The following is a 230686-nucleotide window of genomic DNA, read 5'->3' as shown; positions in this document are numbered from 1 at the left end:
TAATAGTTGGAAATGATTTTATTAAAATGATTATATTAGGTAGTTTAGGAACATTTTTATTTTTCCTATCAGTATCTGGTTTTTTATTAAAAGTTATTTCGCTTAGAAAAAAACTTTATTATAAAAATTTAAATATTTTTATTTTAAAACAGGTAAGTAATAAAATTAATACACATGTAGTTTCTACAACTGTAATATCTTTAATGCTGTTACTTACAATTGGAATTTTATCAGCATCTTTATCATTAGCAAATGCATTGAATGAATCGCTTTCTAATAATACACCATATGATTTTTCAGCAGCAACTAATGAAATAAAAAATATTGATGAATTAAAAAATAGTAAAGATTATCAATCAATTGTTGCAAAAAGTTTTCAATATCAAAGTATTATTTTTGATGATTTAACATACAGTGATTTTATTTCACAAAATAGTGATTTATATCTTAATATGGATTATTTAAAACAAGAATCGATAATGGCAATAAAAGAAAGTGATTTTAATAAATTAATGGAATTAGCTAATAAAGATAATCAAAAAGTTGAATTGAGTGACAATCAGTATATCTTAGTATCAACTTTACCAATGTCATTAGAGTATTATAATCAGTTTATAAAAGATAATGGAACAATTCAAATTGCCAATAATACTTTAAATAGTAAATTAGATCATGTTTTAGAACTTTCAATAACTAATAGTAATGGTAATCAAGGATTTGTTGTAGTGAGTGATAATGTTGCTAAAAAATATGGTCATGTAGAAGGAATTACTTATCTTGTAGGAAACTATGAAAATAATAAAGAAGTTTGTGAAGAGAAATTTAACAATATGATGGAAACTTATAATTTGGATCATTCGTTTATTGATGTATATACAAAGCTTGAGTTAAAAACTGCAGGAATTGGTAGTAGTGCAATGTTTACTTTTATTGGTTTGTATTTAGGTATTGTTTTTGCGATTGCTAGTGGTACAGTACTAGCGATTGAACAATTATCTGAAGCTGCTGATAATAAAGAACGTTATCGTATAATTAATCAATTAGGTGCTAGCAAACCAATGGTTAATCGTAGTTTATTCATTCAAATTGGAATTGCATTTATGTTCCCGCTTGCAGTAGCTTTGATTCATAGTTTAGTTGGTTTGAATGAGATTAATCATATAATTAGTTTAACTGCTAATATTGATATTGGTGATAATATTTTAGTTACTACATTATTTATTATTGTTGCATACGGTGGGTATTATTTTGCTACTTATCTTGCAAGTAATCGAATTATTAATGAATAGCCCTTAGGGGCTATTTATGCTGTTTACAATTTTATTAGTTAAGTTATAATGATTTTAGAGGTGATTAACTTGAAAATAAAAAAGCCAATAATTCATCTGTTAAATGAAAATGATTTAGAAGTTGTAGAGAGTTATTATCAGTGTTTATTTAATAAAACACCATTAGATATTGTTGAGATTAAAAATAATACGATTGATGAATGTAAATTTTTAAAAATTGATTTTAGTAAAATAAATTTAACTAATACACATTTTGTTGATTGTATTTTTATTAACTGTGATTTATCAAATATATCTTTTGAAAAAATAAGTATTCATAGATGTTATTTTATTAATTGTAAAATGGTTGGAGTGGGATTTATAAATTGTTCGTTAAAAGATGTGATGTTTGAAGATATTCAAGGTAAGTATATGAATATGGCTTTAGGTAATATTAGTAATGTTGAGTTTAAAGAATGTTGTTTAGATGAAAGTAGTATAATGGAAACGAAGATTAAAAATCTTGAGTTTAATGATGTTAGTTTTATTAATGGCGAGATTTTTAAAACTAATTTACAAGATATGGATTTTAAAAGTACTAATATTGAAGGAATAAAAATTGATATTTATAGTTTAAAGGGAATCCATGTTGATATGTATCAAGCAGTAGAATTATCAAGATTATTAGGAATTATTGTTGATTAAAAGCAAAAAAATAAATGACAAAATCTAATTCTGTGTTATAATGATGAAGTTATTAAGAGAGGTCATAAGTATGAAGATAAGAAATATTGCAATTATAGCTCACGTTGATCACGGTAAAACTACATTAGTTGATCAATTATTGAAATTGTCAGGTACATTTAGAGATAATGAACAAGTTGCTGAAAGAGCAATGGATAGTAATGCGCTTGAGCGTGAACGAGGAATAACGATTTTAGCTAAGAATACAGCAATTAATTATAAAGATTATCGTATTAATATTATGGATACACCAGGTCATGCTGATTTTGGTGGTGAAGTTGAACGAATTATGAATATGGTTGATGGGGTATTATTAGTTGTAGATGCATATGAAGGAACAATGCCACAAACTCGTTTTGTTTTGAAAAAAGCTTTAGAAGCAAAAGTAAAACCAATCGTAGTTATCAATAAAGTTGATCGCCCAGTTGTAAGAATTCAAGAAGTAATGGATGAAGTTTTAGAATTATTCATGGAATTAGGTGCTGATGATGATCAATTAGATTTCCCAACTGTATATACTTCAGCTTTACAAGGAACTTCAAGTTTAGATAGTGATATTAATACTCAAGTTAATAATATGGATTGCTTGTTTGATATGATTATCGATGAAATTCCAGAACCATTAGTTGATGAAGAAGGACCATTACAATTCCAACCTGCTTTATTAGATTATAATGATTATGTTGGAAGAATTGGAATTGGACGAATTCAACGTGGTAAAATAAAAGTTAACGAAAGTGTTACTTGTGTACGTGCTGATGGAACACATAGTCAGTTTAGAATTCAAAAGTTATATGGTTTTTTAGGTTTACATCGTGTTGAAATTAAAGAAGCCAGTGCAGGTGATATTGTTGCAATTGCTGGACTTAGTGATATTGGAGTTGGAGAAACAGTTTGTACTACTGGTAAAGAAGAACCATTACCATTATTAAAAATTGATGAACCAACAATTCAAATGGTATTTGGAACAAATACTTCTCCATTTGCTGGTCAAGATGGTAAGTTTGTAACGGCTCGTCAGATTGAAGAACGTTTGTTTAAAGAAACTAATCGAGATGTTTCTTTAAAGATTGAAAGAATTCCTAATAGTGAAGAATGGATTGTTTCAGGACGTGGAGAATTACATTTATCTATTTTGATTGAAAATATGCGTCGAGAAGGTTACGAATTGCAAGTATCTAAACCTAAAGTTATTATTAAAGAAATTGATGGGGTTAAATATGAACCATTTGAAGAAGTAAATATTGAAGCACCTGATGATTGTATTGGTAATGTTATTGAATCATTAGGATATCGTCGTGGTGTTTTAGAAAATATGGTAAGTAATGATGGACAAACTAGTGTTACATATACAATTCCTTCACGTGGAATGATTGGGTTTATGACAAACTTTTTAACTATGACAAAAGGATATGGAATTATTTCACATTCATTTTTAGAATATCGTCCTATGGAAGGTGAAACTGTAGGTGAACGAGCTTTAGGTGTTTTAATCTCAATTGATAATGGTCAAACAACTGCTTATGCTTTAGGTGGTGTAGAAGATCGTGGAACTATGTTTGTTGGGCCAGGAGTCGAAGTATATGAAGGAATGATAGTTGGTGAACATAGTCGTGATAATGATTTAGTTGTTAATGTTACTAAAGGAAAACAGTTAACTAATACTCGTTCTTCTTCTAAAGATTCTACAGTAGTTTTAAAACGTCCTAGAACATTTAATCTTGAGGCTTGTTTAGATTATATTAATGATGATGAATTAGTAGAAGTAACTCCAGAAAATATTCGTTTGAGAAAACGTTATTTAACTGAACAAGAACGTAAACAACAAAATAGATTAAAAGCTAAGTAATATATTTTGACTGCACTATGCAGTCTTTTTAGTGTGCCACGCATGACATAAGACTAGGTGGTGAAAGTCCACTGTGGGGGTTTCGTACTACCAACCACTAGCCGAAGACAAGGTATCCATCGTAAGGTGTGAACGGGAGGAAGTTGGAGGCAAAGTCCTGACCCAAGGAATACGAACTATTTTAGGCAGAAGCTTATCGGATGAGATTGCTAAACAAATCGAAGTCCAATAGTACGACGGAATAAGCAGTGTAAAGATAGTGGGTACATAGGATGAAAGTGTTATGTCTTACCGTGGGAGGTCCTAGGAACATGATGAAAATGTAATCATGGTGGAAACGTTTGTCCTAGGAAGTCAGCCGAGGTCATAGTAGTGATGATGATAACTGTAATGGTTATCTAGCGAAGGACCGAACATAAGGAGGTGAACTGGAAATGAAAGATACTCAAGATAAAATAGGATACTGTCAACTATCATTAGGCTTACTCTATGAAGATAGTACGGGATACGACAATAGTGGAGAAGTGTATCCTACATCAAAACAAGAGATATCACATACGAAGAACACCAATAGATTTGTAGTACATGAGAAGTTACTTGAAACAATTATGGAGGATGCCAATATAGAAAAGGCAATCCAAAGGGTTATGAGTAATAAGGGAAGTGGTGGTGTAGATAAAATGCAAGTCGCAGAAGTTCGTACGCATTTCGCACAACACTGGTCTTATCTAAAGAAACTTATCATGGAGGGACATTATAGTCCACAAGCCGTTAAAAGAGTAGAAATACCAAAAGATAACGGAAAGAAAAGAGAGTTAGGAATTCCAACAGTGACGGATAGGGTCATACAACAGGCGATAGTACAGGTACTGACACCAATATTTGAACCCCAATTCAGTGACAATAGTTATGGGTTCCGACCAAGAAGAAATGCCCATCAAGCAGTAAGAAAAGTAGTCGAATACGCCAATGAAGGATATCGATATACAGTAGACCTAGATTTAGAGAAGTACTTTGATACAGTCAACCATTCAAGACTTATACAGATATTGTCACAAACTATTAAAGACGGAAGAGTTATATCACTCATACATAAATATCTCAATGCAGGAGTCATAGTAAAACATAAGTTTGAAGAAACTACAAAAGGAGTACCCCAAGGTGGGCCACTCAGCCCATTATTTGATGCTAGAATAAAAACTGTACCAGTTAAATGGAAGAACTAGCTAGTATATGATACAATGTCATAAGCTTAAATCAAAAATAGAAAAGGGGTATATGATGATGACTAAACCAACATTTACAGATGAATTTAAACAGGGAGTTGTTCAATATGTTTTAGAACATCCTGATGAATCTAAAGTAGCTATAGCTAAACAGTTTGGTATTGCTGATAGCACTGTTCATAAATGGCTTAAAGATGCCAGTAGTAATGACGGCGTAATTAATTCAAGAGGAAGCGGTAATTATTCAAGTGACGAAGCTAAAGAAATTGCCAGATTAAAAAAAGAACTGAAAGATACACAGGATGCTTTAGAAGTCCTAAAAAAGGCTATTGGCATACTGGGCAATTAACTAAGCAGGATCTTTATAAAAGGATAAAAGAAAAATCTAAAAAAGATAAACAGACTTCAGTTACCGGTATGCTAAAAAAATTACAACTGAGTAAATCAGGATATTATGAATATTTGAAAAGAAAACCATGTAAACAAAAAATCAGAAAAGCTAGAATCACAGAAAGAATCAAGAAAATCTATAAGGATTCAAAAGAAATATATGGAGCTCCTAAAATAACTGAAATACTAAAAAAAGAGGGAGAAAAAATAAGTGAAAAATATGTAGGAAACATAATGAGGGAAAACAATATTAAAGCTCATTATATCAAACCATATACAATAACAACAAAAGACTGTGATTTTTCAAATAAACTAAAAAATATTCTAAACCGAGATTTTAATCCAAAAGCACCAAATCAGGCATGGTGTACTGATATAACATATATCTGGACAGCAGATGAAGGATTTGTATATTTAACCAGTATAATGGATCTCTATTCAAGAAAAATAATAGCATGGACATTAAGCAAAACATTAGAAGTAGATGAAGTATTAAAATGTCTGGAAACAGCTAAAAAAAGAAGAAAAAGCGCAAAACCAATAGTAATCCATGCAGATCGCGGAGTGCACTATACATCGAAGAAATACAAAAGATTAACTAAGCAGATGAAAAGAAGCTATTCACAAAAAGGAACACCGTGGGATAATGCGTGTATAGAATCATATCATGCATTGATAAAAAGGGAATGGCTGAACAGATTTAAGATTATAAATTATAATCATGCATATAAGCTGGTATTTGAATACATAGAAGGATTTTATAATACAATAAGAGTACATTCACATTGTGATTATAAATCACCTAATGAATATGAGCATGATTATTTAATTAGTATCAATTAATTAAATTTCTTACATTTATGTGGTCCGAAATCTTGACATAGTACCAATTATCAAATATATATCTTAATGAATTTGATAAAGAAATGGAAAGAAGAGGAAATCGATTTGTAAGGTACGCAGATGACTGTGTCATACTATTCAAAAGTAAAAGAAGTGCAATGAGAGTCAAAGAAACAGTGACAAGATATTTAGAAGAGAAATTATTTGTAAAAGTGAACCAAGAGAAGACAAAGGTAGCCTATATTACTGATATAAAATTCTTGGGCTTTGGATTTTATATAGAGAAGAGTGGTAATGTACGAATCACTGTTCACAAGAAATCTAAAGAAAAGATGAAAAAGAGAATAAAGGAAATCACCAAAAGGAACCGACCAATATCAAGTAAGGAATTAGCTAAAGAGTTAAAAGAATACATTACAGGTTGGGTGAATTACTATAGGATAGCGAATATGAGTAAACATCTAAGGGAAATAGACTCATGGATGAGAAGAAGAATACGAATGATATATTGGAAAAGATGGAAGTTAGTAAGAACAAGGTATAGAAATTTACAAAAACTAGGTATTAATAAAAGTAAGGCATGGGAATGGGCAAACACAAGAAAAAGCTACTGGCACATCGCCAATAGCTTCATACTAAAAAGGACACTTACAAATGAAGTATTAAAAATATACGGATTTATAAGTGCACTAGATTATTACAACTCTATAAACTTATGAAACGCCGTGTAGGGAACCCTACGCACGGTGTTGTGAAAGGGGCGAAAGATTTTAATTCTTAGCCCCTATTCAATTTTGATAAAATATACAATTATTTTTGTTATTTATGGTTTATATTTGTTTGATTGCTAAAATTTTTAAAAATAATTTAAAAAAAATAATGATAATCACAGTAAAATTTGCATATTATAAATTTTTATGATATTATGATGATATAGAAATGGGGGAAAATTAGAGATGAAAGCAGTACTTGAAGTCCAATATCAAGGTCAAAACGTTAATGCTACTGATATTGAAAAGATGGTGAAAGAGGAGTTAAAAGCTAGTGGAGTAAAAATTTCTACTATCGATACTTTAAATATTTATTATACACCTGAAACTTCATCAGTGTATTACGTGGCAACTACTAAAGATGGTAATACTGTTAACAATACTGAGCCATTAACTCTTTAGTAGTCTTAATATAATATCCTTAATATATCCAAAAAAGTAAAGAGCGGTGAATAACCGCTTTTTACTTTGAGTAAATTTAAATCTTAGTGGTTAATCGACAAGAAACATGCTATAATTATTTTGTTTTAAGGAGTGAACAAAATGAAAAAAATAGTGATTAGTGTTTTAGCTCTTTTATTATTAACAGGATGTAGTAATAATAGTAGTGATCAAACGCTTTTTGTGGTAAATAAAAAAGATCAGTATGGTCTTATAGATATAGATGGAAATAAAAAAACAAGGTTTATTTATGATCGATACGAACCAATGGCAAAAGATGGTTATATTGTAGTTAAAGATGATAAATATGGTTATTTATCATATGAAGGTGAAGAAATTATTAAATTAGGAAAATATCAAAAGTTAGAATCAATATCAAATATGATAGTGGCTTATGATAAAGATGATAATATTTCTATTTTAAGTAGTTTGGGTGAAGTATTATATAAAACTGATGATAAGACAGAAATTGTTTTAAGTGGCTTACCTATTATTCATCAAGGGAAAAAGTATTTAGTCCTTTATGATACGGGAAAAGTTTTGGTAGAAGGTAAAAGTGAGATATTAAATGCTAATATAATTAAAGATGGATATATGGCGGTTGCTTATGAAGATAATATAAAAATATATAATCAAGAAAATCTTAATCGTGAAGTTAAAGTTAAAACTGGTGGTAAATTTCAGTTAATGTCACAAAGTGAAGATAATGGGTATTTATTTTATGATCGTGAAGGTCAAAAGGCTTTGTTTTGTGATGAAAAGGGAAAAATTATTTTTGATGTAAATATTGAATTAGATGATTTATATTTTGATCAAGATGGTAATATTACTGGTGTAAAAAATCAAACAACTTATTTATTTGATAAAAAGGGAGTTGCAACAGCAATTAATAGTTATTACAATGATTTAGAAAATTATGTAATTAAAAATAGGGAAATGATTTATGGACCTCATAAATTTGTTTATAATGGAAAAGAAACTAACGTGAGTGGTATTCAATTAGATCCAATGGCTTCATATATAAGTAGTAAAATTTTTCCAGTGTATGTAAGATCTAAAGGATATATGTATTATGGTTATGATGGTAAACCTGCTTTTAAGACACTATTTACTAGTGCTGAGATTTTTGATCAAAATGGATTAGCAGTTGTTTCTAAAAAAGCTGATAAGTATTATTTAATTAATCAAAAAGGGAAAAAGATTTCTAAAACTTATTCTAGAATTAGTTATATTGGGGAAAAATATTATGCTGGTTTTATCAGTGATAGTAAATATGAAATAATTGATACTGAAGGGAAAAAAGTTATTGATGATAACTTTATGGATGATGGAATTGTTTTTACATACAATGATAATATTTATGGGATTTTTAATAAAAGCGGTTCTAGTTATGTTTACGATATGAACGAATTAGAAGTTATTTTCTTTGTTGAAGATACATTGGAATTTGTTGATAATGGATATTTTACTAGTGAAAGTGGTAATTACTATACATTAGATGGCGAAGAAATTTATAAGAGGTAAAAAGATGAATTATTATATTTATATGCTTGTAACACTAGCGGTAATGCTTGTTGTATTTAAATTTATTTTTTGTGAGATAGAAGCTTATAATGCTAAAAAAAGATCAATATTGAGTTGGTATTTTAAACTTAATGAATCATTTAAATATGTACGTACAAAAAGTATTATTTTAATGGGGGTATTTTGTTATATGATTGTTTCAATTCAACCATTCTTTTCATTTGAATGGTTTATTGAAATGATTGGTTTTATTGCAGTGGCTGTTATTTGTGATGGAATTAGTCAATTTGTTGGATATCATTATGCAAAAATTAGATTTAAAAAAGATATTAGTAATGCTATCGTAGCTAAAAATGAGATTTTAAAAGCAATAAATGTTACTAAAGATGAATTAGTACAACAAAGTAAACCTACTTATTCAAGTCAAAATGTTATTTTAAAATATGTTGATGATGATACTCATTTAGCAACTATTTCACTTGATGGTGGAGAATTTATTTCATCGTTTGATAAATTACCGCCAATTACATATGTTGTTGAATCTCAATATGAAAAAGCAACGGAAAAACTAGCGGATAAAAATGTAAAAGTTACTCATTTAACCGATGATGGGAAGCTTCCTTTCAAAGATGAGCGTTTGGATGTAGTAGTTAGTGAACTGGCAAATTATGATCGATATGATTTATATCGGGTTGTAAAACCTGGTGGGTATATTTTAGTTGATCAAATGGGAAGTGATAATTATCGTGAGATAATGAATATTTTCCTCCCATTTAAAATAAAAGGACGTTGGGATTTAGAAACTGGTTCAAAATTACTTAGTGATATTGGTTTAGAAATTGTTGATGGTTTTGAAGAACATGGTTTTGTTCGTTTTAATACATTAACATCATTTATCACTTTTATGAAAAGTATTACACGAGCAGATATTACTCATGATCGATTTATTAATTTTTATGGTCAAGTATTAAAGCAAATTAAAGAAAAAAGTTACTTTGAACTTACTACGCATCGTTTTATGGTAGTTGCTAAAAAGAAAAAGCTTTAGATATTTAATAAAATGACAAGAGATAAATTCTTGTCATTTTATTGCTTTTAGAAATGATTGTTGTATAATGTTACTGATTTCATTTAAAATTATTTCGTTATAATAAAATAATTTTATTTATTCGATTTAGTGTAATAATTGGTGTTTATTTGGATAATGTAGTTAGTATTGTTTAATAGCAATATTTAACAGAGAGGAAAATGATATGGTTATAAAGAAATTTAAAGATAGTCATCCAAGTGTTTTGGTTGTTTATTTTTTATCAATTATTGTGTTGTTATTTATTCAACGTAATTATTGTTTTATTTTATTAATGAGTAGCTTAGCTGTTTTGATGGATTATTTTTATAATAAAGATAAATTTTTTAAGCATTTAAAATATGTATTAATTTTACTTGTAGTTGTTATACTTATTGTTCCTTTGTTGGTTCAAAGTAGTAATGATATTATATATAGTTTGCTTGTAGGTATTTTTTTGAGTGGGTTATTTTTATGGTATAAAGTAATGCGATATTTTGTTAAAGATGATCATATTGTATATTTATTTGGTTCTATTTTACCTAGTTTTGGCTTAGTGATTTCAATATTTTTTAATCTTATAAATAAATTAAAAAAACAATATCAAAAGATAAAAGAAGCAAATTATCATATTCCTGTTAAAAATAAAATTACTTATTATCGTAATGTAATTGTTATTTTAGTTACATATGCATTTGAATCTTCATTAGATATGATGAATTCAATGATATCTAGAGGTTATGGAAAGGCAAATCGTACTAGTTTTTATTTATATATATTTAAAAAAGATGATGTGTTAAAATTAATAGCTATTATTTTACTTAGTATAATTTGTTTTTGGGGTTATTATGGTTATTATCGAAATTACTCATTATTACAAGCTTATCATTTTGAGCTAATTGATTTATTGTTTTTTGCTTCATATTTGCTATTGGGAGTTTTACCAATATTGTTAGGAGGAAAGAAAAATGTACAAGATTGAAAACTTTAGTTTTACCTACCCTAAAGATAAAAAGATAATTAATAATATTTCTTTTGAAATAAAAAAAGGAGATTTTTTGGTTATTACTGGTAAAAGTGGTTGTGGAAAAACAACCTTACTTAGATATTTTAAACCATCACTTAGACCTAAAGGTGATATTGATGGAGTAATCATCTTAGATGAAGAAATTGAAAATGATGATACTAAAATAGGTTTTGTTTTTCAAAATCCAGAAGATCAATTAGTTATGAATACAGTTTGGCATGAAATTGCTTTTGGTTTAAAAAATAAAGGAATTTCTTTAAAACAGATGAAACGAAGAATTGGAGAAATTGTAAATTATTTTAATTTACAAAGTATTATTAATAAAGAAACACAATCATTATCTAATGGTCAAAAGCAATTAGTAGCTTTAGCAAGTGTTATGGTAATGAATCCTAAAGTTATTTTATTAGATGAAGCAACAGCACAATTAGATCCAGTTAATCGTGAAGAATTTATTAAAATATTAAAGCATATAAATGATGATTTTAATGTAACTGTAGTTTTTGTAGAACATCAATTAGAAGGATTATTAGATGTTGCTAATCGATTGATTGTTATGGATGAAGGTAAAATTGTAATTGATAATGAAATAAAAATGGCAGTAGATGAGATGCTTACAAAGAAAATATTTGTAGAATCATTACCTAATTATGTTCGAGTATCTTCTTTATGTGATAAATTATGTTTATCGATTAAAGAAGCACGAGAAGCATTAGTTAATTTTGAAAATTTTGATATTAAAATAATGGATGAAATTGATAATCGAATATTGATGAAAGTTAGAGATTTAAATTTTGGACATGATGATATTGTTTTAAAAGATTTAGAAATCGATATTTTAGAAAATGAAATTCTTTCAATTGTAGGAGCAAATGGTAGTGGTAAATCTTCGTTTTTACGATGCCTTGCAGGATTAGTTGATTGTCAAGGTGAAATATCTAAAGTGGGGTGTGTAGATCGTATTGGTTATTTACCACAAGATCCAACTACTTTATTTGTAGCTGATAAAGTGATTGATGATTTATTATTAGTTGATGATGTTGTTGCAAGTGTAGAATCACATTTAGATAATTTTGGAATTATTGATTTAAAAGATGCTCATCCTTTTGATTTAAGTAGTGGTCAAAAGCAATTAGTAGCTTTAGCAAAAATACTTTTAACAAAGCCACAGTTATTATTATTAGATGAGCCAACTAAAGGAATAGATGCATCAAGTAAAGAATTTTTAGCTAATTTAATTAGAGGTTTAAGCAAACATATGACTATTGTAGTAGCTAGTCATGATTTAGAATTTGTCGCTAAAATTAGTGATCGTGTAGCGATGATATTTAATGGACAAATGGAATCAGTTGATAGTACAAGAGAATTTTTTAGTCATAATTTATTCTATACAACGACAATCAATAAAATTATGCGAGAAAATAATCCAGAAGTAATATTGTTAGAGGATTTAGGATTATGAAATTAAACAAAAATAAATTTATTTTAAGCATATTGGTCATAATATTATTAGGGATAATATTTATTGTTAAACAATATAGTTTATTTAATGTTATTCTTTCAATATTATTATGTATTCCTTTTTGTTGTAAAAAACCTAAACTTAGAGAGTTTGTTATTCTTGCAATTATTATAGTGTTTAGTGCAATATCTAGAATTGTATTTGTGTTTACACCGAATTTTAATCCGGTATGTGTTATAACGATTATTTGTGGAATTGTTTTTAAACAAGCAGCAGGGATGATGTGTGGAACGTTATCGGTATTGATATCAGGTCTTTTGTTACCAATGACACCATGGACATTTTTTGAAATATTGTCGATGGGTTTGATTGGATTTGTTTCAGGAATTTTGGGTGATAAATTAGATCAACAAAAAAAGTTATTATATGGATATAGTGTAATTTGTAGTATTAGCTTGTGGCTAATAATGAATGTTGTTACAATTTTTATTAGCCATAGAAATTTTACAGTTGATAATTGTTTGGAAGTTTTATTTTTATCGTATCCAAATTTATTAATTAGTATTTTGTCTAATCTTATTTTTATGTATTTATTATGTAAGTATATGCTTCAGATTTTTAAAAGAATCAAGTTAAAATATGGTATCAATAATACTTAATAAAATTATGATTTTTATTCGTTATAATGGCGTTGAATATAAATAATGTTGATATATTGAGGGTAATTTTAAGTGATTAATTTTGTGTAAAAAGTACTTTAAAACCTAACATTTTGATGATATAATTAATCTATAGAAAATTTTAAGGAGGAGTCATAGAATGGCAGAAAAATTATCTTTTGTAGTATCTGATCCAGTAGGATTACATGCTAGACCAGCTACTATCTTAGTTAACCAAGCTAGTAAGTTTACAAGTGATATTAAATTAGTTTATAATGGTAAAGAAGTAAACTTAAAATCTATCATGGGAGTTATGTCTTTAGGTGTTCCTACTAAAGCTACAGTAGAAATCATTGCTGAAGGTGATGATGAAAAAGATGTAATTGCTTCTATTGCTAAAGTTATTAAAGAACAAAAAGTAGCAGAATAAAATATAAAGAAGTCTATTGACTTCTTTTTTATATTGGAGGGAAATATGGCTAAATCGGTTAAAACTAATGCATTAAGATTATTGGATCAAGCAAAGATTGATTATGAAATAAAAGAATATCAATATGATGAAAATCATTTGGATGGTAAGCATGTCTTGTTACAAGTAGAAATGGATGCCAAAGATGTTTTTAAAACTCTGGTTTTAAAAGGAAATAACGATTATTTAGTATGTTGTATACCAGTGCTTGAAGAAATTGATTTAAAAAAGCTTGCAAAGGTATCTAATAATAAAAGTGTAGCAATGATTCATATGAAAGATCTTTTAGCAGTTACAGGATATATTCGTGGTGGATGTTCACCAATTGGAATGAAAAAGAAATTTGATACTTATTTTGATAGTTCAGTTAATAATTGTGACAAAATAGCTTTAAGTGCCGGTAAACGTGGTTATCAAATGATTGTAAATGCTAGTGAATTGATAAATTATTTAGATGCTAAAATATGTGATGTAATTAAGGAGTAGTTATGATTCAATGTTATTATGGCAATGGTAAAGGAAAGACAACAGCAGCTGTTGGTCAAGCTTTAAGAATGGCAGGTGCTGGTAAGAAAGTAATGATGATTCAGTTTTTAAAAGATGGTTTTAGTAGTGAAAATATGATGTTAGAAAAGTGTGGGATTAAAGTTATTGCTCAAAAAATGCCAGAAATGTTTATTGATATGAATGATTCTAAAATGATCAAGGAAGTTAGTTTGATGGTTAATCAGTTATTTGAAAAAATAGATAATAGTTATGATGGGATTATTCTTGATGAATTATTAGATGCTATTTCGTTATCTTTGATTAATGAACAATTAGTTTATGATCGACTTGTTAGTTTGAAAGATAATCATGAAGTTATTTTAACGGGAAGGATGCCTAGTAATAAATTAAAAGTGATTTTTGATTATTCTAGCGAGATAAAAAAGCATAAACATCCATATGATAAAGGAATTATGGCAAGAAAAGGAATTGAATATTAATGTTGATATTTTAAAGCAAATGTGTGAATTTCATTTATAAAAGAAGTAGTCAAATATATGGAGATTTGATATAATTATCTTAAGAGGTGAAATTTATGGATTATAATAAAGAATATCAAAGATGGACTGATTGTAAAGACTTAGATCCATCATTAAAAGCTGAATTATTAAGTATGAATGAAAAAGAAAAAGAAGATGCATTTTATATGAATCTTGAATTTGGAACAGCTGGGATGCGGGGAATTTTAGGTGCTGGTACAAATCGAATGAACATTTATACAATTAGAAAGGCTAATGTTGGTTTTGCAAAATATGTATTAGGTTTACCTGAAGGTAAAGAAAGAGGAGTTGCAATTGGATATGACAATCGACATATGTCTTATAAATTTGCAATTGAAAGCGCTAAAGTATTAGCTACTTATGGAATTAAATCTTATATTTTTGAAAGTTTAAGACCTACTCCTGAATTGTCTTTTGCGGTTCGTTATTTAAAATGTGCCGGTGGTATTATGATTACTGCAAGTCATAATCCAAAAGAATATAATGGTTATAAAGTATATGATGATACAGGATGTCAATTGATTCCTGAATGGGCTGATCAAGTTGTTACTTATGTAAATGAAGTTGAAGATGAACTTGCAATTGAAGTTGCAAGTGATGATGATGCATATCCATATATTACATGGATTGGTGAAGAAGTTGATGAAGCTTATTACAAAGAAGTAATGGCAATTGAAATTAATCCAGGTATGGATAAAAGTGACTTCAAAATCGTATTTTCACCACAACATGGTACATCAAACTTACCAGTTAGAACGTGTTTAACACGTCTTGGATATAATGTTATTCCAGTTTTAGCACAATGTGCACCAGACCCTGATTTTTCAAATACAGCTTCACCTAACCCAGAAATAGCATGTTCATATGATCTTGCTATTAAAAAAGCTAAAGAAGTTGATGCAGATGTAGTTGTTATTTGTGATCCTGATGGAGACCGTTTAGGAGTTGTTGCAAAACATGATGGGGAATATGTTTTAATGTCAGGTAACCAAAGTGCTGCAGTTTATCTTGAATATATTTTAAGTGAGCTTAAAAAACAAGGTAAATTGCCAAGCAATGCAGTAATGTATAATACTATTGTTACTAGTGACTTAGGTGAACTTGTTTCTAAATCATATGGTGTAGAGGTTGAAAAAACTTTAACTGGATTCAAATTTATTGGGGATAAGATTCGTAAATATGAAAAAACTAAAGAAAAAGAATTTGTTTTTGGATATGAAGAATCTTATGGATGTGTTGTTAAAGATTTTGTTCGTGATAAAGATGCAGTTCAAGCAGTTGTTATGGCAGCTGAAGCTGGTAACTTCTATAAAAAACAAGGTAAAGATTTAATTGATGTACTAAATGAGTTATATGAAAAACATGGTACATTTAAAGAATCACAAATTGCTCTAAGTAAAGCTGGAGCAGAAGGTGCTAAACGTATTAAAGAAATCATGGATAATTTAAGAAAAGATGCACCAGCTAAAATAGGTGATTATAAAGTAGTTGCAATAGAAGATTATCAAAGTAGTGAAAAAATTGAAAATGGAGCAACTTCAACTATTGATTTACCAAAATCAAATGTATTAAAATATTATTTAGAAGATGGATCTTGGATTGCTGCTCGTCCTAGTGGAACTGAACCAAAATGTAAGTTCTATTTCTCAATTAAAGGTAGCGATGCTAAAGATGCTAGCGCTAAAACAGAAGTATTCCAAAAAGATATGATGAATATTATCGGTGAATAATATAAAATTTCAAAAAAAGACGTTGATTTATCAACGTTTTTTTTGATGTGGTTTTTAAATTTTTAGTATTTCTAAATCAATATGTTGTGCAAAATCTGTGATTCACTGAATTGAAAAGTATGTATAGATAATAGCAAAGATAGATATATAGTTATATCCTAGGTGCGTAAATACAACTTTGATATTGACATTATTTATTAATAGTTACATTAACATGTTTTAAAATGTAAATGGATATATTGAAGTGTACTTGGTGTTAGGGAAAATTAAAAGGCATATTTTTAGTATTGAAAATTTAATATAATTGTGCCAGAAAGAATGATACATTTCAACTCAGGGGCAGCTTGAGTTAACGATTTAATGGTTATTTGAATGAATGTAAATATGCTCTGTATACTTAATGTACCTTTATAAATATTGGGTGATAATTTTATATCTATTGCTATTAGATTAAAATTATGGAAAACAAAATAATTAAGTATATAAGTATTTAAATAAAGTCACTAATATAAAAAATTATTGGTGACTTTTTTGAAAAAATATAGTGTGTCTATTAAAAAAATTATTGAATGCATTACATATTTTATAGATAAAAATTTTATATAGAATAGATAAATTTAAATATGTGAAAGTTGTAAGAATAATTGCTATAGAATGCATTAATGGTATAATTTTTTATGAAAACTACTAGATAATTGACCTTATTATATAGCGATTATTAATTTAGGGGTAAATGAAATGGAGTATCAAATTATTAATGAAATTATGGTGATAGATCATAATTGTATAAATAAACAGATAATGAAAAAATAAGAAAATATATTGCTCCTGCTGTTAAATATCCTATAGCTATCGGTATTATTTTAGCTTTGGTATTAGGAATCAATAGTTTTTTCGTAATTCACTGAATAGTATCTATTTTTTCTACTGATAATACTGTTTATATTTTATTATTATTTTTTACTTAATATGTCTGTTAAAAATACTTTTTTAGAATATAAACTTATATTTGATGAAGAAAAACTAGTATATATTAATAACAATATAAATATACCTATAAAGTATGTACAAATCGAAAAAATAATCTAGACAGAATATGAATAAAAATCATATGTATAACATAGAAATTCTAGCAAATAGTTTTTCGATTCCTTTAAAAAATAAATAGAAGTGAGAATTATTTATGGACAATATAAAAAACAATTTAATTTTAAAAAAGATTTTATTAATTATTTGTATATTAATTATGACAGTTGGCTGTCAATCAAAAACAGTAGAAACTTCAAAAAATGAAAAAACAACGGTATCAGATAATCATATCTTACATGTTTCTCTTAATGATGATGAAAATGCATTATCATCTATTTATTTAATGAGTGAAGAAAATGAGTTTTCTTCTACGTTTATAAGTAAATATGATATTGGTGCTCATTCAAAATCATATAAAATAATAATTAAATCTGAATATCAAGAGATGATTGAATATTTAGATATGAATATGCCCTCTTCATCTACTGTAACTAGTTTATATATAACAATGGATAATTATACTTTTATAGTTGCTTTATTTAATGAAACTGAATTGGTTTCTAGACAAACGTTTGATATAAGTAAGTACAATCAAGAAAGTGAAAATTTTGTATGCAAATCAAGTACTAATAACAAAATATCTGCTATTGGGTCAAATCAAAGATTAGAAAATGATCTTATTGTTTATGATACGACTTTAGTTATGGTGCATGGGGATGAAGAGTGGAATGAGGATAACGAAGAACAAATAAGATTATCAGTTACTTTGGAGGAACAGTAGATGAAAAAATTAATTTTGATTGTAATGATGTTTTGTATAGGAAATTTATTTATTTTTGCTTCTTTTGATAATACGAGTATTTATACTGTTGAAACTGAATCAGAAATTATAATTGATCAGTTATATGAAAGTAAAAATGTTGAAACATACAAATTTATAATTGATAATGCTATAGAAAATGGTTGTATTAATGTAACATATTATATTGATGATAAAGCAGTTAAAACCAGCTATAATGTGCTTGTATTTCAAGATGAAACAAGTTATTTTTTTATAGGAACCACTTCAAAATGCCTCTTTTTACGACCTGATGAAAAACATAAAAGATTTACTGATGGAAAAGTAGATGTAAGTAGTATTGATGAAGGTTTTATTTATGCTTTGCAAAATGTTAGTTATATAAGGGAAGAAAAAGGTATGATTAGGAATAATGACTTAATCATGCAATTTGAAAATAATTATAATAATCATAATTATAGAATTGAATTTAAGTATGGTGTAGATACTATGTAGAAGCTATTAAATTGCATAATACTTAGTGAATGTGGTTATAATGAAAAATATCCTCAAAATCTAATGCTATTACTGATTCAAAATATTCTATTTAGGTGGGAGTACATTATCTAGCAAATTGCCTTGAAAAGCAGGAATAAAAACCTCCTGCATAATAGTATTACAGACTGAAAAACTGCAAAACTACATAACTAGAATTCCATAATCGATTCTATGTAGTAATCCAATGCTTCATCCAGTAATATGTTCCATTTGCTTGGCATGTTATGAATCTTTTTAAAACAACCTAATTCAACTGGTGACTTGTATGATTTCTTAGAAAGTTGAAGTATGTTGTAAACATACACATGAAGTTATTAGCACTATCAAGAGAGTTAAAACAATTCTTGAGGATCTAGAGAAACTGAAAATAAGGTGATAATCAGTAAAATTAATAGAAAGATATTTATATATAAATTAACTGATAGTAGCGTTAATAATTGATTGTATAACATAATGTAGATATAATATATAGAATAATACTATATAAAGGGGGATAGTTATGATAATTAAATCATCAGCAACAATCCGTTAGAATTATAATGAAATCTCAGAATTGTGTAAAAAACAAAAGAACCTGTTTTTCCTTACAAAAAACGGAGAAGGGGATCTGATAGTCAAGGATATTCTGTTAGTGAAGTCGTTCGAATGATGAATAATGAAATCAATGAAGCAAATGGTGATGAAAAATAGTTATAAGGTCATTATTTCTCAGAAAGTATCGCAGATGTTATTTTCTTATATTGTATATTTAGCACAGGTAATTCCTGATGCAGCTAAAAATTTAGTGACTGAATTTGAAGAAAAAGCAAATTCATTAAGTTTTATATCACTAAAGTGCAGGAGATTATATTTCTAGTCATAAATATCGTTATCTGTTATTTGTGAAAAGATATATGCTGATTTCTCAGATAATTGACAATATTGTTTATGTTAATTATGTTATTGATACTAGACAGGATTATGAGTAGCTGATTCGATAGAGCATTGCATTTTTTCAATGAAATATATAAATTTATAACATGATACTTTTGGAGTTTCTATATTTATATAGAAACTCTTTTTTACCAAATATATACATTTAATTTCAATTACTGAATCAAAAAAATATTGCATTATAACAAAAAAAGGAATAATATACTAAAATGTAGTCATGAGGCTAAAATATGCTAGTTATTATTTAGAAAAACTAGTAGGTACATCAATATTTATTTTTGATTTAACATATTTTCTATAACAATTCAAACTTGTAGGAGATTGAACTATTGTAGAGTATTTTCTAATTTTGAAAGCGCTGTCTTTATAAGTGTAAATTATCAAATAAATATGATATAATAATACATGTAAATATACTCAAGGGGGGATGAAAATGCTTGATGATTTTTTAATACATGTATTTCATAAAGGAAATACTTTAGAAGCGTATAAAGTTTTTGGTGCTCACTTTGAAACTACTGATCATAAAAAAGGGGTACGTTTTACAGTTTATGCACCAAATGCAAGAAGTGTTCAGGTTATAGGTGAATTTAATGATTGGGATGGCAAGAATCATTATATGGAAAAATATACAGATGGTGGGATTTGGACATTATTTATCCCAGGAATTAAAGAAAATATGTTATATAAGTATCGAATTGAAACTCAAAGTTATGCTACAGTAGATCGTGCAGATCCGTATGCTTTTTATAGTGAGTTGAGGCCAGGAACTGCCTCTAGAGTCTACAATATTGAAAAGTTTAAATGGTCTGATCGAAAATGGATGAATAAACGGACTAAAAATTTTGATAAACCAATGAATATTTATGAAGTTAATATAGGTTCTTGGAAGATGAAGAAAGATTTTACTGATGAAGAAGATGGTGAATTTTATTCATATGAAGAGATGATTGATTTATTGATACCATATTTAATTGAAAATAACTATACTCATTTAGAATTGATGCCACTTACTGAATTTCCATTTGATGGATCATGGGGATATCAGGCAACAGGTTATTTCAGTATTACAAGTCGCTATGGAACGCCTAAAGGTTTAATGGCATTTATTAACGCATGTCATAAAGCTGGAATTGGTGTGATTATGGATTTTGTACCTGCTCATTATGTTAAAGATGGTCATGGTTTGTATAAATTTGATGGAGGATTTGTTTATGATTATCCTGATATTGAACGCCGTTATACTGAGTGGGATAGTGTTTATTTTGATGTTGGACGTGAAGAGGTTCGTAGCTTTTTAATGAGTAGTGTTGGATTTTTAGCTGAATATTTCCATATTGATGGTATTCGTTTTGATGCAATCAGTAATTTAATTTATTGGAAAGGAAATAAAGAGCTAGGAATAAATGATGGGGCTCATGAATTTATGCGTCGCATGAATAATCATATGAAAGGATATTATCCTGGAGTTATGTTAATTGCAGAAGATTCTAGTGATTTTTCTGGAGTTACAAAATCACCTGATGTTGGTGGGTTAGGTTTTGATTATAAATGGGATTTAGGATGGATGAATGATACGTTAAAGTATATGAAGTTAGATCCTGTTTATCGTAAGTATGATCATAATTTATTGACTTTTTCAATGGCATATTTTTATAGTGAAAATTTTATTTTGCCATTTTCTCATGATGAAGTAGTTCATAGTAAGGGAACGATTGTTGATAAAATTTGGGGTAATAATGAACAAAAGTTTGCACAGTTAAAAACCCTTTATACTTATATGATGATTCATCCAGGTAAAAAATTGAATTTTATGGGTAATGAATTAGGTGAATATAAAGAATGGGATGAAAAAGTATCACTTGGATGGAATATTTTAAAATATCCTATTCATGATTCATTTCATAAATTCATGATTAAATTAAATGAAATATATGTTAATCATTTATGTATGTATCAACAAGATTATGGCTTTGATGGTTTTGAATGGTTAGTAGTTGATGATAGTAATCAAAGTGTTTTTGCAATTGAACGTAAAGATACTGAAGGTAATTCATTAATTGCAGTAATGAATTTTACAGAAAATAAACATATTGGTTATAAAATACCAGTTAATAAACCGGGTAGTTATAAAGAAATTTTAAATAGTGATACTGATATTTATACTGGTAGTAATTTTGTAAATAAAAGAGCTATTAGTGCTAAAAAAGAGAAAACTTTAAACAAAGATTATTATATACCTGTAAATATAGCGCCATTTGCTAGCATGATTTTTGAATATAAACCAAAAAGTGAAAAAACAAATAAGGGGAAATAAGATGTTTAAGACTAAAGAAGAATTTAAATATGAATTTTCAAAAAGAATTATTGAAACTTATGGAAGAACAGTTGAAGAATCGCATATTACAGAAAAGTTTTTAGTATTAGAATTAATGGTAAGGGATTATGCTTCAGTTAATTGGGCAACAAGTAAAGCATTAATTAGAAACAATAATCAAAAACAAATGCATTATTTTTCGATGGAATTTTTAATGGGTCGTTTATTAGTTAATAATATGATGAACCTAGGAATATATGATATTGCTAAAGAAGGATTGGCTGAATTTGGTATTAATATTCATGATTTAGAGGAATTGGAATCTGATGCTGGTCTTGGAAATGGTGGATTAGGTAGATTAGCAGCATGTTTTATGGATTCTTTAGCTTCACTTGCTTATCCAGGGCATGGACATACAATTCGTTATGAATTTGGATTGTTTAAACAAAAAATTGAAAATGGTTATCAAATTGAATTACCTGATCAATGGATGCAAACTGGTTTTAATTGGGAAGTAAGAAAACCAAAACATCGTGTACCAGTTAAATTCTTTGGAAAAATTGTTTATAATGATGCAACTGGAAAATATGAACATATTGATACAGAAGAAGTATATGCAGTACCTTATGATGTACCAATTATTGGTAATGATACAACAACTACTAATACTTTAAGATTATGGGGTGCTGAGGCTAGTGAAAACATTCCTGCTAATCAAGATTTTAGACATTATATTCAAAATGTTCGAGATATTTGCCAGATGCTTTATCCAGATGATTCAACACCAGCTGGTAAAATGTTACGTTTGAAACAAGAATATTTCTTTACTTGTGCGGGATTAAGTTCAATTGTTAAAGCGCATTTAAGAAATTATCCAAATTTAGATAATTTTCATGAAAAAAATGTTATTCAGTTAAATGATACTCATCCGGTTCTTGCAATTCCTGAATTAATGAGAATTTTAATTGATGAAAAAGGTTATGAATGGGATGATGCTTGGGATATTACTACACAAACTTTTGCGTATACAAATCATACAATTTTAGCTGAAGCATTAGAAACATGGCCAATAGATGTAATGCAAACATTATTACCACGTATTTATCAAATTATTGAAGAGATTCATCGCCGTTTTATTGGGTATGTAAAAATGGTAAGTAACCGTGATGAAGAATTATTGAATCGTGTAATGATTTTAAGAGATGGTTTGGTATATATGGCACGGTTAGCTATTGTGGGAAGTTTTAGTGTTAATGGAGTGGCTAAATTACATTCAGATATATTAGTTGAACGTGAATTAAGAGATTTTGCTGTTTTGTATCCAAATAAATTTAATAATAAAACAAATGGGGTAACTCATCGTAGATGGCTTGCATATTGTAATCCACAACTTGCTTCTTTAATTACTGAATATATTGGTGATGAGTGGATTAAACACCCAGAAAAATTAGAAGATTTAATGAATTATGTTGATGATGTAAATTTACAAGAACGTTTCTTGGAAGTTAAAAAAGAAAGAAAACAAGTTTTAGCTGACTATATTTTAAAACATAATGGCATAAAAGTTGATGTTGATAGTATTTTTGATATTCAAGTTAAACGTTTACATGCTTATAAACGTCAGTTATTAAATATTTTACATGTAATTGATTTATATTTTAGAATGAAGGAAAATCCTGATTATCGTATTGAACCAAGAACATTTATTTTTGGAGCTAAGGCGGCAAGTGGATATTATTTTGCAAAAAAAGTTATTAAATTAATTAATAGTGTTGGAGATGTTGTAAATAATGATCCTGAAACAAATAAATATTTAAAAGTTATTTTCTTAGAAAATTATGGAGTAACTTTAGCTGAAAAAATTATGCCAGCTGCTGATGTTTCTGAACAGATTTCTACTGCAGGTAAAGAAGCAAGTGGAACCGGTAATATGAAATTTATGATGAATGGTGCAATTACTTTAGGTACTTTAGATGGAGCTAATGTTGAAATTTCTCAACTTGTTGGTGATGAAAATTGTGTTATTTTTGGTTTAAAAGATCATGAAGTTAAAGAACTACAAGTTAATGGTAGTTACCATGCTTGGGATGTTTATAATAATAATCCACGTATTAGACGTGTTATTGATAGTTTGATGGATGGTACATTTATTGAAAATAGAGAAGAATTTAGAGTTATTTTTGAAGAATTGATGAATAAAAATGATGAATATTTCTTATTAGCTGATTATGATTCTTATTGTCAAGCACAAATGAAAGTTAGAGATTTATATAAAAATCGTCATAATTGGGCTAAGATTTGTTTGATTAATATTGCAAAAAGTGGATTCTTTTCATCAGATCGAACTATTCAAGAATATGTTGATGATATTTGGCATTTAGAAAAATTAAAATTTTAGAAGATAAAGATTAAAGGACTGTTTTGATTAACTAAAGAAATTAGTTGATTTAGATAAGTCCTTTTTTATTATGAGTTATATTAGATTACAATAATTTATTTCAATTTTTGTAAAAAAAATTACAAATATTATAACTAATAATTAAAAATATCATATGTTAAAATTATAATATCCTAATGAAAGGGGATACAATAATAAAAAGGAGATGATAAAAAGTAATGGTTAATTGAATATTAGAAAAATTAATTATATATCAAAAATGAGGAAGGATATGATAAAATGCGATACATAAAAAAATATTTATTACTATTATTACTGTTTTTGTAACAATAACTACTGCTACAAGTAATATTGTAATAACAAATGCATTAGATAATGTGAATCAATATGCAATTATGCGTGAAAAATTTCATGATATGGCTGTTGGTGGAGATTATGATGTTAACGATCCAATTGTTAAACCAATGTTAAAATCAATCAATGATACTGCACAGGCATATTGGGATAATATGAATAAAAATCCTGTTTCTAATGCAATAAATGGAAGCTATATGAATGAAGATGATACTGCTTTAGATCCAAATTTAGATGCATCTAAAGATTATGTTTTTCCAGAGTATCCTTTAGGAAAACGTAGAAGTGGGAGTAGTTCGTATATTAATGCAAATTCGATTCAGTTTACATATCAATATATTAGAGCGATGGCTTTAGCATATGAAACAAAAGGATGTGCACTATATAAAAATAAAGATATGCTTGAAGATATTAAAATGGCATTAGAGTTTATGAACAAATATCATTACAATCAAGCATTTAAACAAGGAGATAAGACTGTTCCTTATGGTAACTGGTTTTCTTGGCGTTTGGGGGCACCAGTATATTTAGGGGAAACATTATTACTTTTATATGATGATTTAGATAAAGAAGTGATTAACAAATATGCTACAACTATGGAAGAATTTGTTAACTGGACTTCTTTTACAGGTGCTAATTCAACATGGAATGAAAGAGTAAGTATGTATACCGGTTTATTAACAGAAAAAGAATCCTATATGAGCCATATTCAATCTGTTATGCCTACAGTATTAAAGTATACTGAACCAGGAGATGGATCTTTCCCTGATGGATATTATGAAGATGGAACATTTATTCAACATACAACATTCCCTTATAATGGTGGATATGGTTTAATGTGTTTAACTGATACGGCTTATTTATTATATATGCTTTCAGGAACAAAATGGGATCTTGGTGAAGCTAGTGCTAATATTGTATATGATTGGGTTATAGATTCATATGAACCAATGGTATATAATGGATTAAGTATGGATGCTTTTCGTGGTAGAGAAATTACTAGAAGTGATACAACTCAACCTAGAGGTGCATTGATTATTGCCAATGCAATGTTAATGTTAAGTGAAAATGCTCCTGAAAACATTCAAGAACAATTTAAAGGGTGTATTAAACAATGGTTTAGTAATGATTTTATGATTGAACAGATGAACGCTAGTGCTGATACACCATGGTATAAATTTCCTTTAGATACAGTTGTTAAGGTGAATAATATTTTAAATAATGATAGTATTACACCAATAAGTTTTGATGGAACAACTTATCAGATGAATAATGGAGCACGTACAATTCATTGGTCAAAAGAAGGATGGGCTTATACAATTGCAATGTCTTCTCCAACAATCAAAACTTATGAAGGTGGTGATTCCAATAATAAAGGATGGTATATTGGAAATGGTGCTACTTATTTATATACAAATGATTTAGAACGTACTGAAGGAGTAGAAAAAGCAACAAAAGATTGGTATCGTATTCCAGGAGCTACATCAGTATATGGAAGAAATCAAGGGACTCAATACAATTTAAATCCATTTGCAGGTGGAGTCACTGATGGTGTATATGGTGTATCTGGGATGGATCTCTCAATGACAACTCATGATTTGAAAGCAAAAAAATCTTGGTTTATGTTTGATGATGAAGTTGTTGCTTTGGGAAGTAATATTAGTGGACAATACGATGTAGAAACAACACTTGAAAATTATAAAATTGATAATGAAAATAGAACTTACTATGTAGATGGTAATAAACAAACTATGACGATGGATGGTGCAGAAATTGCTTATGATAATGCTAAAACATTCCATATGAGTGGAAATGTAGAAGATTCAGATATTGGATTTTATTTCCCAAACAACTTAGATATTAATGTAAAAAGTGAAACTAGATCAGGAACATGGTCTTCTTTAGGGGAATATAATCGTGATACTAATACATATAGTGCTGATTATTTTACTGCTTGGATGGATCATAGTGCAAACGGAAATGGTGCTAATGATAGTTCATATTCCTATGTATTATTACCAGGGAAATCTGTAGATGAAACAACTGAGTACGCAACAAATAGTGATATTGAAATTATCCGACAAGATGATAAGGCACATGCTGTTTATGAAAAGAGTTTAGGTACATTAGGAGTAAATTTCTGGCAAAAAGGATATACTTCAGTTGATTTAGGTAATGTTAAAAATTATGTAACAAGTGATAGTCCTGCTTCTGTTATGATCAACGATACTGATAATGGCTTAAACGTTTCAGTTACAGATACAACTCAACAAAATAAAGATTATATAACATTAGAAATTAATCGTGAAGTAAGCGGAATAGTTAGTAGCGACAAAGAAATAGAAGTTATTCAAATGGCACCTACAACAATTATTAAAGTTAATGTTAAAGATGCTGATGGTAAAAATTTCCAAATTAAGTTTTCATATGATGATGTGGATTTAAAACCTACTTCTATTGCAAATGTTTCTATGGATGATGATGCTTTAGTAGTAGATATCAATCGTGAAGTAAATGCAAAAAGTTATTTGATTCATTATGGCGTTGAAAGTGGAAAATATACAGATGTTTTAGAAACTGAAGATTTAACAACACGAATTTATGGATTAACACCAGATACTACTTATTATTTAAATGTACAAGCAAAAAATGGTGAAAATATTAGTGAATTTGGTAAAGAAGTTTCTTTTACAACAACAGCAACAACTTCATTTTTTGATGAATTTGAAACAATGGATAAAATGTTAACACATACATCAAATTGGGACTTTGATTCAGGAAATGCTGGACAAGGTGGACAACCAAATAACTTTGAGGGTGATAGTACGCGAATTAAACGTGTTGGTTCAAATAAAAATAGTGAAGAGTCAATTGTTTATATGCTTCCAAGTCTTCAAGATTTTAATTTAGAAGTATATGGTTATGATAATTCTATTGGAACAATCAATATATATACATCACAAGATGGAGAAATTTGGCAAAAACAAGAATATCGTAAATCAACGCCTGTAAATACAAAAAATGGATGGTTTAGACAAAATTTATTAACACCAGATAGCGGTGTAAATGAAAATGCAAATTATCTTAAAATTGAAGTTTGTGATCATCCAACAAAAGTATGGGCACCACAATTTACTAGATTTGATGCAACAATGAAAAATTCAAGTAATCTTAAAATGTTGAAGGATTCAATGCAAAATGATAGTAAAACATATTTAACTAATGATGTTGATTATACAACTTATTTAGAAGATGATGTAGTAAACGCAACAAGTGATAATGGGGAATTATTATATAGTTATACAAATATTAAAGAAGGAACAATTATCGCTTATGTTAAAGATGGTGGGAAAATTGATGTTCTTACATCAAAAGATGGTTTGACTTATCAGCCATTAGAAGTTTCAAAAGAAGAAATAGAAACAAAAGATGGATATACTAAAATAAAAATTCATATTCCTGAATTGGAAGAAAATACTGATTATTTAAAAATAGCAATGTCAAAAGATAGTATGATTTTAGATGTTGCATTAAATTATGTTCCAGAAAATGCAGATATTCAACAAATTCGTTTTGTTGATGAAAAAATTGATGGAGTTATTGATTATGATATTGTCCCTTCTATTAAAGTAGCTCCAATGAATGCACAAAGTAAACTTGTTTATAGTTCAAGTAATGATGATATTGCTTCATTTAAAGATGGTACATTACAGTTTATAAAACAAGGTACGGCAACAGTGAATGTAGAAGTTAATGGAAAAGATATATCTGCATCTTTGCCAATTACTGTATATAAAGATATGGCATTAAAAAAGACAGCAACTGCAAGTTCATCAAAAGCTGGTTATGGAGTAGCAAATGCTGTTGACGGTAACACTGACACAACAAGATGGCAATCTAATACAGAAGGTAAAGAATGGATTCAAGTAGATTTAAGAAAAGAAACAACATTTGATGCAATTGATCTTAGTTGGTATTCAAATGGTGAAAGTTATGATATTTTGATTTCTAATGATGGAAAAAATTGGAAAACTATTAAATCAATAACAGATGCTAAGTATGGTCAATATGCACGATTTGATTTTGATGAACCAATAACTGCTCGTTATGTAAAAATACAAGGGGTAAGTGAAGCTCAATATTCATTATTTGCTTTCCGTGTTTTACAAAAAACAGGAAGTGAAGACGAAGTTGAATTAGAACCATGGAATCTAGCATTAAATAAACCGGCATATAGTAGTGGATTACATCCAAGTGATGGAAATGGAAAAGCAGAAAAATATGCCGTAGATGGAAGTATTGCTACACGTTGGGCATCAAGAAGAACAAATGATGAATGGTTTTATGTGGATTTACAAGCTAACTGTAATATACAAGCAGTTAATATATTATGGGAAACTGCTTCAGCAAAAGAGTTTAAATTACAAATATCTAATGATGGTAAAACATGGATTGATATGGCACATATAAAAAATAATAGTGTACAAGGAGATTGGACAAATCATACTTTTAGTCAAGATTATGTTGGTAGATATGTGCGTATGCAAGGAATTGAAGCTAATACAAAGTATGGATATTCTATTTATGAATTCCAAGTAATGGGAACAACAATTGATGATCCGGATAATCAAGATATTAATAGTATATCATTTGTAGATACTACAATGAGTATGTTAAAAGGACAAACAACTACACTTGATATTATAACTGATCCAGAAAATATCATCTCTTCTAGTATTGGATGGAAATCATCAGATCCTAGTTTAGTAACTGTTAATAACAATGGTAAAATTACAGTTAAAGGTAAATCAGGATTTGCAACAATTACAGCTTATTCGATAAAGAATCCTGATGTTAAAGCAGAGTGTATAATTAATATTACACCAAATGCTGGAAAAGTAATTAAGGTAGAAGGGTTATCTTTAATAAATACAATCGATACACTTGCATTAGGTGATATTCATCAATTAAGTGCTAAAATTACTCCAGAAAATGCTACACATAAATATATTATTTGGTCAAGCAGTGACGAAACAATTATTCAAATCGATGCTACTGGAAAATTAAAAGCTGTTGGAATTGGAGTGGCAACAATTACAGCAAAAACAACTGGGGGAACAAGTGTAGATTTAACAATTACAGTTAAAGAAGTTAATAGAGATGCTTTACAAGAAGCATATAATAACAATAAAGATAAAACTAGCGAAACTTATACACCAGTAAGTTGGCAAGTATTTGATGAAGCAATGCAACATGCAAAAGCTGTATTGGATAATGAAAATGCTAGTCAAAAAGAAGTAGATCAAGCATTAACAATTTTAATAACTGCAGTAGAAGGATTAGTAAAAAAAGCTAATAAGTTTGAATTACAAATTGCAATTGACTTAGCTAATGCAATTACTGATGAAGATTTAGAAAAAGTAATTCCAGTAGTAGTTGATGAATTCATTGCAGCAAGAGATGAAGCTAATGCAGTTTACAATAATGAAAATGCTTCACAAGTTGAAGTAAATAATGTATTTGATAGACTTGCTAGTGTAATGCAAAAATTAGAATTCTTCAAGGGTGACAAAACAGCATTAAAAGCATTCATCGATAAAGTAAGTGGATTAGAAGCTGATAAATATATTCAAGCTACATGGACAGCATTTGAAACAGAATTAAGTGAAGCAAAAGCTGTGTATAAAGATGAAAATGCAATGCAAGAAGAAGTAAATAAAGCTTACAGTGAATTAGTAACAGAATTCTTGAACTTAAGATTAATTCCAGATAAGAGTCTATTAGAAGAGTTAATCAATCAAGCAGAAGGATTAAATAGTGCAAACTATACAAAAGCAACATTTGATGGATTAACAAAAGCATTAAATGAAGCAAAAGTAGTATTTGAAAATCCAAATGCTTCACAAGTTGAAGTAGACAATGCAAAAGCTACATTAGAAAAAGCAATTGCCGGATTACAAACAGTAACAATTGATAACACAGTAAGTACACCAGTAAATAATGGTGATACAACTACAAGTGTAAAAACAGGAGATGAAAGCTTAACAGGAATGTTTGCAACAATAGCATTATTAAGTGTAGCTGGGTATACAGTGTTAAAAAGAAAAGAAGATTAATATAAATAAAAGACTTCTAGACTATTAAGATTTCTTAATAGAAAAGAAGTCTTTTTTTATTTAATAAGAATTTGGATTCGTCAACGGGTATATTGTAAAAATAAAACTATAAGGGTACCTTTAAAATAAGGTACCCAAAAAAGTGTCAGAAAATATTATTTCCTGAACATGTTTTTATTACACTCTGGACATTGGCAGCTGTATCTTCTTTCTTTTGATCCGTTATGTAATTCTATTTCCAAAAATTCTTCCAGTATCCAATCAGGTACGTCTTCTTCATACCCGCATGATTCACATTTCATCCTGACCATTACATCATTTTCAATAAACTGCATAAGTTCTTCATCAGTCCATCCCTGTTGCTGCTGGTCTGGTTCGACTTTTGAGATACTTTGAGTTGTAGATGCATCCGTTTCGATATCGTCTGTCATTTTTTATCCCTCCTTCAAAAGGATCATATGTCTCTGCATAATTCATTATTTCTCCACATGTACATAGTAGAGGATCCCTCTGAAATGATTGTATCATATAATATCTGAAATGTGTCTTTTCCTTATTTATTTTAGCTGCTGCTGCTCTTTCTTTTTTGTACTGAACTTTACGTTTAAGTTTTTTTCCAACCAGTTCTGCCATTCTGTCATATGTCTTTAAACTTTTGTTTGCATAGAATCCAAAATATCTTACCATCTTAAAATTTCTTTCAGGACAGTGTAGAACAACATTATTGATAAAACTGGTAACTGGTTCGATTACATCAATACGCTTATCATCTTCGTGTCGGTGATAAAACCAGTGAACTGTTTTATTGATATCATCATATTTTACTATCCTGCTTTCGGCCATGACCGGTCTGCTGGTATACCTGGTGATATATTTAACGCAATCATTGATATCGTCTTCATCCTGATCTTTTTTGAATTTAGGAGCATGGACATAGAAACCTTCAGTGTATTTAGTATAATACCAGAGTTTTAGTCTTCTGAAGGTCTCATTGTTACCGATTCTTTTATCAAGATAATCAAGTAGCTGATATCGCCATGTCTGTCTTAGTTTTTTATAGGACATAAAGGAAAAGTTTTTAATTTTATCATTTTTTGTATCGTATGCATCTTCACATACTAAAATATGAATATGAGGATTCCATTGGAGATTACGCCCAAAAGTATGCAATGAAGCGATAGCACCAAATATAATATTATTTCTGGTATCTTTGTAGAGATATTTGGATTTGTGCTTTGTTTTTTTGCAGATATGATTCTTTTTAAATCTGTTTTTCATTTTACGGTATTTACAGTCATTGAAAAGAGAAGCCAGTACATTGCGAGATACAGTGAAGAAACCCTCAAGAAGAGATCTGTCTTTTAAAAAGAAAGGTCTAAGTTCTTTAGGGATAGTAAAAACAATGTGTCGATGTTTTGATTCAAAAGCCATAGCAGAAACATGAGCAGCACGTTGCTGGGCAGCTTTTGAACCGCATTTGCTGCAGAATCTGGAAGAACAGGTATGAGGGACAATAGTTTCATGACCGCAGTTAGGGCATTCGAAAAGATCGAAACCTAAATAAACAGAGGAGCAAAGAATAGTTTTTTGAATATTATCAAAAGTAATATCACGCAATTTACCAGAAAGATAAAGATTGTGAATATATTCAAAATTATCAAAGAAAATGTATTTAAAAGATTCTTTAGAATTTTTTTTAAAATATTGTCTTAAATTAAAAAGAGCTAATGTATCAGTAGGTACAGCTAAATCAATCATCTAAAATCACCAGTTCTATTATAAAACAAAAAAAGGGAGATAATCATAAAAGTTGTGATTTATCACCCAATGGACAAAATTTATTTTTGTCCTTTTTTTAAATAAATGTGTAAAATATAATAAAAAAAGATGATGGATGTAATTTGTTTTTAAATTGATTTTGTTTAACAACATCTATATAATATGTTTAAAATTATGATAGCTATTAAAGATAACTACTGAATGAAAATTTTTATTGATGTATAAATATAAATTTAATGTAATATAATATAAAGTAAAAATAGGATGATTGCTTAAATTGTTTGGATAAGCTATAATGTGATTGATAAAAGAGGTGAGAGTCATGGAAAAAAGTGCTATTAGGATGATTGCACAGATGATATCTTTAAATAGAATAGAAGTATTATTTTTAAAACAATATTATGGGGGTTATAGCCCAAAATTCTATTTACGAGATATGAGAAATAATAGTCTTAAGGAAATAAAAATTGCTGATAAATATGAAGATGATAGATTTATTCATTACTATTTCAATGAAATTGAAATAGATTTTTGTCGTGTTTATCAAATTGTTGATGCGTATGGTTTATCTGAAACATTACAATATAGTAAACTTGTTTATGATGAAGATTTTTTAAATATGAATTATTATGATGGTGACGATTTAGGTAATAATTATCATATGGAATATACTGAATTTAAAGTATGGACACCAACGGCATTAGAGGTGAAAGTATTGATTACAAAAAATGACACTACTTGTAGTTATAATATGAAAAGATTAGATAAAGGGGTGTTTTATGCTAAGATTGAAGGGGACTATGATAATTGCAGATATGTTTATTTAGTTAGACATCATAATGAATATTGTTTTACAGTGGATCCATATGCTTATAGCTCATCTTCTAATAGTCAAAGCAGTATAATTATTAATTTAGATAAAACTAAAATAGAATTAAATCGTGAATGTTTGAAGCCACTTTTAAAGAAAACAGATGCGATTATTTATGAAGCAAATGTTCGTGATTATACAATGTATGATAATTGTTCAAGTAAATATAAAGGGAAATTTAAAGGAATATGTGAAGAGGGTTTAAAAACTAAACATGGTAATAGTGCGGGATTAGATTATTTAGTTGAATTAGGAATTACTCATTTGCAGTTAATGCCGATTCAAGATTTTGCTACAGTTGATGAAAATCATCAAAAAATGTTATATAATTGGGGTTATGATCCGGCTCAATATAATGTACCTGAAGGAAGTTATTGTAGTGATCCAAATAATGGATATAGTCGAGTTATTGAATGTAAGGAAATGGTTTCTAAACTACATTCTAAAGGCATTAGGGTAATTATGGATGTTGTTTATAATCATGTATATGATGTTAATGCTAATGCTTTTGAAAGATTAGTACCAGGTTATTATTTTAGAAAAAATCCCGATGGTAGTTTATCAAATGGTTCATGGTGTGGAAATGATGTAGATAGTCAAAAAAAGATGGTTAGAAAATATATTGTTGATATGTCAAAACGTTGGCAGCAGTTTTATGGATTTGATGGTTTTCGTTTTGACTTAATGGGTATTATTGATATTGAAACTATTAATGAAGTTTATCGTGTATGTAGTGATTATGATTCATCATTTATTTTATATGGTGAAGGGTGGAACATGCCGACAAATTTACCTGATAGTGAAAAGGCAATGCAGTACAATCATGATAAGTTATTAAATATTAGTTTTTTTAATGATACTTTTCGTGAGGTTATAAAAGGTGGTAGTGGTGATTCTGTTTTAGTTAATAAGGGTTTTGTTACAGGTAATTTATATGAAACTCAGCGAGCAAGAGATGTTATTAATGGCTTGAGTTGTTATTCAAAAGTTGATCAATCAATTAATTATGTTGAATGTCATGATAATGCAACGGTTTTTGATAAGTTGTATATTTCTAATGTTGAAGAAGGATTAGATGGTATTTTAAATCGTGAAAAAAATTTAACAATTATAACATTATTGTCACAAGGAATTCCTTTTATTCATGCTGGACAGGAGTTTTATCGTACTAAAGGTGGCGTTTATAATTCGTATAACTCTCCTGATAATATTAATTGTATTAATTGGGATTTTCGTGATATTTATAAAAAAGATGTTGATGATATCAAAAAAATTATTAAGTTACGTAAAGAAAATAAATGTTTTCGATATGCTTCAAATGAAGAAATTGAAAAAAATGTTGTTGTAGAAAATATTGATTATAAGATGGTCAAATATGTATTAAAACAAGATGAAGGAATGTATAGAGAATTTGTAATTTATATTAATCCATCTAATTTTACATTTGATTATCAAGAAAAAGAATATGAATATATTTATGGTAAAATTGATAATGGACAAATTGGAGCAAAGACGATTGTTATTTTAGCTAAATAAAGGAGAAGTAAATGAAATTAATTGTAGGATTAGGAAATCCAGGTAAAGAATATGCTGGAACACGTCATAATTGTGGGTTTATGGTAATTGATCATTTAGCTAGTAAGTTAAATGTAGATGTTGATCAAAATAAGTTTAAAGGATTATATGCTAAGGTAAAATATCACGGTGAAGATATTATTTTATTAAAGCCTCAAACATATATGAATCTTTCAGGAGAATCAGTCAATGCAGTGATGAATTTTTTTAAGATTGATAAAGAGGATTTACTTGTGATATATGATGATCTAGATATGCCGGTTGGTAAATTAAGATTAAGAAAAACAGGTAGTGCTGGTGGTCATAATGGTATTAAAAATATTATTGCCCATTTAAATAGTCAGGATTTTAAAAGAATTAGAGTAGGGATTGATCGTCATAAATATATGAACGTAGCTGATTATGTTTTATCACGTTTTTCTAAAGTTGAAAGTGAAGCAATTGAGCAAGGAATTGAAAATGCAGCTAATGCAGTGCTTGATTATCTTGATAATGATTTTAATCATGCAATGAATTATTATAATTAGAGGTAACTATGGATTGTTTAGATAATATTTTAAAACAGAACTTAGCTTTTAATGCTTTGTTAAATGGTAAAGGAAATATCGTCGTTAATGATGTTAGCGATGAGGCACTATTATTAACTAGTGCCTTTTTGAAGTTGAAAAGGAATATTGTTGTAGTGAAGGCTAATCAATACGAGGCAAATATGCTTTATCAAAAAGTAATGTTACTTAATGAAAAAGATGTTTCATTGTTTGCAGTAGATGAATCATATCGTATTGAAGCTTTAGCAGCATCTCCTGAATTGTTAGGACAAAGAATTGATACAATGTATCAATTAACTAAAAATGAACCTAGAATTTTAATTACTCATAGTCAGGCAATAATAAGATATTTGCCAACTAAACAATTATTTATAGATAATTGTTTAAAAATAAAAGTAGGAATGCAAATAGATATTTATGATTTAAAAGCAAGTTTGTTAAAATCAGGATATCAAAGTATAATTAGAGTTGATCAGCCTTTTTATTTTTCTAAACGTGGTGGTGTAATTGATGTTTTTTCAATTCAATACGAGAATCCAATTAGAATTGAATTTTTTGATGATGAAATAGAAAGTATTCGTTTTTATAATCAAAATACTCAAAGAACAATAGAAAATATTAATGAAATAACAATCTTACCAGCAAGCGATATTTTATATGATGATCAAGAAGTGACAAAAGTCATTAGTAAAATTAATGATTTAAGGGATAGTCAAGCTGAAATATTAGATGAATTATATTTAGAGGATTTTTTAAATAAAGTATCGATTGACCAAGAAAATCTTCGAAATCATGATACAAGTTTTTCAATGTATTCATATTATAATTTATTTAACCAAACAACTAGTATTAGTGATTATCTAGATGATCCTTTGATCATTCTTTCAAATAGCCAAGATATTAATTTTGCTTTTAAAAATTATCTAGAAGAAAATTTTTATTATTATCAAGAATTAATTAATGTTGGTAAAAGTGTAAAGGGTTTGAATTTATTTAGAGATCTTTATGAAGTTACAGATAAAGCAACGATAGAATTTAAATCATTTGCAACAGATGAAAAAGATGTGATATTTAATGGTCGAACTGTTATGATTGATAGTCAAGATGAAAAGATGCTGATTAGTCAAATTAGAAGTTATTTAAAACTATCGACAGTAATTATTGCATTAGATGATGAACGTCAAATTCGTTTAATTAGTGAATTATTAAATCGCCATGAGCTTTTATACACTATGCTAGATAATAGTGGTGAATTTTATTCAGGGTTAAATCTTGTTATTGATAAAATCGGTTTTGGTTTTGAGTTAGTTGATGAAAATATTGTTGTTATTAGTTCTAATGAGTTATTTAAGACTAAAAATGTAAAAAAACCTAAGTATTTTAAATATAAAAATGCTAAGGTTTTAAAGGATTATCAAGAATTAGAAATTGGTGATTATGTAGTTCATGATAATTATGGAATAGGTCAATACTTAGGAATTAAAACTTTAGAGGTACAAGGGGTTCACCGTGATTATTTATATGTAGCTTATGCTGGAGATGATACATTATACATTCCTGTTGAACAATTTAATTTAGTGCGTAAATATTCAAGTAGTGAAGGGAAAGTGCCTAAGATTAATAAATTAGGTAGTTCACAGTGGCAAAAAGTTAAAGCTAAAGCGAGAAATAAAGTTGATGATATTGCAGATAAATTAATTGAAATATATGCTGCAAGAATGAATCAAACAGGTTATGCGTTCCCTGTTGATAATGAAATGCAATTTGAATTTGAAAATGCATTTGGTTATGAATTAACAGAAGATCAAGTACGCTCAGTTAAAGAAATTAAAGAAGATATGGAAAAACCGCAACCAATGGACCGTCTTTTATGTGGAGATGTTGGTTTTGGTAAAACTGAAGTAGCATTAAGAGCAGTTTTTAAAGCTATTTTGGGTAATAAACAAGTGGCATTTTTGTGTCCAACAACGATTTTATCAATGCAACATTATAAAACAATGTTAGATCGTTTTGAAAATTTTCCAGTAAAAGTTGCTTTATTAAATCGTTTTACTTCAACTAAACAAAAAAATCAAATTTTAAAAGATCTTAAAGAAGGAAATATTGATTTATTAGTTGGAACACATCGAATTTTATCTAAAGATGTTGAATTTAAAGATATTGGTTTATTGTGTATTGATGAAGAACAGCGTTTTGGAGTTAAACAAAAAGAGAAAATTAAAGAATATCGAAAAACAATTGATGTTTTGACACTTAGTGCTACTCCAATTCCTAGAACATTACAAATGTCATTAATGGGGATTAGAGGTTTATCACAAATAGAAACGCCACCTAAAAATCGTCAACCGGTACAAACATATGTAATTGAAAAAAATGATGTATTGATTAAACAAATTATTGAACGTGAATTAGCACGTGATGGACAAGTTTTTTATTTACACAATCGAACAAGTAATATTGCCAATACTGCAGATAAAATTGGTAGAATGGTACCTGGCGCTAAAGTTGTTGTTGGTCATGGAAAAATGGATAAAAATGAAATAGAAGATGTAATGATGCGTTTTGTAAATAAGGAATACAATGTTCTTATTTGTACAACAATTATTGAAACAGGAATTGATATCCCAAATGCTAATACTATAATAGTTGAAAATGCTGATAAATTCGGTTTAAGTCAACTTTACCAAATTAAAGGGCGTGTTGGGCGTAGTAATCGAGGTGCTTATGCATATTTATTATATAATCCATCTAAAGTATTAACTGAAGAAGCTAGTAAACGATTAAAAGCGATTAAGGAATTTACTGAATTAGGCAGTGGTTATAAAATTGCAATGCGTGATCTTGCAATTAGAGGAGCTGGAGATATTTTAGGTGGAACACAATCTGGTTTCATCGATTCAATTGGATTTGATATGTTTATAAAAATATTACAAGATTCGGTTAATCAAAAAATGGGAAAACAAGAACAAGAAATTGATATTAAAAGTGTAAATGTCAATGTTGATGGCTATATTCCTCATGATTATGTATCTAGCGATATTGAAAAATTAGAGTTATATCAACGATTAGATAATACTAAAACAATTAAGGCGATTGATCATTTAAAAACTGAATTTATTGATTATTATGGTAAATTACCTGATGAAGTTTCAGCTTTGATTGAAAAACGTAAGCTTGATATTTTAGCTTCATCAAAAATTATTGATGTTTTAGAAGAAAAGAAAGGTAATATTGAAATTACTTTTAGTAGTGATTATAGCAAAAATGTAAAAGGAGATCAGTTGTTTGAATTAGTAAATCGTTTGTTTACTAGACCTAGATTTAAACAAATTGATAATAAAATAGTAATTATACTACCAAAAGGTAATCAGTGGTTAAATAGATTAAATGAATTAATTAGTATGCTTAGTTAAAAAAGGCTGTAACGCTTAAAGAATTTTGATCTTTAGGTGTTGCAGCCCTTTTCTATATCTAAATAGTTAATAATGAATAATTGTTAGTACTGTTTTTTATTAAAATTATTAGTTGTTAATAAAAAGTATCAATAAAAGTTTTATTAATAGTTATACGGATTTAAAGTTTTTTTATTCGAAATAGTCTTAGATAGACAACGTTGAATAAAAAACTTTTGAAATATTTGAAAAAATATATATCCAAAAATTAAACCGATTAAATTATTTACAATACGTAAATATACTGCTTCTTTAATTCCGTATATACTAGATGCCATTAATAATGCCCCGAAACAATTAAAAATTGTTTTACTTCGATAGGAACTAGAAAAACCTAAGCATAATCCTGAAATAGGACCATATAAAGTAGTGAGTGAAGGAGGGATGATTGGAGTTATGATAGCAAAAAGAAATGATCCAATGAATGCTCCTAGGATACGATTAATTAATCGTTCGTTTATATTGATTGGATAACTTGTTATAAGAGAGGAACAAGCAAACCCTACCCACATGAAGTGGTTTAAATTAAAGAAATTTCCAATAAAAAACAAAGCAGACATTATAAAAGCAATTTGAATTTGCCATTGACTTTTTTGATTATAAATATCAAAATCATTTAAAACCTGATGTAAAGAAGTGTTTTTATGCTTATGATGGTGTTTTATATATAAGATGCTTGCTAAGATAAGATAGCCAATAAATGTCATTTGAGCTCGCTGATAAAATACAGATGGTCCAATTTGTGTTCCTGATAGAAAAATATATCCAAAAATATATAATCCACCGTTTCCCATTTCTGGTTTTTCACATGATAAAACAAGAATCGTAAGAATTGATAAGAAATTTACTATTAATCCTAAAAAAGGGGGGATATTTTGCATTAAAAGAGGAGAAATTAATAAAATAAGAAAAATGATAGCTAAGCTAATTAAAGAATGTGTAATTTTGTAGCCAAAATCTACAAATCTAATACTAAGTAAAGCACAAAACAAAACAACAGCCATTGAACTATTTTTTTGTCCAAAAAAAGTAGTTAAAATGGATATGTATATAATAGAAAAAACAACAAGTAAAATGGCGCGGGTAATAATAGCAAAAAAATAAAGTTGCTTCTCTTTAGTTGTTTGAGATTCTTTAATATATTTTTTTAGTGTACTAGGATCAAGTTGTAGCATATTATAAAATTTCATTTATACTCTCCATTTCTTTATATAATTTAAAAAGTGAGTTTGCTTTTTCAATTGATTGGATAAGATTATGAAAAGTTTCTTCTCCTAGCTCTTGCTTTAAAAAAATATAAGGTTTTAATAAAATTTGATAGTTTTTATCCATTTCTAAAAGCCCCCTAGGTGTAATGATAAGATAGTAACTTCTTTCATCAAAAGGGCACTTTATTTTATTTAATAATTTTTTATTAAAAAGATTTTTTAAACTTCGACTTACTGCTTCTTTTTTCATATTTGTAGCTTGACTAATTGATAGGGGAGTTTGGTGTTCTTTTGAAAGATAAATGTGTGAAATTATTTCCATTTCATTTGCTGTAAGAGAACGCAATTTTTCTTGAGTTAAAATCATTCGAGCAAAAGAATGGAAAAGCTGTATATTTTTGCTTAGTATTTGCCACTGCGGTTCTGTCATTACGTACACCTCCTAATATAGTTAACATTGTTAATTATATTAGGGAGTTCTACTATTGTCAAGTTTTTATTATTACTGAATTAGTTTTCTAAACGTAATAAGATGAATTAGGTTATTATTTTAGATGAAAATTTTAATTCTAATTTTTGATTATTTCCATAATAATTAGATTTTTAAATATTTTAAGATAGAAGAAACATTAATTTTATCACTTTTTAAGTGATAAAAGGATAATAAATATTATGGAACTTTAAAATTTCTTTATCATGGTTTCATTTTCAATAGATATTTTTATATTATTTCTAATGAAGGATAATCTTTTTTGTTTTATCATAATTTATCGATAAAAATTCCATATTTAGAATATTTTTTAAACTGTGGATTAATTGTAAAATCAAGAATTTTCTTCAATTTTAATCATAATCTTTGTGATGTAATCAGTTTCATTAGAAATTACAAAATCATTCAAACCGACTTCATAAGCGTAACCAGTAAGTTGTAAATTATTTTTATTAGCATAATCTAATATCTGTTGATATAGGATTGGTAATTTATCCCATGTACCTTTTTGATAACCACAAAGATATTTTCCTTTTGGTTTGATAAGGCTATGGCTATTTGGAACTGACTTTTTGTTTAAGGCAATCGTATATACTCCTTCGTATTTATCAAAATTCATCTTATTTATGTTATCAAGTGAAATAAAACTTCCTATTCCCATACGTATTTGCTCTATTCCCCATACATCTTTTAAGTAATAAAAAATTTGTGATATATCATCTTGTGAAAAATCATATGGATAAACTAAAATCCTTTCTGATTGACACACTTCAATTCTAATTTCTTGCTTTTGCAAAGTTTCACAAAAAATAATTTGTTTTTTCTTGTTTTGGATTATAGTTTTAATCTCTTTTAGTTTTTGAATTTGTTTATTAATTTCTTTTTCTTTTTGTTGAACAATTTTTAAAAAATTAATAGATGTAGGATTTTTTCGATAAGTTTCAATTTCTTCAATACTCATATTTAATTCTTTCAACATACGAATATATTCAAAATCAATACTTTGTGAAATATCATAATAGCGATAACCATTTTCAGCTTTTGTAAGTGGACGGAAAAGACCAATTTCATCATAATAATGTAATGTCCGTTTATTTACCTTGTGTAATTTTGCAAATTGGGATGTTGTTAACTTTTGTATTTCTTTTCTCATTTTTTATCTCCTTATTGACATTACAGTTACTGTATACTTTATCATATATTATATAAAAAATGAAAGCAAGGAGAAGAATAATGCAAATAAAATTACGAGAATATCAAAAACAAGATTTTAAGGCTTTAGAAACTATTATTAAAGAAACGTGGCATTATGATGATTTCAGCAGTCCAAAAATAGCCATCAAGTTGGCAAGGGTATTTCTAAGTAGTTGCTTAACAAACTATACTTTTTCAAGAGTAGCAGTAGTTGACGGGAATATTGTAGGTATTATAATGGTAAACAATATTGCTAAACATAAATGTCCACTTTCTAATCGACTATTACAGATAAAGTCAATACTATCATTGCTTAGTTCAAAAGAGGGACGAAAGATTTCAAAAATATTTAGCAATATTAATGAATAGATAAACAATTATTAAATGAAAATAATAAAATCTATTCAGCAGAACTTGTCTTATTTATTGTAAGTTCTTCATGTAGAGGAAAGGGAATAGGGAAAATGCTTTTTCAATCAGTACTGAACTATATGAAACAAAAAAAACTGAAAGAATTTTATTTGTTTACAGACACAAGTTGTAATTATGGTTTTTATGAACATCAAGGTATGAAAAGAAGATTAGAAAAGAAGCATATATTTAACATTAAAGAACAGCAAGCGATAATGAATTTCTTTATTTATGATTATCAATGTTAGTACGGATGATTATTTCTTTTATTGAATAATTTTTTTGATATAATTTTACACAATTTAAAATAGTATTGTATATAAAAATCCTCTCTTTAAAGTAAGGAGAGGATATCTTGTTTGTAAAATTGTTAGATAACTAAAAAATATATATTTGTTTATTTCTTTATTTTATTAATTTTTTATTCAACTATAACTGCAGTTCCACTAGTAGTAACCATCATCATGCCATTTCCGCTTCCTAGCATTTCATAGTCAATATCAATTCCAATTATTGCATTTGCACCAAGTGCTTTAGCACGCTTTTGCATTTCTTCTAAAGCATTTTGACGACATGCCATAAGTTCATCTTCATATCCAGCACTACGACCACCAAGTATATTTCGTAGCCCTGCTCCGATATCTTTAAACATATTAATCCCTGAAATGACTTCTCCAAACACGATTCCCTTATATTCGCGAATGACTTTCCCTTCGATTTGATTTGTTGTTGTAATTAACATATGCATCCTCCTTTTTTATATTATATAATTAATAATTCAAGAATGCTAATTATTGTATAATTTTAGTGGGCTTGTGGAAAAGAGATATAATAAAATGAACCCTATTATTTTGATATGTACCCTCTTTACTGGACAAGCCAGTAAGGAGGGTTTTTATATGAAATATGATTATGTATTTAAGTTGAATTGTGTTGAACTATATAAAAATGGTCGATGGCATGAAACACCAGAAGGAATTGGACAAAAAAACTTTAGAAAAAGAATTACTACATGGGTCAAAATCGCTGACTTACACGGAATAGATGCTTTAAAGCATCCTACCACTTGTACTGAGTATACTGCGGAAGAAAGATACGCTTTAGTTGCCAGAGTTCTAGCTGGAGAATCTCAAAAAAGTGTTGCAATAAGTGCTAATATTAATGACAGTCAATTGTCAAACTGGGTAAAACGATATAAAATATATGGATATAATGGTCTCGATTTAAAGAAGGGACGACACAGTAAGGAGCAGCCTATGAAAAAATCTATAATATCAAGTGAACTTACTCCTCCTGAGAAAGAGGAACTAATACGTTTAAGAGCAGAAATTGAATATCTTAAAACCGAAAATGAAGCAATAAAAAAATCAATCGCCTTGAGACGAGAAAAAGAGGTTGCGCAACTCAAGGCGAAAAAGCAGCAATCGTTAAAGAACTCTGTGAAAAAGGATATCGATTAAAGCATCTTCTAAAGGCAATAGGAATCGCTAAATCGACATATTACTTTGAAATTAGCAAAGGCGATGTTGTAGCTAATCGAAATAATGAGATGATGAAACTGATAAAAGAAATCTTTAATCAAAATAAGGGACGCTATGGAGTTCGTCAAGTTCATAGAGAGCTTCTAAATCGCGGTTATCTGGTAAATCATAAGAGAGTACAACGACTTATGTATAATATGGGATTATTCGGTAAACGTCCTAAAGAGAGATACCATTCTTATAAAGAGAATGTGGGGAATGTAGCTGATAATATTATTAATAGAAATTTTAATGCGAGTAGACCATTACAAAAATAGACTACTGATGTATCTCAATTCAATTTTTCTTGGGGTAAATGTTATATTTCTCCAATATTAGATATGTTTACAAATGAGATTATTTCCTATGATTTATCACTGCATCCTAATCTTAAACAAATTACAAATCTACTGCAATAAAAGAATACAGAAAAAAACAAAATGGATGCCACCTGTTTTGTACAGATTAGCATCCATGGCATAATTTTTTAAAACTAAATTTTAACATGTCCAGAAAACTGGGTACACATAAATTTAGTATTTAATAATATGGTTCATTTTACTTTTTTATTACATTTTTTTATTCATGTGCATATTTATTTAAAATAGTATCGAAATCTAAACCGATTTTAAATCCTAATGTAAAATAGTCGTCGATACAGTTTTGAAATGCTTCAAAACTGTATGTGTCCATTATTTTTAATGCATTTTTGTATACTTTTATTAATTGATCAGCAACATTATTTAGATCACTAATTTCTTGATAATTTTTTAAACTATCAACATGTAATTCAAATCCAATTGAAAGTAACATATGCAATCCATCAATAAAACAATCTAAAATTTCATCATGATCACTAACTGAACTATCCCAAAAACTTGAAACCTTAGTAACTTCACCGACTTTTCCAAGTTCACAAAGAAAAGCTAATGTTTTCATTTTAACTTTATCTTTATTTAAAACTTCTCGATTACTATCGGTAACTAATTTTAATTCGTTGATTACATGTTGTTGATAAATTTTATTAATTTCATTCATTAATAATCACCTCTTGATATTATTATACTCTTTTTTTTATGTAATTCATTAATTATGATAATTCAATATAATCATTTCGAAGATATTCTTTACTATATGTGTTGTTAGTTAGATCTTGAACAATGGAAAAAAATGATTCATCTTCAAGATAGCAAGTATAACTAACGCGTTCTAAATATTCAATATTAATACATTTAATTTTATGTACCTTAAGTAAATGATCAAATTTTTTAGTAAATGAATAATCGATGGTAATTTTATATAGTGGCACACTGAATTTTTCAACGATATCAGCTTCTTTTAATGCATCAGCAACACTTTGGCGATAAGCCCTAGTTAAACCACCAGCACCTAATTTAATTCCTCCAAAATATCTTGTTACAATAGCAATGATATTTGTTAATTCATTTTTTTCTAACACATCTAGCATTGGTAAACCGGCAGTTCCACTTGGTTCACCGTTATCATTAGCTTTTTTTTGATTACCTACAATATAAGCAATACAATTATGAGTTGCATCATGATATTTATCTTGATATTGGTGAATAATAGTATCGATATCATTTGGATCATTGCATGGAATTAAAGTGCAAATAAATTCTGATTTCTTTATTATCCATTTATATGTTGTAATTTCTCTAATTGATTTCATCAAATCCCTCACTTCTTTATTATCATAGCATATATTACTAGAAATATGTTAATAAATTTGATATATTAGTGACGTGATTATAGGAGGAAAAAAATAATGAAAAAAATCGCAATTTTAGCTGATAGTGGATGCCAATTACCAATTGGAACATTAGAAAATCAAGGTATATATATTGTTCCTCTAACTATAACAATGAATAATAAGGCATATTTAGATTTTGAAGAAATAAGTGCTTTAGATGTTTTTGAAAGAATGAATGAAACAGGCGAGATAATTAAAACTTCACAGCCATCAACTGGAGTAATTCAAGCAGCAGTTAAAAGAATAATAAATAATGGTTATGATCATATTATTGCTATTTCAATTGCTACTGGATTATCATCAACGTTAAGTGGAATGAAGTTAGCTTGTGATATGGCACAAATGCCAGTTACTTTGATCGATACCAAGGGTACAGCTAATAATCATCGTTATTTAATTAAGGTTGCTAAAAAATTAATTGATGATCAAAAAGATGTAACAGAAATAGAAAATGTTTTAACATCATTAATTGAACAATCAGCTACTTTAATTATGACACCTAATTTAACACATTTAAAAAAAGGTGGAAGAATTACACCAGCTGTAGCAATGTTAGGAAATTTATTAAAAATTGTTCCTGTAATGAAATTAAATTATGAACTTGGTGGAAAAATTGATAGCTTAGATAAAGTCAGAACTGTAAAAAAAGCAAATTTAAGAATTATTGAACATATGGTTGATGAATGTAAAGTTAATAATCATGATTATATTTTTGCTATTGAACATGTTTTAGCCGAAGAACTAGCACAAACAATGAAACAAGTGTTGATTGATAAAATTGGAGAATGTCAAATAGTAGTTAGAGAATTACCTTCAGTTGTTGGTGCTCATATGGGTGTAGGAGGTATTGGATATCAATATATAAGAAAATATGAGGGAGTATCATGGAACGAATAACAAGTTTTAGTGTAGATCATACAAAATTAGATAAAGGAATTTATATTTCAAGAGTGGATGATAATTTAACAACTTATGATATTAGAATGACTGTTCCTAATTTACAACCTGCTTTAGATCCTAAGGCTGCACACACAATCGAACATATTGGCGCTACTTTGCTTAGAAATGGTGAGCATAAAGATAAAATAATTTATTTTGGGCCAATGGGATGTATGACAGGATTTTATTTAATAACTAAAGAACTTGATTTAAATCAAGTAATTAAAATAGTTAGAGATATTTATGATCAAATTTCAAAATGGGATCAAGAAATTCCTGGTGCTAAAAAGGAAGAATGTGGAAATTATACTTTTATGGATTTAAATAAAGCAAAAGAATCAGCTAAAGAGTTTGTAAATAGTAAATGGCATCATCAATATCATTATTTATAAAATAGATAGAAAATTGTTTCTATCTATTTTTAGTAATAAAAAAGATTGTAAGTGAAGTAAACCCCATTATTCAAATGTGGATTTATTTCAAAATACAATCTTTTAATTTTCAGTTGCAAGTGATGAAACTGCATCATAGATATAGCTTTCATCTGCTTTATCGCACATAACAATAATTATATCACTAGCTTTTAAATATGTATCTCCTTTAGGAATAAATTCTTTACCATCGCGATGTAAAGAAACAATTAAACAATTTTTAGGCCAATTAATATCTTTGATTTGATGATTGTCCAAATATGAATCAACGTTGATCATAAAATCTAGAAGTACTTTCTCTCCAACACCTTTATAAACTGAAAAATTACGTTTTTTTAATAAGTTTTCCAATAGACTTTCATATATTGGCTTAGATTTTAATAAATCCGCAACAATATATGCAATAATACTTACTGTTGTTATTGGGAGTAAATGACTAAGTGAACCAGTCATTTCAAAGATTAATATTATTCCAGTAACTGGAGCTCTAACAATTGCAGTAAAATATCCTGCCATTGCTAATAAAATGAAATTATTGATATAATTAGGGTCCAAATTTAAAAAATTAACAGCAAATATTCCAAATAGACCACCAATTAAACAGCCAATAACGAGCAATGGGAAAAAGATTCCTCCAGGAGCTCCTGAACCAAAACAAATAATGGCAAATGCAAATTTTCCAACTAAAAGCGTCACGATCATTAATGCAGTTAATTTTCCTTCAATTAGTAAATCAACTAATGTATCGCCACTACCTAATAATTGAGGTGTTAGAAAACCAAGAATTCCAGCTAAAATAAATGGAATTAATAATTTATGGAAAGTTTTTAATTGATCATTTTTGTTATATAGACTTTGAACATACAATAATGCTTTATTATAAAAAGCCCCAGCAAGTCCTAAAATTATTCCTAAAATTATAATCATCCAATAATATTTTGATGGTAGTGCCCCAACTAATTTAAAAGAAAAAACTGGATCCATTCCTAAAATACTACTCATTACATAATCAGCAGCAATTGATGATGTCATTACAGAAATAAGTAATGGTGCGGAAAAATGTTTGTGAACTTCTTCTAAAGCAAAGATTACTCCAGCTAATGGAGCATGAAATGCTGCAGCTAGACCAGCACTAGCACCGCATGTAAGTAAATAACGTTCCTCGGTTTTACCGCGTTTTAAAATTTTTCCAATCCCTTTAGCACTCATAGCACCAAGTTGAATTGATGGTCCTTCACGACCTAATGCAAGTCCACAAAAATTTGTTAAAAAACCGCCAATAAATTTGTTTATTAGTACGCGCCACCATTTAGCATCGATTTTACCAGCAATCTCACCCTCTAATTGAGGAATACCACTTCCTGAAATTAACGGTTCATTATCTACTAATTTTGAAACAATAAAAGCGATTATAATTAGTACAATAAACCATAATATAATGGTAAGAAATGATTGCTTACAAAATGATAAAACTTGCTGTAATAATGATGCTCCATTACTAAGACAAATTCGATAACCAACAATTACTAAACCACTGATTATTCCAACTAATAATCCCTCTAATAGTAAAACAATTTTAAATTGTTTAAAATTTAATATATTAATGAGATTTTTTTTCATTTTTATCCCTCACCTTTTGACAATATTATAAACTATCATTTTAAAAAATCAAAGTTGTTTTCAATTATTGTTTTAAATATCAACAAAATAATATACAATTAAGGCGGTGATAATATGAATAAACGCTTAGATGCAATAGAAATAGTCATTGATGTTTTTAATGAGGCAATGGCTATTCAAGACTTATATTTAAGAAAAAGTAAATTTAAAGAATTATCGATGAGTGAAACACACGTAATTGATGCAGTTAATAAATTAGAAATTCCCTCAATGACAAATGTTGCAAATAAACTAAATATTACTACAGGAACTTTGACAACAGCAGTTAAGCGAATAATTGAAAAAGGTTTTTTAGTAAAAAAACGCTCAAAAAAAGATCAACGTGTGTATTATTTAAAACTAACTAAAAAAGGTTTTGAAGCTTTAAAAATTCATGATCAATTTCACAAGGAATTAGCGGATTTATATCAAAGTGCTATTCCAGAAGAACATGTTGAATGGTTATTGCAAACTTTAAAACAAATAAAAATTAATTTAGATAATTATCGTCAAGAACTTGAAGATAAGTAATTTAAAAAATAAACAATTAAATATCGAATTACAGCACTTTTTATATTAAGTGCTGTTTTGGTATTTAAAAATAAAAAAGGTGTAATAACTGAAAAGTTATTACAACCTTTTGAGCTAAAGAATTTAAATACGTTAGTGGTAAACATATGTTCGTGTGCGATATTTATTGAAATAATTCATTTAGCTGATTGCTTGCCATAACTAGTAAAGTAATTGATTTAGGATGATAAGATTCGACAATTTTTATACAGGTAGTAATAGTATTACCTGATGTAATTACATCATCAAAAATCAATACATCTTGATTGTATAATTGTTTGCCATTTTCAATCTTGATTATTTTTTTTACAAGAGTACGATTAGTTTGTGTAGTTTGTTTATAATCATTTGTTTTGTATAATCCGGTAAATATATTATTACTGAAGTTTTTAACTAACATTTCATTGGGGTTGAATTGTCTTTTTTGGTTATCTTTTTTACTGCTAGGGACAGTTACAATAAGATGTTTACGATATTTGTACTTAAAATTTAAAAATACGTTAAAGAAAGCATCTTTTAAAGCATAATCTCCTTGTCCTTTGTATTGGAATAAAGTTTTTTTAAAAAAATCATTATAATAATATAAAATTGTTAAAGGATATCCCTGATAAATATGACATTCATTATACAATTCAAATTGGTTAAGGCAATGTAAACATAGAGATGGCTGATAAATTAGATGATAGAGACTAGGAACTCGATTAATGTCATTGAAACAAATCAAACATTGTCTTTTTTGATTGTTTCGATACATTCTTTAATCGCCTTAGTTTTATATGGAGTAAAGATGCTAATTGATCCAGTAGGAAAATTAGCTTTTCTCCCGACTCTTCCACATATTTGAATCAATGTTGCTGTTTCATAAATACGATTATCACCATAGAGTATAATTACTTGTATGTTGCTAATAGTAATGCCTCTTTCTAAAATTGTTGTAGTGATAAGAGCATCTAGTTTACCTGATTTTAGATCATTTATTAACATGTGAATGTTTTTGGTTCTAGAACTTACGGGTTTAGTTTTGATTCCTAGAACGCTGAAATATCGATAAGCTGTGTTTGTTAGCTTTATTGTTGGTACAAAGATTAAAACTGGTTTGTTTTCTTTTTTGAATTTTAAGATCAGTTTAACTGCGATAATGTACATTAATAATGTATTTGATATATAACATTTAGGAATATCTAGTGGATATCCGTGATATCGTTTTGTCATTGATAAATCAGGTGTTTTTAATAACGTAGCAGACATATAGACGTAATTACCTTTGATACTGTTTTTTAAAAATGCTTTTAAGACTTCATTATTTGCATAAGGGAAAGCATCGTATTCATCTAATATTAATAAATCGAAGAAATTTGGATATCTATATAATTGATGGGTTGTACAAATAATAAATTGACCATCAGTTTTTGTTGTATGACCACCATAAACACAAGTAATTGTTACATTAGTAAATTGACTTTCAAATCTTTTTGCAAGTTCAATTACTAATTCTTTTCGAGGTGTGGTAAAACAAACGTTATGACCAGAGTTTAAAGCATATTTAATTAATGCATAAGTTATCTCGGTTTTACCAGCTCCGCATACGGCTTTTAAAATTGTATTTTGGTGTTTTTTGTAGCGATTCAATAATTCGTTTGATAATTTTTCTTGAAGGGGAGTTAACTGATAATCTAATTTAAAGTCAGCATTCAAGTTTACTTTTTTAACAGTATTTGAAATTGTTTCATTTGCTAAACCGATATGAATACATTTACGACAATAAGAAGTGTTATTAAAAGTATAAAAATATTTTGGATCTTGATTCTTACAACGTGGACATATCATCTTTTATCACCCGCTTATATTATAGCGTATATTAGCCAATATTTTATCTTAAGTTTATGTTTAATTTTTCTTGGTTTAATTTCAAAATTGTTTAGCTATTAATTGATAAAAAAGGCTTTTATTTGATATTTTTTTTGGTTTTTAGACATTTGTTTAGAGATATATCGACATCATTTTTAAAGATGCAAAATTTGTCGTGTGAAATGATTTTATCTTTGAACTAATGTGTAATATACTAACATTGACCATTGTTAAAGGGGTGAATTAAATGCAAGGAAAAGTAAAATGGTTTAATGCTGAAAAAGGTTTTGGATTCATTGATCGTGGTGAGGGAAAAGATGTTTTTGTTCATTATAGTCAAATTGAACAAGATGGATATAAGACATTAAACGAAGGCGAATTAGTTGAATTTGATCTTTATCAAAGTGAACGTGGTATGCAAGCCAAGCATGTTGTTAAAATATAAAAACATGCAATAGAAGTGTTTAATAAAAATTAAACCTTCTTTTTTTTTGAAAAAATACATTATAAGATATCATTATATTTATTTGGTAAAATATATTTGCAGGATAATCAATATTATAAAAATATTTTTTTAAAACAATGATTGTAATATTTATTGATGATATAATTATTTTGAAAAAATCAATAAATTTTAATTTATGAAAGGAGTTTTATTAATGAAAAAAATAGTTGCGGATATTCATATGCATACTATTGTTAGTGGACATGCATATGGTACAATTAGAGAAATGGTATTATCAGCAAAAAAACAAAATTTATATTTAATCGGGATAAGTGAACATGGACCTGGTATACCTGGTACAGTAAATCCATTTTATTATTCTAATTTAGAAGTTATTACCAAAATAATTGATGGAATAGAAGTTATTCATGGATGTGAAATTAATGTATTAAATGGAGGGAGACTTTCTCTTGAACAAGATTATATAGATTATTTAGATTATGCAATCGTAGGTATTCATAGACAGTGTTATAAAGATGAGGGAATAGATAAGAATACAGATAATATTATTGAATGTATGAAAAATGAAAAAGTATTTTTTGTTTCTCATCCTGATGATGATCATACGCCATTAGACTATATTAGATTGGTGCAAGCTGCAAAACAATATCATGTAGCTTTAGAGGTAAATAATAGCTCATTAGTGAAGAAAAAATATAGGCTTAATTGTTATAGTAATTATGAAAAAATGTTAAGTCTTTGTCAGGAATATCAAGTTCCTATAATAATAAGTTCAGATGCTCATGATCCAAGTTGGGTTGGAAAATTTGATTTAGCTTATGAATTGTTGGAAAAGTTGAAAATAGATGAAAAATTGATATTAAATAATGATATTGATAAGTTGAAAAAGTTTATTAGAATAAGTTCACATAAAAGTATTTTGTAGACTAATAAATGTTAATTTATAGTGAAATTAAAACAATAAAAGATATAGCTAAATGTTTTTTTTTAATAAAATGTCTTTTGAAATATGTATTCTTTATATAGTTTTTACTATTTATTTATAAAATTTATCTTTAAATTAAGTAAAAAAAGTGTTTTAATATTTGATGGTGATAAATTTATTTAATTAGATGATGAATTTAAATAGTGCTCATTTAATCATATAAATTTAATTAATTTTAAATGCTCTTATATAACAAATAAAATTATTAAATTAATTTGGAAGTTTATTTTTTATTTTTGGATAAAAGAAGAGGTATTTAGAATTATGAAAGTAACATAATTTGGGCTTTTAAATACATTTATAAAATGTTATAATATCTTAGACTAAAGCTATAAAAGAGGAGCGTATTTCATGGCAAGTAGAAAAGAAGAAATTAGAAAAGAAATAAAAAAGAAGAATGAAAAAGAAGGTCTTAATCCTGAAGCAGTAAATAATATTGTTGATTTACAAGACCAAACTGGTGAAGATATTAAGGTAGAAGATTTCCAAGGGGTATATGATGGAAATGTTATTCCTTTTAGTACAACACCACATTCAACTAAAAAAAGTTTAATTGGAAAAATTAAAGGAATCTTTGATGATGAAAATAAACAATTAAAAAAGCTTGATAAAATGGCAGATCAAATTATTGCCTTAGAGTCAACTTATGAATCTTTAACAGATGAACAATTAGCTAATAAAACAAATGAATTCAAAGAAGCCTTAGCTAATGGAAAAACATTAGATGATATTATTATTGATGCTTTTGCAGTAGTTAGAGAAGCTGCGTATCGTAAATTAGGATTAAAAGCATTTAAAGTACAGTTAATGGGTGGTATTACTTTACACGAAGGTGATATTGCAGAAATGAAAACAGGTGAAGGGAAAACGTTAACATCTATTTTCCCAGTTTATTTAAACGCTTTAACAGGAAAAGGGGTACATGTAGTTACTGTAAATGACTATTTAGCAGGACGTGATGCTGCTAATAATGGTCAGGTATTTAACTTTTTGGGGCTTACAGTTGGTTTAAATAAACGTGAACTTACACCAGCACAAAAACAAGAAGCTCATGGTTGTGATGTTACTTATACAACTAATGCTGAACTTGGATTTGATTATTTAAGAGATAATATGGTGACTAAATTAGAAGATAAAGTATTAGTTCATGGTTTAAATTATGCTTTAATTGACGAAGTTGATTCTATTTTAATTGATGAATCTAGAACACCATTAATTATTTCTGGTGGACGTAAAAATACTGCTGCTTTATATTTACAAGCAGATCGTTTTGTTAAATCATTAAAGGCTGATGAAGATTATGAAGTTGATATCGAAAGTAAAACTGTTGCTTTAACAGCTCAAGGGATTACAAAAGCTGAAAAAGGATTTAAAATTTCAAACTTATATGATCCACAACATACATCATTAGTTCATCATATTAATCAAGCATTAAAAGCTAACTATGCAATGACTCGTGATGTCGAATATATGATTGCTACTGAAGATGGTAGTCGTGATATTAGAAATGCTAAAATTATGATTATTGATCAATTTACTGGACGTGTAATGCCAGGACGTGCTTATTCTGATGGTTTACATCAAGCTATTGAAGCTAAAGAAGGGGTACCAATTAAAGAAGAAACTGAGACACGTGCTACAATTACATATCAAAATTTCTTTAGATTATTTAATAAATTAGCAGGGATGACTGGTACTGCAAAAACAGAAGCAGAAGAATTTAGATTGATTTATAACATGCGTGTTATTGAAATTCCAACTAATAAACCAGTTATTCGTGATGATCGTAATGATAAAATCTATTCAACAAAAGTTAATAAATTTAAAGCGTTATGTGATGAAGTTGTTGCTCGTAATGCATATGGTCAACCTATTTTGATTGGTACAGTTTCTGTAGAAACATCAGAAGTGTTATCAAGAATGTTAGATCGTCGCAAAATTAAACATAACGTATTAAACGCTAAAAACCATGCTAAAGAAGCTGAAATTATTGAAAGAGCTGGTCAACGTGGAGCTGTTACGATTGCAACTAACATGGCTGGTCGTGGTACTGACATCAAATTAGGTAAAGGTGTTGCTGAAATTGGTGGTTTAGCTGTTATTGGTTCTGAACGTCATGAATCTAGACGTATTGACAATCAGTTGAGAGGACGTTCTGGTCGTCAAGGAGATCCAGGATATTCAGTGTTCTATGTATCTTTTGAAGATGAATTGATGGAACGTTTTGCAGGTGAAAGATTAAAATCATTTACAGAATATTTAGAAGATGATCAGGCAATTGAAAATAAAGTTGTTACAAAAGCTATTGAAAGTGCTCAAAAACGTGTAGAAGGTCAAAACTTTGATTCTCGTAAACATATTCTTGAATATGATGATGTAATGCGTCAACAACGTGAAATTATGTATAAAGAACGTGATGATATTATGTCTGAACAAAGTTTGGATGATATTATTAAGGGAATGTTTAATCAAGCAATTGAAATGACTGTAAAACATTTTACTAAAAATGATGGTAAACATGATGTGATTGATGTTGAGGGAGTTGTTGATTTTGTTGCCAAAAACTATATGTTATTGGTAGAAATTAATGCTACTAATTGTGAAGCATTAGTGCATGATCCTAAAAAATTAATTGATACACTTACTGAATTGGTATATAATCAATATAATAGTCGTTTTAATACAGAGTTAGAACCAGAAAGAAGATTACAATATGAAAGAAGTGTTCTTTTAGGAGTAATTGATTATACATGGATTAATCATATTGATGCTATGACTAAATTGCGTAACGGTATTTACTTAAGAGCTTATGCTCAGAAAGATCCATTAGCAGAATATACCGAAGAAGCATTCTATATGTTTGAACAGATGACTATGACAATTGCAGATACTATTTCTCGTAATATTATTCATATGGGTATTCGTCCAGGTAGTGAAATTGAACAAGCTATCCCACATTTAAAGATGGAACTTACTTTTAAATAATGGAATTATATGAGATTAAAAATGGGCTTAATAAAGCCCATTTATTAATAGAAGAGTTTTATCGTTCAATTGATATTGAAAGCTACCGTAGAGAAATAGAAGGACTTACAATTGTTACTGAACAGGATAATTTTTGGGATGATACAAATAAAGCTAAAATTACTTATGATAAATTAAATAAAATGAAAAAAATCGTTGATCAATATGATGTTTTAGCTACAACATTAAATAATCTTGATGAAACATATGAATTAGTAAAAAGTAGTGAAGAAGTAGAATTTTTGGAAATACTTGAAAGTGATTATCTTAAGTTTCAAGAAGATTTAGATAAATTTGAAAAGATGATGCTTTTATCTGGTGAACATGATAATTTAAATGCGATTGTTGAAATTCATCCTGGAGCTGGAGGAACAGAAAGTCAAGATTGGGCAGAGATGTTATTTAGAATGTATCAACGTTATGCCTCAAGAAAAGATTGGAAAGTTGAAGTGCTTGATTATCTTGATGGTGATGTTGCTGGGATTAAGTCGGTTACAATGCTTATTAAAGGGGAAGATGTATATGGTCATTTAAAAGCTGAAAAAGGTGTTCATCGATTAGTTCGATTATCACCATTTGATTCTGCTAAACGTCGACATACCTCATTTGCATCAGTTGATGTAATGCCTGAGTTTAATAATGAAATTGAGATAGATATAAAAAATGAGGATTTGAAAATTGATACCTATCGTGCTAGTGGTGCAGGTGGTCAACATATTAATAAAACTGATTCAGCAGTTAGAATTACACATATTCCTACTAATATTGTTGTAACTTGTCAAAGTCAGCGTAGCCAGATCAAAAATCGTGAACAAGCAATGATTATGCTTAAAAGTAAACTTTATCAATTAATGTTAGAAAAACAGGCAAGTGAATTAAAAGAGTTAAAAGGGGAACAAAAAGAAATAGCTTGGGGTTCTCAAATTCGTTCGTATGTTTTGCATCCATATTCATTAGTAAAAGATAATCGTAGTAATTATGAATCTAGTAATCCTAAAGCTGTTTTAGATGGGGATCTTGATGGATTTATATATGCCTATTTAAAAAGTACAATAGGAGGATAGTATGAAAAAGCGCGTTTATGAAACAATAATGATTATTATAGGTAATTTAATTTTAGCATTTGGATTATGTGCCTTTGTTACTCCAGTGGGGTTAATTAGTGGCGGTGCATCAGGGATTGGAATCGCAGTTAAATCAATAACTGGTATTAATATTTCATATACTGTGTATGTGATAAATTTTATTATGTTTGTTATTGGTTTCATTTTTTTAGGAAAAAAATTTGCTTTTGGCACTTTATTGAGTACATTTTTATATCCAACATTTATTGCTTTATTTGAAAGAATTCCCCAGCTTGCAAATATCACTAATGATATTTTACTTTCAGCGTTATATGGTGGTTTATGTATTGGATTAGGTTTAGGTTTGGTTTTAAGAGTTGGTGCTAGTACTGGAGGTATGGATATTCCCCCTTTATTAGTGAATAAAAAAACGGGGATCTCAGTCGCTTGGTTAATTAATATATTTGATTGTGGAATATTATTATTGCAAGTTATTTTTTGTCCAATTACGATTGAAGCAGTTTTATATGGGATAACGGTTGTAATTATTACTACGATTGTAGTAGATAAAGTAATTATTCTTGGTGAAACGAAAATACAGGTACTTGTTATTTCACCAAAGTGGCAGGAAATTCGCAAAATAATATTTGATGATATTAACCGTGGATGTACGTTATTAAATGTTACTACTGGATATTATCAAGATAAACAACTTGCAGTCATGGCTGTTGTTTCAAAACGTGAATTACATTTACTAAATGATATGATTTTAGAAATCGACCCTACTGCATTTATTATTAGTAATGAAACACATAGTGTTAAAGGAAGAGGGTTTACATTGCCATCTGTTGAATTACAAAAAAACAGAGATTTTCATAATTGAAACTCTGTTTTTTATTTATTATTTTAAGTCAATATATAATTCTACGTGACCACAATTAGGGCAATAGCGGCATTTTAATTCATGAGTTGTTTTTTTTAAGTTATCATCTTTAATGATTAATTCTAAATAACTTAAGGATGCAACACCACTATCTTTAATAAAGCAATTATCTTTTAAAATGTGGTTGCAGACTGGACAGTTTTTTTCTGTCATATTTTTACTCCTTTCTCTTTATATTTTTTTATTTAATTTTATTGTAGCATAAAAATATTGAGATTTGTCCCCTTTATTCGATAAAATATGCTATAATGGTTCACGAAGTATTAACATACTTTGAGTATAATGCTTTAGATAGATAGGAAAGGAGACAGTCGAAAGAACGGCAAAATATATGATAAAACTTACGAATGTAACAAAAATATATAAAACTGGAGTAAGAGCATTAAATAATATGAATCTTACAATTGAACCAGGCGAATTTGTGTATGTTATCGGAAGTACAGGTGCAGGAAAATCAACTTTTATTAAATTATTGTATCGAGAAGAAAAGGCAACTACAGGAAAAGTTGAGGTAGTTGGTCAAGATGTATCTAAAATAAAAAATAGTAAAGTACCATATTTCCGTCGTAATATTGGGGTAGTATTCCAAAATTTTAGACTATTACCTAAAAAAACTGTTTTTGAAAATGTTGCTTTTGCATTGGAAGTAATTGATACACCTAGAGTAGAAATTCGTCGTAGAGTAAGAGCTACTTTAGAATTAGTTGGACTTGAAGATAAAGTAAATTCTTTTCCACATGAATTATCAGGCGGACAACAGCAACGTGTTGCTATTGCAAGAGCTATCGTAAATAGACCTAAAGTATTGATTGCTGATGAACCAACAGGAAATTTAGATCCTGAAACATCAAAGGAAATCATCAGTTTACTTGAACGAATTAATGAAAAACAAAATACTACAGTATTAGTAGTTACTCATGATAGTAAAATAGTACAAGAACATAAGAAAAGAACTATTTTAATTGAAGATGGATGTGTTAATGCTGATACTAGTTTGGGAGGTTATGAAATTTAATGAATGAGTTAATTAGTTGTGTAAAAAATCTTCCGAAACATTTAAAAACAGCTCTTCAAAATATTTGGCGAAATGGTGTAATGTCAATTTCTTCAATTTTTGCAGTTACAATTACTTTGTTATTAATTGGAGTAATTGGAATACTTGCTTTAAATGTTCAAGATATGAGCTCTAGTATTGAAGAGGGTGTGCGTATTTATGTTAAATTAGAACGTGATATCGATAGTGCAAGAGAGCAAGCTATTGGTGATGAAATTAAGAATATTAAAGGTGTTGAAAAAGTAACTTTCTTTACTAAAGATGAAGAATTAGATAAGTTAATTGATAAACAAGGTGAGGATGGAGCCCGTTTATTTGAATCATATCGCGATGATAATCCATTAGGTGCTGCCTATGAAGTTGAAGCTAAGGATGCTTCAAAATTAGCTAATATTTCTGATAAAATTAGTAGTATTACAGGAGTTAATACTGTTAACTATGGTGGTGAATCAACTCAAGATATGGTTAAGACATTGCAAACAATTCGAACTGGTGGAACCATTTTTGTTGTTGCCTTAGCTGTTGTTGCATTATTTATGATTGCTAATACAATCAAAATCACAATTACTGCTCGTCAAACTGAAATTAGTATTATGCGAATGGTTGGAGCAAGTAACTGGTATATTCGTATTCCATTCATGCTTGAAGGGATGTTAATTGGTCTTATTGGAGCAATAATTCCAGTTATTGTATTAGTATTTGGATATGGGATGATTTATGATTATGTTGGCGGAATGTTTATGTCGGCAATGCTTTCATTAAAAGAACCTATGCCATTTATTCGAGATTTTTCATTAATCTTAGTAGCTCTTGGTGCTGGTGTAGGATTAGTTGGAAGTTTTGTTTCAATTAGACGTTTTTTAAAGATTTAAATAATTAAAAGCAGAAAAGGTTATTCTTTTCTGTTTTTATTAGGGGAAAATATATGAAAATAATAGAGAAATTAAATGAAGATTATTTGAATAATGTAGATTTTATTTATATTTATAAACATGGTGCTAAAATTATTAAATTTGATTTGCAATTATGGGTTTTTTATTTTAATGATGTTTATTTTATTAAAGGTGTACAAAGAGCAATAATTGATTTTTTGAATACTTTATCAGGAAATTTAAAATTAGTGATTCATAATAGCTCTTATGATCAGTTACTTAAAGAAAAATTTAATTTAGAACCTAAAATCATTGCTTATCAATATAGTTATTTAAAAAAATATGTTACAATATCAACAGAAATAAAAATAAAACCAATTGGAATAGAATATCTAAATTTTATTGAACAAAATTATTTAGCACCAGTTGATCATCAATATTTACAAAAGAGACTGGATGACAATGTATTTGTTGGAGCATTCATTGGAGATGAAATCGTCGGTTTTGCGGGGATTCATGATGAAGGAACGATTGGCTTTGTAGAAGTGCTTAAAAAATATCGTCGAATGAAAATTGGTACGGCTTTAGAAATATATTTAATTGATCGATTATTAAAAACTAAAGAAGATGTATATCTTCAAGTAGAAACTAATAATGATGTTTCAATGAGATTCCATGAAAAATTAGGTTTTTTGCGTGGAGATGATATTATATCCTGGTATTTATAGGGGGAAATAAAATGGAAGAATATAGTTTTGATGACTTGAAATATTTACAAATACCATTACCAGAAGAATTATTAAAATTAAAATGGTTTGGTGATTTTGAAAGAATGAATAAGAACATAGAAATGAAATTGTCAAAAGATATTTCTATAGGCTTAAAAAAGAGGTTGATTCATGAACAAGAAATAATTAAAAGAATGCCAAAAGAATATCCATTATCTTATCAAGAAGCATTAGATATTTGTTGTAGTAAGTTTATTGATTTTAAAGAAGAAGAGTTAATTCAATTACAAGATGAAAATGCTGTAGAATGGATATTTATAAATGGTAAACCTAAATTTAGAAATGATTTTTTTGATAATATTTTAAAGACAAGAAATGATTATGTTAAAAGATTAAAGAATAAAAATGAAATTGAAAGTAGAGAAAATAATTTTAAATTGTTAAATGATACTATGCATGAAATTAAAGAAAAAGGGAAATTGACATATCATTTCCATTTAAAGACTGGAATTATTCTTAATGATAATACACCAAAAAAAGCAAGAGTACATTTACCCTTGCCACTAGAAAACTGTCAGGTAAGCAATTTTAAGCTATTAAAAACAATTCCTGAATATAAAAGTTTAAATAAAGGTGATTATCCACAACGAACAATCTATTTTGAAGATGATAAAAAAGAATATTATGTTGAATACGAATATGATAATACGATTGAATATGTTGACCTTGATGCAAATAAGGTTTCTAAAAGTCAGCCAACATTTTATCTACATGAACAAGCACCACATATCGTCTTTACTCCATATATAAAAGAACTTGCAAAAGAAATAGTTAAAGATGAAACAAATAATCTAGTTAAAGCTAAATTAATATATGAATATATTACAACACATGTTACATATTCGTTTGTTCGAAATTATTATACTATTCCCAATATTCCTGAATATGGGGCATTAGGTGGTAAAGGTGATTGTGGAATACAAGCGTTATTATTTATTACTTTATGTCGATGTGTAAATATTCCTGCAACCTGGCAAGCTGGTTTATATGTAACTCCATATGATATTGGCAATCATGATTGGGCAAGATTTTATGTAGCTCCATATGGTTGGTTATATGCAGATTGTTCGTTTGGTGGCAGTGCTTATCGAAATGGCGATAAAGAAAGATGGCAATATTATTTTGGACATTTAGACCCATTTAGAATGCCTGCTAATAGTGATTATCAATTTGATTTATTTCCAACCAAAAAGTTTATTCGCCAAGATCCTTATGATAATCAAACTGGAGAAGCCGAGTATGAAGATCGAGGTTTATATTTAGATGATTATCAGTTACATTTAGAAGTAATAGAAATTACTAAAAAATAAAATGTTTATTTTAAAGAGCCAGATTGGCTCTTTTCTTGTTTTTCTAATAATTCTAACCAACGTTCATTTTTTGAATCTAATTGTTTAACTAAATCATCACGTAAGTTTGATAATTCAATTAATTTATTAAAATCATTTTGATATTCATTCATTTTATCATTGATTGTTTCAATCTGTTGCTCTAAATCTAAAATAATTCCTTCCATTGCTTCTAGTTCTTGTTTTTCTTTAGAAGTCAATTTTATTTGTTGTTGTTTCTGTAACATCTTTTGTTCTTTATATCTTAATGCCCCATCACCCTTAGTTTTAGAAATCGAATTACTAATATCAAGATAACTACTATAACCACCATTACAATATGTAATTTGCCTATCTTTAAAGACAAATAAGCTATCACAAATACGATCTAAAAAATAACGATCATGAGAAACAGTTATAATAATGCCATTAAAGCTATCTAAATAATCTTCTAAAATAGCTAAAGTTGTAATATCTAAATCATTAGTAGGTTCATCAAATAATAAAACATTAGGGGCTTGCATTAAAATATTTAATAAATATAGACGTCTTTTTTCCCCACCAGATAGTCTAGAAATATATGTATGTTGCAGCGATGAATCAAATAAAAAACGTTCGCACATTTGTTTTGCACTAAATGTACCTTCAAGGGTTATTAAATTATTACTTGTTTGTTTTATAAAATCAATAACACGCATATTTTCATCTAAATCATCACAAGTTTGTTTAAAATATCCTATTTTGATTGTATCGCCATAGATAACTTCACCATTAGTTGGTTTTAGTTCTTTTGCAATAATTTTTAGTAAAGTTGATTTACCACAACCATTTACACCAATGATTCCAATACGATCAGTACGTTTAAATAAATAAGAAAAATTATTAAATAAAATTAAATCATCAAATTGGACACTGATATTTTTAAGTTCAATTGTTTTCTTCCCAAGTCTTGAAGCAACATTGATCATTTCTACTTTATTTACAGTTTGAATATCATCGATATTGTTTAACTGCTCAAAACGTTGAATTCTTTCTTTACTTTTAGTACTTCTAGCTTGTACTCCTGCTCTAATCCATTCAAGTTCTTTTTTTAAAAATAATTTTCTTTTACGCTGGTTTGCAAGTGCTTCTTCTTCACGTTTAGCCTTTAAATCAAGAAATTTAGAATAATTAGCTTTATATTCATATATTTTGCAACGATCGATTTCAATAATTTTATTAGCAACTCTTTCTAAAAAATAACGATCATGTGTAACCATAAAAATAGCTTTATTGAATTTGATTAGATATTTTTCTAGATATTCAATCATTTCATTATCTAGATGGTTAGTAGGTTCATCAAGAATTAATAAATCACATGGTTTTAATAAAGTAATTGCAAGAGCAACTCTTTTTTGTTGACCACCAGATAATTGTTTGATTAATTGTTGATGATTTGTTATCCCTAATTTATTTAACATGGCTTTAATTTCATATTCATTTACTTTACTTTGATCAATGATATCGTATACTTGTTCAATTACAGTATTATTTTCATTGAAATCAGGGTTTTGAGGTAAATATGAAATTGTTATATCTTTTTTTTGAATAATTTCACCTTGATATGTTTCTTGGTTGGCGAGTATTTTTAGTAATGTACTTTTTCCAGTACCGTTGATGCCGATTAAAGCAACTTTATCATTTTCTTCAATTGAAAAAGAAACTTCATCGACAATTTTTTTAATTCCGTTTGTTTTAGATAAATTCTTTACACTTATTAACATAGTATTCTCCTTGTTTAATATTTTAACATGTAATTAGTATTTGTAAATTAATTTTAGATAAATGTAAACATTCGCATGTGATCTTATCTTATCTAAACATAAGTTATATTAGGAGGTGATAATAATGGGAATGCCACAAATCGATTGTATGCCAATTAAAAAAGAAAGTGCTTTAACATCTTTGTTACAATCAATTGCATTACAAGAAGCTGCATTAGCACATATCTTAAATGCTGAAGGAGAAAAAATTCAAAGAGTAGTATGTGAAGCAAAATGTGTTGATGATCTTTTGAATGTCAATGAATCTGTTACTAATACAATTCAAGCTGTTAGTACACTTGAAGAAATGCTTAAAGATAAAGCAATTGCAGTTATTGACGAACTTAGTGGGCGTGTATGTTAGCTTGCTAGTATATAGCACTTAGATTAATCTAAGTGCTATTTTCTTTAATATATGTTATAATTAATGATAAATTGAAAGTGAGTTGACACTATGTTTGAACGAGAAAATAGTTCTTATCATCTTACAATCATGGAATTAAAGGACTATATTGATAATTCATTATGGAGTGATTTTCATTTACATATAACAGATATTTATCATTTAAACGTTATTTGAATTTAGTAAATGCAGTTATGAATTTGGCTGGAATGTTAAATTTAAAAAAGGAAACAAGACATTATGTACAATATATCCTAAAAAAATTATTTTACAGTGATGATCGTTATTGATCGTAAAGAAAAGGAATATTTTGAAAGTAGTTTAACTTCTTTTGGTAAAAAAATACGAGATATTTATAAACAAACAAAAAAAGGAAATGGTCAAAGGTGGTTAATGATAGATTTAAAAGATCATGATATTTGTTATGAAGATGTAAAAAAAGATTTTAGCGATTAGCGCAATGAACTTTTAGTTTGATTACATAGTCATGTGAAAATCACATGACTTTTTAAATAACTGGATTTACTTATTTATGGTGGTTATAAAGATATGGTATAATAAAATAAGGTGATTATAATGAAACTTATTAAACAAGAGTATGTAGATAAAGGTTTACCAAGAGGTTGGAAACCTTATTATATTTATCAAATAGTTGTAAATAATGAAGTAGTAGGAAAAGTAGTATTACGTGAAGGAACACTTGAAGAGCGTTATTATGACGGTCATGTTGGTTATAGTGTTGATAAACAATATCGAGGGCATAATTATGCTTATCAAGCAGTAATGTTATTAAAAAAAGAAGCATTGTTGTTAGGTTTTGATAAGTTAATAATAACGTGTTCTCCTGATAATTTAGCATCTAAAAAGACAATTTTAAAATTAAATGCTCAGTATTTACAAACAGTAATGATTCCAAAGGAATTAAGAAAAGATTTTGATGAAGATGAAATCAAAAAAGAAGTATATTTATTAGAGTTAGGAAGGTAGAAGATGAGATTTTTACATATTAGTGATATACATTTAGGTAAATTACTGTTTCAACAGAATTTACTAGAAATACAGATTGATTTATTGAATCAAATAATTAATTATTTAGTTGATAATGATATAGATGTTTTAATTATGGCTGGAGATATTTATGATCGTAGCGTACCTAGTAACGAAGCAATTGAGGCTTTAAATGATTTTTTATCTTTATTGATATTAAAGCATCATAAAAAAGTATTGATGATTGCTGGTAATCATGATAGTGCTACAAGATTATCTTTTGCAAGTGGATTATTGAAACAAGAGGGATTATATATTGAGGCTTTTGTTCAAGAGGAAATGAAACCAGTTGTAATTGACGGAGTTAATTTTTATTTATTACCGTTTTTTAAACCATCATATATTCGTTATTTATATAATGATGAAAGCATTACTACTTATCAAGATGCATTTGCAGCTTATATGAAAAGACAAAAGATCAATCTTGATGAAACTAATGTCTTGATTACACATCAATTTATTGCTGGTAATAAAGAGGTTATAAAAAGTGAAAGTGAAGCTGTATTAAGTGTTGGTGGTAGTGAAATTATTGATGTTTCGCTAGTTAAGCAATTTGATTATGTTGCTTTGGGTCATATTCATGCACCACAACAAATTTCTTGTGATACGATTCGTTATAGTGGTAGTTTAATGCGTTATTCTTTTGATGAAGTTAAACAAAAAAAGAGTATTGTTGATGTTTCAATAGCTAATAAAAAAGCGACATATCAATTAGTTGAGTTAAAACCAAAGCAAGATTTAATCAAAATAACAGGATATTTTGATGAAGTTATGAATTATGATAATAATCATAATGATTTTATTGCAGTTGAATTATTAGATACAAAAATTGTTCCTAATGCTATCGATTATTTAAGAAAGAAATATGAAAATGTTTTACAAATAACATATCCAAATTTAATTTCAAAACAAATTACAAATAATACCAAAGCTGATATTGGTTTTGAAAAACTTTCTTCACTTGAATTATTTGAGCAATTTTATGAAAAAATCAAAGGAAGTAAGCTAGATAAGGAGGCAAAAGCATTGGTTGCAGAAATATTAAAGGAGGAACATAATAGTGATACCAAATAGTTTAATAATGTCAGCTTTTGGTCCTTATCAAAATGTTGTAGAAATTAATTTTGATATTTTTAAACAAGATGGTCTATTTTTAATTACTGGACCAACAGGGGCTGGTAAAACGATGATTTTTGATGCTATTACATTTGCCTTATATGGTGTTTCTAGTGGGGGTGAACGTAGTGTAGAACAATTTAGATGTAATAATGCTGAAAATGATGTTGCTACATATGTAATTTTAGATTTTACATTGCATAATCAACGGTATGTGATTAAACGTTCACCAAAATATACTTTAGAAGGAAGAAAAACTCCTAAAATGCCTACGGCATTATTAACATTACCTAATGGTAAAATTGTTGATGGAGTAAAAGAAGTAAATGCTAAAGTAAAAGAGCTTTTAGGAATTGATGAAAAGCAATTTAAACAAATTGCAATGATTGCCCAAGGTAAATTTACAGAGTTGATATATGCTGGTAGTGATGAAAGAGAAAAGGTATTAAGAAATTTGTTTAAAACTGATAATCTAGTTTATTTAGAAGAACAGTTAAAAGATAAAGTAAGAGAATATCGTAATAAATATGATGTATTATTTAGACAACGTGAATTATTAAAAGAAAATTTAGATATTGAAGATGATAATTATCAGGATTATTTAAACGATTTTGAAAAAAAATTAAATGATGATGAAAAAAGATATCAAGAGCAGTTTGAAAAATATACCCAAATAAATCAATTATTAAATATTACAACTTTGAATAATCAAAGACTTGATAAACTTGATAATTTAAAAATAAAATTAAATAATTATCTAGATAATGAAAAATATTATCAAGAATTAAAAGAAAATATTGCTCTGTTAAAAAAGGCAATGAGTTTACAAACAGATTATCAAAATACAGTACATTGTAAAATAAAAATTGATAAATTATTAAAAGATTATCAAAATACAAAAGATACAAAAGAAAAAATAAAAAAAGAATTAGTAGATAAAGAAAAAAAATATCAAAAAAAATCTACTTATCAAAATCAAAAATCTAAATTACAACTAGAACTACAAAAAAATAAAGAATTAAAACAAAAATATCAAGAATATCAAAAAGATGTTTTAAAACAAACTTCAATAAATAAACAAATCAACATTATTAAAAGTAAACTAGTAGGTTTAGAAGATAAGCAACAAAAATATCAGAAGATGATTGAAAGTGATAATGATAGTGTTTCTAAATTAGATAAATTGAAAAGTGATTATAAATTAGTTGATAAAGAATATCAAAAATTACATCAATATAAATTACAAGTACATCAATTAAGTGAAGATTATGATAAATTATTATTTGCTGAAGAGGAAAATTATGATTTGCAAGATGAATACCAAAGAGTAGAAAGTATTTATATGGAAGAAAAGGTAAAATATGATACTCTTGAAAATCGTTTTCGTTTAAGCCAAGCGGGGATTTTAGCTAGTCAATTGAAGGAAAATCAGCCTTGTCCTGTGTGTGGTTCATTAAATCATCCTCATTTAGCTAATTTTAATGAAGGAATTGTTTATCAGGAGGATTTAAAAAATGCTAAACAGGTATTTGATAAATGTAGCGAGCGTAGAAATGATTTGTATAATACATTAATGTTAAAAAAACAAGAAATTGTTTTGCTTCAAAATAAGTTAAATAGTGATTCTAAGCGTTTAGGAATTGAAGAGGAGTTAGATAAGGAAGTTTTTATTAAGGTACTTGGGAGTGTTAATATTGAAGAAAAGAGTTTGTTTGATAGAGCTAAAGAGCTAAATGATGAAATTATTTATTTGAATAAATTAAAAATTAGTTTAGATAATCATCGTAATGATTTAAAAATAATTGAAAAGCAAATAAGTGATGCTATTGAACAGATGGATCTTTATAAAGCGTCCTTAAATCAAATTGTTGGTAGAATTAAGTCTTTGGATCATTTAAAAGAATTAAGTGATGATAAGATTAATAAGATGATTAGTGATAATGAAAAAGAAATTATTAATTTGGATTTATTGATTAATCGTCTTGAAAGTGAGTATCGCAGTTTAAATGATAAGTATATTCAATTAGAAACTAATACACAGTTGATTGATAAACAATTAAGTGATGAAAATAGTAATTATCAAAAATTAATGACTATTTATAAAAATGGACTTAATGAATTGTTTGATAGTGAAGAAGTATTTTTAGCTTTATCATTGCAATTAGATACATTGATTGATAAAGAAAAAGAATATAATGATTATTTAATTGGTAAAGAGACGTTACAAAATCAAATTAAAGAATTAAAAGAAGAGTTAAAAGATGTAAAATATATTGATATTACTCAAATGAAAAAATATAGTAATTGTTTAAAAGAACAGTTAAATAATTTACAAATTGATTTGAATAAGCAAAAAGTAAAATTAATTACTCTTCGTAATACAATTGAAAATATTATAAATATTGATAAACAATTAAATGATAGTTATGATATTTATCAACAGTATTTGGATTTAAGTGAATTGACATCAGGTAAAAATAAGTATCGAATTTCATTTGAACGATATGTTTTAGCTGCTTATTTTGAAAATATTTTAACTTATGCTAATATTTTATTGAAACGAATGTCTCAAGGAAGATATCAGTTATATCGGCGTGATAATCGCTCTAAAGGGGCGGGAAAACAAGGATTGGAATTAGATGTTTTGGATTTAGAAAATGGGATGCTTAGAGATGTTAAGACGTTATCTGGGGGAGAATCGTTTAAAGCAGCATTGTCTTTAGCATTAGGTTTATCTAAAATGATTCAAAGTTTTACTGGAGGAATTGAGCTAAATACATTATTTATTGATGAAGGATTTGGTTCTTTAGATAGTCAGTCATTAGATCAAGCGATTGATTGTTTGATCGATTTACAGCAAGATGGAAAATTAATCGGAATAATTTCTCATGTTAGTGAGTTAAAAGAAAGGATAGATCATAAAATTATTCTTTCTAGAGTGAATAAAGAAACGTATATTTCTATTGAATAATGTAGATATAAATAGTAAAATAAACGGTGATTATAAGGAGATGAGGAAAAATAATGGCAAATAATAAGAAAAATGATGCGATATGTGCAATGGAAGATGATTTTGCACAATGGTATACCGATGTATGTAAAAAAGCTGAATTAATGGATTATAGTAGTATAAAAGGTTTTATTATCTATCGACCATACAGTTATGCAATGTGGGAAGCAATACAACAATATATGGATAAACGTTTTAAAGAAACTGGTCATGAAAATGTTTATATGCCAATGCTTATTCCCCAATCATTATTACAAAAAGAATCTGATCATGTTGAAGGGTTTGCGCCTGAATGTGCAATCGTAACTAAAGGTGGTATGGATAATTTAGAAGAAAATTTAATTATTCGTCCAACTTCAGAAACTTTATTTTGTGAACATTATGCAAAAATTGTAAATTCATATCGTGATTTACCAAAATTATATAATCAATGGTGTTCAGTTGTTCGTTGGGAAAAAACAACACGGCCTTTTTTAAGAGGTTCAGAATTTTTATGGCAAGAAGGGCATACTATTCATGCTACTAAAGAAGAAGCGTATCATGAAACTTTACAAATGTTAAAAATATATGAAGAAACAGCAAGAGATTTACTTGCTATTCCAATGGTTACTGGTCGTAAAACAGAACGTGAAAAATTTGCTGGAGCTGAAGCTACATATACAATTGAAGCTTTGATGCATGATGGAAAAGCATTACAATCAGGAACTACTCATTACTTTGGACAAGGTTTTGCCAAAGCATTTGATATGAAATTTTTATCAAAAGAAAATAAATTAGAGTATGTATATCAAACTTCATGGGGTGTATCGACACGTTTATTAGGTGCAATTATTATGGTTCATGGAGATAATAATGGTTTAGTTTTACCACCACGTGTGGCACCAATTCAAGTAATGATTATTCCAATTCAACAGCAAAAAGAAGGTGTGTTAGATAAAGCTTATGAATTAGAACAAAGATTAAAAGCTGTTGGGATTAGAGTCAAAGTTGATGCTAGTGATAAAACACCAGGATGGAAATTTTCTGATGCTGAAATGCGTGGAATTCCATTAAGACTTGAAATTGGACCTAAAGATATTGCTAATGATGTTTGTGTTCTAGCAAAAAGAAATGATGGTATGAAAGCTGTTTATTCTTTAGATGGAAGTCTTGAGGATACGATTAAACAGTTATTGGATACTATCCATCAAGAAATGTATCAAAAAGCTTTAAAACATCGTGATGAAAATATTCGTCAAGCTAACAATTATGATGAATTTAAAGAAATCCTTGAAACTAAAGGTGGATATATTAAAATGATGTGGTGTGGCGATGAAGAGTGTGAGGTTAAAATTAAAGAAGAAACTGGAGCTACAAGTCGTTGTATTAAAGAAGATGAAGAAGCATTTGGAGATGTTTGTCCAATTTGTGGACGTCCTGCTAAAAAAGTTGTTTATTTTGCTAAAGCTTATTAATGTTAAAAATTATAATACTATCTAACCAGAAGCATAAATCTTCTGGTTATTTTTAAATATATAAAAATATAAAGAGCGTATGGTAAATTATACGCTCTTTACATCATTATAACGCTTCTTTCATGGATTTTACATATTGTCCAATATATTTTGGAGCATCTTTTCCGTATTTTTCAAGCAATTTGATAATAGCAGAACCTACGATAACCCCATCTGCAATTTTAGCCATTTCATTTGCTTGTTTAGGTGTAGAGATGCCAAAGCCAATTGCACAGGGGATATCAGTATTTTCACGTACAATCTTAATAATAGAAGCAAGATCAGTATTAATTTCACTTCGTATACCAGTGACACCAAGACTTGAAACAATATATAAAAAACCTTCTGCCTCTTTGGCAATCATTGCGATACGATTTTTTGAGGTTGGAGCAATGAGTGAGATTAAAGCAACATCGTATTCTTGACAAAGAGACAGAAACTCTTCTTTTTCTTCAAAGGGTAAATCTGGAATAATAATACCATCAATTTCAATTTTTTTACAAGTAGAAATAAATTTCTTTGCCCCATAAGAAAATACAACATTGGCATAAGTCATAAAGACCATCGGAATTTTTATATCATTACGAATTTTTTTTACAAAAGCAAAAATTTTATCTGTAGTAATACCTCCGTTTAACGCACGAAGATTTGCTCCTTGAATAACCGGACCTTCAGCAGTTGGATCAGAAAATGGAATTCCAAGTTCAATAAGATCAGCACCATTTTCTACAGCAGCATTGATTGTTTCTTCAGTAGTTTTTAAATCAGGGTCACCGCAAGTAATAAATGGTATAAATGCTTTACCATTTTTAAAGGCTTTTTTAATATTATTCATGAATATCCTCCCCTCTATATCTAGCAATAGCAGAGCAATCTTTATCTCCTCTACCAGATAAAGTGACTACTATAATTTTATCTTTAGGCATTGCTGGAGCAATTTTCATTGCATATGCAATGGCATGAGCTGATTCAATAGCTGGAATTATTCCTTCAGTTTTAGCTAAATATTCAAAAGCATTAACTGCTTCATCATCACTAATAGCAACATATTCAGCACGTTTGCAATCGTGTAAATAAGCGTGTTCAGGGCCTATACCAGGATAGTCAAGTCCCGCAGAAATAGAATAAACTGGAGCGATTTGACCATCATTGTTTTGGCAAAAATAAGATTTCATACCATGGAATATTCCAAGTTTACCTGTAGCTATAGTAGCAGCGGTTTTGAATGTATCAATTCCTCTACCAGCAGCTTCACAGCCAATTAATTTTATATTTTTTTCTTTAATAAAATGATGGAAACTTCCAATTGCATTAGATCCACCACCTACACAGGCGATAATAGCATCAGGTAATCTACCTTCTTTTTCTAAGATTTGTTCTTTGATTTCTTTTGAAATAATAGCCTGAAAATCACGAACGATAGTTGGAAATGGATGAGGTCCCATAACTGAACCAAGGCAATAATGGGTATCATTAATTTGCGAAGTCCATTCTCGCATAGCTTCAGATACAGCATCTTTGAGTGTTGCTGTTCCAGTTTTTACAGGGATAACTTTTGCTCCAAGCAAACGCATGCGATATACATTGAGAGCTTGACGAATAGTATCTTCTTCTCCCATAAAAATAACACATTCCATGTTCATCAAAGCAGCAGCTGTAGCAGTAGCAACACCGTGTTGACCAGCACCTGTTTCAGCGATAAGACGGGTTTTTCCCATCTTTTTTGCTAAAAGGGCTTGACCAAGTACGTTATTGATTTTGTGAGCTCCTGTATGGTTTAGATCTTCACGTTTAAGATATATTTTTGCACCATTAAGATCTTGGGTCATTTTTTTAGCAAAATAGAGTTTTGAGGGTCTATTTGCATATTCGTTAAAAAGTTCAGTTAGTTCTTTGTTAAATTTAGGATCATTTTTATAGTAATTGTATGCTTGTTCTAGTTCGATTACGGCATTCATTAGTGTTTCTGGAATATATTGTCCACCATGAATGCCAAAGCGTCCATTAGGGTTAGTCATATTTTTCTTCCTTTCTAATAGTGGCAACAAGGGCTGCCATTTTTGTTTTATCTTTTAATCCATTAGTTTCAATACCGGAACTAACATCGATAGCATATGGTTTAGTTAAGTTGATTGCATTTTCAATGTTATCGAGGTTTAAACCTCCGGCAAGAAAATAAGGTCGTTTAAGTTTTGTTATTAAATTCCAATCAAAAACAGTTCCTGTACCTTCTCCTGAGTCAAGTAGGATATAATCTGCGATACTATTTTGTATTATGTTAATATCAGTTTTTTTAGTAATTTGAAATGCTTGAATAATAGGTTTATTAGTAAGTGTTTTTAGTTGTTTGATATATTCTTCGCTTTCATTTCCATGAAGCTGTGCAATATCAATGATATTTTTATTTAATAAATTAGCAACATTTTCAATGTTTTCATTTGTAAATACGCCCACTGTCTGTATTTGACAGTCAAGTTGTTGTTTTAATTTAGCTGCTTTTTTAAATGAAATATAACGTTTACTTTTTGGTACAAAAACAAAACCAATATATTCTGGATGAAGTTTATTTACAACATCTATATCACAAGGTCGAGAAAGACCGCATAATTTTATTTTTGTCATATCGTACCTCTTAAATTGGCTAATGTTGTTTTTTTATCAGAAGCTTTCATCAATGTTTCACCAATCAATATAGCATCCACACCAATTTCACGAAGTTTTGTAACATCTTCATTACTAGTGATACCACTTTCAGAGACAAAAAGGATTTCCGGAGGAATTAGTTTACGAAGTTTGTGACTATTGTTTATATCTACTGAAAAGTCTTTAAGATTACGATTATTTACACCAATGATTCGTGCTCCAGCATTTAAAGCTATTTTTATTTCATCTTCACTGTGTGCTTCCACTAAAGCAGATAAACCAAGAGTATTACAGATATTGAGATATTCTTTAATTTGTTTTTCTTTTAAGATAGAGCAAATTAAAAGTATTGCAGATGCTTTTAGCACTTTTGCTTCATAAATCATATATTCATCTATAGTAAAGTCTTTGCGTAAACAAGGAATCGAAACGGTATTGGCAATTTTATAGAGATATTCATTACTTCCAAGAAACCATTTTGGTTCAGTCAATATAGAGATACAATCAGCGTTGGCTGCTTCATATTCTTTAGCAATTTGTAAGTATGGGAAATTTGGATCGATGATTCCTTTGGAAGGTGATGCTTTTTTGCATTCACAAATAAAAGAAATATCATTTTTTTTAAGGGCTTTTTCAAAAGCAAAATCACCTTTAGGAAGTAATAAAGCTTGTTGCTTAATTTGTTCAAGTGGTGTTTTCTTTTTTGTTTGCTCTATGCGTTTTTTTGTGTAGTTGGTAATTTGATCAAGAATTGTCATTTTTCTGCCTCCGGATAATTACTTATTTCAATAAGTTTATTTAAAGTCTTTAATGCTTTACCTGAATCAATTAAATTTGTAGCAAGATCAATACCATCTTTTATGCTATTAGCTTTACCGCCAATATATAATGCAGCTCCAGCATTCATTAAAACAGCATTTCTTTTATGTCCTTTTTCACCGTTTAAAATAGCAAGCGTGATTTTAGCATTTTCTTGTGGACTGCCACCTTTTAAAGCATCTTTTGTACAACGTTTAAAGCCAAAATCTTCAGGAGTAATAACAGATGATTTGAACCAACCATCATGAATTTCACAAATGGTAGTTGGAGCACTCATAGAAATTTCATCTAATTTATCTTGTCCATATACGACCATGCCTCGTTTAATACCAAGGTTCATAAGAACTTGGGCGAGTGGTTCAACAAGATAGTCATCATATACACCAAGTAATTGCATCGTAGGAGTACCTGGATTAGTAAGAGGTCCAAGAATGTTGAATACGGTACGGAAGCCAAGTTCTTTACGGATGGCACCGACATATCTCATTGAAGTATGATATTTTTGAGCAAAGAAGAAACACATACCGACTTTATTTAAAAGTTCAATGCATTTTTTAGGACTTTGATCAATATTTACCCCCAATGCTTCAAGACAATCAGCAGTTCCACATTTTGAAGAAGCTGCGCGATTTCCATGTTTTGCAACTTTAATTCCACCAGCTGCAATAACAATGGCGGAGGTAGTTGAAATATTGAAACTTTGGGCATTATCACCTCCAGTACCGACGATTTCGAAAAGTTCCATCCCAGTTTCTACTTTTATTGCATGTTCTCGCATTGCTGTAGCACAGCCGGCAATTTCATCAGTTGTTTCGGCTCTAGCACTTTTTGTTGATAATGCTGCAAGAAAGGCAGCGTTTTGAGTAGAAGTTGTTTTACCGCTCATTATTTCGTTCATTACAGTATAAGCCTCATTGTAAGAGAGGTCTTTTTTATTTACAATTTTTATAATAGCTTCTTTAATCATAATTTATATCTCCTTAATGAAATTTTTAAGTATAGTTATACCATTAGGTGTCATGATTGATTCTGGATGAAACTGAACGCCGTAGATAGGATATTTTTTATGTTGTACTGCCATTATTTCATTATCAAGAGTAAAAGCAGTTATTTTTAGGCTTTTAGGAATAGTATTTTTATCTGCTATAAGAGAATGATATCTTGCTACTGGAATAATTTCAGGACAATTTTTAAAAAGTAAACAATTGGTATCTAATTTTACTTTGGATTGTTTACCATGCATTAGTTTTTTTGCATAAGTGATGGTTGTGCCAAATGCAGCACAAATTGCTTGATGACCAAGGCAAACGCCAAGAATTGGAATATTTTTACCAAGTTTTTTAATAATTTCAATGATGATTCCAGCATCTTCAGGTCTACCAGGACCAGGAGAAAGAATTATTCGGTCAGGTTTTAGTTTTTTTACTTCTTCTATTGTTATTTCATCATTACGGACAACTTTTATATGTTGATCTATCTCACCAATTAATTGATAGAGATTATATGAAAAACTATCATAATTATCTATTAATAAAATCATATGTTTACCTCCCTTGCAATTTTCAAGGCATTAATAACAGCTTGAGCCTTATTAATACATTCTTCAAATTCTTTTTCAGGAATTGAATCAGCAACAATACCTGCTCCACTTCTTATAAATACTTTGCCATTTTTCTTGTAAGCAATGCGAATAGCAATACAGGTATCCATATTTCCAGTAAAATCAATATATCCAATGGCTCCACCATAAATGCCACGTTTATTATTTTCTAATTTATCTATAAGCTGACAGGCTTTAATTTTAGGTGCACCAGAAAGTGTTCCAGCTGGTAGTACTGCTTCAATAGCATTTAAAGCATCGTATTTATCACTAATCTCACTGCGGATTGTAGAGCCAATATGCATTACATGAGAGTAACGTTCAACAGAATGAAGTTTTTCTACTTTTACTGTATTAAACTTACTTATTTTACCTAAATCATTTCTACCAAGATCTACTAACATGTTATGTTCAGCAAGTTCTTTTTCATCGCTTAGTAATTTAATTTCAAGTGTTTTATCTTCTTTTTTATTTTTACCACGTGGTTTGGTTCCTGCTAGAGGAAAGGTATGTAAAATTCCATTTTCTAGTTTTACTAAAGTTTCTGGTGATGCACCAGCTATTTCTACATCAGTACCTGAAAAATAAAACATGTAAGGTGAAGGATTGATGGTACGAAGAATACGATAAGTATTTAAAAGACTACCTTCAAAAGGCGCTGATAGTCGATTAGAAAGTACGATTTGAAAAATATTGCCTTCATGAATGTGATATTTGGCTTTTTCGACCATACTACAAAATTGTTCTTTATTGAAAAGTGGTGTAACTTCTCCAAGTAATTTTCCATTAGGTTCAATTTTTTTCTTACCTTTATAGATAAGTTCTACAAGTTGGTTTATTTCCATAACTGCCTTATTGTATCCTGTTTCTAGATCATTTAGTGACATATTAACAATAAGAATAATTTTTTGTTTAACATTATCAAAGACAATAACTTTATCAAAAAGCATTAAATCAACATCTTTGAAATCTTCAAGATCTTGTGCATTACATTTAACCGAAGGTTCACTGTATTTAAGATAATCATACGAAAAATATCCAACAAGACCACCGGTAAAAGGCGGTAGATAATCAAAATTAGGGCTTTTGTAATCTGCAAGAATTTGACGCAAGTAATTTGATGGACAATTTGTTTTTATCTTGAAATTACCAATTTTCATTTCTCCATTTATACAAGTAATTTCAAGTTTGGGATTAAAACCTAAAAAAGTATATCGTCCCCATTTATCATCTGTATAAGCTGATTCAAGCATATAGCAGTGTGTTGATACGTTTTTTAGGATTTTCATCGTTTCAATTGGTGTTGTGAAGTCTGATAAAATTTCACAGCTGATAGGTAGTATATTATACTTACCTATTGCTGCAATTTTTTTTACTTCACTAAAATTTGGTGAAATTTTCATATTTTTTACCCCCTATAAAATTTTATAAAGAAAAACTCCTTTAACTTATTACTGTCAAAGGAGTTTTAAGTAAACAAAAACGCCCATGACAGAATAATAAATCTGTCAAGGACGAATAATACAATGATAAAAACACTATCCGCGGTGCCACCTTGATTCATAGGAATGACCCTATGCACTTAGCAGGATACCAACATATCCCCGGCAAATGACGTCTGCCTACAACGTCGCAGAATACTTTGTGAAAATCACATTTGACTGCGCCCTCAGCGGTCCATTTGACAACTTGTTTCTTACCTGACTCTCAGCATCTCAGGCTCTCTGTAAAGGCATCATTGCCGTTATCTCCTCTTCAACGGTTTAATTTATTTAGTTATTTATAATATATTATTTTTTATCTATTCTGTCAATAGGAGTTTAAAAAAACAAAATATACAAGTTTAAAAAAACAAAATATATAATTCTTTGATTAGAATATTTATGAGATTTTTATATGTTTTATCTAAGATGTTTGTCATTGACACATTTTGTTGATGGATTATAATAATTAAGAGTTATCAAAGAATTTAATAAGGGTATTTAAAGGGGGTAATAAAGTGAATGATGAACGAATGGAGAGTAAAAATGTATTACCGTTATTAATAGAATTTAGTGTGCCGGCAATTATCGGAATGCTTGTAAATGCAATATATAATGTTGTAGATAGAATGTTTATTGGTAATGCTCCTGGCTTAGGAGCAGTAGGAATAGCCGGAATTACGATTAGTTATCCAATTACACTGGTATTAATGGCTATATCATTAATGATTGGAGTAGGAGGAGCAACACGCTTTAGTATTTCACTTGGTATGAAGAAGAAGGATCATGCGGCAATTTATCAAGGAAATGCGATAATACTTACAGTTATTTTTGGGATTATTTTTACAATATTTGGAAATATATTTATTAATCCAATTTTGGAAATTTTAGGTTCAAGTAAGCAAGTATTGCCATATGCAAGTGACTATTTATCAATTATTTTATTTGGAGCTGTTTTTCAATGTATTGCAATTTGTGGTAATAATTTTTCTAGAGCTCAGGGAAACCCTAAAAATGCAATGATATCTCAATTAATTGGAGCTGGTTTTAATATTTTATTTGATTATATCTTGATTATGAAAATGAATATGGGAATGCAAGGAGCTGCAATTGCTACGATTGGTGGGCAGTTTTTAAGTATGATCTGGCAACTTTGTTATTTATGTTCTAATCGTTCTTTAATTAAATTAGATTTAGAACATTTAAGATTAAAAGCAAAGTATTCAATTGATATTATTAAAACGGGAATACCAGCTTTTTTAATGCAGATGGCCAATAGTATTTTGAATTTTATTTTAAATAGCAGTTTAGGTAAATATGGTGGAGATATTGCAATATCAACAGTAGGGATTATTACAAGTTTTCAAACAATCTGTCAAATGCCGTTAACTGGTTTGATGCAAGGTCAACAGCCATTAATTAGTTATAATTATGGAGCTAATAAACCTAATCGAGTTATTGAAACTTTGAAATATTCAATAATTGGTGGAACAATTATTGCGTTGATTGGATTTTTAGCTGTACAGTTATTACCTGATACGATTATTAGAATGTTTAATGATGAAGTTGAGGTAATTACTTTAGGAACTAAAGCAATTAGAATTTGGTTTATTTGTTTACCGGTGTTAGGAATTCAAATTATGGCAGCTAATTATTTTCAATGTATTGGAAAAATAAAAGTAGCTAGTATTTTGAATTTGTTACGTCAGATAATCATTTTGATTCCAGTAATGTTATTATTGTCTTCTTTAATTGGATTAGATGGAATATTTATTGCTGTACCGATTGCAGATTTTAGTGCGTTTGTAATTACAGTTATATTATTTATTCAATCATTAAAAAAGAATTTTATGCATAAAAAAAATCAGTGACAAAAAGTCATTGATTTTTTTAATCTGTTATTTTAATTGAATTAATTACTGGTTGGTTTTGTGCTTCAACTGTACCATTATTATCAGTTACAGGAACACTTGTAGCAATTTTATCAACAACGTCCATTCCTTCATATACATAACCAAATACAGCGTATTGACCATCTAATGAGGCATTAGTTTCATGCATGATAAAAAATTGTGAACTTGCACTATCATAGTCCTGTGAACGAGCCATAGAAATAGCACCGCGAGTATGTTTTAAAACATTATCAACACCATTTGCACTGAATTCACCTTTGATTGTTTCATCAGATCCTCCTGTACCATTTCCTTCAGGATCACCACCTTGAATCATAAAACCATTAATAATTCGATGGAATGTTAAACCATCATAAAATCCATCTTTAGCAAGTTTAACAAAATTAGTAACAGTAATTGGTGCTTCATCAGCGTTTAATTCTACTTTAATTACACCATAATCTTTAACATCAATTACTGCATGATGATTGCCACTTAATAAATCATCTTTTTTATCTTTTGAATCATTGTCACCACCGCATCCTACTAAACTAATAGCTAGAAGCATAACCATCCCAAATTTAAATAATTTTTTCATAGTTTCTCCTTTTCTTTTTCTCTGTATATATTATTATACAAAAAAATAATATTACTTGTCCATATAAAAATAATTAAAACTGACATGATTAAATGTTATAAAAATATGATAAAATAAATGACAATGAAAGAAGAGGTTTTTTATGAGACAAAAAAGAATTGCTTTAATTAATGATATAACGGGCTATAGTCGCTGTTCAATTGCTGCACAACTACCAATTATTTCAGCGATGTCAATAGAATGTGTTTTTATTCCAACTGCAATTTTGTCAATTAATACTTATCATTCAAATTATTTTTTTGACGATTATACAAGTAAGATGAATGATTATATTAATACTTATAAACAAATTAATTTAGAAGTTGATGGAATTGTAACAGGTTTTTTAGGATCAAGTAAACAAATAGAAATAGTAATTGATTTTATCAAAACATTTAAACAAAAAGATACATTTGTATTAATTGATCCAGTAATGGGGGACCATGGAAAATTATATAAAACTTATACGCCTCAAATGCAAGCTAAAATGCGTGAATTGATTCCATATGCAACAATTTTAACACCGAATCTTACAGAATTATATGCTCTTTTAGATATTGAATATCCAAGTGAGATTCCTAGTTATGATGAGTTAGAAAAAATGTGTAAATGTTTAGTGGATAAAGGAGCAAAAATGATCGTTGTAACAGGAATAAATGTTAAAAATAAGTTGATTAATTTTGTTTATGAAGAAGGTAAAAAATATCGTATTGTTGAAGTGGAAAAAATTGGGGAGGAAAGAAGTGGAACGGGTGATGTTATTAGTGGTGTTATTGCTGGAAAATATTTATTAGAACAGGATTTTTATAAAAGCGTAGTGGTAGCTGCTGATTTTGCTTCGAAATGTATTAAATATAGTCAAGAACTTGGTGTTGATAATCATTTAGGTTTATGTTTTGAACCGTTTTTAAAAGAATTATAAGGGGGAAAGTAAAATGGTAATTTTGTATACTTTATATGAAAATAGTTATATTGACATTAAGGAATTAAATGATTTAACAGGTGTCACTTGTTATGTGAATTGTACTAATCGTTGTTTTCTAGCGTGTACGTTTTGTCTAAGAAATACTAAACAGATGATCAAGGATAATTCGTTATGGTTAGAATATGAGCCATCAGTTGAAATGATTATTGATGAGTTTGAAAAATATAATTTGAATGATTTTAAAGAAGTGGTATTTTGTGGTTTTGGAGAGCCATTGATTCGTCATGATGATGTGATGGAAGTAGCAGGATATTTAAAGTCAAAAAGAAGTGATTTGCCAATTAGAATTAATACTAATGGATTAGCTTCTGTTGCTTTAAATAGAGATATTACGCCTGATTTTGAAAATTTGATTGATACATTATCAATTAGTTTAAATGCGCCTAATAAAGAAGAATATTATCAAATAACTAGATCTAAATATGGAATTGATTCTTTTGATCATATGTTGGATTTTGCTTCAAAATCAAAAAAGCATGTAAAAAATGTTGTTTTAACAGTAGTTGATATTATTGGAAAAGAAAAAATTACTAAATGTCAAAAAATTGCAGATGATTTAAATGTTGTATTGAGAGTGCGTCCATTTGAAGAGTAAAAATTGTTTATTAATAGTTCTTGTGATATAATGGTTTATCAAGTGAGGTATTTACAATGATGCAATTAAGTCGAGAAGAAAGAATGTTACAAGTTGAAAGTATGACGAATATTCGTGATTTAGGTGGTTATGAAACACAAAGTGGATATTATACTAAAAGTCACAAATTTATTCGTTCTACTAATCCTAGTAAATTAACGGATGAAGAAAAGGAATATTTGTATAATTATGGAATTAGATTACAAATTGATTTAAGAAGTGATTTTGAAATAGAACAACAACCTAGTTCACTTATTGGATATAAGGATATTGAATATATTAGAATTGATTTAATGAAAACTAAAAATTTAAATGTTTTGCCTAAGGAAATTGCAAATTATAAAGATTTAGCTGGTTTTTATATTTATATGTTAGAGGCTAATAAAGAGCAATTTAAAGAACTTTTTGAAGTCTTTTATGACCATCCTTATGATGCAATTATGTTTAATTGTTCAGCTGGTAAGGATCGAACTGGAGTAGTTGCTGCATTATTATTAGATTTAGCAGGGTGTCATGAATATGATATTGTTAAAGATTATTCAGAATCTTATGAAAATAATTTGAGTTTGATTCCAGAATTAGAAAAAATTATTGATGCTAAAAATCATGTTTATTTAGAATCCGAGCCACGAATGATGATGGAGTTACTAGATTATTTAAGAAGTAATTATGGTAGTGCTAAAGAATATCTGATTAGTTGTGGTTTTGATGAAGAGAAAATTATGGATATAATCGAAAATTTTATAATTTAATGAAGAAAATCTCCTATTTATAGTGTATATGATAATAGGAGGTTTTTTATGAAGGGAACAAATACGTTAACATTTAAACAAAAGCAAGCTGTAGTTAAGAGTTTATTTAAGCAATATCATCGAGCTAAGTTAAGATTGTATTGTTTAGAAAATATGAATTATTATCCTCAAGTAAGTACAAGTGTAATTAAAGAGACTAAGAATCAATATAAGAAATCTATGGCAGAACGTTTAAATAGTGGAATTGAGGATAAAGATGAGTTAAAGAGTTTAATTTCTTCGTTTGAAATGATTATTAAGGCATTGTCTCATGATAGTCAATTGATTATTGTTAATGAGTATGTTGAACAAAAAGAAAATGAATGGTGGGTTGATTATTATAGTCGTGCAACTTATTATCGGTTAAAAACAAGGGCTTTGGAGGAATTTTTATTTTATGTAAATGTTTATTGAGGTAACATTATTATTTTTCTTGAAATGGTTATAATTTAAGATATAATGAGAAAGACAACTATATTAAAGTCAAGTAGTAGATTATGAAATAGTATGAAAATAAATTACTTGAAAATATAGTATTTGATCTTTGAAATTGTGAATGAAAAAATGTTAAAAAGAACTATCGTAAAAATAGCTTATTTTAATAGAATTTAGTTCGATAAATGTTTTGATTATTTAAGAGAATTTATATCAAAAGTAATATGATTTATTTCAAGATGATAAATGATTCTTAAAAGTTTTCTTACACAATGACCTAAAGCGCAAAGATGTCCTTTGCCTTGACTTCGTTTTAAATGATAGTAGTTATTAAATGCAGGGTTGTGGCGTATTACAGGTATGATGACTCGATAAAGTGTTGCCCTTAGATATTTAGAACCTTTCTTGGTTATGGCTGTTTTATCAGCTGAAAATTCGCCAGATTCACTGATATATGGATTCACACCTGCAAATTTAATTAATTTTCCTGCATTTGAGTATTTACTTATATCACCAAGTTCAGCTAAAATAGAAGTACCAGTAATAATTGATATTCCTGGTATTGATGTGATAGAAGAATCTTGTGTGATGGCGAGTTCTTCTATTTTTTTATCTAATTCTTCAATTTGAAAGTTTATTAAATCAATACTGGAAATAACCGATTGAATGATAAAAGAAATAGAAACATCATGAATACCCACAGAATTAGAAGCTAATTCTTTTAAGTCTTCTGCTGAGAAGATATTACAGTATTTAAAACATTTTCTTAAAGAACGAATATCTGTATGTGCAATGGTATAGGCATCACCATATTTTCTTAAAATATTTAAATATGTAATGGTGTATTCATTATTAAATAATGTATTAAATTCAGGAAAAACAATATCAATATGTCTTTGAAGAATATTCTTCTTACGATTCATTTCAATTGTCAATTGTGTACGATAGCGAGTTAATTCTCTGGCCTCCTTTAATTTCTCATCTTGAATAGAGATGATGCGATAGTAATCTTTATCTAGGAGAGCTTTGGTAATTAAAATAGCATCTTCTTTATCACTTTTAACAGTTTTTAAAGAAGCTTTTCTAAGGTTCTTAGTGGTAATAGGATTGATTAAAGCAACTTTATAACCTTTAGCCAATAAACAGCTTTCAATGGCAAAGTTATAGTGTCCTGTATCTTCCATACCGATTAAAAGTTCATCTTGTGTGTATTTATTAAGTTCGTCATAAAATTTTTGAAATCCATCTTTATTGTTTTTGAATAAAAAAGGATCACATAAAGATTCGCCAGTAGAAGCATCCATGATAAAAGCGGCATGTTTATATTTGGCAATGTCAATTCCAACAAGTTTCATAATTATCAATTCCTTTCTTAAGATGATTTGTGATTGTGAAATCAGATCCACTTCAAAGGTATCAAAAACCTGGTGTGTTCAGAATTCAAAAGACTCATACAACTAATAATAAATGCGATACAAAGAAGTGGTAAGATCCTTTCTGAAAAGTCAAAGCAATAAGGAAAAAAATACAAATCCACATTCACAATTACACATTTTAACACAACCTGAAGTGATACCAAATAATTCAGGTAGAAAGGAGAATTGGTATATTAGATTTATTACTCTTTGTATGAGTAACTTCAATATACCAGGAAAAAAAGGAGAATAATAGATGTTTGAAAAATTGTTTAAATTAAAAGAAAAAGGAACAACGATTAAAACAGAAGTTATTGCAGGTGTGACAACATTTTTAGCAATGGCTTATATTTTAGCAGTTAATCCAACCATGTTAAAAGAAGCAGGATTATCTTATGATAGTGTCTTTTTAGCAACAGCTCTATCAGCTGGAATTGCAACTTTGATAATGGGCTTACTTGCAAATTATCCAGTTGCTTTAGCACCAGGAATGGGTGTAAATGCATTATTTACATATACCATAGTTCTTACTATGGGTTATAGTCCCGAAGCTGCACTTGCTGCAGTTGTGGTATCAGGATTGATTTTTTTAATTATCTCGGTTACTGGTATTCGAAAAGCAATTATTAATGCTATTCCTCATCAATTAAAGTTATCGATTGGAGCTGGGATTGGATTTTTTATTGCTTTTATTGGTTTTAAAAATGCTGGAATTATCGTTGGAAGTGATTCGACGTTTGTCGCGTTAGGAGATTTAACAAATCCAGTTGTTTTATTGGCATTATTTGGTATATTGATTACGATTATTTTGATGGCTAAAAAGGTTCCGGCAGCTGTGTTTTATGGTTTGGTCATTACGGCTGTTGTAGGAATTATTTTTGGGTTATTTGGTGTAGAAGGTATGCCTAAAATGCCTAGTGCTATTGTTTCGTTTGATTTAGATACAAGCGGTTTTGGATTATTTATGAATGGCTTTGGTGAACTATTTTCACATCCTGATTGTGTCGTTGCTTTATTTTCATTGTTATTTGTTGATTTTTTTGATACTGCAGGAACTTTGATTTCTGTTGCTAATAAAACTAATTTAGTTGATCAAAATGGTGAACTTGAAAATATTGAACAAGCATTAGTTGCTGATTCTGTTGGAACGGTAATTGGTGGGATTCTTGGAACATCAACAGTTACTTCGTTTGTCGAATCTACGGCTGGAGTTGAAGCAGGTGGAAGAACGGGATTAACAGCTTGTGTTACAGCAGTTTTATTTTTGTTATCAATCTTTTTTGCACCGGTATTAAGTGTGGTAACTAGTGCTGTTACGGCACCGGCTTTAGTTGCTGTAGGAATATCTATGGCAAGTCAACTAGGTGGTATTGATTGGGATGATATTATCTATGCTTCATCAGGTTTTATTACGGTAATTATAATGGTTTTAACGTATTCGATTTCTGATGGAATTGCATTTGGATTTATTGTCTATGGTCTTACTAGTGTTGTTGCTGGAAAAGGAAAAGATATTAAACCAATCGTATGGATATTGATTCTGGTGTTTGTTTTATATTTTGCATTTATTTAAAAAGGCTTTTAATAAGCCTTTTAATTATGCAAAAATATCCAGAAATTTAAGTAAAGTGCAAAAATAATCCAGATAAAATATGGAAGTAAAAGATAAGCGGCACTATGTTTGATTTTGTAAAAAAGATAAATTAAAAAAATAGTAGAGATATTTAAAGCTAATAAAATTGCTAAAGCTAAAAGAAAGTTTTGATAATTAAAAAAAACTATAGGCCAACTAAAATTAAGTATTAATAAAAAATAGTATAAAATTAAGGCTGATTCTTTATTATTATTTTTTTCTCGATGAATTAAGTAGCTTGCAAGTCCAATTAAAATATATAAAATAGTCCAAACTATAGGGAAAACAATACTTGGTGGTGCTATTTTAGGGATATTTATTTTTTTATATAAATCCATAGAATTCATTGTTAAAAGAACGCTTAAAGCACCAATGCCAAGAGAGATTGTAATATTTAAAATAATATATTTATATTTTTTCATTAGTATCACCAATAATATTATTGACAAATAACTATAGAATTATAAAAATTTGTTCATATTATTTCCATATAAATAGTAATTAAGATATAATCTAGTAAGTGAGGTAAGTATAGATGAAATTAATATCGTGGAATGTAAATGGAATTAGAGCTTGTATCAATAAAGGTTTTTATGATATTTTAAAAGATTTTGATGCAGATATATTTTGTATTCAAGAAACAAAGATGCAAGAGGGACAGATTGAAATAGAAGATCATGGGTATTATTTGTATATGAATAGTGCTGTAAAAAAAGGCTATAGTGGTACTTTAGTTTTTACAAAAGTAAAACCTCTTAGTTATAGTTATGGAATTAATATTGAAGAGCATGATCAAGAAGGACGTGTAATCACTTTAGAATATAATAAGTTTTATTTGGTGAATTGTTATACGCCTAATAGTCAAGATGGCTTAAAACGTTTGGAATACCGCCAAGTTTGGGAAGATGATTTTTTAGCATATTTAAAATCATTGGAAGAAAAAAAGCCAGTTATATTATGTGGAGATCTTAATGTAGCTCATCAAGAAATTGATTTAAAGAATCCTAAGACTAATCGTAAAAATGCTGGATTTAGTGATGAGGAAAGAGCTAAAATGACTCAATTGTTGAATCATGGTTTTATTGATACTTTTAGATATTTATATCCTGATTTACAAGGAGCTTATTCTTGGTGGTCATATCGTTTTAATGCTCGTAAAAATAATGCTGGATGGCGAATTGATTATTTTATTGTATCTGATTGTTTAAAAGAGAAAATTAAAGATGCTTATATTTTTAAAGATATTATGGGAAGTGATCATTGTCCAGTAGGTTTAGATATTGAACTTGATTAATAATAAAAAAGATGAATTATCAAGATACGATAATTCATCTTTTTGTTTAGATTGAAATAATTCCAATTGTAGACAAGATTGAACTTAATAAAATAATAATTAATCCTGGAACTACAATATATTTCATACAAAATAAATAAGCTTTTTTACGTTTAAATTTAGAACTAATTTCAACTTCATTAATAACTGTTTTAAATCCAGTAACTTTTATAATTAATAAACAAGTACAAATAGCTGAAATTGGCATCATAATTGAATTAGTCATAAAATCAAAGAAATCAAGAATGCTTAAACCAAGTGGATTAATAAAATCTAGTACACCAAAACCTAGAGAACAAGGAATTCCTAAAATAAGGATGCCTGCTAAAATAATTGTACAACATTTTTTTCTAGAAAGATCAAAACGATCTTGAATAATTGATACACAACATTCCATTAATGAAATTGCAGATGTTAATGCTGCAAATAAAACTAATAAAAAGAACACAATTCCAATAATATTACCTAATGCCATACTGTTGAATACATTTGGTAAAGTTATAAACATTAATGATGGTCCAGCATTTAATGTATTTGGATCACCGTTGGAAAAAGCAAAAACTGCAGGTACAATCATTAATCCAGCTAAAAAAGCAACAACTGTATCCATAATTTCAACTTGAGTAATTGAACGTTCCATATCAATTTCTTTTTTCATATATGAGCCATATGTAAATAAGATTCCCATTCCAATTGAAAGTGAGTAAAACATTTGTCCCATAGCTGCAACTACTGTCATAATTGAAAATCTCGAAAAATCAGGGATTAAATAATATTTTGCTCCTTCGATTGCACCAGGTGTAAATAATGTATATCCCGCAATAAAAATAGCCATTATAATTAAAGCTGGCATTAAGATTTTACTGCACTTTTCAACTCCTTTTTCAACTCCTAGCAATACAACGACAAAAACAAGTATTGCAAAAACAATTAACCATAAAACTGGTTGAATAGATGATGATGAAAAATTTGAAAAATAATTATTACTAACTAAATTGGCAGCATTATTTTTAATATACTCAAATAAGTATTTGCATACCCAGCCACCTACAACACAATAATAAGGGACAATCAGCATTGGTACAATAGCATTTAACCATCCTCCAATTCGAAGTTTTTTTGCTCCTAATTTTTTATATGCAGCGATTGGACTTTTTTTAGTTTTTCTTCCTAAAGAAGTTTCACTTATTAATAAAGCAAAACCAAAAGTAACTGCAAGGATAAAATAAGTCAATAAAAAAATACCTCCACCATATTTGGCTGCTAAATATGGAAAGCGCCAAATATTTCCTAGACCAACTGCAGATCCTGCAACTGCCATTACATAGCCTAGTTGTCCTGAAAAGGTACTACGTTTGTTTTTTGTTTCCATTTGTTTCTCCTATATGTTATTTTCTCATGCTTTATTATAATAAAAAGGTAATTATAAAGTCAACGGTTTATTATTTATTTGTTATATTTTGGTAAAATTTGTCTTATATATTTGTAAAAAGAATAAAAAAACTTAATTTTTTTAAATTAAAAAGCAATTATTATATTTAATAGTAATTGCTTTTATATATATTATTTTTGATAGATGATTTTTCCATTTTTGATGGTCATTAAAATGTTAATGTCAAGAATTTCATCAATTTCTACTTTGCATGGATTTTTATCTAAAATAATCAAATCTGCATGTTTTCCTTCTTTAATTGATCCCTTATACTCTTCTTCAAAATATTGATAAGCACTATTGATAGTAACTGCTTTTAAAGCATCATAGACAGAAACTCTTTCATCTTTACCTAAAATTATACCATTTTTAGTAATGCGTTTACATGCACACCAGACACTTTCCAACATATTTGGCATAATTACCGGTGTATCTTGATGAAAAGTATATATTAGATCATGTTTTAAAGCACTATTGATACATGAGATTTTTTTAGCGCGTTTGCCTAAATTTTTTAGATGAATGTCACCCCAATAGTAAATATGATTTACAAAAAAGCTAGGAATCATATTAATATTTTTTAGTTGTGGTAGTTGATCTGGTCGTAAAGTTTGACAATGAATCATTACTGGGCGAGTGTCAGTAGGAATGTTTTTAAAAGCATCTAATAGTTGTTTTGCAGCCATATCGCCATTACAATGAGTAATTAATTGTACGTGGTGTTTTAATGCTGTATTAACGTAATTTTCTACTTCCTTATCTTGGTAAATTGGGTAACCACAATAATCATTACTATTTTCATAAGGTCTCGAGATCCAAGCAGTTTTACCTTGTGGTGAGCCATCTAAAAATAGTTTGTAACCTCCTAATTTAAAATGATTTTGATACTGATGATAAGCTTTATTTTGCTGGTATATTTCTTGATTATCTTTTATGTCCACATATCCAACTATATCTAGAAACAATTTATTTTCTTTAGCTAATGTATCTAGTAAATTAAATTCTTCTTTTTTTATATAGCCTTCTTGTAAAGTAGTAATACCATAACTTGCATATATATTTAAGGCATCTAAAAGTTGTTTTTTTAAATCAACAGAAATATTTATTTTAGATGATGTGGTAATAAAGGCTTGTTCTTCTAAATAACCATTTAATTGGTTATTTTCATCACGTCCATATTTGCCGCCAATTGGATCTTTAATATTATCATCAATCTTTAATAATTGCATAGCTTTATGATTAATAACACCCATGTGGCCTGAAGCATGTGAAATTAATGTAGGATAAGGTATTTTATCAAGTTCACTTACGTGGGGATGACGTTGTTCTTTTAAGAAGTTATGATCATAGCCAAAGCCAACTATCAATTTGTTTTCGGGGTAATGAGTTATTTTAATAAAATTATTGAATTGTTCAATAATTTCGTCAATACTAGTACATTTAGTTAAGTCAACTAGATTTAGTGTTTTAGCTAATGCTACAACATGACTATGACTATCAATAAATGCCGGCATTAAGCATTTATTATTTAAATCAACTAACTTAACATCACTAGAAATATATTGCTTTAAATCTTTATAATTACCACATTTTTTAATTAAACCATTTTCAACATAGATAGCTTCATAACTAGTATTTTCCATAGTTAAGATATCGCCATTATAATATAATGTTTTCATACATACCTCCTAGTTTAGTATAGACTGTTAAAATAAAAATATGTAATAATTTACATATTTTCACTTTCAACTAAGACACAGTTAAGATAATAATTTAGTTTTGATTCTTTAATTATTTTGATCAAGTTATCATCATAAGTACCTGGTTGTAACCAAATATGTTTTATTTTTAATTTTTTGCATTTCTCAATATATGTTAGTGCTATTTTGGGATTAACAACAAAAACAGCAACATCTATTTGATTATCAATACTAGATAAATTAGGATAAATTGTTTCTCCATTTAATTCATTATAAATTGGGGAAACACCATATACATTTTTATTTAATTTTTTTAATCGCTGATATATTTTATAACCATATTTTTCTTGATTAGTAGTTACACCAATAACAGCAAAGTTTTGTTTGTTTAATAAAATTTCTTTTGCTTCCATATTAATTCTCCTTTGCTTATATAATAACATTTTTATTGATGAAAAGCAGTTTTTTTTTGCTCTTGAGCAGTAAAATAGATAGTGTTACTATAGTATAAAAGGAGGATGGTTTATGGGATTTAAAATTATAAATGGGGATATTACAGAAATAGAAAGTGATGCAATTGTAAATGCAGCAAATTCATATTTGCGCCAAGGTGGTGGTGTTTGTGGAGCTATTTTTAATAAAGCTGGAGCTAAAGAATTACAAAATGAATGTGATCAAAAAGGGTATTGTAAACCAGGTGAAGCGATAATAACAAAGGGATATAATTTAAAGGCAAAATATATTATTCATGCAGTGGGTCCAATTTATCGTGATGGAAACCATGGTGAAAGAGAGGTTTTGGAAGCTGCTTATCGTAATTCTTTACTTCTAGCAAAGCAATATAAACTTCGTTCTATTGCTTTTCCATTAATATCATCAGGGATATATGGATATCCTTACAATGAGGCATTAGAAGTTGCTAAAGAGACAATTAATAAGTTTTTAATTGGCAATGATATGGATGTTTATTTAGTGTTGTATAAATGAAAAAAGACGCTTAAACGTCTTTTAATGTACTAATCATTATTAGTTATATAATCAAAAATATCTTTTCTAATTTCATTTTCGAGTTTATAAGTGAATTGTACAACATTGTTATTAGTATTTGGCATGATTGTTTGAATTGGTTTTCCATATGTATGCATAAGTCCTAAGTAATAGAATTCTTTTGAAGTGTTATCATTTTTATTTTTCCTAATGAAAAGATGTATTTTAACATGATTTGTATCTTCGTTGTATATTCTAACTACTTCTTCTGATGTTAATGTACGTTTTGGTTTAGAAAAACAAATTATTGTATTTTGATCAATTAATTTATCTTCATATTTAATTGTTTTGCTTATACCTTCCTCTTTATCATAATTAATAAATACAGGAAAAGTATTTGTATGTTTATCATATTTATAGCCACCAATATTTAAAGGAACTAGATTTTGCTCCCAATTTAGTAATCTACAAACATCTTCGTAAGTATATTTTTTATATAAGCATAGTGAAGTGTCTTTATATGTATTGGTATAATTTTTTTTATAACGAGTTATTCCAAAATTGATAAGATCCATGATTTGTTGTTTAAAATTTAGATCATTTAATTGAGCTTTAAATTGTGTTGATATCTTTAAATTTTTATCAATAAAAATAGCATCTTTAAAGGTTGCTTTGGCACCGCCGGTTGCAAAATTTTGACTTAATATATTTATAATAGTAGTATGACTAATTTTAGGTAAATCAATATCATATACATTTTTTAGCTTTTCTTTTAGATTATTAAGTAAATCTGATTGGTTTTTTATACAAACCTTAATTGCTTCTAATTCATGAATTCTTTTCCCAGAAGCTAGTTTTGTTGATATGTATGCTAGATATTGTTCTTGGATAGGGTTGAATTTTATTGAATAATCTTTTTCGTATTTTGATAAAAATTTATGATATGAACCAAGATTTTTGTTTTGAAAAATTCTTAAGACATCAATAGAATCATATTTATCAAAATCTTGTAAACTTGGAATACGTCCAAGTTTTTGTTTTAATTGTAAATAGCTTTCTTTGATGATTTTTATATCAGAAAAATTAGCTTTATCAATTGATTCAAATATTTTCTTTTTTGAAATACGATCAAAATTAATTGTTGAGGCGCCAGGTATAAGTAAAGAACCCTCACTAACAAATCTTCTTAATGTATCTTTGTTATAACTTTGATTACCGCTTAAAGCAATTGGAATTAAAAAATTCTTTTCATAATTACCAATAAAATCAATCACAACTACACATTCTTTTGAATGATCTTTGCGTAAACCACGACCTAATTGTTGTACAAATACAATTGCTGACTCAGTTGGTCGAAGCATAATTACTTGATTAACTTTAGGAATATCAATTCCTTCATTAAAAATATCAACTGTAAAAATATAATCTAGATAATCAACAGAATCATCTGTTTCTAGTTTATCCATAGCATCACGTCTTTTATTTTCATCATCTTCACCAGTTAAAGCAACAGTTTTATAACCACGTTGATTAAATAAATTAGATAACTCTTTAGCTTCACCTTTACGACTACAGAAGACTAAACCACGGACACGATCACCTGAAAATCCATAATTATTTATTTGTTCAATAATATGATCAACACGACTTTGAGAAGTTAAATGATTAAAATCACTTTTATCTTCTAGTGATACTCCGTTGACTTGTAAATCAGTTATTCCATAATAATGAAAAGGACAAAGTAAATCATATTCCATTGCTTGTTGTAAACGAATTTCATAAGCAATGTTATAATCAAACATTTGATAAATATCAAAATCATCGCTTCTTTCAGGAGTAGCAGACACTCCTAACATAAACTTTGGTTTAAAATAATTTATTAATTCTTGATAAGAATTAGCTCCAGCTCGATGAACTTCATCGATAATGATGTAATCAAAATCATCTGGATCAAACATTTTACGATATTCTTGTTTATGAATTGTTTGAATTGTTGAAAAGATGTAATCAGCATCAGTTTCTTTTTTATTACCAGTAAAAATGCCAAAACTATGATTGTTGATTATTTTTTGAAATGACATCATGGCGTTTTGTGCAATGTTTTCTCGATGAACTACAAAGAGCATTCTTTTTGGATTAAATGCTTTGACATCAAAAGCACTTAAATAAGTTTTACCGGTACCTGTTGCGGATATTAGTAAGGCTTTATTCTTATTTTCGTTTCTAATTGATTTTAGTGCGTTTAATGCAGCTATTTGCATTTTGTTGGGCTTGATTTTTGTATTTGTTTTTAGTTGTATTTTATTTTTTTGTTTAGTGTATGTTTTGCTGTATTCATTGATCCATTGGTTTGTTAAAGGAAATGAATTTTGCCATTGTTGATTGAATTCTTTTAAAACTTGTTTTGAAATATCACTATTGTATGTTGAAGAGAGTTTTAAATTCCATTCTTGGTTTATTGATAGTGCGTTTTGGGTTAAATTAGAGCTACCAATGATAATGTTATATGTGTCATTTTTTTTGAAAATATAACCTTTTGGATGAAAACCAATTTTAGGATCATCATATATTCTTATTTCTAGGTTATTGAATTTAAGTAATTCTTTGAATACTTTTGGTTCGTTAAAACCTAAATAAGTTGAAGTGATGATTTTACCAGAAATGTTTTTGTTTTGTAAATCTAGTAATGTTTGTTTTAGTGTAGCTAGTCCTGATAAACTAATAAAGGCAATTGATAATTGAAAACTATCACATGAGTTTAATTGTTGGATTATTTCATATGATAGTTTCATACCTTGTTTGTAATCGTTGAATAATAATTGTGGTTGATATGTTTGATTAACTGTATTTAGTGTATGTAAATTTATGTTTGGTTGTAATGTTAGCGTCATGTTTAGATTCCTCGTTCTTTGAGTTTTTCAATAATTTGAATATCAGCAGGAATCCAATTAATATCTTGTTGATCTAATGTGATCCATTTAATTGAATCATGAACATTTAATGTTATTTGTTCATCTTTTAATGAACAAATAAAACAATCCATATCTAAGATAAATGTTGGATATGTATAATTAACATTCATGAAAAATTCATCAATATTTATAGATGTTTCCAATTCTTCTTGAATTTCTCTAATTAGAGCTTGTTTACTTGTTTCTCCAGGTTCTACTTTTCCACCAGGAAATTCAAACATTCCCGCAAATTCACCTGTTTTTCTACTAGCAATCAATATTTTATTGTCTTTTTTTATAATTGCAGCAGCAACTTTTATTGTTTTCATTTAATCACCTTCCTGTTCGATATTATAACAATATTAGTCTTTTATTTAAAGAAATGTGTTATATCTATATTTAAATCATTGAATTTGTATGATTAAATCAAACATTAAAATATGTAATAATTTATAATTAATTTTGATAATGTTAGAAATATGTGTTCATTTACTGTTTAGTAATTAATAATATAAATAGCATGATTTAATAAATTATGATAAACTTTACTTACATGAGGTGTGAGTATGAAAAATAAGTATGTGGTTTTAGATTTTGAGACTACTGGAGTCAATAGATATCATAATGATGAAGTTGTACAAGTAGCAATCGTTAATCAGGATGATGAAGTTTTGATTAATGAATTGTGTAAACCTAAGCATCATTTTTCTTGGCCAAGTGCTCAAAGAATAAATGGTATTTCACCATTGATGGTAAAAGATAAGCTTTGTTTTGAAAGCTATATTGATAGGATAATAGAAATATTTGATAATAGTGAATTTATTGTATGTTATAATATTGCTTTTGAACAAGGAATGTTAAAGAATTATGGAATAGATATAAGTAAATATGTATTTAAAGATCCGATGAAAGATTTTGCTTATATTTATGGTGAAAGAGGATATCATGGAGGTTATAAATGGCAGTCATTATCAACATGTGCTAAATATTTTGGATACAATTTTGCAGCTCATGATGCATTAGAAGATGTAAAGGCAACTAGATATTGTTTTGAACAAATTGAAGCATATAAAAATGGTAAAATTGAAAAGTCATATTTGAATAATTGGAAGTTATTATTTGAACCATTAGTTATTAAACAAGGTAAAAAATATTATGAAGATGATTTAGTTGATGTTATTTATTATGGGGATAAACAAATAGTTGCTTCTGTTAAAGAAGATATTACACATATGATATCAATTGAATTTAATAAAAGTAGCATAAAGAAAATAGTTTGTGATTGTCCAAATGCTTCTAGTGGTAATAAATGTAAGCACATGGCAGCAGTTCTTTTTAAAATAAGTGAATAGCTTTGTGGGGGATAAAATGATTAATAAATTTCGACTAAAAGTAGCATATAAGGAAAATAAAATAACAATAGATGTTGATGAAAATATAACATTTAAAATGTTAAGTGAAATAATTAATGAAAAATTGTTATTGAATAAATGCAAGTTTTATGAATTTATTCATAATGATCAAATTATTGATAGTGTAAATAAAGAAGATGTTATTTTAAAAGACTATTTAGAATTAGAACAGGAATTGATATATCATACGGGATTGAAATCTAATCCATATTTTATAAAAATAATTGTTTGGGATTATGTTATTGATACTGATGATGCTGTAATTAAAAAATTTATGAAATTGGTTAAGAAAATGGATCAAGAAAAGCCTAAACAAATTTGTTATTTAAATAAAGCACAAAGAAAATTTATTGATACAGTATTAAAAGATTGTTATGATTCATTAGAAAATCATAGTTTTGGTGGTGAATATCATTATCGAATACTAAGAAAAGGAAATGATTATTTATTTGTAACATTAATATATTATATGTTGGATGATAAATATGAATTATATTTATATGATTCTATGGATGAATTAAAAAATAAATTATATAGTTATTTAATCACTTTTTATGATACGAATAGGGCTTATTTTAAAGGGTATCAAGGAAGTAATCGTAATATTTTTGTATTATATAAAAATGATGAAACTATTATACCTGGTGAGTTTGAAAATATATATAATGCCATAAATCGCATAACTCATATGTTTAATAGTATAGATAGTGATTATTTATTTGCTGGTCATGATAAGTGTTTAGTATATGATTTTGCTGATGATAAATATTGGATTGAATAAGTATGTCATCTTTAAATAGATGACATTTTATTTTTAAATAAAAATTATTTAAGGGGGAATTAAAATAAAAAAAGTAAAGATAACTGTTTTAAAAACTACGTTTGATAAAGAGCTAGCCAAGGAATATGGTGCAGATGGGTTAACTGCTTGTCCGATGTTAAAAGAAGGACAAGTATTTTATGGGGATTATGCTAAACCTGAAGGTTTTTGTGATGAGGCATGGAAAGCAATTTATCAATATGTTTTTGCACTTTCACATGGAGCAAGTAGTGATGTGTTTTATTATGGAGACTGGATTAGAAAACCTGGTGTAGCGATTTGTAGCTGTAATGATGGGTTAAGACCGGTTATTTTTAAATTAGAGGCAACGGATATTGATTCGAAGATTGATTATACTCCAGTTCATTAAGTTAGTTGAAGGGATTATAGATGGAATTTAAACTTATTGATAAAGGTAATTGGAAAAGAATATTTTGATCACTATTTTTTTTAATGTTCCATGTACTTATAGTATGACAATTAAAATGGATATAACTATATATCCAGCGATGTTGTATTATATTACTAAAGTTGTAAATAAATATGATGAATTTAAAATGGCAATTGATTAAAATAGTAGATTAGGTATGTTTGATACAATGCTAGCGAGTTATACGATATTTCATCAAGATACGAAAACTTTTTCTAATCTTTGGACAGAATATTATTGTAAATATGAAGATTTTTGTAAAGCGTATGAAGATGATATGCTTAAGTATGCAAATCAAAGGGGATTATTTGTAACAGCGAATGTTCTTAAAAATAATTTTCCTGTTTCAATGATTTTATGGACTTTATTTAAAGGGTCTAATTTGAATTTTCAAAAGAGTTATGGTTTTTTACAATCGATATTTACAATGGATAAATATTATAAAGAAAATGATAAGATTTTATTACCTTTAGCAATTTAAGTTCATCATGTTGTTTGTGATGGTTTTCATATATATCGTTTTGTAAATGAATTACAGAAATTACTTAATATTTATTTGAAATAATTGCTAATGGATAAGCAATTATTTTTGTTTGTATGGTTATTTTATTTTAAAGATATGATAATAATATGATCATTAATGTAAAAAAATTAAAATTTTATAGGAAAAATATAATAAAATTAAAAAATAGGTTTGTATATAAGTAATATTTATGCTATACTCTCCAAAGTGTTTAGAAAGGTATATACAATGATTGAAAATAAATTTGAACAATTAGGATTAAGTGAAGAAGTATTAAAAGCAATTAAAGATATGGGTTTTTCTAAACCCTCACAAATTCAAGAAAAAGCAATTCCAATATTATTGACTGGTGTTGATGCGATTGGTCAAGCTCAAACAGGAACTGGTAAAACTTTAGCTTTTGGTAGTGTTTTATTATCAAAAATAAAACCTATTGATGATAGATTCCCTCAAGCAATAATTTTGTCACCAACTAGAGAATTAGCAATGCAAATTCATGAAGAAATGAATCGTATTGGTAAGCATAATGGAAGCAAAATAGTTTGTGTGTTTGGTGGAAGTGATATTGAAAAACAAATTCGCTCAATAAAAAAAGGAGTAGATATAGTTGTAGGAACTCCAGGACGTGTTATGGATTTAATGCGTCGAAAGGTTTTAAAGTTTGACAATGTCAAATATGTTGTTTTAGATGAAGCTGATGAAATGTTGAATATGGGCTTTGTTGAAGATATTGAAACAATATTAGAAAAAGTTGATGATGCTCGTCAAACGATATTATTTTCAGCAACAATGCCAGCTGGAATTAAAAAGATTGCTCAAAATTATATGCATGATGATTTTAAACATGTAGCAGTACTTTCAAAACAAACTACGGCTACTTCTGTAAAACAATTTTATTATGAAGTAAAGCCAAAAGATCGTTTTGAAACATTGTGTCGTTTAATAGATGTTGCTAATATTAAAACAGGAATTATTTTTTGTCGTACTAAACGTAGTGTAGATGAAGTAACTGAACAAATGCAACAATCTAATTATAATGTTGAAGCAATGCATGGTGATTTGAATCAAAATCATCGTATGAATACATTACGTAAGTTTAAAAAAGGGACAATTAATTTCTTAGTTGCAACTGATGTTGCTGCAAGAGGGATAGATGTTGAAAATGTAACTCATGTAATTAATTATGAATTACCTCAAGATATTGAATCATATGTTCATCGAATTGGACGTACAGGAAGAGCTGATAAAGAAGGTTTAGCTTATTCGATAATTAGCCCTAAAGAGGTAAGTTTTTTAAAACAAATTGAGCGAGTAACTAAATCAACGATTACAAAAGTAAATGTTCCAACATTGCAAGAAATTTTTGAAGCTAGAATTGGGGCATTGATTAGTGATGTTGAAGATGTTATTTTAGCTGGTAACCATAAAAGATTTAAACAACTTGTAAATGAAATTGATCCAACGATGTTAAGTGATTTTACAGCTGCACTATTATATATAAGTTATCAAGAACAGCTTGGTTATGATTATCAACGTGATGTAATTCAAGAAATAAATTCTAAAAAGTATGATAGAAATAATAAAAATTATACTAGATTATTTTTAACTGTTGGAACAATGGATCGAGTTAAAGTTCCGCAAATTATTGATTTTTTTATTACTAATGCAGGAATTAGAAAAGATGATATTGGTGATATTGATTTAAAACGTAAATTTACGTTTGTTGATATTAAGAAAAAAGTTGTTAATAAAGTGGTTAAAAATTGTAATAAAAGAAAGCTTAATAATCGTAAAGTTGAAATTGAAATTGCAAATAGAAGATAGTTTTAAGATGAAAGATTGTGTTTTATTAATACAATCTTTTTTTGTTTAAAAATGTTTTTTAATGATGATTGTTTGATTTTAAGCGATTATATCAAATAAAATAGTTTTTTTATGATTTTATTGTAATAAAATATAAAAATTTAAAAGCGCTTCCACTTGAATGGAAGGGCTAACATGTGTATAATATAATCATGGATTAATTCTAAGGAGGATTATATTAATGAAAAAATATGTCTATATGTTTAGTGAAGGAAACGAAATGATGCGTGACCTTCTTGGTGGTAAAGGTGCTAACTTAGCTGCGATGGTTAATTTAGGGTTACCAGTACCACAAGGATTTACTGTTACTACAGAAGCATGTAATGAATATTATGCTGATGGAAAAATCATCAATGATGAAATGAAAAAACAAATTGATGAATGCTTAGAAAGATTAGAAAAATTAGCTGATAAAAAACTTGGAGGATTAGAAAATCCATTATTAGTTTCAGTTCGTTCTGGGGCAAAATTCTCTATGCCTGGGATGATGGATACTATTCTTAACTTAGGTTTAAATGATGAAACTGTTGAAGTTGTTGCTAAACAAACAGATAATCGTCGTTTTGCTTTTGATAGTTATCGTAGATTTATTCAAATGTATTCTGATGTTGTTTGTGAAGTTGACAAAGAATTATTTGAAGCAAAATTGACTGAATTAAAAAATTCTAAAGGATATGAAAGTGATTTGGATATCACTGCTGAAGATTTTGAAAATACAATTATTCCTCAATATAAAGAAATTTTCAAAAGAGAATTAGGAAGAGATTTCCCGCAAGATGCTAAAGAACAATTAATGGGGGCAATTTTAGCTGTATTTAGATCTTGGAATAATGAACGTGCAATCATTTATCGTAACTTAAATGGAATTCCACATGATTTAGGAACTGCTGTAAATGTTCAACAAATGGTATTTGGAAATATGGGAAATGATTCTGGTACAGGTGTATTATTTACTCGTAATGCGGCTAATGGTGATAATCATATTTATGGGGAATATTTAATCAATGCTCAAGGTGAAGACGTTGTTGCTGGTATTCGTACACCACAAAAAATTGCTAAATTAGAAGAAGATATGCCAGAAATTTATAAACAATTAGTTGAAATTGTTAAAGGTTTAGAAAAACATTATAAAGATATGCAAGATTGTGAATTTACTGTTGAAAATGGTAAATTATATATATTACAAACACGTAATGGGAAACGTACAGGTAAAGCTGCTTTAAAAATTGCTGTTGATTTAGTACATGAAGGTTTAATCAATAAATATGAAGCAATGACTAGAGTTGAACCTGATCAAATTTCTCAATTATTACATCCTAATTTTACTGCCGAAGCATTAAAATCTGCAGATCCTGTTCTTGAAGGATTACCTGCATCACCAGGAGCTGGAGCTGGTAAAGTATACTTAACTGCTGAAAAAGTACATGAAAAAGCTGTTGCTGGAGAAAAAGTTATCTTAGTAAGACATGAAACTTCTCCTGAAGATATCCAAGGTATGGTTGATTGTGAAGGTATCTTAACTTCTACAGGTGGTATGACTAGCCATGCAGCAGTAGTTGCTCGTGGTATGGGTAAATGCTGTATCGTTGGTGCAAAAGCTTTATCTATTGATTATGAAGCAGGAACATTTACAATTGATGGAAAAACATATCCAGAAGGAACAGAATTATCATTAGATGGTTCTACTGGTAAAGTATATTTAGGTGTTTTAGATTCAGAAGAATCTGAATTAACAGGTGATTTTGCTGAATTGATGTCATGGGCAGATGAAATTAAAAAATTACAAGTACGTGCTAATGCTGATAGTCCACGTGATGCTGCTGTGGCAATTAAATTTGGTGCAGAAGGTATTGGATTATGTCGTACTGAACATATGTTCTTTGAAGGGGACAGAATTGAATATGTAAGACAAATGATTTTATCTGATACTGTTGAAGAAAGAATTAAAGCATTAGATGAGTTATATAAATTCCAAGTTGAAGACTTTAGAGGAATTTATCGTGCGATGGTTGGATTACCAGTTACTGTACGTTTAATTAGATCCACCTCTTCATGAATTCTTACCTCATACAGATGAAGAATATCAAGCTGTAGCTGATAAATTAGGTAAGACATTAGAAGAAGTTAAAACTAAAGGAGCTGCTTTAAAAGAAACTAACCCAATGTTAGGACATCGTGGTTCTCGTTTAGCTGTTACTTATCCAGAAATCTATAATATGCAAGTTAAAGCTATTGTTGATGCTGCTATTGATGTTGAAAGAGAATTAGGATGTACAATTGTTCCTGAAATCATGTTACCATTAATTGGTAGTGAAGCGGAAATTGTTTATGTAAAAGATAATGTTACAAAAGCTATTGAAGCTGCAATCATGGCTAAAAATGCTAAAATTGAATATAAGATTGGTACAATGATTGAAATTCCAAGAGCTGCTTTAACAGCTGATGAAATTGCTAAACATGCAGAATTCTTCTCATTTGGTACTAATGACTTAACTCAAATGACTTATGGATTCTCACGTGATGACGTTGGATCATTCTTACCAGAATATATTAATCGTAAGGTAATTCAAGTTGACCCATTTGTTTCTTTAGATCAAAGTGGTGTAGGTCAATTAATTGAAATTGCAGCTACAAAAGGTCGTAGTGTTCGTCCAAATATTAAATTAGGTATTTGTGGAGAACATGGTGGAGATCCAGAATCAATTAAATTCTGTCATAAAAAAGGTTTAACATATGTCTCATGTTCACCATATCGTGTATTAATTGCACGTCTTGCTGCTGCACAAGCTGCTGCTGAAGAAATTATTCTTGAACATACTACTGACAAAGTATTAGTTGCAGATAAATAATGATTATTAACGTCTCTTTGGTTTAAAGAGACGTTTTTTCTTTTTATGCTTCAATAAATTTGTTATAATGATACCGGTGATATAATGAAAAATATAGTTATTATAGCAACGGGTGGAACGATTGCTGGTAGTGGTAAGATGGGAAAAGCAACAAATTATCAAGCTGGAAAGATCAATATTGATGAAATAATTGATTCAATTCCAATGATCAATGAAGTTGCAAAATTAAAAGCTATTCAACTTTTTAATGTTGATAGTAATGAGATAGATGAAAAACATTGGCTTATTTTAGCTAATAAAATAAATGAATTAGTAGACTGTGATGACGTTGATGGAATTGTTGTTACCCATGGTACAGATACTTTAGACGAAACATCTTATTTTTTAAATTTGACTATTCATACATATAAACCAGTTGTATTAACAGGAGCAATGAGACCGGCTAGTGCAACTAGTGCAGATGGACCAATGAATTTATATCAAGCAGTTTGCCTAGCGTCTAGTGATGAAGCTTTAGGACATGGAGTAATGGCTTTATTTTCAAGTACTATTTATTCTGGTCGAGATATTCAAAAAGTAAGTAATTTTAAAATAGATGCTTTTGATCAAAAAGAATTTGGATGTTTAGGATATATGCATGATGATAAGGTAAATATGTTTTCTAGGACATTTAAAAAACATACTTTACATTCAATTTTTAGTAAAAATTTACCTGAATCATTACCATCAGTTGGAATTGTTTATTATTATGCTGGTGCTAAAGTTGAAATATTAACATTAATGGCAAAAATACACCAAGGAATTATAATTATTGGTAGTGGAAGTGGCAATTATAGTAAAGCTTGGTTGGATGAAATTGAAAGATTAAATAAAATAGGAATCATTTTTGTTCGTGCTTCAAGAGTTAATCAAGGAATTGTTTATGAAAGTGAAATATTTGATCCTAATAATCGATGTATTCCTTCTAATACATTATCTGGACAAAAAGCACGAGTGTTGTTAATGCTTGCAATGAGTAAAACCAAAAATGTAAGTGAAATTAAGAGAATTTTTGATGAATATTAAAGGAGGCTGACATTTAGTGCGGATTAAGTTAAATTTAGATAGTCTTGCAATGATGTTATTTTGTGCTCGTTTAAAAGCGTATAAAGAAGTTCCTTTAACTACAGATGAATGGCAGATGGTTGAACAGACGATTAGAAAAAAAGGATTAAATGGACCAGCGAGTTTACTTTCAATGACAAGAAATGAATTAGAGGATATTTTAGAAATTAATGAATTCATTGCTTATAAAATGGTTAAAAGATTAAGTACACTTAATTTATTTTTAAGTGTGCTTAATAATCTAGAAAATAATGGAATTAATATTACTACTAAATATGAAGAAGATTATCCAATTAGACTAGTGAAGCATTTAAAAAAAAGAGCACCGCTTTATTTGTTCTATTGTGGTAATATTGAAAATATAAAAGATGGAATATCTTTAGCAGGATTAACAAAAGTTAGTAAAAAAGATCGTACGTATACTAGAAAATTAGTTGATAAAATTATTGATAATAATTTATCTTATATTTCTAATGATTCTAAAGGAATAGATGAAGTAGCATTGCATTATGCTTTAAGACGTGGTTGTTCATGTGTTAATTTTGTTTGTGAAAGATTAGCAGCAAAACAAAGTGATTTTAAAAGATATTTAAAATCAGGATGTTTGGTAATGTTAAGTGCTGAGGATCCTTATTGCTATTTTGATATTACTAATGCAATTGATCGTAATAGTTATGTTTGTGCGCTTTCTAAATATCAAATAATTATTTCTAGTAGTATTAATAATGGTGCAACATGGTTTACAGCTTTACAAAATTTACATAATAATTGGACAATTCCTTTAGCGGTTGAAGGATTATATTTAGGTAATGATCGTTTATTGGATATGGGTGTTACACCAATATATGTTAAAGATATTTTATCTGATGATTCGTTTGATAAAATTTATGATAAAAATAAAAATGATATGGAAGTTACAGAAATCAATATTGATCAAATGTCAATATTTGAGTTTTTAGGAGAATAAAATGAAATTTGATTATAAAAAATATCCAATTACTAGTGTAGTAATTGGTATATGTATGATAGTATATATATATACAACTTTAAAATATGGAATTGAAATGAATGTATATCAAGGAATTGAAAGTGGCGGATTTAATCCGATATTAGTAATCCATTTAAAAGATTATTATCGTTTGATAACTGCTAATTTTATTCATTTTGGATTAATGCATATCTTTTGTAATTGTTATTCGCTTTTAAATTTTGGTTCAGTAATGGAATATTTATTAGGACAAAAACGTTATGCGATTGTAATGATTGCTTCAATGTTTGCTACAACCATATTTCCATGTGCTTTATATTTGATTAATGGCAGTGGGGCAAATAGTGTTATGGGTGGTATATCTGGAGCAATATTTGGTTTGATGGGAGCGTTGTTAGCACTGGCGATGGAGTTTAAAAGTGTATATGCATATGTGTTTAAACAAATAGCATCTAGTGTGATATTGATGTTATTGATATCATTTCTAGTTCCTTCGATATCTTTGGTAGGCCATGTTTCGGGAATGATTGGTGGTTTTATAGCTATGTTATTGATAATTAAATTTATGCCTCTAGATATTTGGAAAAGTTATGGGGCACATAGTAATTATAATACCTTCAATTAGATATAGAATATAAGGAGAAAAATTATGAAACAAAAAGTAAGAAAAGCGATTATTCCAGCTGCTGGATTAGGGACGAGATTTTTACCAGCAACTAAAGCATTAGCAAAGGAGATGTTACCAATTGTCGATACACCGACAATTCAATATATTATTCAAGAAGCAGTAGATAGTGGGATTGAAGAAATTTTGATTATTACTAACAGTAATAAACACTCGATGGAAAATCATTTTGATAAAAACTATGAATTAGAAGCTCGCTTAACTGAATCTGGGAAAATGGAACAAGTTAAAATGATTCAAGATATTGCTAATATGGCAAACATCTACTACATTCGCCAAAAAGAACCAAAAGGATTAGGTCATGCGGTATTATGTGCAAAATCATTTATTGGTGATGAACCATTTGCAGTGTTATTAGGAGATGATATTGTTGTAAATGAAGGAGGGAAACCTGCATTAAAACAATTAATTGATGCCTATATGTCTAAAGAGGCATCAGTGGTAGGTGTGCAAACAGTTCCTCATCAAGATGTATGCAAATATGGAATTGTTAGTCCATCTAAATCACATTCTATTGAATGTAATGGAAGACTAGTTAAATTAAGCGATATGGTGGAAAAACCTGAGGTAGATAAAGCACCGAGTGATATGGCAGTGTTAGGAAGGTATGTGTTAACACCAAAGGTATTTGAGTTATTGGAAACTCAAGGAAAAGGAGCTGGCGGAGAAATTCAATTAACTGATGCAATTAAACGTTTGATGGATATTCAAGCGGTTTATGCATATGATTTTGAAGGAATTCGCTATGATGTAGGTGATAAATTTGGTTTTATTAAAGCAACGATTGATTTTTCGTTAAATCGAGATGATTTAAAAGAAAAAGTACGTGAATATATTGAGTCAATTGTAAAGGAAGATAAGTAATGAGTTTTCAAGAAAAATATCAAGAATATAAGCAAAGAAAAGAAGCAAAAGCATTTTTTAATCAAAATAATGCTGAAAAAGTACTTGTCAAAGATTATTTGATAGCTCTTCTAGTTGGAACAGGTGTTTCAATTGTTTTAGGTTTTATTATGGAAACAATAATTTATAAAACAGGTATTAATTTTTCTTATATTGCTTTTTTAGTTGGTGTTTTAGAGGCAATGGCAATAAAAAAAGTTTTACATAAAAGTGGGAATAATTTAGCAATAATTGCAGTAATATCATATGTATTAGGTGTATTAATTGCTCAGACACTTTATTTAATAATGCTGATGCCTTTAATTGATGGTCAGTTATTTATTAATGTGTTTATAACATGTTTTAAAAATTTATTTGTTGGTGATCTTTTAGGGACAATTATCTTTTTATTTGGAGCTGTAGCTGCTTATATGACTTTAAAAGATTAGATATTATTGAACTTATTGGTTAATTTAATTGATCAATAAGTTTTTTTGTTTAAAGTATCTTTATAAGAATTTTATGATAAAGAATATGTTTTGTAAGTGTCTTTCAGTATTTATAACTGGCAAATAAATAGGGGACGTAGTATAATGTATTTATGCAAAAGGAGGATTTATAAAAATGGCTAAAAAGTATTTATCAATGGATGGTAATACTGCTGCTGCTCATGTGGCATATGCATTTACAGAAGTAGCAAGTATCTATCCAATTACACCTTCATCTCCAATGGCTGAAAATGCTGAAGCGTGGGCTGCTCAAGGAAAGAAAAATATCTTTGGCTCACCTGTTAAAGTGATTGAAATGCAATCAGAAGCCGGAGCTGCAGGTGCTGTCCATGGGGCTTTACAAGGTGGTGCTTTGGCAACGACTTTTACAGCATCTCAAGGATTATTATTGATGATTCCTAATTTATACAAGATTGCAGGTGAATTATTACCGGGAGTTTTCCATGTATCTGCTCGTGCACTTGCAACTAGATCATTAAATATTTTTGGAGATCATCAAGATATTTATGCATGTCGTCAAGTAGGAATGCCGATGATTTGTTCTCATTCTGTTCAAGAAGTAATGGATTTAGGAGGGATTGCACATTTAACTGCAATTAAAGGTTCTGTTCCTGTAATGCATTTCTTTGATGGATTTAGAACATCACATGAAATTCAAAAAGTTGAAGTAATGGATTATGATGTACTTGCAAGTCTTTTGGATCGTGAAGCACTTGCAAAATACAAAAAACATGCTTTAAATCCACATACTAATCCAGTAGAACGTGGTGGAGCAGAAAATGATGATATTTACTTCCAAGGACGTGAAGCACAAAATAAACATTATGATGCGGTAGTTGAAATTGTTGCTGATTATATGAAAAAGATTTCAGAAATTACTGGTAGACATTATGCACCATTTACATATTATGGTGATTCTAATGCAACTAGAGTAATTATCGCAATGGGATCTGTTACAGAAACAATTAAAGAAACTATTGATGAATTAAATAATCAAGGTGAACATGTAGGATTAATTAAAGTACATTTATATCGCCCATTTTCATCAAAATATTTATTAGATGTATTACCTGAAAGTGTTGAAAAAGTTGCTGTATTAGATCGAACAAAAGAAATGGGAGCAACTGGTGAACCATTATATTTGGATGTTTGCAGTGTATTAAAAGATGTAGATCATGTTAAAACTATCGTAGGTGGACGTTATGGTATGGGATCTAAAGATACTACACCTCGTCAGATTAAAGCTGTTTATGATCATTTATTATTAGATGATCCATTTACTTCATTTACAATTGGTATTAATGATGATGTAACTAATTTATCATTAAAAGAAGATCCAGATTTTAACGTAAAAGCTGATTATACTGCATGCTTATTCTATGGTTTAGGTTCAGATGGTACCGTTTCAGCAAATAAATCATCAATCAAAATTATCGGAGATCATACTGATTTATATTCACAAGCTTATTTTGCTTATGATAGTAAAAAAGCTGGGGGAGCTACTCGTTCTAATTTAAGATTTGGACATAGTCCAATTAGAGCAACTTATTATGTAAATAATGCTGATTTTATTTCTTGTTCATTAGATAATTATTGTTTAAAATATGATATGTTAAAGAACTTGAAAAAAGGAGGTATTTTCTTATTAAATACTGAATTTAATGAAGATGAAATCGTTGAATATTTACCAAACAAGCTAAAGAAACAATTAGCAGACTTAGAAGCTAAATTCTATATTATTAATGCAAATAAAATTGCTAATGAAATTGGTATGGGTAGAAGAACAAATACAATTCTTCAATCAGCATTCTTTGCTTTGAATCCACAAATCTTACCAATTGATGAAGCAATTAAATATATGAAAGAAATGGCTAAAAAAACCTATGGTAAAAAAGGTGATGCCATTGTTGAATTAAATTATAAAGCTATTGATGCAGGTAAAGATGCTATTATTGAAGTTAAGGTGGATCCAAGTTGGTCTGATTTAACTGTAACTAGTCGTCGTGTAAGAACTGGTGATGATCATTTTGATAATTTCGTATCAATTATTAATAAATTAGATGGATATGATTTACCGGTTTCTGCATTCATGGATAAATTAGATGGTTCAATGCAATCTGGAGTGGCAATAAAAGAAAAACGTGCAATTGCTACTGAAGTACCTCGTTGGATTAAAGAAAACTGTATTCAATGTAACAACTGTGTTATGGTTTGTCCACATGCAACAGTTAGAGCATTCTTAATTGATGGTGAAGAAATGGCTGATTTACCAGAAGATATTAGCGATGATGTTTTAAAACCTATCGGTAAAAATGTTGATGGATTGGTTTATCGTATCCAAGTGTCACCTGATAACTGTGTTGGATGTGGTTTATGTGTAACTGAATGTCCAGGTAAAAAAGGTGAAAAAGCTCTTGAAATGGTACCGGTAAAGGAAGAGTTAAAACACGCTAAATTAGCTGATCATATGTACCAACATGTTGAATATAAGACTGATAAATATCCACTAACCACAGTTAAAGGTGTAGGATTTATGAGACCTTATTTTGAAGTGTCTGGAGCTTGTGGTGGATGTGGTGAAACACCATACTATCGTTTGGCATCTCAATTATTTGGTAAAGATATGATGATTGCTAATGCAACAGGATGTAGTTCTATTTATACTGGTTCTACTCCATCGACACCATGCAATATTGATAAAAATGGAGAAGGTCCAGCATGGGCTAACTCATTATTTGAAGATAATGCGGAATATGGTTTTGGTATGAAATTAGCTGAAAATTATAAAACAAATCATTTATTAAGTGTAATTGAAGCTAATAAGAGCGATTGTGAACCAGAATTACAATCATTATTAGATGAATATGTTGCTAGCAAAGGAAATCGTGAACAAGAAAGAATAATTGTTGATAAAATGTTACCGTTAATTGTTGCTTCTAAAAATGAAGGAATAAAAGAATTATTAGACCAAGAAGGAGATTTGGTAAGCAAATCACAATGGATTATCGGTGGCGATGGTTGGGCATACGACATCGGTTATGGTGGTGTTGATCATGTATTGGCTAGTGATCAAAATGTTAATATCTTAGTATTGGATACTGAAGTATATTCTAATACTGGAGGACAATCTTCTAAATCATCACAAGCAGGTTCAATAGCTAAATTTACCGCTGGAGGTAAAACTGTAGCTAAAAAAGATCTTGCTCAAATTGCTATGGCATATGGACATGTATATGTAGCTCAAGTGGCTATGGGTGCTAATCCTATGCAAACAATAAAAGCATTTAAAGAAGCAGAAGCATATAATGGACCATCATTAATTATTGCTTACTCTCCATGTATGGAACATGGTATTAAAGGTGGTTTAGCAAATCATCAAAAACAACAAAAAGATGCAGTAGCATGTGGATACTTTAATTTATTAAGATATGATCCACGTTTAGAAGATGAAGGAAAGAATCCATTACAAATTGATTCAAAAGAACCGGATTTCGATAAATTTAAAGATTTCTTGTTAAGTGAAAATCGTTTTGCACAATTATCAAAAATTAATCCTGAACATGCTGATGAATTAATGGATAAATGTTTGAATGATGCTAAAAAACGTCGTGAACGTTTGAATAGAATGATTTAAATATTATAAAAGAAGAAGCTGTAGCAAATTAACTTTTTAATAAAGTTATATTTGATATAGTTTCTTTTTATTTTGTTAAATATTTTAATTATGTTGTTATTTTTGTATAAAAAATGAATAATTGTAAATAATATAAAAGACTAATAAGTTTAAAAGTAAAAAAAATTAATACATTTTGTAAAAAAAACTTTACATTTGTAAATAAAGGTGTTAATATTAGTTTGCGCTTGAAAAAGCAAGAGAGATCATTGAAAACTAAACAGAATTAAAGAACACACGTCAAAGAGAAAAAAAGAAGAGCTAAACAGACAGGAAATTGTCTGAGAGAGATAAAAGGACAATGGAGAGTTTGATCCTGGCTCAGGATGAACGCTGGCGGCGTGCCTAATACATGCAAGTCGAACGCGAGCAGCAATGCTCGAGTGGCGAACGGGTGAGTAATACATAAGTAACCTGCCCTAGACAGGGGGATAACTGCTGGAAACGGCAGCTAAGACCGCATAGGTATGGACACTGCATGGTGACCATATTAAAAGTGCCAAGGCACTGGTAGAGGATGGACTTATGGCGCATTAGCTGGTTGGTGAGGTAACGGCTCACCAAGGCGACGATGCGTAGCCGACCTGAGAGGGTGACCGGCCACACTGGGACTGAGACACGGCCCAGACTCCTACGGGAGGCAGCAGTAGGGAATTTTCGGCAATGGGGGGAACCCTGACCGAGCAACGCCGCGTGAAGGAAGAAGGAATTCGTTCTGTAAACTTCTGTTATAAAGGAAGAACGGCGGATATAGGGAATGATATCCGAGTGACGGTACTTTATGAGAAAGCCACGGCTAACTACGTGCCAGCAGCCGCGGTAATACGTAGGTGGCGAGCGTTATCCGGAATTATTGGGCGTAAAGAGGGAGCAGGCGGCGGCAGAGGTCTGTGGTGAAAGACTGAAGCTTAACTTCAGTAAGCCATAGAAACCGGGCTGCTAGAGTGCAGGAGAGGATCGTGGAATTCCATGTGTAGCGGTGAAATGCGTAGATATATGGAGGAACACCAGTGGCGAAGGCGACGGTCTGGCCTGTAACTGACGCTCATTCCCGAAAGCGTGGGGAGCAAATAGGATTAGATACCCTAGTAGTCCACGCCGTAAACGATGAGTACTAAGTGTTGGGAGTCAAATTTCAGTGCTGCAGTTAACGCAATAAGTACTCCGCCTGAGTAGTACGTTCGCAAGAATGAAACTCAAAGGAATTGACGGGGGCCCGCACAAGCGGTGGAGCATGTGGTTTAATTCGAAGCAACGCGAAGAACCTTACCAGGTCTTGACATCCGGATAAAGACCTCAGAGATGAGGGGATAGATATATCCGAGACAGGTGGTGCATGGTTGTCGTCAGCTCGTGTCGTGAGATGTTGGGTTAAGTCCCGCAACGAGCGCAACCCTTGTCGCTAGTTACCATCATTAAGTTGGGGACTCTAGCGAGACTGCCAGTGACAAGCTGGAGGAAGGCGGGGATGACGTCAAATCATCATGCCCCTTATGACCTGGGCTACACACGTGCTACAATGGATGGAGCAGAGGGAAGCGAAGCCGCGAGGTGAAGCAAAACCCATAAAACCATTCTCAGTTCGGATTGTAGTCTGCAACTCGACTACATGAAGTTGGAATCGCTAGTAATCGCGAATCAGCATGTCGCGGTGAATACGTTCTCGGGCCTTGTACACACCGCCCGTCACACCATGAGAGTTGATAACACCCGAAGCCGGTGGCCTAACCGCAAGGAGGGAGCTGTCTAAGGTGGGATTGATGATTGGGGTGAAGTCGTAACAAGGTATCCCTACGGGAACGTGGGGATGGATCACCTCCTTTCTAAGGAGAAGAGGAAGTGTGGAGAAGATTCTGTTTAGTTTTGAGTGAAACTCGAAGAAGAGAGAAGCTCAGAGATCATTGAAAACTGGATAATAGACAAATTGCGAAAGAAAGAGATCGAGATAAGAAAATTATTGAGGTCTTTCTAGAGAAAGTCGAAAGAAAACTAAGAGAATTCAACACTGAAACAGTCAGTAAGAAGGAAATAGTGATCAAGACACCGAATAGGTAAAGTAGGGAAGAGCGTATGGCGGATGCCTAGGCACAGAGAGGCGAAGAAGGACGCAGCAAACAGCGAAATGCGACGGGGAGCAGTAAGCATGCAACGATCCGTCGATGTCCGAATGGGGGAACCCATCCGGGATAGAGACCGGATATCCTGCAGTGAACAGATAGCTGCAGAGAGGCGAGACTCAGGGAACTGAAACATCTAAGTACCTGAAGGAAGAGAAAATAAAAATGATTTCCTAAGTAGCGGCGAGCGAAAGGGGAGGAGCCCAAACCGATTTTAGGATCGGGGTTGTAGGACTGTCAGGAAAGAGCAAGAAGGCATTATAGGCGAACGGACTGGGAAGTCCGGCGAGACAGGGTGAAAGCCCCGTAGCCGAAATAGTGAAGAAGCTTGAGACAGCACCTGAGTACGGCGGGACACGAGGAATCCTGTCGGAATCTACCAGGACCATCTGGTAAGGCTAAATACTCCTCTGTGACCGATAGTGAACCAGTACCGTGAGGGAAAGGTGAAAAGAACCCCGGGAGGGGAGTGAAAAAGAACCTGAAACCATATGCTTACAAGAAGTTAGAGCCCGTTAAAGGGTGATAGCGTGCCTTTTGTAGAATGAACCGGCGAGTTACGATATGCAGCGAGGTTAAGCAGGATATGCGGAGCCGAAGCGAAAGCGAGTCTTAACAGGGCGCTAGTTGCATGTCGTAGACCCGAAACCGAGTGATCTAGCCATGACCAGGTTGAAGTTGGGGTAAAACCCGATGGAGGACCGAACCGACCCCCGTTGAAACGTTGGCGGATGAGTTGTGGCTAGGGGTGAAATTCCAATCGAACTCGGAGATAGCTGGTTCTCCCCGAAATAGCTTTAGGGCTAGCGTCGAGAGAGAGTCATGTGAAGGTAGAGCACTGAATATGTGATGGCCCCATCCCGGGGTACTGAATATAATCAAACTCCGAATGTCACAGAGACATGCTCGGCAGTCAGACAGCGGGTGATAAGGTCCACTGTCAAGAGGGAAACAGCCCAGACCATCAGCTAAGGTCCCAAAATATATACTAAGTGGAAAAGGATGTGGAGATGTCCAGACAACTAGGAGGTTGGCTCAGAAGCAGCCATCCTTTAAAGAGTGCGTAACAGCTCACTAGTCGAATGACTCTGCGCCGATAATTTACCGGGGCTAAGTATATTACCGAAGCTATGGATTTGCGATGAGCAAGTGGTAGGGGAGCGTTCTATGAGCGAAGAAGCAGTACCGGAAGGAGCTGTGGAGCATATAGAAGAGAGAATGCCGGTGTGAGTAGCGGAACGTGGGTGAGAATCCCACGCACCGAAAACCCAAGGTTTCCAGAGGAAGGTTCGTCCGCTCTGGGTAAGTCGGGACCTAAGGCGAGGCCGAGAGGCGTAGTCGATGGACAACAGGTAGAGATTCCTGTACTTACGGTATGAATGAAGGAGTGACGGAGAAGGCTAGGTGATCCTGCGGCTGGAAGAGCAGGTGCAAGCGAGGTAGCAGATATCCAGGCAAATCCGGATGTCGAGAAAGCGAAGGCGTGAAGCGGATGGAAAGCCAAGGCAAGTACAGAAGTCATTGAAGCCAGCTTCCAAGAAAAGCTTCTAGTGAAAATCATACAGTAACCCGTACCGAAAATGGACACACATGGGTGAGGAGAGAATCCTAAGGTGAGCGAGAGAACTATAGCTAAGGAACTCTGCAAAATGACTCCGTAACTTAGGGAGAAGGAGTGCTCATAGAGATATGAGCCGCAGTGAAACGGCCCAAGCGACTGTTTACCAAAAACACAGCTCTATGCTAAGTCGAAAGACGACGTATATGGGGTGACGCCTGCCCGGTGCTGGAAGGTTAAGAGGATGTGTCAGCGCAAGCGAAGCACTGAATTGAAGCCCCAGTAAACGGCGGCCGTAACTATAACGGTCCTAAGGTAGCGAAATTCCTTGTCAGGTAAGTTCTGACCCGCACGAAAGGCGTAACGATTTGGGCGCTGTCTCAGCTGTAGACTCGGTGAAGTCTTAGTACCTGTGAAGATGCAGGTTACCCGCGACTAGACGGAAAGACCCCATGGAGCTTTACTGTAGCTTGATATTGGACTTTGATGCAGGATGTACAGGATAGGTAGGAGACTGAGAGACATGCACGCCAGTGTGTGAGGAGTCGCTGTTGGGATACTACTCTTCCTGTATTGGAGTTCTAACCGGATGCCATAAGCTGGCAACGGGACAGTGTCAGGTGGGCAGTTTGACTGGGGCGGTCGCCTCCCAAAGAGTAACGGAGGCGCCCAAAGATACCCTCAGCTTGGATGGAAATCAAGCGCAGAGTGCAAAGGCAAAAGGGTGTTTGACTGCGAGACCAACAAGTCGAGCAGGGACGAAAGTCGGGCTTAGTGATCCGGCGGTGCTGAATGGAAAGGCCGTCGCTCAACGGATAAAAGCTACCCTGGGGATAACAGGCTGATCTCCCCCAAGAGTTCACATCGACGGGGAGGTTTGGCACCTCGATGTCGGCTCATCGCATCCTGGAGCTGAAGTCGGTTCCAAGGGTTGGGCTGTTCGCCCATTAAAGCGGTACGCGAGCTGGGTTCAGAACGTCGTGAGACAGTTCGGTCCCTATCTGTCGTGGGCGTAGGAAGTTTGAGAAGATCTGTCCTCAGTACGAGAGGACCGGGATGGACATATCAATGGTGCACCAGTTGTCACGCCAGTGGCACAGCTGGGTAGCTAAATATGGAAGGGATAAACGCTGAAGGCATCTAAGTGTGAAACCCACTTCAAGATGAGACTTCCCATTACGCAAGTAGGTAAGACCCCTTAAAGACGATAAGGTTGATAGGTCAGGAGTGTAAGCATGGTGACATGTTCAGCGGACTGATACTAATAGGTCGAGGACTTAACCTAAAGAGAGAAGAAGAAGCAATAGGAGCTATTATCCGGTTTTGAGTGATTCTCGAAAGGAATTGCTTAAAAGAGAAGATCTGGTAGCGATAGCATGATGGACACACCTGTACCCATACCGAACACAGAAGTTAAGCATCATAACGGCGACGATAGTACTGCGGTGCGACAATAGCAAGCTGCCGGTTCTTTTTTTATTTTGGGATCATATATTCTTCATCATATACCGGTACCTTCTCCGGTATCTTTTTTTGTTTCTTCTTCTTATACATGAATACATATTTTTTTGATTTTATTAATTACTTTTATTAAATGAATATTTGTAGTATAATAACGATGGTGATAAAATGAAAATTAAGTTATATTTTGGACAAGAAGATACAATAAAGAAATCTGGAATTGGGCGTGCCTTTATTCATCAAAAAAAGGCATTAGAATTAAATAATATTGCATATACTACTGACAAAGATGATTTAGATTATGATATATTGCATATTAACACAATTTGGCCTGATAGCTTTAAAATGATAAATCAGGCTAAAGAAAATAATAAAAAAATAGTTTATCATGCGCACAGTACAGAAGAAGATTTTAGAAATTCATTTATGTTTTCAAATTCTATTTCTGGAATATATAAAAAATGGCTAATTAATTTGTATAGTAAAGGTGACTATATTATTACTCCAACTGAATATTCGAAACAACTACTAGAATCGTATGGTATTAATGTACCGATAAGTGCTATCTCTAATGGAATTGATTTAAAGCAATTTAATCCTCAAGTTAATCAAATTAAGGCTTTTGAAAAAGAATATAATATTGATGATGATGATATTTTAATTATATCTGTCGGTTGGTTATTTGAACGCAAAGGTTTTGATACATTTGTTGAAGTGGCAAGAGAACTACCTAATTATAAATTTATGTGGTTTGGTGACATTAAATTATCTCATCCTACAAAAAAAATTAAAGATTTATTAGATAATTTGCCTCCTAATTTAATTTTACCAGGATATGTAAGTGGTGATATTATTAAAGGAGCTTATGGTAGATGTAATATCTTTTTCTTCCCATCTAGAGAAGAAACTGAGGGAATTGTTGTTTTAGAAGCTCTTGCAAGTAAATGTAATATTTTATTAAGAGATATTCCTGTATTTTCTAGCTGGTTGAAAGACAAAGAAAATTGTTATATGGGTAAAAATACCAGTGATTTTGTCTCTATTATAAAGAAAATGATAAGCGGTGAATATCCATCATTAATTAATAATGGCTATGAGGTAGCTAAGAAAAAAGAATTATCAATAATTGGTAAGGAGTTATGTGATGTTTATAATCAAGTTTTAAACTCTAACTAGAGGTGAGTTTATGGAAAAAAAATCTAAAAAAAAATATATTTTTAATATTGTGTTGATTTTATCATTAGGAATATTAGTTATATATTTAACTATGAAAGATGACCTAAAAGCATCATTGGAAGCATTAGTAAATGCATCGCCTCTTTGGATTGTATTTTCAGTATTTTTAATGGGTATTTATTATATTTTAGATGGAATTAATTTATATATATTTGGAAGATTGTATAAAAAACATTATAGTTTTAAACAGGGATTTAAAAATGCTATATCTGGAACTTTTTTTAATGGTATAACTCCTTTTTCTAGTGGAGGACAATTTGCTCAGGTGTATATATTTAATCGACAGGGTATTTCTCCTGCGAATTCTGCAAGTATATTATTAATGGTATTTATTGTATATCAAAGTGTTTTAGTTATATTTACAGCATCTGTCATGCTTTTTAAATATAATATTTATAGTGATAGATATACTGGTTTTTTTTCATTAGCAATTATTGGTTTTTTAATTAATTTTTTTGTAATTACTGGATTGTTTTTAGGAGCTAAATCAAAGAGACTTCAAAATTTTATTTGTAATAATGTTATTAGATTTTTAAGTAAAATTAGAATTGTTAAAAGTTATACAGACACTTCTATTAAAGTAACTAGATCTTTAGAAAATTTTAGAAGAGAATTAAATATTTTACAGCATAATAAAAGTGTCTTGATTAAGTCATCAGTTATTAATTTGTTTAAATTAATAATTATGTATAGTATTCCTTTTTTTGCAGCTAAAGCTTTGTATTTAAATGTTTCTATTGGACAATTAGCTGAATTTATTGGAATATGTTCCTTTGTATATATGATAACTGCTTTTGTCCCAATTCCTGGAGCAAGTGGAGGTAGTGAAGGTGTTTATTTTATGTTATTTTCCCCTGTACTTGGAGAAATTGGGACACCAACCACATTATTGATTTGGCGTTTTGTTACTTATTATTTGGGATTAATATTAGGAGGTCTAGTTTTTGCTGTTGATAGAGAAATAAATGGATAGGAGTAAATATATGAGAATTGCAATTTTTTCAGATACATATACACCAGATATAAATGGGGTGGCCACTTCTACTAAGATTTTAAAAGATGAGTTAATTAAACATGGTCATGAAGTTTTAGTAGTTACAAGTGAATTGCCTAGTGAAAGTGATTATGAAGATGATCCAAATGATAATATTTTAAGAGTACCTGGATTAGAAATTCAGGCATTATATGGATATCGAGCATGTAATATATATTCGTTTAAAGGAATGAAAGAAATTAAAAGTATGAATATTGAAGTTATTCATGTACAAACCGAATTTGGAATTGGGATATTTGGAAGAATTGTAGGAGAAGCATTAAATATTCCAGTCGTATATACATATCATACAATGTGGGCTGATTACTCTCATTATGTAAATCCAATTAATTCTACAGCAATAGATGGATTGATAAAAAAAGCAATTACAAGGATTAGTAAGTTTTATGGAGATAAAAGTGCAGAATTAATAGTTCCTTCTATTAAAACAAAAGAAGCGCTGGAGAAATATGGGTTACATAAAAATATGCATATTATACCAACTGGCTTAGAATTAGATAAATTTAATCCTAAAAATAAAGATGATAAATTAATTAATCAAATTAAAGAAAAATATGGAATTAAAGAACAATTTATTGTTACTTTTTTAGGACGTATAGCTAAAGAAAAAAGCATTGATGTATTAATTGATGCAATGAAAGAAATTGTAAAAGAAAATGATAATATATTATGCCTAATTGTAGGCGGTGGACCATATTTAGATGAATTAAAAGAATTAGTCAAAGATGATCAGATTGAAAAATATATAATTTTTACGGGCCCAAAACCTAGTCAAGAAGTTCCTAGTTACTATCATCTTTCAAATGTGTTTGTATCTGCTTCAGTTACAGAAACACAAGGATTAACATATATTGAAGCTATGGCCAGTGGTATACCTGCAGTTGCTCGCTATGATCAAAATCTGGAGAATGTAATTATTGATGGAGTAAATGGATATTTTTTTAAAGAAACAAATGAATTAGTATCTATTTTATTAAATATGATGAATAGTGATTGTTCAAATATGGCAAGAGAAGCATATTTACATGCTATGAAATTTAGTAGCGAGGTATTTTATGAAAAAGTTATTGATGTTTATAAACTAGCAATTAAACAAAAGTATTATACGTATAAAGTTAAATCAATATATGAAATAAAAGATACTATGAATGAAGTTGTTTTTTTATTTGATGAAAGTGAAATAATCTTAGAGTTAAGTGATAAAATTATTAGATCATATGATTTAGAGATAGGAAAAGAAATAAGCAAAGAGACTTTTGATATTTTAAAAGATCATGAACAAGTTACAAGAGCATATAATAAAGCTTTAAAATTTTTGACAATTAAAGATTATACTTATAATCAAATGAAAAAAAAGTTGATGGATAGTGGTAATTATGATGATGCACAACTTGATACTACACTAGAATTGCTTCAAAACAAGAATCTGATTAATGATGAAGAATATACAATGAATTATCTTAAACGTTGTACAAGATTAGGTGTAGGTTTAAATAAAGCAATTTATAATTTGCGCAATTATGGAGTTAGTGATGAAATAATTGATCAATGTTTAGAAAAGAATAGTTTTGATGATGAATATCTTGCTGCTACTAAAATAATTGATACTTATTATAATCGTAATATTGGTTTTTCATATAAAGCAATGTTAAAGAAAATTCGTGATAAATTGTATATAAAAGGTTTTACAAATGAAGCAATTGAAAAAGCTTTGTCTGATTATGATTTTGAATTTGATTACGAAAAAGAACACAATGCTTTAGAAAAAGAGTTTATTAAACAAAAAAAGAAATATTCAAAAAAATATGATACTAACCAATTGAAAGAAAAAATTATCAATAATTTATTAAGAAAAGGTTATAATTATGAAGATATAAAAGAAATTATGAATAAAGAAGGAGCACTAGAGGATGAATAAGATAAATGAATTAAAACCAGGCGATGAAAGTGTTGTAATTGAAGCTTTAATCAATCGAGTTGTAACAGGTAAAACAAATGGAGCTAATCGTTCAACATATTTGAGTATGACATTACAAGATGTTACAGGATTGATCGATGCAAAACTTTGGAATGCTACTAATGAACAGGTGGAAACTCTTACAGTAGGAAGTGTTGTATATGTTAAAGGTGATATTATTAAATATAATGAGGATCGACAAATGAAAATTATAAAAATTCATGTTGCATCAAATGATCCTAAAGAACAAATAAAATATTTAAAAAGTGCTCCAAAAACTGGGCAAGAATTAATTGGTGAAATTATGAAATATATTGATCGTATTGATAATTTAAAACTAAATCAATTGGTTAAAGTATTATTTAAAGAACATCTTGATAAATTAACAATTTATCCTGCAGCGAGTAAAAATCACCATGAATATGTATCTGGATTGGCTCATCATACGTATAGTATGCTAAAAATTGCTGACGCCCTATGTAGTTTATACCCTACATTAAATAAAGATTTACTTTTTGCAGGGATTACATTACACGATTTAGGAAAAATTGTTGAGTTAAGCGGTCCTGTTGTACCTGAATATACGATTGAAGGTAAATTGTTGGGGCATATTTCAATTTCGCAAGCAATGGTTAAAGAAATGGCTGATAAGATGAATATTGAAGGTGAAGAAGTTACCTTATTACAACATATGATTTTGTCACATCATGGTAAAAATGAATTTGGTTCACCAGTATTACCACAAGTAAAAGAGGCTGAGATTATTTATTTGATTGATAATATGGATGCGAGAATTAATATGTTAGAAAAAGCTTTAGAAACAATTGAGCCAGGAAGTTTTTCTAAAAGAGTTTTTGCGTTAGAAAATAGATCTTTTTATAAGCCTAAAATAGGTTAAATTTAATGTATAGAAGTTATAGACGTCATAGTCTATAACTTTTTTTTAAAAAAGAGATACTCATCAAAGTACCTCTATAAAAGATTAAATTAATTTTTATTTATTTCGTTTAAGATTAGATCTAAATTTACATCGTTACTACGATCTGTAAAATTAATTTCTATCTTATCATCTTGATTATAACGAGGAATAATATGGATATGAAAATGCATTACAGTTTGTCCAGCCATTTCGTTTGCATTAGTTAAGATGTTTACACCATTAGCATTTAAATTTTTAACAATTTTATTTGCTAATTTTTTTGTTACAACAATTAAGTGAGTCAATGTTTCATCATTTACTTCTAAAATATTTTTATAATGTTTTTTAGGAATAACTAAAGTATGACCATCAGTTGTCTGGCTTAAATCTAAAAATGCTAAACAAACATCATCCTCATATATAATTTTTCCAGGTATATCTTTTTGTACAATTTTACAAAAAATACAATTTTCCATAATAATCTCCTTTAATGTTTATCAAATCTATAATATATATATTAGCATAAAAAAAGATAAGGGTAACCCCTTATCCTAAATAATCAGGTTCAGTTTCTTTTATTTCATCTCTAATAGCATTTTCATGAACATCAAAGTTATATTGTTTTAAATAATAAGTTTCCATTTTTGTAGACATATCACTAATAGATGATAAATTAGACTTAATATCATCTTCCACTTCACTAGTATCAGTGTTATAAACATACACGATTGCATATTTAGAATCAGATGTTTCAATTACTTTATTGTGTACACCATCTTTAGTAAAATCATCTAATTTTTTAATTATATTTGAATCAACAGTTGTAGTTTCAGTAGTTACCATTCCAACATCACTACCGCTATTTTCATTCATGACTGTATCAAAATCAGAACCTTTTTTTATTTCTTTAAGTAATTTTTTTGCACCTGCTTCAGTATCAAGTGTAATTGTTTTTAGATATTTAACTTTATATTCTTTTATTAATTTTTTATAATTTTTATCAATATATTTTTCTTTAAGCATTTGTTGTTTAACACCTATTGATAAAACTTGATCGATATATTGTTGTCTATTTTCTAAACCGTATTGTTTAGCAATATCATCCAATGAAGTTCCACTTTCTTCTTGTGATGCAATTTCTTCATTTAATCTAGTATTAAAAGCATCTTCATCAGTAATTTCTTGATCAGCAATATAAGTAAGTGCAAGTGATAAAACTTCTGAACTACCAAATTGTTCTAATAAATAATGATATATATCATTTTTACTAATTTCAGTACCATCAATATTAATAGCTGTTTTACTTCCATTTTCAACTTCACTTGAATAATTTACAGCAGATGAACCACATCCAACTAATAAAGTACTTGCAATAGCTATAGGAATTATTTTTTTATTCATTATTCCGTACCTCCTCTACTAGTTTCGCGTTCTTGTAGCGCTGTTTCAATGATACTATTTACCATTTTCTCAATATTTTTATCTTCATATTTTACATCATAAGATTGATATGCAATATATGGAAGATATGAATCATAAGCAATTAATGGTGTATCAATAGTTAAATTCTTTTTAATTGTTTTTTTAATTTCTTTTTTATCTGTACTGGTTACAGAAACGAAATAATAACCATCAGTTCCACTAATAGCTTCACTAACTTCCCCAGCATTTAATTCAAAAATTTTACTTTCAACTTCACTACCATAAGTACTACTTAAACCAGATGTAGTATCAACAACACCTAATCCACCTTTATTTACTTTAGTTGTAGAATCATCAGAATATTGTGTTGCAACTTCTCCAAATGATGTACCAGAAGCTAATGCAGTAGAAATTTGTTCAATTTTTGCAGTTTCTTCTTGAGTTGGATTTTCTGAATCAGCAATAGAAACCTTAATAATGCTAGCAAAACGTGGAGTAGCATAAGTATAATAATCGTCAAAAACTTCATCAAAATTATTCTTTACATAATCTAGTAAAAAATTAGATTTTTGATAAGCTTGAACCATTGCTTTTTCATACTCATCTAATGTTGAATATCCGCTACTAGCTAAAACAGTTTTGATTTGGTCTTCTGCTTGATCACCATATTGTGCTTCATAATAAGTTTGAATTTGTTCTACAGTACGGGATGCATCAATTTCCATATCTTTATCAGTTGGAAATTTATCATCCATCAATTTTTGTAGAATAGCTTCAAAATAAGCACTTTTACCCCTATTTGTATTAGTGATATCTGCAAAGATATCATCAGCAAATATATTTTTATCGCTCTTTCCTTTACTTAAAGAGGCAACTACATATTTACCGTCTTCTTTAACTGTGTTTGAGTTACTACATCCAGTTAATAAGAAGCTAGTTACTACTAAAGCAGTAGCACATTTTCCCAATTTCATATTTTTCCTCCTTACTTTTCCATAACGATAAGATTATACTATTTTCTGGTTTTAATTTCAATAAATTAGGCAAAAACACACTAGCAATTGTTATTTTAACATAATTTATAGTATGTAGGTGGTAGGAGGTAACTAAATGAATAACTGTAAATATAACCAAATTAGTACTCTAGTATTATTTATTATTTTAGTTATTGTCGGTATTTATTATTTTTAAAAGGAGGCGATTATTATGACATGTCAAGATAATTCTTTTACTCTAGTATTAGTTTTATTTATATTATTAGTAATTATTTGTAATATGTGTTAGAAAAAAGGATGTCAAAATCGACATCCTTTAAAAACTAATACGACAATTTATCTTGATGATGTTCTTTGTATACTTGATAAATAATTTTAATACTTACAAGTAAAGGCATTGCTATAATCATACCCACTATTCCAAATAAAGAAGAACCAGACAAAATTCCAAAAAGTACCCATAAAATACTTAAATCAATTCGTGAAGAATAAATTCTTGGTGTAATGATATATGACATAACAATTGATTGAATAAAAATTAAAATACATAAGAAAATAATAGTTGAAGATTGCATTCCTAGAGATGTAATTAAACCAAGACAGTTTGCAATTATTGGACCAACATATGGGATAATTGAACTAACACCTGAAACAACGCCTAAAATTAACCAATTAGGATGTCCTATTAGTACATACATTATCATTGTTGTAATTGCCTGTGCAATTGCTCCAATAAAAAATGCCTTAACGTACTGAACCAATGATAAATCAATTTCTTTTAAATAAATAGGTAAATTACAATCAATTTTAATTGCAATATTTTTAATTGTTTGACGAATACTATTAAAAATATTTGACATATAAATAGCTAGGATAACATAGATAATAAAATTAGTTAAATTTACTAAAACTTGATTTAATACATCAATGGTTGCATCCAAAACAGTAGGATCATTAAAAAACTGATACACACTTTTTTCAATATAGCTTGTAAGTGAGCTAATATCATAATTAAAATTATTTTGAATAAATCTACCAATTTCCTTCAATCCTGCATTAAAAGTAGGATACATTTCAAAAATACTTTCATAAATTAGTGGAATTACTAATAAAATAATCAAAATTAAAATTGTAAATACTGCTAAATACGTTAGTATTACTGAAACAGCACGCTTTTTTAAATATTTATCAATAAAATTAATAAATGGATTTAAAACAAAAGCAATCGTAAATCCAACAATAAATGGTCTAGAAACTAACCATATCATGTTAAGAAGACCAATCCATAAGTCATTTGTTGTAATTATTAAAAGAATAATAACAAGAACAATCATTAGATTTAGTAACGTATGAGTAATTCTTTTCGAGGAAATAAATTGCTGTAACTTCTTTAAAAACTCCATTTTCATACCTCCGTTACCTATAAATATACCACAATTTGGTTATAATATAAATTGTAATGGATTTCAACAACAAAAAAGAAAAAAATATTACTAATATTTATCATTTTGTTTGTTTTTTATTAACTTATTTAGTAGAATTAGTTAGAAAAAGAAAGGGGCTTAATTATGTCAACTTTAAAAATAGAAAATCTACATGTTAGTGTTGGTGAAAAAGAAATTCTAAAAGGAATAAACTTAACGATTAACACAGGTGAAACTCATGCTATTATGGGTCCAAATGGTAATGGTAAATCTACTTTATTATCAGCTATTATGGGACATCCTAAATATACAATTACAAAAGGAAATATTTATTTAGATGACCAAGACGTAATTCAAATGAGTGTTGATCAACGAAGTAAAGCAGGAATATTTTTAGGGATGCAATATCCTCAAGAAATTCCAGGTGTAACAACTTCAGATTTTTTACGTGCAGCGGTAAATGCTCATCAAGAAAAACCTGTGTCATTATTTAAATTTATTCGTGAATTGGAAAAAAATGTCGCAGATTTAAAAATGGATGAAAATTTAGCACATCGATATTTAAATGAAGGTTTTTCAGGTGGAGAAAAGAAACGTAACGAAATATTACAAATGAAGTTACTACAACCTAAATTTGCATTGTTAGATGAGATTGATTCAGGTCTAGATGTTGATGCATTAAAGATAGTTGCAAATGCAATTAATGAAATGAAATCAGATAATTTTGGTTGCATTATGGTATCACATTATGAACGTTTATTTGAATTAGTACCACCAAGCCATGTTCATGTATTAGTTAATGGAAAAATTATTTTAAGTGGTGGTAAAGAAGTAGTAGAAAAAATTGATCAAGAAGGTTATGACTGGGTAAAAGAATTGGGAATTGAAATCACAAGTGATGAAAAGAAACCTATTTTACTTGAAAGTTGTGCTAATAAAGAAAGAATGAAAATTAAGTAATGAAGCAGTTACAAGATATTAAAAATTATTTAGTTATTAAAAATGGTACAATTATAAGTCAAATTTGTAATGAAAATATTGAAATTAATAATAATAAAATAATTGTTAATGATGTTTCATCATTGCAAATAGTTTATCTAATTGATCAAGTTGGAAATTATTCAATCGATTTAGAAATAAATGGATCACTAAAATTAATTGAAACATATAATTTTAAACAAGATACTACTTTTACAAAAAATATTAATATAACAAAAAATAGTAACGTATTAAGATATATTGATAACCAAAGTACTTTTAACATTAATGCTAAAGTAATTGAAAATGTTAAAGTAATGCAAGATAGTGATGTTAAATGTGCATATGTAGAATTATCAAATAGTAATATTGAAATGGATGTAAATTATTCATTAGTTAAAGAAAATGCTAATGCTAATATTCGTCTAGCTACACTTGCTAAAGAAAAAGAAAATAAGCATATCACTATTTCAATTGTTCACGAAGCACCTTACACTACAGGAATCATGAATAATTATGGTGTGACAAAAAATGAAGCAAGTTTAGTAATTGATGGCATTGGAAGAATAAAAAAAGGAAATTGTCAATCAAATAGCCATCAGGCAAATAAAATCATTGTTTTTGATAAATTATGTAAAGCAAAAGCAAACCCATATTTATATATTGATGAATATGATGTTAAAGCAAGTCATGGGGCAAGTGTTGGTAAAATTGATGAAGAACATCTTTATTATTTACAATCACGAGGTCTAAGCAAAGAAGATGCTATGCATTTAGTGACTTATGGTTATTTTATGCCAGTACTTGAATTTATTGACAATGATGAATTAAAAGAATTATTTAATGAAATGTTAAAAGAGAAGGTGGGTATTTAATGTTAGAAGTTGCAAAGATTCGTAAGGACTTTCCAATGCTAAATGGAACTAAAATGCATGATCAGCCATTAATTTATTTTGATAATGGTGCAACAACATTAAAACCTCAATGTGTAATTGATGCAGTTTGTAATTATTTAACTAATTACTCTGGTAATGCTCATCGTGGTGATTATGATTTATCTCATGATGTTGATGTTCAGTTTGAAAGAACTCGAGAACTTGTTTCAAAGTTTATTAATTGTGATAGTAAAGAAGTTGTTTATACATATGGATCAACTGATGGATTAAATTTAGTTGCATTTGGGTATGGTTTAACACATTTAAATGAAGGTGATGAAATCTTAATTACTTTAGCTGAGCATGCTTCAAATACATTACCATGGTTTGAGGTCAGTAAACAAACTGGTAGTGTAGTTAAATATATTGATTTAGACGAAGATGGACGTTTAACTGTAGAAAATGTAATTAAGGCTATTAGTGATAAAACTAAGATTATTTCTATTGCTCAAATTACAAATGTTTTAGGATTTGATAGTCCCATTAAAGAAATTTGTAAAATTGCTCATGAAAAAGGAATAATTGTTTGTGTTGATGGGGCACAAAGTGTACCGCATCAACGAGTGGATGTAAAAGATTTAGATCTAGATTTTATGGTTTTTTCTGGGCATAAAATGTGTGGACCAACTGGAATTGGAATTTTGTATGGTAAATATGATTTATTGCAAGATACTACTCCAACTCGTTTTGGCGGTGGAAGTAATTCAAGATATAAAAGCTGTGGATTGGTTAAATTAAAAAATGCACCAACAAAATTTGAAGCAGGAACACCAAATATTGAAGGTGTAATAGGATTAGGTGCTGCAATTGAATATTTGATGTCAATTGGAATGGATAATATTCATGAATATGAATTACAACTCCGCCAATATGCAGTTAAAAAATTATTGGAGTTAGATAATATTGAAGTATATAATCCAAATGGTCAAGGAGCAATTACTTTTAATATTAAAGGAGTATTTAGTCAAGATGGAGCATCTTTGTTTAATACTTATGGAATTGCAATTAGATCAGGACAACACTGTGCTAAGATTTTAGATGAGTTTTTAAAAGTAAGTCAAACACTTAGAGCTTCATTTTATTTCTATAATACTTTTGAAGAGATTGATAAATTTATTGAGGTATGTAAGAAAGGAGATGATTTTTTAGATGCCTTCTTTGGATAATATGATGATGCGACAAATAATTATGGATCATTATGAGTCGCCTCGTAATCATGGTTTAGTAAATGATGATAATTATAAATCAGTGAATATGGATTCAGAAACATGTATCGATAATATTGATATTCAAGCATTGATTGAAGATAATGTTATTAAAGATATTCGCTTTGATGGTGAAGCTTGTGCTATTTGTACTGCTAGTACATCAATTATGTCGGAACTATTAATTGGTAAAACAATTGATGAAGCAAATAAAATTATTGAAAATTATCAAAATATGATATATGAAAAAGATTATGATCCTGAAATTATTGAAGAAGCGATTGTTTTTATGAATACTCATAAACAAGCTAATCGAATTAAGTGTGCTACTTTGGGATGGACAGGAATAAAAAAGATCTTAGATCAAGAATAGGAGGGAACATATGGCTAAAATAAAAGATGATTTATTTGATCATGAATATGCCTATGGTTTTAATGATGGCGATGTTTCAGTTTATAAAACTCCTAAAGGAATTAATGAAGAAATTGTTACTGAAATATCTAAAATTAAAAATGAACCAGAGTGGATGTTGGAATATCGTTTAAAAGCATATCGTTGCTTCATGGAAAAACCAATGCCTACTTGGGGTGTTGATTTAAGTAGAATTGATTTTGATGAATATACATATTATATTCGTCCTAGCGATAAGCAAACTAATAAATGGGAAGAGGTTCCTGAAACTATTAAAGAAACATTTAATAAATTGGGAATTCCAGAAGCTGAGCAAAAATATTTATCAGGTGTCAGTACACAATATGAATCAGAAGTTGTTTATCATAATATGTTAAAAGAAGTGAATGAAAAGGGAGTAATTTTCTTAGATATTGATAGTGGTTTAAGAGAATATCCAGAAATTTTTAAAGAATATTTTGATACTGTTATTCCATATAATGATAATAAATTTTCAGCATTAAATGGTGCTGTTTGGTCAGGCGGTTCGTTTATATATGTTCCTCCGGGAGTAAAACTAGAAAAACCATTACAATCATATTTTAGAATTAATTCTGAGCAAATGGCTCAGTTTGAAAGAACTTTGATAATTGTTGATAAAGGTGCGGAAATTCATTATGTAGAAGGTTGTACAGCACCTAATTATTCAAAAGATTCATTACATGCTGGAGTTGTAGAAATCGTTGTTAAAGAAGGAGCTAAATGTCGTTATACGACAATTCAAAACTGGTCAGACAATATTTTAAATCTAGTTACTCAAAGAGCTAAAGTATTTAAGAATGGTTCAATGGAGTGGGTCGATGGAAATATTGGTAGTGCGGTAACAATGAAATATCCTACTTGTATGTTAATGGAAGAAGGAGCTAAAGGTTCATGTATAACTATTGCTGTTGCAAGAGAAAATCAAATTATGGATTCTGGATCAAAGATGATTCATTTAGCGCCAAATACATCTAGTAGTATTGTTTCAAAATCAGTATCGCGTCGCGGTGGAAAAGTAAATTATCGTGGTATGGTACAACATGGCAAAAATGCTATTAATGCTAAAAGTAAGGTTGAATGTGATACATTGATTCTTGATGATATTTCTACTAGTGATACTGTTCCTACTAATTGGATGATGAATAATGAATCAATTATTGAACATGAAGCAACAGTTTCAAAAGTTTCTGATGAACAATTATTTTATTTGATGTCTCGTGGATTAACTAAAAAAGAGGCAATGGAAATGATTGTTATGGGATTTATTGAACCATTTGCAAGAGAATTACCAATGGAATATGCTGTTGAATTAAATCAGTTAATTAAACTTGATTTTGGAGATCAAGGTATTGGATAAAATTGAATTAAGAAAACAAATGATTAAAAAAAGGTTAGATTTAAGTAGTGAAGATCATGCTGCTAAATCTAATCTTATTATTTCTAAATTAAAACAGCATCCTGATTTTATTAACGCTAAAACAATTGGAATATATGTATCATTTAAAAATGAAGTTGATACAATTTCTTTAATTAAAGAAATTATCAATAAAAAAAATGTATGTGTCCCTAAAATTGATAATCATTTGATGAATTTTTATTTAATAAACTCTTTAGATGAATTAAAAAAAAGTAGTTTTGGTATCTTAGAGCCCTCAAATCAAAGTAAAATCATTAATAAAGAAAATATTGATCTATTAATTGTTCCAATGGTAGCTTTTGATCTAAACCATAATCGTTTAGGTTATGGAGGAGGATACTATGATTGCTATTTAAAAAAATATTCCGGTAAAGTGATTGGCCTAGCATTTAGTTTTCAAAAAATAGAAGCACTACCTGTTGAATCGTTCGATATACCAATTAAAACGATTATTGATGAAAAATAATTTTAGTTTTGTTATAATGATGAGTGAAAAGTAAGGTGAAATTATGTCGAGAGAGAAAACAGTAGTCAAAAATACATTAATTATGGCAATTGGTACTTTTTTACCAAGAATAATAAATTTACTAACTACACCAATTATTACAAGCTCTACTACAGATGCTCAATTTGGTCAATTAGACTTAGTTACAACTACAATATTGTCATTTATTGTACCTTTATGTACTTTACAATTAGAACAGGCATTGTTTAGATTTTTAGTAGATGCTAAAAATCAAAATGAACAAAAAAGTGTAATTACCAATGGATATACAATGATTTTTTCATTAATGTTAATTGTGGGAATTATTTGTTTGTTTATTCCAATTGATCTATTTAATGGAAGTTATAAATTTTTAGTAATTGGATATATTTGGATTGAGATTATTGCAACAACTTCAAGATTTGTTTTACGGGCTTTTTCTAAATATAAAGAGTATTCAATTTTAGCAGCTCTTGTAGTAGTGGTTAATTTTATTATTGTTTCAATTTGTTTGTTGTGGTTAAAAACTGGTTATATTGGAGTATTAATTGCTTTGACATTAGCTGATGTTGTAGGCTTTATATATGTTTTATTTGTATGTAATATTTTTAAATACTTTAATTTTAAATATTTTAGAGTTAAATATGCAACTAAGATGTTACAGTATGCTTTACCATTTATTCCTAATACCGTATCTTGGTATATTAATCAATTATCAGATCGTTGGATTATTTCAATTTTTTTAGGGGCAAGTGCTAATGGAGTATATGCTTTAGCAAATAAAATTCCTTCAATTGTTAATATCTTATATCCAGCATTTAATCTAGCATGGACAGATTCAGCAACAAGAAGTGTTAATGATCCTGATAGTGCAAAATATTATAATCGGATGTTTAAGATGTTGTTTTGTATTGTTTCGGCTGGAACAGTTTTATTATTGGCAACTTCACCAATTATTTTTAATATTTTGTGCCGAAATAAGTCGTTATACGAAGCTTTTAATTATACACCAATATTAATTATTGCTACATATTTTTATTGTTTTTCACAGTTTTTTGGAAGTATTTATGTTGCTAAAAAAAATGCTAAAAATATGTCAATTACAACAACAATGGCAGCAATCATTAATATTTTGATTAATTTAATTTTGATTCAACAAATTGGTGTATTAGCCGCAGTTCTTTCAACTTTAGTTGCAAATTTATTTTTAGCGGGATACCGTTTTATTGATTTAAATAGAAAATATTGTCGTTTAAGAATTAATAAACGATTAACGATTTTATCAATCATTGTTATTCTTATTATTTCATTGTTAGCTTATTGCACTGATCCAATTCTTTGGGTTTTAAACATAGTTTTAGCTTTAGGTTATGCATATTTTATTTCAGGAGATATTTTTATAACAATGTTTAAATCATTTATTAAAAAAAGATAAGAACTAGAAATTTATAAATTTCTAGTTTTTTAATATGTAATAAATTATTTATATAGAGAATATAATTTATTGGTGATTTGATGAAAAAAAGGTATCTATTAATTATTTTAGTAATTGTAGTAATTATATATTTTATAAGTACAAGTTTTACACCAATAATAAAAAAATTGCTGATAAATACGTAAATCGTTTTTGCTAAATGATTATAAATAATGTAGAATTACCTGTTGAAGTAGATCACCAAAAATTAGTAAATATAAAACGTAGTGGTGATTCAATAGCAAGTATTAACTTTGATACAAGTTATGCTGCAGATATTGGAGCCAAAATTGTCGATGAATTAGAAAAAATATTTTTTGAAATTGAAGAAGGAAAATATAAAAAAAAAATTACTCTATTTACCAATCAAAACTAGAAAAAGTAAGTAATAATACTGGTATTATTGCAAGTGTTCATTTGGGAATGCTTTTAAATAATCCATTTTTAGCTGATTTTGGTTCTAAAATAAATATTAGATATAAATCAATATCAGCAATAACATCTTCTTTAGATAAAGAAATAAAAAGTTATGGTGTGAATCATATAATGATTTCTTTAACTATAATAGTTAAAATTAAAATGATGGTATTAGTACCATTCTATGATGAAGAATTTAATAAATCATATGATTATCCTTTAGTTATGGAGATAATAGAAGGAGAGGTTCCTAATTGGTATCAAAACTAGAAATATTACAACGTTTTTATCAAATTTATCTAGATTATGAAAGTGATTATTTTACTTATCAAGGAAAACAATATTATTTATGTCAAATAAATAATTTTACTAACTATTATGAATCATATATACATGCACTAAATTTAATTGGATTTCAAGTTGTCTATAATTGTTTTAATCGTCCCGTATCAATGAATCATATTCTTTATACTTATCAAAACGAACAATATAATCTAGAACGTTTTATTATTCAATCATTAATTCCCCTAAATCAAAAAATAAATATTTTAAAAGTAAAAGAAAGCTGGTGTAAAATTCTTGATGAAGCAAAAAATAAAATAGGTAATCATGCTTCTAGAATCAATCATTTTGAGCATTTTATTGTTTTATCATATTATTACCAAGGGTTAGGTGAATGTGCAATTAGTATATTAAATCAAATAAAAGAAAAAGAATTACTATCGGGAATAGAACATTTTATATTTGAAGATAGCTATGGAATACTCTGTGCACCAGGTAATTTAGTAATAGCTTCAAGAATTAAAGATTTATCTGCAGCATATAAAAACCAACTAATTACGATAAATCAATTGGAAGAATATATAAATTATATCAGATTATCAAATGATGAATTGATTTATCTATATGCTCGATTATTATTTCCCGATATATTTTTTAAAAATGTAATTAAAGAAGATTGCAATGATTCATTAATGAAAAAGAAACTACTAAATATTTATCAAAATATTGATAATGAAAAAAGAACAATCAAAGATGCATATCAAATGCTATATAACTACGTAAATATTCCCTATATTCCTTGGTTATAAAATATTGATTTTAAGATCATTAGCTAGTAATATTTTATATATAGGGGGAATATGTGTGAATAAAAAAATAATAAAACGAATCAATAGCTTTAAATATGCAATTGAAGGAATAAAAGCAACTTTTACATCACAAACAAATATGAAAATACATGTAACAGTTATGCTTTTAGTAATTATTGCAGGAATAATTTTAAAATTAGATAGTTCTAAATGGAAAATATGTATAATTTTATTTTCTTTAGTATTGGCAGGTGAATTATTTAACACTGCCATTGAAGCAATTGTAGACATGGTTATGCCTGAATTTCACCTCAAAGCTAAATTAGCCAAAGATGCTGCTGCAGGTGGTGTACTAGTATTAGCAATTGGTGCTGCAATTATTGGTTTAATGATCTTTATACCAGAAATTATGAAATTATTTTAAGAGTAGATAATTTAATATTATTTATAAATAAGATATAAACTTGAAAGTGAGCTATAAGTATGAAAGATTTAACAGGTGAATTAAAAAACAAAAAAATAAATAATATTAAATTACTAAATTATGGATTTATTAAAAAAGATCATAGTTATATTTATAAAACTAAAATATATAATAATAAATTTGAAGCTATTATAAATATTTCCAAAAATCAACCAACAGCTGCACTTATTGATTTGGAAAATAATGAGGAATATATACTAGTAGATATTAAAGAGGCATCCGGTAATTTTGTTAATAGAATCAAAGAAGAATATGAAAATATAATTAAAGATATTATTGATAAATGTATGGAACCTGATATATTTAAAAGTTTACAGGCTAATGAAATTATTAAATATGTTAAAGAAAAATATAATGATGAATTAGAATATTTATGGCAAAAGTTTCCTAACAATGCAATTTGGAGAAATAAAAAAAATAATAAATGGTATGGTGTATTATTAGTTGTAAAAGAAAATAAATTAGCTATTGAATCAGATAAACTTGTAGAAATTATTGATTTACGATTTCAAAAAGAAAATATTCATAAAATTATTGATAATAACAGATTTTATCCAGGTTATCATATGAATAAAAACAATTGGATAACAATAAAACTTGATAATTCTGTTGAAACAAAAAAGATTTTTGAGCTTATCGATAATAGTTATAATTTATCATTAAAAAAATGATGACAATATTGAATACTCCTGTCAAGTAATCTTTTTTATAGAACAAGAGTTTTATCTAATTAACATAATTTAATAATATTAGAGGGAAAAGTAATGAACATTAGAAATTTAGAATATTTTATTAAAGTAGTGGATACTAATTCTTTTACAAAAGCAGCAGAAGAATTATTTATTTCTCAATCTGCAATTTCACAACAAATAAAAGCTTTAGAAGATGAATTATGTTTTCCTTTAATGATTCGAAACCGTAAAGGATTTGAGTTAACTCAAGCTGGTAAATATTTATATATTGAAGGAAAAAATATTATTGCAAATATAAAAGAAATAGAAAATCATGCAACTTGTATTTCTAAAAATAATAATAAAGAATTGAAAAAGCCCTTAGAATATTTAGCGCTAAATATCCTGAAATAAAAATTTCAATTAAAGATGGAACTTACGATACAATATCAGCTAATAATATTAATGATGTAACTGATATTATGATAGGTGAACAACGAAAAGCTTTTTCAGATAGGTTAAATAATGTTTATATTGGTGATTTATATTATTCTATTAAGATTTCTAATGCAAATAATTTATCAACTAAAAAACACTTACAATCAATGATTTAAAAGATCAAAATTGTATTGTTATTGCAAGTAGAGAAGAATTTGCTAAAGAAATAGAGTTCATGAAAACAAAATTAGGATTTGATGGTGACGGTATTTATGCAACTACTTTAACACAGGCAAATTTGATGGTAGCTGCAAATATTGGCTTTTTACCGATTGCTAGTAAGCAAAAAGAGAAGATAGATGATGGTAGTATTACAACAATTCCATTACTAAAAAATACTACGATATTAAAATCAGAATTATATGGTTTTTATAAAAAATTATCTGATGAATTTACTTGTCAAAAATTAATTGAAATTATTAAAGATGTCATGGAATAAGAAATATCTTATTCTTTTTGGCAATCTAAAATAACCTGGGGTTCTGGGGTTTTAGATACTAAATCATAACGGGGAAAAGTTGTTCCCCGTTTTTTTGTATCTTTCTATGAGAAAATGTACTTTTATTTGATATCTGTATTTTTGATTGGATACATGTGATATGTGGCATCATCATTGAGGCAGTACATGACCCTGTTTTTAAATCTATGCCAGTTAAGATATCCATTTGAACTATGTTTGAGTAATTTTATTGATTTATTTCTATTTTCAATGATTCCATTGGAAATGCGTTTCCCATCTGCTCTTATAAATGAATTGACGATTTCCCGTTTCCATTTAGTAAGTGTATTTGCAAAATCTTTCATTTCTTTAATAGGACTGCTTTTAAATAGGGTAATCAGTTCGTCGATATTTTTTTTGGCACTGTCATAAGAAGAATCCCTGTAAAAAACATCCAGCTGATATTTAAGGTCATAAGCTAAATCTAATTCCCGATCATCCCTGATCATATAGTCAAAAATATCATAGTAGTTGAAATATCCCTGAAGTACTTTATTATATTTCTTTTCTACATTGGGATCGTATATGCACTTGTTGTTATTGGAGAAGAGCATCCAGTGGAATTTTTTCAAAACATAATAATGTCTGGATACTTCTGATAATTCATTTTTTTCAGCTTCGGTAAGGTTTTCTTTTTTGTTAAGGTAATTTTTTCTGGAGTAATAGCGATTCATGGAATTGATTCTTACTTTATCCAGTTTTCTGTGAAATTCCTGCTTGACATGATAGTGATCAACAGCACATAAGGCATCAGGAAACATAATTTTAGAAACAACACGATATGATTCCCACATGTCGAATGATACAACTTTAACTTTTTTTCTTTCTGATAAAGGAATATTAAAGAAATAATCCATCAGTACCTGTTTTCTTCTTGATGGAAGTACATCAACGATATTTTGTGACTGAAAATCAAGAAGAACACAGATGTATCTGCTTTTTTCGGATTTAAAAGCATAAACTTCATCAATGCACAGATATTGAGGAAGCTGCCTTCTTGACATGCAGACAAATGAATCAAAAATATGAGCGGCAGTTGTCTGTGAAATATGATAACGCTGAGCTACATCTTTAAATGTTGCAGCAGGATGCTTCAAATCTCTAAGGATATTATATACAGTCGCTAAGGAGATTCGTGAACCGGCAACAGAAAAAGGATTAAGTTCATAGAATGTTTTATTGCATTTTTTGCATCTGTATCTTCTGGCTCGATAATCAATCACACATCTATGACTGGTCAAAACAGTGGATAGGTTACACTAAATTGGACAGTTTTTAAGAGAACTGTTACAATAGAAAATCAAGAAATGAGGTAATCTGAAATGGCAAGAGAAAGAAGAACTTACAGTGATGAATTTAAACAGAAAATGGTCGAATTATACAACAGCGGAAAACCAAGAGCTGAGCTGGTTCGTGAATATGAACTGACTCCATCTGCTTTATCTTCATGGATCAAAAAGTACAATAATACTGGTTCGTTCCATGTCGAGGACAACCGCAGTGATGAAGAAAAAGAACTAATCAGACTCCGCAAGGAAAATCAGCGACTGAAGATGGAAAATGATATTTTAAAGCAAGCAGCGCTGATCATGGGACGAAAATAAATGTTATCATTTCCAATGCAGATAAATATCCGGTCAGCGCAATGTGTAAATTACTAGATATACCTAGATCATCATTATATTATAATCGTAATAATAAATTAAATAAGAAAAAATCCAATGATCATTATCTGACTGCTTTAGTAAAAGAAATATTTAAAAACAGTCGAAACAACTATGGTTCAAGAAAGATTAAAATAGAATTGGCTAAACTGGGCCATATTGTCAGTAAAAGAAGAATTAGACGTATTATGCAGGAAAATGGCTTAGTATCAAGCTATACAGTTAAACAGTATAAAGTACATCACGCAGCATGTAATAATGATAATATAGAAAATAGACTCAATCGTAATTTTAATCAAAAAGAGAAATGAAGGTAGTAGTTAGTGATCTGACGTATGTTAATGTGGATGGAAAATGGAATTATATATGTCTTATGTTAGATCTATATAACAGAGAGATTGTAGGATATGCAGCCAGTAAGAATAAAAATGCCAAGTTAGTAGAAAAAGCACTCTATTCAATAAAATATGATTTACGAAAAGTAGATTTGTTTCACAGTGATCGAGGAAATGAATTCAAAAATGAAGATATTGAAAATGCATTAAAGGCATTTAATATAAACAGGTCATTAAGTGCTAAAGGATGTCCGTATGATAATGCAGTTGCTGAAGCAACATATAAAATTATAAAAACAGAGTTTGCATTTAATAAAAGGTTTGAAAGTTTTGAAGAACTGGAACTAGAATTATTTGATTATGTAAACTGGTATAATAATGTGAGGATACATGGTTCACTTGGCTATAAGACACCAGTTGAATTTAGGATGTTCTCATAGAAATTGTCCAAAAAAGTGTTGACAATCCACTCCTTTCTTTGTTTACAGGTAAATAATAGAACCAAAAAAGGAAAGAAGATATAAAAGTTATGTGGTTATAAAAATAACGGGGAGATTTCTGGAATTAAATTTACATAAAACAAAATAATCATCGATAAAACAGGAAAATTTATGCTTAAGGTAATAAAAGTGAGATGAGTTGAGGATAGGGAGGGCAGTAATGACGATCTTATAAAGATCATGAAAAGTCAAGGAAATAAAAGGGATCATATCTTCAGCCAGGATAGCATGTGTTTTACCGCAGGATTTGCACATGATGCGAGTGATTCTGATTCTAATTTTTTGATTGAAAATAAAGATAGTACGAAAGTAGTAGGCATGTCTGATCCATAAAGAACCATGACAGTTAGGACATAGAATATTATCAAAATTTAAAGAATTAACGGAATCGTTATATGACTTGGATATTAAAGCTTCTAATTTATTCAGGTCAGGAAGAATAGTATTGATTTTTTTATTAAAATGGGTTATTATCATATTGTTCTTATGGAAAGGATGTATACAGACTGTGGTAGGAAAGTATGCATCCTTTTTTCTTTCTCAAAATTTCAGATAAACTGATAAAATAATTTTATCAAAAACCCCGTGAATATGGAAAGAATATAAATAATTATAATAAAAGAGCACCCCTATATATTTGAGTGCTCATTAAAACCCCGTAAAAGATTAGATAGTCTTCTTTTTTTATAAGTTTTTCTTATAAATGTTGACAATAAATCAAGATAAATAAGCACTAAATGAGGTGATATAATAAAATGAAAGGTAAAGGTGATTAAAAATGAAGAAAGATGTAGTGGTTTTAATTGGAGCAGGAAGTATTGGTGTTGCGTGTGCTAGATGTATTGTAATAGGTAAACGTTTGATTATTGGTGATATAAATTTAAAAACAGCTAAGATGGTTGAAGAAGATTTATGTAATGCTGGTTTTGAAACTAGTAGTATACAAGTTGATTTAGTTAGTCGAGAATCTATTTTAAAGGTGATAAAGGAAGCATTGAAATATGGAAATATTAAAAATGTAATTAATGCAGCAGGCGTATCGCCTAGTCAAACATCAATTAAAAAAATATTAGAAGTTGATTTATATGGAACAGCAGTATTGTTAGAAGAATTTGGAAAAGTAATTAGTGAAGATGGAAGTTGTATTGTTATTTCTTCACAATCAGGACATCTTCTTAAAGCATTAAGTCAAGAAGAAAATGAATTGTTAGCTTTAACACCGACTGATGAATTATTAAATCTAGAAATATTAAAAGAAAATAGATACATTACATGCATATCAGCTTGCTAAAAGATGTAATGTTTTAAGAGTTGCTGGTGAGGCAATAAAGTGGGGGAAAAGAAATGCTAGAGTAAACTCAATTTCATCGGGAATTATTATTACATCACTTGCAAATGATTAATTAAATGGACTTCGTGGAGAAAATTATAAAAAGATGTTAGCTTTAGCTCCAGCAAAAAGAGCAGGAACTCCAGATGAGGTATGAGATTTGTGTGAGTTTTTAATGAGTAGTCGAGGAAGATTTATTACTGGAGCAGATTTTTTAATTGATGGGGAGCAAGTGCATCATATTGGTATGGTGATCTTCAATATATGAAAAATACAATGGGAAACTAATAAATGATAAGTTTTAAATTATTGATTATTTGTGATACTAATTATGCAATTAATATAATGAAGATATAAATTTAAAAATATATTTATATGAAAGAAGTTAAAATTGAAAAAAGTGATAAGATGTTAATTAATCAGTTATTAATTGTATGGAAAAATTCTGTAAAAGAAACACATTTGTTTTTATCCAAAGATGAAATAGAAAATATTGAACCGTACGTGTTTCAAGCATTAAATAGTATAAAACATTTGATTATTGAAACTGATGATAATGGAGATTCAATTGCATTTATGGGAATAGAAGATAATAAACTTGAAATGTTGTTTATTGCACCTGATTTTAGAGAAAAAGGATTAGGGAAGAAATTACTTTTATATGGAATTGAAAATTATCAAGTGTATGAACTGGTGTAAATGAGCAAAATCCTCAAGCTAAAGGATTTTATGAATATATGGGATTTAAAGTTTATAAAAGAGATGAATTAGATGTACAAGGGAATCCTTATCCTATTTTGCATATGAGATTAAAAGATTTTAATAAAAATATCCTATAAAGGATATTTTTATTGTATATAGTAAATTTTTATAAAGTATAGTATGATTTAACTATTATAGGAGGGTGTTATGGTAGAAATTGATGCTATAAAAAATAATATAACTATACTTTCTAAAAAAATAGACTGTTTAAATATTGATAGTATATTTGTGGAACATGATGGAAAGATAGATAAATTTTTTTATACTGAAGAAAAGTTACATGAATTAAGAAGTTGTTCTAAATTATTAGTTGCAATGGCAATTGGTATTGCAATTGATAAAAAGATGTTAACATTAGATACTAAAGTTTATTCAATATTAAAAAAATTAGTCGATATTAAAAATGAAAAAATAAAAAAATGGGATATTAAAACTTTATTAACACATACAACAGGTTATAAAGAAATGATAATGACTGCTAAAGAAATTAAAGAAAAGAATTTAGATATAAATAATATCTTAAATTATGTATTAAATGTTGATATTCCTTATCAAGTAGGAACAAAATTTGTTTATAATAATGTTGAACCATTTATATTATCTGTATTTTTTCAAGAAAAATTTAAAATAAAGTTATCTGATTTTATTAATGAAAACATATTTAAAAAATTAGATATAAAAAAATACCAATGGGATGATTACGGTAAATATTGTCCTGGTTGTACCGGATTATTTTTAAAACATTCAGATTTTCATAAGATAGGAAGATTATTATTAAATGACGGAGTGTATAATGGCATTCAGGTAATATCTAAAAATTGGATTAATATGATGTGTTCATTGCAATTTGAAATATCATCAGTATATAAAACAAAAGTAGCGTTACCTATGCTTGGTGCTGGTTATTATACTTTTATTTCAAAAGAAGGTTATGTATTTAGAAATGGTTCTAACGGACAATATATTATTTTAAATAAAGATAATAATTTACTTATAACTATAATGTCATCTGAAAAAAACAGAGAAAATGTTATGGAAATTTTAAGAATATTATTTAGTTAATAAATTATGAATTTATTTTGATAATATCAATTCAAGGAGGTAAAGTTTATGTCATTAAAATTAGTTAAAGGTTCTTATGAATATAAAAATCAAATAATTGATATGTTGAAGGAATGGATAGCTTATAATGAACAACATCCTAAAGCTAATACTTCTCCGTATGCTATTTTTAAAAATGATTATCATGACTTTGATTATTACTTAAATAATTTAGAAATTAAAGAAGCAAATGATAATTTAGTAGCTGACTCTACATTTTTTTGCTTTGATGATCAAAGAAATATCATGGTTGGTGTTGTTAATATTCGTCATGATTTGAATGAATATTTATTAAAATATGGTGGTCATATCGGTGATGGAGTTAGACCTAGTGAAAGAAGAAAAGGGTATGCTACTAAAATGATTAATTTAGCTTTAAAAGAATGTAATAAACTCAAAATTAAAAGAGTATTATTAGTGTGTGATAAAAATAATATTGGATCAGCTAAATCTATTATTAGTAATGGTGGTATTTTAGAAAATGAAGTTGTCAATGCTGATAAAATTATTCAAAGATACTGGATAGATTTAGAATAGAAAAGGATATTTTATATAAAATAAAAACTCATGAACATTTTTAAGTTCATGAGTTGCTTTTTTATTGGAGCGGGTGATGGGAATCGAACCCACGTAGTCAGCTTGGAAGGCTGAAGTTCTACCATTGAACTACACCCGCATCGCTCTATTATATTAACATAAATAATTAATATATGCAAGATATTTTTTAAGAAATGGTGACCCGCAGGCGATTCGAACGCCTGACCCTCTGATTAAAAGTCAGATGCTCTACCGGCTGAGCTAGCGGGTCATATTGGCTGGGGTACCTGGATTCGAACCAGGGAGATGACAGAGTCAAAGTCTGTTGCCTTACCGCTTGGCTATACCCCAAGAAGATGGTGGAGGAGGGCGGATTCGAACCACCGAACCGAAAGGAACTGAGTTACAGTCAGCCGCGTTTAGCCACTTCGCTACTCCTCCATCATGGTGCCGGCTAAAGGACTTGAACCCTCAACCTACTGATTACAAGTCAGTTGCTCTACCAATTGAGCTAAGCCGGCGTATTTTTTATTTTAATGGTGGAGGTTAACGGACTCGAACCGCTGACCCTCTGCTTGTAAGGCAGATGCTCTCCCAACTGAGCTAAACCTCCATCGTTTGGTGCCTATTTATATTATCATCTACTTTTTAATAAGTCAACAAAAAAATGATAAAAATAAAAAAGAAACGATCAAGATTGATCGTTTCCTATTAATATCCAGGTTTACCTAATAATTTAAACATGTTTTTCTTATAAACTTCAACCCCAGGTTGATTGAATGGATTAACCCCTAATAAGTATACAGACATTGCACATGATTTTTCAAAGAAGTAAACCATGTAACCAAAACTATATGCATCCATTTTATCTAAAGTAATTAAAATATTTGGAACATTACCTGTATTTACATGGGCATCAATAGTTCCTTGGCAAGCTTTTTTATTTACAAAATCAACAGATTTTCCAGCTAGATAGTTTAAACCATCTAAATCATCTTTATCATTTGGAATAATCATATCACCCATTGGTTCATTAATTTGTAAAATTGTTTCATATAATACTTTAGAACCTTCTTGAATAAATTGACCTAATGAGTGTAAATCAGTTGAAAAAGTAGCACTAGTAGGTAAAATACCTTTTCCTTCTTTACCTTCTGATTCACCGTATAATTGTTTCCACCATTCAGCAACCATAGCTAATTGTAATTCATAAGTTACAAACATTTCAGCACTATATCCTGCTTTGTGTAAAATTTGACGTGCAACACCATATTTATATGCATCATTTTGATCTAAATCAGGGTTACTATATTTATTCATTGCATCATTAGCACCTTTTAACATTTCATCAATATCAATACCAGCCATTGCAATAGGGAATAGTCCAACTGGAGTTAATACTGAATAACGACCACCTACATCATCAGGAATTACAAAAGTCGTATAACCTTCTTCAGTTGCTAAAGTTTTTAAAGCTCCACGCGCTTTATCGGTTGTTGCAACGATTCTTTCTCTTGCACCTTCTTTACCATATTTAGCTTCACACATTTCTTTAAAAATTCTAAATGCAATTGATGTTTCAGTAGTAGTACCAGATTTAGAAATGACGTTAATTGCAAAATCTTTACCTTCAATATATTCAGCAACTTGTTTAATATAGTTAGATGAAAAAGTATTTCCTACATAAATTATCTCTACTTTATTTTTAGGATATAAACCGTTGATTGCTTCAATTGCAGCACGTGCTCCTAAATAAGAACCACCAATTCCACAAACTAGTAATACATCAGTTTTTTCTTTTAAATTAGCAGCAGTTTTTTTAATTAACTCTACTTCAGCTTTATCATAATTTTCTGGTAATTCAACCCAACCTAAAAAATCATTACCAGCTCCTGTTTTATTATGAATCATATCATGAATTTCTTTAACAGTATCTTTGTATGATTCTAAGTTTTCATTTAATTTTGCTTTTGATAAATCTAATGTAATCATTTTAATTTTCCTCCGTAATTCCTTGTTTAAGCCATTTTTCCATGGCTTTAGCTAGTGGTGTAAAACCATTAGGCGTTTCAACGATTGAGCGTCTAGGATTTTTATAGTAGACACGTTTATTTCGCCTGCGATATCGATTATCAATGGCCTTTAAACTTAATTTAGCGTGGTTGGTTTCTTCATCAAAATCAATCACTTTAACTTTAATGAATTCACCAACTTTTACAAAGCTATCAATGCTTTTGACGAATTTATCAGATATCTCTGAAATATGAATCAATCCAGTTGAATTATCTGGTAAGCTTGCAAAAGCACCATAAGGCTGTATACCCGTAATTTTTACATCAACGATATCTCCACGGTTTACTTTTGGGACCATTTATAATCACTCCTTGCTTTAATATTATAACATAATCTGAATAAAAATATTTCATTTTAATAATTTTTATTATGAATTTTCATATTTTAAAAATCAAAAAAAATCAAGAAAATAAAATTTGTTAATATTATTGCAATTTTTATAGATTATAAATAAAATATTGTATATTCACTTTTATAAGTTCTAATAATTAGTTTAAAGTGTTAAAATATACACAAAGATAAGGAGATGTTATAAATGGAAAATATGAGTACAATCGAAGAAATAGAAAAAGTTATAAATAAACTTCGTCCATATTTAAATCGTGATGGTGGCGATATTGAATTAGTTGATTTTAAAGATGGAATCGTTTATGTAAAAATGTTAGGAGCTTGTGCAGGTTGTGCAATGCTTGATGAAACATTAAAAGATGGTGTTGAACAAATTTTAATGGAAGAAGTACCTGGTGTTTTAGAAGTTAAAAATGTATTAGAAGGTATGGAATATTAATAAAATTTGAGATTAATCTGATACTATTATAAGATGAAATAAGCTATAAATCATGATAGAATGATAGTATCAAATAAATTGCTTGCAATATTTTATCGAATATATTATTATGTATCTGTTGTTTTTGGAATATTATTATTTAAATTATGCAAACTATGTTTAGGTGATAGTATGCAAGAAAATATTAGACAACAAAAAATGATTGCCAGTATCTTATTGGATATTGGTTTAGATGATGAGTTAATTGGAATAATTACCTCACTTACAAAAGAACAAATACAAGAAATAAATAAAAAAGACTCTTATTAAGAACTACTAGATGAAGATCTATGATGTAGTGGCAACCCTATTTTTAGAAGGTGCCTAACTGAGCAAGTTATATACTTGAACAATGAGAGAAGGCTTCCTAACTATGTATGCTTTCTCTTTAGGAAGCTTTTTTATTTGTAAAAGGAGAAAGAAAATGAAAGAAAAAATATTATTTACTTCAGAATCAGTATCTAAAGGTCATCCAGATAAAGTTTGTGATCAAATTAGCGATGCTATTCTTGATGCGTGTTTAAGTGAAGATCCTAATTCTCGTGTAGCTTGTGAAGTATTTGCTACTACAAATTTAGTTGTTATTGGTGGTGAAATTACTACTAATGCTAAAGTTGATTATGAGCAAGTTGCTCGTGATGTTTTAAAAGATATCGGATATGATGATAATGAAAAAGGTATAGATTATCGTACATGTAAAATTCAAGTAGTTATGGATTTACAATCATCAGATATTGCATTAGGTACAAATGATGAAGTCGGTGGTGCTGGAGATCAAGGAATTATGTTTGGTTTTGCCTGTAAAGAAACAGAAGGGTATATGCCTCTACCAATTTCAATTGCTCACCATTTAGTGCGTGTTGCAACTGAAAAGAAAGATAGCGGTGAATTTAAATATGCTCGTCCTGATATGAAAGCACAAGTAACTATTGATTATACAGAAAGTGAACCACGAATTGATACAATTTTAATGTCAATACAACATGATCCTGATTTTAAAGAAGCAGAGTTTAAATGTTATATTAAAGAAGAAATAATGGATGCAGTGGTAAAGAAATATAACTTAAATACTGATTATAAAGTATTGATCAATCCAACTGGACGTTTTGTAATTGGTGGTCCTCATGGTGATACTGGTTTAACAGGACGTAAGATTATTGTTGATACATATGGTGGCTCAGCTCGTCATGGTGGTGGGGCATTTAGTGGAAAAGATCCATCTAAAGTTGACCGTTCAGCAGCATATATGCTTAGATATATTGCTAAAAATATTGTGGCAGCTGATTTATGTGATAAAATTGAAATTCAAATTTCGTATGCAATCGGGGTAAAAGAGCCAACATCTATTTTTATTGAAACATATGGAACTGAACATGTTAGCCATGATGTTATTTTAAAGGCAATCAAAGAAAACTTTGATTTAACACCAGGAGGAATTATTGATACGTTAAAATTACGTCAACCAATTTATTTAAAAACAGCTGCTTATGGTCATTTTGGACGTGGTGATATTAATTTACCATGGGAAAAGCTAGATAAAGTAGAAATTTTAAAAAAATATTTATAGAAAAAATGCTCGATTTATCGAGTGTTTTTTTATGTTTGGTTAAAATAATGTAAATTTTATATATAATATAAGTATTATTTTATAAATTTATATTGTATAATATTCATATACAAAGGAGGAATTCTTATGAAAATCTCAGTAAGAGGAAAAAACATTGAAATCACAGAAGCAATCGAATCAAAAATTTCAGATAAATTATCTAAACTAGATAAATATTTCATTGTAAGTGACAATGTTGAAGCAAAAGTATTATGTCGAGTTTATCCTTATGGACAAAAACTTGAAGTTACGATTCCTACTGAATATGTACTTTTAAGAGCTGAAGTAGTAGATAGTGACTTATATACTGCAATGGATTTAGTAGTAGATAAACTAGAAGGGCAAATTAGAAAGTACAAAACTAGATTAAGTCGTAAATCAAAAGATAATAAACTTGCGTTCAACTTATCTTCAATTGAAGATGTTGAAACAGACGATGATGTTTTAGTAAAAGTAAAATCTATTACACCTAAGCCAATGGATATGGAAGAAGCAATTATGCAAATGGAATTGATTGGACATTCATTCTTCGTTTATCGTGATGCTGAAAGTGATTCTATAAGCATAGTATATCGTCGTAATGATGGTGACTATGGTTTAATTGAAACAGATTAATATAATTTTAATGTTGTAATTTAACAAAATAAAAAGCCCAAAAGGGCTTTTTATTTTTGGACAAGGTTGCAACCTTGAACATAATTTTTCTTGACCATTAACTTATCGATATCGTTTAAAATAGTAACTTTTTTAATTGACCAGTCAGGAGCAACAAGATTATCAACATTACCATCTCCAGTTAGACGTTCAATTACAATATTTTCTGGTAAATAACTTAATTGTTCAGTAACTAAATCAATATATTCATCACGAGTAAGCATAGTAAATTCATTGTTTTGATATATTTGGTTTAACTTAGTATTTTTTATTACATAAAGCATATGAATTTTTAAAGCTTGAATATCTAATTTACCGATTTCTTTAACTGTTGTTAGCATCATCTCATGAGTTTCAAAAGGTAAACCATTGATAATGTGGACACAAACATTAATATTAAGCTGGCGTAATTTATTTAAACCATTAATAAATTCTAAATAACTATGACCACGATTAATTAATTTAGCTGTTTTATCATGGATTGTCTGTAATCCTAATTCAATCCATAAATCGCATCGCTTATTAACGCTATCTAAATATTTTAATATATCATCTTCTAAACAATCAGGACGAGTTGCAATACTAATTGCAACTACGTCTTTTTTGTTTATAAATGGTTCAATACAATCGCGTAGTTTTTCTACGGGACCATATGTATTACTATTAGCTTGAAAATAAGCAATATATCTACAACCAGGCCATTTTTTTTGTAAAACCGCACTAACATCATCAAACTGTTTTTCAAGTGAATCTTTTACATTTCCCGCAAAATCACCAGAACCACTACTACTACAAAAAATGCAACCACCAATTCCTTTAGTACCATCACGATTTGGACAAGTAAAATTGGCATTAAGACTTACTTTGGCAACTTTATGATGATATTTATTTTTTAAATAATAATTAAAAGTGTGATAACGCTTGTTATCATTACTAAATTTAAAAACATTCATTTTTATCACCTAAGATATTATAACACAAGGAGAAAAATATGGTATTACAACTTGAACATGTTACAAAATTTTATACATATGACAAAAATAAACAAATAATTATTAATGATTTTACAGTTAAATTTCCTAAAATTGGAATGGTAGCAATTATAGGTAAAAGTGGTAGTGGAAAATCGACATTATTAAATTTAATTGCTGGAATTGAAAAACCATGTAGTGGAAAAGTATTGATAGATGGATATGAATTGGATTATCGTCAAATTAGTGAATATCAAAGTAACTATATAAGTTATGTTTATCAGTTTTATAATTTAGTAGAGTCACTAACAGTACAAGAAAATATAGTTTTACTAGCTAAGATAAAAGGAAAGTCATTTTCATTAGATAAACTATATCAATTTAGTGATAAATTAGAAATTACCTCATTATTAAAAAAATTCCCTCGAGAATTATCTGGAGGACAAAAACAAAGAGTCAGCTTAGTTCGAGCTTTTTTATGTAATACACCAATTTTACTTGCAGATGAACCAACTGGAGCATTAAACGATCAAATGGCAAATGAGGTAATGAAACTTTTAAAATGGTATTCAAAAAAGCATTTAGTTATTATTATTTCACATAATTTTAATTTAGTATCTAAATATACTAAAATGATTATAGATTTGGATAGCAGACAAAATATTTATGATTTTCATCATGCAATTGACTATCATAAATATTTTTTTAATATAACTAAAAAAGTAAGTAGTTTAAATTTTTATTTGAAAAGACAAATAATTTATCAAAGAAATAAGATAATAATGATGTTATGTTCGCAAATTTTTGCAGTTTGTACTTTTGTTTTGTTGATAAGTGGTATAAATGGTGGATGGGAATATTTAAAAAGTAATTTTAATAGTGATCCACTTAAAGAAATCATAGAAATTAGTAAAAAGGATTATGACCAAATATTTTTTAGTGATGAACAAATTAGTGGATTAAAAAAAGATAAATTAATTAATCGACTTTCTTATAAACTTGATTTTAATTTGGGTAGTTTTAAAAATGATAAAGAAATTTATTTAACAAGTTATCAGGTTTATAAAAGTAATAATATTGATTTTGTTGAAGGTAGTTATCCTGATTATGAAAATGAAATAATGATAAATCAAGATGCATTTAAAAAATATAATATAAAAGTTAATGATAAGCTTGATTTTATTATAGATAAACAAAAATTCTCATTAACTATTTGTGCAATTATCAATGATAATGTAAATAATGGGATTAATGTTTATATTGATAGTAATTATCTTGATAAAAACTTACAAGAAAAAATAATTAGTAAAGCAAGCGTGATTGTTAAAAGTAAAAATTATCAACAATTGGTAAAAAAATATGATCAAGATTATTTTGTTATTAATTTACATAATGAATATTTTAATAGTTATCGTACATTAATTGATATGGCAATAATGGTTGCTATTTGCTTTTTAGTAATAAGTTTTGGTATTTCATTGATTTTAATTTCAATTATTTTAAAAACAATCTTAATTGAAAGAAAAAAAGATATATGTTTAATGTTATCTAATGGCTTGTTATTGAATAAAACAAAGGGATTGTTTGCTAAAGAAGCAGCATTGGTAGGAATGATAATAGGGATCATAGCAATGTTAATTTCACAATTTTTATTGATGATAATTGATATTTTTAAAATAAGTGATCTGATATTTAAGATACCGGATTTATTTATTTTACCAAAATTATTTTTATCTAAGTATGATTTGTATTTTGTTATGATTTTAATTTACATTGGAGCATGTTTTTTGGTGGGAATTATAACAAGCTTTCAAATTAGTAAAATGGATATGAGTGTATTGTTGAAGGAGGATTAATTAAGATGTTAGAGATAAAAAAGTTATCTAAACGATATGATGATATCATTATTGATAATTTGTCAATTTGTTTTCCAAGTACGGGAATGATTGTGATTGTAGGAAAGTCAGGTTGCGGTAAAACAACATTATTAAATATTTTAGGAGGAATTGATCAAGAATATGATGGTGAGGTATTATTTGATCAACAAAATATTAAAACGATCAAAAATTATTGTCGAAAACATGTAGGCTTTATTTTCCAAAATTTTAATTTAGTCAATTGGTTAAATGCTAAGGAAAACTATATACTACCAAGATTTTTTGGTAATATAATCTTCAAAAGGGAAATAGAAGATCGTCGTGAAAAATTAGAACTAACATCTTTTTTAAAAAAGAAACCAGTACTTTTATCAGGAGGGCAAAAGCAAAGAGTAGCAATGTTAAGAGCAATGATAAAAAATGTAGATATCTTGCTTTGTGATGAACCGACAGGATCTTTAGATGACGATAATGCAAAAGTAATTTTTGAATTATTAAAACAAGAAGCAAAGGAAAGATTAGTAATTGTAATTACTCATAATGAACAACTTGCTTATCAGTATGCAAATCAAGTATTTACTTTTCAAAATGGTAAATTGTTAGGTAAATATCGAAAAGATAAAAGTGATAATTTTTATTGTCGTCTTAAAGAAAAGAAAAATCCGTTTGATATATATAAATTAGTATTGATGCAATACCGAGCTGATTTTTTTAGAAATACAAAAATTGTAACAGGTGTTGTAATGGCACTGCTATGTATTATGATTACTTTTACTTTAAGTGATTCACTAACTAAACAAATTCAAAAACAACTCAGTAATATTTTTCCAAGTCAGCTTATATCTTTACAAACACGTAATAATATTCCTTTAAAGTATCAAGATTTAGTTGATTTAAAAAATAATAAAGATATTACATATTTATATGGTGAGATGAAAGATTATGAGTTTATGGGAATATCTTTACAAGAAAGTTATCAAGGTGATAAAACTATTTATATTAGTGATATGACTAAAGGATTGAAAAGTGATAAGTTAGAAAAAGGAAGAAAAATTAAAAATGATAATGAAATTATTTTATCAAAAACTACAGCGATTCATTTAAATAAAGATTATGAGCAGTTGTTGAATAAAAATATCTATGGATATTATTTGTATGGTGATGTTATCAAAAGAGTTGTTTTAAAAGTAGTTGGAATCAGCAATGAAACAACTGTTTTTGATACTATTTATATTAATGAATTAGCTAATGTTAAACATGTAAGTGAGATATTTGATAAAGATATTAATGAGCTTGTTTTTTCAATTGGAATGATTAATATAGATAATCAAGTTGATGTTGATGAAAGTTTAGAAAAATTAAGAAAAGAAAATAAGAATTTTGAGTTTAAAGTTGCAGGTGATGATATTAGTGCTAGAATTGATGATTTTTTGTTGCAGGTACATCGAGTATTGGTTTTATTTTCTTTACTTGCAATTGTATCAGCTTGTTTTTTAATAGGAGAGGTATTGTATTTATCAGTTGTTGAAAAGACAAAAGATATTGGGATTTTTAAGTGTTTAGGAGCTAGTAAGTTGCAACTTCGATTATTGGTTTTGTTTGAATGTTTTATGTTAGTTACAATAGCATATTTGTTATCATATTTAATTTTTAATCAATTAGTTAATCTAATTAATGAGATTGTTGAAATGGGATTACAATTAAATTTATCCAAGGCTTTTATTCAAATTGATAATCAGTTATTAATAATTATATATATAGGAGCACTATTTTTTGGATTACTTAGTAGTTGTTTTCCAGCTTATTATACTAGTCGTTTGGATCCTGTTAAATCTTTAAAATATCAAAGATATTAATTGATGAATTATGTTGCATATGGTTAGTTTTGTGATATAATAGATGAGTAACAAAAAAATCTATGAATAGGACTAGTAGTAATTTATGCTTTTATTTAGAGAGTCAGTGGGTGGTGAAAACTGATAAAGCAGATTATGAACTCACCTAGGAGATGCAGCGGTGAATTAACAGTAGTCGTTGCCGTTGACTGCGTTAAGGTTTCGAGGGCTCAGCCTTTTTTAGGCTTTGAACTAAGGTGGTAACGCGATATTGAAGTCGTCCTTAGATAGGATGACTTTTTATTATTTTAAGGAGGAATTATAAAATGCCGTTTAATCACAAAGAAATTGAGCCAAAATGGCAAAAATATTGGGATGAACATAAAACATTTAAAACTGATTGTTATGATGATAGTAAACCAAAATATTATTGTGTAGATATGTTTCCTTATCCATCAGGAAATGGCCTTCATGTAGGACATCCTGAAGGATATACTGCAACTGATATTGTTTCAAGAATGAAAAGAATGCAAGGGTATAATGTATTACATCCGATGGGATTTGATTCATTTGGTTTACCAGCTGAACAGTTTGCAATTCAAACAGGACATCATCCTGCAGAATTTACTAAGAAAAATATTGAAGTTTTTAAAGGACAAATTAAATCTTTAGGTTTTTCATATGATTGGGATCGTGAAATTGCAACAAGTGATCCTGAATATTATAAATGGACACAATGGATTTTTACTAAGTTATATGATGCTGGACTTGCATATGTTGATGAAATTCCGGTTAACTGGTGTCCTGAGCTAAAAGCCGTTTTAGCAAATGAAGAAGTAATTGATGGTAAAAGTGAACGTGGAGGATATCCAGTAATTCGTAAACCGATGCGACAATGGGTATTAAAAATTACTGAATATGCTGAAAGATTATTAAAAGATCTTGATGATTTAGATTGGCCAGAAGCTACTAAACAAATGCAACGTAATTGGATTGGTAAATCAGTAGGGGCTAATGTTGATTTTAGAATTGATGGAACAGATAAAATCTTTACAGTATTTACAACACGTTGTGATACTTTGTTTGGAGCTACATACTGTGTAATGGCACCAGAACATCCATACGTAGATGAAATTACGACACCTGAACAAAAAGAAGCGATCGAAGCTTATAAACAAAGTTGTATTAGTAAATCTGACTTAGAAAGAACAGAATTAAATAAAGATAAAACAGGAGTATTTACAGGAGCTTATGCAATTAATCCGGTAAACGGTAAAAAAATTCCAATTTGGATTTCTGACTATGTTCTTGCAAGCTATGGTACTGGTGCAATCATGGCGGTTCCTGCTCACGATCAACGTGACTGGGAATTTGCAAAAAAATTCGACATCGAAATTATTCCGGTATTAGAAGGTGGAGATGTTGAAAAAGAAGCGTATGTTGAAGATGGTGTTCATATTAATTCAAGCTGGCTTGATGGTTTAGGAAAACAAGAAGCAATCGATAAAATGGTTGCTTGGTTAGAAGAACATAAATGTGGACAAAAGAAAGTATCTTATAAATTAAGAGATTGGTTATTTTCACGCCAACGTTATTGGGGAGAACCAATTCCAATTATTCATATGGAAGATGGAACAATGAGAACTGTTCCACTTGAAGAATTACCATTAGAATTACCAGCAACTAAAAACTTCCAACCACATGAAAGCGGTGAATCACCACTTGCAAACTGTGAAGATTGGTTAGAAGTGGAAATTGATGGTAAAAAAGGTCGTCGTGAAACAAATACAATGCCACAATGGGCAGGATCTTGCTGGTATTATATTCGTTATATCGATCCTCATAATAGTGAAGCAATTTGTGATCCAAAATTATTAGAAAAATGGTTACCAGTTGATTTATATATTGGTGGAGCTGAACATGCGGTATTACATCTTTTATATTCACGTTTCTGGCATAAAGTATTATATGATGCTGGAATTGTAAAATGTAAAGAACCATGGCAACGTTTATTTCACCAAGGAATGATTTTAGGTGATAATAATGAAAAAATGTCTAAATCACGTGGAAATGTAGTAAATCCTGATGATATTGTTGCAAGTCATGGGGCAGATGCTCTTAGATTATATGAAATGTTTATGGGACCACTTGAAGCAGCACTTCCATGGTCAACAAATGGACTTGATGGAGCACGTAAATGGTTAGATCGTGTTTATCGTTTATTTATTGAACAAGATAAATTAAGTGATGAAAATGATCATAGTTTAGACCGTGTTTATCACCAAACTGTTAAAAAAGTAACAGATGATTTTGAATCATTAGGATTCAATACAGCAATTTCTCAAATGATGATTTTTATCAATGAATGTTATAAAGCACCAACAGTATATAAAGAATATGCATTCAACTTCATTAAAATGCTTTCTTGTATAGCGCCTCACGTTTGTGAAGAAATGTGGCAATTATTAGGACATGATAATACACTTGCTTATGAACCATGGCCAACATATGATGAAAGTATGTTAGTTAGTGAAACTGTTGAAATGGGTGTTCAAGTAAATGGTAAATTAAGAGCTAAAATTCAAGTTGCTAAAGATGCGGATGATGAAAGTGTTAAAGAATTAGCTTTTGCACAAGACAATGTTAAAGCTCATACTGATGGTAAAAATATTGTTAAAGTGATTGTTGTTAAAAATAAAATTTGTAATATTGTTGTTAAATAAAAAACTACAGTATCATTATAGTGGTTTAATAAAAAATTATAATTTATGATGAGACGTTAGTTAGAATAATTAACGTCTTTTTTATTGTGATTTGATAGATGAAAATATTATTTTTTAATACGTTGTAATCACCGAATTCAACATATTTATAAAGCTGAAAATTAATCTGATGGAGATGTTGAAAAGGTACCAATACTAAAAATAGATATTTTTTTATTTAATGGGAGACTTAATTCAATATAATATAATCAAAGAAATAAATTGAAGATATAATGAATTAAAAAATATATTACATAAGATAATGAATATGTTAATATTAAATAAAAATTAAAGTAGAGGTGAGATAATGAAAGAATTTGATAAATTAATACGAGAGATAAAAGAATGCCGTTATTGTGAAAATAAATTTGATCATGAATTTCATCCAGTAGTTTGGGGTCATCAAAACGCTAAAATTATGCAAATTGGTCAAGCTCCTTCAAATAAAGTTAATCAAAATTTAGTTCCTTTTAGTGATTTAAGTGGTAAAAGATTATTACAATGGTATCAAATTGATCAGGGGACTTTTTATAATCAAGATATTTTTTATTTGACATCGTTAGCACATTGTTATCCTGGAAAAGCAGCTGGTAGTGGAGATCGACCACCTCCTAAATGTTGTTATCAAAAGTGGTTAAATCAAGAAATGAAACTAGTTAATAATGAGATTTATATTATTGTTGGTAGCTATAGTGCAAAATTATTTTTTCCTGATAAAAAGTTAACGGATTTAGTTTTTGAAAATCAAAGATTAAATAATAAACTTACAATTGTATTACCTCATCCATCACCTTTAAATATGCGATGGTTTAAAGCAAATCTTGGATTTGAAAATAGATTAGTAGAAATTAGAAAAATAATTGCTGCTTATTGTGGTTTAAAGTAATTTAGATAGAAAATGATGCTAAGTAAATACATAAAATAGACGTTAGTGATTGCTAATGTCTATTTATACTCTACAAAAAAGAAGTTTTTAACTATGTATGTATTATAGATAGGTTCATTTTCAAGCCAAATAGTATAGCTTTCTGTTACTGTTTTATCATCATAAGAAAGACTAATAGTATCTATATTAAAAACAGCTTTATCAAAAAATAATGCAAAAATACTTATAATCATAGTTAAGATAAAATAAGCTAAACATACAAAAAAGCTAGATATAATTATTTTTAAAATATTTTTATTATTTTTTATAGATTGTTTTATAAAAATAAGACTTGGTAAAATAAAAAATTCAACAATGATTAAAATTTTAAAAAAGATAGTTATTCTTGGATGGAAAAAGATATGGGGATCTAAGTTAGAATTAATAATTAAATATAAAGATAAGATTATTAAAATATAAATAAATATTTTGGTTAATATTTCTAATTTTTTAAATTTATTAATAAAATTAGACATTTTTATGCTCCTTTAAAAAGTATATTTTTAGAATACATGATATACTACTAGTAGATAAAATAAATATTAATAATATGGTAGGGTAAAAATAATAAAAAATCAATGAAGGGAGATTGTGTTCTATATAAATAATCCAATTATTATCTAAAAAAAAGGAAAATATAAAATAATCAATAATATATGTGATTCAATGCATATGATAGTGAATTTAAAAATAGTGAGGGAAAGATATGAGTTTAAAAAATAATCATTTTTTTAATTTGTTTATAAGTAGTAACAATAGGATTAGTAATAAAACTTGTATTAGATAACAAAGAAGACAAAGGGTTTGTATCCTTTAGGTAGACAATATTTAGAATATGCTTTTATTGAAGATCGGTATGATGTTCAAATACTTGATGAGAAGGGAAATGATATAACAGAAAAATTTATAGAAGAAAATAAAAATATTATAAAATCAGTGATTGGGACACAATCATGAAAAATTTTGTAAAAGAATCAGGTAGTATGTCTACGGATGATAAATATATTGATGATAATTAGAGAATTAAAAAAGTTATTATTTTAAAAGCGAGAACATATATATTAATTGATGAAAATGTAAATTTTTATGAAGTCAATATTATAACTTTAAAATTATTTAAGAAAAGATAAAATTTAAGTTGCACCGAATAGTGGAAAAACGTTGTGATCAAGAAATTAAATATATATTTAAAAGTACTAGTTTTCTAGTGCTTTTTTTAAATTTTAATTTAAGAAATTAGGTGATTTGTCTCATTATTTCAATATAATTAATATATATTGTTTGAGTTAGATAAAATTATTGCCATATTATATTTAGAAATTTATTTTTAGTGTTAAAAAATAAAAATATGAGAGGAGGTAATTTTCATGCCCAAGAAAAGTATATATTTTAAATTTGATATGCTTATTTTATCGTTATTAAAACAAAGGGATTGTTGTGGCTATGAGATTACTAACTCAATAAAAGAATTATCAGATGGGGTTATTGATATTAAAGAGGGTTCTTTATATCCAAGTTTATATAAGATGGTAGATAAAGGATATATTTCAAGTAAAGATGAATATGTAAATAGGAAATTACGAGTTTATTATCATATAGAAGATGCTGGAAAAGAATACTTAGAACAACTTATTAAAGAATATTTATTATGAGAAGAAAAAATCTAAATAATTACTGAGCATAATGGTTAATTGATAACAAAAAAAGTGTACTATAAAAGGTACACTTTTTAAACGTGAAATTGTGTTTCGTTTAAACGAAGACTATAGCCATTTGAGTGTTTGCATACAGGACAAACATTTATTGCTTCATTACCTTCATAAATAAAACCGCAATTTAAGCACATCCATTTAACATTACTTGATTCTTTAAATAACTTATTGCTAGTTAATAAACTATGATATTTCTTGAAACGTTCATGATGATATTGTTCGATTTCGCTAATCATAAAAAATGAAGTAGCAATATCGATATATCCTTCTTCTTTAGCTTCGTTTCCAAATTGTTTATAAATAGTAGTTGCTTCATCATATTCATGTTTAGAAGCATCTTCAAGTAAAGAAGCAAGATCTTGACCTAAATCAACAGGATAATTAGCATGCATTGAAACGTCTTCATCTTTAAATACATCCTTTAAATAATTGTAAAAAATAATAGCATGTTCTTTTTCTTGGTTAGCAGTGAAATAAAGCATGTCTTGAATAATAGCTAAATCATTTTTACCAGCTATTTTAGCTGCGATTTCATAACGCATACGAGCTTGACATTCTCCTGCAAAAGCACGGAGTAAATTGGTTTTTGTTTTTGATTCCATAATAAATACCTCCGCATATATTTTGAACAAAAAAAAGAAGATTAAACATAATCTTCTAATTAATTTTGTCTTTATTCATACCTGTTAATTCAATATATTCGTTTTTAACATTTTGTAATAATTGCATGAATGTCCAGTTAACATTTGTTTGAGTAACAATTGCTTTAAGTGGGATAAAAGGAATATTAGCTTCTCTAAAAATTTGTAATAAGATATCAACTTGTTTTTCTTCAAAACCAGCCATTACCATCATATCATCTTGAGGGATGGTAGTTAATGCTTCACTACCCCTTTGAAAATCTTCAATTCCTAAAATATAACCGATTGGATTCATTAAATCACATGATTCAACAATAATAATTTTAACATTCAATTTTTCTAAAATAGAAATAATTGCTTTACCAGCTTGAGTTTTATCAATATTATATAATAAAACAGTTTCTTCCATAATTTTGCCTCTCTTTCATTATTAGAGTATCATATTTATTTTAAATGAGCAACTAACATGATAGATATTTATCGTATCTAATAAAATGACCATTTTATCATTAAAAATATTGACGTAAAGTAAAAAAAAGTGTATAGTAAATAAGCAACAAATGATAGCAGCACATAGAGTTTTGAAAAGAGCGTTTATAACTGATGTTTGTAAAGTAGCTAGCTGCAAAGTGAAATACTTAATATAAACACAATTCAAATAATCTATGCAATGTTATTGTTTTATGCAAATAAAACAATAAATGGAGGAAAATTTTAATGTCACGTTATACAGGACCACAATGGAAAATCTCTCGTCGTTTAGGATTTTCAACTTTAGAAAATGGAAAAGAATTAAACAGAAGACCATATGCTCCAGGGCAACATGGTCAAAAAAGAAAAAAACCAACTGAATATGGATTACAATTAGCAGAAAAACAAAAAGTAAGACATATGTATGGAGTTAACGAAAAACAATTCCATAATACATTTAAACGCGCAGGTAAAATGAGCGGTATTCATGGTTATAACTTTTTCTGTTTATTAGAACAAAGATTAGATAATGTTGTTTACAGATTAGGGTTTGCACCTACAAGAAGAGCTGCAAGACAATTAGTAAACCATGGTCATTTCTTAGTAAATGGAGTTAAAACTGATATCCCATCTTATACAGTAAAAGTTGGAGATGTTGTTGAAGTTAAAGAAAAATCTAAAAATTTAGCAATCATCAAAGCTTCGTTAGAAAATAGAGTACATACTCCTGCTTTCGTTGAAGTTGATGAAACTAAAATGTCTGGAAAATTCACTCGTTTACCAGAAAGATCTGAATTAAATCAAGAAATCAATGAATCATTAATCGTTGAATACTACAACCGTAAAGGTTAATAACTTAAAGAAAATAAGGTATATCATAACTATATTGCAGCTATGTTATACCTTTTTCTTTGCCTAAGAAAATATTTTAATTTAAAAAAGTATATAAATAGAACTGTTTTTTTGGTATAATTAAGTAAATGTGGAGGTAAGTATGACAGATAGTAAAATTTGTATTGCTTTAGATTTTAAAAATAAAGTAGAAGTAAAAGAATTTTTAGAAAAATTTAAAGATGAAAAACTATATGTAAAAGTAGGTATGGAACTTTTCTATGGTGAAGGAATAGAAATGGTTAAGATGATTAAAGAAATGGGACATAATATTTTCTTGGATTTAAAATTACATGATATTCCAAACACTGTAAAAAGTGCTATGAAACAACTAGCAAAATTAGATGTAGATATGGTTAATGTGCATGCTTCAGGTGGTAAAGCGATGATGAAAGCAGCAATTGAAGGTTTAGAAGAAGGGAAAATTGGAAAAGAACGTCCAAAATGTATCGCAGTTACTTGTTTAACATCACTTGATCAAGAAGTATTAAATGATGAATTGTTAATTGAAAAACCATTAGAAGAAGTTGTTTTAAAATGGGCAAATAATGCTAAAGAAGCTGGATTGGATGGAGTTGTTTGTTCGCCATTAGAATCTAAAATTATTCATGATAATTTAGGTGTTGATTTTTTAACAGTAACTCCAGGAATTCGTTTAACTAGTGATAATGTTAATGATCAAAAACGTGTTACAACACCAGCTATGGCTCGTGAACTTACATCAAGTTATATTGTTGTAGGAAGAACAATCACTAGTAGTGATGATCCATATGCAACATATAAAAAAGTATATCAAGATTTTCAAGGTTAAAGGAGAAAAATGATGAAGGAATTAATTGCAAAAGATTTATTAGATATTAAAGCGGTTTTTTTACGACCAAATGAACCATTTACGTGGGCTAGTGGAATTAAATCACCTATTTATTGTGATAATCGTTTAACGCTATCATATCCAAATGTGCGTAAAGATATTGAAAATGGTTTAGCTAAGTTAATTAAAGATAATTTTCCAGATGCTAATTGTTTAATGGGAACAGCTACTGCGGGAATTGCTCATGCAGCATTAGTAGCAGATATATTAGATTTACCAATGGGATATGTCCGTGGGGGAGCAAAGAGCCATGGACGTAATAATCGTATTGAAGGTAAAGTTGAACCAGGAATGAAGGTTGTTGTTGTTGAAGATTTGATTTCTACAGGTGGAAGTTCTTTGGAATGTGTTGAAGCATTAAGAGAAGCTGGATGTGAAGTGATTGGATTGATTGCGATTTTTACTTACGGTTTACCTAAAGCAACAACTAATTTTGAAGCAGCAAATTGTAAATATGCAACTTTAACTGATTATGATACATTAATTGAAGTTGCTAAACAAAATAATTATATTAAAGATGTGGATATGGAAAAGTTAAAAGCTTGGAAAAAAGATCCTAATGATGAATCTTGGATGGCTAAATAGTAAATAACTATTTAGCTTTTTGTTTATAATAAACATATATACCTTTTTTGATAATAGTTTATATATTAAAAGATTTTAAAGTTAGCTTTTGTATAAAATTTTATTTTTATAAAAAATATTGATGTTTTAATTGCTTTTTAGATGTGCTATAATTTATAATGCTATAGAAATAAATATTAACAGCTTTGGAGGTGTACAATGCTAAAAAGTATTAGATATGTTCTAAAAGAGAATTTTACAAATTTATTTAGAATATATTCAATTGCAAAATATGAATTGTTATCAGATATGCGTGATTCCAAATTAGGAGTATTTTGGAATTTTGCAAATCCAGCAATTCAAATTATTACATATTATTTTGTTTTTGGTATCGTTGCTAAACGTAATGCAGTCGATGGAATTCCTTTTATTCAATGGATGCTTGCGGGGATGGTTGTTTGGTTTTTTATTAGTCCTTGTATTACTCAAGGTGCTAATGCAATTTTTTCTAAAGTAAATGTAATTACTAAGATGAAGTTTCCGGTTAGTGTTTTACCAGCTACGGTTGTTTTGAAAGAATTATTTAATCATGCTTGTATTATGATTTTAATGATTGTTTTTTTTATACTTCAAGGAATTTATCCTTCAATTCATTGGCTTGGAATAATTTATTATTGTTTTGCTGCTTGTTGTTTTGGAATAAGTTTATCAATGATTACTTCAGTTTTGAATATGATTGCTCGTGATACTAGAAAACTAATTTTGGCTTGTATGCGTCTTATTTTGTATTTAACACCAATTTTATGGCCGATTTCTCGGTTTAGTGGAACAGGAATATTTGATAGTACAGTGCGTTTTATTATGAAGATAAATCCTATTTATTATATTGTTTGCGGTTATCGTGATTGTTTCTTATATCATTATGGACCTATGTATTATTGGAGACAATTAGTTGTTTTTTGGCTTGTTACTAGTGTTTTATTTGTCGTTGGATGTTATATGATGTATAAGTTTAAACATAAGTTTATAGATATGATTTAGGTGGTAATGATGAAAGATTATGCAATTAAATTTGAACATGTTTCAAAAATATATAAGTTGAAGAAAAAAAATGATGGCAAAAATAAAAGTAATGAAGCTAAACGTTTTTATGCATTAAAAGATATTAGTTTTGAAATTCCTAAAGGTGAAGTAGTAGGAATTTTAGGAACTAATGGTTCTGGTAAATCAACTCTTTCACTTATTTTAGCTGGAATAAGTGAAATTGATAGTGGTACAATGCATATTAATGGTGAACAGTCACTTGTTGCAATTAATACAGGATTGAATAAGCAGTTGACAGGACTTGAAAATATCAATGTTAAAGGAGCTTTATTAGGTTTATCTAAAAGGAAAATTCAAAATATTATTGATGGCGTAATTGAATTTGCTGAATTAGGTGATTTTTTATATCAACCGGTAAAAAAATATTCAAGTGGAATGAAATCTAGATTAGGTTTTTCGATTTCATTGTATTTAGATCCGGATATAATTATTGTAGATGAAGCATTGTCAGTCGGAGATAAGGGTTTTGCACAAAAATGTATTAAAAAAATGAATGAACTCAAAGATCAAGGAAAAACAATCATTTTTATTTCTCATTCTTTACCACAGGTTCGTAGTTTTTGTCATAGTGCAATATGGATTGAAGGTGGGATGTTGAAAGAATATGGTGAGGTTAATGAAGTTTGTGATCTATATGGAGAATATGTAGATTATTATAATAGTCTTTCAAGTAAAGAAAAAGCTAAGATTAGGGATAAGAAATTTGAAAAAAGAATTGTGAAAAATCCACAAATTGGTTTTTGGGAAAAAGTAATTGATCGAATAAAAGGGTAGGTGTAATTTATGAAGAAAGTTATTACATATGGAACATTTGATTTGTTTCATGTAGGACATTTGAATATTATTAAAAGAGCTAAAGCTTTAGGAGATTATTTAGTGGTTGCTGTTAGTTCAGATGAATTTAATGCTAAAAAAGGGAAGAAAGCATATCATTGTGATCAAGATCGTAAAACGATTTTAGAAGCGATTAGATATGTTGATGAAGTTATTTTTGAAGAATCATGGGAGCAAAAAATAGATGATATAAAAAAACATGATATTGATGTTTTTGTTATGGGCGATGATTGGGAAGGTAAGTTTGATTATTTAAAAGAATATTGTGAAGTTGTATATTTACCACGTACAAAAGGTATTTCTACAACTAAAATTAAAGACGATTTACATAAATAGATGAAGTTAAGTATTATAGTTCCTTATGATCGCTACATAAACTATTTATATGATTGTTTAGAAAGTATCAGTCAACAACAAATTAAAGATTATGAAACTTTATTGATTATTAGTGATGAAAATCAAATTACTGATGATTTAAAAAAATATGATATAAATTTGAAAATCATTAATGCAGGAATTGATGCTAATGTTGCTAAAAAAAGAAATATTGGGATTGATAATGCTACTGGTGATTATCTATATTTTATTGATTGTGATGATTATTTAATGAAAGATACATTATCATTATTACTTGAAAAAGCTACTAATAATGACTTAGATTTAGTTAGTGGGATTCGTAAATTCACTTGGTTTAAAAAGAAAGTTTTTGAAACAATGGATGATGAAAAAAATGATGAATTGGATCTTAAAGATAAAGATCACGATCGTAAAAATAAGTTTATTAATAAAGTTTATGATGAAACTAATAGTAGTGAATATAAAACTGATATTTTAATTAGAACTCGTCATGGATTAAGAAATATATCAGTATTAAATATTTTAATCAAGACTAAATTAATTAAAGAAAATAGAATTAGATTTAATGAAGAATTTAATTATTATTCAGATGCACCTTTTGTTGTTCAATTGTTAAAATATTCAAATAGCTTTATGTATGATGAAAATGCTATATATGTAAAAAGAAAGCATAATGATCCAATTAACACTCCTTCACTTTCACAAATAAAAGATCCTGATAATCGTTTTAATGAATTTATTAAAGCACACAATTATTGTGTTTCATTGGTAGATGAAAATGGTTATATTCGTTATTATCTAGATGCAAAAATGGTTAGTTATTATATTCGTTTTTTTGCTAAAAAGATTCGTCGCAGTAAAAATGATTTGTGGCGAAATGAACGCTTTGAAATTATGACGACAGTACTTAAAAACATTAGACCGGAATTGTTAAATAAAAGTTCTAGATTTAGTCGAAAATTAATTGAAGCGGGTATTAATGGTGATATTGAATTAGCTAAAAAGATTGTAAATCGTCATTTAGCAAAGCTAAAATTTAAAAAGATCTTAAAAAACAAAAATGAAATGAATAAATATTTATATCGTCATAAATATATTAATCAACCAATTGAAGAAAATACGATCATGTTTGAAACTTTTATGGGAAAAAGTTATGCTGATTCACCTAAATATATTTATGAATATTTAGCTAAGAATTATCCAAATAAATATAAATTTATCTGGGTTTTAAATGATCCTAAAACTAAACTTCCTTATGGGGGAATTAAAGTTAAAAGATTTACTCGTAAATATGCTTATTACTTAGCTAAATCAAAATATTTTGTTTTTAATGTGCGCCAACCGCTATGGTTTAGAAAACGTGAAGAACAAATATTTTTAGAAACATGGCATGGGACACCGCTTAAACGTTTAGCGTTTGATCAAGAAGAAGTTACAGCAGCTTCACCAACCTATAAAGCACAATTCTATCGTCAAAAACAAGAATGGGATTATTTGATTGCGCCAAATAAATTTTCAAGTGATATATTTAAAAGTTGTTTTATGTATGATGGTAATATGTTAGAAACAGGATATCCAAGAAATGATTTATTATTAGCTAGTAATCGTGATCAAATTGCAATTAATTTGAAAAAGAAATTAAATATCCCATTAGATAAAAAAACAATTTTATATGCACCAACTTGGCGTGATGATGAATATTATGGTAATGGTAAGTATAAGTTTAAATTGAAATTGGATTTAGATTTGTTGAAACAGGAGTTAGGTGATGAGTATGTTGTTTTATTAAGAACTCATCATTATATTGCTGATAATTTAGATGTGACAGGACTAGAGGATTTTGCTTTTAATTTAAGTAAGTATGATGATATTGCAGAAGTATATTTGATTAGTGATATTTGTATTACTGATTATTCAAGTGTTTTCTTTGATTTTGCGAATTTAAAAAGACCAATGTTATTCTATACTTATGATTTAGATAAATATCGTGATGTTTTAAGAGGATTTTATATTGATATGGAAACAGAATTACCAGGTCCATTAGTTTATACAACCCAAGAAGTTGTTGAGCGTATAAAAAATATTGATGCTTTAAATAAAGAGTTTTCTAATCGTTATGAGCAATTTTATCAAAGATTTTGTTCATGGGAAGATGGTAATGCATCAAAACGAGTTGTGGATATAGTATTTAAATAAGGGGTATACCCCTTATTTTTACATGGAGGTTATGATGAGATTAATAAAAAATCTATTAGGTAAATTAATTAGACTATTATATCGTTTAGTTTATCGTTTGATTCCTTGTCAAAATGATACAGTATTGTTTATTTCTTTTCATGGTAGAGGCTATTCAGATAATCCAATGGCATTGCATAAATATATGTCTACGCATTTAAAGTATCAAAAATATCGATGTATTTTTGCGATTAAAAATCATAAAGAAAAAAATATTGAAATTGAAAATGCTAAAATTATTGAATATTTCAGTATCCCTTATTTCTACTACCTAGCAAGATCTAAATATTGGATCGTTAATTGTAAATTACCTAAATATGTATTAAAAAAGCCAAATCAAATTTATTTACAAACATGGCATGGAACACCATTAAAAAAATTAGCACATGATATTGAAGTACCTGAAGGAACTACTTTTTACCGAAGTGAAATGACAGTTGAACAAATGTGTTCAACATATGATAATGATGTAAGTAAATATAATTATATGATTTCACCAAGTGCTTTTACTACTGAAGTGTTTCAAAGTGCTTTTAAAATTGATCGAGCACGATTGATTGAAACTGGTTATCCTCGAAATGATATATTATCAAATTATAAAGAGCATGATTTAGATGTAATTAAATCAAAATTAAAGATTCCTAAGGATAAAAAGGTTATTTTATATGCACCTACATGGCGTGATAATTCTTATAATTTAAAGGGATATACTTTTAAATTAAAAGTTGATTTTAAAAAATGGCAAGAAATGCTAGGTGATGATTATGTTGTTATTTTTAAACCACATTATTTAATCGTTAATGACTTTGATTTAGAAGGTGTAAAAGATTTTGTCTATTTTGTGGATCCTAAGGAAGATATTGGTAATTTATATTTAATTGCTAATATTTTAGTAACCGATTATTCAAGTGTCTTTTTTGATTATGCGATTTTAAAAAGACCGATTTATTTTTATATGTATGATTTAGATAGTTATCGTGATGAATTAAGAGGTTTTTATTTAGATATTTATCATGAATTGCCAGGTGAAGTTATTGAAGATGAGACAATATTATTAAATAAAATTGAGATGAATGATTTTAATTTTGATAAACTTACAAAATTTAATCAAAGGTTTAATAATCATGAAGATGGTAATGCATCAAAACGAGTATTAGATATATTATTTAAGTAGGTGAAAAGATTAATGGGATCAATGAAGATAATTGTTAATATAATTTTAAGAGTAGTTAATGTATTTGTTGGTTTTTTTTCGATAAAAAATAATCAAGTGGCATTTGTTTCTTTAGAAGCTAATAAATTAGAAAGTGATTTGAAATTGATTTATGATAAATTAAGTCAAGATCATAGTTTTGTCTTAAAAACAGTTTTGATTAATTATAATAAAAAAAATTTAATTAATAATTTTTTATATTTGCTTAATTGTATTAAGCAAATATATGTAATTAATACATCTAAAATAGTTTTAATTACTGATAATAACTATGTTATTAGTAACTTTAAACGAGAAGGTGTAAAAGTAATTCAAATTTGGCATGCAACAGGTGCAATCAAAAAATTTGGAAATGCAATTAAACGAGAATACCCAATTAAAAATTATGATTATGTTATTGCTAATAGTGTATATTGGAAAGTTCCCTATCAAGAAGCTTTTAATGTAAATAAAGAAAATGTTGTAGTAACTGGAATGCCACGTGTTGATCATTTGGTTGATCAAAACTATATTGAAAAAACTAAATTAAAGTTACTAAATAAATATCCACTTTTAAAAAATAAAAGGGTTATTTTATATGCCCCAACATTTAGAGGAAATATTTATCAAGGAATGAAAAGTGTGGATTTTGATGCTAAAAAATTATTAGATCAACTAAATGATCAATATGTTTTAGTTTATAAATTACACCCACTTTTATTAGATGTACCAATTACAGATGATCAAAGAATTATTAATTTAAATCATGAAGATACTCATGATTTATTTACGATTAGTGATATGTTGATATCGGATTTTTCTTCAATTATCTTTGATTATTCTTTTTTTAATAAACCAATGTATTTTTTTGTTCCGGATTTAGATGAATATTTATCTACTTTAGGATGTTTTGTTGATTATCAAAAAATAATGCCAGGAGCAATCTGTTTAAATGAAAATCAGCTTGCTGATGCCATCATTGTTAATAAACAATATGATATTGAAGCATTTTCAAAAATGTTTTTTAAATATCATGATGGTAAAAATATTGAAAGAGTTGTTGAATTAATAAAAAAAGTACGTCATGAGTAAAAATGATGTACTTTTCTGCCTAGAGATATTTTTCGTACATGAATAGGTTAGAGTAGGAGGGATGTACATGTACGAAGATTACATGGAAAATTTATTTGATCGAAGACCTATGCCGATTGTCGCACCAAAAGTTGGAGAAATATTTTTGTATACAGTAAGAAGAGGTGATAATGTATATGCGATTTCTAGAAGATTCAATACTCGAGTAGATTATATTAAAAATATGAATGATCTAGATAATCAAATGATGATTTTTCCTGGTCAACAATTATTAATTCCGGTATTATTTGAAAAAATACCACCAGTAAAACCACAACCACCACAACCACCTATTCAACCACGACAATCATATGAACTATATTTTTAAAATAACTAGATTTTTTGAGTAAAAGAGTTTATTATAATGTTAAATATAAACAAGGAGAATAATATGAAATTGCACGCAGGAAGTAAACGTAATTTAACATTGGTAATGGATTTATATGAATTAACAATGGCATATAATTATTTTAAACAAGGTAATAAAGATCAGTATGTTTATTTTGACATGTATTATCGTAAAAATCCGGATAATGGGGGATACTCTATTTTTGCAGGGTTACAGCAATTGATTGAATGTATTGATCATTTGCATTTTAGTGAGGGAGATATTGAATATCTCCGCTCACTAAATAAATTTGATGAAGAATTTTTTGATTATTTAAGAGATTTTCATTTTACTGGAACAATCTATGCGGTTAAAGAAGGAACACCTGTATTTCCTAATGAACCGTTAGTAACTATTCGAGCTAAATTTATCGAAGCACAATTAATTGAAACTTTATTATTAGTAACAGTAAATCACCAAAGTTTAATTGCGACAAAAGCCAATCGAATTGTAAAAGAAGCAAAAGGTCGTCCGGTAATGGAATTTGGAGCAAGAAGAGCGCAAGGTTATGATAGTGCTACTTATGGAGCAAGAGCAGCATATATTGGAGGAGTTGCAGGAACTGCAACCGTTTCAGCGGGAATGATGTTTAATATTCCCGTGGTAGGAACAATGGCACATTCATTTGTACAATCGTTTGATAGTGAATATGAAGCTTTTAAAACATATGCACTTACATATCCTGATGATTGCGTTTTATTAGTTGATACTTATGATACATTAAAAAGTGGGGTACCAAACGCAATAAGAATTGCAAATGAAGTGTTAGCACCAATAGGTAAAAAATTAAAAGGGATTAGACTTGATAGTGGTGATATTGCTTATTTATCTAAAAAAGCAAGAATGATGTTAGATATTGCTGGTTTAGTTGATACAAAGATTACAGCATCTAATTCATTGGACGAATATTTAATTCGTTCTTTATTAGATCAAGGAGCAAAAATTGATTCTTTTGGAGTTGGTGAAAACTTAATTGTTTCAAAAAATTCTCCAGTATTTGGTGGTGTATATAAACTTGTAGCAATTGAAAAAGATAATAAAATTATTTCAAAAATAAAGATTTCTGAAAATGTTGAAAAAATAACAAATCCTGGATATAAAAAAGTATATCGTTTATTTGAGAATGAAACTGGAAAAGCAATCGGTGATGTTATTGCTTTCCATGATGAAAAAATAACAAGTGATCAAGATTTAACTATTTATCATCAATCCAATATTTGGAAATTTAAAACAATTTTTGCCAATACATACACAGTTGAAGAACTACAAGTACCGGTATTTGTTGATGGAAAAAAGGTTTATCCTGAATATACTCTTGATGAAATCAGAGAGTATTCAAATATTCAAAAACAACGTATTTGGGATGAAGTATTCCGTTTAGAATATCCTCATGATTATTATGTGGATTTAACGAAAAACTTATTAGATCATAAAATAAAAATGCTTGAAGAAAAAAGAAAGTAATTTAATTGAGGTAGTTAAAGATGTCAAGATTTGAACGTAAAGTTGAAAGACAAAAAAAAGAATTTGAATTTACGAAAAAAGTAGAGCCGCAAAAAACTAAATTTCAATTATTTAAAGAAAATTTTGGTTTTAGATGGATGAAAATAAATATAAAATCAACTATTGTTTTAATGTTGGATTTTATTTTAGTAAGTATTATTTTTATTCCTTTATTGATGAATGTTGTTGGAGCGAGAATGGCTTTTGTTTTAGGTCATGGATTTATTACTAGTTTTTTAGTTGTTATTACTTTTAAATTAATTAATAAAGAAAAAACAGTTTTTTGGCAATTGTTGGGTAGATACTGCTTTCTAGTTATTTTATTATCAATTACATCATTTATAGCTGGATTATTAGTATAAGAGGTCAATATGATTATTACAGTAGTAGGATTAGGTGTTATTGGAGGAAGCTTTGTTAAAGCATTAAAGGGCCTAGGACATCAAGTTTATGGAATTGATATTGATCAAAAGACTTTAAAAAGTGCTAAAGATGGTGGATATATTATTGAAGGTTATCAAGATGATAAAGAAATTATTAGTAAATCAGATTTAACGATTATTTGTTTGTATCCATCTTTAGTTTTAGAATTTTTGAAAAACAATCAGTTTAAAAAAGGAAGTATTATAACTGATGCAATAGGAATCAAATCATATTTTTTACAAGAAGCAATCAATATTATTGATAAAGATGTTGAATTTGTAAGTGGGCATCCAATGGCTGGACGAGAAAAAAAAGGTTTTGAATATGCCAGTAAAGAAGTGTTTAAAAATGCAAATTATATTTTAATTGAACATCCTGTTAATAAAAAAGAAAGTATTACATTTATGGAAGGATTTGTAGCTAAATTAGGATTTAAAAGTGTTAAAATCATGTCGCCTGAGGCTCATGATGAAATTATTTCTTTTACATCACAATTGCCACATGCTCTTGCTGTAGCACTTATAAATAGTGATAATGAAAAATATAATACAGGAAAATATATTGGTGATTCATATCGTGATTTGACAAGAATTGCAAATATTAATGAAAGTTTGTGGTCAGAATTGTTTTTAAAGAATCGAGATAATTTATTGAATTCGATTGATTCTTTTGAAATCCAATTAGATTTAATAAAGCAAGCTTTGTTGGATGAAGATGAATCTTTATTAAAACAGTTATTTATTAAATCATCTAAAAGAAGAGAAAAATTATGAAATCGTTGATACATTGTATCAGCGTTTTTTTATAATTAGTATAATATATTAAACAATTTGTTAAATATTGTTGCATTATTACTATAAATAGATATAATTAGTATGTTAAAAATAGGAGGTGATATTATGGATATAGGAGGTAAGATCAAAATGTTACGCCAAGCAAATGGCCTTACATTAGAAGAATTAGCTAATCGAAGTGAATTAACAAAGGGGTTTCTTTCGCAATTAGAACGTGATTTAACATCACCTTCAATAACAACTTTAGAAGATATTTTAGAAGCTTTAGGAACTAATTTGCAGGAATTTTTTAGTGAAAAACCAGCAGAACAAATTGTTTTTAAAAAAGATGATTTTTTTGTAAATGAGCAGGATGATTATATTATTTCATATATTATTCCTAATGCTCAAAAAAATGATATGGAACCTATTTTAATCGAAATAGCTCCAGGTAAACAATCGATGGCTCTTGACCCTCATGAGGGTCAAGAATTTGGCTATGTTGTTCAAGGAAAAGTTAAGTTAGTATATGGAGAAAATGAATTTGTATTAAAAAAAGGTGAAACTTTTTATTTAAAAGGGTTAGTATCACATTATTTGGTTAACAATAGTGAAACTAAAGCAAAAGTTATCTGGGTATCGACACCACCGGTATTTTAGGAGGTATTATGGAAAAATTAATTGAATTAGATAATTTAACGAAAGAATATAATGGACAAGTAGTTTTAAAGGGAATACATCTAGATATTAATGAAAAAGAATTTGTTACTTTATTAGGACCTAGTGGTTGTGGTAAAACGACTACTTTAAGAATTATGGGTGGATTTGAAGAAGCTAATGGTGGAACTGTATTATTCAATGGGCAAGACATTAGTAAATTACCGCCATATAAAAGAGAATTAAATACAGTTTTTCAAAAGTATGCTTTATTTCCGCATATGAATGTTTTTGATAATATTGCTTTTGGTTTAAAAATTAAAAAGATGGATAAAGACACGATTGAACATAAAGTGAATCGCATGCTTAAGCTTGTTGGTTTAGAAGGATTTGGATTAAGAAATATTAATCAATTATCTGGAGGTCAACAACAACGCGTTGCCATTGCTAGAGCATTGGTAAATGAACCAAAAGTTTTATTGCTTGATGAACCACTAGGAGCGCTAGATTTAAAACTTAGAAAGACAATGCAAATTGAATTAAAAAATATCCAACAAGAAGTAGGAATTACTTTTGTATATGTAACTCATGATCAAGAAGAAGCATTAACAATGTCTGATACAATTGTTGTTATGAATGAGGGGCAGATTCAACAAATTGGTTCACCTACTGATATTTATAATGAACCAGAAAACCGTTTTGTGGCACAGTTTATTGGTGAATCTAATATTATTGAAGGAATTTTTATTGAAGATTATTTAGTTGAATTTGATGGACAATGTTTCGAATGTGTTGATAAAGGGTTTGATGAAGGACAAGAAGTTGATATTGTATTAAGACCAGAGGATTTAGATATTGTAGATGTTGGTAAGGGAAAGATAGAAGGAGTAGTCACTTCTATTGTATTTAAAGGTGTACATTATGAAATAATGGTAAAAGCAAAAAATCGTAATTATAAAGTACATACAACGGATATTAGTGAAGTAGGGAAAAAAGTTAATTTAGATTTTTGGCCTGAAGATATTCATGTGATGGATAAAATGGGTAGTTATTGATGAAACATTTTCGTAAATTAGTTGGCCCTTATTGTTTTTGGTTATTTATTTTAACGATTATACCAATGTTTTTAATAATGATGTATGCTTTTATACAAAAAGGTAATGCAATAACAACATTTAGTTTTACATTAGATAATTTTTCAAAATTTTTTGATCCAATTTTTGTTTCTGTATTAATTAAATCATTTATTTTAGGAATTATTACGACTGTGTTATGTTTATTAATTGGTTATCCAGTTGCTTATGCAATTTCTAAATGTAAAGAAAATACGCAAACTATCCTTATTTTATTAATTACATTTCCGACATGGATCAATATGTTGATGCGTACATATGCTTGGATAAATATACTTAGTAGTAAGGGAATAATAAGTAATGTATTTCAGCTTCTAGGCTTTGGTGAGGTCAGTTTTTTATATACTGATTTTGCAGTGGTATTAGGGATGGTATATGATTTTTTACCATTTATGATTTTACCGATTCATGCTTCATTATCAAAAATGGATAAATCTTTGATTGAAGCAAGCAATGATTTAGGAGCTAATCCAATTACTACTTTTTGGAAAATTACTTTTAGATTATCATTAGGTGGTGTTTTAACCGGAATTACAATGGTTTTTTTACCAGCAGTTTCATCGTTCGTTATTCCAAAATTATTAGGTGGCGGACAATATGCATTAATTGGTAATTTTATTGAACAACAATTTATTAATGTAGGTGATTGGCATTTTGGTAGTGCTGTATCATTGATTCTTGCTGTTTTAGTTATCGTTCTTATGGGACTTATTAACAAGGTAGAAAAATATGCGGGATACCAGGAGGAAACTAAACGTGAAAAAACTAAAAAATTATAAACCTAGTTTTAATAGTAGTTTATGGATTGGTTTAGCTTTAGTATTCTTATATTTACCGTTGTTAGTGATGACAATTTTTTCTTTTAATGATTCGAAATCATTATCTAATTGGAGTGGCTTTTCATTACGTTGGTATCAAGAATTATTTGCCAATCAACAAATGATTGATGCAATCATTGTTTCGGTAAGTATTGCAATTCTTTCAACAGTTATTTCAACGATTTTGGGGACAATTACAGCAATTGGAGTTTCAAAATCAAAACCGATATTGCGAAAAATATTATTACAAGTTAATAATATACCAATTATGAATCCAGAAATTGTAACTGGAATTTCATTAATGTTATTATTTTCGTTTATGAAAATAGAAAAAGGGTATATCACAATGTTAATAGCACATATTGTATTGTGTACCCCTTTTGTTATTACTAATGTTTTACCAAAAGTAAGACAACTTGATGATAATTTAGCTGATGCAGCAATGGATTTAGGAGCAACACCGTTTCAGGCACTTACTAAAGTGATTATTCCACAGATTAAACCAGGGATTATATCTGGAGTATTATTGGCATTTACATTATCATTTGATGATTTTATTGTTTCGTATTTTGTTAGTGGTAATGGAATTGAGAATATTTCAATTGTTATTTATAACATGTCAAAACGTACTAATCCTAGTATTTATGCATTAGCAACGATTATTTTAGTTGTTGTATTGATTGTTGTTGTGTTAGGAACAATTATTCCTCGAGTTTTTCCTAAAGCGACTGATAAGTTATTAAAAAGTAAAGTTGTTAAAGTTATTTTAGCAGGATGTTTATTAATATCGGTAGGTTGGTCAATTTCAGCTGGAATAGGAAAAAAGACTTTAAGAGTGTATAATTGGGGTGAATATATTGATAAGTCAGTTATAAGTGATTTTGAAGATAAGTATGATTGTAAAGTTGTATATGAAACATTTGATTCTAATGAGATTATGTATACTAAATATGTAAGTGGCAATAGCTATGATATTATGGTCCCTTCAGAATATATGATTGAAAGATTGATTAAAGAAGAACGCTTACAGCCAATTGATAAATCAATAGTTACTAATTTCGATAATATAAATAAAGGAATATTAGGGCAGTCGTTTGATCCTAATAATGATTATTGGGTACCTTATTTTTGTGGAAACGTTGGGATTTTATATGATAAAACTGTTGTTGATAAAAATGATTTAAAAGAAGGATGGAATATTCTTCGTAATCCAAAATATAAAGGACAAATATATATGTATGATTCAGAACGAGATAGTTTTATGGTTGCTTTAAAGGCATTAGGTTATTCAATGAATACAACTGATAGAAAAGAAATAGATGATGCTTATAATTGGTTGATTGATCAAAGAAGTGAAATGGATCCTGTATATGTAGGTGATGAAGTTATTGATACTATGAGTAGTGGTGTAAAAGCAATGGCTATTATGTATTCAGGGGATGCAACAACTGTAATGAGTGAAAATCCTAATATGGAATATTATTTACCTGAAGAAGGAACTAATGTTTGGTTTGATGGATTTGTTATTTCTAAGGAGTGTAAAAATACTAAATTGGCAAATGAATTTATTAATCATATGATTTCAAATAGTAATTCATATAAAAACACTATTGAAGTTGGTTATTTGACTGCTAATGTAAAAGCAGCAAAAAAAGCTTCTCAAAATGATTTTAAAGGAATTAGTGCTTATGATATTCGTACTGATTCAAAAGATGAAATATTTGCATATCAAACAAATGAAGTAAAAGAAATGTATAATCTACGTTGGACAAAAGTAAAGTCAAAATAATCTTAAACTGTTGGTAAAAACCAGCAGTTTTTTTAAAAAAAAGAATTGATTTAATCAAAGTTTTTTTTATCAAAAGAAGAAAAGTGTAATTTTTTTGAAGAAAAGTCTTGCAAAATTAATATATATGTTATATTATATAAAGGCAGTCCGGTGAAAGACACGGAAAAGTGAAGAAAAAATATTAATGGTTCCATGGCCAAGTTGGTAAGGCAGCAGACTGCAACTCTGTTATCATCGGTTCGAGTCCGGTTGGAACCTCCATTAAGTGCCCAGGTGGCGAAACTGGTAGACGCACAGGACTTAAAATCCTGCGGACCTTAAAATCCGTGCCGGTTCGATTCCGGCCCTGGGCACCATTTAACAAAAAAAGGACTTGCAAAAGCTTGAGAAAGATGTTAGAATATGGAAGCGTTGTAAGGAAGAAGAAGCGCTAGTAGCTCAACTGGATAGAGTGCTTGACTACGGATCAAGAGGTTGTGGGTTCGATTCCTGCCTAGCGCGCCATTTAAAAAAGCAAAAAGCGGGAAGTAGCACAGCTTGGTAGTGCACCTGGTTTGGGACCAGGGGGTCGCAGGTTCAAATCCTGTCTTCCCGACCATTTAAAAAATAAGAATTGGGGCCTTAGCTCAGCTGGGAGAGCACCTGCCTTGCACGCAGGGGGTCAGCGGTTCGATCCCGCTAGGCTCCACCAATATTAGATTATAGCATTGCTGTAGTTGATTACGGCGGGGTAGCTCAGTTGGCTAGAGCAATCGGTTCATACCCGGTGGGTCGGGGGTTCGAATCCCTTCCCCGCTACCAATTAAATATGAGGTACCCGTAAGAGACAAACAACAAGGACCCTTAGCTCAGTTGGTTAGAGCTATCGGCTCATAACCGATCGGTCGTTGGTTCGAGTCCAACAGGGTCCACCAATAATGCGAGGGATTACCCAAGTCCGGCTGAAGGGATCGGTCTTGAAAACCGACAGGGGATTAACGTCCCGCGGGGGTTCGAATCCCTCATCCCTCGCCATTTATTTAAAAAAAGAATATCGCGGGATGGAGCAGTCTGGTAGCTCGTCGGGCTCATAACCCGAAGGTCGTTGGTTCAAATCCTTCTCCCGCAACCAAAATGGTCTGGTAGTTCAGTTGGTTAGAATGCCGCCCTGTCACGGCGGAGGTCGCGGGTTCGAGTCCCGTCCAGACCGCCAATTGGTTCCGTAGCTCAGTCGGTAGAGCAGAGGACTGAAAATCCTCGTGTCGCTGGTTCGATTCCGGCCGGAACCACCATTATAACTGTGTTAACAGTTTTTATTTTGGTCATTTAACAAAAAAAGGACTTGCAAAAGCTTGAGAAAGATGTTAGAATATGGAAGCGTTGTAAGGAAGAAGAAGCGCTAGTAGCTCAACTGGATAGAGTGCTTGACTACGGATCAAGAGGTTGTGGGTTCGATTCCTGCCTAGCGCGCCATTTAAAAAAGCAAAAAGCGGGAAGTAGCACAGCTTGGTAGTGCACCTGGTTTGGGACCAGGGGGTCGCAGGTTCAAATCCTGTCTTCCCGACCATTTAAAAAATAAGAATTGGGGCCTTAGCTCAGCTGGGAGAGCACCTGCCTTGCACGCAGGGGGTCAGCGGTTCGATCCCGCTAGGCTCCACCAATATTAGATTATAGCATTGCTGTAGTTGATTACGGCGGGGTAGCTCAGTTGGCTAGAGCAATCGGTTCATACCCGGTGGGTCGGGGGTTCGAATCCCTTCCCCGCTACCAATTAAATATGAGGTACCCGTAAGAGACAAACAACAAGGACCCTTAGCTCAGTTGGTTAGAGCTATCGGCTCATAACCGATCGGTCGTTGGTTCGAGTCCAACAGGGTCCACCAATAATGCGAGGGATTACCCAAGTCCGGCTGAAGGGATCGGTCTTGAAAACCGACAGGGGATTAACGTCCCGCGGGGGTTCGAATCCCTCATCCCTCGCCATTTATTTAAAAAAAGAATATCGCGGGATGGAGCAGTCTGGTAGCTCGTCGGGCTCATAACCCGAAGGTCGTTGGTTCAAATCCTTCTCCCGCAACCAAAATGGTCTGGTAGTTCAGTTGGTTAGAATGCCGCCCTGTCACGGCGGAGGTCGCGGGTTCGAGTCCCGTCCAGACCGCCAATTGGTTCCGTAGCTCAGTCGGTAGAGCAGAGGACTGAAAATCCTCGTGTCGCTGGTTCGATTCCGGCCGGAACCACCATTATAACTGTGTTAACAGTTTTTATTTTGGCCTGTTGGAGAAACGGTTAACTCACATGCCTTTCACGCATGCATTCACGGGTTCGAATCCCGTACAGGTCACCATTTAGTAAATTACAACCTTTAGGTTGTTTTTATTTTATATAAAGAGGTGTTATGATGAAATATAAAGAATTTAGGATGATGATTTTTTCGATTGTTATGTTTTTATTGATTAGCGGAGCATGTGTTTATTTTGCAATAGACCATAATAAATCAAAAGTAATTATTGGTCTAATATTATTATTTGTGCTTTTATCAATAATAACAACTAAGTATAATATGAAGATATTTAATGATTCAATGATGATTTATGAATACAAAGGAATTGGAATTTTACCGGCATTAATTGATTATAAGGATATTAAAGATGTTGAATTAATTAGTAAGCATAAAATAAAAATAAAGCATCGAACTTCATCTACTTTATATATATTGAATGCTCAAGAGTTTTATAATGAACTGATGGAAAGAATGAATGAATATAAAGATCAAATTGCAAAAGTAAATAAAAAATAAAAAAGCACTGTTAAGTGCTTTTTAGTTATCTTAATAAATTCCTTGAGATATCATTGCAGCTACGACTTTTTCAAATCCAGCGATATTTGCTCCTTTGATTAAGTCATATCCTAATCCATATTTTTCAGCAGCAGCAACTGATGAATTATGGATATCAATCATAATATTATGAAGTTTTTCATCAACTTCTTTTGCTGTCCAATTATAACGCATAGAGTTTTGTGACATTTCTAATGCAGATACAGCAACACCACCAGCATTAGCAGCTTTAGCAGGAGCTAAAATACCACCATTTGCTAAGAAGTAATGTACTGCTTCAGGAGTTGTTGGCATATTTGCACCTTCAACGATATATTTAACACCGTTAGCGATCAATTGTTTAGCTTCTTCTTCACCGATTTCATTTTGTGTAGCACATGGGAAAGCCATATCAACTTTTAATCCCCATGGTTTTTCACCTGGATGGAATTCACAACCAAATTTTTCAGCATAATCTTTTAATTTAATATCATTTGATTCACGGATTTTGCATAAGAAATCAATTTTTTCATCAGTAGTAATTCCTTCTGGATCATATACATATCCATCACGTCCAGAAATTGATACAACTTTAGCACCATATTCTCTTGCTTTTAAACAAACTCCCCATGCAACATTTCCATATCCGGAACATGCGATTGTTTTACCTTCATAAGTATCATTAAAATGAGCTAAAACTTCTTTTCCAAAATATACAGCTCCAAAACCTGTTGCTTCTGGTCTAATTAAACTTCCACCATATGGCATTGGTTTACCAGTTAATACGCCGTTTTCAAATGCCCCTTTAATACGTTTATATTGTCCGTATAAATATCCAATTTCACGAGCACCTGTTCCAATATCTCCAGCTGGTACGTCTACATCTGGTCCAATATGACGATATAATTCAGTCATAAAGCTTTGGCAGAAACGCATAATTTCATTGTCTGATTTTCCTTGTGGATCAAAATCAGAACCTCCTTTACCACCACCGATAGGTAATGTAGTTAAAGAGTTTTTAAATATTTGTTCGAATCCTAAAAATTTGATAATTCCTAAATTTACACTTGGATGTAATCTTAAACCACCTTTATATGGTCCAATTGCACTTGAAAATTGAACACGATAACCACGGTTAACATGAACCTGTCCATTATCATCCATCCATGGTACTTTAAACATTAAAGTTCTTTCTGGTTCTACTAATCTTTCTAAAATAGCTTGTTTTTCATATTCAGGATGAGCTTCAATTACCGGTTTTAAACTTTCAAGTACTTCTTCAACAGCTTGAATAAATTCCGGTTGATCTGCATTTTTTTCTTTTACTTGTGTTAATACTTTAGTAATATAATCCATATTGTTTCCTCCTTATATATTTAATATAATACTATTAAAGTGATAATAAATAAACATTTTAAAAAATAAATATTAAGATAATAATATTTTATTATTTAAGTTAATAATTTAATTAATAATCTACAAATTATTTCTTGACCTTAATTATTTATTTTGATAGGATATTAGGGTATGGATTGTTACTTTAAGCAGGCAAGACCAAATATAATATGCTTTTTTGCATACTTATATTTGGTCTTTATTTTTTTAATGATCCATCAAAATATATAATCATTAGACTATGATGAAGGAAAGGAAAGAAAATTATGAGAAAACAGGGAAGTAAACTTCTTTTAGTAGTTTTGACTTTTTTCATGATATTTGGATGTGTAAATGTATATCCGGTTAAAGCAAAAACTACTCAAAAAGAGTATGAGATTTATCCAAAGCCACACTCGATTAATTACGAAGAGGGCAATTATAGTATCGATGCTATTAATATTGTATATGAAAATGGAATTGATGCTGATACTAAAATTAGACTGAACGAAATTTTGACAACATATGAAATTGAAGGAAGTGTTTCAAAAGAAATTCAAAATGGAAAAACTAACATTTTAGTTGGAATTAATAATTCAGGTGAATTTGTTGATGAATATGTTAAAGCAAATTATTTATTGAATGATCCAGATTTATTTTCAAAATTAGATTCATATTTATTAACATCAAGAAATGATATTATTACAATTCTTGGTAAAGACAGCGATGCTGCATTTTATGGAATTACAAGTTTATATCATATTTTTAATCAATTAGATAATAATTCAATTTGTAATTTTACAATTGAAGACTATGCAGATGTAGCTAGTCGTGGATTTATTGAAGGATATTATGGAAATCCTTGGTCAACTGAAGATCGTGTTCAATTGATGAAATGGGGAGGATATTATAAATTAAATTCATATTTTTATGCTCCTAAAGATGATCCTAAACATAATGCAAAATGGCGTGAGTTATATAGTCAAGAAGAAATTGAAACAAAAATTAAACCATTAGCAAAAGCTGGTAATGAATCAAAATGTCGTTTTGTTTTTGCTTTACATCCATATATGAATAATCCAATTCGTTATAATTCTGAAGACAATTATCAAGCGGATTTAAAAGTTATGCAGGCAAAATTTGCTCAAGTTATTGAAGCTGGTGTACGTCAAATTGCAATTTTAGCTGATGATGCTGGAAATGTCGGAAGCCAAAATTATATAAGAACATTAAATGATATGACTGCTTGGATCAAAGAAATGCAAAAATCTTATCCAGATTTAAAACTTACATTACCATTTTGTACTCAAGAGTACATGTATAATGGAGAAAGCTATTATCGTGATTTTCCTGAAAATGTTCAAATTGTTATGACTGGTGGAAGAATTTGGGGAGAAGTATCACAAAATTTTACTAATACTTTTACAAATAATACAGGACGTGGTCCATATTTATGGATTAACTGGCCGTGTACAGATAATTCAAAAAAACATTTAATTATGGGTGGATATGATACTTTCTTACATCCAAATGTAGATCCTGAAAAGATTCAAGGAATTGTATTAAATCCAATGCAACAATCAGAACCAAGTAAAGTTGCAATTTTTGGTAACGCCTGCTATTCATGGAATATTTGGGAATCTAAAGAAGAAGCAAATCAATGCTGGAATGATTCATTTAAATATGTTGATCATAATAATTCAACTGAAACTGAAGCTTCAAATGCATTACGTGAACTTTCTAAACATATGATTAATCAAAATATGGATAGCCGTGTAACAGCATTACAAGAATCAGTTGATTTAAAAGATCGTTTAACAACATTTAAGGATTTATTAAATAAAGATGCTACAATCGATGAAGAACTTATTGATGATTTAATTAATGAATTTAAAATTTTACAAAGTGCTGCAAAAGTTTATCGTGAAAACGCTGGAGATAAGCGAATTAGAGATCAAATCATTTATTGGTTAAATTGTTGGGATGATACAACAAATGCTGCATTATCATTTTTAAACGGTATTAAAGCTTTACAGCAAGGTGCTGATAGTTCATTGATTTGGGAAAACTTTTCAGCTGGACAAAGTGCTTTTGCAAAATCTAAAACATATGGCTTTCATTATGTTGATCACCTTGAATATGCTGAAGTAGGGGTACAACATATCGTACCATTTATTAAAGCAATGGAATCTTATTTATCGCTTAAAGTTTCAACAATTGTTGATCCAGATAAGCAAGTAATTTCAGTTATTACTAACCGCAATGATACACCAACGCAATCAACTGATTTAATGTTAGATGGTAAAGATGATACTTTTGCTCAATGGAAAACACCTAATTCATCTAAAGTTGGAGAATATGTAGGAATTACATATACTAAAGCAATTGATTTAAAAGAAGTTAAATTCTTGATGTCAAATTCTGCAACAAACAATAAAAATACTTTTATTAAAGCAAAACTTCAATATACTGAAGATGGAAAAATTTGGAAAGATATTGAAGGAAGTGAAGTTGGAAACAAGGCATTACAACTTAGTGCAACTGGTTTAAATTTATCGGTTAAAGGAATTAGAGTTATTTGTAGTGAAGCTACACCAGATATTTGGCTAGCAATTCGTGAAATTTATGTAAACGGTAAAAGCATAAATAGTGTGGAAGATCAATTTAATCCAACTGTTATTAAAACTAATACATATCGTGTATATCAATCATACAATGAATCAAATTTAACAGATGGAAATGATAATACATTTGTATGGTATCAAACTAATAGTGGTGATATGAGTTTAGTTGGTGATTATGTTGGATTAGATCTAGGTAAAGTAGTTCCTATTGATAATGTTCGTTTTATTATGGGAAATGGTGATTATTGGAGTAATTATGATTTGGAATATTCATTAGATGGTAATGAATACACTAAATTTAAATCTTATAGTCAAGACACGAATAAAAAAATTGTTGAAGAAGATTTTAATGGTATTCAAGCTCGTTATGTTAGAGTTAAAAATACTAAAGATAAACATACTTGGTTAAAAATGTCAGCATTTGAAGTAACACCAATTTTATCTAGTGGTAATGTTGATACAAATAATGATGATTTAAAATCAATTACAATTGATATTACAAATGATACAGGATCAATTACTCCAAGTGATAATATTACATTAAATCCTCAAGAATATATTGGTTTAACTTTACCAAGAATTAGAGATTTATCTAATATTGATTTACAATTAGTAAATGGTGAAGATTTAACATTACAAGTATCAAAAAATAATGTTGATTGGCAAAATATTGATTTTAATGAATTGCCTGATGGACGTTATATAAGATTAATCAATCAAACAGATAAAGCGATTACTTTTAATATTACAAAATTTGTAGTTACATCTTTTGAAATTACAACACCAACATTATATGATACAAACTTTGGAATCACTCCAGGATGGGGAGAAAGTGAAGACTGTCGTGATAATGGAGCAGCATTTGATAATAACATTGATACAATTACTGAATTTGGTACTTTACCACAAAAAGGTCAATATGCAATTTATGATTTAGGTCAAGTACGTAATATCAATAAAATTGCAATGTATTGTCAAGATTCGGCTGTTAACTATCTTCGTGATGCAGAAATCTTGATTTCAAATGATTTAAATGAATGGACTAAAGTTATTACAATTGGAGATGGTATTGAAAATAAAAATGATGCTAATGTAAAATGTATCGATTCAGATGCTGGGTATAAAGCTTCAAGTACATATCCTAATAAAGTATATGTAGAAGGTAATGTAGATAACATCGAAGCTCGTTATTTAAAAATCTTAGCTACTGCAACTAATAATAATCGTGCTGTTGTATTTAATGAAATTGTTATTAATGATGGTGAATATGTTAAAGTTTCAAACAATCCAACATTTGCATCAAACGTAATTGAAGTAGCAGGTTTTGTCCCAGAAAATATGTTTGATGGTGATTTAACATCGGCATATAAACCAAATACTAAAGATGCTGGATATATTAGTTATACATTATCTGAAAAATTGGATGTTAAAAAAATAAATATTGTTCAAAGTGGTAGTGTATCTAAGGCTAAAGTTTTAGTGTTAGTTGACCAAGATGGTCAAAGACAATGGGTAGAAGTTGGAGCATTGGATAAATCATTAAATGAAATATACTTACCATTCTGGAATAATATCTATGAATTAAAGATTGAATGGGAAGTAAATAATATACCTACAATTGCTGAAATAGTTTTATTAAATGATTCAAAATATGGGGTTGATCATAGTGAATTAACAAACTATATCAATAGTTTAGAAATTAATGAATTAGAATATACAGCTTCATCATATCAAGCATTTTCAAAAGTATTAGCTGAAGCAAAAGCTATTAATAGTGATAATAATAGTAGTGCAAGTAGTGTTGATAAAGCTTTAGCTGATTTAAAAGAAGCTGTAAATAATTTAGTAAAACGTGGTAATACACAATTAATTAAAGATAAATTAACCGAAATTGAAGCATTAATTGAAACAGATTATTCACCAGAATCATGGCAAAAATTACAAGTAGTTGTCAATGAAGCTAGTGAGTTATTAAATAAAGATGCAGCTGAAATTACATTAGAAGAAGTGTCTAGTATTATTAATAAATTAGATGAAGCTATATCTAATTTAGAGATTAAAGCTGATAAATCATTGTTACAAATTGCTATAGAAGAAGCTAAAAAGATTACAGATGAACAATTAAATAAAGTTGTACCAATCGTTGTTGAAGAATTTAAAGCAGCTTTAGAAGAAGCTACAGAAATTTTAGCTGATGATAATGCAACTCAATCTAAAATCAATGCATCATTTGATCGACTTGCAAGTGTAATGCAAAAATTAGAATTCTATAAAGGTGATAAAAAGGCATTACAAGAATTAGTTAATAAAATTACATTACTAAATTCTAACGATTTTACTAAAATAAGCTGGGATCAATTAATACCTGTATTAAATATCGCCAATCAAATCTTAGCAAATGAAAATGCTTTAGTAAAAGAAGTAAATGATGCATACGAAGCATTAGTTAGAGCATATTTAAATTTAAGATATAAACCAAATAAAGATTTATTAGAAGATTTAATTAATACGGCTTCTAAATTAAATGCTAAAGATTATACAGTTGAAACATATAATTTATTACAAACAGTTTTAAAAGAAGCAAATAATGTTTTAATAAGCGAAACTGCAAGTCAAGAACAAATAAATCAAGCATATAATAACTTAAACAATGCAATTAAAAATTTAGTAAAAGTTAATCAAGAAATATCATCAAAACAAACAGCTTTAAAAACTGGAGATATATCGATTACACCATTTGTATTACTTGCAATGTTAAGTATTGTATGTTTACTTACAATTTGTAAAAAAGAAAATATTTAATTTAAAAGGCTGAGTTATACTCAGTCTTTTAATATAAAAATTTATCAAATTAAATAAAATTTATCTTTTAATTTAATAAAAAATATGATATATTGTATACAATGAGAGGTGGATAATATGAAAAAACTAATTAATTTACAATTACATCACCATCATTGGATTGCCTAGGGTTCTATCAACGTTGATACAACCCATTTTGTGTATAATATTTATGGGTGTATCTAATGGCAATTTGTTTATAAACGAGTCATTAGTAAATGACTCGTTTTTTTAATAGAAGGGGGAATTTAGGTGGAAGAATTTAAGTATTTAATACCAGAAGAGAGTATTGATGCAATTATTAGTAATGTATCAAGGTTAAGAGAAATTGAAAATGATTTAAGAAATATTTTTTCAAAAAACAATTATAAAGAAGTATTAATGCCTTCATTTGAATACGTTGATTTGTATAAACAATTAGATAGTGGTTTTGAACAAGAAAAGATGTTTCAATATATTAATCATGAAGGAAAAAATGTAGCGATGCGTTGTGATTTTACAATTCCTTTAGCTCGATTTTATTCAACTAATAGTTATGAAAATGAGGAAGCTAGATATTGTTATTTTGGTAAAGTGTATCGTAAAGAAACAATGCATAAAGGACGTTCTAGTGAGTTTTTTCAAGGTGGTGTAGAGTTGATTAATAAAGCAGGAATTGCTGGTGATAAAGAATGTTTGAATATGATTCAAGAATCATTACCACATTTAGGATTAAGTAATATCTTAATTGAGTTAGGATCAGCCGCATTTTTTAATCGCTTATGTTCTTTAGTTGGTGATAATACTGATGAATTAAAGGAAATATTGAAATATCGTGATATTAGTAAAATGAAAAGATTTGTTGCTAAAAATAACTTTGATAGTAAATTAAATTCATTACTATTAACATTACCAACAGCTTTTGGTTCTTTGGAATCATTAGAACCAATTATTGCTAATATCGATGATGAAATTCTTCAAGAAGCAATGAAACATTTAAAAGAATTATACAATTCATTGGATAATCAACAAAGTATTATCTTTGATTTAGGAATGGTACCGACAATGAAATACTACACTGGTTTGATGATTAAAGGTTATAGTGATAAATGTGCACAACCAATCATTTCTGGGGGAAGATATGATGATTTATTACCACGATTTAATAAAAACGTTGGTGCAATTGGTTTTTGTTATCACATGAATCATATTTTGAAAGCTTTAGATAAGGAGGGGGACAATCATGATTAAAATTGCGATTACTAAGGGAAGAATTGAAAAGCAAGTATGTAAATTGTTACAACAAGCTGGATTTGATATGGAACCGATTATTAATAAAGATCGCGAGTTATTAATTGCAACTAAAGATGGATTGGAAATGATTTTTGGTAAGGCTAATGATGTCGTGACTTTTTTAGAACATGGAATTGTTGATATTGGTTTTGTTGGAAAAGATACATTGGATGAAAGTGATTTTGAAGATTATTATGATTTAATAGATTTAAATATTGGTAAATGTTATTTTGCAGTTGCTGCATATCCACAATATCGTAATAAAAAATATGAACGTAGGAAAAAAATAGCAAGTAAGTATCCTAAGGTGGCTAAAAATTATTTTGGTAAAAAAGGCGAAGATGTCGAAATTATTAAGCTAGAAGGTTCTGTGGAATTAGGACCAGTAACGGGAATTAGTGATGCAATTGTTGATATTGTCGAGACAGGGTCAACTTTAAAAGCAAATGGATTAGAAGTAATTGAAAAGATAAGTGATATTTCAACTAGATTGATTGTCAATAAAGTAAGTTTTAAGTTTAAAAAAGATGAGATAATGAATTTAGTAAATAAATTAGAAGCAGTAACGGGGGAATAAAGATGTTAAAAGTTATTAATTATAATGGTAATTTAGAGGCAATTGCAGCCAAATTAGATAATCGTAAAGAAAGTGTAAGTAATGAAGTAAATGAAATAGTTTTAAAAATAATTGATGATATTAATAAACGTGGGGATGAAGCATTATTTGAATATTGTTTAAAATTTGATGGTTATAAAATTAATGATCAAAAAGATTTAGTTGTTAGTGAAAGTGAAAAAGAAGAAGCTTTAAAACAAGTTGATGAAGATTATTTACGAATTCTTGAAAGAACTAAAAATCAAATAATTGAATTCCACAAAAATCAAGTAGATAAATCATGGTCATTATTTAAAGATAATGGTGTGATTATGGGGCAAATGGTTCGTCCAATTGAACGGGTTGCTTTATATGTACCAGGTGGAACAGCTAGTTATCCTTCAACGGTATTAATGAATGCCCTGCCAGCTAAATTAGCCGGAGTTAAAGATTTAGTAATTATTACACCGGTTAAAGCAGATGGTAAAGTTAATCCAATTATTATTGCTGCTGCTAAGGTTTGTGGTATTGAAACAATTTATAAATTCGGTGGTGCTCAAGGTGTTGTAGCCATCGCACGGGGGACTAAAACAATTAAAAAAGTTGATAAAATTGTAGGACCTGGAAATATCTTTGTAGCTACTGCTAAGAAGTTAAGTTATGGTTTAGTTGATATTGATATGGTTGCAGGACCTAGTGAAGTACTAGTAATTGCTGATGAAAATGCTAATAGTAAATATATTGCGGCTGATTTAATGAGTCAGGCAGAACATGATAAATTAGCTAGTGCTTTGCTCGTTACAACAAGTAAAGATTTAGTTGAAAAAGTTAATCAGGAATTAAAACGACAAATAGAAACTTTATCAAGAAAAGAAATTATTGAAGAATCATTAAAAAACTATGGTGGTGCAATTATTGTTAAAGATATTGATAAAGCTTTTGAAGTATCTAATTATTTAGCTCCTGAACATTTAGAAGTATTAGTAGATAATCCAGTAAATACATTACCAAAAATAAAAAATGCCGGTTCGATTTTTTTAGGGGAATACTCACCAGAACCTTTAGGAGATTATATGAGTGGAACAAATCATGTTTTACCAACTGGTGGAACAGCTAAATTTTATTCAGCTTTGGGTGTATATGATTTTGTTAAATACTCATCATATAGTTATTATCCTAAAAATGTTTTAAGTGAATTTAAAGATGATGTAATTAAATTTGCAAAAAGTGAAGGGTTAGATGGACATGCTAATTCAATTGCAATAAGATTTGAGGAGGAGTAATATGCGAATTGGTAAAATAGAAAGAGAAACATTAGAAACTAAAATTATTGTTCAATTAGACTTAGATGGTAGTGGTAAAAGTGAGATTGATACAGGAATTGGTTTTTTTGATCATATGTTGACATTACTGGCATTTCATGGAAATTTTGATTTAATTGTTAAATGTGATGGGGATTTAAATGTCGATTGTCATCATACTATTGAAGATATTGGAATTGCTCTTGGTACATGTTTAAAAGAAGCTTTAGGGGATAAGCGAGGAATTAGGCGCTATGGGGCATTTACAATTCCTATGGATGAAGCTTTAGTTACAACTAATTTAGATATAAGTGGTCGTCAATTTTTGGTTTTTAATGTAGATTTAACATGTGAAAGAATTGGTACGTTTGAAACTGAAATGACTGAAGAATTTTTCCGTGCATTTGCATTCAATTCACTAATTACACTTCATATTAATGAACAATATGGAACTAATAATCATCATATTGTTGAAGCTATTTTTAAAAGTTTAGGTCGTGCTTTAAAAGAAGCTATTAGTATTGATGAATCAAATAAAGATAAAATCGTATCATCAAAAGGGGTACTTTAAAATCAAGAAGGGGGTAAAAATATGGTTGTAATTATTGATTACAATATTGGTAATTTAAGTAGTGTGGCATCGGCTTTAAAGCGAGTAGGAATCGAAGCAATTATTAGTCGCGATAAAGAAGAAATCTTAAATGCTGATGCTCTTGTTTTACCAGGTGTAGGGGCTTTTCCAGTAGCAATGAGTAATTTAAAGAAATATGATTTAATTGATTTATTAAATCAAAAAAAAGATGCTGGAACACCGATTTTAGGAATATGTTTAGGGATGCAAATTCTTTTTGAAAAAGGTTATGAAGTTAAGGAAACTAAAGGATTAGGATTTTTAAATGGTGAAATAGTATTTATGGATATTGATGAAAAAATTCCGCATATGGGATGGAATCAATTACATTTTAATCATGAACATCCAATTTTAAAAAATATTCATGAAAATGATGATGTTTACTTTGTCCATTCATTTATGGCTAAATGTCCTGATGACCAGTTAATTGCTTATACAGATTATGGTACTACAAAAATAACTGCAATAGCAGCTAAAGAAAATGTTATTGGGTGTCAGTTTCATCCAGAAAAAAGTGGAGCAGTAGGTAAACAAATTTTATTAGCGTTTAAGGAGATGATTGAATGTTAGTTATTCCAGCGATTGATTTAAAAGATGGTCAAGCTGTTAGATTATATAAAGGAGATTATAATCAAAAGACAGTTTATAGTAATAATCCTGAAGAATTAGCTAGAGAGTTTGAAACAATGGGAGCAAAATGGCTTCATGTTGTAGATTTAGATGGAGCTAAAGATGGAAAATGTATTAATTTAGAAACAATAAAAAAAATAAAACAAACTACTAATATGGCTGTGGAATTAGGTGGTGGGATTAGAAATATGGAAACAGTTGCTTTATATTTAGATGAAGTAGGAATTGATCGTGTAATTTTAGGAACTGCAGCTCTTAATGATTCAAAATTTTTAAAAGAAGCAATAAGTAAATATGGAGCAAAGAAAATTGTCGTTGGAGTTGATGTTAAAAATGGATATGTTTCAACTTCTGGTTGGTTAAAAACAAGTGATGTACCATATTTAGATTTTATTAAAGAACTAGAAAAAATAGGTGTTGAGTATATAGTTGTTACAGATATTAGTAAAGATGGAACTTTACAAGGACCAAATTTTAAGATGTATGAACAAATTACGAGTGAGTCTAAAATTAATTTTGTTGTATCAGGAGGGATTAAAGATAAACAAAATATTTTAGATGTTGCAAAAAAAGATTACTATGCTTGCATTGTAGGAAAAGCATATTATGAAGGAAAAGTTGATCTAAAGGAGGTTATCGCATGCTTACAAAACGGATAATTCCTTGTTTAGATATAAAAAATGGTAAAGTTGTAAAAGGGGTTAATTTTGTGGGATTAAAAGATGTTGGTGATCCCATTGATTTAGCTAAACGTTATGATGAACAATGTGCTGATGAAGTAGTATTTTTAGATATTACTGCAAGTTATGAAGAAAGAGATATTATTAAAGATTTAATTGAACGTGGTGCTAAAGAATTAACGATACCCCTTGCTGTAGGTGGCGGAATTAGAACGCTTGATGATTTTAGAATGATTTTAGCTAGTGGTGCTGATAAAGTATCAATAAATTCAGCAGCCATCAATAACCCTAATTTAATTAAAGAAGCAGCTGATGAATTTGGTGTACAATGTGTAGTTGTTGCAATTGATGCTAAAAAAAGAGATGGTGGCGGTTATGATGTATATGTTAAAGGTGGTCGTGAAAATACCGGAATTGATTTAATTGAATGGGTAACTAAATGTCAAGAACTTGGAGCTGGAGAAATCTTGCTTACTTCAATGGATGCTGATGGAACAAAAGCCGGTTATGATTTAGAAATGATAAATGCAGTATGTAATGTTGTTGATATTCCCGTTATTGCCAGTGGTGGCTGTGGTAGTATTCAAGATATTGTTGATGTTTTTGAAAAAACAAACTGTGATGCAGCATTGGTCGCTTCATTATTCCATTTTGGCGAAGCAACAGTTGAAGACGTTCGAAAAGAACTTAGAAAACATAATATAAATGTAAGGAGGGCAGTATAATGAAACCAGATTTTAAAAAGATGGAGCTAATTCCTGCAATTATCCAAGATTATCGAACTAATGAAGTATTGATGCTTGCTTATGTTAATGAAGAAGCATATAAAAAAATGTTAGAGACAAACCAAACATATTTTTATTCACGTAGTCGAGATGAACTTTGGCATAAGGGTCAAACATCTGGACATTTTCAAAATATTAAAGGAATGTATTTAGACTGTGATTTGGATACTTTATTGATTTATGTTGAACAAATCGGAGCAGCTTGTCATACTGGTGCTTATTCTTGTTTCTTTAATGAAATAAAGCCATTTAATAATATTAATATTTTTAAAAGCTTAGAAACCTTAATTAATGATCGCAAAATTAATCCAATTGAAAAATCATATACTAATTATTTACTAGATCAAGGTGTTGATAAAATTTGTAAAAAAGTTGGAGAAGAGGCTAGTGAAACGATTATTGCTGCTAAAAATAATGATAAAGAAGAATTGATTGGTGAAATTGGTGATTTATTTTATCATGTCTTTGTTTTAATGAATAATCAAGGAATTAGTTTAGAAGATATTGAAAATAAATTAAAAGAACGTCATAAAATTACTGGTAATAAAAAAGAATTTCATACACGTGGAGAATATTAAGATGAAATCAATTGATTATCATATTCATACTAAATTTTCTGGTGATAGTGATGCAAGTCCTGCTGACTATGTAAAACAAGCAATTAAAATGCAATTAGAAGAAATCTGTTTTACAGATCATCGTGATTTTGATTATCCAATTGATTCATTTGATTTAGATATAGCAACATATTATCAGGCCATTATGGCATTAAAAAAAGAATATCAAGATAAAATTAAAATTAAATGGGGAATTGAAATTGGTTTAGATTTAAATTCTTTTCAAGAAATCAATAATTTAATCAATCAATATCCATTCGATTTTGTTATCGGTTCAATTCATGTAATTAATCATACGGAATTTTATTATGGTGACTTTTTTAAAGGACTATCAAAAGAGCAGGCCCATCGTCATTTTTTTGAAGAAACATTAAAATGTGTTAAAGCATTTGATTGTTTTAATGTTTTAGGACATTTAGATTATATTATGCGTTATGGTCCTTATGATAATAAAAAAGTTGAACATGCTAAATATCAAGATATTATTGATGAAATATTTAAAACATTAATTGATAAAGGTAAAGGGATTGAGGTAAATACATCAGGTTATGCTGTTAATGGAAATTGTGGTTTTCCAAATTATAATCAAGTAAAACGTTATTTTGATTTAGGGGGAAGCGTAATTACTATTGGAACTGATAGTCATACAGTTGAGCGAATCGGTCAACATGTAGAAGATGTAAAAGAAAATTTAGAAAAAATAGGTTTTAAAGAAATTAGTACTTTTACTAATCGAATTATAGATAAGTGATGAAAACAATTTATCTTTTTTAGATTTAGACGGTGTTTTAAATAATCAAAAGATAATTCAAGAAAGTAAAAAAATGCAAGTTATCGATGAACAGAATTTGATTAATTTAAATAAATTAATTAAGACTATAAAAAAAGAGGATAATTGTTCAATTATCCTTAATTCATCATGGCAACTTGTCAATGAAAATATAGATATTTTAAAAAGTTATTTAAATAAATATGATTTAAGAATTGATGATTATTTAAAAATAGATAATCAAAAAAATAAAGGTGAGTTAATTATTGAATATTGTAATAAACATCAAATTTCATTTTTAGATATTTTAGTTATTGATGATGGTATGATTAGTGAAATAAAAGATCGTTTAATTAAATGTGATTTTAATCATGGTTTTACAGAAGTTGAATTACAAAAAGCAATCAAATTATTAAAGATGTAGAAATACATCTTTTATTTTTAGATTACTATTGACTTGAAGTCAACTTTAAGTTGTAAAATAATAGAGAGTTTTGAAGTACTCTTTATATTATATAAAAGGAGGACAAAAAATGGACACATTATTTCCTAGAGGAGAAAAAAACGAAGCTTTTAAAGAATATTTTGTAGGACAAAGTTATTTAAATATGCTAACAACAATAGGGGTAGCAATTGGAAATGTAACTTTTGAACCTGGATGTCGCAATAACTGGCACATTCATCATAAAGGAGGACAAATCTTACTAGTAACTAATGGTCGTGGATATTATCAAGAATGGGGAAAACCAGCTCAAGAATTAAAACCTGGTGATGTGGTGAATATTCCTCCAGAAGTTAAGCATTGGCATGGGGCAGCTAAGGATAGTTGGTTTTGCCATTTAGCAATCGAGGTTCCAGCTAAAGATGCATCAAATGAATGGTTAGAACCAGTAAGTGATGAAGATTATTTAAAATTAAAATAGGAGTAAAATTATGATGGATAGACCGTATATATTTTGTCATATGTTAATGTCACTTGATGGAAAGATCGTTGGAAAATATATGGATACAAAAGAATGTGATGAGCCTAGTGAGCAATTTTATGAAATTGCTTTTGGTAAAAATGCATATTATAAACATCAAGGGTGGCTTTCTGGAAGGGTAACAACAGATGATAATTTTACAATGTATCGTAAACCTAAGTTAGATAAGACAGCACCAATAGTGCCATCAGGTGATTTTATTGCAGATGGTAATTATTCAATGTATTATGTATCTATTGATCCATTAGGTAAATTAGGGTGGCAAAGTAACACTTTGACATATGAAACTACTACAGCTCATGTACTAGAGGTTTTAACTGAAAAAGCTAGTAGTGCTTATAAAGCAATGCTTAGAAAATTAAATATTTCATATGTTATTGTTGGAAAAGATGAGTTGGATTATAAACTTTTAATGGAAAAACTATATCATAAATTTAATATAAAGACATTAATGTTAGGTGGAGGAGGTGTTTTAAACTGGTCATTTATTCAAACAGGATTATGTGATGAATTAAGTTTAGTAATGGCGCCAGTTGCTGATGGGGCCAGCCAATCACCTTCAATTTTTGAAACTAAAGAAGATTTAACTAGTGATAAACCAGTTGGTTTTGAATTAAAAAATGTTGAAGTATTAGAAAATGGTGGTATTTGGTTACGTTATCTTATAAAAAATTAATGGAGGTATTAAAAATGGAGAAAAAAATATTAGTTAGTTATTTTTCATGTAGTGGAGTTACTAAAAATGTTGGTCATCGTATTGCTTCATTAATAGAAGGTGATGAATATGAAATTAAGCCGAAAATCCCATATACTGCAGCTGATTTAAATTGGATGGATAAAAATAGTCGCAGTACAATTGAAATGAAAGATGCTTCATCTCGTCCAGAAATTGGGGATACTTGTACAAATATGGACGAATATGATGTAATTTTTGTTGGTTTTCCAATTTGGTGGTATGTTGCTCCAACAATCATTAATACTTTTTTAGAAAGTTACGATTTTTCAAATAAAACAATTGTTCCATTTTGTACATCAGGAGGTAGTGGTGTAGGTAAAACTGATTCAATTCTTCATCAATCATGTAATGATTTAGTAAATTGGAAACCATGTAAATTATTAAAAAGTAATATGAGTGATCAAGATATATTAAATTGGATAAATAGTTTAAATATATAAATAATATGGCTGTAAAGAAATAGTTTTTTAAACTAAATTCTTTATAGCTTTTTTTTGTACTATTAATTTATTTTACAAAATAATAGAATAATGTTTATAAAAATGGGAATAATTTTTTAAGATACAAAAGGAGTTGGAAATAATTAATGATTGAATCTGATACAATAAAGTTATTACGTGAATGCGATGCAGGTATTAAAATGGGGGTTGCATCTATTGATGATGTTTTAGATTATGTACATGATAAGACATTTTTTAAATATCTTGTAAATTGTAAAGATGGACATGATAAACTTAAAGAAGAAATTCAGGTTCTTTTGGATAAATATCATGATGATGGAAAAGAACCTAATCCAATGGCAAAAGGGATGTCATGGATAAAAACAAATGTAAAATTAGTTATGGATGAATCCGATGAAACTATTGCCGATCTAATGACAGATGGATGTAACATGGGAGTAAAATCGCTTAATAAGTATTTGAATCAATATAAAGCTGCTGATGAAATAAGTAAGGATATTACAAAGCGATTAATAAATCTTGAAGAAAAACTTGTTATTGATATTAGATGCTTTTTATAAGTATAAAATAAAACAACCATTGAAATTCTAAGGAATATCGATGGTTATTTTTTGTTTTTTTAATTTAATAAATAGATGGAAAAATTTAAGTATCCCGCAAAAGTTACCCATAATAAATATGGGATCATCAAATATCCAGCAGGTTTTGATATTTGATAAAATAAAATAGTTGTTTTAAAAATCAACAACCATAATAAAACAAGCCAAATAAACGCAAATAAATATAATTCTAAATTGAAAAAGATAATCGACCAAAAGAAATTAAATATAAGTTGAATTCCATATACAGTTAAAGCAGTTTTATTTGGTTTTTTAGATATAAATACTAGATATGATGCAATTCCCATGAGAATATATAGAATCGTCCAAACCACTGGAAACAGCCAACTTGGTGGAGCTAAAAACGGTTTATTAATTAAATCAAAAGTTTCCATATTATTTCGTGTTAGAAGTGCAGATATAATCCCGATTGCAAGTGGTATAATAAGACATGTAACTAAAGTTTTCCATTGAATTTTCAAAAAATCCCCCCTTACTATCATTATGATTTAATAATATTTTTTATTCTAACTAATGAAATTTAAATATAAAGTAGTTTAAAAGATACATAATAATTTTTCTTAGAAGAGATATCGAAAATAATAAAATTTTTGTTAAATTAATTGTTATATTATAAATATTTTGTAGTATGTTGTTTTAATCACATTTTAGAAATCAAATTTTAATTGGTTTTCTTTATTAGAAGAAACATTACGCTTAATAACTTTATCATGACTAGTTAAATAACCTAATAGCATTTCACTATTTTCATCATGACTTTTCATATTTTTAGCAACCAATTGATGATTACAGGCATAACAATATAAACAGCCATGATTACAACAACTATATGCACCAATATCGATGCTGGCTAAACAAGAACAATTAGCACGATTTTGATTAGTTTTAATATTCAAAGGATAGCCAATTAACTCTTCAATATAACTTTTCTCTAAACAACTGCCTTTTTTAATACCGTATTGTTCTAAATGATACTTTTCACTACATGTTTTAATTTCTAAATGATATTTTTTAGCAATTTTACCTAAATGATCAGCTAATAAATAAACATCATCATCATTTAATTCATTGAATTTATTAATAATATTTTTATAAATATCTAAAAAACTAATTATTACCGTATTAGTATACTTATATAAAAGCTGACACATTTTTTTAAACATTTGAAGATGAAATTTAATGGTATAACGTTCATTTAATAAAATTGGATCATAGCGCCAAATTATTCGATTTTTTCCAATTAAATTACTAAGTTCAATAAATGTTTTAATAATCTCTAACTTCAATCTTACATTTGGTTCAATGTCTTTATCATAAGGGGTAATTGTAACCATAAAAAAATACTGATAACCCATTTGTTCAATTTCTTTTAAATACGGTATAATTGCTTTTGGATCTTTAGTACAAAAAGCAATACAATCAACCACATCTTGATTAATTTCAACATAACTTACTTGTTGACTATTATACGGATTTCTAACTAACACATATCCAGCTTTTAAACGATTAATAAACCATTTTGGATATAATGCACATATATCACTTCTTCCAGAAACTTGTAAAATCATTTACATCCCTCATTTATTAATATAGTTATTATTATAATATAAGTTATCTCTAAATATATCAAATGAAATTTAATAATATTGTAATTGTAACATTAAATATGCTATTCTTATAAAAAGAAAGGGTGATCACATGAATAAAAGACAATCACAAATTTTAGATTTACTTGCAAAAAATAAAAAGATGGAAGTTACTAAATTATCTGAATTATTAAATGTATCACAAGTAACAATTAGAAAAGATTTAGTAATTTTAGAAAATAGTGGAATTATTGTCAGAGAACATGGTTACCCGTCTTTCGAAACTATCACTACATTTCTTTAGAACTTATGTCCAATTTTAATATCAAAAATACTGATTTTTTCAGTGTTTTTGATTTTTTTTATTTATTTTTTAGGATATAATATTCATAGTGGTAGTAGTGATATATTATTTGGAGGTGTTTTCATGGCGTATTTCCTTAAAAAATCGACTCTTAAAGGACGTACTTATTTATCTATTGTCGAAAGCTTTTATTCTCATGATAAACGTGGGGCTGCCCACCGTACTTATAAATCTCTTGCTTCTGTTGAAACATGGAAAGCTAAAGGTATCGATGATCCTATTGCTTATTTTCAAAAGCAGGTAGATGAACTCAATAACTCTCGTAAAAATGAGGATGTACCTAAAATCTCTAATGTCTCTCCTGAACTTTATCTTGGGTATTTCCCTTTTGTTTCACTTTTGAATCAAATGAATATTCAAAAAAATGTTAATTATTTTCATTTAGGTCATCAATTTCAATATGACCTTTATGAAATTTTATCATCTCTTATCTATGCTCGCCTGGTTTGCCCTTGCAGTAAATATAAGACCTTTCATGAAGTTCTTCCTCTACTTAAAGACCCTATTCATTACTCATATGATCAATTATTAGATGCTCTTGAATTTATTGGTAATGATTATCATAAGTTCATTGAAATATTCAATGAACAACTTAAATCTCTATATAAAATCAATACCGATAAAACATATTTTGACTGCACAAATTTCTATTTTGAAATTGATAAAGAAGATGATTTTAGACGTAAAGGTCCTAGTAAAGAAAACAGAAAAGATCCAATTGTAGGAATGGGTTTATTACTTGATGCCAATCAAATACCTATTGGTATGAAGCTCTATCCAGGTAATGAAAGTGAAAAACCAATATTACGTGATATCATCAATGATTTAAAAAAGAAAAACCACATAGATGGTAAAACCATCCATGTGGCAGATAAAGGATTAAACTGTGCTCAAAACATTGCTTTTTCTAAAGAAAACGGAGATGGATATCTCTTTTCTAAATCAATAAAGGGATTACCAGAAAAAGAAAAAATATGGGTTTTGCTTGATAATGATGACTGGCAAGAAGTTAGAAGTAATAATGGGACATTATTATACAAATATAAATCATGTATTGATAAATTCCCTTATACAATTGAAGTAGACGGCAAAAAGAAAACTGTCTCTTTAACCGAAAAAAGACTCTTAACGTATAATCCAAAATTAGCTTCTAAGAAAAAATATGAGATTAATAAACAAATCGAAAAAGCAAAAGCTTTATGTTATTCTCAAGCTAAACGTACGGAATATGGAGACTTAGGCAAATATGTCCAATTCGTAGATGATGAAGGAGAAAAGGCAAAAGCAACGATTAATCATTCGATAATAGAAAAAGAGCTTCAATTTGCGGGATACAATTTGTTGGTTACATCAGAAATAAAAATGGAGGATCAAGATATATATAATACTTATCATAATTTATGGAGAATAGAAGAATCCTTTAAAATAATGAAAAGCGACTTAGATGCAAGACCAGTATTTTTACAAAAAGAAAATACAATTAAAGGACACTTCTTAATCTGTTACCTCTCTATCTTATTGGAAAGAATATTACAATTTAAAATATTAGACAACAAATATAGTACTTCAGATATTATAAAATTCATAAGAAGCTTTAGAGCCGTAAAAGGTGAAAATAAGTATATCAACATCACTTCATCAAGTAACTTTATAAAAGATTTTGAAAATATAACAAACTTACCTTTAACAAATTATTACCTTACAGAAAGACAAATCAAACAAATATTTAATTACAAAATATAAAAAAATAGCAGGAAATCTCAAATTGATTTTCTGCTGTTTTTTTAAACTATCACTATGTTTTAATGTTGGATACCAAAGTCAGGTAATATAAGTTATCTCTAAATATATCAAATGAAATTTAATAATATTGTAATTGTAACATTAAATATGCTATTCTTATAAAAAGAAAGGGTGATCACATGAATAAAAGACAATCACAAATTTTAGATTTACTTGCAAAAAATAAAAAGATGGAAGTTACTAAATTATCTGAATTATTAAATGTATCACAAGTAACAATTAGAAAAGATTTAGTAATTTTAGAAAATAGTGGAATTATTGTCAGAGAACATGGTTATGCTAAATTAAATGAGAGTGATGATATTAATAATCGTTTAGCTCGTCACTATGAAACAAAACAGAAAATTGCTAAATTGGCTGTAGAAAGTATTGAAAATGGTGAAACAGTTATGATTGAATCTGGTTCTTGTTGTGCATTAGTTGCTATGGAAATTGCAAGAAGTAAAAAAGATGTAACTTTAATTACTAATTCAGCATTTATTGCTGATTATATTAGAAAAATTGGTAGTGTGAAAGTTATTTTGCTTGGTGGAGAGTATCAAAATGAATCACAAGTAATGGTTGGCCCTTTGACTAGAAAATGTGTTGAAGCATTTTTTGTGGATAAATTATTTATAGGTACAGATGGATTTACAATTGAAACGGGATTTACTGGTAATGATTATATGCGCAGTGAAGCAGTAAAAGATATGGCTAAACAAGCGTCACAAGTTATGATTGTAACTGATTCAGACAAGTTTAGCCAAAAGGGTGTTGTTAATTTAATTGAAATTGAAAAAGTTGCTTGTGTTTATACAGATGATAAGATTCCTAGTATAATTGAAGATTATTTGAATAAATGCAATATTAAGGTAATTAAAGCTGAATAATGAATTTAAAAAAAACAATCGATTCCTTTATCTAAGAAGATTTTTTGATATGCTTTTAAATCTTCTGGGTAAAGGGCTTTTTTATTTTTTAAAGCATATTCTTTTTGTAAAAGCTCGTATTTTTTTTCACCAAATTGATGGAAAGGCAATAACTGAACTTTTTTTGCTTTAACTTTAATTAAAAGCTCACTAAGATTAATAGCATCATTTAAAGAGTCATTAAAATCAGGAATAACAGGAATTCTTGGTAATAGCGTTAATCCGTGATCAATGGCCCATGTTAAATTATCAATAATTAATTCATTATGTACTTTGGTACCTTCATAGTGCTTATTTGTATCATAATGCTTAACATCAAATAATAATAAATCAAACATTACAGCTAATTCCCTAAAAATATCACTTTGAATATAACCTGTAGTTTCAATGGCAACATGTAAATTATGTTTCTTTAATTTAGTTACTAGTTCTTTTAAAAATTTTGGTTGAGCCATCCCTTCACCACCAGAAATGGTAACCCCACCACCAGATTCTTCATAAAAATCTTGATCTTGTAAACAAATATCAACAATTTCATCAATTTCCTGGTATTTACCTTCATGTGATAAAGCATTATTAAAACAACTAGATACACATTGTAAACAGCCGACACATTTATCAAAATCAATTTTAATTTGATTATCAATCAATGAAATTGCATGGTATTTACATGTATTGATACATGTAAGACAATGATGGCATTTATGTTTATCATATAAAATCTGTACTTTTTCTAACTGTGATTCTGGATTAGAACACCAAGCACATTTTAAAGGACAACCTTTAAAAAATAAGGTTGTTCTAATTCCCGGACCATCATGAATACTAAATTTTTGGATATTAAAGATGATTCCTTTATTCATATTATCGCTCCTTTGTTTACATCATAACATGATGATTATCAAAAGTAAAATAATAATTTCATTTGAAATAGTTGTTATTTATATATGAAATATATTGACTTTAAATTAAAAAAATATATAATTTAATTAGATAATGAAAGTAATATTACTTTCAAATGAAATAAAAAGAAGAGGAGAAGTCATATGAATAATCAAGCGCATTTTGGAACATTAACACCAAGAATGAATGAATTTAGAGAAAAACTTTTGGATAAAAAACCCTATATTTGTGCTCAAAGAGCATTGCTTGCAACAGAGGCTTATCAAGAAAATCAAAATCAACCAGTAGTTATGAAACGAGCTTTGATGTTAAAAAATATTTTAGAAAAAATGTCTATTTATATTGAAGATGAAACGTTGCTTGTTGGAAATCAGGCATCTTCTAATCGTGATGCTCCGATTTTTCCTGAATATACTTTAGAGTTTGTTCTTAATGAATTAGATTTATTTGAAAAACGTGATGGGGATGTTTTTTATATTAGAGAAGAAACTAAAGAAGCAATTCGTTCAATTGCACCTTTTTGGGAAAATAATAATTTAAGAAGTAAAGGTGCTGCCTTGCTTCCAGAAGAAGTAAGTGTATTTATGGAAACTGGTTTTTTTGGAATGGAAGGTAAATTAAATTCTGGTGATGCTCATCTAGCAGTTGATTATCAAGAAGTTTTAAAAAAGGGATTAATTAGTTATGAAAAACGAGTTTTAGAATTAAAGGCTAATTTGGATTTATGTATTAGTGAAAATATTGATAAATATCAGTTTTATAAAGCAGTATTAGTTGTAATTGAGGCGGTTAAAACTTATGCAAATCGTTTTTCTAAATTAGCTAAAGAGTTAGCTAATAAACATACTGGTAAACGTAAAGAAGAGTTATTAAAAATAAGTCAAATTTGTCAAAAAGTACCATATTATCCGGCTGAAACTTTTCAAGAAGCTTTACAATCTACATGGTTTATTCAACTGATTTTACAAATTGAATCAAATGGACACTCACTATCATATGGTCGCTTTGATCAATATATTTATCCATATTATCAACACGACATTGATAACGGCTTAATTACTGATGATGAAGCAGTAGAATTACTTACAAACTTATGGATTAAAACAATGACAATTAATAAAGTAAGGAGTCAAGCTCATACCTTTAGTAGTGCTGGAAGTCCAATGTATCAAAATGTTACAATTGGTGGACAAACGCCTGATAAAAAAGATGCAACAAATAAATTATCATATTTAGTGTTAAAATCAGTTGCGCAAACAAGATTACCACAACCAAATCTAACTGTTCGATATCACCGTAACATGCCTAAAGCTTTTTTAGATGAAGCAATTGAGGTAATGAAATTAGGAACTGGTATGCCAGCATTTAATTCAGATGAAGTTATTATTCCTTCATTTATTGAAAAAGGTGTTAAAGAAGAAGATGCTTATAATTATTCTGCAATTGGTTGTGTTGAAACTGCTGTTCCTGGTAAATGGGGATATCGTTGTACAGGAATGAGTTATATGAATTTCCCAAGAATTTTATTAATTGTAATGAATGATGGTATTGATCTTACTTCTAATAAACGTTTTGTTGAAGGTTGTGGACATTTTAAAGAGATGAAATCTTTTGATGAATTAATGAATGCAATTAATATGACGATTAGAAAATTAACAAGAATGAGTGTAATTGTAGAAAATGCTATTGACTTAGCATTAGAAAGAGATGTACCGGATATTTTATGTTCAGCTCTTGTTCAAGATTGTATTGGTAGAGGTAAAACGCTTAAAGAAGGTGGAGCAATTTATGACTTTATTTCTGGTTTACAAGTAGGAATCGCCAATATGGCTGATAGTTTAGCGGCGATAAAAAAATTAGTATTTGAAGAAAAGAAAATTACTCCTGAACAATTATATAATGCACTAGAAGATAATTTTACTAGTGAAGAAAATCAAAAAATTCAACAAATGTTAATTAATGATGCCCCAAAATATGGTAATGATGATGATTATGTTGATAATTTAGTTGTTGAAGTATATAACGTTTATATTGATGAAATGAAAAAATATCCAAATACACGTTATAATAGAGGACCAATTGGTGGGATTCGTTATGCTGGTACTTCAAGTATTTCAGCAAACGTAGGACAAGGTTTTTCAACTATGGCAACACCTGATGGACGTAAGGCTCGTAGCCCTCTTGCTGAAGGATGTTCACCGGCTCATTCAATGGATAAAAATGGACCAACTGCAGTATTTAAATCTGTTTCTAAATTACCAACTCATGAAATTACTGGTGGTGTATTATTGAATCAAAAAGTTACGCCACAATTACTTGCAAATGATGAAAATAAGGAAAAATTGGAAATGTTAATTAAAACATTTTTCAATCGTCTTGATGGCTATCATGTTCAATATAATGTAGTTTCAAGAGAAACATTAATTGATGCTCAAAAGCATCCTGAAAAACATAAAGATTTAATTGTAAGGGTGGCAGGATATTCAGCATTCTTTAATGTTTTATCAAAAGCTACTCAAGATGATATTATTGAAAGAACAGAACAGACATTATAAAAGGAGAAATACAATGGAATTTATAATTGATACAGTAAATTTAGAAGAAATCAAAGAAGCAGTTGAATACTTACCGATTGTTGGAGTAACCAGCAATCCATCAATTGTTAAAAAAACTAATCCTCAAGATTTCTTTAAACATATGAAAGAAATCAGAAAAATCATCGGTCAAGAAAGAAGCTTACATATTCAAGTAATTTCTACAGACTGTGATACAATTATTAAAGAAGCGCATCGTATCTTAAAAGAAGTAGATGATAAAGTATATATCAAAGTACCGGTATCATATGAAGGAATCAAAGCTATCAAGCTTTTAAAAGCAGAAGGAATCAATGTTACGGCAACTGCAGTGTATGATTTGATGCAGGCATATATGGCTTTAGAGGCAAAGGCGGATTATATTGCGCCATATGTAAATCGAATTGGAAACTTAGGAGCCGATCCATTTGAATTAATTGCTGAATTATCAAATCGAATTATGATGGATGGCTATGAAAGTAAAATAGTGGCAGCATCATTTAAAGGAGTGCAACAAGTAAAAGATGCCTTAAATAATGGAGCTCAGGCAGTAACAGTACCAGTAGAAGTATTGAAACAGATATTTGCTAATCCAAATATAGAAAAAGCTGTAAATGATTTTAATCAAGACTGGTATGCAATGTATGGTGATAATATTGGAATCTGTGATTTAAAAGACTAAAAACGCACTTATGTGCGTTTTTGCATTATGATTAGAAATTATTTGAATATTGATGTATTATTAAGATATTAAGAATTGTTGGAAAGGAAAAAAAGAAATGGGGAAAATTGTATTTAGTGATATAGATGGTACTTTATTAAATTCTAAACATGAAATTACATCATTAACATTGATAGCTATAAAAAAGTTGAAAGAACAAAAAATTCCTTTTGTTATAACATCTTCTCGAAGTCCTTCTTGCATTTATCCAATTTTAGATGAATATCAATTCAATGTACCTATTATTGCATATAGTGGGGCATTAATTATGGATGAAAATAGAGACATTGGTACTATGTCAAGATTTTGGACTACATAAATGTAAGAAATTTAATTAATTGATACTAATTAAATAATCATGCTCATATTCATTAGGTGATTTATAATCACAATGTGAATGTACTCTTATTGTATTATAAAATCCTTCTATGTATTCAAATACCAGCTTATATGCATGATTATAATTTATAATCTTAAATCTGTTCAGCCATTCCCTTTTTATCAATGCATGATATGATTCTATACACGCATTATCCCACGGTGTTCCTTTTTGTGAATAGCTTCTTTTCATCTGCTTAGTTAATCTTTTGTATTTCTTCGATGTATAGTGCACTCCGCAATCTGCATGGATTACTATTGGTTTTGCGCTTTTTCTTCTTTTTTTAGCTGTTTCCAGACATTTTAATACTTCATCTACTTCTAATGTTTTGCTTAATGTCCATGCTATTATTTTTCTTGAATAGAGATCCATTATACTGGTTAAATATACAAATTCTTCATCTGCTGTCCAGATATATGTTATATCAGTACACCATGCGATTTGGTGCTTTTGGATTAAAATCTCGGTTTAGAATATTTTTTAGTTTATTTGAAAAATCACAGTCTTTTGTTGTTATTGTATATGGTTTGATATAATGAGCTTTAATATTGTTTTCCCTCATTATGTTTCCTACATATTTTTCACTTATTTTTTCTCCCTCTTTTTTTAGTATTTCAGTTATTTTAGGAGCTCCATATATTTCTTTTGAATCCTTATAGATCTTCTTGATTCTTTCTGTGATTCTAGCTTTTCTGATTTTTCGTTTACATGGTTTTCTTTTCAAATATTCATAATATCCTGATTTACTCAGTTGTAATTTTTTTAGCATACCGGTAACTGAAGTCTGTTTATCTTTTTTAGATTTTTCTTTTATCCTTTTATAAAGATCCTGCTTAGTTAATTGCCCAGTATGCCAATAGCCTTTTTTAGGACTTCTAAAGCATCCTGTGTATCTTTCAGTTCTTTTTTAATCTGGCAATTTCTTTAGCTTCATCACTTGAATAATTACCGCTTCCTCTTGAATTAATTACGCCGTCATTACTACTGGCATCTTTAAGCCATTTATGAACAGTGCTATCAGCAATACCAAACTGTTTAGCTATAGCTACTTTAGATTCATCAGGATGTTCTAAAACATATTGAACAACTCCCTGTTTAAATTCATCTGTAAATGTTGGTTTAGTCATCATCATATACCCCTTTTCTATTTTTGATTTAAGCTTATGACATTGTATCATATACTAGCTAGTTCTTCCATTTAACTGGTACAGTTTTTATTCTAGCATCAACATTCTTTTTCATAAAGGAATTGATAAAGCAAAAATAAGAGAAATTATAATGTTTATTGAAGAAAATAATTTTGATTTAGCTTGGGGAATTTATTCTTTTGATCAATGGATTGTAAAAGATAAAAGTGATAAACGTATAATAAGAGAAGAAAATATTGTAAAAGTACAGGCAATACAAGGAAATCTTGATACAATAGATAAAGATGAAGTTCATAAAATTCTTTGTATATGTAATCCAAATCAAATTTTGCAAATTGAACAAAAACTGAAAGAAACTTTTTTAGATTGTTCTATTGTAAAATCATCTGACATTTTATTAGAAATTATGGCTGATGGAATTTCTAAAGCGACAGCAGTTAAGAGGTTGTGTAAGCAATGGGATATTGCGCTTGATGATACAATTGCATTTGGTGATAATTATAATGATGCAAAAATGTTAAAGATGGTTCATTATGGTTATCTTATGGATAATGCTCCTGAAAAATTGAAAGAGGAAATTAGTTTGCATACGCTTGATAATGATCATGATGGAATCTATGATGCACTTTTAAAACAAAATATCATATTAAAATAAATACCGTGCTGAAATCACGGTATTATTAATATATTTATATTTTTTTAGGTTGATAACGCATATTTGATACTGTATAAATTGTTACGAAAGCTTCAGGATCTTCGTGATTTAAATAATTCATTAGTTTTTGATATTCATCATTATCAACAATTGTTATAATTTCATTTCTTTTTTCTAAGTTATAAGCACCAATAGCTTGGTAGATCGTTGCTCCACTATGTAAAGTATTAATAATAAAATCACGAAGTTCATTTTCTTTTTTACTAATAATACAAACTCTTCTTTTAATATTTTGCCCAAAAATAAAATGATCTAAGACAATTCCATTAAAGTATGTTCCTAAAACACTTAAAACAACAGCTTTTTCATCATAAATTAATGCTGACATTAAAGCTATACACATTCCTGATAAAAACATTGCTTTGCCTAAATCAATATATAAATACTTATTCATAATTTTAGCAACAATATCCAAACCACCTGATGAGGCATTACGATTAAATAAAATTGCAAGACCAATACTAACTAATAAAACATAACAAATAACATCAAGTTCTTGACTATTAGTAATAGAATGATAATTAGGTAAAATGGTTTCATATATCCCAATAAATATTGGTAAAAGAATACTCGTATAAAATGTTTTAATCCCAAATTCTTTACCACATAAAATAAATCCAATAATTAATAAAACAATATTTAAAATCATTGTAATCATTGATAATGATAAAGGAATATAGTGGCTGATAATGATAGCTAATCCAGAAATACTGCTAATTGAAGTTTGACTGGGAACTAAAAACAAGTATACAGCTGAAGCAATAATCGCAATTGCAATTGTAAGAATTGTCGTTTCTTTAATTAATTCATAATAATTTATTTTTTGTTTATTCATTACTTTTCTTCCTTTTTAAAAAATTCTATAATAGTATAACATATTAGAAATAAAAATGCCTAGAATTTGTAGATCTAGGCATTTTTATAGGATGTAATTACCTTTTTTGTATTTAAATTAGCTAAGTTTATAATTGATTGCAAACGGGATTAATCAAAATATATAAAACCAAGGTAGAATAAGGTTTTTAGTTAATTATATTTGGATAACTTTATTTTTTCTAAATATACCATCTTAAGCAAAAAAAGGTGTAACATTTAAAGATAAAAAATTTTTATTTGTTACAGCCTTTTTTGTCGTGGAACATAGAGTTCTGCGAAAATTATTTTATCATATATATTTATATTTTCAAGTAAATTTGTCAGTTTATTAACAAAGATGTTCTTTTTATTTTTTTGTTGTAATAATCGCTACTTTTATTGAAAATTAAATAAATTTTTAATAAAGAAAGGAATATGAATTATGCAACAAAAAAAATTTAATGAGGTAGCAAAAGAATGGTTAATAATTAAAAAATTTTCAATTAAATATTCTACATATACAAAATATGAAACAATTATTACAAACCATTTAAATAAACAATTTAACAACATGAATATTAATGAAATCAGTGAAAAAATAGTTATTTCCTATTTCAATGATTTATTAAATAATAAAATTTATGCAACTAGTACAATTAAAACATTACGTTATGTTTTAAAAGCAATATTAGATTACGCTCAAAAAAAATATAATTTTAATAATAATAGCTTTCAATACATTAAACTAAAAAAATCAAAACCAGTAATTAAGATTTTAACCTTAAAACAAAAAAAACAATTAGAACAATATTGTTTTAATCATCAAAAAAACTATACACTTGTAATTATTTTGTCATTATATGGAGGCTTTCGTTTAGGTGAAGTCGCTGGTTTAAAATGGTGTGATGTTGATTTTGAAAATCACTGTATTAGTATTAATCGTACGATTGAAAGATTAAAAACAACTAATTCTAATTCTAAAACAACATTAATGGCATTGGACCCAAAAACTCATACTTCTAAACGAATTGTTCCAATGCCTGAATTCATTATTGACTTTTTAATAAAATATTACAAAAAACAATCTAATCCTAAAAAACAAAACTATATCTATACTAATTCAATAAAAATACCAGACCCTCGTAACATTCAATATCATTTTCATAAAATATGTAACACATTAGAATTCAAATGCAATTATCATACTTTAAGACATACTTATGCTACCAATTGCGTTATGAATGATATCGATATTAAATCATTATCAGAAATGCTTGGTCATTCTAATGTTTCAATTACATTAGAACTTTATGTTCATTCATCATTGGAATTTAAGAAATCTCAAATTAATAAACTTAAAACCCCTTCTTATGTCGCAGAACTCTATGTTCTGTGAAAAAGAAGAAATGAGGGATAAAAATGTATTGGTATATTGCTCATGTAAAAGCTGGTCAAGCTAGCAAGTTAGTTGGCTCGCTTAATAAACAAGAGGATATTGAAGCATTTGTTCCCAAAAAAGAGCAGTGGTATAGAGCTAGAGATAAAAGAACATATGTTATTAAAGAGCTATATCCCGATTATGTTTTTATTAAAAGTAAACTTAATAAAGATAAATTCGATGAAAAGTTCAAAGTTTTCTTTAGAACAATTGAAGGGTTAATCGAATTACTTGATTATAAAGATGTATATCCTTTAACACTTGATGAACAAAGTTTTTTAGAAAGATTATTCGATGGTGGTTATGTTATTAAGCATACATTAGGTAATATAATCAATTCACGTTTTAATGCAATTAAAGGACCATTAATTGGATTAGAAGATAGAATTATTAAATTGAATCGACATGATCGTTTTGTAACATTAGATTGTAAGATCTTTAATGGTAAATTTAATGTTGCAATTGAGATGGTAGATTAATGAATTGGTATGTATTATATACGTTGAGTCATCGGACTCAACGTATTCTTGGAAACTTGAATAAAAAGAAAGAATTAGAAGCATTTATTCCAAGTTATGAAGTATGTCATCGTTATACTAAAGAAATAACAATTAAACCTATGTTTAATAATTATATTTTTATAAAAACAATGTTGAATCAAGAAGAATTTAATACTTTATTATTCAATATGAAAGAAGATAATAATGGATTAATCAGACAACTTAAAAATGCTGATACTTCAGCATTAACAAAAAAAGAAATTGAATTCTTTAATTTAGTTTTAGATAGTAAACATGTTGTTAGATTATCACATGGTTATCAGGAAAATGGCATTACTAGGGTAATAAGTGGACCATTAGTAGCTTATGAAAATCATATTGTAAAAGTTGATAAACATAATTGTTGTGCTTTTTTAGACCTAATCTTTTTTGACCGAAGAATTAAATTAGGTATAGACATTTTAGGCAAGAAATAGTTGAAGCGCTTGGTAATCCGCCTTCAATGATTTTTGGAACATATTATTAGTTTCTATGGGGTAGGGGAAACTGTACCCAAAAGCACATAGAAACTTTTATTTTATATAAAAATTATGTCTGTATTTGATGATATAAGGAGGGGGAATTTTATTAAAAAGTTATTGATTGTGGGAGCAGGCGGACATGGTAGATGTTGCCTGGATATTATTAGAAATTTAAATTGTTATCAGGAGATTGTTTTTCTTGATGATGGCAATGTAAATAACATAATCAATGACTGTAAAGTCATTGATACTGTCGATAAGATGGCTAGTTACTATCCAGCTTATCAACATATCTTTATTGCTATTGGTAATAATGAGCTTAGAAAAAAGCTTATTAGTCAGGCTAAAGAAATTGGATACTGTGTTGAAACAATTATTTCAGCACACAGTATTGTATCTAATTATGCCTCAATTAATGAAGGAACAATTATTTTTGATAATGTAGTAGTCGAAGCTAATGCAGTTATTGGTAAAGGTTGTATTGTTACATCTAATGCTACAATTAATCATGATGCAGTAATTGAAGATTATTGCTTAATTTATTCAAACAGTGTAATTAGACCTAATACATTAATTGGTTCAATGTCAAGAATTGGTAGTAACTGTACAGTTACTTTCAATACTAAAATAAAAGCTAGTAGTGATATTGAAGATGGTTTGGTTATAAAATCATCTAGCGAATATAGTTTTGAGGTGGGTGTTTGATGTATAGAGGATTTGTTAAAAGATTAATTGATTTTGTTTTAGCGTTGTGTGGACTTATTGTTTTAAGTCCTGTTTTTATTATTTTATGTATTTGGGTAAAATTGGACAGCAAAGGTCCAATTTTGTTTAAACAAAAAAGAGTTGGGATTAATAAAACATATTTTAATATCTATAAGTTTAGAACAATGTATATTGATACGCCAAAAGATATGCCAACACATATGTTAAAAGATCCTGATCAATTTATTACCAGAGCTGGAAAGTTTTTAAGAAAGACATCGCTTGATGAATTGCCACAGATCATTAATATTATTAAAGGTGAAATGGCGATTATTGGGCCAAGACCTGCTTTATGGAATCAGGATGATTTGATTGCCGAAAGAGATAAATATCATGCCAATGATGTAAGACCAGGTCTTACCGGATGGGCACAGATAAATGGTCGTGATGAATTAGAAATAGATGTAAAAGCCAGATTAGATGGAGAATATGTTAAATGTATCTCTTTTTTATTTGATGTAAAATGCTTTTTTGGAACAATTACATCAGTTCTTAAATCAGATGGTGTAGTTGAAGGTGGAACAGGTTCAATGAATGGAGATAAGAAATAATGAAAATACTAGTTATTTCACAATATTATTATCCTGAACCATTTAAGATTCATGAAATTTGTGAAGAATTGGTAAAAAGAGGTAATGAAGTAACTGTAATAACTGGGAGACCTAATTATCCTGATGGTGATTTAATTGATGGTTATCCAATGTCACAAAACTTAAATGGTGTACAAATAATTCGAGCTAATATAGTACTTCGTGGACATAATCCTGTTTCATTAATTTTGAATTATTTAAGTTATCCAAAATTTGCAAAAAAAGAAATAAAAAAATTAGACAAAAGATACGATATTGTATTTGTTTATCAATTATCGCCTGTTTTAATGATTAAACCAGCATTATATTATAAAAAGTTGTTTGGAAAAAAAGTTTATGTATACTGTCTAGATTTATGGCCTGAGTCTTTAAAAGCATTAAAATTACATGAAAATAATCCAATCTATCGCATTATGTTAAAAATTTCTAATAATCTTTATAGAAAATGTGATTTCATTAGTGTTACTTCACCTGCATTTTTAGAGTATTTAGAAGAAATAAATGGTGTGAATAAGGATAAGTTAGATGTTATTTATCAACATGGTGAAAAAATGTTTTTAAATGTTAAGCCATATGTTAAACAAAGTAAGTTAAATATTGTTTTTGCTGGAAATATTGGTAAAGTACAAGATTTTGATTGCTTAGTAAAGGCAATTAGTCTCTTATCTGATGAACATAGAAGTAAGATAAAAATTACAATTATTGGCAGTGGTTCATATTTAGAAGAATTGAAAAATAAAGTTAAAGAAAATCAATTTGAAGAAGTATTTGTTTTTACAGGTAGAAAAAAAGTAGAGGAATTAAAAGAATATTACAATGATGCTTCTGTTTTTTTATTATCGCTTGAAAAAGGGAGTACTGTTGGCAAAACGATTCCTTCTAAATTGCAGACATATATGTCGGCTGGAAGAGGGATAATTGGGAGTATTGATGGTGCAACTGCTGATATTATAAAAAATGCTAGAGCAGGAAAAGTTTGTAGTGCTGGAGATTATACTGCCTTATCAAAAATAATAATTGAATTATTAAATAATGAAAAGAAATTAGTGGAGTATGCAGTTAATAGTCGTAAATATTTTTTGGAAAATTTCACAATAGAAAAGTATGTAAATCAAATATCTAATAAAATGGAGGAACTAGTATGACGCAATTCAAAAATAAAACATTACTGATTACCGGAGGAACTGGTTCCTTTGGTAATGCAGTATTAAACAGATTTCTAGAAACTGATATCAAAGAAATCAGAGTGTTTTCTAGAGACGAATTAAAACAGGATAATATGAGACATGAATATCAGGCTAAATATCCTGATGTTTTTCATAAACTTAAGTTTTATATCGGTGATGTCCGTGATATAAACAGTATCAAAAATGCTATGCATGGTGTTGATTATGTTTATCATGCAGCCGCTTTAAAACAGGTACCATCCTGTGAGTTCTTTCCAATTGAAGCTGTTAAAACAAACGTTTTGGGAACAGAAAATGTTTTAACAGCAGCAATTGAATGTGGTGTTAAAAGGGTAGTATGTTTAAGTACCGATAAAGCAGCTTATCCTGTAAATGCAATGGGAACAAGTAAAGCGATGATGGAAAAAGTAATCGTTGCTAAGTCTAGAACAGTAGATCCAGATAAAACAGCAATCATGTGTACAAGATATGGAAATGTATTAGCATCAAGAGGTAGTGTAGTACCTCTTTTTATTAACCAGATAAAAGAAGGAAATGATCTAACTGTAACCGATCCAACGATGACAAGATTTGTTATGACATTAGAAGAAGCAGTAGATTTAGTATTATTTGCTTTTGAAAATGGTGAAAGTGGAGATATCTTTGTTCAAAAAGCACCTGCTTGTACGATTGAAGTACTAGCTAAAGCCGTTAAAGGATTATTTAATGTTGATAATGAAATAAAAGTAATTGGTATTAGACATGGTGAAAAGATGTATGAAACATTACTTACTGATGAAGAATGTGCCAATGCAATTGACTTAGGAAACTTCTATCGAGTACCAGCGGATAAAAGAGATTTAAATTATGACAAGTATTTCTTTGAAGGGATAGCAAGAACTAATTTACAACAATTTAATTCACATAATACTAAATTAATGACTTTAGAAGAAGTAAAAGAAAAATTAATGGAAGTCAAGTTAGTAAGAGATGAATTGAGTGAATGGGAGAATAGATAATGTCTCGAATATTATTTATTAATTCGGTCTGTAATGGATCAACTGGAACAATTTGCAAAAACCTTTATAAAGCGGCTGTTGAAGCTGGACATGAATGCTGTATAGCATATGGGAGAGGAGAAGCACCAAAAGGATTTAAAACAATTAAAATAGGAAATAAATTAGACATCTATTTACATGTACTAAAAGCTAGATTATTTGATGCAAGTGGATTTGGTAGTAAGCATGCAACAAAAGAATTTATAAAAAAAATAGATGAATTTAAACCAGATATTATCCATTTACATAATATCCATGGATATTATGTAAATATTGAAATATTGTTTAAATATTTAAAAGCACATCCAGAAATAAAGAAGATATGGACACTACATGATTGTTGGGCATTTACTGGTCATTGTGCTTATTACACTTATGCCAAATGTGATAAATGGAAAACATGTTGTAAAGGATATTGTCTTAATAGAAATGAATATCCTAAAACGATTTTTTCATGTGTAACAAGGAATTATACAAATAAAAAAAATATATTTAGTAATGTAGAAAATATGATTTTAGTAACACCAAGTAAATGGCTAAAAAATGAAGTGAAAAAATCATGTTTAAAAAATTATGAAACAGTAGTAATACATAATGGTGTAGATACAAGTGTTTTTAAACCAACTTCATCAGATATTAGACAACAATATGGAGTAGAAAATAAAAAAATAATATTGGGTGTAGCTTCCGTATGGGATAAAAGAAAAGGTTTAGATATCTTTATTGAATTATCAAAACAATTAGATGATGATTATCAAATTGTTTTGATTGGTTTAAATTCGAAACAAATCAAACAATTACCATCAAATATTATTGGTATATCACGTACAGAGAGTGTTCAAGAATTAGTTAAATGGTATAGTGCTGCGTATGTTTATTTTAACCCTACACTTGAAGATAATTACCCCACAACAAATTTAGAAGCTATTAGTTGTGGAACACCTGTAGTTACATTTGAAACAGGAGGAAGTCCCGAGAGTTGTCTTAAAACAAATATTGCTTTTAGTAGTACTTATGTTGATAGAATAAAAAATGTAGATTTTAGAAATTTGGAATATATGATAGGTGATCTTGATGATATGAATAAAAATTATTTTAAGCTTTATTGCTGATGTTTGTAGTAATGATAAATTTTTATAAGATATACCTAGTTTGAATGCATATCTATTTTACACTTATAAAAATATTTTATGAGAAAAATTAATTATACCTATTTAAAAAAATGTTTAATAGTATCTAAATAATTTGATATTGTTTATATTTGTGAGGAGGTACTTTATGAGATTAGTTATATATACTAATATATTAACACCTTATAGAAAATATTTTTTTGATGTATTAAATGAATTTTGTAAAGAACGAAATATTTTCTTTAAGGTTTTAGTAATGTCAAAAACAGAACCAGATAGAAATTGGAATTATGATGATCTTAAAGGAGATTATACTATATTATTAGAGGGAAAAACTATTTCTGTAAAAGGTATTTATATTCATATTAATAAAAATTTAAAAAATACGATAGAAGGTTTGAGACCAACACATGTTGTTTGTGCAGGAAGTTATTTGTGTCCAGGAGTATATAAATTATCAAAACTTAAAGAAAAATTCAATTACATAATATATTTTTGGAGTGAGTCTCATTTGAATGAAGATAAAAACAATGGATTTTTAAAGAAAAATATTAGTTGTTGTATTAAAAATAAAATATATAAAAAGTTTGATGGCTTTTGGTATGCGGGAGAATTTTCTTTAGATTTTATAAAAAAATATGCTAAAGATAATTTTAAAAAAATTTATGTTCCTAATTTAGTTGATTATCATATATTCGATTATCATCTATATAATCAAAATGATAAACAAAAAATAAAAGAAGAATTTGATATAAAAGATGATAAAATTCTTTTTATTTGTCCTGCAAGATTAACTTATGTAAAGGGGATAGATAAATTTTTGGATTTAATTAGTATGTCTAAATATAAGAAAAGAATTTCTATTATAATTCCAGGAGAAGGAGAATTGAAAGAAATTATCATGGAAAAAGCTAAACAATATGATATAGATATTAAAATTCTAGGTTATTTAGAACAATCTGTTGTTGCTAAGTTATATTCTATTTCTGATTTCTTTTTAATGCCCTCAAGGTCGGATGCAAATCCTTTGACTTGTATTGAAGCGCTATGGGCAGGTTTGCCTTTAATTGTATCAGAACATGTTGGTAATCATAAGGAAGTAATTCAACAATTAGTTAATGGATTTGTTTTTAGTTATTCAAATACTGAAAGTATTGAAAATATTTTTAAAAATATTATTAATTGGACAGATATACAATATAAAAACGCTAAAAATACATCTTATCAATTAGCCAAAAATAACTATATGACAGAGGACGTGATAAAGAGAATTTATGAAGAAATGAAGAAAGATTAGAGGTGAGAAATTTTAATGTATTTTAAAATAAAAAAAAATCATCTTTTGATATTTTGTTTATCTTTAATTATAATATTTATTTTAGGTATTCTTTTGATTCCAAATAATCAAAATGAAATATATTTAAATAATTATTTGATTGATTTCACATATTTATTAATATCATATTTTATTCTTGGATTTAGTATCTTGAAAAATAAATATGATTTTTTTTCACCGACCATTATTTTTTCGCTTTTATATCTTACTATGTTTTTTGTAACTCCGATGTATGATATTTTATGCGAAGAATACTTATGGTTTGGTGTGGATTTGTTTAAATTTGGAATTAAAGGATCTACTATAGCGTTTGTTGGTTATTTATCATTTATGATATTTAATAATTTAAACGTTCCATCATCTAAACAAAATAAAATAAATATAAAATATGAGTATTATGGAAAAAAAATAGTTGTGTTTATTGTATCAATGTATGTAGTTTGTTTTATTGCAAATGTTTATTATCTTACAAGAAGTAATAGTATTTTATATATATTTACTTTAGGTATATTAGGAAGTGGAGGATTTTCTGTTTCGGATGCAAATTTAGGAGCTATTTCAATGTTCTCATATGCTTTACCCTCAATAACATTATTATATATGGAGTATGGGAATAATAAATTTTTAAAATTTGTTTTTTTTAGTGCAATGTTTGTTTTACAAGTAGCAAGGGGATTTAGGTTTTTTATTATACAAATTATTATTATGTTTTTTTCATACTATATTTTAAAAAGTGGGAAAAAATTAAAAATTCGTGATTTGATATCAATAGCGATTTGTATTTTAATTCCGACATTATTAATGACTTTGTTTAGAAATACTATTAGAAGCGGAAGTGGGATGGATTTATCTATAATCTCACTTGATGTAATAAAAAAAGCTTTTGATGAAGCACTGTGGGATAATTTTCGTATATATAAAACTTACTATGGTTTAATTAAAGCAGTTCCTAATTTAACAAATTATTTATTTGGTGCACAAATGATTATTTATACAATGATAATGTTTATCCCAAGAATGCTTTGGAAAGGTAAACCAAGTAACCCTGGGACTGAAGCACAAAGGTTGGGAATTAATCAGTACGCAGTCGACGGAGGAAGTGCATATCCGGGTTTAGGAGAATATTATTATGATAGTGGATTATTTGGAGTAATAATGTGGTCTAGTATTTTAGGTTGGTGGCTAAAGAAAGTTTATATTAAATATCGAATAAAAAGTGAATCAGTAATTGATTTAATGATATATTCTACAATTTTAGGGATAATACTACAATTAGTAATTAGAGGTTATACTCCAAGTAATTTTTGGATGATTGTTTTTTGTATGTTACCATATTGGTTTATAAAACGATTTTTTAAGAAAAAGGTGATTGAAAGAAATGAATAAGATAATAAAAAATTATATATATAATATAATATATCAGTTTTTTTTGATAATAATTCCTTTGATTACTGCGCCTTATTTGACAAGAGTAATGAGTCCTGAATATTTAGGAAAATATGGTTATATAAATTCTGTTATTAGTATTATAACAACTGTAGGATTACTAGGATTAAATAGTTATGGCTATAGACAAATAGCATATGATAGAAATGATAAGCATAAAGTATCTAAAACTTTTTCTGAAATTTATATATTAAGAATTGTATTGTTGATTATCATATCTATTTTTTATTTTCTTATCATATCTTCTTCAGAAGATATGATATATTATTTAATTCAATATTTATTAATAGTAGCACAATTTATTGATATTTCTTGGGTGTTTATTGGGTTTGAAGATTTGGGAATTGTAACATTAAGAAATTTTGTAGCTAAAATTATTACAGTTATTGGAATATTTTTATTTGTTAAAGAAAATGAAGACTTATGGATATATTTTATGACATTTTCTTTAACAACTTTAATTACAACAATATCTATTTATAACAGACTGAAAAAATACGTTTCGTTTTCATTTTACTATATAAGAGATATATTTTTTCATTTAATACCATCAATAAAATTATTTATACCACAAATTGCTACATTATTATATTTGCAATTCGATAAAGTAATGCTACTACAAATAACTTCTTCTGCTTCTCAAGTGGCATATTATGATTATGCTGATAAAATAATAAATATACCTCTAGCACTGATCACTGCATTAGGTACAGTAATGATGCCGAGATTATCTAATTTATATTCAAATCATGAAGTTGAATCAATATCTATTTATGTTACAAAGACACTAAAGTTTGCATTATTTTTATCTATGCCAATGATGATAGGAATTTTTGTTATTTCTAAACAATTTATTCCTTGGTATTTGGGATCTGAATATACTTTTGTAATAAATACTTTGTGTTTTTTATCACCAATGATTATTTTAAATGCCTTGAACAATATATTTGGAACACAATATTTAACAGCTACAAATAAAACGAAAATTTTAACAGTTGCATATTATGGAGCAGCTACAATTAATATTTTATTAAATTTTTTATTAATACCAAAATATGGATGTATTGGTGCTGCTATTGCAACAATAATTTGCTTATTATTTGCAGTTTGCTTTCAATTTTATTATATAAATAAACAAATTAGATTAAGTATTTGTTTAAAAAATGGAATGATAAATTTGTTTAATTCGTTGATTATGGGTATTCTTATTGTGATAGTAACCTATGGGATGAATGCAACAATATTTACAACATTTTTTCAAGTTATATTGGGAATCGTGATATATATGTTGATTAGCTATTTGACTAAAGATGAAATGTTACTCTATATATTAGATGAAGGAAGGAAAATATTTTGGAAGAAGAAATAATCAAAATTGCCATTTTTGGTGATAGTATAAGTGAGGGAATTGGTAGTAGAAAAATTAATTATAGTAATTTTTTAAAAGAAAAAATCGAAGACAAAGGCTTGAAATGTAAAATATATAATTATGCATACACGGGGACTACTATAAAATATATGGAAACATTAGAGTCTGAGTGGAAATCAAAATACTATGATTATGTAATTATTTTTTATGGTAATGTAGACGGAATGTTAAGGCCAAATCAATTGCATAAACCAAATTATTTTAAATATTTACCTAAAAGATATAAACAAAATGGAATGTTAAATCCTAGGCCATATTTTTCTTCAAATAAATATAAAAGATTCATCCAAAAACTTGATTCAAATTTTCGGTGTTTTTTAAATAAATTGCTTTTGAATTTACAAGGAACAACAGTTTTATGTGATATTGATACATTTGAGAATATATATAAGAAATATTTAGAATATTTTAAGGAAGTGGATACAAATGTTATTACTATTTCCACTGTATATGTAGATGATAAATATTTTCCAGGGACAAATTTTAAGTATTTGAAGTATAATTCTATTATTAAAAATTTATCTATAAATTTTGATAATGTAAAATTTATTGACATGTATAAATATTCAAAATTTTATTTAAATGATGATTTTTACTACGAAGATTATTTTCATCCTAATGAAAATGGATATAAAAAAATAGCTCAATTAATATTCAATAACATTTATTTAATTAATAATAGCAAATAGAAAAAATATAACTATGATCTCTAAATTAGTTATATTGATATATTATGGAGGATTTTATGGAAAAATATAAAGTAATTGTGGCACATCCTGGGAAGCAACATTCATTTAGGCTTGCATCATCACTAAAAAAAAGTGGAATATTATATAAGTATATGACAACTATTTACTATAAAAATGATTCAATGCTATTAAATTTTTTGAAAAAAATACTTAGTTTAAATGAAAAGGCTAGAATTGAAAATAGAAGAAATAATGATTTAGCTGATTCTGATGTAGTAGAATTATATAAATTTAGAGGATTAGTAGAAATATTTTTAGCAAGGTTTGATAAATCTAGAAAGATATATACAAAATGGCAACAACTGACCTCAGACGCATTTGGTAGAAAAGTGGCAAGATTTGCTATCAAATACAATGTTGATGCGGTTATTAATTATGATACTAATGCTTATAAATGTTTTGAAATTTTAGAAAAAAAAGCTCCATCCATATTAAGAATAATGGATGTTAGTGCGGCCAATAGGTTATATATGAAAGATATATATGAAAAAGATTTTAAATTATCAGGTGAATTTGCAAAAAAATTAAAAGAAGAAAGATTTTTTTTATGGAATGAAAATAGTTGTGATAGGTTAAATAAAGAAATTAAATTAGCACATAAATTTTTAGTTCCTTCAAACTTTGTAAAAGAATCTTTATTATTTAGTGGTGTGAAAGAGGATAATATTAAAATCTGTCCTTATGGGACAAATTTTAATATTACTACAAGTAAAAAAAATAATTCTTTTCATATTCCTTTAAAAGCAATATATGTCGGTAATGTGACAGAGATGAAAGGCATATATTATTTATTAGAAGCTTTTTTAGAAATTCCTAAAGAAAAAGTAGAATTAACAGTTGTTGGTCATTATGACAATAGTGATGGATTGTTTGATAGATATTTTCAACATATAAATTTTATAGGAAGAGTTAATCATGCTAAAGTTAAAGAGTTTTTAGATAATTCGGATATTTTTGTATTTCCTTCTCTAGGAGAAGGGTTAAGTTTATCTGTTTTAGAAGCACTATCATGTGGGTTACCGTGTATTGTTAGTAAAAATAGTGGAGCAAATGATGCTATTATTGATGGCAAAAATGGTTTTGTAATAGATATTCAAAGTCAAAAACAAATTAAAGAAAAGGTATTATGGTTTTTGGAAAATAAAGATTTAATTCCAAATATGAGGATGAATGCAATCAATTCTGTTAAAGAATATTCATGGGATTTATATAATATTAAAATGAGTACTATTATAATGGATTGGTTAAATGAAAAAAATAAAAAGGTGGAAGTATTATGAATAATCAAATTTATTCTAGTGAAGAGTTAAAACAAATACAAAGAGTAGAATACGAATTATTGGTAGAAGTAAAAAAGGTATGTGAAGCTCACAACATAGAATATTTTTTAATAGGTGGAACAACTTTGGGAGCAATACGACATAAAGGTTTTATACCATGGGATGATGATATAGATATAGGGATGACAAGGGCTAATTATGAAAAATTTTTGAAATTAGCCCCACTTTTCTTAAAAGATAAATATCAATTACAAACACCAAATAATGATAAAAATATACCATATTTTTATTCTAAAATTAGAATCAATGATACTATTTTTATGGAGTATTGTAATCGTAAAATTAATATGCATCATGGGATATACATAGATGTTTTTCCATTTGATATTGTTCCTGATGATGATGTTGAATATAAAAAGATGTTTGATGAATTTCAACATTTAATTAGATTATATTCATTAAGACAAATTCCAGATTTAGCATCAAAACCTAGTAGTTTATTAGGAATAATAAAGTATTTTATAAGAAAAATACTTCATTTTATTTTAAAGATTATACCTGCTGATTTTTTCAAAAGGAAATTATATAAAGTAGCAACACAGTATAATGACAGTAATAATAGTTCTTACTGTTGTTTGAATTTTCCTATTTTTAAAACTGAATATATAAAAAAAGAGGATTTGTATCCTTTAAGAAATCATAAATTTGTAATGGATTTTTTTCCGATTCCAAATAATTATAATCAATATCTAAAAACTCATTATGGTGATTATATGAAATTACCAGAAGAAGATAAACAAATTGGACATAAACCATATAAGATTAAGGTTAATGATAAATAAAGGTAAATAAATTTTCATAGTGGAGAATAGTTAATGAAAAAGGTTATTACATATGGAACATTTGATTTATTTCATGTAGGACATTTGAATATTATTAAAAGAGCTAAAGCTTTAGGAGATTATTTAGTGGTTGCTGTTAGCTCAGATGAATTTAATGCTCAAAAGGGGAAAAAAGCATATCATTGTGATCAAGATCATAAATTGATTCTTGAAGCAATTAGATATGTTGATGAAGTGATTTTTGAAGAATCATGGGATCAAAAAATAAATGATATAAAAGAGCATGATATTGATGTTTTTGTTATGGGCGATGATTGGGAAGGTAAGTTTGATTATTTAAAAGAATATTGTGAAGTTGTGTATTTACCACGTACTGAAGGTATTTCTACAACTAAAATTAAAGACGATTTACATAAATGTTAAGTTGGGAGAATAAATAAAATGAAAATCTTAGTAACCGGAGCTAAAGGTTTTGTTGGAAAAAACTTAGTTAGTACATTAAAAAATATCAAAGATGGTAAAGATAGAACTAGACCATCATTAAATATCGAAGATATCTATGAATATGATATCGACAGTGATGAATCACTGTTAGATACATACTGTAAAGACTGTGATTTTGTCTTTAATTTAGCTGGAGTTAATCGACCTAAAGAGCAAAGTGAATTTATGGAAGGTAACTTTGGTTTTGCTAGTAAGCTATTAAATACATTAAGGAAATATGATAATAAATGTGGCGTGATGTTATCAAGTTCTATACAAGCGACCTTAATTGGCAGATATGCAGACAGTGATTATGGAAAAAGTAAGCTTGCAGGTGAAAATCTGTTTTTTGATTATGTAAATGAAGTAGGAAGTAAGGCATATGTATATCGTTTTCCTAATCTGTTTGGTAAGTGGTGTAGACCAAATTATAACAGTGCAGTAGCAACATTCTGTTACAATTATGCTCATGATTTAGAGATTCAGGTAAATGATGCAAGTGTTGAACTTGAATTATTATATATTGATGATCTAGTTAATGAAATGCTTGATATTTTAGAAGGTAAAGAACATCATTGTATATTTGATGGTGTTGATGCAATTGAAGATAAAGATGGAAAATACTGTTATGTACCGACAACTCATAAAGCAACATTAGGACATATTGTTGAACTGTTAGACAGCTTCAAAGCACAGCCAAATACCTTAGTTATGCCGGAGATCCCAAATAACAGCTTTGCAAAGAAACTGTACAGTACATATTTATCATATTTACCAGAGGAAAAAACAATATTTCCTTTGAAAATGAATATCGATGAAAGAGGAAGTTTTACTGAATTACTTAAAACAAAAAACTGTGGACAGTTTTCAGTCAATATTAGTAAACCAGGAATCACAAAAGGACAGCACTGGCATCACAGCAAGTGGGAGTTCTTTATTGTTGTATCGGGACATGGACTGATTCAGGAAAGAAAGATCGATAGTGATGAGGTAATTGAGTTTGAGGTATCAGGTGATAAGATTGAAGCAATTCATATGTTACCAGGATATACACATAACATCATTAATTTATCAGATAGTGAAGATCTAGTAACAGTAATGTGGGCAAATGAATCATTTGATCCAGAACATCCTGATACATTTTTTGAAAAAGTATAACGTAACGACATCTTTTTTTCGTATATAGTTACTGAAGGATAATATTACAGTCGTGTCATTGTAATAAGAAAAAAACTTTAGTATTATATATTTAAGGATGTGATAGTTATGATGATGGAAATGTTTTTAGATGAACAAAAGGCAAGAAAATATAATATCAATATAGATGAATGTTATTTAGAAGTGGATCAATTTTTTGAAAAACGTGGTGTAAAGAAAGTTGAAAAAGGTGTGTACAAAGGAACTAAAGACGCTCTTTTTGCAATGGTTAAAGCACAGTGGGAATTACCTAAAACACCATGGTTTTTAAAAATAGTAGATAGCTGGTATTTTAGATATGTTGGTGATACGATTGAATGTCGAGAAGATGCATTAGAATCTTATTATAGAATTTTCACGAAGAACAATGATTACAAAAACGCGAAAAGCTATTAATTTTGACTTAGATAATAATTTATTGAAACAGAATTATCCTTCAAAAAATTATAAGAATGCTTGGCGAGATATTAAAAAATATTTTGAAGATGAAAATTTTATTCATCGTCAGTATTCAGGCTATGTATCTAAAGATGATATCTTGATGACTGATGTTTTTAATCTTGTTGGCAAGCTATCAAGACAGTATCCATGGTTAAAAATGTCAGTAATGATATTTGATGTAACTATTGTTGGTGATGAATATAATCTTTTGCCAATAATTAAAGATGAAACATAATAAAAATGAGTTAAATTAACTCATTTTTATTATATAAAGGGAGGTATAACTAATGGAAATAACTACAGATTATTCAAATGTTAAATGGCAAGAAAATGATAAATTAAAATTATTGATTATTGTAGGAACTAGACCTGAAATTATTAGATTAGCTGCTGTAATTAATAAATGTCGTAAATACTTTGACTGTATCTTAGCTCATACTGGTCAAAACTATGATTATAATTTAAATGGGATCTTTTTTCATGATTTAAAACTAGCTGATCCTGATGTTTATATGAATGCAGTTGGTGATGATTTAGGAGCAACTGTTGGTAATATCATCAACTGTTCTTATAAACTGATGAATCAAATTAAACCAGATGCTTTATTAATTTTAGGAGATACTAATAGCTGTTTAAGTGCTATCAGTGCTAAAAGATTACATATTCCTATCTTCCATATGGAAGCAGGAAACAGATGTAAAGATGAATGTTTACCTGAAGAAACAAATCGAAGAATTGTCGATATTATTAGTGATGTGAATCTGGCATATAGTGAACATGCAAGAAAATACTTACATGAATGTGGACTGCCAAAAGAAAGGGTATATGTAACAGGTTCACCGATGGCCGAAGTATTACATAATAATCTAGAACAGATCAAATCATCAAAGATCTTAGAAAAACTGAATCTAAAAGAAAAAGGATACATTTTATTAAGTGCCCATCGTGAAGAAAATATTGATACTGAAAAGAATTTCTTATCATTATTTTCTGCTATTAATAAAATGGCTGAAAAATACGATATGCCAATCTTATATTCATGTCATCCACGCAGTAAAAAAAGATTAGAACAAACTGGCTTTAAATTAGATAAACGCGTAGTTATGCATGAACCATTAGGTTTCCATGATTATAATTGTTTACAAATGAATGCATTTGCAGTAGTAAGTGATAGTGGAACATTACCAGAAGAAAGTAGTTTCTTTACAAGTGCAGGACATTCTTTTCCAGCTATTTGCATTAGAACTAGTACAGAAAGACCAGAAGCTTTAGATAAAGCTGATTTTATTTTAGCTGGTATTGATGGTGATTCATTACTACAAGCTGTAGATGTAGCAGTAGCTATGAATGAAGAAAAAGATTTAGGTATTCCAGTTCCAGATTATGTTGATGAAAATGTTTCTACAAAAGTAGTTAAACTAATTCAATCATATACTGGAGTAGTTAATAAGATGGTATGGAGAAAGTTCTAACATGTATATCAATACAAGATCTTATCAAGAAATGAAAATATCGATATGTGAAATATTAAATATTGATAATAAGCAACTAGATGATCTACTTGAAAAGTGTTATCAGCAGTTTCAGGCTAATCAACCTGTTTTTATTTTAGATGATCAGTATCAGTATTTTTTAGATTATGTAAAAAAGCATTTAATTGTTGATCTTGATGAAATCCTTTTTATTCATTTATCAAGAAGACTAGATGATGATAACAATGGTTATAACTTAATTGATGTTTTAACTAAAGATACAGCATTATCAGCTTTTTTTAAGAAGTATGGAATAACTTTTAAATATGATGGTGTAATTAGAATATTTAAAAATAATCTAGAAATTGATTTATTAAATGATGATGAAGTATGTAATTATTTACGTTATCGGTTTGGCTATGTAATAAAGGATTATAGTATTAAAGGATATGCCTTTGGAGATGCTTTATATAATAATGATAATTATGAAATAATTCAGGTAGGACCTGAATTATTTCAGTTTATTTATAATTTTGTTGATGATGATTTAATTGATGATTTTATTGAAAATAGTAAATTATATCAGTTTGATTATTTATTACCGTTTAATCAAATATGGTTTGAAAACTATGAAGAATTAAATGATCAAGAAAAACAGCATCATTTAGTTGTTAAAGTATTACAAAGATTATATGCCTATAAATATGAAAATACGATTTTTGATGATGATAACCCTGTCATTGGAATTAAAAATAATCAAACAATTAAGGAGAATAGTTTAATTTCTAAAATAGAAGTTAATTAATTACAAATATTAAAGAGGCTGTAACGTTTAATGGTTAAACCATATGCGTTTCAGCCTCTTTTTGTTGTGTGATAAACATTGGCGCTTACCCCTATTCAATTAATTTAGTAATTAACAATATTCCAACTGGATATAGACATAACATCATTAACTTATCAGACAGTGAAGATTTAGTAACGCTAATGTGGGCAAATGAATCATTTGATCCTGATCATACTGATACTTATTATGAAGAAGTAAATAAAAATGATAAATAATTTTGTATTAAATCTTGAAATATATGATTGGATAACAATTATTTATGTAGTAGCAGGAATTGCTTTATTATTTGGGTAAGTATAGGTAATAATTGTGTGTTTGGATTGATTGAAAATAAAGAAAATTTAAATGTGATATGTATTTTGATAAAATTAGAAAAAAGATGACTTAGACAACAAAATATTTTGAAATAGTAGATGCAAATATTTTAACAACAAAAATAACTTTTTATACAATAATTAATTTATTAACTTTAGCCACAAAAGATTATTTAGTGCCTAAAAAGAAGTTATTAGGAATTAGAAAAGCATATTTAATTTTAAATGAAGCAATATTAAACTATGAATATAGATTAATAAAATTAGAAGAATTAAATGATGCAGTAAAAAAGAGAAGACGTTATTACTGTATATGTTTATGAAGACTGATGAAATTATAACTATTTAATCATTAAAATAAGTAAAAATATATTTTAATAAGTATATGATACTGAAGGGTAATATATTGATCGTATTGCAATAATAGACCAATTTAGGTATTATGTATTAAAGGAAGTGATATTATGATGATGGAAATGTTTTTAGATGAACAGAAAGCAAAAGAAAATAATATAGACATTGAAGAATGTTATTTAAAAGTAGATCGTTTTTTTAAAAGACGAGGTGTAAAAAAGTTAGATAAAGGTATATATTTTGGTAAAAAGAGTGATTTTGATGCCTTTATGGAAGCACAGTGGGACTTACCTGAAACACCATGGTTTTTAAAAATAGTAGATAAATGGTATTTTAGATATGAAGGCGATACGATTGAATATCGAGAAGATGCATTGAAATCATATTATGAAGTCGAAGCAAGAAATGCAAATTTTCCATGGTAGAAAAGCAATTAATTTTGATTTAAATAATAATTTATTAAAACAATATTATCCTTCAAAAAATTATAAGAAAGCATGGAAAGATATAAACAAATATTTAGAAAACAATGATTTTATACATCGTCAATATTCAGGTTATGTTTCTAAAACAGGAATAAGTATGGCAGAAGTAGGAAATATAATTGGAAAGATGTCAAGGAAGTGGACATGGCTTAATAAATGTGTAATGGAATTTGATGTTACAATAGTAAGTGATGAGTATAGTTTTATATCAAGAATTAAACAAGAATCTAAAGTTACTAGTAAAGATGAGTTGGTTTAACTCATCTTTATTGCTTTAATATATAAAACTACAAGTAAAAACATGATTAAATAAGTATATGTTATCGAAGGGTAATATATTGATCGTATTGCAATGATAGACCAATTTAGGTATTATATATTAAAGGAAGTGATATTATGATGATGGAAATGTTTTTAGATGAACAGAAAGCAAAAGAAAATAATATAGACATTGAAGAATGTTATTTAAAAGTAGATCGTTTTTTTAAAAGACGAGGTGTAAAAAAGTTAGATAAAGGTGTATATTTTGGTAAAAAGAGTGATTTTGATGCATTTATGGAAGCACAGTGGGATTTGCCAAAAACACCATGGTTTTTAAAAATAATAGATAAATGGTATTTTAGATATGAAGGTGATACGATTGAATATCGAGAAGATGCGTTAGAGTCATATTATCGAATTAAGGCAAGATATGCAAACTTTACATAGTCGAAAAGCAATTAATTTTGATTTAAATAATAATTTATTAAAGCAATATTATCCTTCAAAAAGTTACAAAAATGCTTGGAAAGATATAAAGAAGTTTTTACTTTGTAGTAATTTTATACATCGTCAATATTCAGGTTATGTTTTTAAAACAGGAATAAGTATGGCAGAAGTAGGAAATATAATTGGAAAGATGTCAAGGAAGTGGACATGGCTTAATAAATGTGTAATGGAATTTGATGTTACAATAGTAAGTGATGAGTATAGTTTCATATCAAGAATTAAAAAAGAATCTAAAGTTATTAGTAAAGATGAGTTGGTTTAACTCATCTTTATTGCGTTATTATAGAAAACGATTACATAAAAATAAAATAAAGATTGACCTAAAGTAAACTTTATAGTTTATAATATTATTGAAAGCGAGGTAACTATATATGAATGATTTTATTTATGATATTCCAGTAACTGTTTATTTTGGTAAAGATCAGTTAAAAAATTTAACAACAGAATTAAAAAAATATGGAAAAAATGTTTTAATGACTTATGGTGGGGGTTCAATTAAAAAGAGTGGTTTATATGATAAAGTCATTAATGAAATAAAAAAAGCTGGTTTAAATTTATTTGAATTATCAGGAATTGAACCAAATCCTAGAATTGAATCAGTACGTAAAGGAGCACAAATATGTAAAGATGAACATATTGATGTATTACTTGCAGTAGGTGGTGGATCAACTCTTGATGCAACAAAATTTATGGCAGCAGGAGCATGTGTAGATCATGATCCATGGCTATTTTTAAGTGAAAATGCGCCTATTGAAAAAGCATTACCAATTGTAACTATTTTAACTCTTGCAGCAACTGGTTCAGAAATGGATAGTGGCGGAGTTATTACTAATTTAGAAACAAAAGATAAAATTGGTAGAATGGCAAGACCGATGCTACCTAAAGCATCATTTTTAGATCCTACTTTAACATACAGTGTCAGTGCTTATCAAACAGCCTGTGGTAGTGCTGATATGATGTCACATATTATGGAAGTATATTTTAATATGGAACAAGATCTATATATGTTAGATACATTTATGGAAGGAATGATGAAAACAATTATTAAATATACGCCAATTGCAATTAAAGAACCAGATAATTATGAAGCAAGAGCTAATTTAATGTGGACTTCATCATGGGCAATCAATGGACTTGTTAATGGTGGAAAACAACATGAATGGAGTTGTCATCCAATGGAACATGAATTAAGTGCTTATTATGATATTACTCATGGTCTAGGTTTAGCAATCTTAACACCAAGATGGTTAAAATATTGTTTAGATGAAACAACAGTGTCTAAATATTATCAATTTGGAATAAATGTATTTGATATTGACAAAAGCTTACCACCAATGGAAGTTGCTAATCTTGCAATTAAAAAATTGGAAGAATTTTTCTTTGAGACATGTAAATTAGATAGTAATTTTAAAGCAATTAATATTGATGAACAATATTTTGATATAATGGCAGCTAAATCATGTAATAATGATGTATTATATGGCTTTAAGCCATTAAAACAAGAAGATATTAAAAAAATATATCAAATGTGTTTACAATAAAAAGATTGTAATACATCAAAAATAGCACTTAAACAGTGCTATTTTTGATATTATTAGATTGTATAAAATATAAAAAAATCTAGTTATAGTACATTTCAATGTCAACTTCTCTAGATTTTTTTTAAATTGTTTTTATAGATCATTTATTAATATCAGTAATAGAAATCATAAAAGAAATTAACACTTCAAAGTATTTTATTGACATCAATGTAGATACTAAAGATTATGATTTTAATATGATACTATGATTATATTACTTAAATTTATAAACGGATAATATGAATTAAGAAATTATGCAGACATGATATTTGATATATGTGGCTAACTAATGATTAAACTTCTTTTTTGGATAATTTCTATGAAAAAATTTAAAATGAAAAGTTTGTTTTTCTATTGCTTTAGATGTATCGTTTAAATATATTTTAGTTGTCTGTATGAAAAATGTCCTAAAAAGTGTTAAATAATTGATAATGATGTTCTATTAATTAAAAATTGATAGACTTTTGTCTGTTTTAAATAAGAAGTCATTTTAGGCGTTTTGTAGCTATACACTTATATAATGGTGAAAAATCTTTAACAGTAATGATTGCTTGAATTTATGCTATTCCAGATATCGAGATTATGTTAAACAAGGTTCTAAATATAAAATTCAGTTAAAATATTTATGTAAGAATGAAAATGAGATAGGAACTTTTTGAAATCAATATTTTTTTAATAATTAAACATAAATATAATTATACTCTAAAAAAGAAATATAATATTGTTATTTATAATTAATCAACTAAAAACAACTTAAATTATTTTGATTTATTCAAGAAATTATATATTTTGTATATTGACTGCTTTAATTATAAATAGTAAAATAATTATATACAAAGTAATATAAAAGAGATGTTACTGTTAAATCAGGCATGACCTAAGTATTGTTAATAACATGATAGTATTATTAACATTGCTTGGGTTTTATTTTTAATGCTAATTAAAAATAGGAAATGGAGGGATGAAAAGATTAGACTGACAATAAATTAATTGTAAATTGGGGAATTATTATTTAAAAAGGAGAAAAAGAGAATGAAATTAGGAAAGAAAATTGTTTCATTAATGATGGTTTTAGCAATGATTGCTGCAACTATATTTAGTGTAAATATTTCTAATGCTGCAGCTTTAACTAATGAACAAAAAGCTCAAGAGTTAGTTGCGAAAATGACATTAGAAGAAAAAATTGGTCAAAAAATCATGCTTTCATTTAGAAGTGGGTGGACAATGAAAGATGGTACAAAAATTTCATCAGTTCAAAATATAAACGATGAAATTTACGAAATTATTGGAAAATATGATATTGGAAGTGTTATTTTGTTTGCTGCAAATTTTGCGTCTGATGCTAGTATCAATGTTGAATTGACAGATGGATTACAAAAGGCAGCAATTGATCCAAATTTAGGAGAAAATAATATTCCTTTAATTATTGCAACAGATCAAGAAGGGGGGATAGTTTATCGATTGACGGGAGGAACTGCTTTGCCAGGAAATATGGCTGTAGGAGCTACAAATGATCCAGAAAATGCATTTAAAGCTGGAAAAGTTATTGGTAGTGAATTAAGTGCAGTAGGTGTAAATACAAATTTTGCTCCTGATGCAGATGTCAATAATAATCCTAATAATCCAGTTATTGGATTACGTTCATTTAGTAGTAGTCCACAATTGGCAGCAAAGTTTACTACAGCTTATATTGAAGGAGTTCAAAGTCAAAACATAGCTACTACTGCTAAACACTTTCCAGGACATGGAAACGTTGCAACTGATTCTCATACTGGCTTGCCTTCAATTGATGCTACTAAGGATGAGTTATATCAAATAGAATTAGTACCATTCCAAGCAGCAATTGCTGCAGGGACTGATATGATTATGACAGCACATATTCAATTCCCAAATGTTGTTGAGGAAAAAATATATTCATCAAAACAAGATGAACATATGTCACCACCTGCTACTTTATCAAGAGAAATTTTAACTGATTTATTAAGAAATGAATTGAATTTTGATGGTGTAATCGTGACTGATTCAATGACGATGAATGGTGTTGCAAATTATTTTGATGTAAATGAACGTAATTTATTAGCGGTTAAAGCAGGGGTTGATATTTTAGATATTCCATTTAATGATATATCTTCATGGGCTGATATGGAAACTAAATTGATTCCGTTAATTGATGCATTTGTTGATGCTTATACTAAAGAAGATGGCTATAATGGGATAAAATTATCTATTGAGGAATTAGATAAGTCAGTTGAACGAATTTTAACATTAAAATATAATCGTAATATCATGGAATTAGTTAATGATAATACAAGCTTACAAGATAAAAAAGCAAAGGCTTTAGAGGTAGTAGGATCAGTTGAAAATCGTGAAACAGAAAGATTGATTTCAGCAAAAGGAGTTACTGTTGTTAAAAATGAAAATGATGTTTTACCATTGAAATTAACTAGTAATTCTAAGGTATTATTTGCAACTACATATTCTAGAAATAATAATCGATTTGTTTTAGCGTGGGAAAGAGCAAAACAGGCTGGAATTATTCCAGAAGGTGCGGATTATAAAATCTTACAACATTATAATTGGACTGGTTTAAATGATAAAGTCAACAGTGCAATTAATTCAGATGGTTCTAAGTTTCAAGGAACAAATCGTGATTTATTAGATTGGTGTGATGTCTTAGTACATGCTTCAGAAATATCTAAGGCTTCAGGAATAGATGGCTATATCGTTGGTTGTCCGCAATTATTTACTAATTATTGTAAGAATTTAGGGAAACAAACAGTTGTAATTTCCTTAAATCATCCTTATGATGTCCAGGCATTTCCTGATGCTGATGGCATTTTGGCAGTATATGGAACAACTAGTTTAGGTTTAGATATAACTGAATCTTTTGGAGGCGGAACAGTAGGGGCAACTGCTGCGTTTAGTCCAAATCTTACTGCTGGAACTGAAGTGGTTTTAGGTACATTTGGAGCTTCTGGAAAGTTACCAGTTGATATACCAAAATATGTTCCAGGATCAAAAGTATATTCAACAGACGAAATTGTTTATAAATTAGGTTATGGTATTGAATATGAAGCATTAGCTAAGGA

At 28.6% G+C, this 230686-nt stretch carries 213 protein-coding genes, 27 tRNA genes, 3 rRNA genes, 4 pseudogenes, 1 riboswitch and 1 other annotated feature (2 of these 249 cut by a window edge); of the genes and pseudogenes, 193 read left to right on the top strand and 54 right to left on the bottom strand.

All coding sequences use genetic code 11. From position 1 onward, the window contains the following. The 22 genes from NQ543_RS09155 to NQ543_RS09050 form a co-directional block, all read left to right on the top strand. On the top strand, positions 1-1289 hold the 3' portion of the coding sequence (locus NQ543_RS09155; protein WP_004609670.1) for an ABC transporter permease. 691 nt of this gene lie to the left of the window's left edge; 1289 of the gene's 1980 nt are visible here — the last part of the coding sequence; its start codon lies beyond the left edge, outside the window; the stop codon is at positions 1287-1289. A 60-nt stretch (positions 1290-1349) separates the two neighbouring features. Then, complete coding sequence (locus tag NQ543_RS09150; protein ID WP_230197295.1) at positions 1350-1973, top strand: pentapeptide repeat-containing protein; 624 nt, start codon at positions 1350-1352, stop codon at positions 1971-1973. Between the two features lie 70 nt (positions 1974-2043). Further along, positions 2044-3861, top strand: a complete 1818-nt coding sequence (gene typA / locus NQ543_RS09145) for a translational GTPase TypA (protein ID WP_039904022.1) — start codon at positions 2044-2046, stop codon at positions 3859-3861. Between the two features lie 434 nt (positions 3862-4295). After that, on the top strand, positions 4296-5087 hold the full coding sequence (locus NQ543_RS09140) for a reverse transcriptase domain-containing protein (RefSeq protein WP_259935274.1): 792 nt from the start codon (positions 4296-4298) through the stop codon (positions 5085-5087). 7 nt (positions 5088-5094) lie between these two features. Beyond that, entirely contained in the window at positions 5095-5436 is a 342-nt protein-coding gene (locus NQ543_RS09135; protein ID WP_004609083.1) for a transposase, read from the top strand. Further along, positions 5361-6320 carry an IS3 family transposase gene (locus NQ543_RS09130; RefSeq protein ID WP_333790947.1) on the top strand — a complete coding sequence of 320 codons (960 nt, stop codon included), beginning with the start codon at positions 5361-5363 and terminating at the stop codon, positions 6318-6320. The genes NQ543_RS09135 and NQ543_RS09130 overlap by 76 nt, the downstream gene beginning before the upstream one ends. 56 nt (positions 6321-6376) lie before the next feature. Then, the gene (locus tag NQ543_RS09125) at positions 6377-7039 is read left to right on the top strand and encodes a group II intron maturase-specific domain-containing protein (RefSeq protein WP_259935753.1); all 663 of its coding nucleotides are present in this window, start codon (positions 6377-6379) and stop codon (positions 7037-7039) included. A gap of 237 nt (positions 7040-7276) precedes the next feature. Beyond that, on the top strand, positions 7277-7492 hold the full coding sequence (locus tag NQ543_RS09120) for a DUF6465 family protein (RefSeq protein WP_004608960.1): 216 nt from the start codon (positions 7277-7279) through the stop codon (positions 7490-7492). Between the two features lie 141 nt (positions 7493-7633). Further along, positions 7634-9055 carry a WG repeat-containing protein gene (locus tag NQ543_RS09115; RefSeq protein ID WP_004608959.1) on the top strand — a complete coding sequence of 474 codons (1422 nt, stop codon included), beginning with the start codon at positions 7634-7636 and terminating at the stop codon, positions 9053-9055. A gap of 4 nt (positions 9056-9059) precedes the next feature. Beyond that, positions 9060-10103 (top strand): class I SAM-dependent methyltransferase, encoded by a 1044-nt coding sequence (locus NQ543_RS09110; protein WP_039903523.1) that lies wholly within the window; start codon positions 9060-9062, stop codon positions 10101-10103. 205 nt (positions 10104-10308) lie between these two features. Next, entirely contained in the window at positions 10309-11103 is a 795-nt protein-coding gene (locus tag NQ543_RS09105; protein WP_004608957.1) for an energy-coupling factor transporter transmembrane component T family protein, read from the top strand. After that, a complete protein-coding gene (locus NQ543_RS09100; protein WP_004608956.1) occupies positions 11090-12610 on the top strand; it encodes an ABC transporter ATP-binding protein in 1521 nt (506 codons plus the stop codon). Before NQ543_RS09105 ends, NQ543_RS09100 begins: the two co-directional genes overlap by 14 nt. After that, a complete protein-coding gene (locus NQ543_RS09095) occupies positions 12607-13269 on the top strand; it encodes a DUF6580 family putative transport protein (RefSeq protein ID WP_004608955.1) in 663 nt (220 codons plus the stop codon). Before NQ543_RS09100 ends, NQ543_RS09095 begins: the two co-directional genes overlap by 4 nt. Positions 13270-13429: 160 nt before the next feature. Then, the gene (locus NQ543_RS09090) at positions 13430-13699 is read left to right on the top strand and encodes a phosphocarrier protein HPr (protein WP_004608954.1); all 270 of its coding nucleotides are present in this window, start codon (positions 13430-13432) and stop codon (positions 13697-13699) included. Between the two features lie 45 nt (positions 13700-13744). Beyond that, on the top strand, positions 13745-14224 hold the full coding sequence (gene ybaK / locus NQ543_RS09085; RefSeq protein ID WP_004608953.1) for a Cys-tRNA(Pro) deacylase: 480 nt from the start codon (positions 13745-13747) through the stop codon (positions 14222-14224). Between the two features lie 2 nt (positions 14225-14226). Continuing rightward, positions 14227-14724 (top strand): cob(I)yrinic acid a,c-diamide adenosyltransferase, encoded by a 498-nt coding sequence (locus NQ543_RS09080; protein WP_004608952.1) that lies wholly within the window; start codon positions 14227-14229, stop codon positions 14722-14724. Between the two features lie 95 nt (positions 14725-14819). Further along, positions 14820-16514 (top strand): phospho-sugar mutase, encoded by a 1695-nt coding sequence (locus NQ543_RS09075; RefSeq protein ID WP_004608951.1) that lies wholly within the window; start codon positions 14820-14822, stop codon positions 16512-16514. Positions 16515-17697: 1183 nt separating this feature from the next. Continuing rightward, positions 17698-18324 (top strand): hypothetical protein, encoded by a 627-nt coding sequence (locus NQ543_RS09070; RefSeq protein ID WP_004608948.1) that lies wholly within the window; start codon positions 17698-17700, stop codon positions 18322-18324. Next, positions 18325-18837 (top strand): hypothetical protein, encoded by a 513-nt coding sequence (locus NQ543_RS09065; RefSeq protein WP_004608947.1) that lies wholly within the window; start codon positions 18325-18327, stop codon positions 18835-18837. Between the two features lie 1408 nt (positions 18838-20245). Then, positions 20246-22129: a 1,4-alpha-glucan branching protein GlgB gene (gene glgB / locus NQ543_RS09060; RefSeq protein ID WP_083784263.1), complete on the top strand. Its 1884-nt coding sequence runs from the start codon at positions 20246-20248 to the stop codon at positions 22127-22129. A gap of 1 nt (position 22130) precedes the next feature. Continuing rightward, positions 22131-24527, top strand: coding sequence for a glycogen/starch/alpha-glucan phosphorylase (locus NQ543_RS09055; protein ID WP_039903521.1), 2397 nt, complete (start codon positions 22131-22133; stop codon positions 24525-24527). A gap of 377 nt (positions 24528-24904) precedes the next feature. Beyond that, positions 24905-30997 carry a polysaccharide lyase family 8 super-sandwich domain-containing protein gene (locus NQ543_RS09050; protein WP_004608943.1) on the top strand — a complete coding sequence of 2031 codons (6093 nt, stop codon included), beginning with the start codon at positions 24905-24907 and terminating at the stop codon, positions 30995-30997. Positions 30998-31152: 155 nt separating this feature from the next. Here NQ543_RS09050 and NQ543_RS09045 read toward each other — a convergent pair whose 3' ends face one another. Both NQ543_RS09045 and NQ543_RS09040 read right to left on the bottom strand, forming a co-directional pair. Then, on the bottom strand, positions 31153-31332 hold the full coding sequence (locus tag NQ543_RS09045; protein WP_004608942.1) for a hypothetical protein: 180 nt from the start codon (positions 31330-31332) through the stop codon (positions 31153-31155). A 10-nt stretch (positions 31333-31342) separates the two neighbouring features. After that, positions 31343-32755, bottom strand: coding sequence for an IS91 family transposase (locus tag NQ543_RS09040; protein ID WP_004608941.1), 1413 nt, complete (start codon positions 32753-32755; stop codon positions 31343-31345). Positions 32756-33098: 343 nt separating this feature from the next. Here NQ543_RS09040 and pulA point away from each other — a divergent pair, with 343 nt between their 5' ends. Genes pulA through mfd form a run of 3 tightly spaced genes read left to right on the top strand, consistent with a single transcriptional unit; the run spans position 33099 to position 39183 of the window. Beyond that, the gene (gene pulA, locus NQ543_RS09035; protein WP_004608940.1) at positions 33099-35183 is read left to right on the top strand and encodes a type I pullulanase; all 2085 of its coding nucleotides are present in this window, start codon (positions 33099-33101) and stop codon (positions 35181-35183) included. 11 nt (positions 35184-35194) lie between these two features. Then, complete coding sequence (pth, locus tag NQ543_RS09030; RefSeq protein WP_004608939.1) at positions 35195-35749, top strand: aminoacyl-tRNA hydrolase; 555 nt, start codon at positions 35195-35197, stop codon at positions 35747-35749. 8 nt (positions 35750-35757) lie between these two features. After that, positions 35758-39183, top strand: coding sequence for a transcription-repair coupling factor (gene mfd, locus NQ543_RS09025; protein ID WP_004608938.1), 3426 nt, complete (start codon positions 35758-35760; stop codon positions 39181-39183). A gap of 143 nt (positions 39184-39326) precedes the next feature. Here the strand turns inward: mfd and NQ543_RS09020 are convergent, their stop codons facing one another. The 3 genes from NQ543_RS09020 to NQ543_RS09010 form a co-directional block, all read right to left on the bottom strand. Continuing rightward, positions 39327-40412, bottom strand: coding sequence for an FUSC family protein (locus NQ543_RS09020; protein WP_004608937.1), 1086 nt, complete (start codon positions 40410-40412; stop codon positions 39327-39329). Continuing rightward, positions 40399-40860: a winged helix DNA-binding protein gene (locus NQ543_RS09015; RefSeq protein WP_004608936.1), complete on the bottom strand. Its 462-nt coding sequence runs from the start codon at positions 40858-40860 to the stop codon at positions 40399-40401. The genes NQ543_RS09020 and NQ543_RS09015 overlap by 14 nt, the downstream gene beginning before the upstream one ends. Before the next feature lie 394 nt (positions 40861-41254). Further along, a complete protein-coding gene (locus NQ543_RS09010; RefSeq protein ID WP_004608935.1) occupies positions 41255-42073 on the bottom strand; it encodes a MerR family transcriptional regulator in 819 nt (272 codons plus the stop codon). An 80-nt stretch (positions 42074-42153) separates the two neighbouring features. Here NQ543_RS09010 and NQ543_RS09005 point away from each other — a divergent pair, with 80 nt between their 5' ends. Then, a complete protein-coding gene (locus tag NQ543_RS09005; protein WP_230197274.1) occupies positions 42154-42483 on the top strand; it encodes a hypothetical protein in 330 nt (109 codons plus the stop codon). A 95-nt stretch (positions 42484-42578) separates the two neighbouring features. Next, entirely contained in the window at positions 42579-42773 is a 195-nt protein-coding gene (locus tag NQ543_RS09000) for a hypothetical protein (RefSeq protein WP_004608933.1), read from the top strand. 173 nt (positions 42774-42946) lie between these two features. On the opposite strand, the gene NQ543_RS08995 is transcribed toward NQ543_RS09000, so the two are convergent. Next, positions 42947-43267 (bottom strand): putative heavy metal-binding protein, encoded by a 321-nt coding sequence (locus NQ543_RS08995; RefSeq protein WP_039903512.1) that lies wholly within the window; start codon positions 43265-43267, stop codon positions 42947-42949. A gap of 157 nt (positions 43268-43424) precedes the next feature. Here NQ543_RS08995 and NQ543_RS08990 point away from each other — a divergent pair, with 157 nt between their 5' ends. Then, entirely contained in the window at positions 43425-43985 is a 561-nt protein-coding gene (locus NQ543_RS08990) for a helix-turn-helix domain-containing protein (RefSeq protein ID WP_039903510.1), read from the top strand. Between the two features lie 89 nt (positions 43986-44074). Continuing rightward, the gene (locus tag NQ543_RS12135) at positions 44075-44323 is read left to right on the top strand and encodes an IS3 family transposase (protein ID WP_004608930.1); all 249 of its coding nucleotides are present in this window, start codon (positions 44075-44077) and stop codon (positions 44321-44323) included. A 301-nt stretch (positions 44324-44624) separates the two neighbouring features. On the opposite strand, the gene NQ543_RS08985 is transcribed toward NQ543_RS12135, so the two are convergent. After that, positions 44625-45083: a dUTP diphosphatase gene (locus NQ543_RS08985; protein ID WP_004608929.1), complete on the bottom strand. Its 459-nt coding sequence runs from the start codon at positions 45081-45083 to the stop codon at positions 44625-44627. 52 nt (positions 45084-45135) lie between these two features. Next, on the bottom strand, positions 45136-45735 hold the full coding sequence (locus NQ543_RS08980; RefSeq protein ID WP_004608928.1) for a YigZ family protein: 600 nt from the start codon (positions 45733-45735) through the stop codon (positions 45136-45138). 96 nt (positions 45736-45831) lie between these two features. Here NQ543_RS08980 and NQ543_RS08975 point away from each other — a divergent pair, with 96 nt between their 5' ends. Next, positions 45832-46713, top strand: a complete 882-nt coding sequence (locus NQ543_RS08975) for a DegV family protein (protein WP_004608927.1) — start codon at positions 45832-45834, stop codon at positions 46711-46713. After that, positions 46701-47147 carry an S-ribosylhomocysteine lyase gene (locus NQ543_RS08970; protein ID WP_004608926.1) on the top strand — a complete coding sequence of 149 codons (447 nt, stop codon included), beginning with the start codon at positions 46701-46703 and terminating at the stop codon, positions 47145-47147. Before NQ543_RS08975 ends, NQ543_RS08970 begins: the two co-directional genes overlap by 13 nt. A gap of 102 nt (positions 47148-47249) precedes the next feature. On the opposite strand, the gene NQ543_RS08965 is transcribed toward NQ543_RS08970, so the two are convergent. Then, positions 47250-48806 (bottom strand): ClC family H(+)/Cl(-) exchange transporter, encoded by a 1557-nt coding sequence (locus NQ543_RS08965; protein ID WP_004608925.1) that lies wholly within the window; start codon positions 48804-48806, stop codon positions 47250-47252. 114 nt (positions 48807-48920) lie between these two features. Between NQ543_RS08965 and NQ543_RS08960 the strand changes: the two genes are divergently transcribed. Then, positions 48921-49376: a MarR family winged helix-turn-helix transcriptional regulator gene (locus tag NQ543_RS08960; protein WP_004608924.1), complete on the top strand. Its 456-nt coding sequence runs from the start codon at positions 48921-48923 to the stop codon at positions 49374-49376. A gap of 163 nt (positions 49377-49539) precedes the next feature. Here NQ543_RS08960 and NQ543_RS08955 read toward each other — a convergent pair whose 3' ends face one another. Together NQ543_RS08955 and NQ543_RS08950 are read right to left on the bottom strand one after the other, a co-directional pair. Then, a complete protein-coding gene (locus tag NQ543_RS08955; RefSeq protein WP_004608923.1) occupies positions 49540-50169 on the bottom strand; it encodes a ComF family protein in 630 nt (209 codons plus the stop codon). Continuing rightward, on the bottom strand, positions 50136-51242 hold the full coding sequence (locus tag NQ543_RS08950; protein ID WP_004608922.1) for a DEAD/DEAH box helicase family protein: 1107 nt from the start codon (positions 51240-51242) through the stop codon (positions 50136-50138). Before NQ543_RS08950 ends, NQ543_RS08955 begins: the two co-directional genes overlap by 34 nt. Positions 51243-51510: 268 nt before the next feature. Here NQ543_RS08950 and NQ543_RS08945 point away from each other — a divergent pair, with 268 nt between their 5' ends. The 5 genes from NQ543_RS08945 (at position 51511) to NQ543_RS08925 (ending at position 57685) form a co-directional block, all read left to right on the top strand. Continuing rightward, positions 51511-51708, top strand: coding sequence for a cold-shock protein (locus NQ543_RS08945; RefSeq protein ID WP_004608921.1), 198 nt, complete (start codon positions 51511-51513; stop codon positions 51706-51708). 214 nt (positions 51709-51922) lie between these two features. Beyond that, a complete protein-coding gene (locus NQ543_RS08940; RefSeq protein WP_039903504.1) occupies positions 51923-52654 on the top strand; it encodes a phosphatase in 732 nt (243 codons plus the stop codon). Between the two features lie 411 nt (positions 52655-53065). Beyond that, complete coding sequence (gene secA / locus NQ543_RS08935) at positions 53066-55699, top strand: preprotein translocase subunit SecA (protein WP_004608919.1); 2634 nt, start codon at positions 53066-53068, stop codon at positions 55697-55699. Beyond that, positions 55699-56802, top strand: coding sequence for a peptide chain release factor 2 (prfB, locus tag NQ543_RS08930; protein ID WP_004608918.1), 1104 nt, complete (start codon positions 55699-55701; stop codon positions 56800-56802). The genes secA and prfB overlap by 1 nt, the downstream gene beginning before the upstream one ends. A 1-nt stretch (position 56803) precedes the next feature. Continuing rightward, on the top strand, positions 56804-57685 hold the full coding sequence (locus tag NQ543_RS08925) for a YitT family protein (RefSeq protein WP_004608917.1): 882 nt from the start codon (positions 56804-56806) through the stop codon (positions 57683-57685). Between the two features lie 18 nt (positions 57686-57703). Here NQ543_RS08925 and NQ543_RS08920 read toward each other — a convergent pair whose 3' ends face one another. Beyond that, a complete protein-coding gene (locus tag NQ543_RS08920) occupies positions 57704-57898 on the bottom strand; it encodes a hypothetical protein (protein WP_004608916.1) in 195 nt (64 codons plus the stop codon). Positions 57899-58076: 178 nt separating this feature from the next. Between NQ543_RS08920 and ftsE the strand changes: the two genes are divergently transcribed. Genes ftsE through NQ543_RS08900 form a run of 4 tightly spaced genes read left to right on the top strand, consistent with a single transcriptional unit; the run spans position 58077 to position 61769 of the window. Further along, positions 58077-58760: a cell division ATP-binding protein FtsE gene (gene ftsE, locus NQ543_RS08915; RefSeq protein ID WP_004608915.1), complete on the top strand. Its 684-nt coding sequence runs from the start codon at positions 58077-58079 to the stop codon at positions 58758-58760. Continuing rightward, positions 58760-59671 carry a permease-like cell division protein FtsX gene (ftsX, locus tag NQ543_RS08910; RefSeq protein WP_004608914.1) on the top strand — a complete coding sequence of 304 codons (912 nt, stop codon included), beginning with the start codon at positions 58760-58762 and terminating at the stop codon, positions 59669-59671. Before ftsE ends, ftsX begins: the two co-directional genes overlap by 1 nt. 53 nt (positions 59672-59724) lie before the next feature. Beyond that, the gene (locus NQ543_RS08905) at positions 59725-60399 is read left to right on the top strand and encodes a GNAT family N-acetyltransferase (protein WP_004608913.1); all 675 of its coding nucleotides are present in this window, start codon (positions 59725-59727) and stop codon (positions 60397-60399) included. Between the two features lie 11 nt (positions 60400-60410). After that, a complete protein-coding gene (locus NQ543_RS08900) occupies positions 60411-61769 on the top strand; it encodes a transglutaminase-like domain-containing protein (RefSeq protein ID WP_004608912.1) in 1359 nt (452 codons plus the stop codon). Positions 61770-61774: 5 nt separating this feature from the next. On the opposite strand, the gene NQ543_RS08895 is transcribed toward NQ543_RS08900, so the two are convergent. Further along, positions 61775-63550, bottom strand: a complete 1776-nt coding sequence (locus tag NQ543_RS08895) for an ABC-F family ATP-binding cassette domain-containing protein (protein WP_004608911.1) — start codon at positions 63548-63550, stop codon at positions 61775-61777. 124 nt (positions 63551-63674) lie between these two features. On the opposite strand from NQ543_RS08895, the gene NQ543_RS08890 reads away from it, so the two are divergent. From NQ543_RS08890 to proS, 7 genes and pseudogenes are all read left to right on the top strand, one after another. Then, positions 63675-63953, top strand: a complete 279-nt coding sequence (locus tag NQ543_RS08890; RefSeq protein WP_004608910.1) for an alpha-helical endospore appendage domain-containing protein — start codon at positions 63675-63677, stop codon at positions 63951-63953. A gap of 90 nt (positions 63954-64043) precedes the next feature. Then, positions 64044-64169, top strand: coding sequence for a hypothetical protein (locus NQ543_RS08885; RefSeq protein WP_004608909.1), 126 nt, complete (start codon positions 64044-64046; stop codon positions 64167-64169). 55 nt (positions 64170-64224) lie between these two features. Beyond that, a pseudogene (locus NQ543_RS08880) lies at positions 64225-64448 on the top strand (DUF3788 family protein); the annotation flags it as partial. Between the two features lie 120 nt (positions 64449-64568). Then, positions 64569-64979: a GNAT family N-acetyltransferase gene (locus NQ543_RS08875; protein ID WP_004608907.1), complete on the top strand. Its 411-nt coding sequence runs from the start codon at positions 64569-64571 to the stop codon at positions 64977-64979. A 3-nt stretch (positions 64980-64982) separates the two neighbouring features. Further along, entirely contained in the window at positions 64983-66113 is a 1131-nt protein-coding gene (locus NQ543_RS08870; protein WP_004608906.1) for an exonuclease SbcCD subunit D, read from the top strand. Further along, entirely contained in the window at positions 66100-69126 is a 3027-nt protein-coding gene (locus NQ543_RS08865) for an AAA family ATPase (RefSeq protein WP_039903501.1), read from the top strand. Before NQ543_RS08870 ends, NQ543_RS08865 begins: the two co-directional genes overlap by 14 nt. 53 nt (positions 69127-69179) lie before the next feature. Further along, positions 69180-70619 (top strand): proline--tRNA ligase, encoded by a 1440-nt coding sequence (gene proS, locus NQ543_RS08860; RefSeq protein WP_004608904.1) that lies wholly within the window; start codon positions 69180-69182, stop codon positions 70617-70619. 106 nt (positions 70620-70725) lie between these two features. On the opposite strand, the gene trpA is transcribed toward proS, so the two are convergent. From trpA to NQ543_RS08825, 7 genes are read right to left on the bottom strand one after another with little or no spacing between them, the layout of a single operon-like run. Further along, on the bottom strand, positions 70726-71493 hold the full coding sequence (gene trpA / locus NQ543_RS08855; RefSeq protein WP_004608903.1) for a tryptophan synthase subunit alpha: 768 nt from the start codon (positions 71491-71493) through the stop codon (positions 70726-70728). Beyond that, positions 71486-72676: a tryptophan synthase subunit beta gene (gene trpB, locus NQ543_RS08850; RefSeq protein ID WP_004608902.1), complete on the bottom strand. Its 1191-nt coding sequence runs from the start codon at positions 72674-72676 to the stop codon at positions 71486-71488. The genes trpA and trpB overlap by 8 nt, the downstream gene beginning before the upstream one ends. Continuing rightward, positions 72669-73280 (bottom strand): phosphoribosylanthranilate isomerase, encoded by a 612-nt coding sequence (locus tag NQ543_RS08845; protein ID WP_004608901.1) that lies wholly within the window; start codon positions 73278-73280, stop codon positions 72669-72671. The genes trpB and NQ543_RS08845 overlap by 8 nt, the downstream gene beginning before the upstream one ends. Next, the gene (gene trpC, locus NQ543_RS08840) at positions 73277-74059 is read right to left on the bottom strand and encodes an indole-3-glycerol phosphate synthase TrpC (protein WP_004608900.1); all 783 of its coding nucleotides are present in this window, start codon (positions 74057-74059) and stop codon (positions 73277-73279) included. Before trpC ends, NQ543_RS08845 begins: the two co-directional genes overlap by 4 nt. After that, a complete protein-coding gene (trpD, locus tag NQ543_RS08835; RefSeq protein ID WP_004608899.1) occupies positions 74056-75087 on the bottom strand; it encodes an anthranilate phosphoribosyltransferase in 1032 nt (343 codons plus the stop codon). The genes trpC and trpD overlap by 4 nt, the downstream gene beginning before the upstream one ends. Positions 75088-75090: 3 nt before the next feature. Further along, the gene (locus tag NQ543_RS08830; protein ID WP_004608898.1) at positions 75091-75660 is read right to left on the bottom strand and encodes an anthranilate synthase component II; all 570 of its coding nucleotides are present in this window, start codon (positions 75658-75660) and stop codon (positions 75091-75093) included. Next, the gene (locus NQ543_RS08825) at positions 75657-77123 is read right to left on the bottom strand and encodes an anthranilate synthase component I family protein (protein WP_004608897.1); all 1467 of its coding nucleotides are present in this window, start codon (positions 77121-77123) and stop codon (positions 75657-75659) included. Before NQ543_RS08825 ends, NQ543_RS08830 begins: the two co-directional genes overlap by 4 nt. A 596-nt stretch (positions 77124-77719) precedes the next feature. On the opposite strand from NQ543_RS08825, the gene NQ543_RS08820 reads away from it, so the two are divergent. After that, the gene (locus tag NQ543_RS08820; protein WP_004608896.1) at positions 77720-79072 is read left to right on the top strand and encodes an MATE family efflux transporter; all 1353 of its coding nucleotides are present in this window, start codon (positions 77720-77722) and stop codon (positions 79070-79072) included. 19 nt (positions 79073-79091) lie between these two features. On the opposite strand, the gene NQ543_RS08815 is transcribed toward NQ543_RS08820, so the two are convergent. Beyond that, positions 79092-79691 (bottom strand): peptidylprolyl isomerase, encoded by a 600-nt coding sequence (locus tag NQ543_RS08815; RefSeq protein WP_004608895.1) that lies wholly within the window; start codon positions 79689-79691, stop codon positions 79092-79094. 142 nt (positions 79692-79833) lie between these two features. Here NQ543_RS08815 and NQ543_RS08810 point away from each other — a divergent pair, with 142 nt between their 5' ends. The 4 genes from NQ543_RS08810 to NQ543_RS08795 are packed head-to-tail and all read left to right on the top strand — an operon-like array spanning position 79834 to position 82554. Continuing rightward, complete coding sequence (locus NQ543_RS08810) at positions 79834-80652, top strand: pyridoxamine kinase (RefSeq protein WP_004608894.1); 819 nt, start codon at positions 79834-79836, stop codon at positions 80650-80652. Positions 80653-80665: 13 nt separating this feature from the next. Next, positions 80666-81310, top strand: coding sequence for a TatD family nuclease-associated radical SAM protein (locus NQ543_RS08805; RefSeq protein WP_004608893.1), 645 nt, complete (start codon positions 80666-80668; stop codon positions 81308-81310). A gap of 56 nt (positions 81311-81366) precedes the next feature. Continuing rightward, the gene (locus tag NQ543_RS08800) at positions 81367-82101 is read left to right on the top strand and encodes a tyrosine-protein phosphatase (protein ID WP_004608892.1); all 735 of its coding nucleotides are present in this window, start codon (positions 81367-81369) and stop codon (positions 82099-82101) included. 48 nt (positions 82102-82149) lie between these two features. Beyond that, positions 82150-82554: an MG284/MPN403 family protein gene (locus NQ543_RS08795; protein WP_004608891.1), complete on the top strand. Its 405-nt coding sequence runs from the start codon at positions 82150-82152 to the stop codon at positions 82552-82554. Positions 82555-82769: 215 nt separating this feature from the next. Here the strand turns inward: NQ543_RS08795 and NQ543_RS08790 are convergent, their stop codons facing one another. After that, entirely contained in the window at positions 82770-83930 is a 1161-nt protein-coding gene (locus tag NQ543_RS08790; RefSeq protein WP_004608890.1) for an IS110 family RNA-guided transposase, read from the bottom strand. Positions 83931-84246: 316 nt separating this feature from the next. Between NQ543_RS08790 and NQ543_RS08785 the strand changes: the two genes are divergently transcribed. Further along, positions 84247-85563, top strand: a complete 1317-nt coding sequence (locus NQ543_RS08785; RefSeq protein WP_004608888.1) for an NCS2 family permease — start codon at positions 84247-84249, stop codon at positions 85561-85563. Between the two features lie 20 nt (positions 85564-85583). Here the strand turns inward: NQ543_RS08785 and NQ543_RS08780 are convergent, their stop codons facing one another. Further along, a complete protein-coding gene (locus tag NQ543_RS08780) occupies positions 85584-86045 on the bottom strand; it encodes a TspO/MBR family protein (protein ID WP_039903498.1) in 462 nt (153 codons plus the stop codon). A gap of 113 nt (positions 86046-86158) precedes the next feature. On the opposite strand from NQ543_RS08780, the gene NQ543_RS08775 reads away from it, so the two are divergent. Beyond that, a complete protein-coding gene (locus NQ543_RS08775; RefSeq protein ID WP_004608886.1) occupies positions 86159-86917 on the top strand; it encodes an exodeoxyribonuclease III in 759 nt (252 codons plus the stop codon). Positions 86918-86963: 46 nt separating this feature from the next. Here the strand turns inward: NQ543_RS08775 and NQ543_RS08770 are convergent, their stop codons facing one another. From NQ543_RS08770 to NQ543_RS08760, 3 genes are all read right to left on the bottom strand, one after another. Then, complete coding sequence (locus NQ543_RS08770; protein ID WP_004608885.1) at positions 86964-88328, bottom strand: sodium-dependent transporter; 1365 nt, start codon at positions 88326-88328, stop codon at positions 86964-86966. Positions 88329-88519: 191 nt separating this feature from the next. Further along, positions 88520-90067 carry an amidohydrolase gene (locus tag NQ543_RS08765; protein WP_004608884.1) on the bottom strand — a complete coding sequence of 516 codons (1548 nt, stop codon included), beginning with the start codon at positions 90065-90067 and terminating at the stop codon, positions 88520-88522. Positions 90068-90117: 50 nt separating this feature from the next. Continuing rightward, positions 90118-90501, bottom strand: coding sequence for a CoA-binding protein (locus NQ543_RS08760; RefSeq protein WP_039903497.1), 384 nt, complete (start codon positions 90499-90501; stop codon positions 90118-90120). Between the two features lie 112 nt (positions 90502-90613). On the opposite strand from NQ543_RS08760, the gene NQ543_RS08755 reads away from it, so the two are divergent. Beyond that, the gene (locus NQ543_RS08755) at positions 90614-91075 is read left to right on the top strand and encodes a macro domain-containing protein (protein WP_004608882.1); all 462 of its coding nucleotides are present in this window, start codon (positions 90614-90616) and stop codon (positions 91073-91075) included. 29 nt (positions 91076-91104) lie between these two features. Here NQ543_RS08755 and NQ543_RS08750 read toward each other — a convergent pair whose 3' ends face one another. Beyond that, the gene (locus NQ543_RS08750) at positions 91105-93966 is read right to left on the bottom strand and encodes a DEAD/DEAH box helicase (RefSeq protein WP_004608881.1); all 2862 of its coding nucleotides are present in this window, start codon (positions 93964-93966) and stop codon (positions 91105-91107) included. 2 nt (positions 93967-93968) lie between these two features. Then, a complete protein-coding gene (locus NQ543_RS08745) occupies positions 93969-94355 on the bottom strand; it encodes a (deoxy)nucleoside triphosphate pyrophosphohydrolase (protein WP_004608880.1) in 387 nt (128 codons plus the stop codon). A gap of 237 nt (positions 94356-94592) precedes the next feature. On the opposite strand from NQ543_RS08745, the gene NQ543_RS08740 reads away from it, so the two are divergent. The 19 genes and pseudogenes from NQ543_RS08740 to NQ543_RS08650 all read left to right on the top strand — a co-directional run bounded on the left by NQ543_RS08740 (position 94593) and on the right by NQ543_RS08650 (position 120045). Beyond that, entirely contained in the window at positions 94593-95378 is a 786-nt protein-coding gene (locus tag NQ543_RS08740) for a 3'-5' exonuclease (protein WP_004608879.1), read from the top strand. Between the two features lie 16 nt (positions 95379-95394). Beyond that, positions 95395-96219 carry a hypothetical protein gene (locus tag NQ543_RS08735; RefSeq protein WP_148344882.1) on the top strand — a complete coding sequence of 275 codons (825 nt, stop codon included), beginning with the start codon at positions 95395-95397 and terminating at the stop codon, positions 96217-96219. Between the two features lie 58 nt (positions 96220-96277). Further along, a complete protein-coding gene (locus tag NQ543_RS08730; protein ID WP_335311163.1) occupies positions 96278-96628 on the top strand; it encodes a TIGR04076 family protein in 351 nt (116 codons plus the stop codon). Positions 96629-96648: 20 nt separating this feature from the next. After that, a pseudogene (locus tag NQ543_RS08725) lies at positions 96649-97253 on the top strand (CatA-like O-acetyltransferase). A 186-nt stretch (positions 97254-97439) separates the two neighbouring features. Next, on the top strand, positions 97440-99035 hold the full coding sequence (locus NQ543_RS08720; protein ID WP_004608875.1) for a DEAD/DEAH box helicase: 1596 nt from the start codon (positions 97440-97442) through the stop codon (positions 99033-99035). A 220-nt stretch (positions 99036-99255) separates the two neighbouring features. Then, positions 99256-101923: pseudogene (gene ppdK / locus NQ543_RS08715) on the top strand (pyruvate, phosphate dikinase). Between the two features lie 84 nt (positions 101924-102007). Further along, positions 102008-102988, top strand: coding sequence for an asparaginase (locus NQ543_RS08710; RefSeq protein WP_004608872.1), 981 nt, complete (start codon positions 102008-102010; stop codon positions 102986-102988). A 16-nt stretch (positions 102989-103004) separates the two neighbouring features. Next, a complete protein-coding gene (locus NQ543_RS08705) occupies positions 103005-103994 on the top strand; it encodes a DNA-processing protein DprA (protein ID WP_004608871.1) in 990 nt (329 codons plus the stop codon). Between the two features lies 1 nt (position 103995). Next, positions 103996-104640 (top strand): rhomboid family intramembrane serine protease, encoded by a 645-nt coding sequence (locus NQ543_RS08700; protein WP_004608870.1) that lies wholly within the window; start codon positions 103996-103998, stop codon positions 104638-104640. Between the two features lie 24 nt (positions 104641-104664). Further along, the gene (galU, locus tag NQ543_RS08695; RefSeq protein ID WP_004608869.1) at positions 104665-105564 is read left to right on the top strand and encodes a UTP--glucose-1-phosphate uridylyltransferase GalU; all 900 of its coding nucleotides are present in this window, start codon (positions 104665-104667) and stop codon (positions 105562-105564) included. Next, positions 105564-106031, top strand: a complete 468-nt coding sequence (locus NQ543_RS08690; RefSeq protein WP_004608868.1) for a hypothetical protein — start codon at positions 105564-105566, stop codon at positions 106029-106031. Before galU ends, NQ543_RS08690 begins: the two co-directional genes overlap by 1 nt. A gap of 175 nt (positions 106032-106206) precedes the next feature. Then, positions 106207-109725, top strand: coding sequence for a pyruvate:ferredoxin (flavodoxin) oxidoreductase (gene nifJ / locus NQ543_RS08685; RefSeq protein ID WP_004608867.1), 3519 nt, complete (start codon positions 106207-106209; stop codon positions 109723-109725). Positions 109726-110062: 337 nt separating this feature from the next. Beyond that, positions 110063-111587: ribosomal RNA gene (locus tag NQ543_RS08680) — 16S ribosomal RNA — on the top strand. Positions 111588-111814: 227 nt separating this feature from the next. Beyond that, positions 111815-114724: ribosomal RNA gene (locus NQ543_RS08675) — 23S ribosomal RNA — on the top strand. Between the two features lie 76 nt (positions 114725-114800). After that, positions 114801-114909, top strand: a 5S ribosomal RNA gene (rrf, locus tag NQ543_RS08670). The 16S, 23S and 5S rRNA genes sit together here, the layout of an rRNA operon. 159 nt (positions 114910-115068) lie before the next feature. Beyond that, positions 115069-116076 (top strand): LTA glycolipid anchor biosynthesis glycosyltransferase, IagA/BgsA family, encoded by a 1008-nt coding sequence (locus NQ543_RS08665; RefSeq protein WP_004608865.1) that lies wholly within the window; start codon positions 115069-115071, stop codon positions 116074-116076. A 10-nt stretch (positions 116077-116086) separates the two neighbouring features. Next, entirely contained in the window at positions 116087-117109 is a 1023-nt protein-coding gene (locus NQ543_RS08660; RefSeq protein WP_004608864.1) for a lysylphosphatidylglycerol synthase transmembrane domain-containing protein, read from the top strand. Between the two features lie 10 nt (positions 117110-117119). After that, on the top strand, positions 117120-119108 hold the full coding sequence (locus NQ543_RS08655) for a glycosyltransferase (protein WP_039903555.1): 1989 nt from the start codon (positions 117120-117122) through the stop codon (positions 119106-119108). Further along, positions 119101-120045 carry an HD domain-containing protein gene (locus NQ543_RS08650; RefSeq protein ID WP_004608862.1) on the top strand — a complete coding sequence of 315 codons (945 nt, stop codon included), beginning with the start codon at positions 119101-119103 and terminating at the stop codon, positions 120043-120045. Before NQ543_RS08655 ends, NQ543_RS08650 begins: the two co-directional genes overlap by 8 nt. A gap of 89 nt (positions 120046-120134) precedes the next feature. Here the strand turns inward: NQ543_RS08650 and NQ543_RS08645 are convergent, their stop codons facing one another. The 3 genes from NQ543_RS08645 to NQ543_RS08635 all read right to left on the bottom strand — a co-directional run bounded on the left by NQ543_RS08645 (position 120135) and on the right by NQ543_RS08635 (position 122462). Further along, positions 120135-120542 carry an HIT family protein gene (locus tag NQ543_RS08645; protein WP_004608861.1) on the bottom strand — a complete coding sequence of 136 codons (408 nt, stop codon included), beginning with the start codon at positions 120540-120542 and terminating at the stop codon, positions 120135-120137. A gap of 70 nt (positions 120543-120612) precedes the next feature. Beyond that, positions 120613-121467 carry a hypothetical protein gene (locus NQ543_RS08640; protein WP_004608860.1) on the bottom strand — a complete coding sequence of 285 codons (855 nt, stop codon included), beginning with the start codon at positions 121465-121467 and terminating at the stop codon, positions 120613-120615. After that, a complete protein-coding gene (locus NQ543_RS08635) occupies positions 121467-122462 on the bottom strand; it encodes a peptidylprolyl isomerase (RefSeq protein ID WP_004608859.1) in 996 nt (331 codons plus the stop codon). The genes NQ543_RS08640 and NQ543_RS08635 overlap by 1 nt, the downstream gene beginning before the upstream one ends. Positions 122463-122694: 232 nt before the next feature. On the opposite strand from NQ543_RS08635, the gene NQ543_RS12130 reads away from it, so the two are divergent. Next, positions 122695-122772, top strand: a complete 78-nt coding sequence (locus NQ543_RS12130; protein WP_083784264.1) for a YjcZ family sporulation protein — start codon at positions 122695-122697, stop codon at positions 122770-122772. Positions 122773-122806: 34 nt separating this feature from the next. On the opposite strand, the gene NQ543_RS08630 is transcribed toward NQ543_RS12130, so the two are convergent. After that, positions 122807-123886 carry an AI-2E family transporter gene (locus NQ543_RS08630; RefSeq protein ID WP_039903484.1) on the bottom strand — a complete coding sequence of 360 codons (1080 nt, stop codon included), beginning with the start codon at positions 123884-123886 and terminating at the stop codon, positions 122807-122809. Positions 123887-124051: 165 nt separating this feature from the next. On the opposite strand from NQ543_RS08630, the gene sufC reads away from it, so the two are divergent. From sufC to NQ543_RS08560, 14 genes are all read left to right on the top strand, one after another. After that, positions 124052-124867: a Fe-S cluster assembly ATPase SufC gene (gene sufC, locus NQ543_RS08625; protein ID WP_004608856.1), complete on the top strand. Its 816-nt coding sequence runs from the start codon at positions 124052-124054 to the stop codon at positions 124865-124867. Next, a complete protein-coding gene (locus tag NQ543_RS08620) occupies positions 124867-125760 on the top strand; it encodes a SufD family Fe-S cluster assembly protein (protein ID WP_004608855.1) in 894 nt (297 codons plus the stop codon). The genes sufC and NQ543_RS08620 overlap by 1 nt, the downstream gene beginning before the upstream one ends. Then, positions 125760-126986, top strand: a complete 1227-nt coding sequence (locus tag NQ543_RS08615; protein WP_004608854.1) for an aminotransferase class V-fold PLP-dependent enzyme — start codon at positions 125760-125762, stop codon at positions 126984-126986. Before NQ543_RS08620 ends, NQ543_RS08615 begins: the two co-directional genes overlap by 1 nt. Next, complete coding sequence (gene sufU / locus NQ543_RS08610) at positions 126970-127398, top strand: Fe-S cluster assembly sulfur transfer protein SufU (RefSeq protein WP_004608853.1); 429 nt, start codon at positions 126970-126972, stop codon at positions 127396-127398. Before NQ543_RS08615 ends, sufU begins: the two co-directional genes overlap by 17 nt. A gap of 10 nt (positions 127399-127408) precedes the next feature. Then, positions 127409-128815 (top strand): Fe-S cluster assembly protein SufB, encoded by a 1407-nt coding sequence (sufB, locus tag NQ543_RS08605; RefSeq protein WP_004608852.1) that lies wholly within the window; start codon positions 127409-127411, stop codon positions 128813-128815. Then, positions 128808-129341 (top strand): 5-formyltetrahydrofolate cyclo-ligase, encoded by a 534-nt coding sequence (locus tag NQ543_RS08600; protein ID WP_004608851.1) that lies wholly within the window; start codon positions 128808-128810, stop codon positions 129339-129341. Before sufB ends, NQ543_RS08600 begins: the two co-directional genes overlap by 8 nt. A 43-nt stretch (positions 129342-129384) precedes the next feature. After that, on the top strand, positions 129385-130794 hold the full coding sequence (locus tag NQ543_RS08595) for a lipopolysaccharide biosynthesis protein (RefSeq protein ID WP_004608850.1): 1410 nt from the start codon (positions 129385-129387) through the stop codon (positions 130792-130794). 199 nt (positions 130795-130993) lie between these two features. Beyond that, positions 130994-131209, top strand: a complete 216-nt coding sequence (locus NQ543_RS08590; protein ID WP_004608849.1) for a hypothetical protein — start codon at positions 130994-130996, stop codon at positions 131207-131209. Positions 131210-131256: 47 nt separating this feature from the next. Beyond that, on the top strand, positions 131257-131520 hold the full coding sequence (locus NQ543_RS08585; protein WP_004608848.1) for a sporulation protein YunB: 264 nt from the start codon (positions 131257-131259) through the stop codon (positions 131518-131520). Next, a complete protein-coding gene (locus tag NQ543_RS08580; RefSeq protein WP_004608847.1) occupies positions 131505-132341 on the top strand; it encodes a hypothetical protein in 837 nt (278 codons plus the stop codon). Before NQ543_RS08585 ends, NQ543_RS08580 begins: the two co-directional genes overlap by 16 nt. Before the next feature lie 55 nt (positions 132342-132396). Next, the gene (locus NQ543_RS08575) at positions 132397-132765 is read left to right on the top strand and encodes a diacylglycerol kinase family protein (protein WP_004608846.1); all 369 of its coding nucleotides are present in this window, start codon (positions 132397-132399) and stop codon (positions 132763-132765) included. A 59-nt stretch (positions 132766-132824) separates the two neighbouring features. After that, complete coding sequence (locus NQ543_RS08570; protein WP_004608845.1) at positions 132825-133496, top strand: MmcQ/YjbR family DNA-binding protein; 672 nt, start codon at positions 132825-132827, stop codon at positions 133494-133496. A gap of 93 nt (positions 133497-133589) precedes the next feature. Continuing rightward, positions 133590-133910: a LysR family transcriptional regulator gene (locus tag NQ543_RS08565; protein WP_004608844.1), complete on the top strand. Its 321-nt coding sequence runs from the start codon at positions 133590-133592 to the stop codon at positions 133908-133910. Positions 133911-134169: 259 nt separating this feature from the next. Further along, positions 134170-134433 carry a hypothetical protein gene (locus tag NQ543_RS08560; RefSeq protein WP_004608842.1) on the top strand — a complete coding sequence of 88 codons (264 nt, stop codon included), beginning with the start codon at positions 134170-134172 and terminating at the stop codon, positions 134431-134433. A gap of 122 nt (positions 134434-134555) precedes the next feature. On the opposite strand, the gene NQ543_RS08555 is transcribed toward NQ543_RS08560, so the two are convergent. Beyond that, on the bottom strand, positions 134556-135716 hold the full coding sequence (locus tag NQ543_RS08555; RefSeq protein WP_004608841.1) for an ISL3 family transposase: 1161 nt from the start codon (positions 135714-135716) through the stop codon (positions 134556-134558). 99 nt (positions 135717-135815) lie between these two features. On the opposite strand from NQ543_RS08555, the pseudogene NQ543_RS08550 reads away from it, so the two are divergent. Next, a pseudogene (locus NQ543_RS08550) lies at positions 135816-136932 on the top strand (IS3 family transposase). 87 nt (positions 136933-137019) lie between these two features. On the opposite strand, the gene NQ543_RS12125 reads toward NQ543_RS08550, so the two are convergent. Continuing rightward, on the bottom strand, positions 137020-137469 hold the full coding sequence (locus NQ543_RS12125; protein ID WP_004608838.1) for a DUF6431 domain-containing protein: 450 nt from the start codon (positions 137467-137469) through the stop codon (positions 137020-137022). 301 nt (positions 137470-137770) lie between these two features. Between NQ543_RS12125 and NQ543_RS08545 the strand changes: the two genes are divergently transcribed. From NQ543_RS08545 to NQ543_RS08530, 4 genes are all read left to right on the top strand, one after another. Then, entirely contained in the window at positions 137771-138283 is a 513-nt protein-coding gene (locus tag NQ543_RS08545; protein ID WP_004608837.1) for an SDR family NAD(P)-dependent oxidoreductase, read from the top strand. 414 nt (positions 138284-138697) lie between these two features. Then, a complete protein-coding gene (locus NQ543_RS08540) occupies positions 138698-139021 on the top strand; it encodes a GNAT family protein (protein WP_004608836.1) in 324 nt (107 codons plus the stop codon). A 210-nt stretch (positions 139022-139231) separates the two neighbouring features. Continuing rightward, a complete protein-coding gene (locus NQ543_RS08535; protein ID WP_004608835.1) occupies positions 139232-140146 on the top strand; it encodes a serine hydrolase domain-containing protein in 915 nt (304 codons plus the stop codon). A 48-nt stretch (positions 140147-140194) separates the two neighbouring features. Beyond that, complete coding sequence (locus tag NQ543_RS08530; protein WP_004608834.1) at positions 140195-140722, top strand: GNAT family N-acetyltransferase; 528 nt, start codon at positions 140195-140197, stop codon at positions 140720-140722. Between the two features lie 65 nt (positions 140723-140787). Here the strand turns inward: NQ543_RS08530 and NQ543_RS08525 are convergent. The 8 genes from NQ543_RS08525 to NQ543_RS08490 form a co-directional block, all read right to left on the bottom strand. After that, positions 140788-140861 (bottom strand) — tRNA-Gly (locus NQ543_RS08525). A 56-nt stretch (positions 140862-140917) separates the two neighbouring features. Beyond that, positions 140918-140993, bottom strand: a tRNA-Lys gene (locus tag NQ543_RS08520). A gap of 4 nt (positions 140994-140997) precedes the next feature. Continuing rightward, a tRNA-Gln gene (locus tag NQ543_RS08515) sits at positions 140998-141073 on the bottom strand. Positions 141074-141079: 6 nt separating this feature from the next. Beyond that, positions 141080-141163 (bottom strand) — tRNA-Tyr (locus tag NQ543_RS08510). Between the two features lie 4 nt (positions 141164-141167). Next, a tRNA-Thr gene (locus NQ543_RS08505) sits at positions 141168-141243 on the bottom strand. 16 nt (positions 141244-141259) lie between these two features. Beyond that, positions 141260-141335: transfer RNA gene (locus tag NQ543_RS08500), tRNA-Val, on the bottom strand. A 98-nt stretch (positions 141336-141433) separates the two neighbouring features. Beyond that, positions 141434-142714: a glucose-6-phosphate isomerase gene (locus NQ543_RS08495; RefSeq protein WP_004608833.1), complete on the bottom strand. Its 1281-nt coding sequence runs from the start codon at positions 142712-142714 to the stop codon at positions 141434-141436. Position 142715: 1 nt separating this feature from the next. Then, on the bottom strand, positions 142716-143093 hold the full coding sequence (locus NQ543_RS08490; RefSeq protein WP_004608832.1) for a CvfD/Ygs/GSP13 family RNA-binding post-transcriptional regulator: 378 nt from the start codon (positions 143091-143093) through the stop codon (positions 142716-142718). A gap of 237 nt (positions 143094-143330) precedes the next feature. On the opposite strand from NQ543_RS08490, the gene NQ543_RS08485 reads away from it, so the two are divergent. The 4 genes from NQ543_RS08485 to hpf all read left to right on the top strand — a co-directional run bounded on the left by NQ543_RS08485 (position 143331) and on the right by hpf (position 145842). Beyond that, a complete protein-coding gene (locus NQ543_RS08485; RefSeq protein WP_004608831.1) occupies positions 143331-143582 on the top strand; it encodes a NifU family protein in 252 nt (83 codons plus the stop codon). 60 nt (positions 143583-143642) lie between these two features. Beyond that, positions 143643-143891, top strand: coding sequence for a hypothetical protein (locus NQ543_RS08480; RefSeq protein ID WP_004608830.1), 249 nt, complete (start codon positions 143643-143645; stop codon positions 143889-143891). Next, positions 143882-143980: riboswitch (SAM riboswitch) on the top strand. (Overlaps the previous gene by 10 nt.) Before the next feature lie 65 nt (positions 143981-144045). Next, a complete protein-coding gene (metK, locus tag NQ543_RS08475; protein WP_039903476.1) occupies positions 144046-145188 on the top strand; it encodes a methionine adenosyltransferase in 1143 nt (380 codons plus the stop codon). A 126-nt stretch (positions 145189-145314) separates the two neighbouring features. Beyond that, positions 145315-145842: a ribosome hibernation-promoting factor, HPF/YfiA family gene (gene hpf, locus NQ543_RS08470; RefSeq protein WP_004608828.1), complete on the top strand. Its 528-nt coding sequence runs from the start codon at positions 145315-145317 to the stop codon at positions 145840-145842. Between the two features lie 50 nt (positions 145843-145892). Here hpf and mnmL read toward each other — a convergent pair whose 3' ends face one another. Further along, on the bottom strand, positions 145893-146834 hold the full coding sequence (mnmL, locus tag NQ543_RS08465) for a tRNA modification radical SAM protein MnmL/YtqA (RefSeq protein ID WP_004608827.1): 942 nt from the start codon (positions 146832-146834) through the stop codon (positions 145893-145895). 38 nt (positions 146835-146872) lie between these two features. On the opposite strand from mnmL, the gene NQ543_RS08460 reads away from it, so the two are divergent. The 4 genes from NQ543_RS08460 (at position 146873) to NQ543_RS08445 (ending at position 154212) form a co-directional block, all read left to right on the top strand. After that, on the top strand, positions 146873-148708 hold the full coding sequence (locus tag NQ543_RS08460; RefSeq protein ID WP_004608826.1) for an ABC transporter ATP-binding protein/permease: 1836 nt from the start codon (positions 146873-146875) through the stop codon (positions 148706-148708). Between the two features lie 5 nt (positions 148709-148713). Continuing rightward, positions 148714-150585: an ABC transporter ATP-binding protein/permease gene (locus NQ543_RS08455; RefSeq protein WP_004608825.1), complete on the top strand. Its 1872-nt coding sequence runs from the start codon at positions 148714-148716 to the stop codon at positions 150583-150585. Positions 150586-150638: 53 nt separating this feature from the next. Further along, positions 150639-150852: a binding site (T-box leader), on the top strand. Positions 150853-150890: 38 nt separating this feature from the next. Then, a complete protein-coding gene (gene leuS, locus NQ543_RS08450) occupies positions 150891-153287 on the top strand; it encodes a leucine--tRNA ligase (protein WP_004608824.1) in 2397 nt (798 codons plus the stop codon). 346 nt (positions 153288-153633) lie between these two features. After that, complete coding sequence (locus NQ543_RS08445) at positions 153634-154212, top strand: uracil-DNA glycosylase family protein (RefSeq protein ID WP_004608823.1); 579 nt, start codon at positions 153634-153636, stop codon at positions 154210-154212. A gap of 59 nt (positions 154213-154271) precedes the next feature. Here NQ543_RS08445 and NQ543_RS08440 read toward each other — a convergent pair whose 3' ends face one another. Next, entirely contained in the window at positions 154272-154727 is a 456-nt protein-coding gene (locus NQ543_RS08440; protein WP_004608822.1) for a hypothetical protein, read from the bottom strand. An 891-nt stretch (positions 154728-155618) separates the two neighbouring features. On the opposite strand from NQ543_RS08440, the gene NQ543_RS08435 reads away from it, so the two are divergent. Then, complete coding sequence (locus tag NQ543_RS08435; protein ID WP_004608820.1) at positions 155619-155903, top strand: PadR family transcriptional regulator; 285 nt, start codon at positions 155619-155621, stop codon at positions 155901-155903. A gap of 77 nt (positions 155904-155980) precedes the next feature. Here NQ543_RS08435 and NQ543_RS08430 read toward each other — a convergent pair whose 3' ends face one another. Both NQ543_RS08430 and NQ543_RS08425 read right to left on the bottom strand, forming a co-directional pair. Next, positions 155981-156565, bottom strand: coding sequence for a rubrerythrin family protein (locus NQ543_RS08430; RefSeq protein WP_004608819.1), 585 nt, complete (start codon positions 156563-156565; stop codon positions 155981-155983). Between the two features lie 55 nt (positions 156566-156620). Continuing rightward, a complete protein-coding gene (locus tag NQ543_RS08425) occupies positions 156621-157013 on the bottom strand; it encodes a DUF3783 domain-containing protein (RefSeq protein WP_004608818.1) in 393 nt (130 codons plus the stop codon). Positions 157014-157321: 308 nt separating this feature from the next. Here NQ543_RS08425 and rpsD point away from each other — a divergent pair, with 308 nt between their 5' ends. The 39 genes from rpsD (at position 157322) to NQ543_RS08230 (ending at position 176514) form a co-directional block, all read left to right on the top strand. Beyond that, the gene (gene rpsD, locus NQ543_RS08420) at positions 157322-157927 is read left to right on the top strand and encodes a 30S ribosomal protein S4 (RefSeq protein ID WP_004608817.1); all 606 of its coding nucleotides are present in this window, start codon (positions 157322-157324) and stop codon (positions 157925-157927) included. A gap of 142 nt (positions 157928-158069) precedes the next feature. After that, complete coding sequence (gene pyrF, locus NQ543_RS08415) at positions 158070-158777, top strand: orotidine-5'-phosphate decarboxylase (RefSeq protein ID WP_039903473.1); 708 nt, start codon at positions 158070-158072, stop codon at positions 158775-158777. 12 nt (positions 158778-158789) lie between these two features. Continuing rightward, the gene (gene pyrE / locus NQ543_RS08410) at positions 158790-159422 is read left to right on the top strand and encodes an orotate phosphoribosyltransferase (protein WP_039903470.1); all 633 of its coding nucleotides are present in this window, start codon (positions 158790-158792) and stop codon (positions 159420-159422) included. 198 nt (positions 159423-159620) lie between these two features. Then, entirely contained in the window at positions 159621-160442 is an 822-nt protein-coding gene (locus NQ543_RS08405; protein WP_004608814.1) for an ABC transporter permease, read from the top strand. A 6-nt stretch (positions 160443-160448) separates the two neighbouring features. Next, positions 160449-161279, top strand: coding sequence for an ABC transporter ATP-binding protein (locus NQ543_RS08400; protein WP_039903468.1), 831 nt, complete (start codon positions 160449-160451; stop codon positions 161277-161279). Positions 161280-161288: 9 nt separating this feature from the next. Continuing rightward, positions 161289-161675 carry a glycerol-3-phosphate cytidylyltransferase gene (gene tagD, locus NQ543_RS08395; protein WP_004608812.1) on the top strand — a complete coding sequence of 129 codons (387 nt, stop codon included), beginning with the start codon at positions 161289-161291 and terminating at the stop codon, positions 161673-161675. Further along, positions 161676-163892, top strand: a complete 2217-nt coding sequence (locus tag NQ543_RS08390) for a bifunctional glycosyltransferase/CDP-glycerol:glycerophosphate glycerophosphotransferase (protein WP_004608811.1) — start codon at positions 161676-161678, stop codon at positions 163890-163892. A 34-nt stretch (positions 163893-163926) separates the two neighbouring features. Next, complete coding sequence (locus NQ543_RS08385) at positions 163927-165105, top strand: CDP-glycerol glycerophosphotransferase family protein (RefSeq protein WP_039903465.1); 1179 nt, start codon at positions 163927-163929, stop codon at positions 165103-165105. A gap of 12 nt (positions 165106-165117) precedes the next feature. After that, positions 165118-166215 carry a CDP-glycerol glycerophosphotransferase family protein gene (locus NQ543_RS08380; RefSeq protein WP_039903463.1) on the top strand — a complete coding sequence of 366 codons (1098 nt, stop codon included), beginning with the start codon at positions 165118-165120 and terminating at the stop codon, positions 166213-166215. A gap of 67 nt (positions 166216-166282) precedes the next feature. Beyond that, the gene (locus NQ543_RS08375) at positions 166283-166582 is read left to right on the top strand and encodes a LysM peptidoglycan-binding domain-containing protein (RefSeq protein ID WP_004608808.1); all 300 of its coding nucleotides are present in this window, start codon (positions 166283-166285) and stop codon (positions 166580-166582) included. 63 nt (positions 166583-166645) lie between these two features. Continuing rightward, entirely contained in the window at positions 166646-168106 is a 1461-nt protein-coding gene (locus tag NQ543_RS08370) for a nicotinate phosphoribosyltransferase (RefSeq protein WP_039903460.1), read from the top strand. 20 nt (positions 168107-168126) lie between these two features. Next, on the top strand, positions 168127-168507 hold the full coding sequence (locus NQ543_RS08365) for a hypothetical protein (protein ID WP_004608806.1): 381 nt from the start codon (positions 168127-168129) through the stop codon (positions 168505-168507). A 9-nt stretch (positions 168508-168516) separates the two neighbouring features. Continuing rightward, a complete protein-coding gene (locus tag NQ543_RS08360; RefSeq protein ID WP_004608805.1) occupies positions 168517-169341 on the top strand; it encodes a prephenate dehydrogenase in 825 nt (274 codons plus the stop codon). 126 nt (positions 169342-169467) lie between these two features. After that, complete coding sequence (locus NQ543_RS08355; protein ID WP_039903457.1) at positions 169468-170001, top strand: helix-turn-helix domain-containing protein; 534 nt, start codon at positions 169468-169470, stop codon at positions 169999-170001. An 8-nt stretch (positions 170002-170009) separates the two neighbouring features. Beyond that, positions 170010-171053 (top strand): spermidine/putrescine ABC transporter ATP-binding protein, encoded by a 1044-nt coding sequence (potA, locus tag NQ543_RS08350; protein WP_004608803.1) that lies wholly within the window; start codon positions 170010-170012, stop codon positions 171051-171053. After that, complete coding sequence (locus NQ543_RS08345) at positions 171053-171910, top strand: ABC transporter permease (protein WP_004608802.1); 858 nt, start codon at positions 171053-171055, stop codon at positions 171908-171910. Before potA ends, NQ543_RS08345 begins: the two co-directional genes overlap by 1 nt. After that, complete coding sequence (locus tag NQ543_RS08340) at positions 171888-173738, top strand: extracellular solute-binding protein (protein WP_004608801.1); 1851 nt, start codon at positions 171888-171890, stop codon at positions 173736-173738. The genes NQ543_RS08345 and NQ543_RS08340 overlap by 23 nt, the downstream gene beginning before the upstream one ends. A gap of 186 nt (positions 173739-173924) precedes the next feature. Beyond that, positions 173925-173999: transfer RNA gene (locus NQ543_RS08335), tRNA-Cys, on the top strand. A 6-nt stretch (positions 174000-174005) separates the two neighbouring features. Continuing rightward, positions 174006-174094 (top strand) — tRNA-Leu (locus NQ543_RS08330). Positions 174095-174165: 71 nt separating this feature from the next. Continuing rightward, a tRNA-Arg gene (locus NQ543_RS08325) sits at positions 174166-174242 on the top strand. Between the two features lie 17 nt (positions 174243-174259). Then, positions 174260-174336: transfer RNA gene (locus NQ543_RS08320), tRNA-Pro, on the top strand. 17 nt (positions 174337-174353) lie between these two features. Next, a tRNA-Ala gene (locus NQ543_RS08315) sits at positions 174354-174429 on the top strand. A 33-nt stretch (positions 174430-174462) separates the two neighbouring features. Next, positions 174463-174539: transfer RNA gene (locus tag NQ543_RS08310), tRNA-Met, on the top strand. Between the two features lie 36 nt (positions 174540-174575). Continuing rightward, a tRNA-Ile gene (locus tag NQ543_RS08305) sits at positions 174576-174652 on the top strand. Between the two features lie 7 nt (positions 174653-174659). Further along, positions 174660-174752: transfer RNA gene (locus tag NQ543_RS08300), tRNA-Ser, on the top strand. Positions 174753-174772: 20 nt separating this feature from the next. Then, a tRNA-Met gene (locus tag NQ543_RS08295) sits at positions 174773-174849 on the top strand. Positions 174850-174853: 4 nt separating this feature from the next. Next, a tRNA-Asp gene (locus tag NQ543_RS08290) sits at positions 174854-174930 on the top strand. A 3-nt stretch (positions 174931-174933) separates the two neighbouring features. Continuing rightward, positions 174934-175009: transfer RNA gene (locus tag NQ543_RS08285), tRNA-Phe, on the top strand. Positions 175010-175113: 104 nt separating this feature from the next. Continuing rightward, positions 175114-175190, top strand: a tRNA-Arg gene (locus NQ543_RS08280). Between the two features lie 17 nt (positions 175191-175207). Next, a tRNA-Pro gene (locus NQ543_RS08275) sits at positions 175208-175284 on the top strand. Between the two features lie 17 nt (positions 175285-175301). Beyond that, positions 175302-175377, top strand: a tRNA-Ala gene (locus NQ543_RS08270). Between the two features lie 33 nt (positions 175378-175410). Then, positions 175411-175487: transfer RNA gene (locus NQ543_RS08265), tRNA-Met, on the top strand. Between the two features lie 36 nt (positions 175488-175523). Beyond that, positions 175524-175600, top strand: a tRNA-Ile gene (locus tag NQ543_RS08260). 7 nt (positions 175601-175607) lie between these two features. Then, positions 175608-175700, top strand: a tRNA-Ser gene (locus NQ543_RS08255). 20 nt (positions 175701-175720) lie between these two features. After that, positions 175721-175797: transfer RNA gene (locus tag NQ543_RS08250), tRNA-Met, on the top strand. A 4-nt stretch (positions 175798-175801) separates the two neighbouring features. Then, positions 175802-175878, top strand: a tRNA-Asp gene (locus NQ543_RS08245). Positions 175879-175881: 3 nt separating this feature from the next. After that, positions 175882-175957, top strand: a tRNA-Phe gene (locus tag NQ543_RS08240). 28 nt (positions 175958-175985) lie between these two features. Continuing rightward, positions 175986-176061, top strand: a tRNA-Glu gene (locus NQ543_RS08235). Positions 176062-176112: 51 nt separating this feature from the next. Further along, positions 176113-176514 (top strand): hypothetical protein, encoded by a 402-nt coding sequence (locus NQ543_RS08230; protein ID WP_004608800.1) that lies wholly within the window; start codon positions 176113-176115, stop codon positions 176512-176514. Between the two features lie 30 nt (positions 176515-176544). On the opposite strand, the gene gdhA is transcribed toward NQ543_RS08230, so the two are convergent. Continuing rightward, positions 176545-177888, bottom strand: a complete 1344-nt coding sequence (gdhA, locus tag NQ543_RS08225; RefSeq protein WP_004608799.1) for an NADP-specific glutamate dehydrogenase — start codon at positions 177886-177888, stop codon at positions 176545-176547. Positions 177889-178193: 305 nt separating this feature from the next. Here gdhA and NQ543_RS08220 point away from each other — a divergent pair, with 305 nt between their 5' ends. From NQ543_RS08220 to NQ543_RS08150, 15 genes are all read left to right on the top strand, one after another. Beyond that, positions 178194-183332: a beta-N-acetylglucosaminidase domain-containing protein gene (locus NQ543_RS08220; protein ID WP_004608798.1), complete on the top strand. Its 5139-nt coding sequence runs from the start codon at positions 178194-178196 to the stop codon at positions 183330-183332. Between the two features lie 291 nt (positions 183333-183623). Next, entirely contained in the window at positions 183624-184601 is a 978-nt protein-coding gene (locus tag NQ543_RS08215) for an ATP phosphoribosyltransferase regulatory subunit (RefSeq protein WP_004608797.1), read from the top strand. Then, entirely contained in the window at positions 184594-185220 is a 627-nt protein-coding gene (hisG, locus tag NQ543_RS08210; protein WP_004608796.1) for an ATP phosphoribosyltransferase, read from the top strand. Before NQ543_RS08215 ends, hisG begins: the two co-directional genes overlap by 8 nt. Before the next feature lie 2 nt (positions 185221-185222). Beyond that, on the top strand, positions 185223-186521 hold the full coding sequence (gene hisD, locus NQ543_RS08205; protein WP_004608795.1) for a histidinol dehydrogenase: 1299 nt from the start codon (positions 185223-185225) through the stop codon (positions 186519-186521). A 1-nt stretch (position 186522) separates the two neighbouring features. Next, the gene (hisB, locus tag NQ543_RS08200; RefSeq protein WP_004608794.1) at positions 186523-187110 is read left to right on the top strand and encodes an imidazoleglycerol-phosphate dehydratase HisB; all 588 of its coding nucleotides are present in this window, start codon (positions 186523-186525) and stop codon (positions 187108-187110) included. Between the two features lie 21 nt (positions 187111-187131). Next, positions 187132-187740 carry an imidazole glycerol phosphate synthase subunit HisH gene (gene hisH / locus NQ543_RS08195; RefSeq protein WP_004608793.1) on the top strand — a complete coding sequence of 203 codons (609 nt, stop codon included), beginning with the start codon at positions 187132-187134 and terminating at the stop codon, positions 187738-187740. Further along, positions 187734-188459, top strand: coding sequence for a 1-(5-phosphoribosyl)-5-[(5-phosphoribosylamino)methylideneamino]imidazole-4-carboxamide isomerase (hisA, locus tag NQ543_RS08190; protein ID WP_004608792.1), 726 nt, complete (start codon positions 187734-187736; stop codon positions 188457-188459). The genes hisH and hisA overlap by 7 nt, the downstream gene beginning before the upstream one ends. Further along, the gene (gene hisF, locus NQ543_RS08185; RefSeq protein WP_004608791.1) at positions 188441-189205 is read left to right on the top strand and encodes an imidazole glycerol phosphate synthase subunit HisF; all 765 of its coding nucleotides are present in this window, start codon (positions 188441-188443) and stop codon (positions 189203-189205) included. Before hisA ends, hisF begins: the two co-directional genes overlap by 19 nt. Continuing rightward, on the top strand, positions 189205-189843 hold the full coding sequence (hisIE, locus tag NQ543_RS08180; RefSeq protein WP_004608790.1) for a bifunctional phosphoribosyl-AMP cyclohydrolase/phosphoribosyl-ATP diphosphatase HisIE: 639 nt from the start codon (positions 189205-189207) through the stop codon (positions 189841-189843). The genes hisF and hisIE overlap by 1 nt, the downstream gene beginning before the upstream one ends. A gap of 1 nt (position 189844) precedes the next feature. Further along, entirely contained in the window at positions 189845-190633 is a 789-nt protein-coding gene (locus NQ543_RS08175; protein ID WP_039903454.1) for a histidinol-phosphatase HisJ family protein, read from the top strand. Continuing rightward, on the top strand, positions 190626-191075 hold the full coding sequence (locus NQ543_RS08170; protein ID WP_187362848.1) for an HAD domain-containing protein: 450 nt from the start codon (positions 190626-190628) through the stop codon (positions 191073-191075). The genes NQ543_RS08175 and NQ543_RS08170 overlap by 8 nt, the downstream gene beginning before the upstream one ends. Positions 191076-191184: 109 nt before the next feature. After that, the gene (locus NQ543_RS08165) at positions 191185-191574 is read left to right on the top strand and encodes a cupin domain-containing protein (RefSeq protein WP_004608787.1); all 390 of its coding nucleotides are present in this window, start codon (positions 191185-191187) and stop codon (positions 191572-191574) included. 13 nt (positions 191575-191587) lie between these two features. Next, complete coding sequence (locus NQ543_RS08160) at positions 191588-192310, top strand: RibD family protein (protein ID WP_039903545.1); 723 nt, start codon at positions 191588-191590, stop codon at positions 192308-192310. Between the two features lie 14 nt (positions 192311-192324). After that, positions 192325-192810: a flavodoxin gene (locus NQ543_RS08155; protein WP_039903542.1), complete on the top strand. Its 486-nt coding sequence runs from the start codon at positions 192325-192327 to the stop codon at positions 192808-192810. A 146-nt stretch (positions 192811-192956) separates the two neighbouring features. Next, the gene (locus NQ543_RS08150; RefSeq protein WP_004608784.1) at positions 192957-193391 is read left to right on the top strand and encodes a hypothetical protein; all 435 of its coding nucleotides are present in this window, start codon (positions 192957-192959) and stop codon (positions 193389-193391) included. A gap of 59 nt (positions 193392-193450) precedes the next feature. Here the strand turns inward: NQ543_RS08150 and NQ543_RS08145 are convergent, their stop codons facing one another. Both NQ543_RS08145 and NQ543_RS08140 read right to left on the bottom strand, forming a co-directional pair. After that, a complete protein-coding gene (locus tag NQ543_RS08145) occupies positions 193451-193912 on the bottom strand; it encodes a TspO/MBR family protein (RefSeq protein WP_039903450.1) in 462 nt (153 codons plus the stop codon). 186 nt (positions 193913-194098) lie between these two features. Further along, positions 194099-195019: a DUF1848 domain-containing protein gene (locus NQ543_RS08140; RefSeq protein ID WP_004608782.1), complete on the bottom strand. Its 921-nt coding sequence runs from the start codon at positions 195017-195019 to the stop codon at positions 194099-194101. Positions 195020-195149: 130 nt separating this feature from the next. Here NQ543_RS08140 and NQ543_RS08135 point away from each other — a divergent pair, with 130 nt between their 5' ends. The 3 genes from NQ543_RS08135 (at position 195150) to NQ543_RS08125 (ending at position 198073) form a co-directional block, all read left to right on the top strand. Then, complete coding sequence (locus tag NQ543_RS08135; protein ID WP_004608781.1) at positions 195150-195341, top strand: DeoR family transcriptional regulator; 192 nt, start codon at positions 195150-195152, stop codon at positions 195339-195341. Positions 195342-195464: 123 nt separating this feature from the next. Next, on the top strand, positions 195465-197144 hold the full coding sequence (locus NQ543_RS08130) for an IS1634 family transposase (protein ID WP_148344880.1): 1680 nt from the start codon (positions 195465-195467) through the stop codon (positions 197142-197144). Between the two features lie 179 nt (positions 197145-197323). After that, positions 197324-198073: a DeoR/GlpR family DNA-binding transcription regulator gene (locus NQ543_RS08125; RefSeq protein ID WP_004608779.1), complete on the top strand. Its 750-nt coding sequence runs from the start codon at positions 197324-197326 to the stop codon at positions 198071-198073. A gap of 5 nt (positions 198074-198078) precedes the next feature. Here NQ543_RS08125 and NQ543_RS08120 read toward each other — a convergent pair whose 3' ends face one another. Then, entirely contained in the window at positions 198079-198975 is an 897-nt protein-coding gene (locus tag NQ543_RS08120; protein WP_004608778.1) for a glycyl-radical enzyme activating protein, read from the bottom strand. Between the two features lie 183 nt (positions 198976-199158). Here NQ543_RS08120 and NQ543_RS08115 point away from each other — a divergent pair, with 183 nt between their 5' ends. The 3 genes from NQ543_RS08115 to NQ543_RS08105 all read left to right on the top strand — a co-directional run bounded on the left by NQ543_RS08115 (position 199159) and on the right by NQ543_RS08105 (position 202628). Further along, entirely contained in the window at positions 199159-201570 is a 2412-nt protein-coding gene (locus tag NQ543_RS08115) for a glycyl radical protein (protein WP_004608777.1), read from the top strand. 13 nt (positions 201571-201583) lie between these two features. Continuing rightward, a complete protein-coding gene (locus NQ543_RS08110; protein ID WP_039903442.1) occupies positions 201584-202270 on the top strand; it encodes a fructose-6-phosphate aldolase in 687 nt (228 codons plus the stop codon). A 97-nt stretch (positions 202271-202367) separates the two neighbouring features. Beyond that, a complete protein-coding gene (locus NQ543_RS08105; RefSeq protein ID WP_004608775.1) occupies positions 202368-202628 on the top strand; it encodes an HAD family hydrolase in 261 nt (86 codons plus the stop codon). A 15-nt stretch (positions 202629-202643) separates the two neighbouring features. Here the strand turns inward: NQ543_RS08105 and NQ543_RS08100 are convergent, their stop codons facing one another. From NQ543_RS08100 to NQ543_RS08090, 3 genes are all read right to left on the bottom strand, one after another. Beyond that, positions 202644-203102: a DDE-type integrase/transposase/recombinase gene (locus tag NQ543_RS08100; protein ID WP_230197276.1), complete on the bottom strand. Its 459-nt coding sequence runs from the start codon at positions 203100-203102 to the stop codon at positions 202644-202646. Positions 203103-203112: 10 nt separating this feature from the next. Next, on the bottom strand, positions 203113-203457 hold the full coding sequence (locus NQ543_RS08095) for an IS3 family transposase (protein ID WP_004608773.1): 345 nt from the start codon (positions 203455-203457) through the stop codon (positions 203113-203115). Positions 203458-203584: 127 nt separating this feature from the next. Next, positions 203585-203866, bottom strand: coding sequence for a transposase (locus NQ543_RS08090; protein ID WP_004608772.1), 282 nt, complete (start codon positions 203864-203866; stop codon positions 203585-203587). 46 nt (positions 203867-203912) lie between these two features. On the opposite strand from NQ543_RS08090, the gene NQ543_RS08085 reads away from it, so the two are divergent. Beyond that, a complete protein-coding gene (locus NQ543_RS08085) occupies positions 203913-204491 on the top strand; it encodes an HAD-IIB family hydrolase (RefSeq protein WP_083784262.1) in 579 nt (192 codons plus the stop codon). Positions 204492-204525: 34 nt separating this feature from the next. On the opposite strand, the gene NQ543_RS08080 is transcribed toward NQ543_RS08085, so the two are convergent. Then, entirely contained in the window at positions 204526-205386 is an 861-nt protein-coding gene (locus NQ543_RS08080; protein WP_004608770.1) for a YitT family protein, read from the bottom strand. A 462-nt stretch (positions 205387-205848) separates the two neighbouring features. Between NQ543_RS08080 and NQ543_RS08075 the strand changes: the two genes are divergently transcribed. From NQ543_RS08075 to NQ543_RS07940, 28 genes are all read left to right on the top strand, one after another. Further along, the gene (locus tag NQ543_RS08075; RefSeq protein ID WP_004608769.1) at positions 205849-206802 is read left to right on the top strand and encodes a tyrosine-type recombinase/integrase; all 954 of its coding nucleotides are present in this window, start codon (positions 205849-205851) and stop codon (positions 206800-206802) included. A 23-nt stretch (positions 206803-206825) separates the two neighbouring features. Next, positions 206826-207323: a transcription termination/antitermination NusG family protein gene (locus NQ543_RS08070; RefSeq protein ID WP_004608768.1), complete on the top strand. Its 498-nt coding sequence runs from the start codon at positions 206826-206828 to the stop codon at positions 207321-207323. Further along, a complete protein-coding gene (locus NQ543_RS08065; protein ID WP_004608767.1) occupies positions 207323-207820 on the top strand; it encodes a transcription termination/antitermination NusG family protein in 498 nt (165 codons plus the stop codon). The genes NQ543_RS08070 and NQ543_RS08065 overlap by 1 nt, the downstream gene beginning before the upstream one ends. Before the next feature lie 168 nt (positions 207821-207988). Continuing rightward, positions 207989-208570 (top strand): PglD-related sugar-binding protein, encoded by a 582-nt coding sequence (locus tag NQ543_RS08060; protein ID WP_244942727.1) that lies wholly within the window; start codon positions 207989-207991, stop codon positions 208568-208570. Then, positions 208570-209181 (top strand): sugar transferase, encoded by a 612-nt coding sequence (locus NQ543_RS08055; protein ID WP_004608765.1) that lies wholly within the window; start codon positions 208570-208572, stop codon positions 209179-209181. Before NQ543_RS08060 ends, NQ543_RS08055 begins: the two co-directional genes overlap by 1 nt. After that, positions 209181-210365 carry a glycosyltransferase family 4 protein gene (locus NQ543_RS08050; RefSeq protein WP_004608764.1) on the top strand — a complete coding sequence of 395 codons (1185 nt, stop codon included), beginning with the start codon at positions 209181-209183 and terminating at the stop codon, positions 210363-210365. The genes NQ543_RS08055 and NQ543_RS08050 overlap by 1 nt, the downstream gene beginning before the upstream one ends. Beyond that, positions 210362-211405: a nucleoside-diphosphate sugar epimerase/dehydratase gene (locus NQ543_RS08045; RefSeq protein WP_004608763.1), complete on the top strand. Its 1044-nt coding sequence runs from the start codon at positions 210362-210364 to the stop codon at positions 211403-211405. Before NQ543_RS08050 ends, NQ543_RS08045 begins: the two co-directional genes overlap by 4 nt. Continuing rightward, positions 211405-212556, top strand: coding sequence for a glycosyltransferase (locus NQ543_RS08040; RefSeq protein WP_004608762.1), 1152 nt, complete (start codon positions 211405-211407; stop codon positions 212554-212556). Before NQ543_RS08045 ends, NQ543_RS08040 begins: the two co-directional genes overlap by 1 nt. Positions 212557-212722: 166 nt before the next feature. Then, positions 212723-213871, top strand: coding sequence for a glycosyltransferase family 4 protein (locus NQ543_RS08035; RefSeq protein ID WP_004608761.1), 1149 nt, complete (start codon positions 212723-212725; stop codon positions 213869-213871). A 15-nt stretch (positions 213872-213886) separates the two neighbouring features. Then, entirely contained in the window at positions 213887-215296 is a 1410-nt protein-coding gene (locus NQ543_RS08030) for an O-antigen polymerase (RefSeq protein WP_004608760.1), read from the top strand. Continuing rightward, complete coding sequence (locus NQ543_RS08025) at positions 215289-216725, top strand: flippase (RefSeq protein WP_004608759.1); 1437 nt, start codon at positions 215289-215291, stop codon at positions 216723-216725. The genes NQ543_RS08030 and NQ543_RS08025 overlap by 8 nt, the downstream gene beginning before the upstream one ends. Then, a complete protein-coding gene (locus NQ543_RS08020; protein ID WP_004608758.1) occupies positions 216710-217474 on the top strand; it encodes an SGNH/GDSL hydrolase family protein in 765 nt (254 codons plus the stop codon). Before NQ543_RS08025 ends, NQ543_RS08020 begins: the two co-directional genes overlap by 16 nt. 56 nt (positions 217475-217530) lie before the next feature. After that, complete coding sequence (locus tag NQ543_RS08015; protein ID WP_039903439.1) at positions 217531-218814, top strand: glycosyltransferase family 4 protein; 1284 nt, start codon at positions 217531-217533, stop codon at positions 218812-218814. Further along, the gene (locus tag NQ543_RS08010) at positions 218811-219656 is read left to right on the top strand and encodes a LicD family protein (protein ID WP_004608756.1); all 846 of its coding nucleotides are present in this window, start codon (positions 218811-218813) and stop codon (positions 219654-219656) included. The genes NQ543_RS08015 and NQ543_RS08010 overlap by 4 nt, the downstream gene beginning before the upstream one ends. A gap of 33 nt (positions 219657-219689) precedes the next feature. Next, positions 219690-220079: a glycerol-3-phosphate cytidylyltransferase gene (gene tagD, locus NQ543_RS08005; RefSeq protein ID WP_004608755.1), complete on the top strand. Its 390-nt coding sequence runs from the start codon at positions 219690-219692 to the stop codon at positions 220077-220079. Positions 220080-220097: 18 nt separating this feature from the next. Next, positions 220098-221297: a polysaccharide biosynthesis C-terminal domain-containing protein gene (locus tag NQ543_RS08000; RefSeq protein WP_004608754.1), complete on the top strand. Its 1200-nt coding sequence runs from the start codon at positions 220098-220100 to the stop codon at positions 221295-221297. A gap of 108 nt (positions 221298-221405) precedes the next feature. Then, the gene (locus NQ543_RS07995; RefSeq protein ID WP_004608753.1) at positions 221406-221732 is read left to right on the top strand and encodes a hypothetical protein; all 327 of its coding nucleotides are present in this window, start codon (positions 221406-221408) and stop codon (positions 221730-221732) included. After that, on the top strand, positions 221704-222012 hold the full coding sequence (locus tag NQ543_RS07990; protein ID WP_004608752.1) for a hypothetical protein: 309 nt from the start codon (positions 221704-221706) through the stop codon (positions 222010-222012). Before NQ543_RS07995 ends, NQ543_RS07990 begins: the two co-directional genes overlap by 29 nt. 52 nt (positions 222013-222064) lie before the next feature. After that, positions 222065-223249, top strand: a complete 1185-nt coding sequence (gene wecB / locus NQ543_RS07985) for a non-hydrolyzing UDP-N-acetylglucosamine 2-epimerase (RefSeq protein ID WP_004608751.1) — start codon at positions 222065-222067, stop codon at positions 223247-223249. Between the two features lies 1 nt (position 223250). After that, the gene (locus NQ543_RS07980; protein WP_004608750.1) at positions 223251-224054 is read left to right on the top strand and encodes a hypothetical protein; all 804 of its coding nucleotides are present in this window, start codon (positions 223251-223253) and stop codon (positions 224052-224054) included. 68 nt (positions 224055-224122) lie between these two features. After that, complete coding sequence (locus NQ543_RS07975; protein WP_004608749.1) at positions 224123-224311, top strand: polysaccharide biosynthesis C-terminal domain-containing protein; 189 nt, start codon at positions 224123-224125, stop codon at positions 224309-224311. 275 nt (positions 224312-224586) lie between these two features. After that, complete coding sequence (locus tag NQ543_RS07970; RefSeq protein ID WP_004608747.1) at positions 224587-224733, top strand: hypothetical protein; 147 nt, start codon at positions 224587-224589, stop codon at positions 224731-224733. Positions 224734-224874: 141 nt separating this feature from the next. Then, complete coding sequence (locus NQ543_RS07965; RefSeq protein ID WP_004608746.1) at positions 224875-225189, top strand: hypothetical protein; 315 nt, start codon at positions 224875-224877, stop codon at positions 225187-225189. Then, positions 225152-225508 (top strand): VapD family protein, encoded by a 357-nt coding sequence (gene vapD, locus NQ543_RS07960; RefSeq protein WP_230197273.1) that lies wholly within the window; start codon positions 225152-225154, stop codon positions 225506-225508. Before NQ543_RS07965 ends, vapD begins: the two co-directional genes overlap by 38 nt. Positions 225509-225645: 137 nt before the next feature. Beyond that, on the top strand, positions 225646-225957 hold the full coding sequence (locus NQ543_RS07955; RefSeq protein WP_004608744.1) for a hypothetical protein: 312 nt from the start codon (positions 225646-225648) through the stop codon (positions 225955-225957). Further along, positions 225941-226279, top strand: coding sequence for a hypothetical protein (locus NQ543_RS07950; RefSeq protein ID WP_004608743.1), 339 nt, complete (start codon positions 225941-225943; stop codon positions 226277-226279). The genes NQ543_RS07955 and NQ543_RS07950 overlap by 17 nt, the downstream gene beginning before the upstream one ends. Before the next feature lie 109 nt (positions 226280-226388). Beyond that, positions 226389-227558, top strand: coding sequence for an iron-containing alcohol dehydrogenase (locus tag NQ543_RS07945; protein WP_004608742.1), 1170 nt, complete (start codon positions 226389-226391; stop codon positions 227556-227558). Positions 227559-228629: 1071 nt separating this feature from the next. Next, positions 228630-230686 carry the 5' portion of a glycoside hydrolase family 3 N-terminal domain-containing protein gene (locus tag NQ543_RS07940; RefSeq protein ID WP_004608741.1) on the top strand. 1006 nt of this gene lie beyond the right edge of the window, so only the first 2057 of its 3063 coding nucleotides appear in the window; the start codon lies at positions 228630-228632; its stop codon lies off the right edge, out of view.

This window comes from Thomasclavelia spiroformis DSM 1552, assembly GCF_025149465.1.
GTDB classification, from domain to species: domain Bacteria; phylum Bacillota_I; class Bacilli_A; order Erysipelotrichales; family Coprobacillaceae; genus Thomasclavelia; species Thomasclavelia spiroformis.
Note: the sequence above shows the minus strand (reverse complement) of the source record. Positions and strands in the feature narration are given on the sequence as shown.

Bases quoted from the DNA above. Each gene is read 5' to 3' on its own strand.
- NQ543_RS08805 (WP_004608893.1), top strand. From the start codon at position 80,666: ATGGTAATTTTGTATACTTTATATGAAAATAGTTATATTGACATTAAG.
- typA (WP_039904022.1), top strand. From the start codon at position 2,044: ATGAAGATAAGAAATATTGCAATTATAGCTCACGTTGATCACGGTAAA.
- NQ543_RS08895 (WP_004608911.1), bottom strand. From the start codon at position 63,550: ATGTTAATAAGTGTAAAGAATTTATCTAAAACAAACGGAATTAAAAAA.
- NQ543_RS09010 (WP_004608935.1), bottom strand. From the start codon at position 42,073: ATGAGAAAAGAAATACAAAAGTTAACAACATCCCAATTTGCAAAATTA.
- NQ543_RS08810 (WP_004608894.1), top strand. From the start codon at position 79,834: ATGAGACAAAAAAGAATTGCTTTAATTAATGATATAACGGGCTATAGT.
- NQ543_RS08095 (WP_004608773.1), bottom strand. From the start codon at position 203,457: ATGCTAAAAAAATTACAACTGAGTAAATCAGGATATTATGAATATTTG.
- NQ543_RS08995 (WP_039903512.1), bottom strand. From the start codon at position 43,267: ATGTTAATTACAACAACAAATCAAATCGAAGGGAAAGTCATTCGCGAA.
- NQ543_RS12125 (WP_004608838.1), bottom strand. From the start codon at position 137,469: ATGATAATAACCCATTTTAATAAAAAAATCAATACTATTCTTCCTGAC.
- secA (WP_004608919.1), top strand. From the start codon at position 53,066: ATGGCAAGTAGAAAAGAAGAAATTAGAAAAGAAATAAAAAAGAAGAAT.
- NQ543_RS08710 (WP_004608872.1), top strand. From the start codon at position 102,008: ATGAAAAATATAGTTATTATAGCAACGGGTGGAACGATTGCTGGTAGT.
- NQ543_RS08780 (WP_039903498.1), bottom strand. From the start codon at position 86,045: ATGAAAAAATATAAATATATTATTTTAAATATTACAATCTCTCTTGGC.
- NQ543_RS07945 (WP_004608742.1), top strand. From the start codon at position 226,389: ATGAATGATTTTATTTATGATATTCCAGTAACTGTTTATTTTGGTAAA.
- NQ543_RS08155 (WP_039903542.1), top strand. From the start codon at position 192,325: ATGGAGAAAAAAATATTAGTTAGTTATTTTTCATGTAGTGGAGTTACT.
- NQ543_RS08775 (WP_004608886.1), top strand. From the start codon at position 86,159: ATGAAATTAATATCGTGGAATGTAAATGGAATTAGAGCTTGTATCAAT.
- NQ543_RS08405 (WP_004608814.1), top strand. From the start codon at position 159,621: ATGCTAAAAAGTATTAGATATGTTCTAAAAGAGAATTTTACAAATTTA.
- NQ543_RS08435 (WP_004608820.1), top strand. From the start codon at position 155,619: ATGCCCAAGAAAAGTATATATTTTAAATTTGATATGCTTATTTTATCG.
- pyrE (WP_039903470.1), top strand. From the start codon at position 158,790: ATGAAGGAATTAATTGCAAAAGATTTATTAGATATTAAAGCGGTTTTT.
- NQ543_RS08655 (WP_039903555.1), top strand. From the start codon at position 117,120: ATGAGAATTGCAATTTTTTCAGATACATATACACCAGATATAAATGGG.
- NQ543_RS08125 (WP_004608779.1), top strand. From the start codon at position 197,324: ATGAATAAAAGACAATCACAAATTTTAGATTTACTTGCAAAAAATAAA.
- NQ543_RS08440 (WP_004608822.1), bottom strand. From the start codon at position 154,727: ATGTCTAATTTTATTAATAAATTTAAAAAATTAGAAATATTAACCAAA.
- NQ543_RS09090 (WP_004608954.1), top strand. From the start codon at position 13,430: ATGGCAGAAAAATTATCTTTTGTAGTATCTGATCCAGTAGGATTACAT.
- mfd (WP_004608938.1), top strand. From the start codon at position 35,758: ATGGATTGTTTAGATAATATTTTAAAACAGAACTTAGCTTTTAATGCT.
- NQ543_RS08120 (WP_004608778.1), bottom strand. From the start codon at position 198,975: ATGAATAAAGGAATCATCTTTAATATCCAAAAATTTAGTATTCATGAT.
- hisF (WP_004608791.1), top strand. From the start codon at position 188,441: ATGCTTACAAAACGGATAATTCCTTGTTTAGATATAAAAAATGGTAAA.
- ftsX (WP_004608914.1), top strand. From the start codon at position 58,760: ATGAATGAGTTAATTAGTTGTGTAAAAAATCTTCCGAAACATTTAAAA.
- galU (WP_004608869.1), top strand. From the start codon at position 104,665: ATGAAACAAAAAGTAAGAAAAGCGATTATTCCAGCTGCTGGATTAGGG.
- NQ543_RS08570 (WP_004608845.1), top strand. From the start codon at position 132,825: ATGAAAGATTTAACAGGTGAATTAAAAAACAAAAAAATAAATAATATT.
- NQ543_RS08790 (WP_004608890.1), bottom strand. From the start codon at position 83,930: ATGAAACTTGTTGGAATTGACATTGCCAAATATAAACATGCCGCTTTT.
- hisIE (WP_004608790.1), top strand. From the start codon at position 189,205: ATGAAACCAGATTTTAAAAAGATGGAGCTAATTCCTGCAATTATCCAA.
- NQ543_RS08745 (WP_004608880.1), bottom strand. From the start codon at position 94,355: ATGAAAACAATAAAAGTTGCTGCTGCAATTATAAAAAAAGACAATAAA.
- NQ543_RS08975 (WP_004608927.1), top strand. From the start codon at position 45,832: ATGAAAAAAATCGCAATTTTAGCTGATAGTGGATGCCAATTACCAATT.
- NQ543_RS08375 (WP_004608808.1), top strand. From the start codon at position 166,283: ATGTACGAAGATTACATGGAAAATTTATTTGATCGAAGACCTATGCCG.
- NQ543_RS09000 (WP_004608933.1), top strand. From the start codon at position 42,579: ATGCTTTTTCAATCAGTACTGAACTATATGAAACAAAAAAAACTGAAA.
- NQ543_RS09040 (WP_004608941.1), bottom strand. From the start codon at position 32,755: ATGATTGATTTAGCTGTACCTACTGATACATTAGCTCTTTTTAATTTA.
- NQ543_RS08590 (WP_004608849.1), top strand. From the start codon at position 130,994: ATGATTATAAATAATGTAGAATTACCTGTTGAAGTAGATCACCAAAAA.
- NQ543_RS07955 (WP_004608744.1), top strand. From the start codon at position 225,646: ATGATGATGGAAATGTTTTTAGATGAACAGAAAGCAAAAGAAAATAAT.
- NQ543_RS08905 (WP_004608913.1), top strand. From the start codon at position 59,725: ATGAAAATAATAGAGAAATTAAATGAAGATTATTTGAATAATGTAGAT.
- NQ543_RS08400 (WP_039903468.1), top strand. From the start codon at position 160,449: ATGATGAAAGATTATGCAATTAAATTTGAACATGTTTCAAAAATATAT.
- NQ543_RS08485 (WP_004608831.1), top strand. From the start codon at position 143,331: ATGGAAAATATGAGTACAATCGAAGAAATAGAAAAAGTTATAAATAAA.
- NQ543_RS08105 (WP_004608775.1), top strand. From the start codon at position 202,368: ATGGGGAAAATTGTATTTAGTGATATAGATGGTACTTTATTAAATTCT.
- NQ543_RS08425 (WP_004608818.1), bottom strand. From the start codon at position 157,013: ATGGAAGAAACTGTTTTATTATATAATATTGATAAAACTCAAGCTGGT.
- NQ543_RS08490 (WP_004608832.1), bottom strand. From the start codon at position 143,093: ATGGTCCCAAAAGTAAACCGTGGAGATATCGTTGATGTAAAAATTACG.
- NQ543_RS08565 (WP_004608844.1), top strand. From the start codon at position 133,590: ATGAACATTAGAAATTTAGAATATTTTATTAAAGTAGTGGATACTAAT.
- NQ543_RS08160 (WP_039903545.1), top strand. From the start codon at position 191,588: ATGGATAGACCGTATATATTTTGTCATATGTTAATGTCACTTGATGGA.
- NQ543_RS08845 (WP_004608901.1), bottom strand. From the start codon at position 73,280: ATGACAAAAATAAAATTATGCGGTCTTTCTCGACCTTGTGATATAGAT.
- nifJ (WP_004608867.1), top strand. From the start codon at position 106,207: ATGGCTAAAAAGTATTTATCAATGGATGGTAATACTGCTGCTGCTCAT.
- potA (WP_004608803.1), top strand. From the start codon at position 170,010: ATGGAAAAATTAATTGAATTAGATAATTTAACGAAAGAATATAATGGA.
- hisA (WP_004608792.1), top strand. From the start codon at position 187,734: ATGTTAGTTATTCCAGCGATTGATTTAAAAGATGGTCAAGCTGTTAGA.
- hpf (WP_004608828.1), top strand. From the start codon at position 145,315: ATGAAAATCTCAGTAAGAGGAAAAAACATTGAAATCACAGAAGCAATC.
- NQ543_RS08785 (WP_004608888.1), top strand. From the start codon at position 84,247: ATGTTTGAAAAATTGTTTAAATTAAAAGAAAAAGGAACAACGATTAAA.
- NQ543_RS08050 (WP_004608764.1), top strand. From the start codon at position 209,181: ATGAAAATACTAGTTATTTCACAATATTATTATCCTGAACCATTTAAG.
- NQ543_RS08045 (WP_004608763.1), top strand. From the start codon at position 210,362: ATGACGCAATTCAAAAATAAAACATTACTGATTACCGGAGGAACTGGT.
- NQ543_RS08540 (WP_004608836.1), top strand. From the start codon at position 138,698: ATGAAAGAAGTTAAAATTGAAAAAAGTGATAAGATGTTAATTAATCAG.
- vapD (WP_230197273.1), top strand. From the start codon at position 225,152: ATGAAGTCGAAGCAAGAAATGCAAATTTTCCATGGTAGAAAAGCAATT.
- NQ543_RS12135 (WP_004608930.1), top strand. From the start codon at position 44,075: ATGATGAAACTGATAAAAGAAATCTTTAATCAAAATAAGGGACGCTAT.
- NQ543_RS08750 (WP_004608881.1), bottom strand. From the start codon at position 93,966: ATGACGCTAACATTACAACCAAACATAAATTTACATACACTAAATACA.
- NQ543_RS08140 (WP_004608782.1), bottom strand. From the start codon at position 195,019: ATGATTTTACAAGTTTCTGGAAGAAGTGATATATGTGCATTATATCCA.
- NQ543_RS08660 (WP_004608864.1), top strand. From the start codon at position 116,087: ATGGAAAAAAAATCTAAAAAAAAATATATTTTTAATATTGTGTTGATT.
- NQ543_RS08830 (WP_004608898.1), bottom strand. From the start codon at position 75,660: ATGATTTTATTAATAGATAATTATGATAGTTTTTCATATAATCTCTAT.
- NQ543_RS08720 (WP_004608875.1), top strand. From the start codon at position 97,440: ATGATTGAAAATAAATTTGAACAATTAGGATTAAGTGAAGAAGTATTA.
- hisD (WP_004608795.1), top strand. From the start codon at position 185,223: ATGTTAAAAGTTATTAATTATAATGGTAATTTAGAGGCAATTGCAGCC.
- NQ543_RS08560 (WP_004608842.1), top strand. From the start codon at position 134,170: ATGAAAACAAAATTAGGATTTGATGGTGACGGTATTTATGCAACTACT.
- NQ543_RS08885 (WP_004608909.1), top strand. From the start codon at position 64,044: ATGTTTGAACGAGAAAATAGTTCTTATCATCTTACAATCATGGAATTA.
- NQ543_RS08770 (WP_004608885.1), bottom strand. From the start codon at position 88,328: ATGGAAACAAAAAACAAACGTAGTACCTTTTCAGGACAACTAGGCTAT.
- NQ543_RS08990 (WP_039903510.1), top strand. From the start codon at position 43,425: ATGAAATATGATTATGTATTTAAGTTGAATTGTGTTGAACTATATAAA.
- NQ543_RS09105 (WP_004608957.1), top strand. From the start codon at position 10,309: ATGGTTATAAAGAAATTTAAAGATAGTCATCCAAGTGTTTTGGTTGTT.
- NQ543_RS08545 (WP_004608837.1), top strand. From the start codon at position 137,771: ATGAAGAAAGATGTAGTGGTTTTAATTGGAGCAGGAAGTATTGGTGTT.
- NQ543_RS08620 (WP_004608855.1), top strand. From the start codon at position 124,867: ATGAAGCAGTTACAAGATATTAAAAATTATTTAGTTATTAAAAATGGT.
- NQ543_RS08630 (WP_039903484.1), bottom strand. From the start codon at position 123,886: ATGGAGTTTTTAAAGAAGTTACAGCAATTTATTTCCTCGAAAAGAATT.
- NQ543_RS08390 (WP_004608811.1), top strand. From the start codon at position 161,676: ATGAAGTTAAGTATTATAGTTCCTTATGATCGCTACATAAACTATTTA.
- NQ543_RS08640 (WP_004608860.1), bottom strand. From the start codon at position 121,467: ATGAATAAAAAAATAATTCCTATAGCTATTGCAAGTACTTTATTAGTT.
- NQ543_RS08380 (WP_039903463.1), top strand. From the start codon at position 165,118: ATGGGATCAATGAAGATAATTGTTAATATAATTTTAAGAGTAGTTAAT.
- pth (WP_004608939.1), top strand. From the start codon at position 35,195: ATGAAATTAATTGTAGGATTAGGAAATCCAGGTAAAGAATATGCTGGA.
- NQ543_RS08890 (WP_004608910.1), top strand. From the start codon at position 63,675: ATGGGAATGCCACAAATCGATTGTATGCCAATTAAAAAAGAAAGTGCT.
- NQ543_RS08875 (WP_004608907.1), top strand. From the start codon at position 64,569: ATGAAACTTATTAAACAAGAGTATGTAGATAAAGGTTTACCAAGAGGT.
- NQ543_RS08165 (WP_004608787.1), top strand. From the start codon at position 191,185: ATGGACACATTATTTCCTAGAGGAGAAAAAAACGAAGCTTTTAAAGAA.
- NQ543_RS08480 (WP_004608830.1), top strand. From the start codon at position 143,643: ATGATAGTATCAAATAAATTGCTTGCAATATTTTATCGAATATATTAT.
- gdhA (WP_004608799.1), bottom strand. From the start codon at position 177,888: ATGGATTATATTACTAAAGTATTAACACAAGTAAAAGAAAAAAATGCA.
- NQ543_RS08360 (WP_004608805.1), top strand. From the start codon at position 168,517: ATGATTATTACAGTAGTAGGATTAGGTGTTATTGGAGGAAGCTTTGTT.
- NQ543_RS08795 (WP_004608891.1), top strand. From the start codon at position 82,150: ATGAAGGGAACAAATACGTTAACATTTAAACAAAAGCAAGCTGTAGTT.
- NQ543_RS07950 (WP_004608743.1), top strand. From the start codon at position 225,941: ATGCAAACTTTACATAGTCGAAAAGCAATTAATTTTGATTTAAATAAT.
- NQ543_RS08035 (WP_004608761.1), top strand. From the start codon at position 212,723: ATGAGATTAGTTATATATACTAATATATTAACACCTTATAGAAAATAT.
- NQ543_RS08950 (WP_004608922.1), bottom strand. From the start codon at position 51,242: ATGATATGTCCACGTTGTAAGAATCAAGATCCAAAATATTTTTATACT.
- NQ543_RS09015 (WP_004608936.1), bottom strand. From the start codon at position 40,860: ATGACAGAACCGCAGTGGCAAATACTAAGCAAAAATATACAGCTTTTC.
- NQ543_RS08220 (WP_004608798.1), top strand. From the start codon at position 178,194: ATGAGAAAACAGGGAAGTAAACTTCTTTTAGTAGTTTTGACTTTTTTC.
- NQ543_RS09135 (WP_004609083.1), top strand. From the start codon at position 5,095: ATGATACAATGTCATAAGCTTAAATCAAAAATAGAAAAGGGGTATATG.
- NQ543_RS09110 (WP_039903523.1), top strand. From the start codon at position 9,060: ATGAATTATTATATTTATATGCTTGTAACACTAGCGGTAATGCTTGTT.
- NQ543_RS08015 (WP_039903439.1), top strand. From the start codon at position 217,531: ATGGAAAAATATAAAGTAATTGTGGCACATCCTGGGAAGCAACATTCA.
- NQ543_RS09045 (WP_004608942.1), bottom strand. From the start codon at position 31,332: ATGCAGTTTATTGAAAATGATGTAATGGTCAGGATGAAATGTGAATCA.
- NQ543_RS08530 (WP_004608834.1), top strand. From the start codon at position 140,195: ATGTCATTAAAATTAGTTAAAGGTTCTTATGAATATAAAAATCAAATA.
- hisB (WP_004608794.1), top strand. From the start codon at position 186,523: ATGCGAATTGGTAAAATAGAAAGAGAAACATTAGAAACTAAAATTATT.
- wecB (WP_004608751.1), top strand. From the start codon at position 222,065: ATGGAAATAACTACAGATTATTCAAATGTTAAATGGCAAGAAAATGAT.
- trpD (WP_004608899.1), bottom strand. From the start codon at position 75,087: ATGATTAAAGAAGCTATTATAAAAATTGTAAATAAAAAAGACCTCTCT.
- NQ543_RS08825 (WP_004608897.1), bottom strand. From the start codon at position 77,123: ATGAAAATTTCACCAAATTTTAGTGAAGTAAAAAAAATTGCAGCAATA.
- NQ543_RS09005 (WP_230197274.1), top strand. From the start codon at position 42,154: ATGCAAATAAAATTACGAGAATATCAAAAACAAGATTTTAAGGCTTTA.
- hisG (WP_004608796.1), top strand. From the start codon at position 184,594: ATGATTAAAATTGCGATTACTAAGGGAAGAATTGAAAAGCAAGTATGT.
- NQ543_RS08175 (WP_039903454.1), top strand. From the start codon at position 189,845: ATGAAATCAATTGATTATCATATTCATACTAAATTTTCTGGTGATAGT.
- NQ543_RS09055 (WP_039903521.1), top strand. From the start codon at position 22,131: ATGTTTAAGACTAAAGAAGAATTTAAATATGAATTTTCAAAAAGAATT.
- NQ543_RS08000 (WP_004608754.1), top strand. From the start codon at position 220,098: ATGAAAATCTTAGTAACCGGAGCTAAAGGTTTTGTTGGAAAAAACTTA.
- mnmL (WP_004608827.1), bottom strand. From the start codon at position 146,834: ATGAATGTTTTTAAATTTAGTAATGATAACAAGCGTTATCACACTTTT.
- NQ543_RS08765 (WP_004608884.1), bottom strand. From the start codon at position 90,067: ATGAAAACATTATATTATAATGGCGATATCTTAACTATGGAAAATACT.
- ybaK (WP_004608953.1), top strand. From the start codon at position 13,745: ATGGCTAAATCGGTTAAAACTAATGCATTAAGATTATTGGATCAAGCA.
- NQ543_RS08075 (WP_004608769.1), top strand. From the start codon at position 205,849: ATGCAACAAAAAAAATTTAATGAGGTAGCAAAAGAATGGTTAATAATT.
- NQ543_RS08665 (WP_004608865.1), top strand. From the start codon at position 115,069: ATGAAAATTAAGTTATATTTTGGACAAGAAGATACAATAAAGAAATCT.
- NQ543_RS08940 (WP_039903504.1), top strand. From the start codon at position 51,923: ATGAAAAAAATAGTTGCGGATATTCATATGCATACTATTGTTAGTGGA.
- NQ543_RS08115 (WP_004608777.1), top strand. From the start codon at position 199,159: ATGAATAATCAAGCGCATTTTGGAACATTAACACCAAGAATGAATGAA.
- NQ543_RS07990 (WP_004608752.1), top strand. From the start codon at position 221,704: ATGATTACAAAAACGCGAAAAGCTATTAATTTTGACTTAGATAATAAT.
- NQ543_RS08595 (WP_004608850.1), top strand. From the start codon at position 129,385: ATGTCGAGAGAGAAAACAGTAGTCAAAAATACATTAATTATGGCAATT.
- NQ543_RS08985 (WP_004608929.1), bottom strand. From the start codon at position 45,083: ATGAATGAAATTAATAAAATTTATCAACAACATGTAATCAACGAATTA.
- NQ543_RS08385 (WP_039903465.1), top strand. From the start codon at position 163,927: ATGAGATTAATAAAAAATCTATTAGGTAAATTAATTAGACTATTATAT.
- NQ543_RS08650 (WP_004608862.1), top strand. From the start codon at position 119,101: ATGAATAAGATAAATGAATTAAAACCAGGCGATGAAAGTGTTGTAATT.
- NQ543_RS09120 (WP_004608960.1), top strand. From the start codon at position 7,277: ATGAAAGCAGTACTTGAAGTCCAATATCAAGGTCAAAACGTTAATGCT.
- NQ543_RS08755 (WP_004608882.1), top strand. From the start codon at position 90,614: ATGGGATTTAAAATTATAAATGGGGATATTACAGAAATAGAAAGTGAT.
- sufB (WP_004608852.1), top strand. From the start codon at position 127,409: ATGGCTAAAATAAAAGATGATTTATTTGATCATGAATATGCCTATGGT.
- NQ543_RS09080 (WP_004608952.1), top strand. From the start codon at position 14,227: ATGATTCAATGTTATTATGGCAATGGTAAAGGAAAGACAACAGCAGCT.
- NQ543_RS08615 (WP_004608854.1), top strand. From the start codon at position 125,760: ATGTTAGAAGTTGCAAAGATTCGTAAGGACTTTCCAATGCTAAATGGA.
- NQ543_RS12130 (WP_083784264.1), top strand. From the start codon at position 122,695: ATGACATGTCAAGATAATTCTTTTACTCTAGTATTAGTTTTATTTATA.
- tagD (WP_004608755.1), top strand. From the start codon at position 219,690: ATGAAAAAGGTTATTACATATGGAACATTTGATTTATTTCATGTAGGA.
- NQ543_RS08065 (WP_004608767.1), top strand. From the start codon at position 207,323: ATGAATTGGTATGTATTATATACGTTGAGTCATCGGACTCAACGTATT.
- pulA (WP_004608940.1), top strand. From the start codon at position 33,099: ATGGAAAAAAGTGCTATTAGGATGATTGCACAGATGATATCTTTAAAT.
- NQ543_RS08460 (WP_004608826.1), top strand. From the start codon at position 146,873: ATGGTATTACAACTTGAACATGTTACAAAATTTTATACATATGACAAA.
- prfB (WP_004608918.1), top strand. From the start codon at position 55,699: ATGGAATTATATGAGATTAAAAATGGGCTTAATAAAGCCCATTTATTA.
- NQ543_RS08070 (WP_004608768.1), top strand. From the start codon at position 206,826: ATGTATTGGTATATTGCTCATGTAAAAGCTGGTCAAGCTAGCAAGTTA.
- hisH (WP_004608793.1), top strand. From the start codon at position 187,132: ATGGTTGTAATTATTGATTACAATATTGGTAATTTAAGTAGTGTGGCA.
- sufC (WP_004608856.1), top strand. From the start codon at position 124,052: ATGTCAACTTTAAAAATAGAAAATCTACATGTTAGTGTTGGTGAAAAA.
- glgB (WP_083784263.1), top strand. From the start codon at position 20,246: ATGCTTGATGATTTTTTAATACATGTATTTCATAAAGGAAATACTTTA.
- trpA (WP_004608903.1), bottom strand. From the start codon at position 71,493: ATGAATAATATTAAAAAAGCCTTTAAAAATGGTAAAGCATTTATACCA.
- NQ543_RS08030 (WP_004608760.1), top strand. From the start codon at position 213,887: ATGTATTTTAAAATAAAAAAAAATCATCTTTTGATATTTTGTTTATCT.
- NQ543_RS08900 (WP_004608912.1), top strand. From the start codon at position 60,411: ATGGAAGAATATAGTTTTGATGACTTGAAATATTTACAAATACCATTA.
- NQ543_RS08740 (WP_004608879.1), top strand. From the start codon at position 94,593: ATGAAAAATAAGTATGTGGTTTTAGATTTTGAGACTACTGGAGTCAAT.
- NQ543_RS09020 (WP_004608937.1), bottom strand. From the start codon at position 40,412: ATGAAATTTTATAATATGCTACAACTTGATCCTAGTACACTAAAAAAA.
- NQ543_RS09095 (WP_004608955.1), top strand. From the start codon at position 12,607: ATGAAATTAAACAAAAATAAATTTATTTTAAGCATATTGGTCATAATA.
- NQ543_RS09100 (WP_004608956.1), top strand. From the start codon at position 11,090: ATGTACAAGATTGAAAACTTTAGTTTTACCTACCCTAAAGATAAAAAG.
- NQ543_RS08585 (WP_004608848.1), top strand. From the start codon at position 131,257: ATGCTTTTAAATAATCCATTTTTAGCTGATTTTGGTTCTAAAATAAAT.
- NQ543_RS07980 (WP_004608750.1), top strand. From the start codon at position 223,251: ATGTATATCAATACAAGATCTTATCAAGAAATGAAAATATCGATATGT.
- NQ543_RS08970 (WP_004608926.1), top strand. From the start codon at position 46,701: ATGGAACGAATAACAAGTTTTAGTGTAGATCATACAAAATTAGATAAA.
- NQ543_RS08735 (WP_148344882.1), top strand. From the start codon at position 95,395: ATGATTAATAAATTTCGACTAAAAGTAGCATATAAGGAAAATAAAATA.
- NQ543_RS09140 (WP_259935274.1), top strand. From the start codon at position 4,296: ATGAAAGATACTCAAGATAAAATAGGATACTGTCAACTATCATTAGGC.
- NQ543_RS09075 (WP_004608951.1), top strand. From the start codon at position 14,820: ATGGATTATAATAAAGAATATCAAAGATGGACTGATTGTAAAGACTTA.
- NQ543_RS07995 (WP_004608753.1), top strand. From the start codon at position 221,406: ATGATGATGGAAATGTTTTTAGATGAACAAAAGGCAAGAAAATATAAT.
- NQ543_RS08135 (WP_004608781.1), top strand. From the start codon at position 195,150: ATGAATAAAAGACAATCACAAATTTTAGATTTACTTGCAAAAAATAAA.
- NQ543_RS08925 (WP_004608917.1), top strand. From the start codon at position 56,804: ATGAAAAAGCGCGTTTATGAAACAATAATGATTATTATAGGTAATTTA.
- NQ543_RS08700 (WP_004608870.1), top strand. From the start codon at position 103,996: ATGAAATTTGATTATAAAAAATATCCAATTACTAGTGTAGTAATTGGT.
- NQ543_RS09065 (WP_004608947.1), top strand. From the start codon at position 18,325: ATGAAAAAATTAATTTTGATTGTAATGATGTTTTGTATAGGAAATTTA.
- NQ543_RS08800 (WP_004608892.1), top strand. From the start codon at position 81,367: ATGATGCAATTAAGTCGAGAAGAAAGAATGTTACAAGTTGAAAGTATG.
- NQ543_RS08365 (WP_004608806.1), top strand. From the start codon at position 168,127: ATGTCAAGATTTGAACGTAAAGTTGAAAGACAAAAAAAAGAATTTGAA.
- NQ543_RS08430 (WP_004608819.1), bottom strand. From the start codon at position 156,565: ATGGAATCAAAAACAAAAACCAATTTACTCCGTGCTTTTGCAGGAGAA.
- NQ543_RS08090 (WP_004608772.1), bottom strand. From the start codon at position 203,866: ATGATACAATGTCATAAGCTTAAATCAAAAATAGAAAAGGGGTATATG.
- NQ543_RS08010 (WP_004608756.1), top strand. From the start codon at position 218,811: ATGAATAATCAAATTTATTCTAGTGAAGAGTTAAAACAAATACAAAGA.
- NQ543_RS08370 (WP_039903460.1), top strand. From the start codon at position 166,646: ATGAAATTGCACGCAGGAAGTAAACGTAATTTAACATTGGTAATGGAT.
- NQ543_RS08025 (WP_004608759.1), top strand. From the start codon at position 215,289: ATGAATAAGATAATAAAAAATTATATATATAATATAATATATCAGTTT.
- NQ543_RS08495 (WP_004608833.1), bottom strand. From the start codon at position 142,714: ATGATTACATTAGATTTATCAAAAGCAAAATTAAATGAAAACTTAGAA.
- NQ543_RS08080 (WP_004608770.1), bottom strand. From the start codon at position 205,386: ATGAATAAACAAAAAATAAATTATTATGAATTAATTAAAGAAACGACA.
- NQ543_RS08040 (WP_004608762.1), top strand. From the start codon at position 211,405: ATGTCTCGAATATTATTTATTAATTCGGTCTGTAATGGATCAACTGGA.
- NQ543_RS08110 (WP_039903442.1), top strand. From the start codon at position 201,584: ATGGAATTTATAATTGATACAGTAAATTTAGAAGAAATCAAAGAAGCA.
- pyrF (WP_039903473.1), top strand. From the start codon at position 158,070: ATGACAGATAGTAAAATTTGTATTGCTTTAGATTTTAAAAATAAAGTA.
- metK (WP_039903476.1), top strand. From the start codon at position 144,046: ATGAAAGAAAAAATATTATTTACTTCAGAATCAGTATCTAAAGGTCAT.
- proS (WP_004608904.1), top strand. From the start codon at position 69,180: ATGGCAAATAATAAGAAAAATGATGCGATATGTGCAATGGAAGATGAT.
- NQ543_RS08345 (WP_004608802.1), top strand. From the start codon at position 171,053: ATGAAACATTTTCGTAAATTAGTTGGCCCTTATTGTTTTTGGTTATTT.
- NQ543_RS08130 (WP_148344880.1), top strand. From the start codon at position 195,465: ATGGCGTATTTCCTTAAAAAATCGACTCTTAAAGGACGTACTTATTTA.
- NQ543_RS08760 (WP_039903497.1), bottom strand. From the start codon at position 90,501: ATGGAAGCAAAAGAAATTTTATTAAACAAACAAAACTTTGCTGTTATT.
- NQ543_RS08870 (WP_004608906.1), top strand. From the start codon at position 64,983: ATGAGATTTTTACATATTAGTGATATACATTTAGGTAAATTACTGTTT.
- NQ543_RS08945 (WP_004608921.1), top strand. From the start codon at position 51,511: ATGCAAGGAAAAGTAAAATGGTTTAATGCTGAAAAAGGTTTTGGATTC.
- NQ543_RS08535 (WP_004608835.1), top strand. From the start codon at position 139,232: ATGGTAGAAATTGATGCTATAAAAAATAATATAACTATACTTTCTAAA.
- trpB (WP_004608902.1), bottom strand. From the start codon at position 72,676: ATGACTAACCCTAATGGACGCTTTGGCATTCATGGTGGACAATATATT.
- NQ543_RS08645 (WP_004608861.1), bottom strand. From the start codon at position 120,542: ATGGAAAATTGTATTTTTTGTAAAATTGTACAAAAAGATATACCTGGA.
- NQ543_RS08355 (WP_039903457.1), top strand. From the start codon at position 169,468: ATGGATATAGGAGGTAAGATCAAAATGTTACGCCAAGCAAATGGCCTT.
- NQ543_RS08445 (WP_004608823.1), top strand. From the start codon at position 153,634: ATGAAAGAATTTGATAAATTAATACGAGAGATAAAAGAATGCCGTTAT.
- leuS (WP_004608824.1), top strand. From the start codon at position 150,891: ATGCCGTTTAATCACAAAGAAATTGAGCCAAAATGGCAAAAATATTGG.
- NQ543_RS08920 (WP_004608916.1), bottom strand. From the start codon at position 57,898: ATGACAGAAAAAAACTGTCCAGTCTGCAACCACATTTTAAAAGATAAT.
- rpsD (WP_004608817.1), top strand. From the start codon at position 157,322: ATGTCACGTTATACAGGACCACAATGGAAAATCTCTCGTCGTTTAGGA.
- NQ543_RS08955 (WP_004608923.1), bottom strand. From the start codon at position 50,169: ATGTATCGAAACAATCAAAAAAGACAATGTTTGATTTGTTTCAATGAC.
- ftsE (WP_004608915.1), top strand. From the start codon at position 58,077: ATGATAAAACTTACGAATGTAACAAAAATATATAAAACTGGAGTAAGA.
- NQ543_RS09115 (WP_004608959.1), top strand. From the start codon at position 7,634: ATGAAAAAAATAGTGATTAGTGTTTTAGCTCTTTTATTATTAACAGGA.
- NQ543_RS07965 (WP_004608746.1), top strand. From the start codon at position 224,875: ATGATGATGGAAATGTTTTTAGATGAACAGAAAGCAAAAGAAAATAAT.
- NQ543_RS08635 (WP_004608859.1), bottom strand. From the start codon at position 122,462: ATGAAATTGGGAAAATGTGCTACTGCTTTAGTAGTAACTAGCTTCTTA.
- NQ543_RS08150 (WP_004608784.1), top strand. From the start codon at position 192,957: ATGATTGAATCTGATACAATAAAGTTATTACGTGAATGCGATGCAGGT.
- NQ543_RS08980 (WP_004608928.1), bottom strand. From the start codon at position 45,735: ATGAAATCAATTAGAGAAATTACAACATATAAATGGATAATAAAGAAA.
- NQ543_RS08455 (WP_004608825.1), top strand. From the start codon at position 148,714: ATGTTAGAGATAAAAAAGTTATCTAAACGATATGATGATATCATTATT.
- NQ543_RS08965 (WP_004608925.1), bottom strand. From the start codon at position 48,806: ATGAAAAAAAATCTCATTAATATATTAAATTTTAAACAATTTAAAATT.
- NQ543_RS08230 (WP_004608800.1), top strand. From the start codon at position 176,113: ATGATGAAATATAAAGAATTTAGGATGATGATTTTTTCGATTGTTATG.
- NQ543_RS09070 (WP_004608948.1), top strand. From the start codon at position 17,698: ATGGACAATATAAAAAACAATTTAATTTTAAAAAAGATTTTATTAATT.
- NQ543_RS08690 (WP_004608868.1), top strand. From the start codon at position 105,564: ATGAGTTTTCAAGAAAAATATCAAGAATATAAGCAAAGAAAAGAAGCA.
- NQ543_RS08815 (WP_004608895.1), bottom strand. From the start codon at position 79,691: ATGAAAAAATTATTTAAATTTGGGATGGTTATGCTTCTAGCTATTAGT.
- sufU (WP_004608853.1), top strand. From the start codon at position 126,970: ATGCCTTCTTTGGATAATATGATGATGCGACAAATAATTATGGATCAT.
- NQ543_RS08055 (WP_004608765.1), top strand. From the start codon at position 208,570: ATGTATAGAGGATTTGTTAAAAGATTAATTGATTTTGTTTTAGCGTTG.
- trpC (WP_004608900.1), bottom strand. From the start codon at position 74,059: ATGACAATTCTTGATCAAATTACCAACTACACAAAAAAACGCATAGAG.
- tagD (WP_004608812.1), top strand. From the start codon at position 161,289: ATGAAGAAAGTTATTACATATGGAACATTTGATTTGTTTCATGTAGGA.
- NQ543_RS08960 (WP_004608924.1), top strand. From the start codon at position 48,921: ATGAATAAACGCTTAGATGCAATAGAAATAGTCATTGATGTTTTTAAT.